This window comes from Rhizobium acidisoli (assembly GCF_002531755.2).
Lineage (GTDB): Bacteria > Pseudomonadota > Alphaproteobacteria > Rhizobiales > Rhizobiaceae > Rhizobium > Rhizobium acidisoli.
In genome coordinates this window covers 1,469,347-1,693,281 of sequence record NZ_CP034998.1, presented here as the reverse complement: position 1 = coordinate 1,693,281, position 223,935 = coordinate 1,469,347, and the positions used below count along the sequence as shown (strand labels likewise).

Annotated in this window: 223 protein-coding genes, 9 tRNA genes and 4 pseudogenes (2 of these 236 cut by a window edge); 90 read left to right on the top strand and 146 right to left on the bottom strand. The window is 61.3% G+C overall.

Translation table 11 applies throughout. From position 1 onward, the window contains the following. Positions 1-745: the 5' end (the start) of an ABC transporter substrate-binding protein gene (locus CO657_RS08480; protein WP_054183149.1), read on the bottom strand. It extends 851 nt beyond the left edge of the window; only the first 745 of its 1,596 coding nucleotides appear in the window; its start codon is at positions 743-745; its stop codon lies beyond the left edge, outside the window. Positions 746-879: 134 nt separating this feature from the next. On the opposite strand from CO657_RS08480, the gene CO657_RS08475 reads away from it, so the two are divergent. From CO657_RS08475 to kdgD, 3 genes are all read left to right on the top strand, one after another. After that, positions 880-1,590: a FadR/GntR family transcriptional regulator gene (locus CO657_RS08475; RefSeq protein ID WP_054183150.1), complete on the top strand. Its 711-nt coding sequence runs from the start codon at positions 880-882 to the stop codon at positions 1,588-1,590. 65 nt (positions 1,591-1,655) lie between these two features. Then, positions 1,656-2,630 (top strand): mannonate dehydratase, encoded by a 975-nt coding sequence (locus CO657_RS08470; RefSeq protein ID WP_003573246.1) that lies wholly within the window; start codon positions 1,656-1,658, stop codon positions 2,628-2,630. A gap of 36 nt (positions 2,631-2,666) precedes the next feature. Continuing rightward, positions 2,667-3,593: a 5-dehydro-4-deoxyglucarate dehydratase gene (gene kdgD / locus CO657_RS08465; protein ID WP_054183151.1), complete on the top strand. Its 927-nt coding sequence runs from the start codon at positions 2,667-2,669 to the stop codon at positions 3,591-3,593. A gap of 93 nt (positions 3,594-3,686) precedes the next feature. On the opposite strand, the gene CO657_RS08460 is transcribed toward kdgD, so the two are convergent. The 4 genes from CO657_RS08460 to CO657_RS08445 form a co-directional block, all read right to left on the bottom strand. Then, complete coding sequence (locus tag CO657_RS08460; protein WP_054183152.1) at positions 3,687-4,760, bottom strand: ABC transporter ATP-binding protein; 1,074 nt, start codon at positions 4,758-4,760, stop codon at positions 3,687-3,689. A gap of 23 nt (positions 4,761-4,783) precedes the next feature. Continuing rightward, positions 4,784-5,632, bottom strand: coding sequence for a carbohydrate ABC transporter permease (locus CO657_RS08455; RefSeq protein ID WP_054183153.1), 849 nt, complete (start codon positions 5,630-5,632; stop codon positions 4,784-4,786). Further along, positions 5,625-6,563, bottom strand: coding sequence for a carbohydrate ABC transporter permease (locus CO657_RS08450; protein WP_054183154.1), 939 nt, complete (start codon positions 6,561-6,563; stop codon positions 5,625-5,627). The genes CO657_RS08455 and CO657_RS08450 overlap by 8 nt, the downstream gene beginning before the upstream one ends. A 79-nt stretch (positions 6,564-6,642) precedes the next feature. Further along, a complete protein-coding gene (locus tag CO657_RS08445) occupies positions 6,643-7,947 on the bottom strand; it encodes an ABC transporter substrate-binding protein (protein ID WP_054183155.1) in 1,305 nt (434 codons plus the stop codon). Positions 7,948-8,146: 199 nt separating this feature from the next. Here CO657_RS08445 and CO657_RS08440 point away from each other — a divergent pair, with 199 nt between their 5' ends. Genes CO657_RS08440 through CO657_RS08430 form a run of 3 tightly spaced genes read left to right on the top strand, consistent with a single transcriptional unit; the run spans position 8,147 to position 11,139 of the window. After that, a complete protein-coding gene (locus tag CO657_RS08440) occupies positions 8,147-9,346 on the top strand; it encodes an ROK family transcriptional regulator (RefSeq protein WP_054183156.1) in 1,200 nt (399 codons plus the stop codon). 33 nt (positions 9,347-9,379) lie between these two features. Beyond that, entirely contained in the window at positions 9,380-10,480 is a 1,101-nt protein-coding gene (locus CO657_RS08435; RefSeq protein ID WP_054183157.1) for a Gfo/Idh/MocA family protein, read from the top strand. A 17-nt stretch (positions 10,481-10,497) separates the two neighbouring features. Further along, positions 10,498-11,139, top strand: coding sequence for a ThuA domain-containing protein (locus tag CO657_RS08430; RefSeq protein ID WP_054183158.1), 642 nt, complete (start codon positions 10,498-10,500; stop codon positions 11,137-11,139). Between the two features lie 173 nt (positions 11,140-11,312). Here CO657_RS08430 and CO657_RS08425 read toward each other — a convergent pair whose 3' ends face one another. Continuing rightward, the gene (locus CO657_RS08425; protein ID WP_054183159.1) at positions 11,313-11,792 is read right to left on the bottom strand and encodes a DUF2938 domain-containing protein; all 480 of its coding nucleotides are present in this window, start codon (positions 11,790-11,792) and stop codon (positions 11,313-11,315) included. Between the two features lie 85 nt (positions 11,793-11,877). After that, positions 11,878-12,390, bottom strand: coding sequence for a MarR family winged helix-turn-helix transcriptional regulator (locus CO657_RS08420; protein ID WP_054183160.1), 513 nt, complete (start codon positions 12,388-12,390; stop codon positions 11,878-11,880). Positions 12,391-12,434: 44 nt separating this feature from the next. Between CO657_RS08420 and CO657_RS08415 the strand changes: the two genes are divergently transcribed. Next, positions 12,435-13,949, top strand: a complete 1,515-nt coding sequence (locus CO657_RS08415) for an FAD-dependent oxidoreductase (protein WP_054183161.1) — start codon at positions 12,435-12,437, stop codon at positions 13,947-13,949. A 75-nt stretch (positions 13,950-14,024) separates the two neighbouring features. Here CO657_RS08415 and CO657_RS08410 read toward each other — a convergent pair whose 3' ends face one another. Continuing rightward, positions 14,025-14,669 carry a TetR/AcrR family transcriptional regulator gene (locus tag CO657_RS08410; RefSeq protein WP_054183162.1) on the bottom strand — a complete coding sequence of 215 codons (645 nt, stop codon included), beginning with the start codon at positions 14,667-14,669 and terminating at the stop codon, positions 14,025-14,027. Between the two features lie 107 nt (positions 14,670-14,776). Here CO657_RS08410 and CO657_RS08405 point away from each other — a divergent pair, with 107 nt between their 5' ends. Continuing rightward, the gene (locus CO657_RS08405; RefSeq protein WP_054183163.1) at positions 14,777-15,526 is read left to right on the top strand and encodes an SDR family oxidoreductase; all 750 of its coding nucleotides are present in this window, start codon (positions 14,777-14,779) and stop codon (positions 15,524-15,526) included. Positions 15,527-15,584: 58 nt separating this feature from the next. Here CO657_RS08405 and CO657_RS08400 read toward each other — a convergent pair whose 3' ends face one another. The 3 genes from CO657_RS08400 to CO657_RS08390 form a co-directional block, all read right to left on the bottom strand. Further along, positions 15,585-15,851: a hypothetical protein gene (locus tag CO657_RS08400; RefSeq protein ID WP_054183164.1), complete on the bottom strand. Its 267-nt coding sequence runs from the start codon at positions 15,849-15,851 to the stop codon at positions 15,585-15,587. Further along, entirely contained in the window at positions 15,851-16,021 is a 171-nt protein-coding gene (locus CO657_RS08395; RefSeq protein WP_010069037.1) for a hypothetical protein, read from the bottom strand. Before CO657_RS08395 ends, CO657_RS08400 begins: the two co-directional genes overlap by 1 nt. Before the next feature lie 101 nt (positions 16,022-16,122). Then, positions 16,123-16,380 carry a DUF982 domain-containing protein gene (locus tag CO657_RS08390; RefSeq protein ID WP_003586584.1) on the bottom strand — a complete coding sequence of 86 codons (258 nt, stop codon included), beginning with the start codon at positions 16,378-16,380 and terminating at the stop codon, positions 16,123-16,125. 387 nt (positions 16,381-16,767) lie between these two features. On the opposite strand from CO657_RS08390, the gene CO657_RS08385 reads away from it, so the two are divergent. Further along, positions 16,768-17,595: a nickel-binding protein gene (locus CO657_RS08385; protein ID WP_012557595.1), complete on the top strand. Its 828-nt coding sequence runs from the start codon at positions 16,768-16,770 to the stop codon at positions 17,593-17,595. 76 nt (positions 17,596-17,671) lie between these two features. On the opposite strand, the gene CO657_RS08380 is transcribed toward CO657_RS08385, so the two are convergent. After that, complete coding sequence (locus CO657_RS08380) at positions 17,672-17,965, bottom strand: DUF982 domain-containing protein (RefSeq protein ID WP_003586587.1); 294 nt, start codon at positions 17,963-17,965, stop codon at positions 17,672-17,674. 303 nt (positions 17,966-18,268) lie between these two features. On the opposite strand from CO657_RS08380, the gene CO657_RS08375 reads away from it, so the two are divergent. Further along, positions 18,269-18,451, top strand: a complete 183-nt coding sequence (locus CO657_RS08375) for a hypothetical protein (protein ID WP_082366278.1) — start codon at positions 18,269-18,271, stop codon at positions 18,449-18,451. A 540-nt stretch (positions 18,452-18,991) separates the two neighbouring features. Further along, on the top strand, positions 18,992-19,726 hold the full coding sequence (locus CO657_RS08370; protein WP_054183165.1) for a hypothetical protein: 735 nt from the start codon (positions 18,992-18,994) through the stop codon (positions 19,724-19,726). Between the two features lie 18 nt (positions 19,727-19,744). On the opposite strand, the gene CO657_RS08365 is transcribed toward CO657_RS08370, so the two are convergent. Together CO657_RS08365 and CO657_RS08360 are read right to left on the bottom strand one after the other, a co-directional pair. Next, positions 19,745-21,238: an FAD-dependent monooxygenase gene (locus CO657_RS08365; RefSeq protein ID WP_054183166.1), complete on the bottom strand. Its 1,494-nt coding sequence runs from the start codon at positions 21,236-21,238 to the stop codon at positions 19,745-19,747. A gap of 117 nt (positions 21,239-21,355) precedes the next feature. After that, complete coding sequence (locus tag CO657_RS08360) at positions 21,356-22,210, bottom strand: LysR family transcriptional regulator (RefSeq protein ID WP_054183167.1); 855 nt, start codon at positions 22,208-22,210, stop codon at positions 21,356-21,358. A 107-nt stretch (positions 22,211-22,317) separates the two neighbouring features. Between CO657_RS08360 and CO657_RS08355 the strand changes: the two genes are divergently transcribed. Beyond that, the gene (locus CO657_RS08355; protein ID WP_054183168.1) at positions 22,318-22,776 is read left to right on the top strand and encodes a DUF3237 domain-containing protein; all 459 of its coding nucleotides are present in this window, start codon (positions 22,318-22,320) and stop codon (positions 22,774-22,776) included. A 306-nt stretch (positions 22,777-23,082) separates the two neighbouring features. On the opposite strand, the gene CO657_RS36675 is transcribed toward CO657_RS08355, so the two are convergent. Together CO657_RS36675 and CO657_RS08350 are read right to left on the bottom strand one after the other, a co-directional pair. Then, positions 23,083-23,253, bottom strand: coding sequence for a hypothetical protein (locus CO657_RS36675; RefSeq protein ID WP_164918668.1), 171 nt, complete (start codon positions 23,251-23,253; stop codon positions 23,083-23,085). Between the two features lie 176 nt (positions 23,254-23,429). After that, on the bottom strand, positions 23,430-23,633 hold the full coding sequence (locus CO657_RS08350) for a CsbD family protein (RefSeq protein ID WP_054183169.1): 204 nt from the start codon (positions 23,631-23,633) through the stop codon (positions 23,430-23,432). Positions 23,634-23,784: 151 nt separating this feature from the next. On the opposite strand from CO657_RS08350, the gene CO657_RS08345 reads away from it, so the two are divergent. Then, complete coding sequence (locus tag CO657_RS08345; protein WP_041671417.1) at positions 23,785-24,012, top strand: hypothetical protein; 228 nt, start codon at positions 23,785-23,787, stop codon at positions 24,010-24,012. Positions 24,013-24,153: 141 nt separating this feature from the next. Here the strand turns inward: CO657_RS08345 and CO657_RS08340 are convergent. Beyond that, positions 24,154-24,229 (bottom strand) — tRNA-Lys (locus tag CO657_RS08340). A gap of 349 nt (positions 24,230-24,578) precedes the next feature. Between CO657_RS08340 and CO657_RS08335 the strand changes: the two genes are divergently transcribed. From CO657_RS08335 to CO657_RS08325, 3 genes are all read left to right on the top strand, one after another. Then, entirely contained in the window at positions 24,579-25,328 is a 750-nt protein-coding gene (locus CO657_RS08335) for a cytochrome c biogenesis CcdA family protein (protein WP_054183170.1), read from the top strand. Positions 25,329-25,521: 193 nt separating this feature from the next. Continuing rightward, entirely contained in the window at positions 25,522-26,430 is a 909-nt protein-coding gene (locus CO657_RS08330) for an MBL fold metallo-hydrolase (RefSeq protein ID WP_054183171.1), read from the top strand. Between the two features lie 280 nt (positions 26,431-26,710). Next, positions 26,711-27,673: an AEC family transporter gene (locus CO657_RS08325; protein WP_054183172.1), complete on the top strand. Its 963-nt coding sequence runs from the start codon at positions 26,711-26,713 to the stop codon at positions 27,671-27,673. On the opposite strand, the gene CO657_RS08320 is transcribed toward CO657_RS08325, so the two are convergent. From CO657_RS08320 to cysG, 5 genes are read right to left on the bottom strand one after another with little or no spacing between them, the layout of a single operon-like run. Next, positions 27,641-28,852, bottom strand: coding sequence for a UbiH/UbiF family hydroxylase (locus tag CO657_RS08320; protein ID WP_054183173.1), 1,212 nt, complete (start codon positions 28,850-28,852; stop codon positions 27,641-27,643). The genes CO657_RS08325 and CO657_RS08320 overlap by 33 nt on opposite strands. A gap of 39 nt (positions 28,853-28,891) precedes the next feature. Next, positions 28,892-29,404, bottom strand: a complete 513-nt coding sequence (locus CO657_RS08315; protein ID WP_012557583.1) for a DUF934 domain-containing protein — start codon at positions 29,402-29,404, stop codon at positions 28,892-28,894. Between the two features lie 10 nt (positions 29,405-29,414). Continuing rightward, positions 29,415-31,085 (bottom strand): nitrite/sulfite reductase, encoded by a 1,671-nt coding sequence (locus CO657_RS08310; protein WP_054183174.1) that lies wholly within the window; start codon positions 31,083-31,085, stop codon positions 29,415-29,417. 8 nt (positions 31,086-31,093) lie between these two features. After that, the gene (locus tag CO657_RS08305; protein ID WP_054183175.1) at positions 31,094-31,408 is read right to left on the bottom strand and encodes a DUF2849 domain-containing protein; all 315 of its coding nucleotides are present in this window, start codon (positions 31,406-31,408) and stop codon (positions 31,094-31,096) included. 2 nt (positions 31,409-31,410) lie between these two features. Beyond that, complete coding sequence (gene cysG / locus CO657_RS08300) at positions 31,411-32,847, bottom strand: siroheme synthase CysG (protein WP_054183293.1); 1,437 nt, start codon at positions 32,845-32,847, stop codon at positions 31,411-31,413. 267 nt (positions 32,848-33,114) lie between these two features. On the opposite strand from cysG, the gene CO657_RS08295 reads away from it, so the two are divergent. Then, positions 33,115-33,702, top strand: a complete 588-nt coding sequence (locus CO657_RS08295; RefSeq protein WP_012557581.1) for a deaminase — start codon at positions 33,115-33,117, stop codon at positions 33,700-33,702. Positions 33,703-33,708: 6 nt separating this feature from the next. Further along, positions 33,709-34,548 carry a nucleoside triphosphate pyrophosphohydrolase gene (mazG, locus tag CO657_RS08290; protein ID WP_054183176.1) on the top strand — a complete coding sequence of 280 codons (840 nt, stop codon included), beginning with the start codon at positions 33,709-33,711 and terminating at the stop codon, positions 34,546-34,548. A gap of 746 nt (positions 34,549-35,294) precedes the next feature. Here the strand turns inward: mazG and hflX are convergent. The 10 genes from hflX to dusB form a co-directional block, all read right to left on the bottom strand. Beyond that, positions 35,295-36,620, bottom strand: a complete 1,326-nt coding sequence (hflX, locus tag CO657_RS08285) for a GTPase HflX (protein ID WP_054183177.1) — start codon at positions 36,618-36,620, stop codon at positions 35,295-35,297. Between the two features lie 77 nt (positions 36,621-36,697). Then, entirely contained in the window at positions 36,698-36,940 is a 243-nt protein-coding gene (hfq, locus tag CO657_RS08280; RefSeq protein ID WP_003539403.1) for an RNA chaperone Hfq, read from the bottom strand. Between the two features lie 111 nt (positions 36,941-37,051). Further along, positions 37,052-37,915 carry a D-amino-acid transaminase gene (locus tag CO657_RS08275; RefSeq protein WP_054183178.1) on the bottom strand — a complete coding sequence of 288 codons (864 nt, stop codon included), beginning with the start codon at positions 37,913-37,915 and terminating at the stop codon, positions 37,052-37,054. A gap of 120 nt (positions 37,916-38,035) precedes the next feature. Then, complete coding sequence (gene ntrX, locus CO657_RS08270; protein WP_003586617.1) at positions 38,036-39,400, bottom strand: nitrogen assimilation response regulator NtrX; 1,365 nt, start codon at positions 39,398-39,400, stop codon at positions 38,036-38,038. Then, positions 39,390-41,660, bottom strand: a complete 2,271-nt coding sequence (locus tag CO657_RS08265) for a sensor histidine kinase NtrY-like (protein WP_003586618.1) — start codon at positions 41,658-41,660, stop codon at positions 39,390-39,392. The genes ntrX and CO657_RS08265 overlap by 11 nt, the downstream gene beginning before the upstream one ends. A gap of 209 nt (positions 41,661-41,869) precedes the next feature. After that, on the bottom strand, positions 41,870-42,232 hold the full coding sequence (locus CO657_RS37230; RefSeq protein ID WP_245292969.1) for a hypothetical protein: 363 nt from the start codon (positions 42,230-42,232) through the stop codon (positions 41,870-41,872). A 557-nt stretch (positions 42,233-42,789) separates the two neighbouring features. Next, positions 42,790-43,779 (bottom strand): potassium channel beta subunit family protein, encoded by a 990-nt coding sequence (locus tag CO657_RS08255; protein ID WP_003586634.1) that lies wholly within the window; start codon positions 43,777-43,779, stop codon positions 42,790-42,792. 532 nt (positions 43,780-44,311) lie between these two features. Then, entirely contained in the window at positions 44,312-45,763 is a 1,452-nt protein-coding gene (ntrC, locus tag CO657_RS08245) for a nitrogen regulation protein NR(I) (RefSeq protein ID WP_054183179.1), read from the bottom strand. Beyond that, positions 45,760-46,911 carry a two-component system sensor histidine kinase NtrB gene (locus tag CO657_RS08240; RefSeq protein ID WP_054183180.1) on the bottom strand — a complete coding sequence of 384 codons (1,152 nt, stop codon included), beginning with the start codon at positions 46,909-46,911 and terminating at the stop codon, positions 45,760-45,762. Before CO657_RS08240 ends, ntrC begins: the two co-directional genes overlap by 4 nt. Continuing rightward, on the bottom strand, positions 46,908-47,924 hold the full coding sequence (dusB, locus tag CO657_RS08235; RefSeq protein WP_054183181.1) for a tRNA dihydrouridine synthase DusB: 1,017 nt from the start codon (positions 47,922-47,924) through the stop codon (positions 46,908-46,910). The genes CO657_RS08240 and dusB overlap by 4 nt, the downstream gene beginning before the upstream one ends. Before the next feature lie 145 nt (positions 47,925-48,069). Here dusB and CO657_RS08230 point away from each other — a divergent pair, with 145 nt between their 5' ends. Both CO657_RS08230 and CO657_RS08225 read left to right on the top strand, forming a co-directional pair. After that, positions 48,070-49,290: a bifunctional 2-C-methyl-D-erythritol 4-phosphate cytidylyltransferase/2-C-methyl-D-erythritol 2,4-cyclodiphosphate synthase gene (locus tag CO657_RS08230; protein ID WP_054183182.1), complete on the top strand. Its 1,221-nt coding sequence runs from the start codon at positions 48,070-48,072 to the stop codon at positions 49,288-49,290. Continuing rightward, a complete protein-coding gene (locus tag CO657_RS08225) occupies positions 49,287-49,787 on the top strand; it encodes a CinA family protein (protein ID WP_054183183.1) in 501 nt (166 codons plus the stop codon). Before CO657_RS08230 ends, CO657_RS08225 begins: the two co-directional genes overlap by 4 nt. A 21-nt stretch (positions 49,788-49,808) precedes the next feature. On the opposite strand, the gene CO657_RS08220 is transcribed toward CO657_RS08225, so the two are convergent. The 15 genes from CO657_RS08220 to CO657_RS08150 form a co-directional block, all read right to left on the bottom strand. Then, on the bottom strand, positions 49,809-50,261 hold the full coding sequence (locus CO657_RS08220; RefSeq protein ID WP_003586640.1) for a type II toxin-antitoxin system RatA family toxin: 453 nt from the start codon (positions 50,259-50,261) through the stop codon (positions 49,809-49,811). 9 nt (positions 50,262-50,270) lie between these two features. Beyond that, on the bottom strand, positions 50,271-50,864 hold the full coding sequence (locus CO657_RS08215; RefSeq protein ID WP_054183184.1) for a P-loop NTPase family protein: 594 nt from the start codon (positions 50,862-50,864) through the stop codon (positions 50,271-50,273). A 221-nt stretch (positions 50,865-51,085) separates the two neighbouring features. After that, the gene (gene lipA / locus CO657_RS08210) at positions 51,086-52,057 is read right to left on the bottom strand and encodes a lipoyl synthase (protein ID WP_054183185.1); all 972 of its coding nucleotides are present in this window, start codon (positions 52,055-52,057) and stop codon (positions 51,086-51,088) included. Positions 52,058-52,105: 48 nt separating this feature from the next. Further along, a complete protein-coding gene (locus tag CO657_RS08205) occupies positions 52,106-52,354 on the bottom strand; it encodes a GlsB/YeaQ/YmgE family stress response membrane protein (protein WP_012483689.1) in 249 nt (82 codons plus the stop codon). 14 nt (positions 52,355-52,368) lie between these two features. Continuing rightward, entirely contained in the window at positions 52,369-52,623 is a 255-nt protein-coding gene (locus tag CO657_RS08200) for a GlsB/YeaQ/YmgE family stress response membrane protein (protein WP_003539329.1), read from the bottom strand. A gap of 118 nt (positions 52,624-52,741) precedes the next feature. After that, on the bottom strand, positions 52,742-54,187 hold the full coding sequence (lpdA, locus tag CO657_RS08195) for a dihydrolipoyl dehydrogenase (RefSeq protein ID WP_054183186.1): 1,446 nt from the start codon (positions 54,185-54,187) through the stop codon (positions 52,742-52,744). Positions 54,188-54,203: 16 nt separating this feature from the next. Then, complete coding sequence (locus CO657_RS08190; RefSeq protein ID WP_054183187.1) at positions 54,204-54,785, bottom strand: GNAT family N-acetyltransferase; 582 nt, start codon at positions 54,783-54,785, stop codon at positions 54,204-54,206. 2 nt (positions 54,786-54,787) lie between these two features. Further along, positions 54,788-55,429 (bottom strand): SGNH/GDSL hydrolase family protein, encoded by a 642-nt coding sequence (locus tag CO657_RS08185; protein ID WP_054183188.1) that lies wholly within the window; start codon positions 55,427-55,429, stop codon positions 54,788-54,790. Positions 55,430-55,448: 19 nt separating this feature from the next. After that, entirely contained in the window at positions 55,449-56,789 is a 1,341-nt protein-coding gene (locus CO657_RS08180; RefSeq protein WP_054183189.1) for a pyruvate dehydrogenase complex dihydrolipoamide acetyltransferase, read from the bottom strand. A gap of 15 nt (positions 56,790-56,804) precedes the next feature. Next, positions 56,805-58,190 (bottom strand): pyruvate dehydrogenase complex E1 component subunit beta, encoded by a 1,386-nt coding sequence (locus tag CO657_RS08175; protein WP_012557562.1) that lies wholly within the window; start codon positions 58,188-58,190, stop codon positions 56,805-56,807. A 15-nt stretch (positions 58,191-58,205) separates the two neighbouring features. Then, positions 58,206-59,252 carry a pyruvate dehydrogenase (acetyl-transferring) E1 component subunit alpha gene (gene pdhA / locus CO657_RS08170; protein WP_003579069.1) on the bottom strand — a complete coding sequence of 349 codons (1,047 nt, stop codon included), beginning with the start codon at positions 59,250-59,252 and terminating at the stop codon, positions 58,206-58,208. A gap of 145 nt (positions 59,253-59,397) precedes the next feature. Continuing rightward, the gene (locus CO657_RS08165) at positions 59,398-59,718 is read right to left on the bottom strand and encodes an FtsB family cell division protein (RefSeq protein ID WP_003586657.1); all 321 of its coding nucleotides are present in this window, start codon (positions 59,716-59,718) and stop codon (positions 59,398-59,400) included. A 135-nt stretch (positions 59,719-59,853) separates the two neighbouring features. Beyond that, positions 59,854-61,128 carry a phosphopyruvate hydratase gene (gene eno, locus CO657_RS08160; RefSeq protein ID WP_003586659.1) on the bottom strand — a complete coding sequence of 425 codons (1,275 nt, stop codon included), beginning with the start codon at positions 61,126-61,128 and terminating at the stop codon, positions 59,854-59,856. Between the two features lie 140 nt (positions 61,129-61,268). After that, positions 61,269-62,114 carry a 3-deoxy-8-phosphooctulonate synthase gene (gene kdsA / locus CO657_RS08155; RefSeq protein ID WP_003579065.1) on the bottom strand — a complete coding sequence of 282 codons (846 nt, stop codon included), beginning with the start codon at positions 62,112-62,114 and terminating at the stop codon, positions 61,269-61,271. Beyond that, on the bottom strand, positions 62,111-63,007 hold the full coding sequence (locus CO657_RS08150) for a VOC family protein (protein WP_054183190.1): 897 nt from the start codon (positions 63,005-63,007) through the stop codon (positions 62,111-62,113). The genes kdsA and CO657_RS08150 overlap by 4 nt, the downstream gene beginning before the upstream one ends. 196 nt (positions 63,008-63,203) lie before the next feature. On the opposite strand from CO657_RS08150, the gene lexA reads away from it, so the two are divergent. Next, positions 63,204-63,923 carry a transcriptional repressor LexA gene (gene lexA, locus CO657_RS08145; protein ID WP_003579060.1) on the top strand — a complete coding sequence of 240 codons (720 nt, stop codon included), beginning with the start codon at positions 63,204-63,206 and terminating at the stop codon, positions 63,921-63,923. Here lexA and CO657_RS08140 read toward each other — a convergent pair. Continuing rightward, a pseudogene (locus tag CO657_RS08140) lies at positions 63,904-66,336 on the bottom strand (ComEC/Rec2 family competence protein). The gene lexA and the pseudogene CO657_RS08140 sit on opposite strands and share 20 nt — an antisense overlap. A 290-nt stretch (positions 66,337-66,626) precedes the next feature. Between CO657_RS08140 and gltA the strand changes: the two are divergent. Further along, positions 66,627-67,916, top strand: a complete 1,290-nt coding sequence (gltA, locus tag CO657_RS08135; protein WP_003586663.1) for a citrate synthase — start codon at positions 66,627-66,629, stop codon at positions 67,914-67,916. Between the two features lie 42 nt (positions 67,917-67,958). Here gltA and lpxB read toward each other — a convergent pair whose 3' ends face one another. The 18 genes and pseudogenes from lpxB to CO657_RS08045 form a co-directional block, all read right to left on the bottom strand. Further along, positions 67,959-69,128, bottom strand: a complete 1,170-nt coding sequence (gene lpxB, locus CO657_RS08130) for a lipid-A-disaccharide synthase (protein ID WP_054183191.1) — start codon at positions 69,126-69,128, stop codon at positions 67,959-67,961. Then, positions 69,125-70,006, bottom strand: a complete 882-nt coding sequence (locus tag CO657_RS08125) for an LpxI family protein (RefSeq protein ID WP_012557555.1) — start codon at positions 70,004-70,006, stop codon at positions 69,125-69,127. The genes lpxB and CO657_RS08125 overlap by 4 nt, the downstream gene beginning before the upstream one ends. Before the next feature lie 3 nt (positions 70,007-70,009). Next, a complete protein-coding gene (gene lpxA, locus CO657_RS08120; RefSeq protein ID WP_012557554.1) occupies positions 70,010-70,828 on the bottom strand; it encodes an acyl-ACP--UDP-N-acetylglucosamine O-acyltransferase in 819 nt (272 codons plus the stop codon). Beyond that, entirely contained in the window at positions 70,825-71,292 is a 468-nt protein-coding gene (fabZ, locus tag CO657_RS08115) for a 3-hydroxyacyl-ACP dehydratase FabZ (RefSeq protein ID WP_003586669.1), read from the bottom strand. Before fabZ ends, lpxA begins: the two co-directional genes overlap by 4 nt. Next, positions 71,285-72,349: a UDP-3-O-(3-hydroxymyristoyl)glucosamine N-acyltransferase gene (gene lpxD / locus CO657_RS08110; RefSeq protein ID WP_003586670.1), complete on the bottom strand. Its 1,065-nt coding sequence runs from the start codon at positions 72,347-72,349 to the stop codon at positions 71,285-71,287. The genes fabZ and lpxD overlap by 8 nt, the downstream gene beginning before the upstream one ends. A 50-nt stretch (positions 72,350-72,399) precedes the next feature. Further along, complete coding sequence (gene bamA, locus CO657_RS08105; protein WP_003586671.1) at positions 72,400-74,739, bottom strand: outer membrane protein assembly factor BamA; 2,340 nt, start codon at positions 74,737-74,739, stop codon at positions 72,400-72,402. Between the two features lie 197 nt (positions 74,740-74,936). Continuing rightward, positions 74,937-76,061 carry an RIP metalloprotease RseP gene (gene rseP / locus CO657_RS08100; protein WP_037073106.1) on the bottom strand — a complete coding sequence of 375 codons (1,125 nt, stop codon included), beginning with the start codon at positions 76,059-76,061 and terminating at the stop codon, positions 74,937-74,939. Positions 76,062-76,098: 37 nt separating this feature from the next. Next, entirely contained in the window at positions 76,099-76,929 is an 831-nt protein-coding gene (locus CO657_RS08095; protein WP_054183192.1) for a phosphatidate cytidylyltransferase, read from the bottom strand. Then, on the bottom strand, positions 76,929-77,672 hold the full coding sequence (locus CO657_RS08090; RefSeq protein ID WP_003586675.1) for an isoprenyl transferase: 744 nt from the start codon (positions 77,670-77,672) through the stop codon (positions 76,929-76,931). Before CO657_RS08090 ends, CO657_RS08095 begins: the two co-directional genes overlap by 1 nt. A gap of 37 nt (positions 77,673-77,709) precedes the next feature. Next, positions 77,710-78,270 carry a ribosome recycling factor gene (gene frr, locus CO657_RS08085; protein WP_054183193.1) on the bottom strand — a complete coding sequence of 187 codons (561 nt, stop codon included), beginning with the start codon at positions 78,268-78,270 and terminating at the stop codon, positions 77,710-77,712. A gap of 63 nt (positions 78,271-78,333) precedes the next feature. Continuing rightward, positions 78,334-79,056, bottom strand: a complete 723-nt coding sequence (pyrH, locus tag CO657_RS08080) for a UMP kinase (RefSeq protein WP_003573378.1) — start codon at positions 79,054-79,056, stop codon at positions 78,334-78,336. A 96-nt stretch (positions 79,057-79,152) separates the two neighbouring features. Further along, positions 79,153-80,079 (bottom strand): translation elongation factor Ts, encoded by a 927-nt coding sequence (gene tsf / locus CO657_RS08075; RefSeq protein WP_003573380.1) that lies wholly within the window; start codon positions 80,077-80,079, stop codon positions 79,153-79,155. A 239-nt stretch (positions 80,080-80,318) separates the two neighbouring features. Then, positions 80,319-81,086: a 30S ribosomal protein S2 gene (rpsB, locus tag CO657_RS08070; RefSeq protein ID WP_003573382.1), complete on the bottom strand. Its 768-nt coding sequence runs from the start codon at positions 81,084-81,086 to the stop codon at positions 80,319-80,321. A gap of 233 nt (positions 81,087-81,319) precedes the next feature. Continuing rightward, the gene (locus CO657_RS08065) at positions 81,320-82,426 is read right to left on the bottom strand and encodes a type 2 periplasmic-binding domain-containing protein (protein ID WP_054183194.1); all 1,107 of its coding nucleotides are present in this window, start codon (positions 82,424-82,426) and stop codon (positions 81,320-81,322) included. Further along, positions 82,426-83,043 carry a 5-bromo-4-chloroindolyl phosphate hydrolysis family protein gene (locus CO657_RS08060; protein WP_054183195.1) on the bottom strand — a complete coding sequence of 206 codons (618 nt, stop codon included), beginning with the start codon at positions 83,041-83,043 and terminating at the stop codon, positions 82,426-82,428. Before CO657_RS08060 ends, CO657_RS08065 begins: the two co-directional genes overlap by 1 nt. Before the next feature lie 7 nt (positions 83,044-83,050). Continuing rightward, positions 83,051-84,619 (bottom strand): VWA domain-containing protein, encoded by a 1,569-nt coding sequence (locus CO657_RS08055; protein WP_054183294.1) that lies wholly within the window; start codon positions 84,617-84,619, stop codon positions 83,051-83,053. A gap of 14 nt (positions 84,620-84,633) precedes the next feature. Then, a pseudogene (locus CO657_RS08050) lies at positions 84,634-85,710 on the bottom strand (toxic anion resistance protein). A gap of 202 nt (positions 85,711-85,912) precedes the next feature. Further along, positions 85,913-86,749, bottom strand: a complete 837-nt coding sequence (locus CO657_RS08045) for a cell envelope integrity EipB family protein (RefSeq protein ID WP_054183196.1) — start codon at positions 86,747-86,749, stop codon at positions 85,913-85,915. Between the two features lie 136 nt (positions 86,750-86,885). On the opposite strand from CO657_RS08045, the gene CO657_RS08040 reads away from it, so the two are divergent. The 4 genes from CO657_RS08040 to CO657_RS08025 all read left to right on the top strand — a co-directional run bounded on the left by CO657_RS08040 (position 86,886) and on the right by CO657_RS08025 (position 89,923). Beyond that, entirely contained in the window at positions 86,886-87,356 is a 471-nt protein-coding gene (locus tag CO657_RS08040) for a RidA family protein (RefSeq protein ID WP_003586684.1), read from the top strand. After that, entirely contained in the window at positions 87,353-88,072 is a 720-nt protein-coding gene (locus CO657_RS08035) for a glycerophosphodiester phosphodiesterase (protein ID WP_003586685.1), read from the top strand. Before CO657_RS08040 ends, CO657_RS08035 begins: the two co-directional genes overlap by 4 nt. Before the next feature lie 181 nt (positions 88,073-88,253). Next, positions 88,254-89,444 carry a GNAT family N-acetyltransferase gene (locus tag CO657_RS08030; RefSeq protein WP_054183197.1) on the top strand — a complete coding sequence of 397 codons (1,191 nt, stop codon included), beginning with the start codon at positions 88,254-88,256 and terminating at the stop codon, positions 89,442-89,444. A 53-nt stretch (positions 89,445-89,497) separates the two neighbouring features. Continuing rightward, entirely contained in the window at positions 89,498-89,923 is a 426-nt protein-coding gene (locus CO657_RS08025; protein ID WP_054183198.1) for an HIT family protein, read from the top strand. Between the two features lie 2 nt (positions 89,924-89,925). Here the strand turns inward: CO657_RS08025 and CO657_RS08020 are convergent, their stop codons facing one another. The 7 genes from CO657_RS08020 to CO657_RS07990 all read right to left on the bottom strand — a co-directional run bounded on the left by CO657_RS08020 (position 89,926) and on the right by CO657_RS07990 (position 97,159). Further along, positions 89,926-91,092, bottom strand: a complete 1,167-nt coding sequence (locus tag CO657_RS08020) for an MFS transporter (protein ID WP_063856438.1) — start codon at positions 91,090-91,092, stop codon at positions 89,926-89,928. Between the two features lie 172 nt (positions 91,093-91,264). Continuing rightward, positions 91,265-93,757 carry an ATP-dependent Clp protease ATP-binding subunit ClpA gene (gene clpA, locus CO657_RS08015; RefSeq protein ID WP_012557540.1) on the bottom strand — a complete coding sequence of 831 codons (2,493 nt, stop codon included), beginning with the start codon at positions 93,755-93,757 and terminating at the stop codon, positions 91,265-91,267. Positions 93,758-93,767: 10 nt separating this feature from the next. Then, positions 93,768-94,118 (bottom strand): ATP-dependent Clp protease adapter ClpS, encoded by a 351-nt coding sequence (gene clpS / locus CO657_RS08010; RefSeq protein WP_003586692.1) that lies wholly within the window; start codon positions 94,116-94,118, stop codon positions 93,768-93,770. A gap of 276 nt (positions 94,119-94,394) precedes the next feature. After that, on the bottom strand, positions 94,395-94,766 hold the full coding sequence (locus tag CO657_RS08005) for a phasin family protein (RefSeq protein ID WP_054183200.1): 372 nt from the start codon (positions 94,764-94,766) through the stop codon (positions 94,395-94,397). Between the two features lie 274 nt (positions 94,767-95,040). Then, positions 95,041-95,244, bottom strand: coding sequence for a DUF3126 family protein (locus CO657_RS08000; RefSeq protein ID WP_012557538.1), 204 nt, complete (start codon positions 95,242-95,244; stop codon positions 95,041-95,043). Between the two features lie 142 nt (positions 95,245-95,386). Next, the gene (gene cysE, locus CO657_RS07995) at positions 95,387-96,220 is read right to left on the bottom strand and encodes a serine O-acetyltransferase (RefSeq protein ID WP_054183201.1); all 834 of its coding nucleotides are present in this window, start codon (positions 96,218-96,220) and stop codon (positions 95,387-95,389) included. 153 nt (positions 96,221-96,373) lie between these two features. Further along, the gene (locus tag CO657_RS07990) at positions 96,374-97,159 is read right to left on the bottom strand and encodes an alpha/beta fold hydrolase (RefSeq protein WP_054183202.1); all 786 of its coding nucleotides are present in this window, start codon (positions 97,157-97,159) and stop codon (positions 96,374-96,376) included. 166 nt (positions 97,160-97,325) lie between these two features. Here CO657_RS07990 and CO657_RS07985 point away from each other — a divergent pair, with 166 nt between their 5' ends. Together CO657_RS07985 and CO657_RS07980 are read left to right on the top strand one after the other, a co-directional pair. Further along, positions 97,326-97,571: a zinc-finger domain-containing protein gene (locus CO657_RS07985; protein ID WP_003539274.1), complete on the top strand. Its 246-nt coding sequence runs from the start codon at positions 97,326-97,328 to the stop codon at positions 97,569-97,571. A 28-nt stretch (positions 97,572-97,599) separates the two neighbouring features. Continuing rightward, on the top strand, positions 97,600-98,757 hold the full coding sequence (locus CO657_RS07980) for an FAD-dependent monooxygenase (protein ID WP_054183203.1): 1,158 nt from the start codon (positions 97,600-97,602) through the stop codon (positions 98,755-98,757). A gap of 11 nt (positions 98,758-98,768) precedes the next feature. Here CO657_RS07980 and CO657_RS07975 read toward each other — a convergent pair whose 3' ends face one another. Next, positions 98,769-99,959 (bottom strand): cystathionine beta-lyase, encoded by a 1,191-nt coding sequence (locus CO657_RS07975; protein ID WP_054183204.1) that lies wholly within the window; start codon positions 99,957-99,959, stop codon positions 98,769-98,771. Between the two features lie 357 nt (positions 99,960-100,316). On the opposite strand from CO657_RS07975, the gene CO657_RS07970 reads away from it, so the two are divergent. The 4 genes from CO657_RS07970 to CO657_RS07955 all read left to right on the top strand — a co-directional run bounded on the left by CO657_RS07970 (position 100,317) and on the right by CO657_RS07955 (position 104,612). Next, on the top strand, positions 100,317-101,342 hold the full coding sequence (locus tag CO657_RS07970) for an amino acid ABC transporter substrate-binding protein (RefSeq protein WP_003586705.1): 1,026 nt from the start codon (positions 100,317-100,319) through the stop codon (positions 101,340-101,342). Between the two features lie 102 nt (positions 101,343-101,444). Continuing rightward, positions 101,445-102,647: an amino acid ABC transporter permease gene (locus CO657_RS07965; protein WP_054183205.1), complete on the top strand. Its 1,203-nt coding sequence runs from the start codon at positions 101,445-101,447 to the stop codon at positions 102,645-102,647. 1 nt (position 102,648) lies between these two features. Continuing rightward, entirely contained in the window at positions 102,649-103,803 is a 1,155-nt protein-coding gene (locus CO657_RS07960; protein WP_003586709.1) for an amino acid ABC transporter permease, read from the top strand. A gap of 35 nt (positions 103,804-103,838) precedes the next feature. Then, positions 103,839-104,612, top strand: a complete 774-nt coding sequence (locus CO657_RS07955) for an amino acid ABC transporter ATP-binding protein (RefSeq protein WP_003586711.1) — start codon at positions 103,839-103,841, stop codon at positions 104,610-104,612. A gap of 78 nt (positions 104,613-104,690) precedes the next feature. On the opposite strand, the gene CO657_RS07950 is transcribed toward CO657_RS07955, so the two are convergent. Next, the gene (locus CO657_RS07950; RefSeq protein WP_054183295.1) at positions 104,691-105,263 is read right to left on the bottom strand and encodes a hypothetical protein; all 573 of its coding nucleotides are present in this window, start codon (positions 105,261-105,263) and stop codon (positions 104,691-104,693) included. Positions 105,264-105,759: 496 nt separating this feature from the next. On the opposite strand from CO657_RS07950, the gene CO657_RS07945 reads away from it, so the two are divergent. Together CO657_RS07945 and CO657_RS07940 are read left to right on the top strand one after the other, a co-directional pair. Next, the gene (locus CO657_RS07945) at positions 105,760-106,200 is read left to right on the top strand and encodes a DUF3597 domain-containing protein (protein ID WP_054183206.1); all 441 of its coding nucleotides are present in this window, start codon (positions 105,760-105,762) and stop codon (positions 106,198-106,200) included. Positions 106,201-106,371: 171 nt separating this feature from the next. Then, complete coding sequence (locus CO657_RS07940; protein WP_003586716.1) at positions 106,372-106,683, top strand: hypothetical protein; 312 nt, start codon at positions 106,372-106,374, stop codon at positions 106,681-106,683. Between the two features lie 121 nt (positions 106,684-106,804). Here CO657_RS07940 and CO657_RS07935 read toward each other — a convergent pair whose 3' ends face one another. Next, the gene (locus tag CO657_RS07935; protein ID WP_054183207.1) at positions 106,805-107,200 is read right to left on the bottom strand and encodes a hypothetical protein; all 396 of its coding nucleotides are present in this window, start codon (positions 107,198-107,200) and stop codon (positions 106,805-106,807) included. Positions 107,201-107,422: 222 nt separating this feature from the next. Here CO657_RS07935 and CO657_RS07930 point away from each other — a divergent pair, with 222 nt between their 5' ends. Together CO657_RS07930 and CO657_RS07925 are read left to right on the top strand one after the other, a co-directional pair. Continuing rightward, positions 107,423-107,755, top strand: coding sequence for a hypothetical protein (locus CO657_RS07930; RefSeq protein WP_054183208.1), 333 nt, complete (start codon positions 107,423-107,425; stop codon positions 107,753-107,755). A 766-nt stretch (positions 107,756-108,521) separates the two neighbouring features. Beyond that, complete coding sequence (locus tag CO657_RS07925; RefSeq protein ID WP_054183209.1) at positions 108,522-110,789, top strand: choice-of-anchor Q domain-containing protein; 2,268 nt, start codon at positions 108,522-108,524, stop codon at positions 110,787-110,789. Positions 110,790-110,849: 60 nt separating this feature from the next. Here the strand turns inward: CO657_RS07925 and CO657_RS07920 are convergent, their stop codons facing one another. The 3 genes from CO657_RS07920 to CO657_RS07910 form a co-directional block, all read right to left on the bottom strand. Further along, entirely contained in the window at positions 110,850-111,038 is a 189-nt protein-coding gene (locus CO657_RS07920; RefSeq protein ID WP_128715530.1) for a hypothetical protein, read from the bottom strand. A 39-nt stretch (positions 111,039-111,077) separates the two neighbouring features. Beyond that, a tRNA-Pro gene (locus tag CO657_RS07915) sits at positions 111,078-111,154 on the bottom strand. Positions 111,155-111,311: 157 nt separating this feature from the next. Then, entirely contained in the window at positions 111,312-111,644 is a 333-nt protein-coding gene (locus tag CO657_RS07910) for a hypothetical protein (RefSeq protein ID WP_128715529.1), read from the bottom strand. A 105-nt stretch (positions 111,645-111,749) separates the two neighbouring features. Between CO657_RS07910 and CO657_RS07905 the strand changes: the two genes are divergently transcribed. After that, positions 111,750-112,055 carry an ETC complex I subunit gene (locus CO657_RS07905; protein WP_054183211.1) on the top strand — a complete coding sequence of 102 codons (306 nt, stop codon included), beginning with the start codon at positions 111,750-111,752 and terminating at the stop codon, positions 112,053-112,055. 57 nt (positions 112,056-112,112) lie between these two features. Further along, a tRNA-Arg gene (locus CO657_RS07900) sits at positions 112,113-112,189 on the top strand. A 32-nt stretch (positions 112,190-112,221) separates the two neighbouring features. On the opposite strand, the gene CO657_RS07895 is transcribed toward CO657_RS07900, so the two are convergent. Both CO657_RS07895 and CO657_RS07890 read right to left on the bottom strand, forming a co-directional pair. Further along, positions 112,222-112,710 (bottom strand): DUF192 domain-containing protein, encoded by a 489-nt coding sequence (locus tag CO657_RS07895; protein WP_054183212.1) that lies wholly within the window; start codon positions 112,708-112,710, stop codon positions 112,222-112,224. Position 112,711: 1 nt separating this feature from the next. Further along, complete coding sequence (locus tag CO657_RS07890) at positions 112,712-113,290, bottom strand: cold-shock protein (RefSeq protein WP_003573434.1); 579 nt, start codon at positions 113,288-113,290, stop codon at positions 112,712-112,714. A gap of 194 nt (positions 113,291-113,484) precedes the next feature. Between CO657_RS07890 and gloA the strand changes: the two genes are divergently transcribed. The 5 genes from gloA (at position 113,485) to CO657_RS07865 (ending at position 115,927) form a co-directional block, all read left to right on the top strand. Next, the gene (gloA, locus tag CO657_RS07885) at positions 113,485-113,925 is read left to right on the top strand and encodes a lactoylglutathione lyase (protein ID WP_054183213.1); all 441 of its coding nucleotides are present in this window, start codon (positions 113,485-113,487) and stop codon (positions 113,923-113,925) included. Between the two features lie 165 nt (positions 113,926-114,090). Continuing rightward, a complete protein-coding gene (locus CO657_RS07880) occupies positions 114,091-115,155 on the top strand; it encodes a YcbK family protein (protein WP_054183214.1) in 1,065 nt (354 codons plus the stop codon). A 199-nt stretch (positions 115,156-115,354) separates the two neighbouring features. Beyond that, positions 115,355-115,429, top strand: a tRNA-Glu gene (locus CO657_RS07875). Between the two features lie 75 nt (positions 115,430-115,504). After that, positions 115,505-115,579, top strand: a tRNA-Glu gene (locus CO657_RS07870). A gap of 273 nt (positions 115,580-115,852) precedes the next feature. Further along, positions 115,853-115,927, top strand: a tRNA-Glu gene (locus tag CO657_RS07865). A gap of 48 nt (positions 115,928-115,975) precedes the next feature. On the opposite strand, the gene recJ is transcribed toward CO657_RS07865, so the two are convergent. From recJ to CO657_RS07840, 5 genes are all read right to left on the bottom strand, one after another. After that, positions 115,976-117,778: a single-stranded-DNA-specific exonuclease RecJ gene (gene recJ, locus CO657_RS07860; protein WP_054183215.1), complete on the bottom strand. Its 1,803-nt coding sequence runs from the start codon at positions 117,776-117,778 to the stop codon at positions 115,976-115,978. A gap of 80 nt (positions 117,779-117,858) precedes the next feature. Further along, positions 117,859-118,104, bottom strand: a complete 246-nt coding sequence (locus CO657_RS07855) for a hypothetical protein (protein WP_054183216.1) — start codon at positions 118,102-118,104, stop codon at positions 117,859-117,861. 176 nt (positions 118,105-118,280) lie between these two features. Next, complete coding sequence (locus CO657_RS07850) at positions 118,281-119,606, bottom strand: homoserine dehydrogenase (RefSeq protein ID WP_054183217.1); 1,326 nt, start codon at positions 119,604-119,606, stop codon at positions 118,281-118,283. Between the two features lie 61 nt (positions 119,607-119,667). Beyond that, the gene (locus CO657_RS07845) at positions 119,668-120,885 is read right to left on the bottom strand and encodes an LL-diaminopimelate aminotransferase (RefSeq protein WP_003586883.1); all 1,218 of its coding nucleotides are present in this window, start codon (positions 120,883-120,885) and stop codon (positions 119,668-119,670) included. 220 nt (positions 120,886-121,105) lie between these two features. Further along, complete coding sequence (locus CO657_RS07840; RefSeq protein WP_012557525.1) at positions 121,106-121,519, bottom strand: hypothetical protein; 414 nt, start codon at positions 121,517-121,519, stop codon at positions 121,106-121,108. 146 nt (positions 121,520-121,665) lie between these two features. On the opposite strand from CO657_RS07840, the gene CO657_RS07835 reads away from it, so the two are divergent. Together CO657_RS07835 and CO657_RS07830 are read left to right on the top strand one after the other, a co-directional pair. Next, on the top strand, positions 121,666-123,516 hold the full coding sequence (locus tag CO657_RS07835; RefSeq protein WP_245279824.1) for a PHA/PHB synthase family protein: 1,851 nt from the start codon (positions 121,666-121,668) through the stop codon (positions 123,514-123,516). Between the two features lie 209 nt (positions 123,517-123,725). Continuing rightward, positions 123,726-125,066: a DUF2778 domain-containing protein gene (locus CO657_RS07830; protein ID WP_012557523.1), complete on the top strand. Its 1,341-nt coding sequence runs from the start codon at positions 123,726-123,728 to the stop codon at positions 125,064-125,066. Positions 125,067-125,102: 36 nt separating this feature from the next. Here the strand turns inward: CO657_RS07830 and CO657_RS07825 are convergent, their stop codons facing one another. Then, positions 125,103-126,260, bottom strand: a complete 1,158-nt coding sequence (locus CO657_RS07825) for a pyridoxal phosphate-dependent aminotransferase (RefSeq protein ID WP_054183218.1) — start codon at positions 126,258-126,260, stop codon at positions 125,103-125,105. Between the two features lie 210 nt (positions 126,261-126,470). On the opposite strand from CO657_RS07825, the gene CO657_RS07820 reads away from it, so the two are divergent. The 6 genes from CO657_RS07820 (at position 126,471) to CO657_RS07795 (ending at position 131,307) form a co-directional block, all read left to right on the top strand. After that, entirely contained in the window at positions 126,471-127,229 is a 759-nt protein-coding gene (locus CO657_RS07820; protein ID WP_054183219.1) for a DsbA family protein, read from the top strand. A 160-nt stretch (positions 127,230-127,389) separates the two neighbouring features. Then, positions 127,390-127,827: a type II 3-dehydroquinate dehydratase gene (aroQ, locus tag CO657_RS07815; protein ID WP_003578965.1), complete on the top strand. Its 438-nt coding sequence runs from the start codon at positions 127,390-127,392 to the stop codon at positions 127,825-127,827. A gap of 20 nt (positions 127,828-127,847) precedes the next feature. Further along, complete coding sequence (gene accB / locus CO657_RS07810; RefSeq protein WP_003586892.1) at positions 127,848-128,321, top strand: acetyl-CoA carboxylase biotin carboxyl carrier protein; 474 nt, start codon at positions 127,848-127,850, stop codon at positions 128,319-128,321. 4 nt (positions 128,322-128,325) lie between these two features. Further along, positions 128,326-129,681, top strand: a complete 1,356-nt coding sequence (gene accC, locus CO657_RS07805; RefSeq protein ID WP_172643239.1) for an acetyl-CoA carboxylase biotin carboxylase subunit — start codon at positions 128,326-128,328, stop codon at positions 129,679-129,681. Between the two features lie 7 nt (positions 129,682-129,688). Then, entirely contained in the window at positions 129,689-130,303 is a 615-nt protein-coding gene (gene aat / locus CO657_RS07800; protein ID WP_012557520.1) for a leucyl/phenylalanyl-tRNA--protein transferase, read from the top strand. Positions 130,304-130,377: 74 nt separating this feature from the next. Then, positions 130,378-131,307, top strand: coding sequence for a DUF2167 domain-containing protein (locus CO657_RS07795; RefSeq protein WP_054183220.1), 930 nt, complete (start codon positions 130,378-130,380; stop codon positions 131,305-131,307). A gap of 37 nt (positions 131,308-131,344) precedes the next feature. On the opposite strand, the gene CO657_RS07790 is transcribed toward CO657_RS07795, so the two are convergent. From CO657_RS07790 to gatB, 5 genes and pseudogenes are all read right to left on the bottom strand, one after another. Continuing rightward, a complete protein-coding gene (locus CO657_RS07790; protein ID WP_054183221.1) occupies positions 131,345-131,785 on the bottom strand; it encodes a DUF2155 domain-containing protein in 441 nt (146 codons plus the stop codon). A 115-nt stretch (positions 131,786-131,900) separates the two neighbouring features. Beyond that, complete coding sequence (locus CO657_RS07785; RefSeq protein WP_003586900.1) at positions 131,901-132,299, bottom strand: NADH:ubiquinone oxidoreductase subunit NDUFA12; 399 nt, start codon at positions 132,297-132,299, stop codon at positions 131,901-131,903. Between the two features lie 103 nt (positions 132,300-132,402). Continuing rightward, positions 132,403-132,877, bottom strand: a pseudogene (locus CO657_RS07780) (N-acetyltransferase family protein). A 3-nt stretch (positions 132,878-132,880) separates the two neighbouring features. Continuing rightward, complete coding sequence (locus tag CO657_RS07775; protein WP_012557515.1) at positions 132,881-133,384, bottom strand: GNAT family N-acetyltransferase; 504 nt, start codon at positions 133,382-133,384, stop codon at positions 132,881-132,883. Positions 133,385-133,387: 3 nt separating this feature from the next. Beyond that, positions 133,388-134,890, bottom strand: coding sequence for an Asp-tRNA(Asn)/Glu-tRNA(Gln) amidotransferase subunit GatB (gatB, locus tag CO657_RS07770; protein ID WP_054183222.1), 1,503 nt, complete (start codon positions 134,888-134,890; stop codon positions 133,388-133,390). A 269-nt stretch (positions 134,891-135,159) separates the two neighbouring features. Between gatB and CO657_RS36670 the strand changes: the two genes are divergently transcribed. Further along, the gene (locus CO657_RS36670) at positions 135,160-135,336 is read left to right on the top strand and encodes a hypothetical protein (RefSeq protein WP_003586904.1); all 177 of its coding nucleotides are present in this window, start codon (positions 135,160-135,162) and stop codon (positions 135,334-135,336) included. Positions 135,337-135,342: 6 nt separating this feature from the next. Beyond that, entirely contained in the window at positions 135,343-135,717 is a 375-nt protein-coding gene (locus CO657_RS07765; protein ID WP_082366279.1) for a VOC family protein, read from the top strand. A 70-nt stretch (positions 135,718-135,787) separates the two neighbouring features. Here the strand turns inward: CO657_RS07765 and CO657_RS07760 are convergent, their stop codons facing one another. Next, positions 135,788-136,297, bottom strand: coding sequence for a GNAT family N-acetyltransferase (locus CO657_RS07760; protein WP_049734294.1), 510 nt, complete (start codon positions 136,295-136,297; stop codon positions 135,788-135,790). Positions 136,298-136,595: 298 nt separating this feature from the next. Between CO657_RS07760 and CO657_RS07755 the strand changes: the two genes are divergently transcribed. Then, a complete protein-coding gene (locus tag CO657_RS07755) occupies positions 136,596-136,853 on the top strand; it encodes a YjhX family toxin (protein WP_054183224.1) in 258 nt (85 codons plus the stop codon). Between the two features lie 50 nt (positions 136,854-136,903). Here CO657_RS07755 and CO657_RS07750 read toward each other — a convergent pair whose 3' ends face one another. The 5 genes from CO657_RS07750 to CO657_RS07730 all read right to left on the bottom strand — a co-directional run bounded on the left by CO657_RS07750 (position 136,904) and on the right by CO657_RS07730 (position 140,294). Beyond that, positions 136,904-137,179, bottom strand: coding sequence for a hypothetical protein (locus CO657_RS07750; RefSeq protein ID WP_054183225.1), 276 nt, complete (start codon positions 137,177-137,179; stop codon positions 136,904-136,906). 29 nt (positions 137,180-137,208) lie between these two features. Next, positions 137,209-137,568, bottom strand: coding sequence for a GNAT family N-acetyltransferase (locus CO657_RS07745; RefSeq protein WP_012557509.1), 360 nt, complete (start codon positions 137,566-137,568; stop codon positions 137,209-137,211). A 126-nt stretch (positions 137,569-137,694) separates the two neighbouring features. Then, positions 137,695-139,176, bottom strand: coding sequence for an Asp-tRNA(Asn)/Glu-tRNA(Gln) amidotransferase subunit GatA (gene gatA, locus CO657_RS07740; RefSeq protein WP_054183226.1), 1,482 nt, complete (start codon positions 139,174-139,176; stop codon positions 137,695-137,697). Between the two features lie 56 nt (positions 139,177-139,232). After that, the gene (gene gatC, locus CO657_RS07735; protein ID WP_003586910.1) at positions 139,233-139,520 is read right to left on the bottom strand and encodes an Asp-tRNA(Asn)/Glu-tRNA(Gln) amidotransferase subunit GatC; all 288 of its coding nucleotides are present in this window, start codon (positions 139,518-139,520) and stop codon (positions 139,233-139,235) included. A gap of 69 nt (positions 139,521-139,589) precedes the next feature. Then, on the bottom strand, positions 139,590-140,294 hold the full coding sequence (locus CO657_RS07730; RefSeq protein WP_054183227.1) for a metal-dependent hydrolase: 705 nt from the start codon (positions 140,292-140,294) through the stop codon (positions 139,590-139,592). A 117-nt stretch (positions 140,295-140,411) separates the two neighbouring features. Here CO657_RS07730 and ruvX point away from each other — a divergent pair, with 117 nt between their 5' ends. Next, entirely contained in the window at positions 140,412-140,903 is a 492-nt protein-coding gene (gene ruvX, locus CO657_RS07725) for a Holliday junction resolvase RuvX (RefSeq protein ID WP_012557506.1), read from the top strand. Here ruvX and CO657_RS07720 read toward each other — a convergent pair. From CO657_RS07720 to CO657_RS07715, 3 genes are all read right to left on the bottom strand, one after another. Beyond that, the gene (locus CO657_RS07720) at positions 140,843-141,172 is read right to left on the bottom strand and encodes a DUF6105 family protein (protein ID WP_012557505.1); all 330 of its coding nucleotides are present in this window, start codon (positions 141,170-141,172) and stop codon (positions 140,843-140,845) included. The two genes, ruvX and CO657_RS07720, sit on opposite strands and share 61 nt — an antisense overlap. Beyond that, a complete protein-coding gene (locus CO657_RS36665; RefSeq protein ID WP_003586917.1) occupies positions 141,169-141,342 on the bottom strand; it encodes a hypothetical protein in 174 nt (57 codons plus the stop codon). The genes CO657_RS07720 and CO657_RS36665 overlap by 4 nt, the downstream gene beginning before the upstream one ends. Positions 141,343-141,474: 132 nt before the next feature. Continuing rightward, entirely contained in the window at positions 141,475-142,134 is a 660-nt protein-coding gene (locus tag CO657_RS07715; protein ID WP_037073143.1) for a TetR/AcrR family transcriptional regulator, read from the bottom strand. Positions 142,135-142,417: 283 nt separating this feature from the next. On the opposite strand from CO657_RS07715, the gene CO657_RS36660 reads away from it, so the two are divergent. The 8 genes from CO657_RS36660 (at position 142,418) to CO657_RS07680 (ending at position 149,506) form a co-directional block, all read left to right on the top strand. Then, a complete protein-coding gene (locus tag CO657_RS36660) occupies positions 142,418-142,594 on the top strand; it encodes a hypothetical protein (protein WP_003586920.1) in 177 nt (58 codons plus the stop codon). A 10-nt stretch (positions 142,595-142,604) separates the two neighbouring features. Beyond that, positions 142,605-143,243, top strand: coding sequence for an ATPase (locus CO657_RS07710; RefSeq protein ID WP_054183228.1), 639 nt, complete (start codon positions 142,605-142,607; stop codon positions 143,241-143,243). Positions 143,244-143,389: 146 nt separating this feature from the next. Further along, positions 143,390-144,226 (top strand): type I methionyl aminopeptidase, encoded by an 837-nt coding sequence (gene map, locus CO657_RS07705; RefSeq protein WP_003586924.1) that lies wholly within the window; start codon positions 143,390-143,392, stop codon positions 144,224-144,226. 7 nt (positions 144,227-144,233) lie between these two features. Beyond that, positions 144,234-145,061 carry a RadC family protein gene (radC, locus tag CO657_RS07700; protein WP_003586925.1) on the top strand — a complete coding sequence of 276 codons (828 nt, stop codon included), beginning with the start codon at positions 144,234-144,236 and terminating at the stop codon, positions 145,059-145,061. A gap of 29 nt (positions 145,062-145,090) precedes the next feature. Continuing rightward, the gene (locus CO657_RS07695; protein WP_245279847.1) at positions 145,091-145,201 is read left to right on the top strand and encodes a DNA repair protein RadC; all 111 of its coding nucleotides are present in this window, start codon (positions 145,091-145,093) and stop codon (positions 145,199-145,201) included. A 99-nt stretch (positions 145,202-145,300) separates the two neighbouring features. Then, complete coding sequence (gene sthA / locus CO657_RS07690) at positions 145,301-146,707, top strand: Si-specific NAD(P)(+) transhydrogenase (protein WP_054183296.1); 1,407 nt, start codon at positions 145,301-145,303, stop codon at positions 146,705-146,707. 63 nt (positions 146,708-146,770) lie between these two features. Further along, complete coding sequence (locus tag CO657_RS07685; RefSeq protein ID WP_054183229.1) at positions 146,771-147,574, top strand: endonuclease/exonuclease/phosphatase family protein; 804 nt, start codon at positions 146,771-146,773, stop codon at positions 147,572-147,574. Positions 147,575-147,730: 156 nt separating this feature from the next. Then, positions 147,731-149,506, top strand: a complete 1,776-nt coding sequence (locus CO657_RS07680) for a B12-binding domain-containing radical SAM protein (protein ID WP_003586930.1) — start codon at positions 147,731-147,733, stop codon at positions 149,504-149,506. Between the two features lie 52 nt (positions 149,507-149,558). On the opposite strand, the gene CO657_RS07675 is transcribed toward CO657_RS07680, so the two are convergent. The 5 genes from CO657_RS07675 to CO657_RS07655 form a co-directional block, all read right to left on the bottom strand. Beyond that, positions 149,559-149,996, bottom strand: coding sequence for a nuclear transport factor 2 family protein (locus tag CO657_RS07675; protein WP_054183230.1), 438 nt, complete (start codon positions 149,994-149,996; stop codon positions 149,559-149,561). A gap of 161 nt (positions 149,997-150,157) precedes the next feature. After that, positions 150,158-151,645, bottom strand: coding sequence for a trigger factor (gene tig, locus CO657_RS07670; RefSeq protein WP_054183231.1), 1,488 nt, complete (start codon positions 151,643-151,645; stop codon positions 150,158-150,160). Positions 151,646-151,816: 171 nt separating this feature from the next. After that, positions 151,817-151,901 (bottom strand) — tRNA-Leu (locus CO657_RS07665). 152 nt (positions 151,902-152,053) lie between these two features. After that, entirely contained in the window at positions 152,054-152,644 is a 591-nt protein-coding gene (locus tag CO657_RS07660) for a GDYXXLXY domain-containing protein (RefSeq protein WP_012557495.1), read from the bottom strand. Beyond that, positions 152,641-153,744 carry a DUF2157 domain-containing protein gene (locus tag CO657_RS07655; protein ID WP_054183232.1) on the bottom strand — a complete coding sequence of 368 codons (1,104 nt, stop codon included), beginning with the start codon at positions 153,742-153,744 and terminating at the stop codon, positions 152,641-152,643. Before CO657_RS07655 ends, CO657_RS07660 begins: the two co-directional genes overlap by 4 nt. 872 nt (positions 153,745-154,616) lie before the next feature. Here CO657_RS07655 and CO657_RS07650 point away from each other — a divergent pair. The 3 genes from CO657_RS07650 (at position 154,617) to trmFO (ending at position 156,745) form a co-directional block, all read left to right on the top strand. Then, a complete protein-coding gene (locus tag CO657_RS07650; RefSeq protein ID WP_003586937.1) occupies positions 154,617-154,763 on the top strand; it encodes a DUF1127 domain-containing protein in 147 nt (48 codons plus the stop codon). A gap of 298 nt (positions 154,764-155,061) precedes the next feature. Further along, the gene (locus tag CO657_RS07645) at positions 155,062-155,205 is read left to right on the top strand and encodes a DUF1127 domain-containing protein (protein ID WP_003539017.1); all 144 of its coding nucleotides are present in this window, start codon (positions 155,062-155,064) and stop codon (positions 155,203-155,205) included. Positions 155,206-155,311: 106 nt separating this feature from the next. After that, positions 155,312-156,745, top strand: coding sequence for a methylenetetrahydrofolate--tRNA-(uracil(54)-C(5))-methyltransferase (FADH(2)-oxidizing) TrmFO (trmFO, locus tag CO657_RS07640; RefSeq protein ID WP_054183233.1), 1,434 nt, complete (start codon positions 155,312-155,314; stop codon positions 156,743-156,745). A gap of 121 nt (positions 156,746-156,866) precedes the next feature. Here the strand turns inward: trmFO and CO657_RS07635 are convergent, their stop codons facing one another. From CO657_RS07635 to yajC, 5 genes and pseudogenes are all read right to left on the bottom strand, one after another. Beyond that, the gene (locus CO657_RS07635) at positions 156,867-157,334 is read right to left on the bottom strand and encodes a hypothetical protein (RefSeq protein ID WP_054183234.1); all 468 of its coding nucleotides are present in this window, start codon (positions 157,332-157,334) and stop codon (positions 156,867-156,869) included. 71 nt (positions 157,335-157,405) lie between these two features. Continuing rightward, on the bottom strand, positions 157,406-158,263 hold the full coding sequence (locus CO657_RS07630) for a phytoene/squalene synthase family protein (protein ID WP_054183235.1): 858 nt from the start codon (positions 158,261-158,263) through the stop codon (positions 157,406-157,408). A 2-nt stretch (positions 158,264-158,265) separates the two neighbouring features. Beyond that, entirely contained in the window at positions 158,266-158,652 is a 387-nt protein-coding gene (locus CO657_RS07625) for an Mth938-like domain-containing protein (protein WP_054183236.1), read from the bottom strand. Positions 158,653-158,656: 4 nt separating this feature from the next. Further along, positions 158,657-161,196, bottom strand: a pseudogene (secDF, locus tag CO657_RS07620) (protein translocase subunit SecDF). 45 nt (positions 161,197-161,241) lie between these two features. Further along, a complete protein-coding gene (gene yajC / locus CO657_RS07615; RefSeq protein WP_003573534.1) occupies positions 161,242-161,589 on the bottom strand; it encodes a preprotein translocase subunit YajC in 348 nt (115 codons plus the stop codon). Positions 161,590-161,792: 203 nt separating this feature from the next. Between yajC and CO657_RS07610 the strand changes: the two genes are divergently transcribed. Then, positions 161,793-162,665, top strand: coding sequence for an ATP-binding protein (locus tag CO657_RS07610; protein ID WP_054183238.1), 873 nt, complete (start codon positions 161,793-161,795; stop codon positions 162,663-162,665). A gap of 103 nt (positions 162,666-162,768) precedes the next feature. Here CO657_RS07610 and CO657_RS07605 read toward each other — a convergent pair whose 3' ends face one another. From CO657_RS07605 to CO657_RS07545, 13 genes are all read right to left on the bottom strand, one after another. Continuing rightward, on the bottom strand, positions 162,769-164,361 hold the full coding sequence (locus tag CO657_RS07605; protein ID WP_054183239.1) for a M23 family metallopeptidase: 1,593 nt from the start codon (positions 164,359-164,361) through the stop codon (positions 162,769-162,771). A 137-nt stretch (positions 164,362-164,498) separates the two neighbouring features. Further along, positions 164,499-165,152, bottom strand: coding sequence for a protein-L-isoaspartate(D-aspartate) O-methyltransferase (locus tag CO657_RS07600; protein WP_054183240.1), 654 nt, complete (start codon positions 165,150-165,152; stop codon positions 164,499-164,501). Next, positions 165,149-165,922 carry a 5'/3'-nucleotidase SurE gene (surE, locus tag CO657_RS07595; protein ID WP_054183241.1) on the bottom strand — a complete coding sequence of 258 codons (774 nt, stop codon included), beginning with the start codon at positions 165,920-165,922 and terminating at the stop codon, positions 165,149-165,151. The genes CO657_RS07600 and surE overlap by 4 nt, the downstream gene beginning before the upstream one ends. Positions 165,923-165,926: 4 nt before the next feature. Then, complete coding sequence (gene serS, locus CO657_RS07590) at positions 165,927-167,210, bottom strand: serine--tRNA ligase (protein WP_054183242.1); 1,284 nt, start codon at positions 167,208-167,210, stop codon at positions 165,927-165,929. 99 nt (positions 167,211-167,309) lie between these two features. Further along, positions 167,310-168,137: a twin-arginine translocase subunit TatC gene (tatC, locus tag CO657_RS07585; protein WP_003586948.1), complete on the bottom strand. Its 828-nt coding sequence runs from the start codon at positions 168,135-168,137 to the stop codon at positions 167,310-167,312. After that, positions 168,134-168,760: a Sec-independent protein translocase protein TatB gene (gene tatB, locus CO657_RS07580; protein WP_054183243.1), complete on the bottom strand. Its 627-nt coding sequence runs from the start codon at positions 168,758-168,760 to the stop codon at positions 168,134-168,136. The genes tatC and tatB overlap by 4 nt, the downstream gene beginning before the upstream one ends. Before the next feature lie 51 nt (positions 168,761-168,811). Beyond that, positions 168,812-169,003, bottom strand: coding sequence for a twin-arginine translocase TatA/TatE family subunit (locus CO657_RS07575; protein WP_003538990.1), 192 nt, complete (start codon positions 169,001-169,003; stop codon positions 168,812-168,814). Positions 169,004-169,184: 181 nt separating this feature from the next. Continuing rightward, positions 169,185-169,901 (bottom strand): SMC-Scp complex subunit ScpB, encoded by a 717-nt coding sequence (gene scpB, locus CO657_RS07570; RefSeq protein WP_054183244.1) that lies wholly within the window; start codon positions 169,899-169,901, stop codon positions 169,185-169,187. Then, complete coding sequence (locus CO657_RS07565; RefSeq protein WP_003586955.1) at positions 169,898-170,755, bottom strand: segregation and condensation protein A; 858 nt, start codon at positions 170,753-170,755, stop codon at positions 169,898-169,900. Before CO657_RS07565 ends, scpB begins: the two co-directional genes overlap by 4 nt. A gap of 18 nt (positions 170,756-170,773) precedes the next feature. Continuing rightward, on the bottom strand, positions 170,774-171,787 hold the full coding sequence (gene nagZ, locus CO657_RS07560; RefSeq protein WP_054183297.1) for a beta-N-acetylhexosaminidase: 1,014 nt from the start codon (positions 171,785-171,787) through the stop codon (positions 170,774-170,776). Between the two features lie 114 nt (positions 171,788-171,901). After that, complete coding sequence (locus CO657_RS07555; protein WP_054183245.1) at positions 171,902-175,186, bottom strand: SPOR domain-containing protein; 3,285 nt, start codon at positions 175,184-175,186, stop codon at positions 171,902-171,904. 61 nt (positions 175,187-175,247) lie between these two features. Further along, positions 175,248-177,005 carry an arginine--tRNA ligase gene (gene argS, locus CO657_RS07550; RefSeq protein ID WP_003586960.1) on the bottom strand — a complete coding sequence of 586 codons (1,758 nt, stop codon included), beginning with the start codon at positions 177,003-177,005 and terminating at the stop codon, positions 175,248-175,250. 64 nt (positions 177,006-177,069) lie between these two features. Then, the gene (locus CO657_RS07545; RefSeq protein WP_054183246.1) at positions 177,070-178,287 is read right to left on the bottom strand and encodes a deoxyguanosinetriphosphate triphosphohydrolase; all 1,218 of its coding nucleotides are present in this window, start codon (positions 178,285-178,287) and stop codon (positions 177,070-177,072) included. 222 nt (positions 178,288-178,509) lie between these two features. On the opposite strand from CO657_RS07545, the gene erpA reads away from it, so the two are divergent. Then, a complete protein-coding gene (erpA, locus tag CO657_RS07540; protein ID WP_012557478.1) occupies positions 178,510-178,842 on the top strand; it encodes an iron-sulfur cluster insertion protein ErpA in 333 nt (110 codons plus the stop codon). Positions 178,843-178,967: 125 nt separating this feature from the next. Then, the gene (xth, locus tag CO657_RS07535; protein WP_054183247.1) at positions 178,968-179,759 is read left to right on the top strand and encodes an exodeoxyribonuclease III; all 792 of its coding nucleotides are present in this window, start codon (positions 178,968-178,970) and stop codon (positions 179,757-179,759) included. Positions 179,760-179,836: 77 nt separating this feature from the next. Here the strand turns inward: xth and exoR are convergent, their stop codons facing one another. The 6 genes from exoR to CO657_RS07505 form a co-directional block, all read right to left on the bottom strand. Then, positions 179,837-180,640, bottom strand: coding sequence for an exopolysaccharide production regulator ExoR (gene exoR / locus CO657_RS07530; RefSeq protein WP_054183248.1), 804 nt, complete (start codon positions 180,638-180,640; stop codon positions 179,837-179,839). Positions 180,641-180,659: 19 nt separating this feature from the next. Further along, positions 180,660-181,220, bottom strand: a complete 561-nt coding sequence (locus CO657_RS07525; RefSeq protein ID WP_245292970.1) for a hypothetical protein — start codon at positions 181,218-181,220, stop codon at positions 180,660-180,662. A 141-nt stretch (positions 181,221-181,361) separates the two neighbouring features. Beyond that, positions 181,362-182,627: an OmpP1/FadL family transporter gene (locus CO657_RS07520; protein ID WP_054183250.1), complete on the bottom strand. Its 1,266-nt coding sequence runs from the start codon at positions 182,625-182,627 to the stop codon at positions 181,362-181,364. 400 nt (positions 182,628-183,027) lie between these two features. After that, the gene (locus CO657_RS07515) at positions 183,028-185,871 is read right to left on the bottom strand and encodes a valine--tRNA ligase (protein ID WP_054183251.1); all 2,844 of its coding nucleotides are present in this window, start codon (positions 185,869-185,871) and stop codon (positions 183,028-183,030) included. 115 nt (positions 185,872-185,986) lie between these two features. Then, on the bottom strand, positions 185,987-186,880 hold the full coding sequence (locus CO657_RS07510; protein ID WP_054183252.1) for a DUF2497 domain-containing protein: 894 nt from the start codon (positions 186,878-186,880) through the stop codon (positions 185,987-185,989). 305 nt (positions 186,881-187,185) lie between these two features. Next, positions 187,186-187,851 carry a protein-L-isoaspartate O-methyltransferase family protein gene (locus CO657_RS07505; RefSeq protein WP_184696561.1) on the bottom strand — a complete coding sequence of 222 codons (666 nt, stop codon included), beginning with the start codon at positions 187,849-187,851 and terminating at the stop codon, positions 187,186-187,188. A gap of 528 nt (positions 187,852-188,379) precedes the next feature. Here CO657_RS07505 and CO657_RS07500 point away from each other — a divergent pair. Further along, a tRNA-Cys gene (locus CO657_RS07500) sits at positions 188,380-188,453 on the top strand. Positions 188,454-188,593: 140 nt separating this feature from the next. Further along, complete coding sequence (locus tag CO657_RS07495) at positions 188,594-188,929, top strand: KTSC domain-containing protein (RefSeq protein ID WP_054183254.1); 336 nt, start codon at positions 188,594-188,596, stop codon at positions 188,927-188,929. Here the strand turns inward: CO657_RS07495 and CO657_RS07490 are convergent. After that, entirely contained in the window at positions 188,916-189,260 is a 345-nt protein-coding gene (locus tag CO657_RS07490; RefSeq protein WP_054183255.1) for a hypothetical protein, read from the bottom strand. The two genes, CO657_RS07495 and CO657_RS07490, sit on opposite strands and share 14 nt — an antisense overlap. 100 nt (positions 189,261-189,360) lie before the next feature. After that, positions 189,361-189,678, bottom strand: coding sequence for a hypothetical protein (locus tag CO657_RS07485; RefSeq protein WP_054183256.1), 318 nt, complete (start codon positions 189,676-189,678; stop codon positions 189,361-189,363). A 117-nt stretch (positions 189,679-189,795) separates the two neighbouring features. Here CO657_RS07485 and CO657_RS07480 point away from each other — a divergent pair. Beyond that, positions 189,796-189,870 (top strand) — tRNA-Asn (locus tag CO657_RS07480). Between the two features lie 320 nt (positions 189,871-190,190). On the opposite strand, the gene CO657_RS07475 is transcribed toward CO657_RS07480, so the two are convergent. Beyond that, complete coding sequence (locus CO657_RS07475; protein ID WP_082366280.1) at positions 190,191-190,505, bottom strand: hypothetical protein; 315 nt, start codon at positions 190,503-190,505, stop codon at positions 190,191-190,193. Between the two features lie 252 nt (positions 190,506-190,757). Between CO657_RS07475 and CO657_RS07470 the strand changes: the two genes are divergently transcribed. Beyond that, positions 190,758-191,000 carry a hypothetical protein gene (locus tag CO657_RS07470; protein ID WP_003586985.1) on the top strand — a complete coding sequence of 81 codons (243 nt, stop codon included), beginning with the start codon at positions 190,758-190,760 and terminating at the stop codon, positions 190,998-191,000. Positions 191,001-191,377: 377 nt separating this feature from the next. Here the strand turns inward: CO657_RS07470 and CO657_RS37225 are convergent, their stop codons facing one another. Continuing rightward, a complete protein-coding gene (locus CO657_RS37225) occupies positions 191,378-191,557 on the bottom strand; it encodes a hypothetical protein (protein ID WP_003586986.1) in 180 nt (59 codons plus the stop codon). Positions 191,558-191,897: 340 nt separating this feature from the next. On the opposite strand from CO657_RS37225, the gene CO657_RS07460 reads away from it, so the two are divergent. The 3 genes from CO657_RS07460 (at position 191,898) to CO657_RS07450 (ending at position 195,578) form a co-directional block, all read left to right on the top strand. After that, on the top strand, positions 191,898-192,809 hold the full coding sequence (locus CO657_RS07460; protein WP_054183257.1) for a hypothetical protein: 912 nt from the start codon (positions 191,898-191,900) through the stop codon (positions 192,807-192,809). Between the two features lie 165 nt (positions 192,810-192,974). Then, positions 192,975-195,089: a catalase gene (gene katE / locus CO657_RS07455; RefSeq protein ID WP_054183258.1), complete on the top strand. Its 2,115-nt coding sequence runs from the start codon at positions 192,975-192,977 to the stop codon at positions 195,087-195,089. Positions 195,090-195,218: 129 nt separating this feature from the next. Next, on the top strand, positions 195,219-195,578 hold the full coding sequence (locus CO657_RS07450; RefSeq protein WP_003586989.1) for a low affinity iron permease family protein: 360 nt from the start codon (positions 195,219-195,221) through the stop codon (positions 195,576-195,578). A 26-nt stretch (positions 195,579-195,604) separates the two neighbouring features. On the opposite strand, the gene CO657_RS07445 is transcribed toward CO657_RS07450, so the two are convergent. Beyond that, positions 195,605-196,012 carry a low affinity iron permease family protein gene (locus CO657_RS07445; protein WP_003586990.1) on the bottom strand — a complete coding sequence of 136 codons (408 nt, stop codon included), beginning with the start codon at positions 196,010-196,012 and terminating at the stop codon, positions 195,605-195,607. Between the two features lie 210 nt (positions 196,013-196,222). Between CO657_RS07445 and CO657_RS07440 the strand changes: the two genes are divergently transcribed. After that, on the top strand, positions 196,223-197,314 hold the full coding sequence (locus CO657_RS07440) for an extracellular catalytic domain type 1 short-chain-length polyhydroxyalkanoate depolymerase (RefSeq protein ID WP_054183259.1): 1,092 nt from the start codon (positions 196,223-196,225) through the stop codon (positions 197,312-197,314). 72 nt (positions 197,315-197,386) lie between these two features. Here the strand turns inward: CO657_RS07440 and CO657_RS07435 are convergent, their stop codons facing one another. Next, a complete protein-coding gene (locus CO657_RS07435; protein WP_054183260.1) occupies positions 197,387-197,686 on the bottom strand; it encodes a DUF6074 family protein in 300 nt (99 codons plus the stop codon). 199 nt (positions 197,687-197,885) lie between these two features. Here CO657_RS07435 and CO657_RS07430 point away from each other — a divergent pair, with 199 nt between their 5' ends. After that, positions 197,886-199,151, top strand: coding sequence for a glycerate kinase type-2 family protein (locus tag CO657_RS07430; protein ID WP_054183261.1), 1,266 nt, complete (start codon positions 197,886-197,888; stop codon positions 199,149-199,151). 11 nt (positions 199,152-199,162) lie between these two features. Here CO657_RS07430 and CO657_RS07425 read toward each other — a convergent pair whose 3' ends face one another. The 5 genes from CO657_RS07425 to CO657_RS07400 form a co-directional block, all read right to left on the bottom strand. Further along, entirely contained in the window at positions 199,163-200,116 is a 954-nt protein-coding gene (locus tag CO657_RS07425) for an NAD-dependent epimerase/dehydratase family protein (protein ID WP_054183262.1), read from the bottom strand. A 95-nt stretch (positions 200,117-200,211) separates the two neighbouring features. Beyond that, a complete protein-coding gene (locus CO657_RS07420; protein WP_054183263.1) occupies positions 200,212-201,168 on the bottom strand; it encodes a lytic transglycosylase domain-containing protein in 957 nt (318 codons plus the stop codon). A gap of 149 nt (positions 201,169-201,317) precedes the next feature. Next, positions 201,318-201,977: a peroxiredoxin gene (locus CO657_RS07415; RefSeq protein ID WP_012557459.1), complete on the bottom strand. Its 660-nt coding sequence runs from the start codon at positions 201,975-201,977 to the stop codon at positions 201,318-201,320. Positions 201,978-202,267: 290 nt separating this feature from the next. Further along, on the bottom strand, positions 202,268-203,266 hold the full coding sequence (locus CO657_RS07405) for a TRAP transporter substrate-binding protein (protein WP_054183264.1): 999 nt from the start codon (positions 203,264-203,266) through the stop codon (positions 202,268-202,270). 16 nt (positions 203,267-203,282) lie between these two features. Continuing rightward, positions 203,283-205,109 (bottom strand): TRAP transporter large permease, encoded by a 1,827-nt coding sequence (locus CO657_RS07400; RefSeq protein WP_054183265.1) that lies wholly within the window; start codon positions 205,107-205,109, stop codon positions 203,283-203,285. 259 nt (positions 205,110-205,368) lie between these two features. On the opposite strand from CO657_RS07400, the gene CO657_RS07395 reads away from it, so the two are divergent. From CO657_RS07395 to CO657_RS07365, 6 genes are all read left to right on the top strand, one after another. Continuing rightward, positions 205,369-205,956: an ANTAR domain-containing response regulator gene (locus tag CO657_RS07395; protein ID WP_012557456.1), complete on the top strand. Its 588-nt coding sequence runs from the start codon at positions 205,369-205,371 to the stop codon at positions 205,954-205,956. A gap of 136 nt (positions 205,957-206,092) precedes the next feature. Continuing rightward, positions 206,093-207,376 (top strand): CmpA/NrtA family ABC transporter substrate-binding protein, encoded by a 1,284-nt coding sequence (locus CO657_RS07385; RefSeq protein ID WP_197283890.1) that lies wholly within the window; start codon positions 206,093-206,095, stop codon positions 207,374-207,376. Between the two features lie 395 nt (positions 207,377-207,771). Continuing rightward, positions 207,772-209,013: an MFS transporter gene (locus tag CO657_RS07380; RefSeq protein ID WP_003587008.1), complete on the top strand. Its 1,242-nt coding sequence runs from the start codon at positions 207,772-207,774 to the stop codon at positions 209,011-209,013. 17 nt (positions 209,014-209,030) lie between these two features. Next, positions 209,031-211,481: a nitrite reductase large subunit NirB gene (gene nirB / locus CO657_RS07375; protein ID WP_054183267.1), complete on the top strand. Its 2,451-nt coding sequence runs from the start codon at positions 209,031-209,033 to the stop codon at positions 211,479-211,481. 10 nt (positions 211,482-211,491) lie between these two features. Next, positions 211,492-211,836, top strand: a complete 345-nt coding sequence (gene nirD, locus CO657_RS07370) for a nitrite reductase small subunit NirD (RefSeq protein ID WP_425349931.1) — start codon at positions 211,492-211,494, stop codon at positions 211,834-211,836. After that, complete coding sequence (locus tag CO657_RS07365) at positions 211,836-214,493, top strand: nitrate reductase (protein WP_054183269.1); 2,658 nt, start codon at positions 211,836-211,838, stop codon at positions 214,491-214,493. The genes nirD and CO657_RS07365 overlap by 1 nt, the downstream gene beginning before the upstream one ends. Positions 214,494-214,507: 14 nt before the next feature. On the opposite strand, the gene CO657_RS07360 is transcribed toward CO657_RS07365, so the two are convergent. Both CO657_RS07360 and CO657_RS07355 read right to left on the bottom strand, forming a co-directional pair. Then, complete coding sequence (locus tag CO657_RS07360; protein WP_054183270.1) at positions 214,508-215,188, bottom strand: HAD family hydrolase; 681 nt, start codon at positions 215,186-215,188, stop codon at positions 214,508-214,510. 131 nt (positions 215,189-215,319) lie between these two features. Then, entirely contained in the window at positions 215,320-215,739 is a 420-nt protein-coding gene (locus CO657_RS07355; RefSeq protein ID WP_054183271.1) for a DUF2000 domain-containing protein, read from the bottom strand. A 138-nt stretch (positions 215,740-215,877) separates the two neighbouring features. On the opposite strand from CO657_RS07355, the gene CO657_RS07350 reads away from it, so the two are divergent. Beyond that, the gene (locus tag CO657_RS07350) at positions 215,878-216,363 is read left to right on the top strand and encodes an Lrp/AsnC family transcriptional regulator (RefSeq protein ID WP_054183272.1); all 486 of its coding nucleotides are present in this window, start codon (positions 215,878-215,880) and stop codon (positions 216,361-216,363) included. Between the two features lie 49 nt (positions 216,364-216,412). Here the strand turns inward: CO657_RS07350 and CO657_RS07345 are convergent, their stop codons facing one another. Next, positions 216,413-216,727: a hypothetical protein gene (locus CO657_RS07345; RefSeq protein ID WP_054183273.1), complete on the bottom strand. Its 315-nt coding sequence runs from the start codon at positions 216,725-216,727 to the stop codon at positions 216,413-216,415. 198 nt (positions 216,728-216,925) lie between these two features. Here CO657_RS07345 and CO657_RS07340 point away from each other — a divergent pair, with 198 nt between their 5' ends. The 5 genes from CO657_RS07340 (at position 216,926) to CO657_RS07320 (ending at position 222,523) form a co-directional block, all read left to right on the top strand. Then, the gene (locus CO657_RS07340; protein ID WP_003587022.1) at positions 216,926-217,252 is read left to right on the top strand and encodes a hypothetical protein; all 327 of its coding nucleotides are present in this window, start codon (positions 216,926-216,928) and stop codon (positions 217,250-217,252) included. 186 nt (positions 217,253-217,438) lie between these two features. Beyond that, positions 217,439-218,890, top strand: a complete 1,452-nt coding sequence (locus CO657_RS07335; protein WP_054183274.1) for a cryptochrome/photolyase family protein — start codon at positions 217,439-217,441, stop codon at positions 218,888-218,890. Further along, on the top strand, positions 218,887-220,218 hold the full coding sequence (locus CO657_RS07330; RefSeq protein WP_054183275.1) for an NAD(P)/FAD-dependent oxidoreductase: 1,332 nt from the start codon (positions 218,887-218,889) through the stop codon (positions 220,216-220,218). Before CO657_RS07335 ends, CO657_RS07330 begins: the two co-directional genes overlap by 4 nt. Beyond that, on the top strand, positions 220,215-221,066 hold the full coding sequence (locus CO657_RS07325; protein WP_054183276.1) for a DUF1365 domain-containing protein: 852 nt from the start codon (positions 220,215-220,217) through the stop codon (positions 221,064-221,066). Before CO657_RS07330 ends, CO657_RS07325 begins: the two co-directional genes overlap by 4 nt. A 197-nt stretch (positions 221,067-221,263) precedes the next feature. Then, positions 221,264-222,523: an SAM-dependent methyltransferase gene (locus tag CO657_RS07320; RefSeq protein WP_054183277.1), complete on the top strand. Its 1,260-nt coding sequence runs from the start codon at positions 221,264-221,266 to the stop codon at positions 222,521-222,523. Here the strand turns inward: CO657_RS07320 and CO657_RS07315 are convergent, their stop codons facing one another. Both CO657_RS07315 and CO657_RS07310 read right to left on the bottom strand, forming a co-directional pair. Next, the gene (locus CO657_RS07315) at positions 222,524-223,357 is read right to left on the bottom strand and encodes an SDR family NAD(P)-dependent oxidoreductase (protein ID WP_054183278.1); all 834 of its coding nucleotides are present in this window, start codon (positions 223,355-223,357) and stop codon (positions 222,524-222,526) included. A 99-nt stretch (positions 223,358-223,456) separates the two neighbouring features. Beyond that, positions 223,457-223,935 carry the 3' portion of a ChrR family anti-sigma-E factor gene (locus tag CO657_RS07310; protein WP_197283891.1) on the bottom strand. It continues 181 nt past the right edge of the window, so only the last 479 of its 660 coding nucleotides appear in the window; its start codon lies beyond the right edge, outside the window — the gene reads right to left on this strand; its stop codon occupies positions 223,457-223,459.

Below are 223,935 nucleotides of genomic sequence, written 5' to 3'. Positions count from 1 at the left end.
CCAGCATCAACCGCTCGACCTGGCTTTCCGGCACATGTCGAACGATGACGCGCTTCATCTTCGGCGCGCCGGTCATATAATTCTTGTTGGCGTCGAGAATGACCAATTCGTTCGGAGACCAGCGGTTGAGGGTGAACGGGCCGGAGCCGGCCGAATGCGTCCGCATCCAGGCGTTGCCGTAGTCATTGTCGACGGCGTGGCTTTCGACCTCGACGCTGTCGACCACGCTGGTGGTGGTCGTCGTCAGCCGGTAGAGCAGAAGTTCCGCCGTCACCTGGTCGGAGAGATCGATGCGCACCGTCTGGTCGTCGACCGCCTTGACGAGCTTATCGACATTGTTCTTGTCGTAGCCGACGCGCTTGAGGTTGGCGGCGGCGGCCTGATCCATCTTCAAGAGCCGCGCCAGCGAATAGACGACGTCCTTCGAAGTCACCGGATTGCCGGAGGCGAAATTGGCCTTGCGCAGCGTGAAGGTGATGCCCTTGTCGTCAACCTTCCAGCTTTCCGCCAGCTGCGGAAGGATCTTACCATCAGCCGTACTGGCGACCAGCCGGTCGTAAAGATTGGACATGATCTCGACGGCCTTGCCTTCGGTCGCCTGCTGCGGATCGAGGGACAGAACCTGCGCCAGCGATGTCCCGAACACCAATTGGTCCTGCGGGGTCGCGGCCTGCAGCTGCGGTGCGGCGATTGTCAGGGCGCCGAAAACGGCGCCGACGAACAAGCCTTTAGAAAAATGCTTCATTGTCACTCCTCCCTGGATTACTATGGAAGACATATTATGTCGCCAGTATGTCGTATTATGATCTATCGAAGTCTGATACGGTTGACAAGGCCCGAGCGGGAGACTTGAGTGCAAAGGGATTGGGGAACGGAAAAATGACGATACTCAGCCGCGGCCGGCAAAGACTGGCGCAACAGGTCATCGATCAGCTGCGGGCGCAGATCGAGACGGGCATGCTGCGGGTCGGCGACCAGCTGCCGACCGAGCCCCAGCTCGAAGCGACCTTCGGGGTCAGCCGCACCGTGGTGCGCGAAGCGATTGCCGACCTCAGGTCGGCGGGCTTCGTCAAGCCGATCCAGGGCAAAGGCGTGTTTGTCGCGGACCCGAAGGCAAATTCTGTCCTGTCATTGACGCCGGTGGAAATCAAAAGCATTCCGGAAACCCTTGAGTTGCTGGAGTTCCGCATGGCGGCCGAGGGTGAAGCGGCGGCGATTGCCGCCTATCGCCGCACCGCCGAGCAGGAGGCGGCGATCCGTGAGGCCAACCGCCGCATGGCGAACCTGATCGAGACCGGGCAGCAGACGGTGGAGGCGGATTACACCTTCCACATGGCGATCGCCGCCGCCACCAACAACCGATTCTATGTCGATGTTCTGCGCCAATTCGGCCCCAAGGCGATCCCCCGCGGCCAGTTTCCGACGCTGCCCGAGGCCAATGATCGCGACTATCTGCAGAAGGTCTATGCCGAACATGTCGAGATTCTCTCGGCCATCGCCGATCAGGATCCGGATCGCGCCCGCCAGGCGATGCGAGCACATATGATGGCCAGCCAACGTCGCTATCGGATGCTCTCCGAGCAGCAATAGGGCTCGACTCTCTTCGAAATTCATATTATGTCATATGACATTGTGTAATTTCGAAAGAGACTCAAATGTATCTGGGAACACAGGTCGCCGCGCGGGATGACGACGATTATCGCATCTTCGCGCAACTGGGTGTGAAGCATATCAACGCCGATCCGCCGGGAGAACCGAGCAGCTGGACGCTTTCAGACCTCGAGCGCCATCGCGACAAGGTCGAAAGCTTCGGCCTGATCCTCGACATGATCCAGCTGCCGCTGCCCTCGCAGCCGATCGAGAAGGCGTCCTATCCCGATATCCTGCTCGCCGGCCCGGAGCGCGACAGGCAGATCGACGCCGTCTGCAAACTGATCGAGAATACCGCGGCGGCCGGCATTCCGGCGGTGAAATACAATCTCAACCTGATCGGCATTCCCCGCACACCCGATGAGCCGGGACGCGGCGGCTCGATGAATGCCAGCTTCCGCTGGGACAAGACCGATCAGCAGGCCGCGCCCGGCCTTGCCGGCGTTCTCTCCGAAGACGAAAACTGGGAGCGTATCGACTATTTCCTCGAACGCGTCGTTCCCGTCGCCGCAAGCAACCGCGTCAGGCTCGCCTGCCATCCGCATGATCCCTATACGCCGCCGGGCTTTCGCGGCGTCACGCGGGTGCTCGGCACCGTCGAAGGCCTGAAGAAGTTCGTGCTGATGCGGGAAAACCCCTATCACGGCCTCAATTTCTGCCAGGGCTCGATCGGCGAGATGCTGGAAAATCCCGGCAAGGAGATCGACGACGTCATCCGCTGGTTCGGCGAACGCAACAAGATCTTCAACGTCCACTTCCGCAATATCCGCGGCGGCAAACTCTCCTTCATGGAGACCTTCCCGGACGAAGGCGACATGGACATGGTCCGCTCGGCCCGGATCTACAAGGAAGTGGGCTTCAAATATATGCTGATGCCCGACCATGTGCCGACCGTCAGCGGCAAGGACCCTTCCGCCACCGCATTCGCCTATTGCTACGGCTATATCGCAGCCCTTCTGCAGACGCTCGAAAGCGCCTGAGACGGCCAATTTCAACAGGTAAGGAACAGGACTTTCATGATGAACCCGATTGAATTGAAGAAGGCCGTCGGTAGTGGTCTCCTCTCGTTTCCGGTGACGCATTTCGACGATCAGCTGACATTCGACGAGGCGAAATACCGTCGTCATGTCGAATGGCTTTCGGGTTTTGACGCGGCTGCGCTGTTTGCCGCCGGCGGCACGGGAGAGTTCTTCTCCCTCAATCCGGCCGAAATCCCGCAGGTCGTCCGCGCCGCCAAGGCTTCGGCCGGCAAGACGCCGATCATCTCGGGCACCGGCTACGGCACGTCGCTCGCCATCGAGATCGCAAAGGCGGCCGAGAAGGCAGGCGCGGACGGGCTGCTGCTGCTGCCGCCCTATCTGATGTTTGCCGAGCAGGCCGGCCTGATCGCGCATGTCAAGGCGGTCTGCCAATCGGTCGGCATCGGCGTCATCGTCTATAACCGCGACAACGCCGTCCTGACGGCCGAGAGCATCGCCCGGCTTGCTGAGGAATGCCCGAACCTGATCGGTTTCAAGGACGGCGTCGGTGATGTCGACAAGGTGATCGAAATCACCACGCTGCTCGGTGACCGGCTGGTCTATGTCGGCGGCATGCCGACCCACGAGGTCTATGCGCAAGCCTATTTCGCCGCCGGCGTGACGACCTATTCCTCGGCCGTCTTCAACTTCGTCCCGGCGCTGGCCCAGCGCTTCTACGGTGCCTTGCGCACCGGCGACCAGGCGACCGTCGACGAAATCCTGAAGAGCTTCTTCTTCCCCTTCGTCGCATTGCGCAACCGCAAGAAGGGTTATGCCGTCTCGATCATCAAGGCCGGTCTTCGCGTCCTCGGCCAGAACCCCGGCCCGGTTCGCCCGCCCTTGACGGATCTCACCCAGGAAGAGCTCACCCTCTTGGAAAAGATCGTCCAGGCCAACGGCGTCTCGCGGATCGCGGCCGAGTAGTCGCGATCTACCTTTATCAACGGTCAAAACCGCCGGGCTTGCTCGGCGGTTTTGTCGTTGTAAGGCATGCGTTAAATCACGCGCGCAGCAGTTTCAGAGCGCCACCCCACTGCCTCGGTCGAAGACATGCACCTGGTCGCTGGCGATGCTTGCTTCGAAGACTGCGCCGTAGCGGGCCGGGTATTCGCCGTCGACGATGGCGGTGACCTGCTGGCCGGCGAGATCGAAGACCACATGGGTCTGGGCGCCTGTCGGCTCCACCAGCATGGTGCGGCCGGCAAGCGGCGTCTCGCCCGATATGCCGGGAATGAGATGTTCGGGGCGCAAGCCGATGGTGACGGCCTGGCCGGGCCTGACTCTGCGGTCGGGCGCGATGCGGATCGCCGTGCCGTCGTCGAGGCGGGCGGCGGGCGCGCCGTTTTCGCCCTCCACCGTACCCTCGAGCATGTTCATCGCCGGCGAGCCGATGAAGGCGGCGACGAAGAGATTGGCCGGTTTCCGGTAGAGTTCAAGCGGCGTTCCCTGCTGCTCCACCCTGCCCTGATTGAGCACGACGATGCGGTCGGCCAACGTCATCGCTTCGATCTGGTCGTGGGTGACATAGATCGACGTCGTCTTCACCTTCTGATGCAGCGTCTTGATCTCCGAGCGCATCTGCACGCGCAGCTTCGCATCGAGATTGGAGAGCGGCTCGTCGAACAGGAAGACGGCCGGATTGCGCACGACGGCACGGCCCATGGCGACGCGCTGGCGCTGGCCGCCGGAAAGTTGGGCCGGCTTGCGGTCGAGCAGTTGGGCGAGATCGAGCATGCGGGCGGCCTCGGCCACACGAGCCTCTATCTGCGGCTTGGCGACGCCGGCGAGCTTCAGATTGAAGCCCATGTTTTCCGCGACGGTCATGTGCGGATAGAGAGCATAGGACTGGAAGACCATGGCGATGTTGCGCTCGCGCGGCGTCATGGCGTTGACGATATTGCCGCCGATCGCAATCTCGCCGTCGGTGATCTCCTCGAGGCCGGCGATCATCCGCAGCAGCGTCGATTTTCCGCAGCCGGACGGGCCGACGAGGGCGACGAATTCGCCATCCTGAATATCAAGCGAAATGCCATGGATGACGTCGACGGCGCCATAGGCCTTAGTTACATCGTGCAGTGAAACGGATGCCATGCTTGCAGCTCCAATGGTTCGGCTCAGGACTTGACGGCGCCGGCGGTCAGGCCGGCGATGATGTGCCGCTGGGCGACGAAAAAGACGATGATGGTGGGCAGGATGGTCAGCGTGATGAAGGCGAGCACCAGCTGCCATTCGGTGCCGTATTCGCCGCGATAGACCATGATGCCGAGTGGCCAGGGATATTTCGATTCTGAGTTCAGCATGATCAGCGGCAGGATGTAGCTGTTCCAGCTGCCGACGAAGGAGATGATGCTGACGGTGGCGACGATCGGCCGGGAAAGCGGCAGCGAGACATGCCAGAAAAACCTGAGATAACCGCAGCCGTCGACAAAGGCCGCCTGGAACAATTCTTCCGGGAGGTTACGGAAATAGTTGCGAAACAACAGGATGCTCATGCCGAGACCGAAGGCCACCTGCGGCAGCACCACGCCCCAATAGGTGTTCAGCAGGCCGAGATCGCGGATGCGGATGAAGAGCGGCAGGATCGCGGTCGCCGCCGGAAACATCAGGCCGAGCAGGAAATAATTCAGCAGAAAGGACGAGCCGAAGAAGCGGACATGGGCAAAGGCGAAGGCCGCCATCGACGAGACGATCAGCGTCAGCAGCACGGTGAGTGCCGCAATGATCAGCGAATTGCCGATCTGCAGCCAGTAGCGCTCGCCGAAGAGAATGTCGGTATAATTCGTCCATTGCCATTCCGTCGGCATGCCGAAGGGATTGGTGCGCAGGTCGCCCAGCGTCTTGAAGCCGCCGAGCGCCGTCGTCAGCAACGGGATAAGCACGATCGCGGCAATCAGGCTCAGCGACACGTAGAGATAGATGCGTGTCGACGCACTCATGCGGATGGAAGAGCTCATATCAGTCATGGCGCATGAAGATCCTTTTGTAACCGAAGGCGAGCGTCACGCAGATGATGAAAAGTACGACGCCGACGGCGCTGCCGAGGCCGACCTGCATGCGCATGACGCCATAGGTGTAGAGGAAGGTGACCATCGTCTGCGTCGAGTTGGACGGCCCGCCGCCGGTGAGCGGCATGATCATATCGAAGAGCTGCAGCGAGCCGACGACGGCAAAGAAGATGGAGAGACGCAGGGTCGAGCCAAGCAGCGGCAGGGTGACATAGCGGAATTTCTGCCAGCCGGTGGCGCCGTCGATTTCGGCCGCTTCGAGCACGCTCTTGTCGACCGATTGCAGGCCGGCGATGAACAGCATCATGTGAAAGCCGAAATATTTCCAGACGATGACGCCGAGCACGGCATAAATCGCCACATCCTTGTCGGCGAGCACGTAAGGATTGGCAAAGCCGAAGAAATTGGAAACGGCGGCAAACAGGCCGTAATCGCCATCATAGACGAAGCGCCAGATGAGGCCCGCGGCAACATCTGCCAGCACATAGGGCAGGAAGAAGATCAGCCGGTAGCCGACGACGCCGGGAATGCGGTGGGCGAGCATGGTGGCAAGCCAGATGGCAAGCGGCACCTGGATGCAGATCGAGATGACGATGATCAGGCCGTTATTGACCAGCGCCTGGGTGAAAGCGGCATTGCGGAACAGCACCTGGAAATTGCGCAGGCCGATGAAATCGGTTGGCGTGCCGTAGCCGTTCCATTTGTAGAGGCTGTACCAGGCCGCCTCGCCCATCGGCATGATGACGAAGAGCGTGAACAGCAGCAGCGCCGGCGGCAGAAAGATGAGCAGCACCGTCAGCCGGTCGTGAGCGACCGAGCTTTTCCGGTTTGCCGCCCGTCTTGCCGGCCTTGCGGCCGAAGTCATCGAGGGTACTGAAATATTGGCCATGGGTCCTGCTTTCGTTCGTCGGCAGCAATGCCGGCGCTCCGTTTGATCGGGAGCGCCGGGAAGGCTCTGCGGGGGCTGGTTATTGTTCCAGCTCGAAAGCGTCCTGGATCATCTGGGCGCCGTCCTTGGAATTCATCTGGCCGGAGACGATTTCCACGGAGACGTCGTTGACGACGCGGCCGACGGCAGCACCGAGATCCTGGTCGAAGAAGTTCTGATGCCAGGTCGAACCGGCAAGCTGTTTGGCCGATTCGGCCAGCAGCGGATTGACGACGCCGTCATCGGCGCCGACGGCAACGGGCAGCAACATGCCTGATTTGGCCATCGCCCGCTCGTTCTCCGCATTGGTGAGGAAAGCGAGGAAATCGAGCGCTTCCTTGGAGGCCTTCTTGGTGACGGCCCAGCCGTTCAGGCCGCCGAGCGTATCGGTCGGCTTGCCGGCGCCACCTTCGACCGTCGGGAAGACGAAACGGCCGATATTGTCTGAGGAAAGACCCTTGCCGTCGCCGGCATTCTTGCGCTGGTTGGCCTCGGTCGCTTCAAAGCCGAGGATCATCGCCGCCTTGCCGTCGCCGAAAACGCCGAGCGTCTGCGGCCAGGTCGCACCGAGATAGCCGGGCTGGAACGGTTCGAGCTTGCCGAGTTCGGCGAGGTCGTCGCCGGCCTTGATGATTGCCGGATCGAGGAAGCCTTCGCCCTCGCCGTTCTTGGCGGCTTCGAAGACCTTCTGGCCGCCCTCGCGCATGACGAGATAGCTCCAGTAGAAATGGATCGGCCATTTCTCGCCGCCGCCGCCGGCAATCGGCACGATACCGGCCGCCTTGATCTTCTTCACCGTGGCGAGAAAATCGGCCCAGCTCTTGATGTCTTCGGTTTTGACGCCAGCCTTGGCAAACAGCGCCTTGTTGTAGAAGAAGCTGACGAGACCGACCTTATAGGGAATGGCCCAGGTCTTGCCGTCGAAGGTCAGGCCATCGACCGAAGCCGGGGTATAGGCGCTGCGCAACTTGCCGCCATCGGCATCAAGCGCTGCCGTCACATCCTGCAGCGCGCCGGTCTCCGACTGCTGCTTCAACACGCCGCCGCCCCAGCTGAAAAAGAAATCCGGCACGTCGTCGGACTGCAGCAATGTCGGAAGCTTGGCCTTGAAGGCCTCGTTTTCGAGGAACTGCATCTGGATGTCGACGTCGGGATGCTGGGCTTCGTATTTCTTGACGATGTCTTCCCAGGCCGCGACGTTTTTCGGGTCGAGCTCGAGATGCAGCCATTTCACCACCGTCGTCGCCGAGGCAGCACCCGCTCCCGCCAACAACAGGCCGGCTGCCGCAGCCATGGATACAATGCGCCTGCCGCCGAAAGCGGCGTTCTTCAGCATAAAATTCATTGATTTTCCTCCCAGGGGTCTATCCTCACAATTTTTCCCCTATGCGGATTAATTCAACGGAGCTTTGCCCGGATGTCAACCCGATCGCTGCTATTTTTACCAAATGCGCTTGACAGGCCCACGGGATTGCCTGCTATTTATTTCGTAACCCGTTAAAAATATTGGGTTCCGCCCAACACACGATGCCGGCTAGTTTTTTATGAAGACCGCAGATCCAGAATTGATGCGCGCGATCAATCGCTTGAACGTGCTCGATACCATCCGGCGCCATGGTCCGATCTCGCGCATCGAGATCAGCGAACGCACCGAGCTTTCGACCACTACAGTTTCCGCCATCACCGCCTCGCTGCTCGACGACGGGCTGATTCTGCCGCGCCATGAAGGCGATATCCGCAACGAGGCGGTGCGCGGCAGGCCGCGCGTGGCGCTGGAACTCAACCCGGACGCCGCCCGCGTCGTCGGCGGCAAGATCGCCGCCAACCGGATGGTCTTCGTCGTCACCAATTTTCGTGGTGACGTGCTGTCGAAACTCTCCCTGCCGATCCGCATCGACCGGCAGCCGATCGGCGTCATCGCCGATCTCGTCGAGGACGGTGTCAGGCGCTGCGTCGTCGATGCCGGGCTGTCGCTCGAGGATGTCGACAGCGTTTGCCTCGGCTTTCCCGGTGTCATCGAGCACCGCACCGGCTACATAAGAAGCAGCCCGATCTTTCGCGACACCAATGTCGATTTCGCCGCCGAAATGTCGACGCGGCTGTCGACGCCGACGATCGTCGAGAGCGACGCGCATGCCATCACGCTTGGCCATCACTGGTTCGGGAAGGCGCGCGATCTCGAGGATATGGTGTTGATTTCACTGGAACAAACGCTGGGGCTCGGCGTGCTGCACGGCAACAGCCTGTTTCGCGGCGCCGGCGGCTTGAGCCATAATCTCGGCGACCTGGTGCTCGGCATGGGACCGAACGGCGTCATCAGGCTTTTCAGCCAGGCCGGCGAAAGCGCCATCCTCGGCGAACAGCCGACCGACGGGCGCTTTGCCGAAGCGATCCGGCTCGGCCGCGGCATGACCCATGCCCAGGCGCTGATCAAGGCCGATGACGACCGGCTGATAAGCGCCGCCATCCGCGCCGGCGAAGCGGTGGGATTGACCATCGCCAATATTGTCACGCTGTTTGCGCCGCCGCGGGTCATTCTTGTGGGGTCGAGCCTGGCGCTCGGCGAACCCTTTCTGAACAGTCTGCGCGATGCCTATGCGCTCGCCATTCCGCCCTCGCTGAAGGGGGTGAGCGAACTCGTCTTCGACGATTCGAGCGATGATTTCTGGGCGCAGGGCGCGGCTGCCGTGGCGCTCTACGAGCTTTACGAATCGCCCTGGAGCACGACGGGGCCCGCGCTCTGACGGGCGTCACAATCAAGATCAATGGAGGAATTCATGGAGAGAGTCGGTATCGGCATCATCGGATGCGGCAATATTTCGGGCGCCTATCTCACGGCGATGGCATCCTTTCCCATTCTCGACATTCGCGGTGTGGCCGATCTCAATCGGGAGCTGGCCGAGGCGAAGGCTAAGGAATTCAACGTTCCCGCCCGATCGATCGAAGAGCTTTTCGCCGATCCGAAGGTCGAGATCATCGTCAATCTGACGATCCCGAAAGCCCATGTGGCTGTGGCGCTGCAGGCGCTCGAGGCCGGCAAACATACCTATTCGGAAAAGCCGCTCGGGATTAATTTCGCGGAAGGGAAAAAATTGGCCGAGGCCGCCAAGGCGAGGAATCTGCGCATCGGCGCGGCGCCCGACACCTTCCTCGGCGGCGGCCACCAGACGGCCCGCGCGCTGATCGACCAGGGCGTCATCGGCCAGCCGGTCGGCGGCTCGGCGAGCTTCATGTGCCCCGGCCATGAACGCTGGCATCCGAATCCGGCTTTCTATTACGAAGTCGGCGGCGGGCCGATGCTCGATATGGGCCCCTATTACATCACCGATCTCGTCAATCTGCTCGGACCGGGGTCTGAGGTTGCCGGCTTTGCGACGACGTCGCGCACAGTGCGGCTGGTCACCAGCGAGCCGCGCAACGGCGAACATATTCCCGTGCATGTGCCGACGCATGTCGCCGGCATGATGCGTTTTGAGAACGGCGCCGTCGTGCAGATCGCCATGAGCTTCGATGTCGCCGGCCATAAGCATGTGCCGCTCGAAATCTACGGCACCGAGGGCACGCTGATTGTGCCCGATCCGAACAAGTTCGGCGGCCCGGTGGAATATCTAAAGAAGGGCGGCGAATTCGAGGACCAGCCGCTCACAGCACCCTATGCCGACGGCAATTATCGCTCGCTCGGCGTTGCCGACATGGCGCATGCGATCCGCTCCAACCGGCCGCATCGCGCCAATGGCGATCTGGCGCTGCATGTGCTCGAGGTCATGGAAGCATTCCACACTGCGGCTGCGACCGGCAGGACGGTGACGATATCAACGGCAACGGAGCGCCCTGCCCCCTTGTCCCAATCCATCGTCGACGGACGGCTGGCGAAATAATTTCAGGAGGAAAGACTATGCGTGAAGCACTGATCGTCTGGGGCGGCTGGAGCGGCCATGAGCCGCAGGAATGCGCCGAAGTCATCAAGACCATGCTCGAGGAGGACGGCTTCAAGGTCTATCTCGAACACGGCACCGAGGCGCTTGCCGACCCTTCCGTCCACGATCTCAGCCTCGTCGTGCCGATCATGACAATGTCGAAGATCGAGAAGGAGGAGGTCAAAAACCTCGCCGCCGCGATCGAAAGCGGCGTCGGCATCGCCGGTTATCACGGCGGCGCGGGCGATGCCTTCCGGGACTCCGTCGACTACCAGTTCATCATCGGCGGCCAGTGGGTGGCGCACCCCGGCAACATCATCGACTATACCGTCAATATCACCCGGCCAGACGATCCGCTGATGGAGGGGATTGCTGATTTCCCCTATACGTCGGAACAATATTACATGCATATCGACCCCTCGAATGAGGTTCTGGCGACGACCAAATTCACCGGCGATCACGCCTACTGGATCGACGGCGTCGTCATGCCGGTGGTGTGGAAGCGCAAATACGGCAAGGGCCGCGTCTTCTATTCCTCGCTCGGCCACCAGGCCAAGGAATTCGACGTGCCGGAGATGAAAACCATCTTCCGCCGCGGCGCCAACTGGGCGGCGCGGTAAGCGCGGTTCGGAGTGTAAAGCTGCCCCTCACCCTAACCCTCTCCCCGTTCTGACGGGGAGAGGGGACGTGCCCTGTGAGGCGTTGGTGAGGGACGAAGAGCTTGCGGCATATCCCCTTCGCCCCGCAGGCGGGGAGAAGGTGCCGGCAGGCGGATGAGGGGCAGGCCGCGATCTCAGCGAATGATCAACGCCGTCCCGTAAAGCCCCAATGCAAATACCGTATGCGCCAACAGATTGAAGCACCGCACCTTGTTCGGCGTCGGATGTTTGGAGGCCGCCCAGCCGATGCCGAGGCCCGGCTGCAGCAGGAACCACCCTGCCCCGACGGTGACGATGCCGAAGATCCAGGCGGGAAGAAATGTCGGTGCGGCGAGCCAGCCCTGCCCCATGATGATGGCAAAGATCACGCCATAGAGAATGCCGACGGCGTAATGGCTGATCCAGCCGAGCGCAAATTCATTGGCATAGGGTTCGGCATCGGCGATGCTATCGTGAAAGACCTTGCCGCGGCCAAGGTGCCAGAACCAGCGGCCGACCGGCGCCCAATTGGGGGCCGTCTGGCCGAAGACCTTGGTGAGCACGATCGCCCAGAGATCCATCAGGATGGTTGCGCCGGCGCCGATCGCCAGGCCGCGCAGCAGAATATCGAACATTGGGAATCACCGGAGAGCGTTGAATTGCAGAGGCGTCTAGAAAAGCACTGGAGACACGCCGGTGCAATGGCTTCGCGCTCCCAGATCATTCGCGCTCGTCATGCGGGGCCGACGGGCTGTCGCCGGTATCGCCGCTGATATCTTCTGCAAATTTCCGCATCAGCCGCACCAGCTCATTGAAGTCGTGCTCGTCCCAGCGCTCGAAGATGGCGCGGCCGATCCTTTCGCGCGCCACGTCGATGCGGTCGGTCATCGCCTTGCCTTTCGGGCTGATGACCGCCTCGCGCACGCGGCGATCGGCGGCACCTCCGCGACGCTCGACCAGGCCGAGGCTTTCGAGCTTGGCAACCTGACGGCTGACGGTGGTGTAGTCGCGCCCGGCCCGATCGGCGAGCTCGACCACGCCGATCGGACCGAGGCGTTCCACCGTGACCAATAGGGGAAACAGCGCACGATCGAGCGAAATGCCGGCTTCGCGGACCATTTGCTCGTCGCGCTGCGGGCGGTTCATGACGCTGACGATCTCGATCAAAGCCCCATGCAGTTCACGCAGTTTTTCGGATATATGTGTATTTTGCACGCTTTTTCTTGACGGCATGTCGATTCTCCTATTATGTGCATATTACACATATGGAGATGACAATGACACAGAATTCCACAGTCGACGTGCTGATATCCGGCGCCGGTGCAGCCGGGCTGACGCTGGCGATCGAGCTGGCGCGGCGCGGCGTCAGCTTCCGCCTGATCGAAAAATTGAACGACCCCTTCCGCGGCTCCCGCGGCAAGGGCATCCAGCCGCGCACCCAGGAGGTCTTCGAAGATCTCGGCATCCTCGACCGGGTCGTTTCGCTCGGCGGCGCCTATCCCCGGCAGTGGGAATATCGCGACGATGGAAGCGTCAGCGAATCCGAGGTCGTGCTGCATGAGGCGCCGACGCCTGCCGAGCCCTACCATCTGCCGCTGATGGTGCCGCAGTTCCTGACCGAGGGCGTGATGCGCGAGCGCCTGCTCGAGTTCGGGCACCGCCCGGAATTCGGATGTGAACTCATCGGCTTCGAACAGGACGATGCCGGGGTAACGGCGCGGCTCAACGGCCAGTCCGGCGAAGAGACCATCCGTGTGCGCTGGCTCGTCGGCGCCGATGGTGGGCGCAGCTTCGTGCGCCACGCGCTCGATATCGGCTTTCCCGGCAAGACGCTCGGCGTGCGCGCCATCGTCGCCGATGTCGTGCTGACGGGGCTGGAGCGCGACGCCTGGCATCGTTTCGGCGAAGGCGACATGCAGCGGCAGATTGCGCTTTGCCCGCTCGCCGGAACGGAGTTGTTCCAGATCCAGGGACCGATCCCGCTCGAAGGCGAGATCGACCTGTCGGCCGCCGGCTTGACCGCGCTGGTGGGCGAGCGCACCGGCCGCGACGATATTCACGTCCGATCGGTCTCCTGGGCCTCGGCCTTCAACATGAACGCCCGGCTTGCCGATCGCTACCGGCTCGGCCGCGTATTCCTGGTCGGCGATGCCGCCCATACACATCCGCCGACCGGCGGCCAGGGTCTCAATACCAGCGTGCAGGACGCTTATAATCTCGGATGGAAACTGGCGGCGGTCGCAGCCGGCGCGCCGGATGCGCTGCTCGACAGCTATGAGGAAGAGCGCCGCCCGATCGCGGCGGCGATGCTTGGTCTTGCCACCAGTCTTCTCGATGCGCTGAAGCGCGGCGATCTCAGGCGCGGCCGCGAGGTCCATCAGCTCGATATCGGCTATCCCGAGTCGTCCCTCGCGCTGGAAAAGCCGGAGCGGCGCGGCGGCCTGCTGGCCGGCGACCGTGCGCCCGATGCACCGCTCACCGGTGCGGCCGGCCAGCCGCGGCGTCTGTTCGAACTGTTCAAGGGCACGCACTGGACATTGCTTGGCTATGAGGTCGATCAGGCAGCCGTGCCGCCGCGCCGCGGATTGCACATCCACAGCATCGGCCGGCGCGGCGATCTCATCGATCAAGGCGGGCATTTCCGCAACGCCTACGCCCTGACGCCGGGCGACTTCGTGCTGGTGCGTCCCGACGGTTATATCGGCGCCATTGTCGCATCCCGTGAAGCTTCGGCGCTGGAAAACTATCTCGCCCGGTTGGGCCTTGGCCTGACGGCGGGAGAACTGTCATGAGGCGATAAGCTGATAGGACCTTTATCGCTCACAGGGCCTTTATCGCTCACAGCGCATTCCCGGCTCGCTGATCTCTCATTCCCGATCGTTCAACTCCGGCTGCGCGACCAGATATGAGCGAAACATGATCGTCAGCTGCCTTTCGGCCTCAAGACCATCGGCCGCGGACAAAACGCGGTGGCAGAAGGGCGGAACCGCTCCGTAAAGCGCTGCCGTCAGGGTTTGAGCAAGCAGGCCTGGATCGGCGAAACGGCCGTCCGCCGATGTGGACAGCATCGCCTCGATGGCGCCTGCGCTCCGCCGGGCCGCCGCCTCGATCAACGCGCGGGCGTCGAGTTCCATGGCAATGCGATAGAGGGCTGGGGAAATCTCGGCCTGCGCCAACTGCGTCTGAAGATAGGCTTTCACCACGGCCTCGGCGATCAACTCTTTCGCAGCGCCTGGGTTTTGATCACGCGCCCTCTCTATGGCGCCGGCCAGCATGTCGAGGTGCCGCTCCAGCACCGCGAAGAGCAAGGCCTGCTTGTTCGGGAAATACTGATAGAGCGTTCCCACAGAAACGCCGGCACGACGCGCCACCCGCGTGGTGTTCAGACGGATCAGGCCATCACTCGATAAAACCTGAAGGGTTGCCTCGAAAATGGCGTCGACAGTGGCGATGGCTCGGCCCTGACGCGGGGATTTCCGGGGGGTTAGCGGTGGCGGAGAACCCGTTCCCATAAGCGAATCCAAAAGCTGAAGGATGCTTCATATATAACATCCGGCCCCGCTGCTCCAGCAATCCTGCACGCCATGCCGGGGTCTTCAGACGCAAATTGGAGACGAATGTGGGTAAATTGGACGGTAAAATCGCAGTCATCACCGGCGGCAACTCGGGAATGGGACTGGCGACAGCCAAGCTCTTCGCACGCGAAGGCGCTAAACTCGTGATCACCGGCCGCGATCAGGCGACGCTCGATGCCGCGGCGCAAAGCATCGGCAATGGTGTGGACGCCATCCGCAGCGATATTTCCAGAATCGCGGATATCGATGTGCTTCGCGACCATGTCGAAAGAAAGCATGGTCGCGTCGATATCATCTTTGCGAATGCTGGCGGGGCAAAGCCGAACCTGTTCGAATACATGTCGGAGGAAGAATTCGATTTTTCCATCGCCAACACCTTTAAGGGAACCTACTTCACCGTGCAGAAACTCCTGCCGCTGATGCGCTCCGGCGGCTCGATCATCCTCAATACCTCGACGCTCAGCAGACAAGGCCGCCCCTATGTCAGCGTCTATTCTGCAGGGAAAGCGGCCATCCGCTCGCTGGCCCGCTCGCTGACCGTGGAACTGAGCGAGAAAGGGATTCGCGTCAATGCCATGGCTCCCGGCTACATTGATACCGATCAGGCGCGCAAAGCCGGCGTCAGCGAAGAGATGATCGAGCAGACGAAGGTGCAGGTGCATGCTCAAATCCCCATGCACCGCAGCGGCACGGTCGATGAGATCGCCAAATCAGTGCTGTTTCTCGCCTCCGATGACTCGGCCTACATCACAGGCTCCGAATTGTGCGTCGACGGTGGCTGGGCGCAGATCTGACGACGCTTTCGGCGGCTCTCCGTGAAGCGCGCCTGCAACGGCGGGGAGCCCTCTCGTGTCAGAGGACGTCGCGCTTGTATCGCGGTGTCCAGCCGCGGGTCATTCCGCGGCTCATCGCCCGCTCCGCCAGCGCCAGTTGCTGGCGGAGATGTTTGCAGTCGTCGAGCAGCGAGCGGATCGCCGCCTTGGCATTGTCGTCATGCCAGGCCAGCACGGCTTCGACTTCCCACGCGGGATCCGGCCAAGCAGGATCGGGTCGTGCCGGATCGGGCCAAACGGGATCGGGCCAAGCAAGATCGGGTTTCGGGATTTTCGCCGGCTGCATCAGTTCAGCGCCAAAGGCAATTGAACCGGACGCGGCAAGGGTGGCAGCGGCCGGCTGAGTTCGACCTTTCTCTGCCAGGCGGCGCGTCGCAGTTGATCGCGCTCGCGCGCCGCACGTGACGCTTCGACAAGGGCTAGGGCGTTGGCGATCACTTGTTCCGTATGCGTCATGACCATCTCCAATGTTCCTGTTTTGTTCTAATTTAGCCTCTCGGACGAAAATGTCAAGTCGGGCGGATCTGGCGTTCAGGACGATTGGATCAGGCGGGCGTTCAGTCCGCAGCTTCGATGACGGCGATGCCGGCTTCCTGAGCAGCCCTGATAAAGGATGCCCGCACCTCTTCCGGCGGGAGATCGCCGATAATCGCATCCAGGCAGGACTTCACGGCTTCGAAATAGTCTTCGCCGTCATCGACCGGCCACTCGTGCAGCAGCGTGCGCGCGGCGTCCCACACAGAGTTGATAACGGCATAATGGCCAAGCCCCATTGAGGCCAAGCCGACCGGTCGAAAATTTGCCGTCTGTCTCACTGTGCTACAGCTTTTCCAATTTCGGTGAGCTTACGAGTTAAAGATGCAATTTGCGTGCCGTGGGGTGGGCGGGAGCAGACATTCTCCTCGCCCCCTCCAGCAGGCGCTTTGAGAACATGCAACGCTCGAAGTGCTCCGATCGGCGTCGAGAACCCCGCAACTGGTTATCAAACGGCTGATTATGGTAAATATCAGGCTTCTCCTGCCAAGCCTACTCATTAAAAGCCGGCTGTTCCCGAGTATTCTATAGAATTTACAGCAACGCATCGAATTTTCCGGAAGCAACAGCCTTTATATTCATTCATTGATTGTGCCAAAGGTGGACGCAGAAGCATCCGGATCGTAGAATGCCCTCGCTTGCACGCAGCGGATCTGGGAGGACGCACAATGCCCATCTTCATGGATCGGCACTTTCTCGAGGGAACGTCGGCGGCCGACGTTGCCCAGGCGCATCGCATGGATCTGGACATTCAGGATCGCTACGGCGTCAAGTTCCTGACCTATTGGTTCGACCAACGGCGCGGGACTGCCTTCTGTCTCGTGGATGCGCCCGACATGGAAACCGCCCAATGTGTGCATCGCGAGGCGCACGGCTTCGTCGCCGGCGAGGTCGTTGAAGTCGCTTTGTCTGCGGTCGAGGCTTTTCTCGGCCGAATTCACGACCCCGATCCGGCGCCTGGCCAATCCTCCGCCGAGATAGATCCCGGCCACCGGGCAATCCTCTTTACCGATATCGTCGGATCGACCGAGATGACGGCGCGGCTCGGCGACCGCATCGGGACCGAAATGGTGAGAGCCCATGACGCGATCGTGCGCCGATGCCTCGGCCAAAATTCCGGCCGCGAAGTGAAGCACACCGGCGACGGCATCATGGCGGCCTTTTCCGCGACCACCGCCGCCGTCGAATGCGCCATGGCGATCCAGAAGGAATTCCAGCTCTACAACGGCGGAAACACCGAGCCGATCCATATCCGCATCGGGCTGGATTGCGGCGAGCCGGTCGAGGATAGCAACGACCTGTTCGGCTCGACCGTACAGCTCGCCGCACGCCTCTGTGCGGCCGCATCCAGCGACCAGATCCTCGTCTCAGAGAATATCTTTCGGGAATATGGCGCCGCCGATCTTTTCGGTCACGCCTCGCGCCGGCGGCTCAAGGGCTTTTCGAAGCCGGTAATGGTGTTCCGATGCGACTGGGCGAATGACACGACCGCCTGAGATCCCGTGGAGACCCCCGGGAAACGAGAACGCGCCCCACATGATGTGACGGCGCGCCGGTGCTCATTCTATCCTATCAGGCGTTGCCGATATTTCGATCACCCATCAGTTGCTCGAATTTGGGGGCGGCCTCAACCTTGGCGAGCACACCCGACATCTTCAGAAAACGCCGGAAATTCTCGCGCGCAGCGCTCAGCGGGAAACGGCCGCTGGCGGTGTCCCTGCACGCCTTCAACAGCGTGTCATATGCCAGACCTCGTTTGTCCTCCGGCCATTCATCCAGAAAATCGAAGATTTCATCGAGACATGTGATCTCCGCGATGAAATGCTGACGATGAAGCAAAACCGGATCGAACCGAGTTTCCGCCATAGTATCCTCCCATTTATATTACTTTTTTATAGGATTATATTACTGAAAAAGCTTGATTTATTCAAGACAAAATCGGCCGCATTTACCCAAAAGCATCCGCAACTACTTCCATAACGGCAGAATAGCCCGATCAGATTATCTTGAGTCAATTGATCCGCGATCTAGGTTCAAAAGCAGACCATCAAGATTGGTCGATCCATCGCACACGTGTTCAGCTAAGCGTGATCAATCGGACGGCAAGTTTCGTATAGGCTCGTGACGGCATGGTTGTGACCAAGATCAACTCCGCAAGGGAAAGCCCAGATGAAACGATTTCTGACGTTCGTAGCCGTCGGCGCGCTACTCGGTGTGTCCGCGATCACGTCTTCCTGCACTTCGCCGGGCAAGCCCGATCATGAAGATTTCCAATATCAACGGGACACATCGATCAACCCGGCTTGCGCGGGTGGTTTCAGACCCGGCAACGCGCGCTCGTGCAGCTATTGAAGGCGCGAGCGGCGACATTGGTGCTGGGCATCGCTGCGATTGCCGCAGGGAGCAGCCGCGATATGCCTGCGTCGTAAGAGGAGGCGCGCTGAAGCAATAGGACTAGTGAGGGAACTCCAAGCCCGTCCCGCAGTTAACGCAACGGGTCACGGTTGGCTCAATTCAAAACAGGAGAACGGTTCCCCATGAACAATTTGATCTGGCTTGTCGGCGCTGTCGTCATCGTGCTCGCGATTTTGAGCTTCTTCGGCTTTCGCTGATTGATGTAAATTGTGGCGATGGGCCTTCTCTCCAGGATCAGAATGGAGATCAGACCCGCTGGCGCCGATAGATCGATAATCTTCCGCGCGACTTGTTTCGGTCGACTTTGGCTCGGCCGGACGTCGTTTCCGCCTGTTGGCCACCGAGGCTCGAACCGCGCTCCGTTCCCGTTTCGTCAACAATCCACCGAATGACGGTCGGATGGGCTACATCACCCCCCTCGACTTCCATTACAGTCACGCGTTTCGGCCTTCCCGGGGCCGGTCGCGAGGGAAATCGATGGAACGTCTTGGTGGGGATAAAGCGACTCACTCCAGGAAGCGAGCTGCAAAAGCCGATCACTCGGATGGCTTTGCCCGGGATGTCTCAGCCGTCAAGGTCGGCGACTGCCTGCTGGGGTACAAGGCGGTGCAACGTCGCGCGCGGGGCGGCCGCTGGAACCATTTCCGCGGCCGGATGCGCGAGATCGAAAAATTGATCCGGCATCGCCATGGCGACATTGTGCCCGAGGCGGATGACGCATTGATCTATGTCGAGGTGATCGCCGGCCTCGCCCTTGTCGAATTCGGACAAGAATTCGTGGAGGTGGTTCTCGGCTGGGCGGCGCGATGGCTTCCCTGGGCTGGGAAAGCCGATGTCGAGGAGATCATCGACGAGCGAACGAAGGTGCGTTATTCCTCGCTATCGGCCGACGCGCTCGGCCACGCTCTGCATGTGAGCTACGCCGAACGCTGCGCCCTCGATATCCGCACGATCGGCGCCTTCGATGTGCCGAAGGCGAAAAGAGCAAAACTTCAAAAGCAAAAGCGGCGGCAGCGGGATCGAAGCCGGAAGGAACAGCAACGCCGCGCCGCCGGCGCATGTCCGAGAGCCGACTATCTCGCCAATTCCTTCAGCCAGGCGCGCCCCTGGGAGGCTTTCGGCATCAGCCGCCGGACATGGGAGCGCCGTGGCAAGCCCGTGCCGGAAGCCGAGGCGATATCGGATTGCGGTTCGATGCCTCTGGCCGCTTAGCCAGGTTTACGGCTTTTACTAGTCGGGTTGCCCGAACCAGGTGTTCATCGCCTCGCGAAGGCCATCCGGTCTCCCCTCGCCCACCCAGGCCACATAGCCATCGGGCCGGATCAGCGCGGCGGTTGGGGCTGAGACCGCACCCAGCGCCGGCAGCTCCCATGCGCCGTAATAGCTGGCGTCGACCAGTTGAACGCGGCCAGACCACGGCCCGATGTCGAGGCTGCCGGGCGCGGCGAGATTCAAAAGCAGCGGCCGCGCATTCTGGAGCAGCGTGTAGACGCGGAGCCGGCCATCGGGCGTGCTGAGGCCGAGATCGGGCATGCGGCGGCCAAGCAGCGGATGCCCCTCGCCGAGATCGTAATGGATGGCCAGTCCGGACATTTCGGCGGCGATCTTCTTGCGGGGCTCCTCCATGGCGAGAAGCTCCAGGACGATGTCTCGCAAGGCTTCGGTGCGGTCATCGGTCCGCTGCAGCGCGACCTGCGCCATCGTCGTGCGCAACACGCGGGCGGCAACCGGATGGCGTTCGGCATGATAGGTGTCGAGCAGGCTTTCAGGCGATATTCCCTTCACCACCTGTGCCAGCTTCCAGCCCAGGTTGACGGCATCCTGCACACCGGTGTTGAGGCCCTGCCCGCCCACCGGAGAATGCACATGGGCGGCATCGCCGGCCAGGAAAATCCGGCCCTTGCGGTAAGCCGCCGCTTGCCGCGACATGTCGGTGAACCTGGAAATCCACCTCAGGCTATGGATGCCATAATCCGTTCCGCAGGCGGCGATGAGGGCTTCCTTAAGATCGCCGAGCGTCGGCTCGGCGGTGTCGCCGGCATTCTTTTCCGTCACCATGACATTGACCGGGCCTTCGCTGGCAAAGACGACCTTGCCGTCGCGGATTTCGTATTCCTCCCGGCCGAAGGCATGCATGCCGAGCGCCGTACGATGGACGCCGAGCGGCGGCTCCTCCTCCATCTCGGCCTCGGCGAGAATATTGCTGGTCGTCGCCTCCCATCCCGGAAATTCAATGCCGGCCATCTTGCGAACCAGACTGCGGCCGCCATCGCAGCCGACAAGGTAGCCTGCTCTGAGCGCGGCCCCATCGGAAAGTTCTATGGTGACGCCGGTGCCGTCCTGCGCGAAGCCCGTCAGCTCGCGGCCACGATAGATCGTCACCGGCAGTTCGCCGACCCATTTCGCCAGAATGCGCTCGATATGCTTCTGCCGCAGCGCCAGTCCGTAATTGTGCCGTGTCGGAAAATCGCTGATATCGAGCCGCGTGACCGCAAATCCGGTGACTTGCGCGATCTGCCCTTCCGCGAGGAACCGGTCAACCACACCGCGCTGATCGAGAACCTCGAGCGTGCGGGCGCTCAGACCGCCGGCGCGCGAACCGACGATCTCCTGGTTCGGCCGGCGTTCGACGATCGCGACATCGACGCCTGCCAGGGCCAATTCGCCCGCCAGCATTAGCCCCGTCGGCCCTCCTCCGGCGATCACTACTGCATGCTCCATCATCCGCAAACTCCTGCTGTCCGACCGTCCGAGGGCGATATAGGGGCTCAAGTGCTTCCGGGAAGGCAAATTGATCGGGCGTGCCTGCTGTCGATTTGGCCTGTCGCAGGTTGTTCCCTATCAGGCTGGTTCGTGAGCCCGCTCGCAAAGCCATGCGCAGAGCTGCCTGGGAGCGGGACGGGAGTCGTCGGCGCGCATCAATGCGAAATGCCAGGCCGGCCCGGTCAGCACATATGGGAAGGGTGCGATCAGCAGGCCCTTCTCCAAAAGCGGTCGAAACAAGGACGGCGACAACAGCGCGACGCCGACACCTGCCACCGCCGCACTGGCGTCCAATTCGTGCGTGGGATAATCGACCATCGCAAACCGCAGAGCCGGCGGCGTCTCGCATGCGCCCCTGAACCAGGCATCCCAATCCGGATGCGGCAAAAGCTCGAAATCGGCCAGCCCATCCGGCCCGTTCAGGGTTCTCGTTCCAAGCAGTGAGGGCGCCAGCATCGGTGTTGCCTCAACCGGAGCGAGTCGATATTCGTCAAGCCCTTCCCATCCGCCACGCCCCGTCCGTATGGCAACGTCAAATGCGCTGGGATCGCGAATATCGGCGGAGACGTCGACCTCGATCGGGGATGTTCCTACTGAGGGATAGCGGGACAGCCGCGGTGCGAGCCAGCGCGAGGCAAATGTCGGAGGCGCCGTCAGCCGAAGCGGTGGCATGGCCGCCTGGAACTCATCGAGCGCGCCGGCAATGCCATCCAATGCCGCCCGAATTCGGCCCGCCAGAACAGCGGCAGCAGCCGTTGGGACAACGCGGCGCCCAGCACGCTGGAACAGCGGCTGACCAAGTTCGGTCTCCAACGTACGGATACGCAGGCTGACTGCCGCTGGAGTGAGGCATAAGCGCTCGGCCGCGCGGGCAAAGCTGCCGGCAGAAACGCACGCTTCCAGAATTCGCAAGGACTCCAACGGCGGCCGCATGATCTCTTCGCTTTTGATGAGTTTTTCTTGTGATGCTCACAAGCAAAGCGCGTTTTGGGGACAGAGCGCTTGCAGCTAGGGTTGAAGTCAACAATAGGCGATCTGATATGACCCTTCAATCTCGGCCCTTATTCAAACTTTTCATGACACTTCATCCGGCACTGGAGCTCGGCCAGACGCCGGCCGGAGGCCGCCGCATATTTTCCGTTTCCGGAGGATATTTTAAGGGCGAGCGCCTGAAAGGCGACGTGTCGCCGCTGATTGGCTCCGATCTGCTGCTTGCTCGCGCAGACGGCACGTTTCAGCAGGATGTCAGGCTCCTGCTCGTCGCCGATGACGGCGATCCGATCTTGATGACCTATCGCGGCATCAGGCGCTCCACCCCGGCCGTTGACGAGCGTCTGGCGCGCGGCGAAGCGGTCGACACCTCCGAATATTATCTGCGGACAACCCCCTATTTCGAGACGGCCGTGCCACAGCACGCGTGGCTCAACCAAATCGTCGCGGTTGCGCAGGGCGGACGGTGTCCGGGCGGCGTTGAGTATGACGTATTTGAAATTCTCTAGATGCGCTCCCAGGCCATCGGCGATGGGTAGATATAATGCCGCAACGGCTTCTCTCAGCAGAGGCTGTTTCCGTGTCGCAGCTTGTTCTCCCTATAAATAGAGATCTCTGATGGTTGGAAGGACTTGCGACAGGAGTTTCTGCCTTGCATTCCAAAGCGAGGTTGCTTGCCGCTTGCTGTTTTCCTGTCGTGGAACCCGGCCGTTTCAGCACGACCTGACCGGGTGGGAAGCCGATGTGGCAAGTGCTTTCCCGGGTCACCGTTTGTTCTTAAAGGGCGATCAATCAAATCGTTGGAGTGATGCGCCTCACTGCGGAGCCGTGGCTTTTTGCGGAATCGTCTCAGCCGCTGGTCGCTCAGACGGATCGGCGGGATGGCCATAAATTGTGTAGGCGGCGCCGGCCAGAATGCCCAGGACGAGAAGAGCGGTCACGTACAACATCATTCCGCGAATTGCTGTTTTTGGGGTCTTGTCCATTGCGATCTCCAAGATCGAGCGCTTCTGGTTCCGAAAGTGGAGGTCTGTCGATGATCGCTATCCCCACATCATGCCGGGGTGCACTTCATCCAGTCATCCAGGCCGCAGAGCGGCGGGCGGCACAGACAAGCCGCCGGCCAGATGCCGACGGCTTGAGATAGGCGATGTTTGTCTGATTACCAGGGCTGGCGGCCGTACCAGTCGTCGATGTCTCTCTTCGCACGGTCTTTTTCGTAGCCGTAGCGCTCCTGGATCTTGCCTTCGAGCTGATCACGCTTGCCAGCGATGATGTCAAGGTCATCGTCAGTGAGCTTGCCCCACTGCTCCTTTACCTTGCCCTTCATCTGCTTCCAGTTACCTTCAACACGGTTCCAATCCATGGGTATTTCCTCCTATCGTTGGAATGGAGAAACGGAGACGAAGGTTAAGTGTTCCGATCCATAAATGGGCAACCCGAAAGATGCAGTCACCCGGGAACAATCAGATCCGGATCCGGTTTAACGTGCACCCTTGTCCCTAGCGGAGGCGACGATGTGGGCAATCCTGCTCGGTGCGGCTCTCATAATTGGAGGGCTTCTTTTCCTCTTTCGGTCAGCCCTCGGTCGAAAGCCGAGTGACCTGCACCAGATGCCGCAAGGCGGCAGCACGCTGGAACCACGGCGCCAGGGCCTGAGGTTCCTCGGAGTATCGCAGAATTGGCCGGCCCTGGCTGTTATCGCAGTTGGCGTGCTTCTATTGGCTTTTGGCGGATATTCATGACAACCAATGCCGCTTGCCCAGCCTCACACCGTTGAAGGAGGCGGCCAGCAGCGCCATGAATCGGTCGACAAATTGAACCGACCGTGCGACTTTTCGGTCGTCGCAAAAGTTGCACGAAATACCACTATCTAATTGATTTTATGGTGAGAGCGTCGGGGTTCGAACCCGAGACCTACTGATTAAAAGTCAGTTGCTCTACCGGCTGAGCTACGCTCTCCCTCTCCGCGGGTGAAGCACCCCGGCTGGAAGTGGGCGGAACATAGGCAGGCGACCCATTGCGGTCAACCGAAAAATTCAGCTTTTTCCGGCAGTCGGCACATTTCTTGCGGACGCAAAGGCTTATGCTTTGCGCGCGCAGGGCACATACCTTGCGGATGCAAGGCTCATGACGAGAAATCGGCGGTGAGCTTGTCATCGAATCCTTGGTCATGTTCTGCGACCTACAGCGGCCTGTCGCTTCTGATCGCACGATCCGGACAGGCCGCGATCCAAACGCAAAAAGGTGATTGGCAATCCAGGGCCTGCAAAGCTAGGAACATCATGCAGATTGCAGCCGGAGAGAATGTGTGTCGATTGCCGATATTTCCCTGTGGAGCGCACTGATTGCCGGGGCCCTTTCCTTTCTTTCGCCCTGCGTGCTTCCCCTGGTCCCACCCTATCTCTGTTATATGGCCGGGATTTCAGTCGAGCAGTTCCGCGGCGGCGGTGCGGTTGCCGTCGCGCCCGACGTCCGGCGCGGCGTATTGTTTTCCGCCCTGCTCTTCACGCTCGGCTTTGCCACCGTCTTCGTGGCGCTCGGCGCCGGCGCCTCCAGCATCGGCATGGCGCTTCGCCAGCATCTCGACCTGTTGTCGAAGCTCGGCGGGCTGATCATCATCGTCATGGGGCTGAATTTCCTCGGCCTCTTCCGGTTAGGGATTCTTGCCCGCGAGGCGCGCTTCCAAGGCGGCGGCAAGCCGGCGACGCTGACGGGGGCCTATATCATGGGCCTTGCCTTCGCCTTCGGCTGGACGCCCTGCATCGGGCCAGTGCTCGGCGCGATCCTTGGCGTTGCCGCCTCGCGCGAGACGGTCGGCTCCGGCGCCGGGCTGCTCGCCGTCTATTCGCTCGGCCTAGCCATCCCCTTCTGGATCGCCGCCGGCTTTTCCGGCGCCTTCATGCGCTTCCTGTCGCGCTTCCGCCGCCATCTCGGCACTGTGGAAAAGGTGATGGGTGTCTTCCTCGTGCTGACCGGCCTCGCCTTCCTGTTCGGATGGGTCAGCAATGTCGCGATCTGGTTCCAGCAGACCTTCCCGATCCTGATGCAGATCGGCTAGATCAAGCGCGGCCGGTCGATCGATCCGGCTGTTCGGCGCCCCGGCAACCTGAATGACAAGACCTATGCGGTGGTATAGCTCGCCCTGCCCCTTGGCCCCAACGTCCTTACCCCTCGACCCAATCGATCGCAAACACGCCTCCGTGTAGCGTCGTCGGTGCCGTGTTTAAGGCGGCGGTCAGAAGGAGACGAACATGAACCTTGAGACAAAGATGAGCCCTCGGCTCGACGAGTTGGTTCCGTCGCGATACGCGCTTAATATCGGCGAGATTGAGGTGCTGGTGGTCAGTGATGGAGTGCTACCGCTGCCAACTGCGATGCTGGGCCACAACGCCGATCCGGCCGCCCGGGCGGCCTGGCTGAAAGACATGTACCTGCCGCTGGACGCTTTGGATTGGGCGCTCAACGTCGTCGTAGTGCGCAGCGGCGGCCAGACCATACTCCTCGACGCCGGGCTGGGGGTCGATCCGGACTTGCACTTGCCCCGAGCCGGACAGTTGATCAAGCGACTGGAGGCCGCCGGCATCGATCTTGCGGCCGTGACCGACGTGGTGCTGACCCACATGCACATGGACCACATTGGCGGGCTGCTCATCGACGGGGTTAAGGAGCAGTTGCGTCCGGACCTGCGGATCCACGTAGCCGCCGCCGAAGTCAAGTTCTGGGAGGCGCCCGATTTCTCCCACGTTTCCATGCCGCCGGGCTTCCCGGACGCGCTTCGGGCGGCTGCCAAGCGGTTCGCGAAAGAATACAGCGACCACCTGCGGCTGTTCGACGAGGAGTACGAGGTGGCGCCGGGCGTGGTCGTCCATCGCACCGGCGGCCACACCCCCGGGCACAGCGTCATCCGCATCGCGTCCGGTGGGGACCGGCTGATGTTTGCCGGCGACGCCGTATTTGCCGTCGGGTTTGAACACCCCGACTGGTACAACGGCTTCGAACACTACCCGGAGGAGGCGGCTCGTGTTCGGCTCCGTCTTTTACGGGAACTGGCGGAGACCGGCGAGCAACTGGTGGCCACTCACCTGCCGTTCCCGTCCGTCGGCCGGGTGGCGGTCGACGGCGACGCCTTTCGCTGGGTACCGGCCTTCTGGGACTACTGAGCGCTGGTTGGGTTAAGCCTCAATAGAATTAGAGCGTTTCCGTCCTTCTTCGAACGACGAAAACGCTCTAAAGCGCGTCGCGATCTTTCAGATTCGCTCCTTGCGCTTTAGCTCTTTGTTTTCTTGCATGTCATTGCCGCAAAACCGCTGCACACTTTTGCGCGACATGCTTTATCTCTTTGTTTTCACGCAACTCCAGCAAAACCGCTGTGCACTTTGGCTGGAATTGCTTTAAATCGGATCCCTACCCGCGTGTAATCCCCGTGCACTGGAAGACCTCTTGGCCGATATCGTCAGCCTGCTCCTGCCGTTCTTCGGCCTGATCCTGATCGGTTACGCCGCCGCCAAGGCGACGAAGCAGCCGGCCGAAGCGCTGGGATGGCTGAACACCTTCATCATCTATGCCGCCCTGCCCGCTCTATTCTTCAAGCTCGTCTCGCGCACGCCGATCGAAGAGCTGACGCGCGTCGATTTCATCGTCACCGATATCGCCGCGACCTATGCGGTGTTCATCCTACTTTTCGTCATCGGCCGCCTCCTGCGCGGCAATTCGCTCGCCGACTGCACGATCCAGTCCTTTGCCGGCGCCTATGGCAATATCGGCTATATGGGGCCGGGCCTGGCGCTTCTCGCGCTCGGCGAAGGTGCGGCCGTGCCGGTGGCGCTGATCATCTGCTTCGAGAACGCCCTGCATTTCATCGTCGCGCCGGCGCTGATGGCGGCGGCCGGCGACGACAAGCGTTCGGCCGGGCGGCTTGCCGCCGATATCGCCCGGAAGGTGGCGCTGCATCCCTTCATCCTGTCGACGGCATCAGGCTTTGCCGTCGCCGCCCTGGACATTGATCAGCCGCTGGCGTTCCAGCGCCTCATCGACTACCTCGCCCAGGCGGCTGCTCCCTGCGCCCTCTTTGCCATGGGCGTGACGCTGGCGCTCCGGCCGCTGAAGCGGATTCCGGCGGAGATCGGCTATATCGTGCCGGCAAAGCTGATCCTGCATCCGATCGCGGTTTTCCTGGCGCTGACGGTCGTCGGCGGTTTCGAGCCGGTGTGGATCCAGGCCGCCGTGCTGCTTGCCTGCCTGCCGACGGCGACCAACGTCTTCGTCATCGGCCAGCAATATGGCGTGTGGCAGGAGCGCGCCTCGGCGACGATCGTGATCACCACGGTGCTTTCGGTGGTCAGCGTTTCGCTCTGGCTGATCGCGATCCGCTCAGGCTTTCTTCCGCTTCAGCTTTTCCCTTAAGGAATCCGGAATATCGCGGAAGCCGCGGCCGGGCTCGATGCCCTCGCGCATGACGATGCTGCGCAGCGGTGGAATGGCCGAGAGGATATGCAGGCCGGCAGCCCGCAGCATCTGCACCGGCAGGAAATCCGAAAGCAGCGAGCGGTTGAGAAGATCGACGCTGGCCGTGCGCGTCATGATATCGGCGCGGCGCTTGCGGTCGAAGCTTTCGCCGGCATCGGCCGGCACCGGCAATTCGGCCCGGTCGCAGAGGATCTCGGTCAGCGCCATGATATCGCGCAGGCTGAGGTTCAGCCCCTGCGCCCCAATCGGCGGGAAGACATGGGCAGCCTCGCCGATCAGCGCGATGCGCCCCTTGCCGAAACGATGCGCAATCATGCCGGACAGCGGCCAGACCTGGACGCCCTCCTCCACATCGACCTTGCCGAGCATGGACTGCATGCGTGCCTCGACAAGAAGCCCGAGTTCGGCCAGAGGCAATTCCATACGGCTTGCTGCCTCCGTGGGCTCCTGCACCCAGACGAGGCTGGAGCGGCCTTTCGGCAGCGGCACCTGAGTGAAAGGGCCGTGCTTGGTATGGAATTCCGTCGAGATATTCTGGTGCGGCAGCGAATGGGCGAAATTCAGCACCATCGCCGATTGCGGATAGGACCAGTTGCGGACGCCGATACCAGCCGTCTCGCGCAGCTTCGAGCCGCGGCCATCGGCGCCGACGGCAAAATCGGCAGTCAGCGTCTCGCCGCCGGCAAGCGTGATCGACACGGACTCGGCTGATATCGCGATCGATTCGGCCATATCGGTGAAGCGGGTGATATTGCCCTCACCGGAGACGGCTTTTTCGAGGACCTCGATCAGCGCCTTGTTGGGGAAATTATAGCCGAAGGCGTCAAGGCCGACCTCGGCCGCGCGAAACGTGGTCGTCGGCGCGCGCAACAGCCGGTCGGTGCCGTCGACGATGCGCATGCTGGAGAGAGGCGTGGCTGCCGGGCGCAGTTTTTCCCAGAGCGCCAGCCGGTCGAGGAAGCGGATCGACTGATCCATCAGCGCCGTGGTGCGCCTGTCCTCCCTCGCAGCAACAGGCGCGACCAGCGCCACGCTGCGGCCGCCGCGGGCAAGCGCGATTGCGGCGATCATGCCGGCGAGACCGCCACCGATCACCGCCACTTCGAATGTCTTCATGCTACCGTTCCGTCATCCTGAAAAGACGGAGCGGTCCGCTTATGCGGCCGGCTTCGCCTGACGGCGCCAACTATAGCCCTTGCCGGCTTCGGCGTCACGCACCGCCGGCTGATAATGATGGGGAATTGCGGGAAGACGATTTTCGGCAAGCCGCTTCAGCGCCGTGGCATTGCTGACGGCAAAACTGTCGATGCCGACGCGCTGCATCAGCGGCACCTGATCGATCAGCACGTCGCCGACGGCGCGCAACTCGTTGGTGTAACCCAAGCGCTGGCGCAGCAGCGAGGCATGGCTGAAAGCCCGCCCGTCATTGAAGGCCGGAAAGGCGACGGCAACGATTTCGAGGCGATAGAGATAAGGCTCCAGCCGGCGCACGTCGTCGGCCGGCTTGATCAGCACGCCGAGACCGACATCATTGCTTTCGTCGGCCTTGGCGATCAGTTCGTCGAGGCTGAGCAGCGGCTTCTGTTCCCCGGTCGCCTTCACCTCGTCGGTCTCGATCACCCAGGGATCGTTGTCGACAAAACCGGTTTCTCTCCAGATCTTCGTCATCAGCGCCTCCTTATGCCGCTTCCGCGGCAGCGCCATAGAGCGCAGTCTTGAAAGGCTGCGGCCCGACGCGGCGATAGGCAGCGAGGAAGATCTCCGACGGATCGAGGCGGAGGCCCAGATAGGTGTCGACGATCGTCTCGATCGCGTCCGTCACCCGGTCCGGCTCGAAGCCGCGGCCGATGATTTCGCCGATCGAGGTATGTTCGTCGCCGGAGCCGCCGAGCGTGATCTGATAGAGTTCGGCGCCCTTCTTCTCCACACCGAGCAGGCCGATATGGCCGACATGGTGGTGGCCGCAGGCATTGATGCAGCCGGAGATCTTGATCTTCAGCTCGCCGATCTCGGCCTGGCGTTCGGAGCTGCCGAAGCGACGGGAGATTTCCTGGGCCAGCGGGATGGAGCGCGCATTGGCGAGCGCGCAATAGTCGAGCCCGGGACAGGCAATAATATCGGTGATCAGGCCGGCATTGGCTTCGGCCAGATCGATGGCGACGAGACCGCGATAGACGGCTTCGAGATCGGCCAGCGCCACATGTGGCAGGATCAGGTTCTGCTCATGGCTGACGCGGATTTCGTCGAAGGCATATTCCTCGGCGAGATCGGCGATCGCATCCATCTGCGCGTCGGTGGCGTCGCCCGGAATACCGCCGATCGGCTTCAGCGAGATCGTCACCATGCCGTAATCGGGGTTCTTATGCGGCTGCACATTCTGCTGGACCCAGCGGGCGAAAGCCAGATCGGCCTTCTTCCAGCGGGCAAGGTTTTCCCAGCCCTCGGCGCGCTGCGGCAGAGCCGGCGGCGCGAAATAGGCGGCGATCGCCTCGACGTCCTGTTCCGGCAGCTTCAGTTCACTATCCCTCAGCGAGGCGAATTCGGCCTCGACCTGGCGCGTCAGTTCCTCGGTACCGGTTTCATGCACGAGGATCTTGATGCGGGCCTTGTACTTGTTGTCGCGGCGGCCATGCAGATTGTACACGCGCACGATGGCCGTGGTGTAGGAGAGCAGATCCTCCTCGGGCAGGAAGTCGCGGATCAGCTTGGCGATCATCGGCGTACGGCCCTGGCCACCGCCGACATAGACGGCAAAACCGATCTCGCCCTTGTCGTTCTTCTTCAGGTGCAGGCCGATATCATGGACCTGAATGGCAGCGCGGTCGCGCTCGGCGCCGGTGACGGCGATCTTGAACTTGCGCGGCAGAAAGGAGAATTCCGGATGGACCGACGACCACTGACGCAGGATTTCGGCATAGGGCCGTGGATCGGCGATCTCGTCGGCGGCAGCACCGGCAAAGTGATCGGCGGTGACGTTTCTGATGCAGTTGCCCGAGGTCTGCAGGGCATGCATCTCGACGCTTGCGAGATCGGCGAGCGCATCGGGGATTTCCGAGAGCTTCGGCCAGTTGAACTGCAGGTTCTGGCGTGTGGTGAAATGGCCATAACCGCGGTCATAGGTGCGGGCGATATGGGCGAGCATGCGCATCTGGCGCGCGCTCAGCGTGCCATAGGGAATGGCGATGCGCAGCATATAGGCATGGAGCTGCAGGTAGACGCCGTTCATCAGGCGCAGCGGCTTGAACGCATCCTCGGCAAGCTCGCCGGCAAGGCGGCGCTGGACCTGGTCGCGGAACTGCTCGACGCGCTCGCTGACAAAGGCATGGTCAAATTCGTCGTAACGGTACATCGTCTTCCTCAGACTGCAATGAATTCGGGATCGGCCGGAGCGTAGCCCGGTGCATATTCCATGGTCGGCCCTTGCGCGCGGATGCGCTCGCGAAGGCGAAGCGGCCAGAGAACGCCGTTGGTTTCCTGGACTTCGACGACGGCAACGTCAACCACCTCGTTGTCGGCATAGGATTTCTTGCCGATCGCCTCCAGCGCTTCGACGGCTTCGTTATGGCGGGCGACAAGCGCATCCTGCAGCGAAGTGGACCACTTCCCGTTCGCATCCAGCCAGACGGCAATGCCATCCGTCAGCCGGTTGGCCGTCAGAACCTTGTCTACCATATTCAGCTCCTTGCAAGTTCCTCGAGCCGGGCGTTCGCACGCACCAGCGGCTCGGACAGTTCGAAATTGGCGCCGGCGACCGCATCGCCGATAATGACCATGACCGGCCCGGTCAACTCATCGCGATGCTGCAGATCGGGCAGATCGGCAAGCGTGCCATGCAGCAGGCGGCGCTCCGCGCGGCTGGCATTTTCGATGACGGCGACCGTGGTCTCGGCGGGAATGCCGGCCTGCATCAGCCGCTCGGCGACCGAGGCGGCAACCGTACGGCCCATATAGACGGCGATCGTCGCGCCGGAGACCGCAAGGCTTGCCCAATCGGGCAGTACGTCGCCGGTGAGATCATGGCCGGTGGTGAAAACAAGCGAGGAGGCGACGCCGCGCAGCGTCAGCGGCAGCTCGAAATCGGCAGCGGCGGCGAAGGCCGAGGTGATGCCGGGCACGACCTCATAGGTGATGCCGGCGGCACGCAATGCCGCCATCTCTTCCCCCGCCCGGCCATAGACCAGCGGATCGCCTGATTTCAGGCGGACGACACGTTTGCCCTGGCGGCCGAGATCGACCAGGAGGTCGTTGATCTCTTCCTGCGATTTCGAATGGCAGCCCTTGCGCTTGCCGACCGAAAGCCGCTCGGCATCGCGGCGGCCCATATCGACGATCGCCTGCGGCACGAGCGCGTCATAGACGATGACATCGGCTTCCATCATCACGCGCTGGGCGCGCAGCGTCAGCAGATCCTCGGCGCCCGGGCCGGCGCCGACCAGCCAGATATGGCCGGCGACCTTGTCCATCGAGCCCAGCAGCCGGTCGGCGGCATGACGGGCCTGCGGCAGGTTGCCGTTGGCGACCGCATCGGCAACGGCGCCGGAGAAGAAGCGGCGCCAGAAGACGCGGCGGGAAACGCCACGGGGCACCAACTGCTCGACTGATTTGCGGTAGCTGGTCGCCAGGCCGGCAAGCCGCCCGAGCGAGGGAGAAAGAAGCTGATCAATCTGCGCCCGGATCATCTGCGCCAGAACCGGCCCTGCCCCTTCGGTGCCGATCGCCACGGCGACGGGCGCGCGATTGACCAGCGCCGGGGTAAAGAAATCGCAGTAATCCGGCTGATCGACGGCATTGGCCGGAATTCTAGCAGCACGGGCGGCATCGACGATCTCGCGATCATCGGCCTCATCGCCGGTGGCGGCAAAGACCAGTGCCGAACCCGCGACCTGCTCGGCGGAAAAGCCGGCGCGCACAGTCTCGATGCGGTTGGCAATCAGGAAAGCATGATAATCGGCTTCCGGCCTGTCGGCATAGGCGACGATCCGCGCCCGCGTGTTCTGCAGCAGCCGCACCTTGGCGAAAGCCTCGTCACCATTGCCGAAGACAGCCGTCTTCTGGCCTTCCACGCGAAAGAAGGCTGGAAATACCGAAAGCTGCTCAGTCTTGGGAGACATCATCAATCCACTTCGAAGTTGCCAGAATATGCCCGTGATCGACAAGGGATTGAAGGAACAGAAATTCGAAAGCCCCAGCAAGCGCGTATTCTTTTGCTCGCGTCGTCGGCGATTTGAGAAAAGTCAACCGTGCTGACGAAAACCACCTGATCCCACTCTCTTTGTTGCAGCGCAGTATAAAGCCTGTGACAAACGGCGTCCACCGGCGTTTGGCGCATTTCGCTCGCGCCGCCAAGACGATAGACTGAGGGAAAACCGGAGACGCCAATGCCTGACAAGACCATCGCCGCCCGCCTGCTTTCGGTCATCGAGGACGATATCCTGCCGCTGACCGAGCACGGCGTTTCCTTGGGCAACAAGGTGTTCGGCGCAGCGATCCTGCGCAAATCCGATCTGTCTCTCGTCGTCGCCGAGACCAATAACGAGCTGGACAATCCGCTCTGGCACGGCGAAGTGCATACGCTGAAGCGCTTCTACGAACTTGGCGAGAAACCGGCGACCAAGGATCTGATCTTCCTTTCGACGCACGAACCCTGCACCATGTGCATGTCGGCGATCACCTGGGCGGGCTTCGACAATTTCTACTATTTCTTCAGCCATGAGGATTCCCGCGACGCCTTCGCCATTCCGCACGACTTGAAGATCCTCAAGGAGGTCTTCGGGCTTGAACCCGGCGGCTATCGCAGGCAAAACGCCTTCTGGAGCAGTTTTGCCGTCGCCGATCTCGTCGAGACCGAAGAGGCTCAGCTGAAGACCGCGCTGACGGGGCAGACCGCCCGCATCAAGGCCCGCTACGACGCGCTGTCTTCCACCTACCAGTCGTCGAAGAGCGCCAACGATATTCCCCTTAACTGAGGCACCATGGAACCTTCCAAAGATATTTCCCGGCTGATCGAGATCATGGCGGCGCTGCGCCATCCCGAAACCGGCTGTCCCTGGGACATCGAGCAGAGCTTCGAGACGATCAAGCCCTATACGATCGAGGAAGCCTATGAGGTCTCCGACGCGATCGAGCGGGGCGATATGGACGATCTCTGCGACGAGCTCGGCGACCTGCTGCTGCAGGTGGTCTTCCATGCCCGCATGGCCGAGGAGGCCGGCGAATTCTCCTTCGGCGACGTCGTCAACGCCATCACCACCAAGATGATCCGCCGCCACCCGCACGTCTTTGCCCGCTCGGAGGCCGACACGCCCGACGCGGTGAAGATCCAGTGGGACGAGATCAAGCAGGCGGAGAAACGCGAGCGCGCCGAGCGCCGGGCAAGACGGGGGATCAGCGAGGATTTCAAGGGCGGGTTCCTCGGCTCGGTGCAGCGCAGCTTCCCGGCCCTGACGGAAGCGCTGAAGCTGCAGGAACGCGCCGCCAAGGTCGGCTTCGACTGGTCGGCCCCGGAGCCAATCCTCGACAAGATCGAGGAGGAGATCGACGAATTGCGGGTGGCATTACGCGAAGGCGACCGGGGGAAGGTCAGCGACGAGTTGGGGGACTTGATTTTCGCAGTCGTCAATATAGGCCGGCATGTGAAGACCGATCCGGAACAGGCGCTGCGCGGAACGAATACGAAGTTTCGGCGTCGTTTCAGTCACATCGAGCATGTTCTTGATAAAGACGGCGAGACGCTGGAGGCGGCCAGTCTGGAGCGGATGGAGGAAATCTGGCAGGCGGCGAAGGCGATTGAAAGAGCGCTGGTGGCTGAATAGGTCGGACCGAGTTTGGCGAGTAGCCAACTCCACTCTCCGTCATCCTCGGGTTGAAACGAGGACCCATGCCACGACTGCTGATGGATGCGGCTTGGATGCTCGGCTCAAGGCCTGGAATGACGGAGGGTGGGGCTAAAGTCGCCGGATAGCTCGCCCCGTCGGAGACTTGGCCCCAGATGCATCCCCCCAATCCTTACGCGGCGGCGGCTTTGACCCCGTCGCCGATGCGGCTGCCAGGTCGGCCGAGTTTGGCGAGAAGCCAACCCCACTTTCCGTCGTCCTCGGCCTTGAGCCGAGGACCCATGCCACGACCGTTGGCGGATGCGGCGTGGATGCTCGGCTCAAGGCCGAGCACGACGGAGGGTGGGGCTAAAGTCGCCGGATAGCTCGCCCCGTCGGAGACTTGGTCCCAGATGCATCCTTCCCAATCCTCACGCGGCCGCCCTGCCCCTCGCCAATGCGGCTGCCACGTCGGCCGAGTTTGGCAAGAAGCCAACCCCGCTCTCCGTCGTCCTCGGCCTTGAGCCGAGGACCCATGCCACGACTGCCGGTGGATGCGGTGTGGATGCTCGGCTCAAGGCCTGGAATGACGGAGGGTGGGGCTAAAGTCGCCGGAGATAGCTCACCTGAGCGCAAGCGAAGGGCAGCATTGAGGGCTTGCCGTGTGGCCCCTTCCGACCCTCGGGCCAACAACCGGGGTCGAGCCAGGGTCTCGACCCGTCCTTCGGCCCCCGCTGGGGAGTGCCTCACCGCTCCCAATCTTCCTTCGAAGACTTCGGGCCGTTGCCGATGCGGCGTTCGAGTTCGGTGGCTTCGGTTTCGGAGAGGCGCAACTCCAGCGTGATCGAGCCGTCTTCGTTATCCTCGCGGCCGTCGACGATCGCGTGGTCGTAGAGCCAGGGCAGCAGCGCCAGCTTGTCGACGGGAAGGCGGACGGTCGTTTCGGTCATGACGCCGGAAAGCCTGCGGCTGATCTCGTCCATCAGCGTGTCGACCCCCTCGCCGCTGACGGCAGAGACGGCAACGACATTGCTGGCGCCTGATGATTTCTGCACCATGGCGTCGTGAGCCTCGGGCTCCAGCCGGTCGATCTTGTTCCAGACCTCGATCAGCCGCTTCGCCGCTTCGGCCTCGTCAATGCCGAGATCGCCGAGGATGCGCATGACGTCGGAGCTTTGGGCCTGGTTGTCGGGATCGGACATATCACGGACATGCAGGATGAGATCGGCTTCCAGCACCTCTTCCAGCGTCGCGCGGAAGGCGGCGACCAGATGGGTCGGCAGGTCGGAGATGAAGCCCACGGTGTCGGACAGGATGACGGTGCGGCCGTGCGGCAGCTTCATGCGCCGAAGCGTGGGATCGAGCGTGGCAAAGAGCATGTCTTCGGCCAGCACGCCAGCGCCGGTGATGCGGTTGAACAGCGTCGATTTGCCGGCATTGGTATAACCGACCAGCGCCACGATCGGGTGCGGCACCTTGCGGCGCTTGGCGCGGTGGAGCTGGCGGGTGCGCACGACCTGCTCCAGCTCGCGTTCGAGCTTGATGATCCGGTCCTGCAGCATCCGCCGGTCGGCTTCGATCTGGGTTTCGCCCGGGCCGCCCATGAAGCCGCCGCCGCCGCGCTGGCGTTCAAGGTGGGTCCAGCTTCGAACCAGCCTGCCCTTCTGATAGTTCAGGTGGGCGAGATCGACCTGCAGCGTGCCTTCTTTGGTTGAGGCGCGGCGTCCGAAAATTTCGAGGATGAGGCCCGTCCGGTCGATGACCTTGGCGTTCCATTCCTTTTCGAGATTGCGCTGCTGCACCGGCGTCAGCGGATGATCGACGATGACGAGACCGGAATCGCGCTCGTCGAGCAGCGCCTTGATCTCCTCGATCTTGCCGGTGCCGAGCAATGTCGCCGGTCTGGGATCATTGACCGGCACGATCGAGCCGGTGACGACATCAAGGTCGATTGCCTGGGCAAGCCCTGTCGCTTCTTCGAGCCGGCTTTCCGGCGTGCGGGTCGAGGCCGATTCGCTCTGGCCGCCGCGGCTGCGCGATTTCAGGACCGGCACGACGACGGTCGCGCGCATTTCGTCCCTGTGCTTGGCGGCCTCAGGGATGATCGAATCGTTCTTGGTATCGCGTGTCGAAATGACGGCTGATCCTGTTAGGACGCTGCTTCTTCGCTCTCGAACATCTGCATGGGCTGGCCCGGCATGATCGTCGAGATCGCATGCTTATACACGAGCTGCGAATGGCCGTCACGGCGAAGAAGAACACAGAAATTGTCGAAAGACGTAACAACGCCCGTGAGTTTCACGCCGTTGATCAAAAAGATTGTCAGGGAAATCTTTTGTTTGCGAACAGTATTGAGAAATAAATCCTGGAGATTCTGAGAACGTTCCGCCATCGCGCCGCTTCTTTCTTTATTGCCGACCTGAGCTGGCCGGTGGAGTATCAATCAACCTCACCATGAAAGACCGGTGGCACCCTCATTCCACCCGTCTAGCAAATCTTGGTATCAAATCGCAATCTTTTCCGCAACGTCGAAAAAGGCCTCGCGGACTTTCTGCGAAACGCTGCCCGGGTGACCGTTGGCGATCGCCTGACCATCGACGGAAACGACCGGAAAACAAATACTTGTGGCTGCGGTGATAAAGACCTCGCGGGCCGCGAGCATCTCGGAAACCGAGAAATTCCGCTCGGTGATCTGCAGTCCGAGCTTGGCTGCAACATCCATCAAGGTGGCGCGGGTAATGCCGCGCAGGATGCCGTGTTCGGCCGGCCGCGTCACCAGCATTCCATCGCGATCAACGATCCAGACATTGGTCGCCGCCCCTTCCTTCACCATGCCGTCACCGTCGACATAGATCGCCTCCTGGGCGCCGGCCTCCTTGGCCTGCTGGCGGGCCATGGCATTCGGCAGCAGGCCGACAGATTTGATATCGACACGGTCCCAGCGATTGTCGGTAACGGTGATCGCCCTGATGCCGTTGGCATTCTTTGCGGCGATGATCTTGGGATCGGTGCTCTTGGCGGTGATGACAAGCGATGGCGGCGTTCCCTCGGCCGGGAAGACATGATCGCGCCGGGCGACGCCGCGTGTGACCTGCATATAGAAAAGCCCGTTACGGACATGGTTGCGCCGCAGCGTCTCGCGGATGACCTGCGTCAGTGCGGCCCGCCCCATCGGCCAGGCGATGCGCAGTTCCCCGAGTGAACGATCGAGACGGTTCAGATGGCGGGTGAGATCGACGATATAGCCGTGACGCACCTCGCAGACCTCATATACGCCGTCGGCGAACTGGTAACCGCGATCCTCGATATGCACGCTGGCATCGGAATGCTTGACGTAGCGGCCATTCACATAGGCAATTCTCGGCATGGGAAACTGGTCTTCCGGAAAGCGATAAGGGAATGCGACGCGGTTATCGCCGCGCCTGGCAGATCAAAAGGTCGAGCATGATGTTGCCCGAAAACCGCTGACAGTTTTCGGCATCATGCTCTAGACGCCGAGCGACTTCAGCTTGCGGTGCAGCGCCGAACGCTCCATGCCGACGAATTCGGCGGTGCGCGAGATGTTGCCGCCGAAGCGGTTGATCTGGGCGATCAGATAATCCTTCTCGAACATCTCGCGGGCTTCGCGCAGCGGCAGCGTCATGATGTGATAGTCGTTCTTGGCCGAGACCTTCGGCAGCATGTCGCCGAGATCGGTCGGCAGCATGTCCGCGGTGATCGGTGCATCCGGTCCGTCGGTGCGGGCAAGGATCATCAGCCGCTCGATATTGTTGCGCAGCTGGCGGATATTGCCCGGCCAGTCATGGGCCTGCAGCACCGCCATGGCGTCGTCGCCGATGCGGCGCGGACGAATGCCGGCCTGCTCGGAAATCTGGCGCATCAGCTGATCGACGAGGAAGGGAATATCCTCGCGCCGCTCGGCCAGCGCCGGCACGCGCACCGGCACGACAGCGAGGCGATGATAGAGATCCTCGCGGAACCATCCCTCGGTGATGCGGCTTTCGAGATTATAGGCGGTGGAGGAGATGATGCGGACGTCGACCTTGACGCGCTTGGAGCCGCCGACGCGCTCGAACTGCTGATCGACCAGCACGCGCAGGATCTTGTTCTGCGTCTCGCGCGGCATCTCGCCGACTTCGTCGAGATAGAGGATGCCGCGATGGGCTTCCTCGAGCGCGCCGATCTTGCGCGCCTGGCCGGGCGTGCCCTCGGTGCCGAACAGCGCCACCTCCATGCGATCGGGCGTGATGTTGGCGGCGTTGATCGCCACGAAGGGACCGTTGGCGCGGGTCGACTTCTTGTGGATCATCCGCGCCACCAGCTCCTTGCCGGAGCCGGATGCGCCGAGGATCATGATGCGGCTGTTGGTCGGCGAAACCTTCTCGATCGTCTGGCGCAGCTGCGACACGGCGACCGAGGTGCCGATCAGCTCCAGGGCGTCGCCGGTGCGGCGTTTCAGCTCGGAGACCTCGCGCTTCAGCTTGGAATTCTCCAGCGCCCGTTCGGCGATCAGGATCAGCCGGTCGGCCTTGAAAGGCTTTTCGATGAAATCGAAGGCGCCGCGCTTGATCGCCGAGACGGCGGTCTCGATATTGCCATGGCCCGAGATCATCACCACGGGCAGATCCGGATGGCGGGTCTTGATCTCGTCGAGCAGCGACAGACCATCGAGCTTGCTGCCCTGCATCCAGATATCGAGGAAGATCAGCCGCGGCACCCGATCGGAGATCGCGGCCAGCGCACTGTCGCTGTCATGGGCCGTGCGCGTTTCGTGCCCCTCGTCGGAGAGAATGCCGGAAACGATCTCGCGAATATCGTGCTCGTCGTCGACGACGAGAATATCAGAGGCCATAAACGCTTTCCTTGTCATTGGCTGCGGGAGAGGTGGGCGTCGAATCCCGGCGTGGCAGATGCACGCGGATCATGGCCCCTCTTCCCCGGTCAAAATCGGCGGGCGCATCGTGCAGCTCAAGCTGCCCGCCATGTTCTTCGATGATCTTCTTGACGATGGCGAGACCGAGGCCGGTGCCCTTCTCGCGCATCGTCATATAAGGTTCCAGAATGCTGTGGCGGTTCTCCACCGGCAGGCCGCGGCCATTGTCGATGACATCGACGGTGAAGCGGTCGCGGGCGGTATCGAGAGCGGCGCGGACGAGAATCTTGCGCTCGTCCCGTTCGTCGCTCGGAACGGCCTCGATCGCCTCCACGGCATTTTTGATCAGATTTCCGAAAGCCTGGCCGAGCATGCGGCTGTCGAACAGGCCCTCCAGCGGCTGGTCGCCGAAATCCTGCCCGAAGGTGACGTGGTTGTTGCCCATCTCGCGCAGGAAGATCGCGTCGCGCAGGATCTCGCGCAGGTCGCTCGGCTCCTTGGTCGGCTTCGGCATGCGGGCGAAGGCGGAGAATTCGTCGACCATGCGGCCGATATCGCCAACCTGGCGGATGATCGTATCCGTGCACTGGTCGAAGACGGTCCGGTCGCCCGGATCGATCTGCTTGCCGTAGCGGCGTTGGATGCGCTCGGCGGAAAGCTGGATCGGGGTCAGCGGGTTCTTGATCTCATGGGCGATGCGCCGTGCGACGTCGCCCCAGGCGGTCGAGCGCTGGGCGATGACGAGGTCGGTGATGTCGTCGAGCGTGATCACATAGGATTCGCTCATATCGCGCACTTCCTCGCGGGTGACCTGCACGCTTAGCGTCCGCACGGTGCCGCCGCGCACGAGCGCGATCTGCTTGCGGAAATCGCCGCGATGACGCGACGCCGCCTCGGTCAGCACGTGATCGACCTCAGGCGCGATCTCGGCCAGCTGCTTACCGAGCATCTCATCGGCCGACAACGACATCAGCGTCTCGGCCGAACTGTTGACGATGGCGATGCGGCGGTCCTGCTCGACGCCGATGACCGCTGCGGTGACGCCCGACAGCACCGCCTCGATGAAGCGGCGGCGGTCGTCGACCTCGTCCTTGGCTTCGAGGATCTCGTCGCGCTGGGTGCGGATTTCCGAGATCATCTTGTTGAAAGTGCGTGACAGATTGGCGACGTCGCCATCGACGGCGTGCACCGGCACGACGATATCCATATTGCCCGATGCAACGCTGTCGGCCGCGGTGATCAGGAGCCGGATCGGCCGGACGATGCGGTCGGCCACCGCGATCGCCGTCCAGATCGCCGCGAGCAGCACGATCAGCGCGAAGCCGATATAGAGCACGGCGAACGCGATCTGCAGCGAGAAGCGGTTGGCTTCCATCGAGCGATATTCGGTGGCGTTCTCTTCCATCATGCGCATGGCGCCCATGACCTTCGGATCGACGGCGCGCACCGTATAGAGGAAGGTGCCCTGGATGGCATCGAGCTTGATGATGGCGCCGACGAGGTTGGTGACGCCAGGCGGGATGAGCGTCGGCTGACCGGCAGCAGCCTTCTCCAGCGCGTCCTGCGGGATTGCCGGCAACGGCTTTTCGGTGGTGATGTCGGCCTGGACGATCACCGAGCCGTCGCGCTCGACGAGGAAGGAGCCGAGCAGGCCGCGGCCCCTCGCCTGGCGCGTCATCAGGTCGGCAAAGCCCGTCCTGTCGAGGCTGTAGAGCGCGCGGTTGCGCTCCAGGTCGTTGGCCATGGAAACCGTCTGCCCCTGCAGGTAGCTGGCGTTTTCCATCATGTAGGCCTGGCCGATGTTGCGCGACGAGCTGACGATCGACTGGGTGCGCAGCGCAAACCAGCGGTCGAGGCCGGCATTCAGCGTGATGCTGGCAAAGATGGCGACCAGGATCGCCGGCGTGATCGCGACGATCGAGAAGAGCACGACGATGCGAATATGCAGGCGCGCGGCCGCGCGGCCGCGGGTGCGCGCCTTGAGCAGCCTTGCCACCTCACGGGCGATCAGCGCCAGCAACGTCAGGACGAAGAAGGAATTGACGATGACCGAGGTGATGACGACATGCGACGTCGGCGCGATCGGCGTGAGGCCGAGCAGCACGAACAGTGTCGCCGTGGCGCAGAGAAGCGCGCCGCCGGCAAGCACCAGGCCGGGCACGGCGAAAAGGGCGCGGCGATCGGTCACCGTGGTCACCGCCTCGCCCGCCGCCGCCGGCGATACCCCATCCTGCGTCATTCGGCCTCTCTTCAGACAGCACCCGCCGCCCGCGCCATCCGATCGAAACCAAAGAACGCCGGCGAGAAAGCCAGCGCTGGAACGACTCGATCGGGAGCGAATGTCCAAAACCCTGCGTGACCTTTAAGCAACGCATTGTGGCGAAAATGCAACGCACGCCCTCACATTGTCAAGCCGCACTGAGCGACTGATGGAGGGTCGCCTGCCCCTTAACCGCGGAAAGCGCGTCGAAGAATATCTTCGACCATCGTCGATGTTGGTGCACAGGTTGGGATCAAACCGCGTTGCATACTTTCGACGTCGGTAAGCAAGGTCCGATCGCTAAGAGCGCCGCCCGGCTTGTCTTTCGATCGATCTCGTTTGAGAAGACAGAGCATTGACCTTCGGCTCTCGTCGAACTCCTGTGACACGGCAGCCAACTCCGGTTCTGACAGACCGAGAAATTTTCCGCAGTTTTCAGAAGCGCAAATTTTGAAAGGCTTGTTCAAGAAGGCTTCGACCGCTGATTTTTGAGTCGAATAGACCGGATCGTTTTTTACAAAATCTTCAAACGCGTTAAGATCACCCCGCATTACCCTTGGGGCGAGATCGAGGCCCTGTGCTGCGAATACGGGGCCCAGCTAAAGCATCCAGGATTGAGTATGGTCGTCTCGCACGCAGTACGCTCCGCGTCACGGTAACGATCGCAGTCCTGCAACTTCGCTGCCCGAAATATCTTCAGAATTTGCAACGTTTCTCTGCCGCTAAATGCAACGGCCATCGTCGAGTACGCTATGATCGAGAAGCAAAGCGATAGGACTGCAAAGACGGATGCAGTGCTAAAACCTGGAGATCGTTGGGATGTGCCCGGAGTTGGCTCTGCCATCATCATTCACCTATGTTATCGGCACTTCCTGTTTTGATGAACCAAGCCGCTATGAGCCCTCCGATCGCGAAAACTTCCAGAAAACGCATCATCCCCTGCCCCTGCACGCCTCGCCGCCGTTTCGATCCATGATGCTTGGTCTGACTCGGCGAGGGAAGATTGTTCCACCTAAAGCGCGTCGCGACCTCTTCAGATCTTTTCGCGCTCCAGGTCTCTACGTATGTCGTTCGCGCAAAACCGCTGCACCGCTTTGCGCGACAGGCCTTAGAATCGGCGCGGGCCTTCCGGCTTGTTTCCAACGATCGTGTCGATCCGGCCCATGACTTCAGGCGTCATCTTCTGCCTGTGCGAAAGGGCCGCGAGATTGTCCTGCAACTGGCTGGCGCGCGAAGCGCCGAGAATGACGGTGGAGACGTTGCGATTGGCGAGGCACCACAACAAAGCGAGATGGGTGATCGACAGGCCGATCTCGTCGGCGAGCTTTGCAAGTTCACCCACTTGCTTGAGCTGGGCGCGGCCGGCGTCGCTGGACCACTTCTCCTTCAGCCATTCGTAGCCCGGCAGGTTCATCCGGCTGTCAGCCGGCACACCGTTATTGTATTTGCCGGTCAGGACGCCCGAGGCGAGCGGCGACCAGATCGTGGTGCCGAGGCCGATCAGGTCGTAGAGCGGGAGATAGTCGGATTCGACCTTCTGGCGTTCGAAGATATTGTACTGCGGCTGCTCCATGGTCGGCGGCGTGATGCGCAGGTCGCGGGCAACGGCGTAGGCTTCCGTCAATTGTTGCGCCGACCATTCCGACGTTCCCCAGTAGAGCACCTTGCCCTGGGCGACGAGATCGTGCATCGCCCGGACCGTTTCCTCGATCGGCGTGTCGATATCCGGGCGATGGCAGAAATAGAGGTCGAGGTAATCGACCTGAAGTCTCTTCAGCGCGGCATGGCAGGCATCGGTCACGTGCTTGCGCGACAGGCCGCGCTGCGTCGGCTTTTGGCCGCCCCAGAAGACCTTGCTCGAGACGACGAAGCTGTCGCGGCTCCAGCCAAGCGACTTCAGCGCCTCGCCCATGACGATCTCGGACTTGCCGCTTTCGTATCCTTCGGCATTGTCGAAGAAGTTCACCCCATTGTCATAGGCAAGCTTCATGAGGTCGACGGCGTCGCCGCCGTTGACCTGTTTGCCGAATGTCACCCATGAGCCGAACGAGAACTCGCTCACTTGCAGACCCGATTTTCCCAGACGACGATATTCCATCATGCAGCTCCCGAAAAATGTGCCGGCCGGTCGCCGGCATTGCGCGATCGATCGACGACCGACTCGCGTAATCTATGGCAGAGGCGACGATATGCGAGGACTTTCCTCAAAGAAAAAGGGCGCTCGACGACATCAGTCGGAGCGCCCGTAGCATACAGTCGACGACGTTTGCGGCGGAGGTCGACAGCAGCAGAGGGAGATGACGAGATTCGGAACGGATTGGCAACATGCAAGTGGATCAGCGACGTTATCACCCGCTGATCATCCACCTATTATCCACAGCTTATCCACAGGCGCGGCGGCTACGACCGCAGCAACTTCAATGACATTCGCCCGGCGGCAATCCGCGCGTCGCAAATGCTCTGTGACCGTTGAATGACACTGCATTTTTGTTTGTCCGCCCGGATGTAAACCACGACTCAGCTCGGCTAGATTCAATTCTCTTCCCGACCGTGGCGGCGGACGCCGGGAGGAAGTGGGCGGTGGGCAACATGAGGGCCTGCCGCCCTCTTTTCATTCAGCCAGTTTTTATTCAGGCAGTGCGCGAGCTTCTGTAGACCGAGACACCGAGCTCCCTGATCTTCTTGCGCAAGGTGTTGCGGTTGAGGCCGAGAAGATCGGCTGCCTTGATCTGGTTGCCGCGTGTTGCCGTGAGTGCCGCGAGGATCAGCGGATATTCCATTTCCGTCAGCACGCGGTCATAGAGGCCGGGCGGCGGCAGGTTTTCGCCGAACCCCGAGAAATAGGTGCGCATGTTCTCCTCGACGGCCTGGGCGATCGTCATCGAGCCGCTGCGCATCGGACCCTTGTCGATCGGGCTGTCGGGCACGTCGGAGCGAAGCTCCGCGTCGATGATTTCGCGGGTGATGATATCCTGCGGATAGAGCGCCATCAGGCGACGGATGAGGTTTTCCAACTCGCGGACATTGCCCGGCCAGGCATAGGCCTTCATCAGTTCAAGCGCTTCCTGATCGAAGCGCTTGGAGCCGAGGCCTTCCTTCTCCGCCTGCTGGATGAAATGGCGCACGAGATCGGGAATATCCTCGGCGCGGTCGCGCAGCGGCGGCAGGCGCAGTGGCACGACGTTGAGACGATAATAGAGGTCCTCGCGGAAGAGGCCCTGGTTGATCGCCTGTTTCAAATCCTTGTTGGTGGCGGCGACGATGCGCACGTCGGTGCGGATCGGCGTGCGGCCGCCGACGGTGGTGTATTCACCCTGCTGCAGCACGCGCAGAAGCCGCGTCTGGGCGTCCATCGGCATGTCGCCGATCTCGTCTAGAAACAGCGTGCCGCCTTCGGCCTGCTCGAAGCGGCCGGTCGAGCGGGTCTGGGCACCGGTGAAGGCGCCTTTCTCATGGCCGAAGAGTTCCGATTCGATCAGGTCGCGCGGGATCGCCGCCATGTTGATCGCCACGAAGGGGCCGTTGCGGCGCTTGCCGTAATCATGCAGCGCGCGGGCGACGAGCTCCTTTCCGGTGCCGGATTCGCCGGTGATCATCAGCGTCAGGTCCGTCTGCATCAGCCGGGCAAGCACGCGGTAGATTTCCTGCATCGCCGCCGACCGGCCGACCAGCGGCATGCCGTCCTGCATGTCCTCTTCGAGCTTGGCCGGTTTGCGCTTCGGCTCGGCGAGTGCGCGGCCGATGATGCCGATCAGCTCGGTGAGATCGAAGGGCTTCGGCAGATAGTCGTAGGCGCCCTTCTCCGAGGCCTTGATGGCGGTCATGAAGGTGTTCTGCGCGCTCATGACGAGGACGGGCAGATCGGGACGCGCCTTCTTGATGCGCGGCAGCAGGTCGAAGGCGTTTTCGTCAGGCATCACCACGTCGGTAACGACCAGATCGCCCTCACCCGCCGAAATCCAGCGCCAGAGGGTAGCGGCGTTGGAGGTGATGCGAACGTCATAGCCGGCGCGGCTCAAAGCCTGGTTGAGCACGGTGCGGATGGCCGCATCATCATCTGCAACGAGGATCGTAGCTGTCATCGAGAAGGTCCTGTCGAGCTTGCGGAAGAGGCGTCTTCGAGCGAGGCGTCCTTCGACGCCGGCATGAGGACGCGGAATGTCGTGCGGCTGTTCTGGCTGTCACATTCGATGATGCCGCCGTGATCGCCGATGATCTTGGCGACCAGCGCCAGGCCGAGGCCGCTGCCGTTGGTCTTGGTGGTGATGAACGGATCGAAAAGATGCGGCAGCAGATCGGCGGGAACGCCGGGCCCATTGTCGTGGACGCAGAATTCGAGCGGCAGCGAGATTTTCTCGCGCGTGCCGGCGACCGAAAGACGGATGCCGGGACGATAGGCCGTCGTCAGCAGGATCTCGCCATCCGGCCGATCGCCGACCGCTTCGGCAGCATTTTTCACCAGATTGAGGAAGACCTGCACGAGCTGGTCGCGATTGGCATAGACGGCCGGCAGCGACGGGTCGTAACTCTCGGTCACGCGGATGTTGCGGGCAAAACCCGCCCTGGCGACGGCCTTCACGTGATCGAGCACGGAATGGATGTTGACCGGCATGCGGTCGACCGGACGTTCGTCGGAAAAAACTTCCATGCGATCGACCAGCGAGACGATCCGGTCGGTTTCGTCGCAGATCAGCCGGGTCAGCGCCCGGTCGTCGTCGACCGCGGATTGTTCAAGCAGCTGGGCAGCGCCGCGGATGCCGGAGAGCGGGTTCTTGATTTCGTGCGCCAGCATCGAGGCGAGACCGGTCACCGAGCGGGCGGCGGCGCGATGCGTCAGCTGCCGGTCGATCTTGTCGGCCATCGAGCGTTCCTGAAAGACGATGACGACGGCGCCGGGCTCGCTGAGCACCGGGGCGACGTAGAGATCGACGAGCTTGTCCTGGCCGAGGCGGGGCGAACTCAGGTCGACGCGATATTCGTTGACCGGCGCCTTGCGCTCCCGCACCTGGTCGATCAGGGCGAGCAGCGGGCTACCGAAGGGAATGAAGGTCGAGATGCGATAACGCGCCAGATGCGGGGCGCTGGCGCCGAAGAAGGCTTCCGCCTCCCAATTGGCGAAAACGACGAAGCCGGATTCGTCGACCATGACGACGGGGTTCTGGATGGCGTTGAGCACGGCCATGGCGACGGTTCCGCCGGCCTGATCGGGCGGAGAAGTCGTATCCTTCATGCCGCCTCCCGGCTGTCGACAACACCCGATGCCAAAGCCTCGTAAAGGCGCGCGGCCACCTCGCGCGGATCGCGCGAGGTCATGATCGCAGCCTTGTCGCCGCCGGCAAGATCAGCGGCGAAACGCTCGAGATACCAGCCGAGGTGCTTGCGGGCGTGGCGGATCGCCACCGCCTCGCCGTAGAAATCGAGCATCATCCGATAATGTTCGACGGCAATATCGGCAATGTCTTCGCGTCGCGGCTCCGCTCCACCGGCGAGCACACCGGCATGCCACGGCCTGCCCTGGCAGCCCCGGCCGATCATGACGGCATCGGCGCCGGAGCGGCGCAGGATTTCCTGCGCATCTTCGGCGGTCTCGACATCGCCATTGGCGATCAGCGGGATGGAGATGACGTCGCGGACGGGACGGATCGCATCCCAATCGGCGCGGCCTTCATAGAATTGCATGCGGGTGCGCCCATGAATGGTCACGAGCTGAATGCCGGCCGCCTCGGCGCGGCGCGCAATCTCGGGCGCGTTGATCGAGTTCGCATCCCAGCCGAGGCGCATCTTCAGCGTCACGGGAATATCGACGGCCTTGACCGTCGCCTCGATGAGGCCAAGCGCGTGATCGGGATCGCGCATCAGCGCCGAACCGGAATAACCGCCGATCACCTTCTTTGCCGGGCAGCCCATATTGATGTCGATGATATCGGCGCCGTGATCGGCAGCGATCTTCGCCGCCTCCGCCATCCAGTGCGCCTCCCGGCCGGCAAGCTGCACCATGTGCGGCCGGAAGCCCGCTGCTCTCAGCCGCGACCAGGATTCGGCCGTGTCGTTGACCAGTTCGCGGCTCGCCACCATTTCGGTGACGACGAGGCCGGCGCCGAAGCGCCAGGCGAGCTCACGGAAGGGCATGTCCGTGACGCCGGACATCGGCGCCAGCACAACACGGTTCCGCACCGATACAGGTCCTATTCGGAAAGGCGATGCGAGGTCCTTGGAAATCAAATGATTATCTTTCGGGCACACTGTGGAAGTGCATGATTTTTAGCCATTGTTCCCCGGCTTGCCAAGGGGGCTCTGATCGAAATCGATATTTTTCGGGCAGATGCTGGAAAAGGCCAAAGCAAGACGTTAGAGCACTCGGGTCAATTCCGCATATTTTAGGGGATTTATGCTGCAAATGCCGTCCAAGCAACCGATATCGGCTGGAATTGTCATCGTTGCCGCCGGCCGCGGCGAACGTGCAGGATCCTCCAAGGAAGGCCCCAAGCAGTATCGCATGATCGGCGGCAAGCCGGTTATCGTGCATACGCTTGAAAACTTCATGACATGGGAGCCAGCAACTGAGATCGTCGTCGTCATTCATCCCGAAGACGAGGCGCTGTTTGCCAAGGCGTTCCGCCATATCATTTCGGCAACGCCGATCGAAACCGTGCATGGCGGCCCGACCCGGCAGCAATCAGTGCTGGCCGGCCTTAGGCACCTCAAGGACAAGCGTATCAGCCATGTGCTGATCCACGACGCCGTGCGGCCGTTCTTCGACCATGTGCTTCTCGACCGCATTGCCGAAAGCCTCGACAATGGCGCGCAGGCGGTGCTGCCGGCGATCCCGGTCACCGACACGCTGAAACGCGCCGACAGCGCCGGCACGGTGCTGACGACGGTTTCGCGCGAGTATCTCTATGCGGCGCAGACGCCGCAATCCTTCGCCTTCGAAACCATCCTCGATGCGCATGAGAAGGCGGCGGCAAGCGGGCGAAGCGATTTCACCGACGACGCTTCGATCGCCGAATGGCTGGGCATTCCGGTGACGATCGTCGCGGGCACGCCCGATAACGTCAAGCTGACGGTCAAGAAGGATATCGCCATGGCAGACGACAAGCTATCGGCCTCGCTGCTTCCCGACGTGCGCACCGGCAACGGCTACGACGTGCACCAGCTGGAAGCTGGCGATGGCGTCACACTCTGCGGCGTGTTCATTCCGCATGATCAGAAGCTGAAAGGCCACTCGGATGCCGATGTCGCGCTGCACGCACTGACGGACGCGCTGCTTGCCACCTGCGGCGCCGGCGATATCGGCGATCATTTCCCGCCCTCCGACCCGCAGTGGAAGGGGGCGGCATCGCGCATCTTCATCGAGCACGCCGCCCGGATCGTGCGCGAGCACGGCGGCACGATCATGAATGCCGATGTCTCGCTGATCGCCGAGGCGCCGAAGGTCGGGCCGCATCGCGAGAGCATGCGGATGAGACTGTCGGAGTATCTCGGCATCGATATCGAGCGCTGCTCGGTCAAGGCGACGACCAACGAGACGATCGGCTTCGTCGGCCGTCGCGAAGGCATCGCGGCGATCGCCACGGCGACCGTCGTCTATCGCGGGGGGAAACGATGAGCCTTTTTCCCGAGGATATCCTTTCGGCGGCGCAGACGATCATCCGCGACTTCACGGCCGCCGGGCTGATGATTTCGACCGCCGAATCCTGCACCGGCGGGCTGATATCAGGCGCGCTGACCGAAATATCCGGCTCATCGGCCGTCGTCGACCGCGGCTTCGTTACCTATACCAATAGGGCAAAGATCGAGCTGCTTGGCGTACAGGAGGCAACCCTGCTGCGCTTCGGGGCGGTCTCCGAGGAAACGGCGCGGCAGATGGTGCATGGCGCCCTCTTCCGCTCACGCGCCGCGATCGCCGTCGCCGTCACCGGCATTGCCGGCCCCGGCGGCGGATCGTCGGAGAAACCGGTCGGCCTTGTGCATCTCGCCGCCAAGTCACGCAGCGGCATGCTCATTCACCGGAAGATGTTTTACGGCGATATCGGCCGCAGCGAGGTTCGGCTGGCAACGATCCGGACGGCGCTGGAAATGGTGCGCTCGCTGCTCGCCGGCTGACGGACGGCGGCAATCGCCGCGTCAGGCCGGCGCGTAGATCCTGCTCGCTCTGGTCTCGAAGGCTTCCGTGAACATGCGGAAAGCGCGATCGAACATCGAGCCCATCAATGCCCCGAGAATGCGGCTCTTGAACTCGTAGTCGATGAAGAAATCGACGGTGCAGCCGCCGGTCGGCGTCTCGGCGAAATGCCAGCGATTGTCGAGATATCGGAACGGGCCGTCGATGTATTTGACCTCGATGACATGCTCGGCCCGGTTCAGCAGCACCTGGGTCGTGAAGGTCTCGCGGATCGCCTTGTAACCGACCGTCATATCGGCGACGAGCAGGATCTTGCCGTCGCGCTCCTTGCGGCTCCTGATGGCAAGCGCTTCGCAGAGCGGCAGGAATTCCGGATAGCGCTCGACGTCGGCAACGAGGTCGAACATCTGATCGGGCGTGTGCGGGACGGGACGATGGGTTTCGAATTGCGGCATAGGCGGCAATTAAGCGGGCCGGGCGAGAAGATCAAGAAGCTCACGCATCTGACGGCGGGATTTTAGCTGGAACACGGGCACATCAGGACCATGTTCAGCAATGCCGGCAGTGATGCGCGGTACGAATTTCTCCTCGAATGTCCAGATGAAGCGCAGGAATTCCAAATCGATCTTCTCGGGACAGCCCGGTGCCATTTCCGGGCGGTTGCGACCGATCCATTTCGCCCATCGGCTGATTGCGCCCCAGATACAGAGAAGTCGGGGCATACGGACCCAGAGGACAAAATCGGTCCGCGGCATGCGAATGTCCAACGAGGATGGATTGGTGCCGTCCATGATCCAGCGTTCCTCGAGGATTCGGCTGGCGATGATACGCCGTTGCTCCGCCCTGTCTCGCGTCACCCAGCCGGGAAGCCAAAATACGTCGCGGTCGAGCGAGATATAGGAAAGCCCGAAGCGTCTAGCAATCTTCAACGAAAGAGTGGATTTTCCGCCGCCGGAGCAGCCCACCACGAGGATGCGTCCGGCTCTTCGGATGCGCTCCGCCGCCTGCTTAAGGTCGGTGATCTGCTGATGCGGTAGCAACTCTGCTCTGTGGTCCATCGGGTCATCCTCGGTCCGTCTGCGCCAAAGGCTGCCCCTCCTCCTAACCCTCTCCCCGTAAACGGGTAGAGGGGACGTGCCTTGCGAGACGCTGGCGAGGGATGGAGAGGTTGCTGCATATCCCCTTCGCCCCGCAAGCGGGGAGAAGGTGCCGGCAGGCGGATGAGGGGCAGGCGGCGATCTCGAGGGCGGAGATATTCTCCTATCGCGGCACCCGAACCTTACTCAGCCGCCATCAGCAGCTTCTTCTCCCGCGCCGCCCGCAACCGGGCGAAGTCATCGCCGGCATGATGGGAGGAGCGGGTCAGCGGGCTGGAGGCGACCATCAGGAAGCCCTTGCTATAGGCGACCGTCTCGTAGGACTTGAACTCGTCCGGGGTGACGAAGCTTTCGACCTTGTGGTGCTTGCGGGTCGGCTGCAGGTATTGGCCGATCGTCAGGAAATCGACATCGGCGGTGCGCAGGTCGTCCATCAGCTGCAGCACCTCGTTGCGCTCCTCGCCGAGGCCGACCATGATGCCCGATTTGGTGAACATGGTCGGATCGAGTTCCTTCACCCGCTGCAGCAGCCGGATGGAATGGAAATAACGGGCGCCGGGGCGAACCGTCAGATAGTTGCCGGCGACCGTTTCCATGTTGTGGTTGAAAACGTCGGGCTTGGCGGCGACGACGCGCTCCAGCGCGCCCGGCTTCTTCAGAAAGTCCGGCGTCAGGATTTCGATCGTCGTTGCCGGCGAAGCCGCGCGGATCGCCCAGATCACCTTTTCGAAGTGTTCGGCACCGCCGTCCTCCAGGTCGTCGCGGTCGACCGAGGTGATGACGACGTGGGATAGGCCCATCTCCTTGACCGCCTTGGCGACGTTCTCCGGCTCGGCCATATCGAGCGCGTTCGGCTTGCCGGTGGCAACGTTGCAGAAGGCGCAGGCGCGCGTACAGATCTCGCCCATGATCATGAAGGTGGCGTGCTTCTTGTCCCAGCACTCGCCGATATTCGGGCAGCCGGCCTCCTCGCAGACGGTGACGAGCTTGTGCTCCTTCACGATCGCGCGCGTCTCGGCGTAACCTTTGGAGGTCGGCGCCTTGACGCGGATCCAGTCCGGCTTGCGCATGACCTCGGTATCGGGCCTATGCGCCTTCTCGGGATGACGCACGCGCTTGGCGTCGGGATTGATCGTATCGAGAATGGTCACCATTGCAGTATCAGCCTTCCGCCGCCCTTAAAGCGGCATCATCTCTTGGATCTAGCGCCGCACCAGCCGTGCAAGGAATATCAGCAGGCAGGCGCCGAGGAAACCCGTCACGAAATAACCGAGCCGTCCGCCGGCGAGCTGGACATGGAACTGAGCGAGGATGGCGGTGGCGACGACCGAACCGACAATGCCGAGCACGATGTTCAGGAAAATCCCGTACCGCGCCTCCATCAGCTTGCCGGCGAGCCAGCCTGCAAGCCCGCCGATGATGATTGCCGAAATCCAGCCCACGCCTTCCATGCCTGCCCTACCCCTTAAGCGACCGCTCTGGCGATCAGCACCACGATGATGGCGCCGACGGTAGCGTGGATGATCTGCACGACCAGCGCGTTTTCAATGCCCAGCGAAATGCCGAGCGCGCTGAACAGATAACCGCCGACGAAGGCGCCGATGATGCCGCTCAGCAGGCATCTGATCAAGCCGCCGCCGCCGACGACCAGACTTGCGAGGAAGCCTGCAACCAGGCCGATCAGCAAAAACACCAGCAACGCCTGCGTCTCCATAGACATGATGATTTCCTTTCGTTTTTTCCAGCCCCGGGGATGGCCTAGGCCATCCCGGAGGATGGCTTCGCCGCCTCTGCGGGACGGCTTGCCGCCCTGGGATAGAGGGCAGCCGTGGAAATTATCAAGCGTTCAGCACGCGGCCATAGGCATCGAGCACCGCTTCCTTCATCGTTTCGGAAACGGTCGGGTGCGGGAAGATGGTGTGCATCAGTTCTTCCTCTGTTGTTTCCAGGTTCATCGCGACGACGAAGCCCTGGATGAGCTCGGTGACTTCGGCGCCGACCATGTGGGCGCCGAGCAGTTCGCCGGTCTTCTTGTCGAAGATCACCTTCACCATGCCCTGGTCTTCGCCGAGCGCGATCGCCTTGCCGTTTGCCGCGAAGGAGAAGCGGCCGACGCGGATGTCGCGGCCCAGTTCCTTGGCCTTGGCTTCGGTGAGGCCGACGGAGGCCACCTGCGGATTGCAATAGGTGCAGCCGGGAACCTTGCCCTTGTCGGTCGGATGAACATGCGGCAGACCGGCGATCTTCTCGATGCAAACGACGCCTTCATGCTCGGCCTTGTGCGCCAGCATCGGCGGGCCGGCAACGTCGCCGATCGCATATATGCCGGCGACATTGGTCTTGCCGTAACCGTCGGCGACGACGCAGCCGCGATCGGTCTTGATGCCAAGCGCCTCGAGGCCGAGATTTTCGATATTACCCTGAACGCCGACGGCCGAAATCATCCGGTCGGCGGTGATCTGCTGCACCTTGCCGTCTGAAGTCTCGACATGGGCGGTGATGCTGCCCGCGCCCTTCTCGACCTTCGTCACCTTGGCGCTGGTGAAGATCTTGAGGCCGCGCTTTTCAAGCTGCTTGCGGGCGATGGCGGTGATTTCGGCATCTTCGACCGGCATGATGGTCGGCATGACTTCGACAACCGTCACATCGACGCCCATCGAGCGATAGAAGCTGGCGAATTCGATGCCGATCGCGCCCGAGCCCATGACGATCAGCGACTTCGGCAGCGCATCCGGCTTCAACGCTTCGAAATAGGTCCAGATCAGCTTGCCGTCGGGCTCGATGCCGGGCAGCGCGCGCGGGCGGGCGCCGGTGGCGATGATGATGTGCTTGGCGGTGTAGATGCCCTCGCCCTTGACGTTCTTCGGCAGCGGGTGCTGCGGCTCGACCACGGGCTTCGACGACTTGCCGACGACGATCTCGCCGGGCTTGGTAAGTTTTCCCTCGCCCCAGATGATGTCGATCTTGTTCTTCTTCATCAGGAAGCCGACGCCGGCGTTCAGACGGGCGGAAACGGCGCGCGAGCGGCCGACGACGGCCTTGGCATCCGGCTTGACCGTGCCTTCGAGAACGAGGCCGAAATCCTTAAAGTGGTTGGCGTGATCGAGCACCTCGGCCGAGCGCAGCAGCGCCTTGGTGGGTATGCAGCCCCAGTTCAGGCAGATCCCGCCCATATGCTCGCGCTCGACGATCGCGGTCTTGAGCCCGAGCTGAGCGGCGCGGATGGCGGCGACATAGCCGCCGGGACCGGAGCCGATGATGATGACGTCGTAGGATTCAGCCATGTGTTTCCTGCCCTTGTTATGCTGCGCTGCGGGTCATGAGCACCCACGCGTGGCTCTTGCTGTTTTCGAAGAGCGGCACGGCATCGGCGCGCGCAGCCTCCAGGAATCCGTTTCTTCCATAAAGCGACAAAGCCGCTTCGTTATCACTTGCGGTAATCAGGCTGACGGGTCGGCGATCGGCCCTGTCGATCTGATCCTCCAGCAGCCTGCGTCCGATGCCGATGCCGCGCAGGTGGCGATAGACGCCGAGACTGCCAATGAACCAGCTTCCCACAACCGTTTTCTGCAAGGCGAGCATCGGCTCGGTCGCCGGGATCGTCGCCTCGATATCACCTATGCCGTCCTCCAGCGCATGGCCGATCGCCACACCGGCGACCTCGCCGTAGGCCTCGGCGATGACGGAATCCCGCCAGCCGCCGACAGCTTCCTCTTCACTCATCTTCAGCCGGCCCCGCTCCAGCGGCGTGTCGCTGACGCCATTCGCTACATCGGCGCACCAGAGCCAGGAGGCAAAACCGTGCGATGCGATATCCGCCAGGATCGCCAGCTCCGAGGCATCCCGCCGTGAGGCCTGCCGCAGCGCGATGAAGGCGGTCATCGTCAGATCCCCAGCATCATCCGCACGATCGATTCCAGCCCGCGCCCGAGCGCCCGCGTATTCTCCGCATCGAGATGGATGCCATCGATCGGCGTGGTTCTGGAGACGGAATTGCCGTCGAAGAAACCGCAGCCGAGTTCGTCGGCAAGATCACGATAAAGCGTTGCAAGCTTTGCCGATTCGTCGATGCCGCCGGGAAAGGACGCGGCGAAGGGCACATTGCCCGTCGCGCAGATCGCCGGCGGCGCCACGATCAGGATCTCCGGCCCATCGAATTCGAAGGGCCAGGCATGATTGCGGATCAGCCGCACCAGCCGGCTGATGCCCTGGCAGGCGGCAAAGGCCGAACCGGCCACGACCGGCTTCATGTCATTGGTGCCGAGCAGGAGAATGACGAGATCGAGCGGCGCATGCGTCTGCAGGATCGTCGGCAGGACGCGCGCACCGTTGCGGTCGCAATCGGCGAGGTGGTCGTCGAATGCGGTGGTGCGACCGTTCAGCCCTTCGGCGATGACGCGCGCCTCGCTGCCGAGCGCTGCCTGAAGCACGCTCGGCCAGCGGTTTTTGTACTCATGACGGCCGATCGTGTCGGCGTCATAACCCCAGGTCAGCGAGTCGCCATAGCAAAGAACGGTCTTGGTCATTTCCGCCTCCGCCCAGCTATCAGACAAGCATGCCCATCGGGTTCTCGATGTAGCCCTTGAAGGCCTGGAGCAGCTCGGCGCCGAGCGCGCCGTCGACGCAGCGATGGTCGGTCGACAGCGTGACCGACATCACAGTGGCGATCGCCATTTCGCCGTTCTTGACGACGACCCGCTGTTCGCCGGCGCCGACCGCGAGGATCGTCGCATGCGGCGGGTTGACGACGGCGGCGAAGTTCTTGACGCCCATCATGCCCATGTTGGAGACCGAGCTGGTGCCGCCCTGATATTCCTCGGGCTTCAGCTTGCGGTCCTTGGCCCGCTTGCCGAGATCGCGCATCTCGTTGGAGATGACGGACAGCGTTTTCTGCTCGGCCTTGCGGATGATCGGGGTGATCAGGCCGCCGGGGATCGAGACGGCGACGCCGACATCGGCATGCTTGTGCTTGACCATGTTGGTGTCGGTCCAGGAGACGTTGGCATCCGGCACGTCGCGCAGCGCCAGCGCCATGGCCTTGATGACCATGTCGTTGACCGAGAGCTTGTAGGCCGGAGCATTGTCCTTGCGGGGGGCGGCGTCGTTCAGCTGGGCGCGCAGCGCCATCAGCGCATCGAGTTCGCAATCGACGCTGACATAGAAATGCGGGATCGTCTGCTTGGATTCGACCAGGCGCCGGGCAATCGTCTTGCGCATGCCGTCATGCGGCACGAGCTCGTAGGAGCCCGGCTCGAAGAGCTTGAGCACGGCGTCCTCGGAAGCGCCCTTCGGCGCTGCGGCCGGAGCCGGAGCGGCGGCGGCCTGCGGGGCGGCAGCGGCCGGCGCGGCGGCAGGTTTGGCGCCACCACCGGCAACGGCGGCTTCGACGTCGCTCTTGATGACGCGGCCGTGCGGTCCGGAGCCGGCGACAGCCGAAAGATCGATACCAGCTTCCTTGGCGAGCCTGCGAGCAAGCGGCGAAGAGAAGCTGCGGTTGCCGTTTGATGAAACCGCCGCAGGTGCGGCGGCAGGCGCCGGCGCTGCTGCCGGAGCAGGTGCAGCCTCGGCCTTCGGTGCGGGTGCGGCCTTGGCCTTCGCCGGAGCGGCGGAGCCCGCACCGCTTGCGGCAGCGGCGACATCTTCGCCATCGGCGGCGAGAACGGCGATCAGCGCGTTGACCTTGACACCTTCGGTGCCGGCGGCAACGACGAGCTTGGCGACTGTGCCTTCATCGACGGCTTCGACTTCCATCGTCGCCTTGTCGGTCTCGATCTCGGCGATCACGTCGCCAGACTTGACCGTATCGCCTTCCTTGACCAGCCATTTGGAAAGATTGCCTTCTTCCATGGTCGGAGAGAGGGCGGGCATCGTGATATTGATCGGCATCGAGATACCCTCCCCTTATTTATAGCAAACAGCCTTCACCGCATCGACGACTTCGCCGACGTTCGGAAGCGCCAGTTTTTCGAGATTGGCGGCGTAGGGCATCGGCACGTCCTTGCCCGCGATCGTCAGGATCGGCGCATCGAGATAGTCGAAGGCCTGCTGCATGACGCGGGTGGCGATTTCGGTGCCGACTGAAGATTGCGGATAACCTTCCTCGACAGTGACGAGGCGGCCGGTCTTCTTCACCGATTCGATCACGGTCGGGAGATCCATCGGGCGAATGGTGCGAAGGTCGATCAGTTCGACGTCGATGCCGATCTTTTCGAGTTCGGCAACCGCCTTCGTCGCATAGGTCATGCCGATGCCGAAGGAGACGACGGTGACATCCTTGCCAGAACGATGGATGCGGGCCTTGCCGATCGGCAGGACGAAATTATCGAGCTTCGGCACATCGAAATGCTGACCGTAGAGAATTTCGTTTTCCAGGAAGATGACCGGGTTCGGATCGCGGATCGCAGCCTTCAACAGGCCCTTTGCGTCGGCTGCCGTGTAAGGCATGACGACCTTCAGGCCGGGGATGGCGCTGTACCAGGCGGCATAATCCTGGCTGTGCTGGGCGCCGACGCGGGCGGCTGCACCGTTCGGGCCGCGGAAGACGATCGGAGCGCCCATCTGGCCGCCGGACATATAGAGCGTCTTGGCAGCCGAGTTGATGATGTGGTCGATCGCCTGCATGGCGAAGTTGAAGGTCATGAATTCGACGATCGGGCGAAGGCCGGCCATGGCGGCGCCGACGCCGACGCCGGCAAAGCCGTGCTCGGTGATCGGCGTATCGATGACGCGGCGGGGGCCGAATTCCTGCAGCAACCCTTGCGTGACCTTGTAGGCGCCCTGATATTCGGCGACTTCCTCGCCCATGACGAAGACATCTTCGCTGGCGCGCATTTCCTCGGCCATGGCGTCACGGAGCGCTTCGCGCACCGTCATCGACACCATTTCGGTGCCGGCCGGAATTTCCGGGTCATTCGGCACGACGGCCTTCGGCTCGGCCGGAAGCGGTGCGGAAGCCGAGCCGCTATTCGTCGGCTTTTCTTCCTGGGCAGCCTGAGGTGCGGCAGCAGCAGCCGGCTTGGCGGCGGAGATATCCGCGGCCGATTCGCCATCCTGCAGCAGCACGGCGATCTTGGTGTTGACCTTGACGCCTTCGGTGCCGGCATCGACGAGCAGCTTGCCGATGACGCCTTCGTCGACGGCTTCGACTTCCATCGTCGCCTTGTCGGTTTCGATTTCGGCAATGACGTCGCCAGAAGTGACCTTGTCACCTTCCTGCTTCAGCCATTTGGACAGCGTGCCTTCTTCCATGGTCGGAGAGAGGGCGGGCATGAGGATATCGATAGGCATGGGTTCCCTCCCCGATTAGAGCAGAATGTCGGTGTAGAGCTCGGATGCATCCGGCTCCGGATCGGCCTGGGCGAAGTCGGCGCTGTCGGCGACGATGTCGCGGACATCCTTGTCGATCGCCTTCAGATCGTCTTCGGAGGCCCAGCCCTTTTCGATGAGGCGCGCCTTGACCTGCTCGATCGGGTCCTGCTCGGAGCGCATCTTCTGCACTTCTTCCTTCGAGCGATATTTCGCCGGATCCGACATGGAGTGACCGCGATAACGATAGGTCAGCATTTCGAGAATTATCGGGCCCTTGCCGGAGCGGCAATGTTCGAGCGCCTCGTCAGCGGCCGCCTTGACGGCGCGAACGTCCATGCCGTCGACCTGGATGCCCGGGATGCCGAAGCCGGAGCCGCGCAGCGAGTAGTTCGACTGCGCGGTGGCGCGTGCCGTGGAAGTGCCCATGGCGTAACGGTTGTTCTCGACGATATAGACGATCGGCAGTTTCCAGAGAGCCGCCATGTTGAAGCTCTCGTAGACCTGGCCTTGGTTGGCAGCGCCATCGCCGAAATAGGCGATCGAGACATTGCCGTTGCCGCGGTAATGATTGGCAAAGGCAAGACCGGTTCCCAGCGAAACCTGGGCGCCGACGATGCCGTGGCCGCCGTAGAAATGCTTCTCTTTCGAGAACATGTGCATCGAGCCGCCCTTCCCGTGGGAATAGCCGCTGCGGCGGCCGGTCAACTCGGCCATGACGCCGCGCGCTTCCATGCCGGTTGCCAGCATGTGGCCGTGGTCGCGATAGGCGGTGATGACCTGGTCGCCTTCCTTCTGCGCCATCTGCATGCCGACGACGACAGCCTCCTGACCGATGTAAAGGTGGCAAAAGCCGCCGATGAAGCCCATGCCGTAAAGCTGGCCGGCCTTCTCCTCGAAGCGGCGGATCAGCAGCATCTCGCGATAGGCTTTGAGCTCCTCATCGCGATCGAAGTCGGCTACCGGGCCTCCATTCGATGCCTTGGCTGCCGGTTTTGCTGCAGTTTTGCGGCTGGAAACGGTCGCGGTCTTTCGCGGCGCCATTCAACCCTCCCTATGGGTTTGTCGTTTCTCGGTGACGCGTACCATAGGGAAGAAATAAGACCACAGCAATGCCATAATTGCATGGCTCGTATTCGGCGCTAAATTATTGGAAATACGACGAAAATTCCAATTAACCGAATTCCGGTTAATTGGAATAATGGTTGAATATGACGATCTCGTCCGCGCGCGACATATTGAGCTGATAGCGCGCTTTTTCGTCCAGCATATCCTTGTCGAGCGAGCCATCGCTCAGCAGCGCCACCTGATTTTCCAGATGTTCGCGCTTTGCCTTCAAGATCGCAAGCTCTTTTTCACGCGCGACACGCTGATGCTCGAACGTTTCCGTTGCGCGCAGTCCGTAATCGCCGTGAATGCAATGATAACCGAAGTAGGAAAGGAAGGCGACCGTCATGGCCGGAATGACGAAACGGCCGATCTTTCTCTTCTTATGATGCTTTGTCCACATACACGCATGCTCTTGAACGCATTACCAATTCGTTCAGCATAACGCTCAGAGATTAACCGTTCGTTGACCGTAAAAACGGGCAACAAAAAACCCGCGCTGGGAAGGCGCGGGTTACGTCGTTGAACGCAGATTCGATCAGCCGCGGATGATCGAGCGGCCGGCATACTGAGCCTGGGGCCCAAGGCCTTCCTCGATACGGATCAGCTGGTTGTACTTGGCGAGACGGTCGGAACGCGACAGCGAGCCGGTCTTGATCTGGCCGCAGTTGGTGGCGACCGCGAGGTCGGCGATGGTCGAATCTTCCGTTTCGCCGGAGCGGTGTGACATGACGGCGGTATAGGCTGCCTTGTGCGCGGTGTTGACCGCGTCGAGCGTTTCCGTCAGCGAGCCGATCTGGTTGACCTTGACGAGGATCGAGTTGGCGACGCCCATGCGGATGCCGTCGCGAAGACGGGCGGAGTTGGTGACGAAAAGATCGTCGCCGACGAGCTGGGTCTTCTTGCCGGTCAGGTCGGTCAGCGTCTTCCAGCCGTCCCAGTCGTCCTCGGCCATGCCGTCTTCGATCGAGATGATCGGGTACTTGGCGGCGAGCTCGGCCAGATATTCGGCCATGGCGCCCGATTCGAGCGTGCGGCCTTCACCTTCGAGAACATACTTGCCGTCCTTGAAGAACTCAGTCGAGGCGCAATCGAGGCCGAGGCACATGTCGTCGCCCGGCTTGTAGCCGGCTTTTTCGATCGACTTCATGATGAAGTCGAGGGCTTCTGGCGCGCTCTTCAGGCCCGGAGCAAAACCACCTTCGTCGCCGACATTGGTGTTGTGGCCCTGGGCGGCGAGTTCCTTGCGCAGCGTATGGAAGACTTCCGAACCCATCCGCACGGCTTCGGCGATCGTGTCGGCGCCGACCGGCAGGATCATGAATTCCTGGAAATCAATTGGATTGTCGGCATGGGCGCCGCCGTTGATGATGTTCATCATCGGCACCGGAAGCAGGCACGCGGACGCGCCGCCGACATAGCGGTAGAGCGGCAGGCCGGAGGCCTGGGCGGCAGCCTTGGCGACGGCGAGCGACACGCCGAGGATGGCGTTGGCGCCGAGGCGCGACTTGTTCGGCGTACCGTCGAGCTCGATCATGATGTTGTCGATCTGGATCTGGTTTTCGGCATCGATGCCGCCGATCGCGTCGAAGATCTCGGTATTGGCCGCATCGACCGCCTTCTGCACGCCCTTGCCGAGGTAGCGCTTGCCGCCGTCGCGCAGCTCGACCGCCTCATGCGCGCCCGTCGAAGCGCCCGAGGGAACGGCCGCGCGGCCCATGCTGCCGTCTTCGAGATAGACATCGACTTCGACGGTGGGGTTGCCACGGCTATCGAGAATCTCGCGGGCGATGATATCGGTGATTGCAGTCATGGGTTCTTCCTGCTCGGTGGGTGATCAATCGTTCGAAGCCTGTCATAATCGAAGGCGTGCAAATTACAATGGCGCATTGCACACCTTCGATCTGCATGTCTGATCGTCGCTATAGCACGAACATGTCAGGCTTTTGACTGTCAGCCCTTGGCGACGGCATCGAAGGCCAGCAGCTTTTCCAGCAGCCGCGGCATGTCCTTGAGATAGACCATGTTCGGGCCGTCGGACGGTGCATTGTCCGGGTCCTGGTGGGTTTCGACGAAGACGCCGGCAATACCGGTCGCTACCGCTGCGCGCGCCAGCGTTTCCACGAATTCCCGCTGCCCCCCGGAGGAATCGCCCTGCCCGCCCGGCTGCGCCACGGAATGGGTCGCATCGAAAACGACGGGGGCGCCCATCGACGCCATGATTGGCAGCGAGCGCATGTCGGAAACCAACGTATTATAGCCGAAGGAGGCGCCGCGTTCGCAGAGCAGCACGTTCGGATTGCCGCTGGCGTTGAGCTTCTTCAGCACGTTCTTCATGTCCCAGGGGGCGAGGAACTGGCCCTTCTTGACATTGACGGCACGGCCGGTCTCGGCGGCGGCGATCAGGAGGTCGGTCTGACGGCAGAGGAAGGCCGGAATCTGCAGGACATCGACCACCTTTGCCACTTCGGCGCATTGCTCGGCGGTGTGAACGTCGGTGAGGACCGGAAAGCCGAATTCCTTCTTGAGATCGGCAAAGACCTGCATGCCCTTTTCAAGCCCGATGCCGCGCTCGGCCGACAGCGAGGTGCGGTTCGCCTTGTCGAACGAACTTTTGTAGACGAGGCCGATGCCGAGCTTGGCGCAGAGCTCTTTGAGCGTCCCGGCAACCATGAAAGCGTGGTCGCGGCTCTCCATCTGGCACGGGCCGGCAATCAGCGACAGGCGGCCGGTATTGGAGAAGGTGACCTGACCTGCGCCCTCGCCGATCCTGACTTCAGAATTCGTATCAGTGCTCATCGTGTTTCCTCGAAGGCGAAGAGCGTGCCCTGCCCGGGCGCCGGCTTCACCAGAATGCGATTGTTCTTGCGCGTGTAGGTCACTCCGTTAGCAGCCAAATGCGCTTCTGTCACGGCAAGATCGGCGACAGTGAAGAGGATAGCCCGGCCGCGCAGGCCGCGGTCGGCGGATGAGACGGCGATCTCAAAATAAGCCTCCAGCCCTTCCGGCGTCATCAGGCTGATTTTCGCGTTCGGCGCGGCGATATTGACGCCGAAACTGGTTTTTTCGACGGCCGACTGTGCAGCGGCAAGGCCGACGAAGGCTGCGAATGCGGCGGGTTCCGGCGCGCAAAGCGCAATCTCGGCAATGCCTGTTACGCCATTGGCATGCGTCTCCAGCGCGCCGCGGTCGGACGGCAGCGGATTGATGCGCTCGACGCTGAAGAGGAAGAAATCCGGCGCGCGCAGCTCAGCGGCAAAGGCCAGCTTGAAGCCGGCGATGGTCTCGGACCCATCAGGCATTTTCATCGGCCGGCTGAACTGCAGCATCTCGCCGGCGCTCGATCCGCTGCCGGCGTAGTTGCGATGATCGCGGCCGGCATCGCTGGTGGCAAACGCCACCGCCGAAAGCCCCTCCTCGCCGCAACGGAAGCGGAAGGCGCGGTTGCGGGCGGTGAAGACATTGCCGTGTCGCGCCGACGCCTCGCTCTCTTCGACGCTGGCGATACCAAGCGGCTCCAGATAGGTCTTGTCGGCAAAGAAGACGCAGGCATTCTCCGTTCCGAAGGGATGGCGGGCATCGGCGGCAACGGTGAAGCCGAGCTTGCCGAGCCGTTCGCGGGCCAGATCGATATTGACGACGGGCAGCACGACATGATCCAGCGGGTGCGGTTTGGCGGAACGCTCGTTCATCATATCCCTCCCTCAAACGACAAGAGATGTGCGACAGCCCCACCCCCAATGCAAGACATGTGTGCCAATCCGGCGAATGAAAATAAAAATCTCAACGAGTTGGCGGCAAGTTTTACGGAAATTTAGCACCTTGCGGAACACATATGGAACATATAGTGTCTGTTCTGGATTTGTTTCAATCAGGGGTCACACGCCGATGCTCACGCGCAAACAACAGGAGCTTCTCCTTTTCATTCATGAGCGCATGAAGGAATCCGGCGTTCCGCCATCTTTCGACGAGATGAAGGATGCCCTGGATCTGGCCTCGAAATCCGGCATTCATCGCCTGATTACGGCGCTCGAAGAACGCGGTTTCATTCGCCGCCTACCGAACCGCGCCAGGGCGCTCGAGGTCATCAAGCTTCCCGAAGCCTATAGCCCCAGCATCCAGCCCCGGCGCGGCTTTTCGCCAAGCGTCATCGAGGGCAGCCTTGGCAAGCCCCAGCCGGCTGCTGCCCCCGCGCCTGCAAAACCCGTCGCCGACAACGGCAACTCGGTCTCGGTGCCGGTCATGGGCCGAATCGCTGCCGGCGTTCCGATCTCGGCGATCCAGAACAACACCCATGACATCGTTGTTCCCGCCGACATGCTTGGCTCCGGTGAACATTATGCGCTGGAGGTCAAAGGCGATTCGATGATCGACGCCGGCATCTTCGATGGCGACACGGTGATCATCCGCAACGGCAGCACCGCAAGCCCCGGCGACATCGTCGTTGCGCTCGTCGATGACGAGGAAGCGACACTGAAGCGCTTCCGCCGCAAGGGCGCCTCGATCGCACTTGAAGCGGCCAACCCGGCTTACGAGACCCGGATCTTCGGGCCGGACCGCGTCAAGGTGCAGGGCAAACTCGTCGGCCTCATTCGCCGCTATCACTGACACCGGACAGACCAGATTCGACAAAACTGTTGCTGCGCCAGTCATAGGCGCGCTGGCGCATCCACGGCCGCGACAGCGTTTCGAATGCGGTTGCGACCTCCAGGCCGGCATCCGCGAAACGCAACTCGACGGAACCGGTCCTGCGCAGCGTCTCACCGGTGAAGAGCGTCGCGCCTGAGCGGCAGCTGTTGAAACGCAGACGGACCGGCGTCACGACGATATCGGCCGAATCGCAGGCCGGACCGAGATAAGCGGCATTGTCGATGATGGTTACCACACGGCCATTGCCAAGCCTCGATGTGCACCAGGCCTTCTTGACGCAGGAAAAGCGGTTTGTTTCTCCGCCCGCGGCAGCCGCCCGCATTGCTGTCCTTGCTTCATTCTGCTGCTCGCGGGAAAGCCTGACGCGGCGGTCTTCTCCCTCCGGTGGGATAGCGGGGCCATCCAGCATTCTCGGCGGGTGATGCGTCGGCAGGACCAACGCTCTTTGCCACTGGTCGAAGATGAAATCCGGCGGGTTTTCACGATTGGAAGCCATTGCCGCCGTATCGACGAGCGCGACCAGACCGCCGTCCTCCGAAATCACCAGATCCGGCGGCCGCGGAACCGGCAGAATCAGCACCAGGAGCGTCGAGACTGCGAGGATCATTGTGCCGGCATGGCGCAGCCGGGTGCGGAGCAGCGTCAGCAGCAGGAAGCCTGCGACGGCGACGGCGAAATACCAGGCGGGCAAGCGGCCGACGCCGATATCGCCGCCCCAACCTGACACCGTCTTGGCGACTACGATCACCAGATCGAGGCCGAAGCCGACCACCTTCCAGAGCGGAGCGTCCAGACCGAACGGCATGAGCAACATCGCCAGCAGCCCGGCCGGCATGACGATGAAGGAGATGATCGGCATCGTCGCGAGGTTTGCCGGCAGGCCGTAAGCGGTCAGGCGATGAAAATGCTCGATCGAAAACAGCGCCGTGGAGAAGCCGCCGATCAGCGAGGTCAGGAAGACGCCGCCGAAGAAACCGGCGACCGCAACGACCGGCCGGAAGACCGGCAACTTCAGCCAGGCGTTTTCGCGGATGCGCCGGTCTTTCCACAGCTGATAACCCGATACCAATGCCAATGTCGCGGCAAAGGACATCTGGAAGCTCGGACCCAGGACTTCGGAGGGCGAAATGGCAATGATGACAAGGGCCGAGAGAACGACATTGCGCAGGCTGATCGACGGCCGATCGAAGAAGACGGCGATCAGCATGATGGCCATCATGATAAAGGCGCGTTCAGCCGAGACCCCGAAGCCGGAGATCAGGTAGTAAGCGGTGACGGCGATGAGCGCGCCTGCTGCGGCGATCTTCTTGGTCGGATAAGCCTGGGCAACGCCCGGAAAGAGGCTGAGCAGCATCCGGAAGCCGACGAAGAAGATGCCGGCCGACAGCGCCATGTTGAGGCCGGAGATCGCAACAATATGAGCAAGACCGGACTGGCGCAGCGCTTCCGTCGTCGCATTCGAGATGGCGCGCCGCTCGTCGGTCACCAGTGCAGCGGCAAAAGCGCCGGTATCGCCGGGCAGGATCGACCGAATGCGGTCGCCGATGCGGCTGCGCAGTTGGTAAAGCCATTCGAGCATTGCTTCCGATGTCGATCTTGCCGGCTACGGGCCTGCCTGCAGATCGGCTTTCTCCGGCGCGCCATAGAAGAAGCCGTTTGCGCCGATGCCGTCGAAGTAGGCACTGAAGGAGAAATCGTTGAGCTCGGGCAGCGCTGGGCCCGCCGGCGGCGTCAGCCGCGCCCTGCCGGTGATGATGTCGCCGATCTCGAAAGGTGTATCGGCGCCGCGGACGATCGCGGTGATGCGTCCCGGCCACCGCTTCAGCTCCGGCTTCTCCGTCCCGGTGACGGAAAGGATGTAGCGCCAGCGCCCACGGCCATCACCTTCCCGCCGTTCGACACGGCCGGTCACCGTCGTCGTCACGGATGAATCGAGCATCACGGTCGAAGCCCGCCAGCTCTCGAATTGGGCCGAGAGCATGCCGCAGGCGAAAAGCGCCAGCGCCATGAAGCTGGCCCGCAACACCGGCCGGCTGGGGCCGGCGACGAGAACCACGACCGCCGGCGTCGCCAGGCAGAGCAGCGATGCGATGAGGGGAAAATCCGACGGCGCCAGAAACCAGAAGGCCGCCCCGGCGCCGAGGAAGACCGGCGAGAACAGCAGCAGTCGGCCATGGTCGGTCTCCTCGCCCAGCATGCGGATTCCGGCACGCAGCGATTGCGAGGCCGCGGCCGGCAGCCGGTGGCGCAACGGCGTCGCGGACTGCGTCCTTGCCGGCCGATTCACCACCGCGGGCGCGGAAAAACCCTGGGAATCGGCCAGGCCGGCGCCCGCTTCCGGCCGCAATTCGACTGTCGTCAATTCCTCCATGCCCCGCCCAACATCGCCCGCACCTGCGGCCAGAATGCAACCTTCAATCAAAACGAGCAAGAATAATCGATTGAAATATGAGGGAAAATCGCCACCGCCAAAAGAGCAGTCGAATCATTGGCTTCCGCTATGCGCGCGGCTCATCGCTGCAGTGCCTAAAAGGTGATACCGCAATGCACAAAATGCCGTCGCGGTAACTTGGCATTAGCTTCGCGATCATATAGCTATCGGTGAGGACGCTTAACCCCTATGGCGCTTTTATGGCGCCACCGCCATTTCGGAGGATCAGCATGACGGATCAAAGCGCTACAATAAAAATCGGTGACAAATCTGTCGACCTAGCCGTCAAGAGCGGCACGATCGGCCCGAGCGTCATCGATATCGGTGCCCTCTACAAGAACACGGCTTCCTTCACCTACGATCCGGGTTTCACCTCGACCGCATCCTGTGAATCGAAAATTACCTATATCGACGGCGACGAAGGTGTGCTGCTGCACCGCGGCTATCCGATCGAGCAGCTGGCCGAGCATGGCGACTTCCTCGAAGTCTGCTACCTGCTGCTCTACGGTGAACTGCCGACCACCGCACAGAAGAAGGATTTCGATTATCGCGTCACGCACCACACCATGGTGCACGAGCAGATGAGCCGCTTCTTCACCGGTTTCCGCCGCGATGCGCATCCGATGGCCGTCATGTGCGGCTGCGTCGGCGCGCTGTCGGCTTTCTATCACGACTCCACCGACATCACCGATCCGCACCAGCGCATGGTCGCCAGCCTGCGTATGATCGCCAAGATGCCGACGCTTGCCGCCATGGCTTACAAGTACCATATCGGCCAGCCCTTCGTTTATCCGAAGAACGATCTCGACTACGCCTCGAACTTCCTGCGCATGTGCTTTGCCGTGCCTTGCGAAGAATATGTGGTCAATCCGGTGCTTGCCCGGGCCATGGACCGCATCTTCATCCTGCATGCCGATCACGAGCAGAACGCCTCGACCTCGACCGTCCGTCTCGCCGGTTCGTCGGGCGCCAACCCGTTTGCCTGCATCGCAGCCGGCATCGCCTGCCTCTGGGGCCCCGCCCATGGCGGCGCCAACGAAGCAGCGCTCAACATGCTGCATGAGATCGGCTCCGTCGATCACATTCCGGAATATATCGCCCGCGCCAAGGACAAGAACGATCCGTTCCGCCTGATGGGCTTCGGTCACCGCGTCTACAAGAACTACGATCCGCGCGCCAAGATCATGCAGAAGACGACGCATGAAGTGCTCGGCGAGCTCGGCATCAAGGACGATCCGTTGCTCGAAGTGGCGATGGAGCTGGAGCGCATCGCGCTCACCGACGAATATTTCATCGAAAAGAAGCTCTATCCGAACATCGATTTCTATTCCGGCATCACGCTGAAGGCGCTGGGCTTCCCCACGACCATGTTCACCGTGCTGTTCGCGCTTGCCCGCACCGTCGGCTGGATCGCCCAGTGGAACGAGATGATCGAGGATCCGGAGCAGCGCATCGGCCGTCCGCGCCAGCTCTATATCGGCGAACCGAAGCGCGACTACATCCCGGTTTCGAAGCGCTGATCGCTTCGGCCAATATATCGGCTAGAGAAGAAGAAAACCCGGTCAGAGACGACCGGGTTTTTTCTTGTTCAGCACCTCGAGCAGGATTTCGGCGGCATGTTCGCCAGGCGGTTTTTCCGTCTGCATGCGCTGCCAGATGAGATCATAGCCTTCCTTCATCGCCTTGAGCTGGTAGGTGTCGGCCGACAGCCTTTCCATCCAGCGGGCGAGGCTTGCGCCGCGAACGACGTCGTTCAGATATTCCGGCACGAGAGCGTAATCGGCGATAAGGTTCGGCAGTGCGCCAGTCCAAGTCTTGATGCTTGACGTCAGCAGACGCATGATCCAGTCGACTTTGTAGGCGGAAACGACAGGAACATCGGCAAGCGCCAGTTCAAGAATGACGGTTCCGGATGCAGCCATCGCCGCATCGGCTTCAGCGAAGGCCTTCCATTTAGCTTCAGCGCCGACAACGATCTCCGGCTTGACCGCCCATCCCGCCGTCAGTTGGCGGACGAGCGCTTGCCTGTGCGTCACCGTCGGCAGAACAAAGCGCGTCGCCCCATTGCGGGCGACAAGTTCGCTTGCCGCCACCTCGAAATGCGGCAGAAGCTTCTGGATTTCGGAGGAGCGTGAGCCGGGCAGAAGCAGGATTGGGCCGTTGCCGGGCTGCCTGCCGGCGCGCCGGCGCCGGGTCTCCAAGAGCGCGAGGTCGGCGGTCAGGCGATGGCCGACATAGGTGGTCGCCGGTCCGCCAAGGCGCTGCATCGCCGCCGGCTCGAAAGGCAGGACGGCGAGCACATGATCGACATAGTCGAGCATGCGCGTGGCGCGATATTCCTTCCAGGCCCAGACGCTCGGACAGACGTAATTGACGACAGGCAGATCGGGCAGCGCGGTGCGGACGCGCTTTGCGACGCGATGGGTGAAATCTGGGCTGTCGATAATGAGGAGGATGTCAGGCCTTGCAGCGACGATGGCAGCGGTGGTCCGGCGGATCAGGCTATACAGTTTTGGAAGCCGGCTCAGCACCTGGGTAATGCCCATGATCGACAGCTCGGAGAAATCGAACAGGGATCGCAAGCCCTCGGCCTGCAGCCCCTCGCCGCCGACGCCGACAAGTTCCAACGGTCCGGTGTGGACCCGCTTCAGGGCGGCGATGAGATCGGCGCCGAGCAGGTCACCCGATACCTCGCCGGCAATGACGGCGATCTTCAGCGGCGGCCCGTTCATTCGAGCCCCCATGCCGGCAGCCCGCGATCGATGCCGCAGACAAAGAGCCCTGCCTCGTCGGCGGCCTTGATGACGGCGGGGCGATCGAGCACCAGCGAGCGGCCGGCCTCCACAGCGATGCCGCCGAGACCGGCTTTTTTAGCGTTCAGGATGGTGGAAACGCCGATCGCCGGCAGGTCGGCGCGGATATCCTGCTGCGGCTTGCAGAGCTTGACGAGCGCGCCGCGGCGCCGCGGCGAGATGCGCCCGGCGGCTCTCAGACCCGCGACACGGTCCAGCATCTCATCCGTGCCCTCAAGACCCTCCAGCGCGACGACACGCCCGCCGATGCTGATAGCCCCCTGCCCGACATCAAGCCGGCCGAGCATGTCGGCGGCTTCGGCGGCGCGGCGGATATCGCGCCGGTCCTCCTCACTGGGCGTTGTCGCGCCAAGCGGACCGACAGAGGCAAGCAGATCGGGGGCAATTTCATGAGCGCCGACAACCCGGCGGCCGTTTCCCTCGATCAGCCGGATGACCATCTGCAGAACCGTGTCGTCGCCGCCGGAAAGCAGTGTGCGGATGGCGGCCGGCACTTTCATCAGAATACGCAGTGTCGGACGCACCTCGCGCCATTCCGGCCGGCGGGCGACGCTGCCCGACATCACGACACGGCCGACACCATAACGGCTGAGCAATCCATCTAGAGCTGCGAAATCGCCGATGCCGATGACGGCGTGGTCATAGTCTTCCCAGCGCCGGTCGCTTTCGTCCTTCAGGGCGACGATGACGGGATTTTCACCCGCCGCACGCGCGGCTTCGGCGACATAAGAAGGCAGAAGACCGCCGCCGGCAATGATCGCCAGCCGGCCCGCAGCGGTGTCGCCTGATAAAGCCACGGATCAGCCCTTCTGCCCCCGGGTCGGCGAGGACAGAGCGCGGTCGCTGTCGGCGGCGATGAAGTCGAGGATCTGGACCGCCTGCTCGCAATCAGCATATTCGTCGCGGATGGCGGCGGCGTTTTCGCGGACGGAGCCCGTTCCTTCGAAGATCGACTTATAGGCGCGGCGCACCCTGTGGATGACGGCGCGGTCGACACCGGCGCGGGTCATGCCGACGACATTGAGGCCGCTCAGCAGACCGGGATTGCCGTTCAGCATGCCGTAGGGAATGACGTCGTAACTCACGGCCGAAAGCCCGCCGACGAAGGCCTGACGGCCGACGCGGGTGAACTGGTGAACAGCCGAGCCGCCACCCAGGATGACGCGATCCTCGATGACGACATGGCCGGCGAGCATGACGTTGTTCGACATGATCACGTGATTGCCGACCTTGCAGTCATGCGCGACGTGGGAATTGGCAAGGAAAAGGTTGTTGTCGCCGACGATCGTCTGGCCGCCGAAATCGGCCGTGCCGGTGTTCATCGTCACGCCTTCGCGCATCGTGCAGTTGGCGCCAACCGAAAGCGTCGTCTCCTCGCCGCCGTGATGCACGCTCTGCGGATCGCCGCCGATGACGGCCATCGGAAAGATGCGCGTGCCCTTGCCGATCACGGTGCGGCCGGCGACAACAGCATGCGACAGGAGCTCGACGTTTTCATGCAGGACGACGTGCGGCCCGACATGGCAGAAGGGACCGATCTTGACGCCCTCACCGATCACAGCCCCGTCTTCGACGACGGCCATCGGATGAATGCGGGCGCTTTCGGCAATAGTGCTCATGCCTGTTCCTTACGAACGATCATTGCGCCGATATCGGCTTCGGCGACAAGGGCGCCGTCGACCTTGGCGTCGCAATGGAATTTCCAGATATTGCCGCGCTGCTTGTGCTTGGCGACATGGAATTCGACGCGGTCGCCAGGAACGACAGGCTTGCGGAAGCGGGCATTCTCGATGGTCATGAAGTAGACGAGGTTGCCGGGCTGGCCTTCCTTCTTGGCACAGATCGCACCCGCGGTCTGCGCCATACCCTCGATCAGGAGAACGCCAGGCATGATCGGAGCTTCCGGAAAATGACCGGTAAAATGCGGTTCGTTCACCGTGACATTCTTGATGCCGATCGCCGAGTTGTCGCCGTCGATCTCGATGATCTTATCGACCATGAGGAAGGGGTAACGATGCGGCAGCAGCTTCATGATCTCGATGATGTCCGCCGAAGAAAGCGTTGTCGTGGCTTCTTCAGTCATTTTCCTTGCCTCCAGGGTTCCGACCGCGCAACTTTGACTTGGACACTTGTTGTGCGGCCTCTCTCAGATAGTCTTTTAGCGGACGGGCCGGTACGCCGCCATATTGCCCGCCGGCGGCAAGATCGGTCATGATACCGCTTTTGGCAGCGATCTGCACGCCGTCACCGATCGTCACATGTCCCTTGATGCCGACCTGGCCGCCGATCTGCACGCCGTTGCCGATCTTCGTGCTGCCGGCGATGCCGACCTGCGCGACGATGGCGCAATGGCGTCCGATCTGAACGTTGTGGCCGATCTGTACCTGGTTGTCGATCTTGGTGCCTTCACCGATCACCGTATCATCCATGGCGCCGCGGTCGATCGTGGTGTTGGCGCCGATCTCGACCTTATCCTGGATGATCACCCGGCCGATCTGGACGATCTTGATCATGCCGCGCGGACCCGGCGCATAACCGAAACCATCCTGGCCAATGCGAACGCCGTTATGGATGATGACGCCGTTGCCGATCAGCGCGCAGAGAATGCTGGCGCCGGCTGCGATCGAACAATCGCGGCCGATCTTGACGCCTGGACCGATGAGGCTATGTGCGCCGATGCGGGTACCCTCGCCGATCTCGGCATGCGCGCCGATGACGGCCAACGGCTCGACGATCACGCCCTTTTCAAGCCTGGCGCTCGGATCGATCACCGCGCTCGGCGCGATCTCGCCTTCACCCGAAAAGACCACAGGACGCAATGCGGCGGGATAAAACAGGCCGCCCGCCATCGCGAAGGCGGCGTGCGGATTGGACGACAGGATGATCGGGATATGCGGGGGGACGAGATCGGCGAGCGCCTTGTCGCAGATCACCGCCGAGGCTTCGCATGTCGCCAGTTCATCGCGGTTGCGACGCGACAGGATATAACAGACATCACCGGCGCGCGCCCGGTTGATCGGGGCCACGGATCGGACGACGATATCGGCATGGTCGGAATTGGCGAGTTCCGCCCCAAGAAACTCTGCCAGCTCAGCGAGCTTCAGACCTTCATGGGGCAGAAAAAAAACGTTTTGCTCCATCGGCAATGCTCCAGAACGGAATTGAGTCTTACAGTTCCGGACTGCCGATATCAGAATTGGTTGTTGATGCCAAACTTGAAGTTCTGCGTCTTGTCGAAGTCTTCCTTGAGAACCGGGATCGCGTAATCCAGGCGCAATGAACCGAAGGGAGACTGCCAGACGACGCCGACGCCGACGGAAGCGCGCAGAGAGGCATCTTCGCCGTCAATGCCGTCGCCCCTCAGGTCAACGTCATTGCCGAACAGCGTGCCGGCATCGGCGAAGACCGCGCCGCGCAGGTTGAAGTCACGCGGGAAGCCCGGCATCGGGAAGGTCGCTTCGGCCGAAGCGGTGAAATACGTCGTACCACCCAGCGGATCGTCATTGGTGCCGGAAACGCGCGGGCCGATGCCCTTGTTTTCAAAGCCACGAATATCGCCGTTGGTCAGGGTGAACTGATCGAAGACATTCAGATGGTCGCCGAGGCCGATGACATAACCCGCCGAAGCAGAAACCGAGCCGATGATATCGGCATCGTCAGCGAGCAGACGGTAATAACGGGCCTTGCCGTAGATCTTGTAGAACTGCGAGTCGCCGCCGAGGCCGGCCAGTTCCTGCGTCGCCGTCGCGTAGATGCCTTCGCGCGGCAGGACGGTGTCATCCAGCGTGTTGTAGGTCAGCGTCTGCGAGATCGAAGAGCGCGTCCACGGGCTGTCTTCAACGAGGTGCTGATACGGAGCTGACAGATCGGAAAGATCGCTGCTGTCCGCATCATACTTCATCTGCTTGTAGTTATAGCGGAAGGTCGTCGCCAGGTCTTCGGTGATCGGCGCGGTGACGCGCAGGACGACGCTGGTTTCCTCGTAGTCGTAATTGTCGTTGCTCGACGTTTCGCTGTGGTTGACGTCGAAGCCTGCGGCCAGACGATAGCCGAGGAAATAGGGCTCGGTGAAGCTGACGCCGTAGGCGCGCGAACCTTCCTGACCGCCGCCGGCCGAGATGCGGATGTACTGACCGCGGCCGAGGAAGTTCTTTTCTTCGATGGAGGCTTCAAGCAGCAGGCCATCGCCGCCGGCGGCATAACCGGCGCCGACACCGAACGAACCTGTGGACTGATCCTGCACGTCGACGACCACCACGACGCGATCCGGCGAGCTGCCCGGCTGGGTGGAGATGTTGACGGAGGAGAAGTAACCCAGCGCTTCGAGGCGGCGCTTGGCCTTGGTGATCATCTGCTGGTTGAAGGCGTCGCCTTCGCTCATATCGAATTCGCGGCGGATGACGTAGTCGCGCGTGCGGCTGTTGCCACGGATTTCGATACGCTCGACATAGGCGCGCTCGCCCTGGTCGACCAGATATTCGACACCGATCGTATTGTTGTTGAGGTCGCGGTTACCGCGCGGCGTGACGCGCGCAAAGGGATAACCGGCAGATGCGACCTGATCGGAGATCGCCTCGATCGACTTCTGCACTTCCTTGGCGTTGTAGACATGACCTTCGTGGGTGCGCACGAGCGGCTGCAGCTGCTCGGAGCCGACGCCTTCAACGGTCGACTGGACGGTCACCGGACCGAAGTCGTAACGCTGGCCTTCCTCGATATTGAAGGTGAGCGTGTATTTGTTGGTCGCGTCGTCGAAGGTGGCATCGGAAGAGACGATGCGCATGTCGGCATAGCCACGATTATAATAGAACTGGCGCAGCGCTTCCTCGTCGGCATGGAGCTTGTCTTCGTTATAGACATCCTTGCGGGTCAGGAACGACAGGAAGTTCGAACGCTTGGTGTTGATGACAGCAGCCAGGCGGCCGGCGCTGTAGGCATTGTTGCCGACGAAGTTGATCGAATCGATCTTAGTGCGATCGCCTTCGTTGATGACGAAGGCCAAGTTGACGCGGCCTTCACCGAGCGGCACGACCTGCGTCGTGACTTCAACTTCGCTGCGGCCGGTGGCGGCGTAGGCTTCCTTGATCGACTGAATGTCGGACTGGATCTGGGTGTCGCTGTAGGGGCCGGCAGCATGCGTCTGGACGATGGTCGCGAGCTTGTCGTCCTTGATCTTGCGATTGCCGTTGAAGACGACCTGATTGACGAGCTGGGCTTCCTGGACGTTGACGACAAGCGTGCTTCCGGAGACCGAGATCTTCACGTCGGAGAAGTAACCCGTCCCGTAGAGCTGCTTGACCGATTCATCGATATCGGTGTTCGAAAAGCTCTTTCCGGGAGCGATGGTGAGGTTCGACCGGACCGCTTCCGCGCCGACGCGGCTTGCGCCGCGCACATCAATGCGCTGGATGACCGCGGCCTCGGCGGCGGTAGCGGAAACGAACGTCAAAGCACCTGCGCCCGAAGCAACAACACTAGCAGACAGCGCAACCGCCGATACTGCGTTCAAAAACTTTGAACCAGCCTTCATTTCACCTATTACCTTTTTTTCCCTCGTCCCCGGCCTCAGGAAAACCCGATTCCGGTCACGTGTGTCGTTTTACCCGCTTTTGACATACAAGCAAGGGAGGTCGTTAATTTCTGTTTACTTCATTTCGAAGCGTGACCCATTCGCCACTACAGCCTTGAAACATCGTAAATAAATAGTAATTCCCTTGCTTTGCGCGTTTACCCTCTGATCGCGCCAACGTCGTTCCAGGTCGTGAAAACCATCAATGTTAGTATCATGGCCAAGCCAATGCGAAATGCGATTTCCTGAGCCTTGGCGCCCAGCGGTTTTCCTCTGACCGCTTCCACCGCATAGAACATCAGGTGGCCGCCATCAAGTACCGGAACCGGCATCAGGTTAAGCAATCCTATCGAAACTGAAAGCATGGCGGCAAGCTGCAACACTGCCCCTATCCCAAGCGAAGCCATCTGGCCCGAGGCTTGCGCAACGCGGATCGGCCCACCCAGTTGATCGGCCCGCATCGTACCGCGGAAAATATTGCCGATATATTTGAATGTGCCGGTGACGATATCCCGGGTTTCGATCACACTTTCGCGCAGCGCCTGGAGCGGCGTGTACGTCTGCAGGCGGAAATTGCCGACTTCCTTGCTGGTGACGATACCGATCTGGCCGACTTCGATCTTGTTGCCGAACTGGTCGGTCCTGTCGACGCGTTGCGGCACCATCGGCAAGTCCAGCTTCTGGCCGCCCCTCTCGATGGTGACCACGATCTGCTGGCTCGGTCGGATGGCGACATAGCGGCGCACGTCGTCGAAGGTCTCGACCTTGCCGCCGTCGATGGCGACCAGGAGATCGCCCGGAAGGATGCCGGCGGCCGCCGCCACACCATCCGGCGTGACTTCGGAAACGACGGGATCGGCGACCGAACGGCCGTAGATCGAGAAAAGAAGGGTAAAGATGGCAATCGCCAGCAGGAAATTGGCGATCGGGCCGGCTGCGACCGTCGCTGCACGTTTCCACAGCTTTGCCCCGGCAAAGGAGCGCGCCCTGTCCTCTTCGGACATGGCGGCGAGCTTGTCGCTGTCGGGCTTGCTCGAGGCGTCCTCGTCACCAAAGAACCGGACGTAACCGCCAAGCGGGATCACCGAGATCTTCCAGCGTGTTCCGTGGCGGTCGTTGAAGCCGAATATCTCGGGACCGAAACCGACGGAAAAGGCAAGGATGCGGATGCCGCTCCAGCGCCCGACGAGGTAGTGGCCCATCTCGTGCACGAAGACGAGCAGCGAGAGCACGAGGATGAAGGTGACGATATTCCCCATCAGGAATGTGTATATATCGGCCATCACTTCTATCAGTTCCTTCCGTCAGGCTGCCGCGTCATCAAAGGCCGAACAAGGCCGCGCCGAGCGACGTCATCGCAGTCCCCTTTATCAGGGAAAATAATCCAGCTAGCAAGAACGCCGAAAAACAGGCGAAAATCAGTCCGTCGACACGGTCCATGACGCCGCCATGACCAGGAATGAGACGGCTTGAATCCTTGACACCGAATTTCCGCTTGATGAAGGATTCAAACAGATCTCCCGACTGGCTGCAAACCGAGAGAACGAGTGCCGCAACGGCAGCGATGATTTCAGTGCCAGGAAGGAGAAAGTGGATGAGTACGACGCCGGCTACGACCGCCGAAACGGCGCCGCCGATTGCCCCCGACCATGTCTTTCCCGGCGAGATCGAAGGGGCAAGCTTCGGTCCGCCAAGCGCCCTGCCGACGAAATAAGCAAGGATGTCGGTTGCCCAGACGACGGCAAAGACGAAGAGCATGGCATAAAGGCCGGGCCGGTCATCACCTCTGATCGCGGCGAGCGCGAGGCCCGTGGCACCGGCATAAAACAGGCCCACCGGCAACCAGCGGCTGGTGCCGTGTAGGATGATCAGCGCTATGCCGACGGCGGTGACACCAGCCAGCATGCCGGCTGCGAATTCGAAACTGCCGACAAGCAGGAGGAAGGCAATCGCCGCCTGACCGATCCAGCCGACGGCATTGGCGACCCAATCACGCGCGACGCCGGTTATTGTCGACCATTCATAATAGATCAGCAGGCCGATCACGGCCGCCAGGATGCGGAAGGCAAATCCGCCATACCAGGTGGCGGCAAGAACGATCACCGCAAGAATCAGGCCTGAAACGATGCGGAGCTTCAATTCCTGCTGCATCAGGTGCCGACCGCGGCTGCCTGCGACGACAGGCCGCCGAAGCGTCGGTCGCGGGAGGCGAATTTCTCCAGCGCCGAGCGGAAGATCTCGGGGCTGAAATCCGGCCAATATTCCGGAACGAAGATGAATTCCGAATAGGCGGCCTGCCAGAGGAGGAAGTTGGAAAGCCGCTCCTCGCCGCTGGTGCGGATGATGAGGTCCGGATCGGGAATACCGGCCGTATCGAGACGCGCGTTGATCAGCGAGGGCGTGATATCCTGCGCCCTCAGGCGGCCGGCCTCGACGTCCCTCGCCAGGCTCACCACAGCCCGCGAGATCTCGTCGCGCGAGCCGTAGTTGAAAGCGATGACCAGCGTCAGCGCCGTATTGTCCTTGGTCGTTTCCTCCGCCTCGAGCAGCAGGCCGAGAATGTCGTTGCGCAGGCTGTGGCGGTCGCCGATCACCTTGATCCGCACATTCTGGCGATGAAGCTCGGCAAGGTCACGCCGGATGAAAGCCTTGAGCAGACCAAGCAGGTCGGAGACCTCGGCCTCCGGCCTGCGCCAGTTCTCCGAGGAGAAAGCAAAGAGGGTCAGATATTTTATGCCGGCCGCGCCGGCGGCGCGCACTGTCTCGCGGACCGCCTCGACGCCCTTGCGATGGCCCATCGTGCGCGGCAGGCCGCGCTGCTTGGCCCAACGGCCATTGCCGTCCATGATGATGGCAACATGCTCTGGCACAGTCACAAATACAGATTCCGACATTTCCCGTCCGGTCTTTCCAGGCAAAGGCACAGATCCACTAGACCTGCATGATTTCCTTTTCCTTCTCGCCAAGCAAGCGGTCGATTTCGGAAATCGTCTCGTCGGTCATCTTCTGTACACGTTCCGACTGCGCCCTGCCCTCGTCCTGGCCGATTACGCTATCCTTTTCGGCCTTCTTAAGGCCGTCCATACCGTCACGGCGAACATGGCGAATCGCGACCTTGCTCTTTTCGGCATAATCATGAGCCACCTTGACGAGCGACTTGCGGCGCTCCTCGTTCAGTTCGGGCAGCGGAATGCGCAGGCTCTGGCCGTCGACGATCGGGTTGAGGCCGAGATTGGATTCGCGAATGCCGCGCTCGACGGCGCTGACCATCGACTTGTCCCAGACGGAAACCGACAGCATGCGCGGCTCGGGCACGGTGATGTTGGCGACCTGGTTCAGCGGCATGCGCGAACCATAGGCCTCGATCGTGACCGGATCGAGGATGTTGGCCGAAGCGCGGCCGGTGCGCAGCGATGCGATGTCGCTCTTGAATGCGGAAACCGCGCCGTCCATGCGGCGCTTCAGTTCCTTGATGTCGATACCTTCAGTCATGTCGATGCTCCCGTATAAAGCGCGTCGCGATGGCTGCGCCTGACAAAGGCGGCGCAGTCTATATCAGTTGTCGGAGACGATGGTCTTGAGGCCACCGCCCGTCAGGATTTCAGCAAAACCGCCTTTCTCGTGGATCGAGAAGACGATGATCGGAATGGAATTCTCCCGGGCGAGCGCCACGGCGGCAACGTCCATTACCGCAAGCCCCCTGTCCAGCACTTCCTGGTGCGTCAGGCGGTCGAGCCGGGTCGCATCGGGATATTTCTTCGGGTCGGCGGTGTAGATGCCGTCCACCTGCGTGCCCTTGAAGATCGCTTGCGCGCCCATTTCGGCGGCGCGCAGCGCTGCGGCCGAATCGGTGGTGAAGAAGGGGTTGCCGGTGCCGCCGGCAAAGATCACCACACGTCCCATCGAGAGGTGATAGAGGGTCGCGCGCTGCGAAAAGCTTTCGCAGATCTCGGGCATGGAGATGGCCGAAAGTACCACCGTATCGATGTTGAGCTTGCGCAGCGAGGTCGCCAGCGCCAGCGCATTGATGATGGTGCCGAGCATGCCCATGTGGTCGCCGGTGACCCGGTCACCGCCCTTGGATGCGACCGCGACACCGCGGAAAATATTGCCGCCACCGACGACGACGCCGACTTCCACGCCCATATGCCTTGCTTCGGCGATATCGGATGCAATGCGGTCCGCCACCGCAACATCGATCCCGAAACCCTGGCTACCCATGAGCGCTTCGCCGGAAGCCTTGAGTAGAACGCGTTTATAGACAGGCTCTAAAGACATCTTGGCTCCTCGTAAATTGCCGTGAATGCCCGATACACGAAGGGCACCGCGTTGTCACGCGATGCCCCTGTTGTTTTCCCAATTATGGCTGGAAGATCAACCCTTGACGGCAGCCGCAACTTCGGCTGCGAAATCGGTTTCTTCCTTCTCGACGCCTTCGCCGAGCAGAAGGCGGGCCATGCCGGCGACTTCGATCGGCGCGCCGACGGCCTTTTCAGCTTCCTTGACGGCGGCTGCGACGGTCAGATCCGGATTGATGACGAAAGCCTGCGAGAGAAGGGCGACTTCTTCGAAGAACTTGCGCATGCGGCCATCGACCATCTTCTCGATGATGTTATCAGGCTTGCCGGAAGCGCGCGACTGCTCGATGAAGACGTTGCGCTCGCGCTCGGCGACGGCGGCATCGACTTCCTCGGGGCGGATCGCCAGCGGTGCGGTCGCAGCGATGTGCATGGCGACCTGGCGGCCGATTGCGTTCAGGGCTTCCTTGTCGCCGGTCGACTTCAGCGCGACGAGAACGCCGAGCTTGCCGAGGCCGTCGGAAACAGCATTGTGGATATAGGTGGCGACGACGCCGTCCTCGACGGAGAGCGCGACCGAGCGGCGCAGGTTCATGTTCTCGCCGATCGTTGCGATCGCGTCCTTGATCGTGTCGGAAACCGACTTGCCGGAGGCCGGGTAGGTCGCAGCCGCAACGGCGTCGACGCTGCCGTTTGTGGAGACGGCAACCTTGGCAATGCCGCGGACGAGATCCTGGAAGGCATCGTTACGGGCGACGAAGTCGGTTTCGGAATTGACTTCGACGACAACGGCCTTGGTGCCCTGGCTCGAAACGCCGATGAGGCCTTCGGCAGCGGTGCGGCCCGACTTCTTGTCGGCCTTGGCGATGCCCTTGGCGCGCAGCCAGTCGATCGCCGCTTCCATGTCGCCGCCGGTTTCAGCAAGAGCCTTCTTGCAGTCCATCATGCCTGCGCCGGTCTTTTCGCGCAGTTCCTTCACCATTGCAGCCGTAATCTCGCTCATTAGCTTCCTCTTGTCGGTTCATACGGTGGGCCGCAAAGCGCGGCGCGGCACCGGATTGAGGCACGAAATGTACCTGTATGTATGACAGCGTGATGAAGACGCGTCATAACGAAACTTATCTGGCAAAGAGCCTGATGCCCTCGCCCTGAAACAGGCAAGGCCGCCGAACTTCGATGAGTCGCGAGCGGCCTTTCCCAGTCATGCAAGCTTTGGCGGAGCTTTCGATCCGCCGGCTTTCATCAGCCTTCGGCTGCTTCTTCGAGAGCCGGCTCGACCGGAACTTCGGAGGATGCGCCGAGATCGCGGCCGGAAGAGCTCTGCTGACGCGCAATGCCGTCGATGGCGGCGCGGGAGATCAGCTCGCAGTAAAGAGCGATGGCGCGCGATGCGTCGTCGTTGCCCGGGATCGGATAGTCGATCAGGTCCGGGTCGCAGTTCGAGTCGATGATGGCGACGACCGGGATGCCGAGGCGCTTGGCTTCGTCGATCGCGATCTTTTCCTTGTTGGTGTCGATGATGAACATCAGGTCCGGAGTGCCACCCATATCGCGGATACCGCCGAGAGCCTTGTCGAGCTTTTCACGCTCGCGCTCGAGGTTCAGGCGTTCCTTCTTGGTGAAGCCCTGGGCTTCGCCGTTGAGGATCTCATCGAGCTTGCGCAGGCGCTGGATCGAGTTGGAGATCGTCTTCCAGTTCGTCATCATGCCGCCGAGCCAGCGCGAGTTGACGTAGTACTGGGCCGAACGCTTGGCGCTGTCGGCGATGATCTCGGACGCCTGGCGCTTGGTGCCGACGAAGAGAACGCGGCCGCCGCGGGCAACGGTGTCGCTGACGACCTGCAGGGCGCGCGACAGCATCGGAACGGTCTGGGCCAGGTCGATGATGTGGATGTTGTTACGATCGCCGAAGATGTACGGCTTCATCTTCGGGTTCCAGCGGTGCGTCTGGTGGCCGAAGTGGACGCCTGCTTCGAGAAGCTGGCGCATAGAGAAATCGGGCAATGCCATGCCTTTGTATCCTTTTCCGGTTGAACCTCCGCAAGGCGAACAGCATCCTCTTCGAGAATGCCACCGGGCGGAACGATCCGGATTTCTCCCGGATAATCCCATGCCTTACGTGTGGAATGCCGCTGCCCATACATTCCGTTCGGCACAAAAGCAAGGAAAACATTCCAATCGGCAGACAAACAAGGTTTATGCCGAGAAATTCAGCCGCTGCCCTGCCCTTCGCATGCTGCCGCTCAGCTTGCCAGCATCATCAGCAGCGACAGCATGAGGCCGGCGTCCGGCATCGGCAAGACGGCATCGACCTCGGCCGGCAGCAGGCTGCCGATTGCGCTGTCGGCGTTGCCGGTGGCAGTTCCGAGCGGGCCGCGGAAGCCGTGTCTCGTCCAGGCCAGTTCCTGCAGCTTCGGGCTCGTCAGTGCTTCGATCAGCCGATTGGCGTTCTCGTCGACGACGATCAGCGGATGCGCTGAATGAACGGTCGGCCGCGGATAGAGCACCACCGGCTTTGCGCCCGGGCTTGCCGTGATGCGGTCCCAGCGCAAGGGATCGGCGAGGATCCATTCGACCAGCTGATTCTCATAGCCGACGATCATCGGCTCGCCGCCGAGGCCGCCTGCGAGATACTGGTCGAAGAGCTTGCCTGACGAGGGCGATTTGAAGCCCATGTTGCGGAAGACCGCCTGCACCTTTCCGCCGAACGCGGCAAGATCGTCTGCGGTCGCGACATTGCCGCTGAAGAGGCTCAGCGCCAGGCCGGCGAACATGAAACCGGAATTGGAGCGGTTCGGATCGGTCGAGACGATGCGCGCCCGGCCATAGAGCGAATTCACGCCGAGCTTCGACCAGTCGGTGCCGGCGAGAACAGCATCAAGCAGCGCTTTCAAGTCGAGCTGATGATGGCCTTCGCTTGTCACCGTCACCAGTCCTGATTTCATCAGGCCGTCGACGACGTGCTGCCAGGAATAGACGACGACGGGGGTGTTCAGCACGACCCGGTCATTGCGGATTTTGACGCCGTTTTGTCTGGCGATATCGACCATGATCGACGAGGACGGCCATAGAAATTGCGGGCTCTGCGACAGCAGCGCCTGTTCGCGCACCATCTCGACCGAACCCGCCACGCGGCCGTTTACCGTCAGGCCATATCCCCCAAGTGCGCTCACCACGTCACGGTCGGCGAGAAAGGCTTCCTTCTCGCCGCCGATGAAGCCGGAAAGCGGCGTGCGGCTGCCGAGCAGGCCCTGCAGTTCGGGCCGGTCCTTGACGGCGAAATAGCCGCCGGTGCCGACGACGCCGGCTCCGAGCAGTCCCACTCCAAAGGCGCGACGAGAAAGGGCCATCAGCGTCCGATATCCTCTTTGAGCGAAGCCTGGATGAGGCGCAGATCGGTGTCGAGCGTGCCGAGCGCCTCATCGATCAAACTGTCGGCATAATGGACGAAGGCCTCTTCGAGCTTGACCAGCACGGTGCGGACCTCCTCCAGCTGCTTGGTATCAGGAGCGCGTTTCGCCTCGATGACGGCAAAACCTTCTGCCACCTCGGCGGCACGCGGCAGATAATAGGAAAGGAACCGCCGGACGGCATTGGCGCTCTCCGGCTTGGCCTCGACCTTGCGAAAGACATCGACAGCGATTTCGGCAAGATGGCGGACTGCGGTTGTCGTCTTCCGATCGGTGATCGCGTCGGCGGCGGCCTCCAGCCTCTGCGCAAAGGGAACGGCGGCCTCCAGGAGGTCGCGGGCAAAGGCGACGCGCCCGCTGCCGATGCTCTTGATATCGAGGCCTTCGAACAGCCGGCGCGGCGCAAGCAGAATGACGAGGCCGGCAAAGACCAGAACGGCGATGATGGCGGCGATCCAGAACGGCATGCCGGCGACAAAACTCAAAAGCGGCACGGTGATGGCCGCGGCCAGTCCCGCCACGATCCAGTTGCCGTCATTGCCGAGCCAGTTGCGCATGCCGGTCCTAATTATAGCCGCGTGCGGTGCGGAAGGCGGTGGCGAGATTCGAACCGCCGTCGAACACGCGCGCCGAAGTCTCCTTGGCAAGGCTGTCGAGCTGCGTCTTGTCGGCGTCGCCGAATGTGATGCCGAAGACCGGCACATGCGGCTCTGTCGCGTTCCATTCGCTCATGAAAGCCTGGCTTTGATCGTCGGACCTGCCGTCGGTCATGATGACGATGGCAGGCAGATAAGTCGAGAGCCTGTCGGTTCGGGCAATCTGCTGCAGAGCCTGTGCGGCGCAGGCATACATGTCCGTGCCGCCGCCCGCCTTCTGCCGGGAAATCTCGTTCAGCAGCCCTTCCTGCTCCAGCGGGTTTCCGCTTGCCATGAAGCTGTTGCGCACGCTGCCGTCGAAAGGAATGACGATGATCCGGTCGCCGGGCGACCATTGCACCAGCACCTTGCTTGCTTCGTCTGGTGTCAGCAGGAAACGCATCGCCTTCTGCAGCTGGTCCTCGCCATCGCCCTGCATCGAGCCGGAGAAATCGAGGCAGAGCGCAGTCAGAGACGGTTTGCGCAGCGCGGCCTGATAAAGAGTAAGCGCCTGGCGGATGACACCCGGCTCCGGCATGCGGATGGCGGTCACAAGCCGGGCCGGATCGAAATTCCAGCCAGGCTCCGGTTTTGCGGCAACACCGGTGAGCGGAATGCGCCGGCCGGTATCGGCGATACGCTGCTGCACCGGGGCCGAACGGAGATAGGTAAGCAGATCGTTGAAGAACGTCTCAACGTCCGGCCCGCGTCCATGATCGACGAAACCGAGCGGCGAATCCGCCATGGCCACGCCATCGGCCGGGTAGATCGCGTAAAGCGGTTCCTGCGACAAGGCGGCAAGCTTATCGTTGGTTTCCTTCAGCACCGCCTCGTAATTCCACATGCCGTCGTAGACAGTGCCCTTGCCGGCGGATTCGACGTAGAGATCGGCAAGCCAGCCGGAAGAGCCGGAAGAGCGCACGACGCCCGAAAGCAGCGATCGGACACTCTCTTGGACACCCTTGTCGTCGAGATCGCCGGGTTCGATCACCGGCTTGTTGCCGAGTGCGCTCGACAGCATGGCAAGATAGGCGCTGGCGCCTGAGTTGGATTGCGTCGCCGAGGTCATCAGGAATTTCAGCAATCCGTTTTCGACGGCGGCGAGAATGTCCTTCATGAACACGTCCCTGCCGATCCAGCCGAGCTTCTCGGCCTTCGACTTGCGCACGCCCAGGACCACCGGCGTCTGGGCGATCGAAGTCAGGCTCTTGACGCGGCGCTTGGTGTCGAACATGTCGACCCATACGCTGGAGGCCGGCCAGACCGCATCCTGCTCGACGCCCTGATCGCTCTGCAGCGCCAGGCCGATATCGAGCGTGCCTTCATATTTGAAGGTGCAGGTCGCATTCTTCTGCTTGCAAAATTCCTCGACGATCGGCTGCAGAACGGTATTTTCCGATCCGGAGACGATCGAGAAGTCCGGCCCCTTGCCGAAGGGATCGCAGCCGGCAAGGGCGAGAGCCGCAAGGAGCGCCAGGCCTGAAAGGAGTGCTCGCATCGTCATCCTGCCGATCACGCCCCAGTCATCGCCTTCTTGAGTTCAACCGTCATCTGCTCCATCTGCTGCTCGGCCTGCGCCCGCTTCCGGCGCCCCTCTTCCTGAACCTGCAGCACGCCTGAAATCGTGTCGATCAGATCCCTGTTGGCCTTGGCGAGCGTGTCGATATCGACGATGCCGCGCTGCGACTGCTGCTCGATAGCGATCGCCTGGTCCTTCATCATCTCGGATGCCTGTCGGATCATGTCGTTGGTAGCGTCGGTCACCGCCTTCTGCAGCTCAAGCGCCGATTTCTGCCGCGTCAGCCCGAGCAGGATCACCATCTTCTGTTTCCAGGCCGGCACCGTCAGCGCCGAGGTCGCCTGCAAGTTCTCGATCAGCGTCTCGTCGCCCGCCTGGACGATGCGGATCTGCGGCAATTGCTGGATGCCGAGCTGGCGTGCCTGCTACAGGTAAAACACCCGCTTTTCCAATCGGTCCAGCGCCTGCAGGCTGTCCTGATAGGTTTGCGCTTCCAGCATGCCGCCGCCGGGACCGGTCGCAGCCGTTTCGGCAGCAGCCTTCAGCCTCGGCAGTTCGGTGCTGCGGAAACGCTCTGCAAACGCCTTGCCGGCCTGCACGTAGGCCTCGAGCCGCATGATCGATTGCCGGGTTTCCTCATGCAGGTCGTCGAGCATCGCGATATCGCGCCGCAGCGTATCCTTGTGGCGGTCGAGTTCGAGGCCGATCCGATCGATCTGGCCGGCCACGTCCTCAAATTCCGCCTTGAACCGCTCGAGCCGCGCCTTGGCGGAGAGGAAGATGCGGCTGAGAAAACCCTTGTCCTTCAGCGACGCCGGGTCGAGGCCCTTCGACTTGAGGATGATGTCGCTCAAGAGGCGGCCAATTTCGCCGAGATCCTTGTTGCGGACCTCGCGCAGGATCCTGTCGGCATAGTCGCTGACCGCCTGCTGGGCACGGTCGCCATAGACCGAGATGCCGGCGCGATCGGTGATATTGATGGTGTCGGAAATGCGAGCGATTTCCGCCGGATCGGCGGCGACTACAGGCAGGGCGGCGTTTTGAACAGTCGCGAGATCGGTATCGGCCATGAGGCGGGCTTTCCAGGCTTGCGACAGGTAATCGTCTGGAGGCCCATCTTCGCAATAAACAGGCCTTGTCACGATGGACTGGCCGCTAGAATCACACCGACCCGAAAAGCAGGACGACGGAAGACGACTCAATCATCGCTGGTCGCCGCACAATAATGAACTTTATGATACAGTTTTATGACAGTCGGAAAGCTGTGCAGACTTACTTGCAAACCTCGGCCTTGCGGTCGAGCAGCTCGAGCTTTGCGAGCTTGCCGGTCAGAACGAAATCGCCGTAATCCATCGTCAGGTCGCGGGTGATGCCGTTCTCATAGAGCTTGAACGACATACGATAGACCGGCAGAGCGTCGGATTTTGCATTCTCGTTGAAATAGGCGATCGTCACCGGCCAGAAGGCTGTCTTGGAGAAAGCGCCGGCATTGCCGGAATCAGCCTCCTCGGCAACCGGCGTCTCCTGTTTGCCGACGATCGTCGTCGTCACCAGCGACTTGTCGCCGTCATCCGAGCCGTCGAAGACGCGGGCCTCGAAGAAGCGCTTGCCGTCCTTGGCGTTCTGGATCACGTCGAGCATATGTTCGGTTGGGAACCGGCTTTCGGCAAGCTGCAGTTCGCGGCTCGACGGCTGCTTGAGATCGACCTTGACGCCATCCGGCTGATCCTGAGCCGCACCGTTGACCTCCTTGTCGAGCTGTTGGTCGGTAAAGGATTTGGTGTCGAAGGTGAACTTGCCGTCCTTGAGATTCTCGAAGGTCTTCGTCTGCTGGTCGCTGACGCGGACGCTGTCGCCGGTGTCGATCTGCGTCACGAAGCGGAAGTTGGTGGTGAAGCCCTGGCAATAGCTGCCGTCGAACTCATAGACCATGCGACCGTACATGCCGGCAATGCCGGAGCGGTCCGAGGCGTCCTTCAGTTCCAGATCGTAGACCGCGCGATGTGCGACGAGGCCGGTCGCGATCGCAGCGCTTACCGCGGGCGCAGCCGCCCATGCATTGGCGGAAACGCTGGCGAGAAGCAGAGCGACAAGACCTGATCGGAACATTCATTAACTCCTGTTGGACTCGGTCGCGATGTTATAAGAACGCTTTCGGCCAAATCGAGGCTCGAACCTGTCGTATTAAAGATTCTAGTCTTGATGCATAATTTTTGAAGAATTGACAACAAAAGCGGAGACGAAAATGTCGGATGAAATTGCAAAGCGCCTGACTGAGATGGGGATAACCCTGCCCGAAGCCGCAGCGCCTGCTGCAAATTACGTTCCTTACGTCATCAGCGGCAATCTTCTCTACATCTCCGGCCAGCTGCCGCTCGAAGGCGGCAAGATCGCCGTCTCCGGCCATCTCGGCAAGACCGTCGACGTTGCGAGCGGCCAGCGCGGCGCCGAACTCTGCGCCATCAACATCCTTGCCCAGGCGAAGGCGGCGCTTGGCGGCGATCTCGGCCGCATCCGGCGCGTCATCAAACTGAACGGCTTCGTCGCCTCGGCGCCCGACTTCGTCGAGCAGCATCTCGTCATCAACGGCGCTTCGAACCTGATTGCCGGCGTGCTCGGCGAGGCCGGCAAACATGCGCGTGCCGCCGTCGGCATGGCCGCCCTGCCGCTGAACGCCGCCGTCGAGATCGATGCTATCATGGAAATCGCGGAATGACCAATGCGGCCTGGATCCGGGACGTGCCGGTCGCCCATCGCGGCTATCACGACCTCAATAAACTCGTCTGGGAAAACACGCTTTCGGCCTTTTCGCGTGCCGTCGAAGCGGGCTTTGCGATCGAATGCGACCTGCATTACGCCTCCGACGGCGTGCCGGTCGTCTTTCACGACGAGGACCTGCAGCGGCTCTGCAATCTTCCGGGCGACATCCGCGAGCGCACCTCCCGTGAGCTCGGACTGATCGCCGTCGGCGGCACCGGAGACAAGGTGCCGACGCTCCGCCAGCTTCTCGATCTCGTCCAGGGCAAGGTGCCGCTGGTGCTGGAGCTGAAGGGCCGCGAGGCCGATGACGAGGGATTTGCAGAAGCCGTGCTAGAGGTGCTTCAGGATTACCAGGGCAAGGTGGCGCTGATGAGCTTCGACCACTGGCTGCTGCGCGATCTGAAGGCGCTTGACGCACCCTACCCGCTTGGTCTTACCGCCAACGGCAACACGCCGGAGGAGTTTGCGACGCATGCGAAGGCGATGGAGATTGGTCTCGATTTCATCTCCTATTATTATGACGACCTGCCGAACGCCTTCATCTCAGGCGAACGTGAAAAGGGCATCCCCGTCATAACCTGGACGGTGCGCGACGAAGAAGCGCGCCGGCGCACCTTCGCCAACGCGGACCAGATGACCTTCGAAGGCTTCGACCCGCGTGTGGCGGTTTGACGCTCGCTTTTTGGCCAAGATCATGCGCAGACTGCCGCATAATTCCTTAAATCGGAATCGATTTAAGGATAAAATTATGCAGCAACTCAAAGCGTTACAGCGTCCTTTGCGCGTCTGAAAAGACGCGCGGCGCTGCAAGACAGAGCCGAGACTATTCTCCCACAGGCTTCGTATCTGCCCCATGACCGATGAACTATCCATTCGCGTAGAACGCTCCTTCACCGCGATTTCCCCAGAAAGCTGGTCCAGGCTTTCCGGGGCGTCGAAGACTTGCCCGACGCTTGCCTATAACCCGTTCGTCTCGCACGCCTTTTTGTCGTCGCTGGAAGAGTCCGGTTCGGCCAGCGCCGAGACCGGCTGGCTCGGCCACCACTTGCTGCTCGAGACCGAGCGCGGCGAACTGATCGGCGCCCTGCCCGGCTACCTCAAGAGCCACAGCCAGGGCGAATATGTCTTCGACCATGGCTGGGCCGATGCCTTCGAGCGGGCCGGCGGGCGTTATTATCCCAAACTTCAATGCTCGATCCCGTTCACGCCGGCGACCGGTCCGCGGCTTCTCGTCGCTGAGGGACTGCAGCGGCTGCCGATCCAGAGCGCGATCGCCGAAAGCCTGAAGGAGGTCGTGCGCCGGCTCGGCATCTCGTCTGCCCATATCACCTTCGTGCCGGATGAGGAGATCGGTGTCTTCGAGATGGACGGCTATCTGCACCGCACCGACCAGCAGTTCCATTTCATCAATGACGGCTACGCCAATCACGAGGAATTTCTCGAAACACTCGCGTCGCGCAAACGCAAGGCGTTGCGCAAGGAGCGGCGCGCCGCGCTCGAAAACGGCATCAGCATCGACTGGCTGACCGGCCACGACCTGACGGAACGCATCTGGGATCAATTCTTCAAGTTCTACATGGATACCGGCGGGCGCAAATGGGGCCGGCCCTACCTCACCCGCAAATTCTACTCGCTGATCGGCGAACGCATGGCCGACGACATCCTGCTGGTCATGGCCAAGCGTGACGGGCGCTATATCGCCGGCGCCATCAACTTCATCGGCGGCGATACGCTCTATGGCCGTCACTGGGGCTGCGTCGAGGATCATCCCTTCCTGCATTTCGAGGTCTGCTATCACCAGGCGATCGACTTCGCCCTATCGAAGGGGCTGAAACGGGTCGAGGCCGGCGCCCAAGGTGAACACAAGCTCGCCCGCGGCTACCTGCCGGTGACGACGCATTCGGCCCATTATGTCGCCCACGCCGGCCTTCGCCGGGCGATCGGCGACTATCTCGCCCGCGAGCGCGCCGATGTCGAACAGATGAGCGAGGTGCTGAGCGAGCACAGCCCCTTCCGCAAGGGCGAGCGCCAGCAGGAGGATTGACGCCGACCTGCCGGCGGCGTTACCCGATCAAGATGCAATGAGGAGATTTCGCGATGACCAGCGCCTATGACGACAACAATATCTTCGCCAAGATCCTGCGCGGCGAAATTCCCTCGCACCGCATCTACGAGGATCAGCATACCATCGCCTTCATGGATGTGATGCCGCAGGCGCCAGGCCATGTGCTCGTCGTGCCGAAGGCGGCGTCGCGCAATATTCTCGATGCCGATCCAGCCACCCTCACCCATGCGATTACCGTCGTCCAGAAGATTGCCAATGCAGTCAAGGACGTCTTCGACGCCGACGGCGTGTTCGTCGCCCAGTTCAACGAACCGGCCGCCGGGCAAACGGTGTTCCATCTGCATTTCCACGTCATCCCGCGCCACGAGGGCACCGCACTCAAGCCGCACTCCGGCAAGATGGAAGATGGCGCCGTGCTGGCCGCTCATGCCGAAAAGATCCGGGCGGCGCTGGCATAAGGTCATTTGGCGAGTGCTGGCCGCGCCTTCATGCCGTTCAGCGGCAACAGAACCGCCAAAGCCGCCATGCTCAGCCCGCCCAGAACTGCGAAAGTCGCCTGCGCCCCGATACCGGCCATCAGCGCCGCTATGCCGGGCGGGGCGAGTGCGTTGATCAGGTTCATCGGCAGGGCGATGGTTGCCATCGCGGCGGTATAATCGGCCTTCTCAAAGAAAACGAGCGGCATCGTGGCGCGTGCGACGGCAAAGGCACCGCTCCCGACCCCGAACAGGACGAGGTAGCCGCCCACCGATAGAATACCGGCGCCGCCGATCCAGATCGTAGCCAGTCCCATCGGAATCATCGCCCCCGAGACGATTGCGGTGGATAATCCGTCCCATTTTTGCCCGCCGAGAAGGTCGATCACCCGCCCGCCGACCTTGAAGACCCCAAGGAGCGAGGCGATAGCGACCGCGCCGGCAAGATCCATCCCCATCGACTGCAGGAGTTTGATTCCCACTGCCTCGACGCCGAAGGTGACAAAGCTGTTCAAGGCGATGGCGGCGACCAGCAGGATGAAGACAGGTTCCCATCGCCCGCGCCGCCGATGAGCTGTCGCTGCGGTCGCCGCCCCGGTGACGGGCAGACCGAACCGGACCAAAGGGCAGATGATGAAAACCATGACACCGGCATAGACGACGAAAACCTGCCGCCAACCCACAAGATGGTCGAGAAAAGCGGTTATGGGCCAGAAGACGCTGCCTGCCAGACCGGTCACCAGCATCAGTGTTCCAATCAGGCTGCGCGCCCGATCCTCTGCGTATTCCGCGACATAGGCGTAGGCCGAGGTCGTCAGGAACATCGCGCCTGCCAGCCCGGTCAGTGCCCACCCGACCCAGAAGACAGGCAGGTTCGGAGACAGCGCGAGCAGGCACAGAGCCAGGCCGATCAGGCCCGCTCCCGCCGCCATGACCTGGCGCGTTCCGAACCTGCGAAAGGCGCGGCCGGCCCAGGGTGCGGCAAGCCCCATTGCGACAAACATCACCGAGGTTGCCAGAAAGACCGACGGCAGTGAGGTTTTGAATTCCGCCGCCACCGGCGTCGCAATCACGGGCAGGACGCCGACCACGCCCCAGCCGGTGATCTGGGTCAGCGCGAGACAAAACAGGACAAGGAAATGACGTTGCATGGTCCACTCGTAGGTCCGAAGCATGACACTCCGATAACAGCCACGATGGTGCAGCCTCACCCACTGAGTTGACTGGCTAATACCGCATCGATGAGACGCGGTCGGTTCCGCGGGAGAAAAAGGCCGAAGACGAAAAAGGCCGCATGACGCGGCCTCTCTCAATTGGTGGATCTTACTTCTTGCGCGGAACCTTTGGAACCGTGCTGCCCTTCTTCGGGGCGTCGCGGACCTCGGGCTCGGCCTGCGGGACCGTCTTGGCGCGGGTCTTGGGCGCCGCCTTGGTCTTCAGCTCGCCGTCGCCCTGGTCGTCGGCGTCGGGATGGACGACTTCGGCTTCCGGCTTCGGCTTGATCGGCGCCGTATCCGGGATGGCCTCCAGCACGATGCCGGGCTTGCCGTCTTCCTTCGGGCCGACTGTGACGTTGACGACGCCGCCCTTCTTCAGCTTGCCGAAGAGGATTTCGTTGGCAAGCGGCTTCTTGATGGTGTCCTGGATCACGCGGGCAAGCGGGCGGGCGCCCATCTTCTCGTCGTAACCCTTTTCCGACAGCCAGGCGATCGCATCCTCATGCAGGTCGAAGGTGACGTTCCTTTCGGAAAGCTGGGCCTCCAGCTGCATGATGAACTTCTGCACGACCTTGTGGATCACAGCCGTCGGCAGTGCCGCGAAAGGAATGATCGCGTCGAGACGGTTGCGGAACTCCGGCGTGAACAGGCGGGTCAGCGCCTCCTCGTCCTCGCCGGTGCGCTTGGACGAGCCGAAGCCGATCGCCGCCTTGGCCATTTCGGACGCGCCCGCATTCGTCGTCATGATCAGGATGACGTTGCGGAAGTCGATCTTCTTGCCGTTATGGTCGGTCAGCGTGCCATGGTCCATGACCTGCAGCAGGATATTATAGATGTCGGGATGCGCCTTCTCGATTTCGTCGAGCAGGACCACGCAATGCGGGTGCTGGTCGACGCCATCGGTGAGAAGACCGCCCTGGTCGAAACCGACATAGCCGGGAGGTGCACCGAGCAGGCGCGACACCGTGTGCCGCTCCATATATTCCGACATGTCGAAGCGCAGAAGCTCGACGCCGAGCGACGACGCCAGCTGCTTTGCCACCTCGGTCTTGCCGACGCCGGTCGGACCGGAGAAGACATAGGCGCCGATCGGCTTGTTCGGCTCGCGAAGGCCGGCGCGCGCCAGCTTGATCGAGGTCGAAAGGGCTTCGATGGCGATATCCTGGCCATAGACGACCGAGCGCAGTTCCTGCTCGAGATTGGCAAGCACCGCTTCGTCATCCTTGGAGACGGTCTTCGGCGGAATGCGCGCCATCGTGGCGACCGTCGCCTCGATCTCCTTTTCGGTGATCAGCTTGCGGCGCTTCGACGGCGGCAGCAGCATCTGGGCCGCACCGGTCTCGTCGATCACGTCGATCGCCTTGTCCGGCAGCTTGCGGTCGGAGATGTAGCGGGCCGAGAGTTCGACGGCCGACTTGATGGCATCGTTGGAATAACGCAGGTGGTGATATTCTTCGAAATAGGGCTTCAGGCCCTTCATGATCTCGATCGCGTCATCGATCGACGGTTCGCTGACGTCGATCTTCTGGAATCGGCGAACCAGCGCCCGGTCCTTTTCGAAGAACTGGCGATATTCCTTGTAGGTGGTCGACCCGATGCAGCGGATCGCGCCCGACGACAGGGCCGGCTTCAAGAGGTTCGATGCATCCATCGCACCGCCCGAGGTGGCGCCGGCGCCGATCACCGTGTGGATCTCGTCGATGAACAGCACGGCCCCCGGATATTCCTCGAGTTCCTTGACGACCTGCTTCAGGCGCTCCTCGAAATCGCCGCGGTAGCGCGTGCCGGCAAGCAGCGTGCCCATGTCGAGCGAGAAGATCGTCGCATCGGCGAGCGCTTCGGGAACCTTGCCTTCGACGATGCGCTTGGCCAGGCCTTCGGCGATCGCCGTCTTGCCGACGCCGGGATCACCGACATAGAGCGGATTGTTCTTCGAACGGCGGCACAGGATCTGGATGGTGCGGCTCACCTCGGCGTGACGGCCGATCAGCGGGTCGATCTTGCCGCCCTTGGCCTTCTCGTTGAGATTGACGCAATAGGCCTTGAGCGCATCCTGCTGCTTCTTGGGACCGCCCTCTTCCTCGCCGCCGCGCGCCGTCGGCTTGCTGCTCTCGGCTTCCTCCTCGGCGCCGCGCGGGGGGCGCGCTTCGGAAGCACCCGGGCGCTTGCCGATGCCGTGGGAGATATAGTTGACGGCGTCGTAACGGGTCATCTCCTGCTCCTGCAGGAAATAGGCGGCATGGCTCTCGCGCTCGGCAAAGATCGCGACGAGCACGTTGGCGCCGGTCACCTCTTCGCGGCCGGACGATTGCACGTGGATGACGGCGCGCTGGATGACCCGCTGGAAGCCGGAGGTCGGCTTCGAATCCTCGTCATATCCGGTGATCAGGTTGGAGAGTTCGTTATCGACATATTCCACGAGCGTCTTGCGCAGCGCGTCGAGATCGACATTGCAGGCACCCATGACCGCGGCCGCATCGGCATCGTCGATCAGGGCGAGCAGCAGATGCTCGAGCGTCGCATATTCGTGGTGCCGCTCGTTGGCAAAGGTCAGTGCCTGATGGAGCGCCTTCTCTAAACTAGGCGAAAATGTTGGCACGTTCAGATCCTCACTTCTTTTCCATGACGCATTGCAGCGGATGCTGGTGCTGCCGGGCGAAGTCCATCACCTGGCTGACCTTCGTTTCCGCCACCTCGTATGTGAATATTCCGCATTCGCCAACGCCGTGGTTATGGACATGGAGCATGATGCGGGTGGCACTTTCACGATCCTTTTGAAAAAAACGCTCCAGAATATGGATGACGAATTCCATGGGAGTGTAGTCGTCATTCAAAAGCAGCACGCGGTAGAGATTGGGTTTCTTGGTCTTCGGCTTGGTGCGTGTGATGACCGAGGTTCGATTTCCGTTCTCCCCGTTCCTATCGCTGTCGTTCTGCATCCGGATCGGCTTTGCGATCATTGTCATTCATTCCTCAAGCAATCCGGCGGAGCATGGGAGGGTGCTTTTCCCGCCGAATATCTGAAACACTAACTTAGTTCATAATAGGCCGATTTTAAGCCCCCTGTCAGTCACTGCAATCAAGAAATGGCCGGCATGCACGGGAAAGACCAAAAAAGTCCCCGGCCGGTCCCATGGAGGTACTGCAGCGAAAGTGGAAACAAAAAGACCGGCTACAGATGCGTAGCCGGTCTATAATTTTCAATATGTAGCGCAGGTTGCGCCGTCGCAATCAATTCATGCAGCGGCAGGGGTGGCCGGCTGCGCCTGCCTGGTGGTCTTGGCGACGGCAGCGGCGATCGGCGCTTCATAGGGCTTGTAAGCGGATTTGGCGAGATCGGCATACATCTCGCTGAGTTTCGTCGTCTCGGAGACGAGGCCTTCGAAATAGGTCTTGACGTAGTTGGTCTGCAGTTCGAAAGCGGCCTCGAAGCTCTTGACGCCGGCCAGCGTTTCGAAATGCGTCACCGCGTCCTGAAAGGACTTCTTCGAATAGTCCGCAGCTTCGGCAGCGATCGCCTGGAAGCCTCTGGTCGTATCCGAATAGGTTCTCAGCGCCGTATCAACGGCTTCCTTGCTCTTCTTGTTTGCGTCGTCAAAGTTGAACATGACCGTCCTCCGTTGGGCTGTGGGATGGCGGCAGGGTAGCTGCAACGCACAAATAGTCAAGTAGTCTTGTGCGCTGCAAAACACCTATGGGTTGTGCGACAATAATAAAACAAAGGATGCGCGCCGGGGCACGTACGTCTTTAACTGTTTTTGCTAATATATATCAGATAAGCGCAACCTGAAGCTTCAAATAAATTTTGGCCCCAAGCCCAGAAAACAAAAAAAGGACCGAACGGATCGCGCCGTTCGGTCCCTTGGAAAGCGTTCGAGCAGGTCAGAGATCGACGTCGAGGATCGCCATCGAAAAGTTGTAGGAGCGGTCGCCGTCCTCGTCATCGATATAGACGACGCCCAGAAATTCTTCGCCGAGATAGACTTCCGCAGAATCATTCTTGCGCGGACGCGCCTTGACGACGATCTGCGGATTGAGCGTGCGTTTGAAATAGGCGTCGAGCTTCTTGATTTCTTCAGGCTTCACTCTGTTATCTCCGTAAACGGTCTTGATTGGCCGCTTCTTGCACAGGAAAAGCAGCGGTGTAAAGGCAAGGTTGCCAGTTGGCAATTTCCATCCCCGCCCGAGGACCGCCGACTTTTCCCAATCCTTATTTTCCGGCAGCCGATCAGATATCGGCGCCGATCACCTGGTCCATGTTGCGCGACGGCTCGGAACACCCGGCTTCGCCGACGACCTTGGCCGGCACGCCGGCGACCGTCTTCTTCGGCGGCACCGCCTTCAAGACGACGGAGCCTGCGGCGATGCGTGAGCAGTAGCCGATCTCGATATTGCCGAGGATCTTTGCGCCGGCGCCAATCATGACGCCGCTGCCGATCTTCGGATGGCGGTCGGCGCCCTCTTTGCCGGTGCCGCCGAGCGTGACGTTATGCAGGATCGAGACATTGTCGCCGATCACAGCCGTCTCGCCGACAACGAGGCCGGTGGCGTGATCGAGGAAGATGCCTTTGCCGATCCGCGCGGCCGGATTGATGTCGGTCTGGAAGACGCTGGAGGAGCGGCTCTGCAGATAGAGCGCGAAATCTCGCCGGCCGCGGTTCAGCAGCCAATGGGCGAGACGGTGTGTCTGCAGCGCGTGGAAACCCTTGAAATAGAGCACGGCTTCCATGAACCGCAGGCAGGCGGGATCGCGATCGTAGATGGCCTGGATGTCGACGCGCAGAATGGAACTCCATTCCGGCCAATCGGAGAGCATTTCCTCGAAGGTCTGGCGAAGCAGGTTTGCCTGCATGTCGGGGTGATCGAGACGTTCGCAGATGCGGTGGATGACGCATTCCTCGAGCGAATGGTAGTTGATCACCGTCGAGTAGAGGAAGGCGGCAAGAACCGGGTCCCGTTCGGCGGCGAGCCGGGCTTCTTCGCGCAGGCTGTCCCAGATGGGATCCATCACCTTCAGCGGCTGACCTGTCTCAAAAGCACGAATATCAGTCTTGGCGACCATCGCCGCTCTCCTCGTTGCCAACAGGAATGCCGTTTTCGGAATGCCAATATATAGTGGAAAACGCCAATAACATAAATGGGTGCCGTCGCCATGGTTTTTTAGCATGGGTTTTCGGCATCACGATGATGTCACCCGCCAATGTCACCCGAGACATCATCCCCTGGCGACTTTCGCGTAGAAGGCCAGCACCGCCTGCTTGAAAACCTTGTCGCCGACGGCGAGCATGTGATCACGGCCCGGAATATCCAGCGCTTCGGCATCGGGCATCAGCCCCGCCAGCTCCTGCGGCGAGCCGGCGATGTCGTCTTTCGTGCCGACGCCGATCAGCGTCGGCATGTCGAGCTTTCCCATATCAGCGCGGGCAACGAGATCGCGCGAGCCGCGGATGCAGAGGGCAAGGGCGACGCGATCGCTCTTGGTCTGTTCGGCAAAAGCGCGGAACATGCGGCCACGGTCATGCGTGACGTCCTCGAGCGAGGGAGCAAGCAGCGCATCGGCGATCGGATCCCAGTCGCCGACGCCGTCGGTCATGCCGATGCCGAGACCGCCGAGCACCAGCGAGCGGACCCGATGCGGATTGGCAAGGGCGGCAAAGACCGAAATGCGCGCGCCCATCGAATAACCCATGACATTGGCTTCCGGGATGCCGAGATGATCCAGAAGCGCGATCGCATCTGCGGCCATCACCCACGGACGATAGGCTTCGGCATCGTGCGGCTTGTCGCTTGCGCCGTGGCCGCGATTGTCGACGGCGATCACCCGGTAGCCGGCATCCCCCAGCGTCTTCAGCCAGCCGGGGTGCACCCAGTTGACGTTTGCGGTCGAAGCAAATCCGTGAATCAACAAGACGGGCACGCCGGCCGGATCGCCCTCATCGAAGAAGGCGAGCTTCAATCCGTCATGGGTGAAGCTTGAAAATGCAGGCGTGTTCAGGTTCATCGCGTCTTCCTTCAGGGCCTTTTCGGCGCGACCATAATCGAGCCGCCATTCATCGTGAAGCCAAAAACTGTGCCTAAAAACAGTACCCGCCACGGCGCTTTGGCTCTACACATTTGCGGCGAAGGCTTATAAGGTCCGCGCAGATTTCAAGCATTCGGAGAGCGACATGGCCGGCCACAACATTCCCCACTTCCAGAACGACGGCGGTCACCGGGTTATCGAAGTCGGCGTCAAGGAATTCATGTGCACCGGCGCTTCGGCCCCGTTCGACCATCCGCATATCTTCATCGACATGGGCGACGATAACGAGAAGGTCTGTTCCTACTGCTCGACGCTCTATCGCTTCAATTCCGCGCTCAAGCCGAGCCAGACCAACCCGGCCGGCTGCGTTTTCCACGTGAAGGCGGCGTAACCCGTCCAGATTTCGGATCGGACGGATAATGCCGGTCGAACATGCCGCCATCATCGGCGCCGGGATATCGGGGCTGACCGCGGCGCTTTCGCTTTCGCGCCGGGGCATCAGCTCCGACATCTTCGAGCAGGCGGGCGAACTCACCGAGGTCGGCGCCGGCTTGCAGGTTTCGCCTAACGCCTCGCGCATCCTTGCCGAACTCGGTATCCTTGACGGGCTATCAAAGGTCTGGCTCGAGCCGGAAACCATCCGGCTGATCTCGGGCAGTTCGCTGCGCCAGCTGGCAGCCGTGCCTGCAGGCACATTCGCACGGCAGCGCTGGGGCGCTCCCTATGGCGTCCTGCATCGCAGCACATTGCAGAAAGCCCTTTTGGCCGCGGTGGAGGCCGATCCGCTCTGCCGGCTTCACCTTGGTATCAGGATGGAATCGGCGCTGCCGGATTTTGAGCGGGACGCCGATGTCGTCATCGGTGCGGACGGCGTCTGGTCGAAGCTGCGGCAATTGGTTCCGGGCAGCCCCTCGCCGCGGTTTTCCGGCAATATTGCCTACCGCTTCACCATTGCCGAAAGCGAAGCGCCCGGTTTCCTCGACCGGCAAAGCGTTTGCGCCTTCCTCGGCGGGTCGGCGCATCTCGTCTGCTACCCTTTGAGGGAGACTGCCAGCTTCAACATGGTGGCGATCACTGCCAGCAATAGCGCGCCGCCGCAGGCCTGGCAAAGCCAACCGACGGCCGAGCAGCGCGCAGAACTCAGGAAACGCTTTTCCGGCTGGAACGCCGCGATCGTCTCGCTGTTCGACCAACACCGGAACCTGACGTTCTGGCCGCTGTTCGAAACCTCCGCCGGTGCATGGCAGGACGGCCGCAAGACGGTTCTGATCGGCGATGCCGCGCATGCGATGATGCCCTTTGCCGCACAGGGCGCGGCCATGGCGATCGAAGACGCCTACGAACTTGCCGCGTTTCTTTCCAATCGTCCGGCGGTGGAAGCGCTAAAGCTCTTCGAGGGCCATCGAGCGCCACGCATCGCGAAACTTCGCCAGCGCGGCGCCTTCAACCGGTTCGCCTATCATGCAAAGGGGCCGATCCGAATCGGCCGCGATCTCGTGCTCGGCCTCAAGCCGCCGCAAAGTCTCGCGGCGGACCTCGACTGGATTTACGGCTACCGGGCTCTGCGTCTGCCATAAAGCGCAGCGTGTCAGACGGCGCTTGCGGCGGCAAAACCCCGTTCGATATCGGCCTTGAGGTCAACCACATCCTCGATGCCGATCTGCAGGCGGATGACAGCACCATCTGTCGGGGCCTTGGCGACCGTACGGTCGTTGAGATAGGCGTGCAATGCGAGGCTTTCAAAGCCGCCCCAGGAATAGCCGAGACCGAAAATCCGGAGCGCATCGAGGAAGGCATGCGCCTTTGCCCTGGATTTTTCCGGGCCATCGGCGGCGAGCACGAAGGAAAAGATGCCGCTGGCACCTTTGAAATCGCGCTTCCAGAGATTGTGAGAGGGGAAACTCGGCAGAGCAGGATGCAGCACGCGGGCGACGTCCTCCCTGCCCTCCAGCCATCGCGCGATATCAAGCGCGCTTTCATAATGCCGCTCGAGGCGCAGGCCCATGGTGCGCAATCCGCGCAGGATCTGGTAAGCGTCATCGGGTGCGCCGCAGATGCCGAGCACACCGTTTGCTTCCTTCAGCCGCTCCCAGTGCCCGGCATTAGCCGACACCGTTCCAAGCAGGATATCGGAATGGCCGGACGGATATTTCGTCGATGCGTGGATCGAGATATCGACGCCGTGATCGAGCGGTTTGAAATAGAGCGGCGTCGCCCAGGTATTGTCCATCATGACAACGGCGCCGTGGCGGTGCGCCACCGCCGAGATCGCCGGGATATCCTGCATCTCGAAGGTGTTGGAGCCGGGCGCCTCGGTGTGGACGATCTTGGTGTTCGGCCGGAACAGCGTCTCGATGCCGGCGCCGATCGACGGGTCGTAATATTCGACCTCGACGCCAAGACGCTTCAACATCGTGTCGCAGAAATGACGCGTCGGGCCATAGACCGAATCGACGACAAGCGCATGGTCGCCGGCGGCGACGAAACCCAGGAACGGAATGGTGACGGCCGCAAGGCCCGAGGGGACGAGGATCGTGCCGGCCGAGCCTTCGAGTGCGTCGATTGCCTCGCAGAGCGCATCCGTCGTCGGGGTGCCGCGCGTTCCGTAGGTGTATTTCTGCGAGCGCGTCTCCATCGTGCGCGCATTTGGAAACAGCACCGTCGAGGCATGCACAACCGGCGGATTGACGAAGCCGTGATAGTCGAAAGGGTCGTTGCCGATATGCGTCAGGCGGGTGTTGATGCCGGCGTTCTGCAGCAAGCTGTCTTTTTCTTTCATGTCGGAAATAGCCTTTGGCGAGGGGCGCGAAACCAGACTTTTGGACGCCCCGCCGTGTCCGGTCAACCCCTTGACGGTGGGTTGGCGACAACGGTTGGACATGATGGAATTTCCGAATTTCGCGTTATTTTTCCGCAATCGGACGCCTATTTCATAGCCAACCGCCCTCGAATGCGGCGCAATCAACCAAAAATCCGAATTTTGCCGCAATTATTGATGGTGACACTTGACCCTGGTGACATTTGCGACTGTGATAGGGTACTCGCGCCGGGAGGGTGTCGAGACATTGGGGGCGGCAGGTTTTTCCGCCGGAACTTCCCCACAAGAAAATAAGACAACGGAAAAGGTTGGGAAAAAATGAAGAACAAGCTTCTGTCCGCCGCTATCGGCGCAGCAGTTTTCGCTCTTGGCACCTCGGCTGCCTCGGCCACCACTCTCGGAGACGTCAAAGCGAAGGGTTTCGTGCAATGCGGCGTCAATACCGGTCTTACTGGCTTTGCCGCGCCTGACGCTTCCGGTAATTGGGCCGGCTTCGACGTCGATTTCTGCAAGGCCGTCGCTTCGGCTGTGTTCGGCGACCCCACCAAAGTCAAGTACACGCCGACAAACGCGAAGGAACGCTTTACCGCCCTGCAGTCCGGTGAAATCGACGTCCTTTCGCGCAATACGACCTGGACGATCAATCGCGACACCGCACTCGGATTCAACTTCCGTCCCGTCACCTATTACGACGGCCAGGGCTTCATGGTGCGCAAGAGCCTGAACGTGAAGTCGGCTCTCGAACTCTCCGGCGCCGCAATCTGCGTGCAGTCGGGCACGACCACGGAACTGAACCTCGCCGATTACTTCAAGACGAACAATCTGCAGTACAATCCGGTCGTCTTCGAAAACCTTCCTGAGGTCAACGCTGCCTACGACGCCGGTCGTTGCGACGTTTACACGACCGACCAATCCGGTCTCTATTCATTGCGTCTGACGCTGAAGAACCCCGACGAACACGTCATCCTCCCTGAGATCATCTCCAAGGAACCGCTCGGCCCAGCCGTCCGTCAGGGTGATGATCAGTGGTTCGATATCGTTTCCTGGACGGCTTATGCGCTGATCAATGCCGAAGAGTTCGGCATCACCCAGGCAAATGTCGACGAGATGAAGAATTCGCCGAACCCGGACATCAAGCGCTTCCTCGGCAGCGAGACCGACACCAAGATCGGCACGGATCTCGGCCTGACCAATGATTGGGCCGCCAACGTCATCAAGGGCGTCGGCAACTATGGCGAAATCTTCGAGCGCAACATCGGCCAGGGTAGCCCGCTCAAGATCGCCCGCGGCTTGAATGCTCTCTGGAACAAGGGCGGCATCCAGTACGCACCGCCGGTTCGTTAATCGAGCCTTGGCATGAAATGCCGGGAAGGCGGCCAGCCGCCTTCCCGCTTCTAAAAAGTCAAAAAGAAAGCCCGAAAACGGGCACAAGGGGATTGGCGCGGCATGACGCATGGGGCTGTGGATAGGACACCTTTGCATGACACCGGCTGGACTTTCCGGTCGGCAATGTACGATCCGAAATACCGGAGCATATTCTTCCAGATTCTAACAATCGTTGTTCTCGTGGCGTTCGTGTGGTGGGTGGCCCACAACACGGCCGTGAACCTTGCCCGCAGCAATACGGCATCCGGTTTCGGCTTTCTTCGCGGTCGCGCCGGTTTCGAAATCGGCCAGTCGCTGATCGGCTATTCAAGCGACTCGACTTATGCACGCGCGCTTTTCGTCGGTATTTTGAATACCTTGCTGGTGGCGGTGACCGGTATCGTCACGGCAACCATCATCGGGTTCATTATCGGGATCGGCCGGTTGTCGCGGAACTGGCTGATTGCCAAGCTCTGCACGGTCTATGTCGAAATCTTCCGCAATATTCCGCCGCTGCTCGTCATCTTCTTCTGGTATCTCGGCGTTCTATCCGTCCTGCCGCAGCCGCGCGAATCGGTGGGCCTGCCTTTCAGCATGTACCTCAACAACAGAGGACTAGCCTTCCCGAAGCCGATCTTCGAGACAGGCATGATAGCGGTCGGCATTGCCCTGCTGATTGCGATTGTCGCCGCCATCATCATGGCGCGCTGGGCTCATAAACGACAGGCCACAACCGGCCAGCCGTTCCATACGGTATGGGCGTCGATCGCGCTGATCGTCGGCCTACCATTGCTGGTCTTCGTTGCCTCGGGCTTTCCGCTCACCTTCGATGTTCCCGTCGCCGGAAAGTTCAATCTGACGGGCGGCTCGGTCGTCGGCCCCGAATTCATGTCGCTGTTTCTCGCTCTGTCCTTTTATACCGCCTCGTTCATCGCCGAGATCGTTCGTGGCGGCATTCGCGGCGTTCCAAAGGGACAATCCGAGGCAGCCGGCGCGCTGGGGCTGCATCCGTCGAACGTGACCAGACTTGTCGTGGTGCCGCAGGCGCTGCGCATCATCATTCCGCCGCTGACGAGCCAGTACCTGAACCTGACCAAGAACTCCTCGCTCGCCATCGCGATCGGTTTCTCCGATCTCGTTGCCGTCGGCGGCACGATCCTCAATCAGAGCGGTCAAGCGATCGAGATCGTGTGCATCTGGGGTATCGTCTATCTCAGCCTGAGCATTCTCACGTCGCTGTTCATGAATTGGTTCAATGCCAAGATGGCACTGGTGGAGAGATAAGATGTCGGTCGCCGATAAACCCTTCGTCAGAACGTCCATTCTTGCTGCCGAACCGCCGCCCCGCGGCGAGAGGGGAGCCGTTGCCTGGATACGCCGCAATCTCCTGGCAACTCCGAAGGACGTGATCCTGACCATCCTGGCTGTTGCACTGATCGCATGGGCCGTGCCGCATCTCGTCAACTGGCTGTTCATCCAGGCCGTATGGTCCGGGCCTGACCGCACATTCTGCGCGACGACAATCCAGGGCGGTATCCAGCCCGAGGGCTGGAGTGGTGCATGCTGGGCCTTCGTCAGCGCCAAGTACGATCAGTTTATCTTCGGCCGCTATCCGCTCGACGAGCGCTGGAGACCGGCGATCGTCGGGATCCTCTTCATTTTGCTTCTGGTTCCGATGCTGATCCCGTCGGCGCCGCGAAAGGGCCTGAACGCCATTCTTCTGTTCGCCGCCCTGCCGATCATCGCCTTCTGGCTTCTTCACGGGGGGTACGGCCTTGAAGTGGTGGAGACACCGCTCTGGGGCGGGTTGATGGTGACGCTCGTCCTGTCCTTTGTCGGTATTGCAGTGTCATTGCCCTGCGGTATTCTGCTTGCATTGGGACGCCGTTCGAAGATGCCGGTCATCCGCATGCTCTGCGTGACCTTCATCGAGGTCATTCGAGGCGTTCCGCTGATCACCGTGCTGTTCATGGCAAGCGTCATGTTGCCGCTCTTCCTTCCTACAGGCTGGAACGTGGACAAACTGCTTCGGGCACTGATTGGCGTATCGATCTTCACGTCGGCCTATATGGCTGAAGTGATCCGCGGCGGTCTTCAGGCGATTCCGAAGGGACAGTTCGAAGGCGCCGATTCACTTGGCCTCGGCTATTGGCAAAAGACCCGGCTGATCATCATGCCGCAGGCCATCAAGCTGGTAATCCCGAGCATCGTCAACACCTTCATCGGAACCTTCAAGGACACGTCACTGGTCACCATTATCGGCATGTTCGATCTGCTCGGTATTGTGAAGCAGAACTTCTCCGACGCCAACTGGGCAAGCGCCGTCACGCCGATCACGGGCCTGATCTTCGCGGGCTTCATCTTCTGGCTGTTCTGCTTCGGCATGTCGCGCTATTCGGGCTTCATGGAACGCCATCTCGATACCGGCCACAAGCGATAAGAACGCTAAAACGATAAGAATGAGGGAAAACAATCATGGCTGAAGCTCCAGCGAAAAAGCTCACCGTTTCCGCAACGGAAGTGGCGGTCGATATCATCAACATGAACAAGTGGTACGGCGATTTTCACGTGCTGCGCGACATCAACCTCAAGGTCATGCGCGGCGAGCGCATCGTCATCGCCGGCCCGTCGGGTTCCGGTAAGTCGACGATGATCCGCTGCATCAACCGCCTGGAAGAGCATCAGAAGGGCCGCATTATCGTCGACGGCACCGAGCTCACCAACGACCTGAAAAAGATCGACGAGGTCAGGCGCGAAGTCGGCATGGTGTTCCAGCACTTCAACCTCTTCCCGCACCTGACGATCCTCGAAAACTGCACTTTGGCGCCGATCTGGGTGCGCAAAATGCCGAAGAAGCAGGCGGAAGAAGTGGCCATGCACTTTCTCAAGCGCGTCAAGATCCCCGAGCAGGCCAACAAATATCCGGGACAGCTCTCCGGCGGCCAGCAGCAGCGGGTGGCGATCGCCCGCTCGCTGTGCATGAACCCGAAGATCATGCTGTTCGACGAGCCGACCTCGGCGCTCGATCCCGAAATGATCAAGGAAGTGCTCGACACGATGGTGGGTCTTGCCGAGGAAGGCATGACCATGCTCTGCGTCACCCATGAAATGGGCTTTGCCCGCCAGGTCGCCAACCGCGTCATCTTCATGGACCAGGGCCAGATCGTCGAGCAGAATTCGCCGGCCGAGTTCTTCGACAATCCGCAGCACGAACGCACCAAGCTGTTCCTCAGCCAGATCCTGCATTAGGCTAAATCCTGCATAGGCTTGGAAGCGAAGCTATTTGAGAGACCCGCCGTGCCTTCCGGTTCGGCGGGTCTTTCACGTTTAGCGCGAGGCTGACGCCTGCAGCAGGCTGCAGAGACCGGCGAGGCCGGAATCAGAACCACCTGAGGCCGAGCCGCCAGGCGATGAGATATCAACGCAACGGACAAGCATCTTCCGTTGCTCATTGACCGGCCTCGACCGGAAGTCGTCCAGGATGCGGGCCTGGGATGCGCTGAGGTTACCGTCATTCGCGGATTTGTTGCTGCCCCCTACCCCACCGATGGCGAGATTGGCATCGACGCCGCTGCCGCGTCTGACCGAGGCCGTGGCGTCGGTATCAAGCCCACCGGAGCTGCCGATGCGTGCATTGAGATCGGCATCAACGCCCCGGCCACCACCGGCATTGGCGGTCGCATCGGCGTTGACGCCGCTCGAACCGCCGACGGAAGCCTTGGCATCGGCGCTGACGCCTCTGCCGCCGCCAAGCGATGCCCCGACATCGGCGCTGGCGGCATTGCCGGCATTTACCGATACGCCGACATCGATGGCGTGTGCATCGCTTGTCGGCATGGCAAGCAGGGCGCAGGTGGATACGAGCACCGCTAGGGATAGTCTATTGTGATTATGTGTCATGTTTTCCTCCGTTTCCATTCGCCGGGCGATCTGCCCGGCAATCGAAAATCGAGGAACGCGCGTGCCTTCGATCGTCTGGACGCCTGCAACCTGCAGGACATCCATGGCAAGGCAACGTGAAGGGATGACGAATGTTTCACAACCCGGCGCGGCAAGTCGGCTCCGTGGCGTGCAATGATATTTCACGGTTATTGAAATACGAATTGCCGGCCCGACTGTGCCGAAAGCGAACATCTCTTGCCGTGACTGGAACGCCTGCCGAGTATTTCCTTCCGAGCTGCGTCGGGGATCTTCGGTGCCGCAAGCAAAACGCAGTTGTCGATGCGATTGACGGCGATTGATCCTTTTGTTTTGCAGATCGCCCGCACCTTGCCTTGGAACTGGCTTTTCCATCACTGATTGAGATAGGGAAAAATAACGCCCTTCCGTCTGGATATATCAGGCAGGAAGTCCATGTTTCAGCATGTTCTCATCTAATGGAACTGGAGATCCAAGAATGGGCATTTTCGACAAGATCAAACATGCAATCTTCGGGGAAGCAAAAGCAGCCGAACCCGTTGCATCAGGCGCGCCGAAGGCGCAGCCCGCCCCGGCTCCCGTCTCGCCCTCGGCGGCGCCCAGTCCGGCACCTGCCGCCTCTCCCGCTCAAAGCAAGCCGGCCACCGCCCCGGTCGCAGCAAATGTTGATATCGTACCGATCCTCGACGCGGCGGTGAAAAAGAGCGGCCAGAAACTCGATTGGCGCCACTCGATCGTGGATTTGATGAAAGCGGTCGGGATGGATGCGAGCATGGCTGAGCGCAAGGAGCTCGCCTCTGAACTCGGCTATACCGGCGACACCGGTGATTCCGCCAAAATGAATATGTGGCTGCACAAGGCACTGATGAAACGCCTGTCGGAAAATGGCGGCAAAGTACCCGCCGATCTCCTGGATTGATCGAAGAGCGCCCGGCGCTTCGCGATAGAGGCTCATCTGTCACGGAGCGCCGGCAATCCAGGGCATGCGCCGCTCAGACCGCAGGCAACAAGTCCCCTTGCCCGCAGACACTGGAACCAATATCGTTCCGCTCGATTACTTCGATAATCGATCACGGGAGAAAGAAATCCAATGAGATTGATGGCAGTCGTTGGCGTTGCGCTTAGCTTGGGCTGTATTTCGGCCGCGGAATCTCCTTCAAACTATCAATCCTACAGCGGCATCCGGGTCGATACCGACCCGGTCCTCTTGGCTCGATACGACAAATCGCTGCGGTGGTGCGTGCCGGAGGCGGGCTCCTGGCGACGCGGCTCGCCGGATCCGCAAAGTCTGCATTACAACGCGGCGCTGAGAAACTGCCTCTACAGACACGGCTTCGTCGATAGAGGCGTCTACGCCTACCCGATCCCCGAGGTCTACTTCGAGCATTTCCTCGATCGCTAAGAAGATCCGAGCAGCGCAGATCCGTCATGGACCTTCAAGGTAAAACATCGGCCCGCCGTGTTGGCGGGCCGTTTCCACTGCGACTGCCCACATGTCAGCAAGTTCCTCTCGAGCCGCGGCTTCAGCCGACCGTCGAGACCGCATGAACTTTCATATCATCGCGAACTTCGTAGAACTTGTCGCCGTCGATATAGATCGAATGGCAGCTCGGTTTTTCGCCCTTGCCATTGGAGCAAGCTTTATCGCCCTTGAATGTGAGTTTGGTTTTCACGTCGATCGTTTTGCCGGCGACATCAGCCTTACCGGTGATCGTGCCCTTCTTCCAGTTCCAGACCAGATCGGCGGTCACGGGCTTGTCCAGATCAACGATCTCCACCTTCACATGCTTGCCATCAGCAAATGCTTTAAACTCTTCCATCGTGACCTTCTTGGCGCCGGCCGGAAGATCGACGGCATAGGTGTTCACAGCCGACAGCATGAAGGCCGCAGCGCCGACGCTGGATAGGATGGTTCTCATGTTCCGCCTCCTCAGGATTGGCGGCCAAATTACAACCCGTCGGGCGAAACAACATCCCGCCTATTGTGATTAGGGCAGTATAATGCAGGGCTGAACTGTCAAAATGCAGCAATTTTTCTTCTGGGCGACATCGCAATTTTTGCGCGTGGTCTTTCCTGCATCACACGAATCGAAATAAACACCAGAAACCGACCATCGGATATTTAAAGGAATAAGATAACAATGCCTACTCGCACCATAATAGTATTGATTGCCATGGCCTTGCTCGCTGCCTGCGTACCGACTCGCCAGGAATATGATTCCTTCGTTACTTTGACGCAGGGGAGTGCAAGAGCGAGAAAGGAGGCTGTCAATATTTGCGTGAAGAGCTTCGATGCAAATGCGCGCCGCAACGCTGGCATCGTGACAAACGCTTCGGACAAAGACGCTCCGCGCGTTGCCTGCAATCGGCTTCTCGCAGCGATGATTTCCGGTCGCGCCACCTACGATGATTTCGTTGACATCAAAAGCCACAGGTTCACGCCGAAGCTGATCAAGATTTTCCAAGGGCGTTAAACTGGATCAAGCGACGGCTTGCAGTCTCGACCCTGCAAGCCGTCAACGGCCCGCTCGAAACGCGGTTGGAAATCAAGCCTAGGTACGTTTCATTGCCGTTGTAGGTCGTATCGACGACAGCCCTGGCAAAGCCGATGTTTCTCGGCGACGGATGACATTGCAACAGCCGTCGGAGCAAGCTCGATGTCATAGAGCGGGACTCGCCGGAGTGGCAGGCGCGCTTCTTGCGGCATGCCTGCAGCGGCGTTCCTAGTACCTGAACGCTGCATTGGGATCAGAAAACGAGAGCATTCCCTGATCGCCGATCCGTTTGATCGGGGGCTTATTATGAAGTCCGAAGTGCAGGCGATTCGACGATCTTGCCTCCCCTAACCATCTCGATCACCCCCAATTATTAGGGCGATTCTGCTCAAAAATTGCTAAATTCAGAAAAAAATGTCGATTCCGCCTTTGGCGAGAGGAATCCAGTCACGCCGTCAAGTTTTTCTAATGTTTTCAATAGACGCATTTCGCTATAGTTGCAGAAAGAATAATTCGCGAAATGCGAGACATTTATACTGCCCCAATTTGGGCGACTCGAAATTCTACAAATATTTCAAAACGTAACATCGAAGTGATTGGGATAATGTGGCAGCAATATGGCTATGATTCTCAAGTACTTACCGCCGCGTTGCTGTTGCGCCCTCCAAAATGTCGCCCTATAACCCCCCGCCGTAAGACATGATTAACCTAAAATATTAACGGGCAGGGGTTGAGGAACAAGACAATGACAACATACTACGTAGCGACGAATGGCAGCGACAGCGGTAGCGGCAGTGCCTCCTCTCCTTTCCGCACGATCGGTGACGCGATGGCGTCGAACCTTCAGCCCGGCGACGAGGTTGTGGTGCGCGCCGGCGTCTATAACGAGTCGGTGAACATGTACAAGGATGGTTCCGCCGCCGGCTACATTACCTTGCGGTCGGAGGTACCGGGTGGAGCGGTGATACACTCAGCATCTGGCGGCGCAAATGGTATCAACATCACTGCTAACTATGTGGCGGTCCAGGGCTTCGAGGTCTACGGAAGCGATTCGCACGGCATTGTTGGTGATGGCGTCCACCATGTGAAGATCTCCAATAACGTTTCCCACGACAACGGTGCGTCCGGCATCGCCTTCGCCGGATCCGACTTCATCACGATCGAAGGGAACGAGACTTACAAAAATGCGAGTTCCGGCTGGTTTTCAGGCATCTCTCTCTACCAGAACCGGAACATCACCGGGGCGCCGGACGATGGCACCTTCCGCAACATCATCCGGAACAACATCTCGCACGATAACGTCACCAAGTCGGGTGCGCACACCGATGGCAACGGCATCATCATCGACGATTTCCAGAGCACGCAGACGAGCGGTCATCCGAACTACACGTTCAAGACCCTGGTCGACAACAACCTCGTCTATGAGAACGGCAGCAAAGGCATCCAAGTTACCTGGAGCGACTCCGTCACGGTGAAAAACAACACCGCATACCACAACAATCAGGACCTGCTAAACGACGGCACCTGGCGCGGCGAGCTCAGCAACGCGCAGTCGAGCAACAACACCTGGGTCAACAACGTCGCCGTAGCGGACCCGTCGGTGAACAAGAACAACACTGCAGTCGATAACACGTCATACGGCGGCTACAGCAACAAAAACGTCGTCTGGGCCAATAACGTTACCTACAACGGCACGGCCGGCCAGGCCTCGGTCAAGACCGACGGCGGCAACGCGATGCCGAGCGCGGCGGACGGTAACAAGCTCGGCGTCGACCCGAAATTCGTAGGCGCGGCGAGCGACAACTTCCACCTCGGCTCCGGCTCGTCGGCGATCGACGGCGGAACCAGCAAGTACGGCGTCGCGTCGGTCGATCTGGACGGCCACGCTCGCGTCGTTGGAACTGTCGATATGGGTGCCTACGAATCGGGTTCCACCTCGACACCGACAACGCCAACCACGCCGACCACGCCGACCGAACCAGGTTCGGGAACTCCAACCACGCCGACGCAACCGACAACGCCAACCGCGCCGACAAAGGAATTCGTCGGCACCAGCGGCAACGACATCCTGCCGCACACCGGTCAGTCCAACGGCGGCAACGAAACCTTCAAGGGTCTCGGTGGTAGTGACGTGTTGAACGGTGGGGCCGGCGCGGACGTGCTCGACGGCGGTACTGGCAACGACACCGCCAGCTATGCGGGCTCCGGCGCGGTCAACGTCAACTTGGCGACTAAGGCGGCATCGGGCGGCCAGGCCGCCGGTGACAAGATCGTCGGCATCGAAAACTTGACTGGCTCAAGCTACAACGACGTCCTGACCGGCGGCAATAACGGCAGCAACGTTCTCCATGGCGGGGCTGGCGCGGATAAGCTCGACGGCGGCGCCGGCGGGGACGTGCTCGACGGCGGTAGTGACAACGACACGGCCACCTATGCGGCATCCGCCGGGGTCAACGTCAACTTGGCGACGGGGGCCGCATCGGGCGGGTATGCCACCGGTGACAAGTTCATCAGCATCGAAAACCTGACTGGCTCAAGCTTCAACGACGTGCTGACCGGCAATAACGGCAGCAACATTCTCCAAGGCGGGGCCGGCGCCGACAAGCTGGACGGCGGCGGCGGCTCGGACGTCCTCATTGGTGGCGCCGGGAAGGACATCATGACCGGTGGCGCCAGCTCGGATACGTTTGCATTCAAGACGCCGGCGGAAATCGGGTCCGGCTCGAGCCGCGACGTCATCACCGACTTCCAGAGAGGCGTCGATAAGATCGACTTCTCGGCGATCGATGCGAATGGCTCTGCGGCGGGCGATGGAAGCTTCCATTTCCTGGCGCAGGAGAACGCCGCTTTCGACCATAAGGCTGGCGCGCTCACCTGGCACTATGAAGACAAGGCTGGATCCGCGAGCGATGCTACCGTTATCCAGGGCGACCTGAACGGCGACGGCGTTCAGGACTTCCAGGTACAGCTGAAGGGCCTCGTCCACCTCGGGTCAGGCGATTTTCTCCTGTAAAGACCCCGTTGTGGCGGTCTTCCGGTCGCCACAACAATCGTGCCAACAATCCGAGCGCCGTCAGGCGCTCGGATCCCAAGGTCTCCGTTCATCGTTGAACGGAAGGCTGATGGTGATCAACGTGGCACTCATGCATAAAACAAAGCTAAAGCGCGTCGCATCAATCAAGTTTGATGCGACGCGCTTTATCTGTCTGTCATCCGTTTCCGGAAGCAGTTGGCCGGCAGCACGCCCGACAATGCGGGCCATGATGCGGCTGTCAAAGATGCAAGATATCGGGATATTGAATGGTCGGAGTGGAGAGATTCGAACTCCCGACCCTCTGGTCCCAAACCAGATGCGCTACCAGACTGCGCTACACTCCGTGCCGTGGCGGGGAGATACACGGTTCACTTCGCCGTCGCAACCCATAAATCCAGCGCGGGTCGAAGAATCCCGCCTGATATGTCAATGTCTCTAGAAAAAGCTGCATGGCGCGCGTCTGCGCCGTCGGACGCAATTGGACGTCAGGAGAGCGCTGCCTCAGCCGCGTTCGAGCAGACCGATATATTGAGCGTAGCTAATGGCAACGTAGAAGAAAGCCGTAATGCCGGCCCCGATCACAATGGCATTGAACTCCGCCGAACGTCTCATCATGCGTGCAATCCACTGAAATTGACTGAGCCGTAAATAGTCCCGCGGGCTGGCCGCGGCAATCAGGTTGTGATCACAACATGAGACGATCGGTAATATTGCGCAATCGGCCTGTCTGCCGGTGTCGTGTTTCCGCAGCATCGCCCTATCATCGCGATGATACCGGCAACGCTTCATACGCCGCCTTTTTTCTTGATAAGGCGGGGATTCGCGGATAAGCAAAATTCATCTCTTCGCGCTATCTCTCAAGATGAAGCAAGAGCCTCGGCAACGAGAATTGAGACCATTAAAGGCGGGTGTTGCCCGCATAGTCGGAGACGCGCAGTCATGTCTGCCAAGATCTATCGTCCAGCCAAGACCGCCATGCAGTCCGGCAAGGCCAAGACCCATCTGTGGGTGCTTGAATTCGATCAGGAGTCGCCGCGCAAGATCGATCCGATCATGGGTTACACCTCCTCCGGCGATACGCGCCAGCAGGTGAAACTCACCTTCGAAACACGGGAACTGGCCGAAGCCTATGCCCAGCGCAACGGCATCGAATACCGGGTCATCGCGCCGAAGGATCCGGTTCGCCAAGTTGTCGCCTATCCGGATAATTTCCGCTATACCCGCACGCAGCCCTGGACGCATTGAGATTTCTCGTCCAGAACAGCCGCATCCGGTCGCGCTCCCTGAACGCGATCGCCAGACGGCCCCTTAGCTCAGCTGGATAGAGCACCTGCCTTCTAAGCAGGTTGTCGCAGGTTCGATTCCTGCAGGGGTCGCCACAAATTCAATGACCTGAAGCCGCCCGGTCCCGTCACTTCGACTTCTTCGTCGTCGTGGCACTGACGATTCTGTCGCCCGGTTTGATCCCGAGTTTGGCGGCGATGCCGGCATTGAGTTCGACGACGTATTTCACCGGACTCATCGAATCGATGATATCGCGCGAATAGGGTGTCGCGTTTTCCTTGATGTGGCGGATCGTGCCGGTGTCGTCGGCAAAAAGCATGTCGAGCGGCAGGATGGTGTTTTCCATCCACATGGTGACGCGCCTCGGCTCGTCGAAATCGAAGATCATCCCGGCATCATCGGCCATCGTCTTGCGAAACATCAGCCCGTAGGCGCGCTGATCCGGCGTCGAGGCGATCTCGACAGTGAAATGCAGCACCTTGCCCGCGGCGGTCTGGATGAGCAGCGGCTCCTTGTCGAAGCGGACCTGCTCATCAGCGAAAGCCGGCAGCGCGACCATGAAAAAAAGCGCCAGGATGGCGCTTTTGATCGCATGTAGAAGGACGGTGTCACGCATGTCAATGCGACCGGCTGGCCGGGCTCGGAATGTCGGGATGAATTTCCGCGGCCATCAGGCCCTTTTCGCCGTCGCCGAAGCGGACGAGCACCACCTGGCCGGGGCGCAGTTCCGTCAGGCCGAAGCGGCGGAGCGTTTCCATGTGCACGAAGATGTCTTCCGTGCCCTCGCCGCGCGTCAGGAAGCCGAAGCCCTTGGTGCGGTTGAACCATTTGACCAGCGCACGCTCAAGGCCGCTCGTCGCGGTGACCTGCACATGTGTGCGCACCGGCGGCAGCTGCGAGGGATGAACAGCAGTCGACTGATCCATCGAAAGGATCTTGAAAGCCTGGTAGCCACGTTCGCGACGCTGGATGAGGGCGACGATGCGCGTTCCCTCGAGGATCGTCTGGTAACCGTCGCGGCGCAGGCAGGTCACATGCAGGAGAACATCCTGCATGCCGTTATCCGGCACGATGAAGCCGAAACCCTTAGCGACGTCGAACCACTTGACGACGCCGGTGATTTCAACAAGATCGACCGCCTCTGCCGATAGCTCGTCAAGGTCGGAGTATTCGTTCGATGAAATCCTGTCAGCCATAGTCGCCAGCCCCTCGAATACGCGTCACACTGTTACGGTTAACTGATTCTTGAAATCAAGATTAACATCTTGGTAACGGATAAGCGCAAGTCCTAGTTTTCGGTTATTCCCAACTGCACATTTTATATCGATGACTTGCCCGAAGCTGACCTCAGCTCGCCGAAAAAGCCAGACCCAATAAAGGAGTAGATAGAATGCGTTATCTCCATACAATGGTTCGCGTCAAAGACCTGGACGCCTCACTCGCCTTTTACACCACGCTGTTCGGGCTGGAGGAGATTCGCCGCCACGAAAACGAGAAGGGCCGCTTTACCCTGGTTTTCCTGGCTGCTCGCGACGATCTCGACCGTGCGCGCAGCGAAAAGGCTCCCTGCCTCGAGCTTACCTATAACTGGGACACGGAAGATTATAGCGGAGGACGCAATTTCGGCCACCTCGCCTATGAGGTCGACGATATTTACGCAACCTGCCAGAATCTGATGGACAACGGCGTCACCATCAACCGGCCGCCGCGCGATGGGAACATGGCCTTCGTGCGTTCGCCCGACGGCATTTCGATCGAAATCCTGCAAAAGGGCAGCCCGCTTGCCGCCGCCGAACCCTGGGCCTCGATGGGCAATTCCGGCGCCTGGTAAGGCTTTTCGCCGCAAGGCTTTTGCGAGGCTTGCGGCTTTTGCGATTTCGGGTCCGGCCGGCGCCTCGACGCTTGCCGCGATCCGGCCCTGCAGGCAATCTCCTGACGACTCGACGCGGAAGATGGCGGTTTTCGACCATTTTCCGCATCAACTGGAGACTGTCGCTTGCGTAACATTGAGATGCGGATGTCGCTTACGGGCGCTTTGCTGATCGCCACTTCGGTGCTGGCGCTGTCCGGCTGCGCGTCGGACAAGACGGCACTCGATTCCGCCGCAGCCGTTCCGGCACCACAGGCCGCCGCACCGCAACTTGCCGCGGCAGCACCCGCAAGCCCTGCCCCACGCTCGGTCTACACGGATCCCCGGCTCGTCAATGTCTCCGGCGCTCAAGCCGCCCCCCAGGCCTTGGCAACGGATCCGAATGCGCCTATCCCGCCCGCCGATCCGGCGGCGGCAGCGCCTGCCAATATTGGCGGGCTGGTGCTGCAGTCGACCCGGATCAACGCGCAAGCGATGAGCATCTTTTCCGACCACCAGCCGGCGCCGCAGAACAACAGCACGTCGACCGTCATTCAGCCGCAGGCCTATGCGCCGGTGGGGGCAGCACCCGCGAGAAGCAGCGTCTACAGCCAGCAACACGTAACAGAACCGCCTGCGGAGCCGGTGCTGCCGCAGCAATCCTCGCAGAATGGCAGCACACAGCTGGCGCCCGCCCAAACGGCGTCGCTGGCAGCAGACGGCAATCCGGCCCCGACGATGAATGCGCTCTACAGCGCGCCGAAGCAGAACCTGCTCGGCAGCCTCACCGGCCTGTTGCAAAAAGCGTCGCTGCCCGGCATGACGCGGATCGCGCCGAACGGGCTGCATGTCCAGAACGACAAGGTCGAGATCGGCTGCTTCAAGCCCGAGCTGCTGAACGTGATCAAAACGGTGGAAACCCATTTCGGCCGGCCTGTTGTCGTCACGTCAGGCTATCGCGACGAAGAGCATAACCGCCTGGTCGGCGGCGCCGACGAATCGATGCACAAAAGCTGCGAGGCGGCCGACATTCAGATCGACGGCGTCACGAAATGGGAGATCGCCGCCTATATCCGCTCGCTGCCGAACCGCGGTGGCGTCGGCACCTATTGCCACACAGATTCGGTCCATCTCGATACCGGCAAAACCCGCGACTGGAACTGGGGCTGCGGCGGCAAACGCGCGCCTATGGCGACCGCAAGAGCGATCTGACCGCGGCGGCGTTTTTCGCATGACGTAACGGAAGTGCCGCCTCGTCTTGTTAAACAGATAACCGGCAGCCTGTTGATTCAGCTTCGATAATCAGCTTTTCGAACGCATTCGGATTTCCTGTCATTTTTTTGAAAGAAAACCGAAATTGCCGCTTGCGGGATTCATAACGCCTGACTATAAGGGCGCCACCACGAAGGAAGCGCCCTTCGTCTATCGGTTAGGACACCAGATTTTCATTCTGGGAAGAGGGGTTCGACTCCCCTAGGGCGTGCCACTTTCTCTCCATATAGAAGCCATTGCATCCGCTTGCAGAAGTCTGCGCGCGCTCCTATTTTAACGGGGCCGGCCTGCGCCCTTCGTCTATCGGTTAGGACGACAGATTCTCATTCTGTAAAGAGGGGTTCGACTCCCCTAGGGCGTACCACATCAGGCCCAAATGCCTGGGCGTTCCGTTTGCCCAGGCGCTTGTATGTCCACCCCTGCGACTCACAGCCAAGAGTTCATGGCTTTTTCAGGGAGACTTTCTCGGCGGTCGAGCTGGATGGTTATATCGGCGAGCGCGCTGTTTTGGCTGCATCGCCTCATCCCGCCGCGTTTTCCACAGCCACAAATAAATCGGCGAAAACGATGATTTTTTCGCGTCTTGGCGCTTGCGGCTTTTGAAGGCGCTGACTATAAGGGCGCCACCACGAAGGAAGCGCCCTTCGTCTATCGGTTAGGACACCAGATTTTCATTCTGGGAAGAGGGGTTCGACTCCCCTAGGGCGTGCCACTTTCTTCTATCACAATTCCTCAGCATCACTCTTTTTGCCCGGCTATTCTATTTTGCCGGCGCAGCATCGCAGACACGCAGTTGGATGCGGCGGGCGCCCTGGTAATGCTCGGCACCGAGCGAGCCTGCAACATGCAGGCTGGCGCCGCGTGAATTGATGAGAAGATTGCCGAGTGCCGTATCGGCGGCGCGGAAGGCAATGCCGTCGAGCCGCGATCCGTCCATTGCCTCCATCGTCACCTTCACATGTTTCTCCCCGACCAGCCGTGCATCGCGCACACGATGCGCCGGCACGGCAAAGAGCGGCTGGGCATGGCCGGAGCCATAGGGGCCGGCGGCCTCCAGGCGGTCGATGAGTTCGAGCGTGGCGCCGCTGGCGCCGATCGCACCGTCGATCTTCAAGGTCTCGTTGGCGACGAGATTCGCCACGGTTCTTGCCGACCTCTCGGTGAAGAAGGTCCTCAGCCTGCCGAGATCGGCGCGCTCGACCGTCAGCCCCGCGGCCATGGCGTGACCGCCGCCCTTGATCAGCAACCCTTCATCGACCGCCGCGCGCACCATCCTTCCCATGTCGAAGCCGTTGATGGAGCGGCCCGATCCGGTGCCGCGGCCGGAGGGATCGAAGGCGATCGCAAAGGCCGGCCGTTTGAACTTCTCCTTCAGCCGCGCCGCGATCAGTCCGACGATGCCGGGATGCCATTTCTCATGGGCGGTAACGATGACGGAGGCGCCCTCGCCGTCGCCATATTCGGCGAGCGCTTCGGCCTCGGCCTTCTGCAGCATGATCGCCTCCATCGCCTGGCGCTCGCGGTTGAGTTCATCCAGGCGCTGGGCGATCACTTCAGCCTCCCCGGTGTCATCGAGCGTCAGCAGGCGGCTTCCGAGCGCGGCATCGCCGATCCGACCACCGGCATTGATGCGCGGGCCGATCAGGAAGCCGAAATGATAGGGTGTGACCGGGCCGGCGAGCCCGGCCTTGCGGAAGAGCGCTGCGAGGCCGGCATTGCTCTGGTGGCGGGCGGCGACCAGCCCCTTCACTACATAGGCCCGGTTGAGGCCCTTCAGCGGCACGACATCGCAGACTGTCGCCAGTGCGACGATATCCAGCCATTGCAAGAGGTCGAGCGCCAGGATGCCCTTGTTGCCAGCCGCCCGCAGCAGCCTCAGTGTGGCGACCAGCACCATGAAGACCACCCCGGCGGCGCAAAGATGCCCCTGCCCCGACAGATCGTCCTCACGGTTCGGATTGACGAGCGCATGGCAGGGCGGCAGCTCATGTGTCACCTGGTGGTGATCGATGACGACGACATCGATATTGCGCGCGGCGGCGGCGGCCAGCGCCTCGTGACTGGTCGAGCCGCAATCGACCGTGACGATCAGCCGGGCGCCGTTGTCAATCAGCTGGTTGATCGCCGCCGGATTGGGGCCGTAACCCTCGAAAACCCGGTCGGGAATATAGATGTTCGCCTTGACGCCGAAATGAGTGAGGAAACGAAACATCAGCGCCGAGGAAGCCGCACCGTCGACATCGTAGTCGCCGAAGATCGCGACATTCTCGCCGCGCTCAATGGCGCTCACCAGGCGGGTGGCGGCCCTTTCGCAATCGGTCAAAATATGGGGATCGGGCATCAGGCCGCGGATCGTCGGATCGAGGAATTCGATTGCCTCGTCCGCCGTCACGCCGCGCCCGGCCAGCACGCGGGCGATCAGATCCGGCATGCCGTGGATCTGCGACATGGCCAGCGCCCGGTTCTGCCCGGCCTGGTCGAGCCGCGCCACCCAGCGATTGTCGAGCGCGGATTTCTCCACGCCGAGAAACGCGCGCTGTACCGGATCGACGAGATCTGCCATGCCATACTCCGCTGACTTCATCTGCTCTTTCTACAGAAGCAGCGGAGATAACATAGCGATGGATTTACAGACACGGATTTTTACCAGAACACCGCCCAGATGATCGCGGCGACGCCGGCAAGCTGCACGAGCAGGAAGGAAAACAGCGTCAGCAGAATAGCCCAGTTGCGGCCTTCCGTGTGTTCATCGCCGTCAGCCTCGTCAGGGACCTCGTCGCGAATGTCACGGTAGGCAGGCTTGAGAATTTCCCCAAGCATATCAGGACGGTCAGGCGGCACCTCGCTCGGGCGGCCATACCCCTTACCGGCGTGGCTGTCCTTGCTCATGAAATTCTCCACGCCGACGACTCACCATCTATGGTTTTATTTATATCAATATTTCGGTATTTGTTAATATAGACTTCCGTAAGGGGAGCCCGGACGATCAACAAAAAAACCGCCCTGTCTTGTTGAACTGGCAGTTCGACAAGACAGGGCGGCTGATATTCGCCGGCTGTAAAAGCTTAAGCTTCTTCTTTCGGCCGCTCGATGCGAATCACCTGCGGTTCGCCGAAGAGATAGCCTTCCGACTTGATGGAGGCGACCGCCTTGCGCACCGACTCTTCCATCGTCGCATGGGTGACGAGAATGATCGTCTGGTGGTGCGACGGCGCAAGATGCTGCTTGGAGCGCTGGACGATCGATTCCAGCGAGATGTTGTTTTCCGCCATGCGGGTTGCAACGCTGGCAAAGACGCCGGTGCGGTCGAGCACGGTCAGGCGGATAAAGTAGCCCCCCTCGTGGCTCTGCATCTGCGCCTTGCGGTAGGGTTCCAGCGCCTTTGCGGGATGGCCGAGCACCGGCACGCGCTGTGCGCCCGGCTGGCTCTTGGCGATATCGGCGATATCACCCAGTACGGATGAGGCCGTCGCATTGCCGCCGGCGCCGGGACCGACCATCAGCAGTTCGCCGAGCACGTCGGATTCGATTGCGACCGCATTGGTGACGCCATCGACCTGGGCAATGACTGAATCCACAGGCACCATGGTCGGATGCACGCGCTGCTCGATGCCGGTGTCGGTGCGCTGGGCAACGCCCAGGAGCTTGATGCGATAACCGAGCTCGGCGGCGGCGTGGATATCCTCGATCGAGATGTTGGTGATGCCTTCGAGATAGATATCGTCGGCCGCGATGCGATTGCCGAAGGCGAGCGTCGTCAGGATGGAAAGCTTATGCGCCGTGTCGTTGCCCTCGATATCGAAGGCCGGATCGGCCTCGGCATAACCCAGCCGCTGGGCTTCCTTCAGGCACTCGGCGAAGGAAAGCCCCTCCTTTTCCATCTTGGTCAGGATGTAATTGCAGGTGCCGTTCATGATGCCATAGATGCGCGAGACGGCATTGCCGGTCAGCGATTCGCGCAGCGCCTTGATGACCGGGATGCCGCCGGCGACCGCGGCCTCGAAGTTTAGAAGCGCGCCTTTCTCCTCGGCAATCGTCGCAAGCTCGACGCCGTGATAGGCAAGCAGCGCCTTGTTGGCTGTCACCACATGGAGACCACGCTTAAGTGCAGCGCGTACGGAGGTGTTGGCAGCCCCTTCGGCGCCACCCATCAGCTCGACGAAGACGTCGATATCGCCCTTTTCGGCAAGATCTTCCGGCTGATCGAACCAGGTAACAGCGGAAAGATCGATACCGCGGTCTCTCGTTTTGTCACGCGCGGAGACCGCCGTGATGGTGATCGGACGCCCGCAGGTGACGGCAAGCTCGTTGCTCTTCTGCTGAATGATGCGAACTAGCGAGGCGCCAACGGTGCCCAAGCCCGCAATGCCGATTTTGAGGGCATCTGCCATGGATCGATCCTGAATGTCTGTGTGGCGGCAGCCGCAGGACGCGGCTGCCTTAAGAGTTGGATTAACGGTGCGCGTTCAGCGAAATGACGTTGTGCATCGTTTCGTCTGCCGTCGACATGAACTTCTTGATGTTGCGCGCAGCCTGACGGATGCGGTGTTCGTTCTCGACCAGCGCCAGACGGACGTAGTCGTCGCCCTGCTCGCCGAAGCCGATGCCCGGGGCAACGGCGACGTCGGCCTTCTCGACCAGCAGCTTGGAAAACTCAAGCGAACCGAGATGACGGAACTTTTCCGGGATCTTCGCCCAGGCGAACATGGTGGCAGCCGGCGGCGGCACGTCGAAACCGGCCTTGCCGAAGCTTTCGACCATGACGTCGCGGCGGCGCTTGTAGACGTTGCGAACCTCAGCAATGTCGGAGCCGTCGCCGTTCAGCGCATGCGTCGCCGCCACCTGGATCGGCGTGAAGGCGCCGTAGTCGAGGTAGGACTTGACGCGGGTGAGTGCCGCAATCAGCCGCTCGTTGCCGACGGCAAAGCCCATGCGCCAGCCGGGCATGGAGAAGGTCTTCGACATCGAGGTGAACTCGACCGTCACATCGATTGCACCCGGCACTTCGAGAACCGACGGCGGCGGAGCGCCATCGAAATAGATCTCCGAATAGGCAAGGTCGGAAAGCACGATGATGTCGTGCTTCTTGGCGAAGGCGATGACGTCCTTGTAGAAATCGAGTGTCGCGACGAGGGCCGTCGGGTTCGAGGGGTAGTTAAGGATCAGCGCCAGGGGCTTCGGGATCGAATGCCGGACCGCGCGCTCAAGCGGCGGGAAAAAGCTCTCGTCCGGCTCCACCGACATGGAGCGGATCACGCCGCCCGCCATCAGGAAGCCGAAGGCGTGAATCGGATAGGTCGGGTTCGGGCAGAGGATGACGTCGCCGGGCGCGGTGATCGCCTGCGCCATGTTGGCGAAGCCTTCCTTGGAGCCCAAGGTGGCGACCACCTGGGTATCCGGGTTGAGCTTGACGCCGAAACGGCGGGCATAATAGGCGGCCTGGGCGCGGCGCAGCCCCGGAATGCCCTTGGAGGAGGAATAGCGGTGGGTGCGCGGATCTTGCACGACCTCGCACAGCTTGTCGACGATCGACTGGGGAGTGGGAAGGTCGGGGTTTCCCATGCCGAGATCGATGATATCGGCGCCGCCCGCTCGCGCGCTTGCTTTCAAACGGTTGACCTGTTCGAAAACATAAGGCGGCAAACGCCGGACTTTGTGAAACTCTTCCATTTCATTCCCCATGGAAAGGCGGCTTTCGGGCCGCAGTCGAAGTTCGTTCCGTCTCCCGGCGGCTGCGACACGAACTTCAGAATCGCAACGCCGTATTCATCAGACCCAACACACGCGGCAAATCTTTGACGGAAAAGCCGCGTAGAGCGCATTATCGGGAAAATCTTATCTTCCGATCCATCCGGAAGGCTTTGCGTCCAAATTGCCTGAAAGGCAAGGTCTATTTGGAGATTTCGGAGAGCGTATCAGCGCCGTGCTCGGCGGCGAGGCGGCGCATTTCAGCGGCCTTGGCCTGATATTCGGCTTCCGAGATCGTGCCGGCCTTGCGCCGGGCGGCAAGTGCGGTCAGCTGATGCTGCAGTTCGGCTGCCTGTTCGTCGCTCATCTGCACATTGGCGGCCGTCAGCGGGGCGCCGAAATTCGGATAGCCGTCCGGCGACTTTGCCAGGCCGCCTTCGACCGCATCGCCCTTGGTGGCCGGCATGACAACGGCGGTTGGCGCCGCTCGTTTGGCGGCGGCTGCGGCCTTCTGCTCCGCCGTCAGATTGCATCCGGCAAGGGCAATCGCCGCCGCGGCGCAGATCAGTGCGGTGCGGTTGAAGGTTGCGATGCGCCGAATGCCGTTCTTCGTCATGCCTCAAAATCCAGTTCTGACTGCGTCGACTGTTAAATTTGTCGCAGCGACAAAGCAATAGCATGAGCCTGCGCGGGTGGAACTTGTTTTCTCGTTCAATCACGATGTACAACGATTGGATAAAAAGAGTGCTGCCGCCGGAGGAAATGGTGACCGACAGCAAGCAGGAGAATGGCGGCCAGAAGAATGGCGGCAAGGCCGGTTTCGACGCGACCGATCTCGATCCCTATCTGTTGAAGGATCCCGAGGCGATGGCGATGAATTTCGCCCGGGCGCTCGAAAATCTCGGCCAGGCGGCCTCGGCGTGGCTTGCGCCGCGCGAACGCGGTGAGATCAGCGAAACCGTCGTCGATCCGATGACCGACATGGTCAAGACGCTTTCCAAGGTCACCGAATACTGGATTGCCGATCCCCGTCGCACCTTCGAGGCGCAGACGCAGCTGATGTCCTCCTTCTTCGGCATCTGGATGCGCTCGATGCAGCGCATGCAGGGCGAGCCCTCGCCTCCGGAACCGGACACCCGCAAGGACAAGCGCTTCTCCGATGAAGACTGGCAGAAGAACCCGTTCTTCGATTTTCTCCGCCAAGTCTATTTCGTCACCACCGACTGGGCGGAGAAGCTGGTGTCGGAGACCGACGGCCTCGACGAGCACACCAAGCACAAGGCCGGCTTCTATGTGAAGCAGATTACGGCAGCACTTTCGCCGAGCAATTTTGTCGCCACCAATCCTCAGCTCTACCGCGAGACGATCGCGACCAGCGGCGAAAACCTGGTGCGCGGGATGAAGATGCTGGCCGAGGATATCGCTGCCGGAAAGGGCGATCTTCGCCTTCGCCAGACCGACATGACGAAATTCGCCGTCGGCCGCGACATGGCGCTGACGCCGGGCAAGGTGATCGCTCAGAACGACATATGCCAGATCATCCAGTATGAGGCTTCGACCGAAACGGTGCTGAAGCGGCCGCTGCTGATCTGCCCGCCCTGGATCAACAAATTCTATATTCTCGACCTCAACCCGCAGAAATCCTTCATCAAATGGTGCGTCGATCAGGGTCAGACCGTCTTCGTCATTTCCTGGGTCAACCCGGATGCGCGCCATGCCGACAAGGACTGGGCGGCCTATGCCCGCGAGGGCATCGATTTCGCGCTCGAGACGATCGAGAAGGCGACCGGCGAAAAGGACGTCAATGCCGTCGGCTACTGCGTCGGCGGTACACTTCTGGCGGCAACGCTGGCACTGCACGCCAAGGAGAAGAACAAGCGCATCAAAACCGCGACGCTCTTCACCACCCAGGTCGATTTCACCCATGCGGGCGATCTCAAGGTTTTCGTCGACGAGGAGCAGCTCGCAGCGCTCGAAGAGCATATGCAGGCGACCGGCTATCTCGACGGCTCGAAGATGTCGATGGCCTTCAACATGCTGCGCGCTTCCGAGCTGATCTGGCCTTATTTCGTCAACAGCTACCTCAAGGGCCAGGATCCCCTGCCCTTCGACCTGTTGTTCTGGAATGCCGATTCGACCCGCATGGCGGCGGCAAACCATGCCTTCTACTTGCGCAACTGCTATCTCAGGAACGCGCTGACCCGCAACGAGATGATCCTCGACGGCAAGCCGGTGTCGCTGAAGGACGTGAAAATTCCGATCTATAATCTCGCCACCCGCGAGGACCACATCGCCCCTGCCAAATCCGTCTTCGTCGGCAGCCAGTTTTTTGGCGGCAAGGTGGAATTCGTTGTCACCGGCTCGGGACATATCGCCGGCGTGGTCAACCCGCCCGACAAGAAGAAATATCAATTCTGGACGGGCGGCCCGGCCAAGGGCGAGTATGAAACCTGGATCGACCAGGCGACCGAGACGCCGGGATCATGGTGGCCGCATTGGCGGGCCTGGATCGAGACCCATGATGGCAGGCGTGTTGCGGCGCGCAAACCGGGCGGCGATGCGCTGAACGCGATCGAGGAAGCGCCCGGAAGTTACGTGATGGAACGCGTCTGAAAGAAGATCCTACGCATCTCTTTTTGAGACGTCGTGAAAAAGCGCAACACCGCGTAAACAAATTAGAAACCATAATTCGTCATCCTTGCGAAACAGTCGGATGTCGCGAGTGGTCTAAATTCGGCCCATTTGCGCCATTACCGGCCCCGGCGAAGTGTAGTCAGTCAGTGCCGCCGGCCTGCGTAGCGAGTTTGAAAGACGAGTTCAGTATGGCGTTTGCGGTCGGGACGTTCGATGACGTCACCCCTCTTGGCGGATCTGCTTTTCGTTTGCGCAGATCTCGTGGCTTTCTTTACGGCGTCGTCGGCGCCGGATTTCTGACCTCAACATGGCTGATTACGACCTTGGCGACGATGCATTCGGTTGCCGCGCCCGTTTCGCCGCCCGAAAGATTCACCCAGGTCGCATTGGCGCCGAAACCCAAGCCGGCGACGCACGAACGGCTGATCCATGTCGGCAAGGCCGATCGGCTGGCCGCCTTCGACGCCAAGCCGGTCGTCGCCCTGACGGCCGACCTCGTCCAAGCGCATGCGCAGAAGACCAGTGCAGCCGCAACGGCATTGGCAGCACTTACAAAACACAATCGGCTTGTCATGGCTGCCGAGCAGCCCGTGGTAGCCGCGATTTCCGAAAGCGCCAAATTCCGCAAGGATGATGTGGTCACGCCGCCGGCCGTCGAGGTTGCCTCGGCAGAGACAGTAGAAGAAGACGACAGCGACCGGATCGTCGTTCCCTCGAAGGAGGCGGTCGCCGCTGCCGAACTCCCGGCCCTGCTGGCGCTTGCCGATGCCGGACCGCAGCAGATTGCGCCGGCCCCGGTCGAGCCGCCCGCGCCCGCCCTCAAGACAGCGTCACTGCCGCAGGAAAAATCTGCGCCGGTAGAAATTGCCGCGGCCGAAGACCAACAGCCTTTCGATCTCGTTCTGGCGCCGGATGCCGGTTCCGTGCCGCTGCCGATGGCGCGTCCCGACGGCCTTATCGGCAAGCCGGCACCGGCCGCCAAGGGGTCGCAGCGCGCCGGCGAGCCCGCCCTTGCCTATGCCCAGCCGAACTCGCCGATCGAGGACGACCAGGACGATGCAGTGCCGCGCTACGACAAGCCCGTCTTCTCGCCGAAACTGCGCGCCGGCGTCGCCATCTACGACATCGAAAACAGCACGGTCTATCTGCCGAACGGCGAGAGGCTGGAAGCTCATTCCGGTCTCGGCAAGATGCGCGACAACCCGCGTTACGTCGACAAGAAGATGCGCGGGCCGACGCCGCCGCATACCTACGCCCTCACCATACGCGAAAGCCTTTTCCATGGTGTCGAGGCGTTGCGGCTGACGCCGCTCCAGGGCTCGGACGCCATCTATGACCGTGTCGGTCTGCTCGCCCACACCTACATGCTCGGCAAGAACGGCGATTCCAACGGCTGCGTCTCCTTCAAGGACTACAAGCGCTTCCTCGCGGCCTATAAGCGCGGCGACATCAGGCAGCTCGTGGTCGTGCCGCGGCTGAACAACAAGCCGTCTTCGACGCTCGCCTCGTTGTTTTCATCGCGCAGTTAAGCGATAGGAGAGCAGGCAGCCGCTGGCCTGCCTGCGCTACTTCAACCAGGCTGCGATTCGCTCCACCGCCTCGGCGATCTCGGCTTGCGAGCCCGCATAAGACAGACGCAAGGTTCGATGTCCCTCCAGCGGATCGAAGTCGAGACCGGGTGTTGCGGCGACGTCGATTTCCGCGAGCATGCGCTTGGCAAAACCCATGCTGTCATTGGTGAAGCGGGTGACGTCGAGATAGGCGTAGAAGGCGCCGTCCATCGGCGAGGCGATCGACAGGCCGATCTGCGGCAGGCGCTTCATCAGCAAGTCGCGGTTGGCGGCATAGCTTGCCTTGTAGCGGTCGAGTTCGGCGCCGGCGCCGAGCGCGGCCACCGCGGCGATCTGCGAGAGTTCGGGCGGGGAGATATAGAGGCTCTGCGCCACCCGCTCGATCGGCCGCACCAGGCGTTCCGGCAGCACCATCCAGCCGATTCGCCAGCCGGTCATGCAATAATATTTGGAGAAGGAGTTGATGACGATCGCCTCGCCGGTCAGCTCCAGCGCGCTCGCCTCTTCGCCAGCGAAGGTCAGCCCGTGGTAGATTTCGTCGGAGATGAAGGCGATGGAATGGGCCGCGCAGTAATCCGCAAGCGCCTTCAGCCCATCGCGGCCGGTCACCGTGCCGGTCGGGTTGGCGGGGCTTGCCAGCAGCACGCCCTTCAGCCTCACGCCGCTTTGCTTCTGCACTGCCTCGAGGCTCTCGGGGGTCAGCGTGAAGTGGGTCTCGGCGGTTACCGGCACTTCGAGAACGTTCAGGCCCAGCGCGCCGAGGATATTGCGATAGGCTGGATAACCGGGTCTTGCGATCGCCACCGCATCGCCGGCATCGAAGAGCGACAGGAAGGCGAGATTGAAGCCCGCCGAGGAACCGGTGGTGATGGCGATCCGCGTGGGATCGATTTCCAGCCCGTGGCGATCTTTGTAATGCTGGGCAAGCGTGGATTTCAGCCGTGCCGTCCCAAGTGCATCGGTATAACCGATCCGGCCTTCGGCAAGGGCAGTGCGCGCTGCTTCGAGGGCTGCCTGGGGGGCCGGATGCGAGGGCTGGCCGACCGCCATCGAAATCACCGGATGGCCGGCTGCGCGCCGTTTGGTCGCCTCCGCCAGCACGTCCATGGCATGAAAAGGCTCGACTTCGCTGCGTTTCGATATGGAAAACAAGATCGCTTCTCGCTCGGCTTCTGCAATGATGGCCCGACAATTGCCGCATTAATCGGCTCATCACAATCCCGCGAGGGCCGCGCGGGGGTGAAAATTCCTGTTTGAGCGGAACGCAACGCGCCGTACCTTGACGCGACGCATTCAAGTCCATTAACCCGGCGACGGTCTTCTCGCTCAGGAGACGACCCCATCGCCGTTGACGAGGATATCATGGCCTTTCTTCCGAAAACCTTCACCGCACTGGCGCTTGCCGCATCGATCGCCCTTCCCTTTCCGGCGGCAGCGCTCGACGACCAGCAGAAGAAGGAGTTCGGTGAATTCATCAAGCAATATCTGATCGAAAATCCCGAGATCATGCTCGATGTCCAGGATGCGCTGCAAAAGAAGCAGGAAGCCCAGCGGCTGGTGAAGGCCAATATGGCGATCGAAGAGAACACCACCGACATCTTCGATTCGAAGAACGACGTCACGCTCGGCAATCCCAAGGGCGATGTCACCGTCGTCGAGTTCTTCGATTATAATTGCAGCTACTGCCGTCACGCGCTTCCCGACATGCAGGCGATGCTGAAGAAGGACAAGAACGTCCGCTTCGTGCTCAAGGAGTTTCCGATCCTCGGCCCGGATTCGGTCGCCGCCCACAAGGTGGCCGACGCCTTCCGCAAGCTGGCGCCGGAAAAATATGCCGATTTCCATGTCGCCCTGCTCGGCAGCGAAGGCCGCGCTTCCGACGAAACGGCGGTCGCGGTTGCCGCCTCGCTCGGCGTCAGCGAGGACAAGATCCGCGCCGAGATGGCAAAGAACCCGAATGACGGCATCGTCCAGGCGACCTACCAGCTCGCCTCCAGTCTCGGCATCAGCGGCACGCCCTCCTATGTGATCGGCACCGAACTGGTGCCGGGCGCCGTTGGGTTCGACGATCTCGAAGCCAAGGTCAAGAATATGCGCAGCTGCGGCAAGACTGCCTGCTGAGCACGTCGGCCGCCGGACGGCTGCCCATCAAATCGCCAAAATCGAAGCGTTTCAACCATGTGGACAAATGTGGCGTGATTCCTGTCGGCAATCCGTAAGGGCTTTCATTCAGCCTTCGCGGAGTCTATAGGTTGCCGTCGTACATTTTACGGAACATTCGATGACGCAAACGATTTTTGTCCTGAACGGCCCTAACCTGAACATGCTGGGCAAACGCGAGCCCGGCATTTACGGCGGCAAGACGCTGAAGGACATCGAAGCGGACTGCAAAGCCGCCGGCCGCGAACTGGGCTTCGACATCGACTTCCGCCAGAGCAACCACGAAGGTACGCTCGTCGACTGGTTTCATGAGGCCGACGAGAAAGCCGCCGGCGTCGCCATCAATGCGGGCGCCTATACGCATACATCGGTGGCGCTGCACGATGCGATCCGCGCTATTTCCATTCCCGTCATCGAGCTCCACATATCCAACGTCCATGCACGGGAAGAATTCCGCCACAAATCGATGATCGCGCCGGCATGCAAGGGCGTAATCTGCGGTTTTGGGCCTCATAGCTACATCCTGGCGCTCCAGGCGCTGAAGAACATCACGGCATAAGAAGAAGACAGGGCAACACCATGGTTGAAAAGAAATCGGGTATCGATCAGGCACTGATCCGCGATCTCGCCAATATCCTCAACGAGACCGATCTGACCGAAATCGAGGTCGAGCAGGACGATCTGCGCATCCGCGTTTCGCGCGCCGGCACCCCGCAATATGTCCAGGCGCCGATCGCAGCACCCGCCTATGCCGCACCCGCAGCCGCCGCTCCGGCAGCAGCAGGCGCTGCACCGGCCGCAGCTCCCGCCCGCAACCCCGCCAATGTCGTCAGTGCACCGATGGTCGGTACGGTCTATATGGCGCCGGCTCCCGGTGCGCGTGCCTTCATCGAAGTCGGCGCGACCGTCAAGGAAGGCCAGACGCTGATCATCATCGAAGCGATGAAGACGATGAACCAGATCCCTTCGCCGAAGTCGGGCAAGGTGACCGAGATCCTCGTCGATGACGGACATCCCGTCGAATACGGCCAAGCCCTCGTCGTCATCGAATAGGCCGATGCCCATGATTTCGAAAATTCTCATCGCCAATCGCGGGGAAATCGCCCTTCGCGTGCTCCGGGCCTGCAAGGAGCTCGGCATCGCCTGCGTCGTGGTTCATTCCACCGCCGACGCCGATGCCATGCATGTGCGCCTTGCCGACGAAAGCGTCTGCATCGGTCCGCCCTCCTCGCGCGAGAGCTATCTCAATATCCACCAGATCGTCGCCGCCTGCGAGATCACCGGCGCCGATGCGGTGCATCCGGGCTACGGCTTTCTGTCGGAGAATGCCAAGTTCGCCGATATTCTCGAGGCCCACGGCATCACCTTCATCGGGCCGACGGCGGACCATATCCGCATCATGGGGGACAAGATCACCGCCAAGACGACGGCGCTGGAGCTCGGCATTCCCGTCGTTCCGGGCTCGGACGGCGAAGTAAAGACCGAAGAGGACGCGCTGAAGACGGCCGCCGAAATCGGCTATCCGGTGCTGATCAAGGCAACGGCCGGCGGTGGCGGACGTGGCATGAAGGTTGCCAAGAGCGAGGCCGACCTGATCGAGGCCTGGTCGACGGCGCGCACCGAAGCGGCAGCCGCCTTCGGCAACGATGCCGTTTATATGGAAAAATATCTCGGCAAGCCGCGCCACATCGAAATCCAGGTATTCGGCGACGGCGAAGGCAACGCCATTCATCTCGGCGAGCGCGACTGCTCGCTGCAGCGCCGCCATCAGAAGGTCTGGGAAGAGGCGAATTCGCCGGCACTCAACGTCGAGCAGCGCATGAAGATCGGCCAGGTCTGCGCCGACGCCATGAAGAAGCTGAAATATCGCGGCGCCGGCACGATCGAATTCCTCTACGAGAACGGCGAGTTCTATTTCATCGAAATGAACACCCGCCTGCAGGTGGAGCATCCGATCACGGAAGCGATCACCGGCATCGACCTGGTGCACGAGCAGATCCGCGTCGCCTCCGGCGGCGGTCTCTCGGTGACGCAGGATGAAGTGCATTTTTCCGGTCATGCCATCGAATGCCGCATCAATGCCGAGCACCCGCGCACTTTCGTGCCCTCGCCCGGCACCATCACCCATTTCCACGCACCGGGCGGTCTCGGCGTGCGCATCGATTCCGGCGCCTATCAGGGCTACAAGATCCCGCCCTATTACGACAGCCTCATCGGCAAGCTGATCGTGCACGGCCGCACCCGCGTCGAATGCATGATGCGCCTGCGCCGGGCGCTCGATGAATTTGTCGTCGACGGCATCAATACGACGCTGCCGCTTTTCCAGGATCTCGTCTCCAACCAGGATATCGCCAACGGCGATTACGACATCCACTGGCTGGAACACTACCTCGCCAACGAACCGGCGGCATAGGGCAGGAATGGCAGGATCGCGCAGGAAGTCACCAGGCATTACCCCTGAAATTCTCCTGCGCGCCTATTCCATCGGCCTCTTCCCGATGGCTGAATCCGCCGACGACCCGGAGATTTTCTGGGTCGAACCGGAACTGCGTGGCGTGCTGCCGCTCGACCATTTCCACCTGTCGAAGAGCCTTGCCAAGACGGTGCGCAGGAAACCCTTCGAGATCCGTTTCGATCACGCTTTCGATTCCGTGATCGCTGCCTGCGCCGAGGAGACATCCGGTCGCCCGAGCACCTGGATCAACAAGACGATCAGGTCCCTTTACGCGACGCTGTTCGACATGGGCCATGCTCATACCGTCGAAGCCTGGGACGGTGACAAACTTGTCGGCGGTCTCTATGGCGTCTCACTCGGCTCGGCCTTCTTCGGCGAAAGCATGTTTTCGCGCCGGACGGACGCCTCGAAGATTTGCCTCGTGCACCTGGTCGAGCGACTGCGGGAAAGAGGCTTCACGCTGCTCGACACACAGTTCACCACCGAACACCTGAAGACGTTCGGCGCGATCGATGTTGCGAAGGCCGATTATGCCGTCATGCTGGCCGCGGCGATGCAATCGCCGCACCTTAAGTTTTAAGAGGCATCTTTTCATCCAGACGTTGATTTTCGACCTAATTTGGTTAGGTCGCGAACGCAACGGGGGATAGAATTTTGAAACGATATTTTGCGGCCGCGATCCTTTTCACCTTATTTACAAGTCAAGCCGGTGCACGTCCTTACCGCGACCTGTTTCCGAACAGGACCGATTTTACCGACGCAGAAAAGCCATTGCTGGAGAAGCTCGATTTTCAGCAGGGGGTGATCAAGCTGCCTGACGCGAAGGCAACTTTGAACGTACCCGCCGACTTCTATTATTTGAGCCCTGCCGACGCGATGACGGTACTCGTCGATATCTGGGGAAATCGTCGGACGGCTGCCGAGGGAACGATGGGGATGATCTTCCCGGCAAAATACGCACCGACCGATATCGAGGCCTGGGGTTCCACCGTGGAATACAGCGCCGACGGCTATGTGTCGGACGCCGACGCAGCCACGACGAATTACGACGAATTGCTGCAAAACATCAAAGATTCCATCCGGGAAAACAACGTCGAGCGCGAAAAGCAGGGGTTTCCGAAGATCACCCTGGTCGGCTGGGCTTCCGCACCGCATTACGACACATCGGCACATGCGATGCACTGGGCGCGTGATCTCATGTTCGGCGATGACACGAAGCCGCAGCACACGCTGAACTATTCCGTGCGCGTGCTCGGCCGCGAGGGCGTATTCCAATTCAACTTCATCGCCGGCCTCGATCAATTGAAGGAGATCGAGGGCGTCATTCCCACAGTCACCAAGCTCGTGCAGTTCGACAAGGGAAAGGCCTATACCGACTATGTTGAAGGCGACAAGATCGCAGCCTATGGAATGGCGGGAATGATCGCTGCGGGTGCCGGCGCCAAGATTGCCGCGAAAGTGGGATTGCTGGCCATTGCCCTCGCCGTCTTCAAAAAGGCCGGCATCCTTGTCGTCGTCGTTGCCGGCGCCGTGCTCCGCTTCGCCAAGGGTCTTTTCAACAGGGACAAGACACCCACCGCATAGGCGCCGCTAGGGCTAAGATCACCGCCGGCGACACGCGTTAGCGCGCCGTCGCCTTGGCGTTGTCAGGCGCCGGGACGTCCGAGTTTGCCTTGCAGTCCTTCAGCCAGACGTCGTAGATCGGGTGCTCGACGGCGTTGAGGCCTGGGCTGGCGGCGAACATCCAGCCGGTGAAGATGCGGCGGATCTTGCGGTCGAGGGTGATCTCGTCGACCTCGACGAAACCGTCGATCTTCTGCGCTTCGGCCTGATCACGCGAATAACAGGCTTTCGGTGTCACCTGCAACGCGCCGAACTGGACGGTCTCGTTGACGTAAACGTCGAAGGTGGTGATGCGGCCGGTGATCTTGTCGAGGCCGGAGAAGACGGCCACCGGATTTTCGATGCGTGCGGCATGTGCCGCAACCGGCGGAAGCAGGGCCGAGAGCCCCAGCAGCGACCCGGCGGCACGCAGCGCCATGTTCCGCGTGAAGAGCTTCATGTGTACCCGTCTCCAGACATTCTTCGTTCGCGGCCGCGGTCAAGCGCGGCCAACCTGCGGGTAAAGGTCAATTGTGGCCAAAAGCCGGGTTTGGGATTGCCCCGGTCGAGCCGTCTCAGTTGCCCGGCGTCCAGGCGTCGTAATCGCCGGTGACCCGCGGACGTTCGCCCGGAACGGCGATGGAGCCCGGCGGACGGTAGGCCTGCGGAGAACCGGTGAAGTTGGGGCGGTGCGCCTTCTGCCATTCCTTGGCGACGTAGTTTTCCTTGGAGGGCGGAACATCGGTGCGGTGATGCATCCAGCCATGCCAGCCTGGCGGAATGGCGGAGGCATCGGCATAGCCCTTGTAGATCACCCAGCGCTTCGGCAGACCGTAGGACGACATGCCGCCTTCATAATAGACGTTGCCGAATTCATCCTCGCCGACGCGCTTGCCGAAACGCCAGGTCGCAAAACGCGTGCCCATCGTCTGACTGTTCCACCAGGTAAAGGTCTGAACCAGAAGATTCCACATGTCTTTTCCTTGTGCCCACCAGATGCGGGCCAAACCAGAATTCGTTTTCTCGCTTATGCCGTCGCCAAGCCGAATTGTCCAGCGATTCCACGACAGCCAAGGGTCATTTCAAAGCCATCTTAAAGCCGAGATGCGAGGGCTTGAAGCCCAGTCTTTCATAGAAACGATGGGCATCCTTGCGGATCGCATTCGAGGTCAAAGCTACCCGCTTGATCCCGCGGCCTTTTGCCTCGGCAATGGCGAACTCGATCATCCCGGCGCCGATACCCTGCCCGCGCATGTCGGCCCGCGTCTGCACCGCCTCGATGATCATCGCCGACGAGCCGCGGCCGGTCAGCGTGGTCGTGACCATTGTCTGAAACGTGCCGACGACCTCGCCGCCGCGCTCCGCGACATAAAGCACCTGGTCGGGCGAAGCCTCGATCGCCGCGAAGGCCCTGACATAATCGGCAAAGGCCCACTGGATCGGTGGTGTCGCCATGACCGCCGACGGCGTCGGCGGCAAATATCGACACGAGGGCGGGCAAATCCCCCCTCAGCGCCTGGCGAATGCGAATGGCGGGTAATTCGACGGCCACGCCTCAATGCCCTTCGAGCGGTTTTTCGAGGATCAGCGACGGAATGCCGGATTGCCCGGGGGCGCTATTTTCGTTTCGGCCGACTTCGGTGAAGCCATGCGCCTGATAGAAGGCGATTGCCGCTGCATTCTGCGGCTCGACTTCGAGGCGCATGATCTCCGCATCCGGAAAGCAGGTTTCGAGCTCGGCGAAGAGATCGCCGCCGATGCCCTGGCGCTGTACCGCCGGAGCGACATAGAGGAGATGCAGCATGACCGTCTTCGTCAGCTCCTGCGACATCGCCGCATAACCCATGCCGCCGATCTTGCGGCCGTCGTCGGCAACGAGGAATTCGGCATCCTTGCGCACCAGGCGCACCTTCAGCGCTCCCGGCGAAAAGAGCTGCGCGGTCAGTTCGTCGACCTTTGCTCTGCCATGGAGGCCGTCATAGGTCGCGTGAAAACTTTCCACCAGCAGGGCGCGGACCTTCTCCAGGTCGCGCTCGCCGGCGGTGCGGACGAAATACACCGCTTATTCCTCGATGCCGAGCTTTGCCTTGACGAGCGCCTGGACGGCCTGCGGATTGGCCTTGCCGCCGGTCGCCTTCATCACCTGGCCGACGAACCATGCGGCCAGGGTCGGCTTCGCCTTGACCTTTTCCACCTGATCGGGATTGGCGGCGATGATCTCGTCCACGGCCTTCTCGATGGCGCCGGTATCGGTCACCTGCTTCATGCCGCGCGCTTCGACGATCTCGGCGGGATCACCGCCCTCGGTCAGCACGATCTCGAAGAGATCCTTGGCGATCTTGCCGGAGATGGTGCCAGCCTTGATCAGATCGATGATGGCGCCGAGCTGGGCCGGCGAAACCGGCGTCTGCTCGATATCCTTGCCGGTGCGGTTCAGCGCGCCGAGCAGATCGTTGATCACCCAGTTTGCCGCCGTCTTGCCGTCACGGCCCGCGGCCACGGCTTCGAAATAATCGGCGATCGCCTTTTCGGAAACGAGCACCGACGCGTCGTAGATCGACAGGCCGAGCTCGCGCACGAAGCGCTCCTTCTTGTCGTCAGGCAATTCCGGCAGATCGACTGCGAGTGCTGAGACGAAGGCATCGTCGAACTCGAGCGGCAGCAGGTCCGGATCGGGGAAATAACGATAGTCGTGCGCATCCTCCTTGGAGCGCATCGAACGTGTCTCGCCCTTGTTCGGGTCGAACAACCGCGTCTCCTGCTCGATCGTGCCGCCATCTTCCAGAATGCCGATCTGGCGGCGGGCTTCATATTCGATCGCCTGGCCGATGAAGCGGATGGAGTTGACGTTCTTGATCTCGCAGCGCGTGCCGAAACCTTCGCCCGGGCGGCGGACGGAGACGTTCACGTCGGCGCGCATCGAACCTTCGTCCATGTTGCCGTCGCAGGTGCCGAGATAACGCACGATCGAACGCAGCTTGGTCATATAGGCCTTGGCTTCGTCGGACGAGCGCATGTCGGGCTTGGAGACGATCTCCATCAGCGCGACGCCGGAGCGGTTCAGATCGACATAGGACATGGTCGCATGCTGGTCATGCAGCGACTTGCCGGCATCCTGCTCCAGGTGCAGGCGCTCGATGCCGATCTCGATATCCTCGAACTGGCCTTGGCGGTCCGGCCCGAGCGAAATGACGATCTTGCCCTCGCCGACGATCGGATCCTTGAACTGCGAGATCTGATAGCCCTGCGGCAGGTCGGGATAGAAATAGTTCTTGCGGTCGAAGAGCGAGCGCTTGTTGATCTGGGCCTTGAGGCCGAGACCGGTGCGCACGGCCTGCCTGACGCATTCCTCGTTGATAACAGGCAGCATGCCGGGCATGGCGGCATCGACCAGCGAGACGTTGGAATTCTGTGGCTTGCCGAATTCCGTCGAGGCGCCGGAGAAGAGCTTCGAATTGGACAGCACCTGGGCATGGACTTCCATGCCGACGATGACTTCCCAGTCGCCGGTGGCGCCGGGGATGAAGCGTTTCGGATCAGGCGTGCGGACGTCGACAAGGGTCATCTGATACTCTTTGCAGGCTGTTCTTTTCCATTGGTGAGGTAAAGGAAATGGGATGTCGGTGCAAGGCTTTCGCGGAATTGTGTAGCAGTGGCCGTTGCCCGCTTCCGCCCGGATCGAGGGGCAGCTTTGCACCTGAAGCGCGCCGCCTCAATTTGATTCATGCCAATGGACATGAGTTTAGCCCGCTCCCGATTGTCGTTATCATCACGATCTCTATCTTCAGCCAAGATGCCGCTTTGATTTGAGATGTTCGCACCACGGAGGCAGTATTGAAGGATTATCTTCCCTATCTCGCCGGAGCCTTGGCGGGAGTGCTAATCGCGTTGACCATTTCCGCCCTGTTGACGCTGCAGGGAACACCACAACTCATTCTTTTCGCATTGCTGCCGGCCATCGGTGGAGCGATCTTTGAGCGCGTTCTTCAGCGTCGATCCGATAAGCTGTAAAGCGTTATGGCAAAGCTGAAAGAAATCGTGGTTGATTGCGACGTCCCCTCACTGGTTGCTCGTTTCTGGGCGGCTGCGCTCGATGGCTATGAAGTGATGCCCTATGATGATGCGGAGTTGGCCCGCCTCGCCGCGATAGGACTGACGCCTGAAACGGACCCGACCGTAATGGTCGATGGTCCGGGCCCGCGCTTTTGCTTCCATCTTCGTCAGGGAGAACGTCCCCTCCGCAACCGCGTTCATCTCGATATTGCCGTTCCAGATCGAGAAAAAGAAGTGCAGCGGCTCTTATCCCTCGGTGCGACATTCGTCCGCGAGACGGATAGCTACAGCGTATTGAATGATCCCGAAGGCAATAATTTTTGCGTGACGTCCGAATAGTCCGCCACGGGCGGAACACTCACATCCGCACCGCGAGCAATCCTTCGCTTTCTGCGGGACTTTCGAAACATCAGAATTCCTGCCCGTATCCACCCTGACCGTCCGAAACCAGCGATTTCGTCAGCCCGACCGAGGGCACGTCGCGGTCGAGCTTTGGATTATAGGCGACCGAGAGCCAGTGGATGCTATAGCCATGCTTGCGGAAGAAGCCGATCGCTTCGTTGTTGCCGGAATGGGTCTGCATCGCCGCCTTCTCGAAGCCTCGGTCGGCGATCTCCTTCTCGATGCGCTCGAGAAGGGCCGAACCCAGGCCCTGGCGGGTGAAGGCAGGATCGATCCAGAAATCCGAGATGGTTTCGTCCAGTCCCTCGCGCGCCGCCCAGCCTGCGACCTGGCCGTTCTGCTCGACGACGGTGATGGTAAGCCAGTCGTTTTCCACGAAGTTGCGAAAGGCGTTGCGGGCTGCATCGATCATCGCATCCGATTCGCCGATCGACGCCATCGCCTTTTGCCAGGCCCTCAGCCCGATCTCGCTCAACAGCTCCGCTTCGCCGTCGCGGGCATTGCGAATGTGGATCAACGACACCTCCGCGTTACCCCGCAACTAGACCATTGAGTCGCGGAATTTACCAGTGCCCCCAGCGGGATGACGGCTGGAAACTGCGGTTTTCGACCGGTTTGATCGGCAAGCACGGTCTTGACCGCTTTTTCCGCGCGAAATAAGAAACTCTTTATGTTGAGCCTGTCACAGACCCGGTAAAGGCCCTGCCCGCAAGTCCGCTTGCGCGCATGGGCCCGAAAAAACGAAGCCCTGACGTTCGAAAGAGCGCCAGATCGTTTTTGTGCGCCCTATCGGGCGCGATATCGGATCTCAACACATGGACATTTCCCGCACGGAGCAGCGCATCCTGCATCTCATGGCCCAGGGCGGCCGCATCGAAATTTCCCGCGACGACGACAGGAAGATCGAGGCGGTCAGTTGCTTCACCCGCGATGGCTGGCTCTATCCTGGCGTCGACCTCGATCTCTTCCGCAAGCTGAAGCGGCTGAGAGCCATCAAGTCCTCCAGCGGCCAGCCCTATCGGATCACCGAAAGAGGGCTGAAGCTGGTCAGGTCACAGCTGAACAACAGATAACAGTCAACCATCCTGACCGCGTCTCGAACTGGCGCGGTCAGGGCTCAGCCTCAAGCTTTTGCAGAAAATTCCGTCCGCATCTCCGACCATTCCTCGGCCATCGTGCCCGTGCCGCGTCTCTTGCCGGCACGATGATACCAATAATCGGCATTCCAGTCGTCGCCCTCGATGCGATGGCAGAGAGCATGACCCCAGTCGAACGGCTGTTCGCCTTCATGACGCTGGCAGATTTCATGGACCTCCTGCCACTCCGCGCCCATGGCGAAGCCGCCGGCAGCCAGGCGATCGGTTGCCTCGATCAGGCGCTTGAGATCATTGCTTGCCATAATGCCTCCTCCGCGGTTTCGGCTATCGCTCAGCCCAGCTTCTTCTCCATGTGCACCTTTTCGAGCGGCACACCCATGCTCTTGGAAAATTCGATGCCGCGCCAAATGATGCTGAAACCGCAGCGTTCGTAAAGACGGATGGCGCGCTCATTCCTGGCATGCGTGTCGACCCGGACGGTCGCCAGCCTTTCGGTCGCCATCAGCTCGCACAAATGCAACAGCAGAGCCCGGCCGACACCCCTGCCCTGAAAATCCGGATGCACCCAGAGATCGGACACATAGTTCCGTTCGCCTTCCCAGGCACCCCAACCGGCAATCTCGCCCGCCAGTTCAGCAACGAAGATCTCGCCCTTCGCCTCATGGGGAAAGACGCCGAACTCTTGCTGCACCCTTGGCGATCATACCAGGATCGCGATAGCAATCCTCGAAAGCCTCGCCTGCGGCCCATGCGGCGAAGGCGATGGCGCCGACCGCTTCGTGGTTGGCGGCCCCAAACTTTCGGATCGTTAGATCCGTTACCACCACCTGGCCGGCGTGAACCGGCCGGCTGCCTGCTCGATCACGTGAGCCGTCTTGAAGAGGGTTTCCTCGTCGAAGGGCTTGCCGATCAGCTGCAGGCCGAGGGGCAGGCCCTTCTGATCGAGGCCGGCGGGCACGGCGATGCCAGGCAGGCCCGCCATGTTGACCGTGACCGTGAAGATGTCGTTCAGATACATCTTCACCGGGTCGGAAGCGAGGTTCTCATCGGCGACGCCGAAGGCGGAAGACGGGGTCGCCGGCGTCAGGATGGCGTCGACGCCGGCGTTGAAGGCGAGTTCGAAATCGCGCTTGATCAGCGTCCGCACCTTCTGGGCGCGGATGTAATAGGCATCGTAATAACCGGCCGACAGCACATAGGTGCCGATCATGATGCGGCGCTTGACTTCCTGGCCGAAGCCGGCGGCGCGCGTCTTCTCGTACATGTCGACGATATCCTTGCCATCGACGCGCAAGCCGTAGCGCACGCCGTCGTAACGCGCCAGGTTCGAGGATGCCTCGGCTGGAGCTACGATGTAATAGGCCGGAAGGGCGTATTTGGTGTGCGGCAGCGAGATGTCGACGATTTCGGCGCCGGCATCCTTCAGCCAGGCGATGCCCTGGCGCCAGAGGGTCTCGATCTCCTCAGGCATACCGTCGACACGATATTCGCTTGGAATGCCGATCTTCATGCCCTTCAGCGACTGGCCAAGCGCTGCCTCATAATCCGGCACGGGCAGATCGACCGAGGTCGTGTCCTTGGCGTCGACGCTCGCCATCGACTTCAGAAGGATTGCGGCATCGCGCACATCGCGGGCGATCGGGCCTGCCTGGTCGAGGGAAGAGGCGAAGGCGACAGTGCCCCAGCGCGAGCAGCGTCCATAGGTCGGCTTGATGCCGACGGTGCCGGTGAAGGCGGCCGGCTGGCGGATCGAGCCGCCGGTATCGGTTGCGGTGGCGCCTGCGCAAAGATGCGCGGCAACGGCCGCGGCCGAGCCGCCGGAGGAACCGCCGGGAACGAGCTGCTGGTTGGAACCTGCCGCACGCCAGGGATTGATCACCGCGCCATAATGCGAGGTCTCGTTGGACGAGCCCATGGCGAACTCGTCCATGTTGAGCTTGCCGAGCATGACGGCGCCGTCGTCCCAGAGGTTCTGCGTGACGGTCGATTCATAACGCGGCTCGAAACCATCGAGAATGTGGCTGCAGGCCTGGGTATGCACGCCGACGGTGGCAAAAAGATCCTTGATGCCGAGCGGAATGCCTTCGAGATCACCGGCCTTGCCGGCAGCGATACGCTCGTCGGAATTCTTCGCCATAAGGCGGGCGAGATCCGGCGTCACCTTTATATAGGCATTCAGATGGCCATTGGCGGCATCAATCGCCGAGATATAGGCCTCGGTCAGTTCGAGTGCGGTGATTTCCTTGGCGCGCAGCTTCCGGCGGGCTTCGGCAATGGTCAGGCTGGTGAGTTCGCTCATGATGTTTTCGCTTCAGATCTGAAAATGGCAACAGGGTCGGAAAGAGGCTTGAAGCCTTATTCGACGACTTTCGGCACCAGGAAGAAATTGTGATCGGTGATTGGCGCATTGGCGACGATATCGGCGGCCTTGCTGCCGTCGGTCACCTCATCCGTCCGCTTCTTCATCGCCATCGGCGTGACTGAAGTCATCGCTTCGACGCCATCGACATTGACTTCGGAGAGCTGCTCGACAAAGCCCAGGATGCCGTTCAGCTCGCCGACCATGCGATTTGCCTCGTCTTCGGAGACGGCAATACGGGCAAGGTGGGCGACGCGCTTCACGGTGGCAAGATCGACGGACATGGCATTCTCCGGATGGGATTTTTCCTACCCGCTATAAAGGCCATGTCCGCCCGGTGCAACGGGATTTCGTCAGATCGACAGGCTCGCGGCGGGCTTCAGCGCCTTCACTTCGGTCTTCGATCCCTCCATGCCGGCAACGAATTTATCGGCCGTCTGCTCGATGATCGGGAAGGTGCCGAAGTGACAGGGAATCGCCGTCTTGAAGTTGAAGTAGCGCCGGCAGGCAAGGGCCGCCACCGCGCCGCCCATGGTGAAGCGGTCGCCGATCGGCACGAGGCCGATATCGGGCTGGTGCAATTCATTGATCAGCGCCATGTCGGCGAAGATGTCGGTATCGCCCATGGCGAGGATCGAGGCTTCATCGTCGAAATGCAGCATCAGGCCGTTGGCATTGCCGAGCGCATGCGAGACGCCGTCTTCGGTGATCTGGGCGGACGAGTGCAGCGCATTGGTGAAGGTCGCCGAGAAACTGCCGAGCGCGATCGTGCCGCCGGTATTGCCCATCTCGAGCCTGTCGAGACCCTTGGAGCCGAGCCAGGCAGCGAGATCGGCATTGGCGAGAACAACGGCGCCGGTTTCCTTGGCAAGCGCCACTGTATCGCCGACATGGTCGCCATGCCCATGCGTCAGCAGGATATGAGTAACGCCTGCGGAGACATCCTTGATATCCTGGCCGGAGAAGGACGCGTTGTGGCTGAGAAACGGATCGAGCAGGATCGTCGCTTTTCCGGTCTCGATGCGGAAGGCGGAATGGCCAAGCCAGGTGATCTTCATGAAATCTCTCCTTTATTACGTGATGCAAAAGCCTGTTTGGATGCTATGGACATATCTCATGCGGCCGCAAAGAAAAGCGGCGGCGACTTCAATTTCTTTTGACGGGATGGAATGGCGATGACGGTGCTGACGATCGAGGAAATGGCCGAGACGCTTGCCCCGCGGCAGGCCATTGCCGGACTCGATCTCGGCACCAAGACGATCGGGCTTTCAATGTCCGATCTCGGGCGGCGTTTCGCCACGCCCCGCCCGGTGATCCGGCGCGTCAAGTTCACCATCGATGCGCAGGCGCTCATGGATTTTGCGACAGCGGAAAAGGTCGCGGGATTCGTCATCGGCCTGCCGATGAACATGGACGGATCGGCAGGTCCGCGGGTGCAGGCGACACGCGCCTTCGTGCGCAACATGGAGCAGAAGACCGCGCTGCCCTTTGTCTACTGGGACGAGCGGTTATCGACGGTGGCGGCTGAACGGACGCTGCTCGAAATGGACGTCTCGCGCGCCAAGCGGGCCGAACGGATCGATTCGGCCGCCGCGAGCTTCATCCTTCAAGGCGCGCTCGACAGGCTTTCCTTGCTGGCGAGATCCGATGGAGACGAATTCAGCTGACGCGCCCTCCACCAGGCGACGATCGACCTGCGTTTCCGGAAGCCGAGGATGGCGAAGACGACGAGACTGTCGACCGCGATCGCACGGGCAACGAGCGGCGGAATGGTTTCCGGCGGAATGCCGAGGACCTCGCCATACAGCTGGAACGTCAGGTCATGCACCTGCCGCGACAGCATGAAGATGCCGAAATTCATGTCGTAATAGGAGAGCCAGTACCATCCGCCCAGAAAGACGATGGGGCCGGCCCAGAAGATCAGAAACCACTTCATGCGGCCTCTCCTCCATGCTTGCGCGCGACGGGCAGATCGAGGGAAACCAACCGGGTCGACAATGCCATGATGCAAAGCACCAGCGTCGGAATTGCGATATCCAGCGCCAGGACTGCGAAAAACATCATCGCAGTCACGAGAAAGGCGGCTTTGGCGATCCTGGTTCCCATTGATGTCAACTCGGGGGCTCTTACTCATTCCATCTCTGCTCCCCTCCACACTGTCGGGTTAACCGAGGCCAGGCAACGTAAACCATTCATTAAGGTTAACGCGGCAGCCGCTGCCTGTGGATGAATGAGCTGTCAGCCGTAGACGCCGCGCACGATGCGCTTCAGCGCCGTCGCCGCCTTCTCCCAGTCCTTCGGCGTCTTCAGCGACAGACCGGCGCACTGCCCGCCGCTTGCAGCGGCAAGCACGAGATGCTGGATCGCGGCGATGATGACGGCATTGACGGCTGCGGCATCGACGCCCTTCGGCGGCGCCAGCGAGCCGCGCATGCGCTCCAGCCAGAGAGCGAGCGCCTTCGAACGCGCTTCGGAAAGCCGCCTCACCTGCTCGGTGTTCTCAGATATCTCCCAGGCGAGGATGCGTCGCATCAGCGGATCGTTCCTCAAGGCTTCGAGGAGGAGAAGCGACAGCCGCTCCATCAGGTCGCCATAGGTGAGCAGGAACATGCCGCCGGCGTCTTCCGGAATGCGATCCCTGACCCATGTGCCGAGATCGGCGCCGATCGCCTCGACCAATCCGTCAAGACCGCCATAATAACGATAGATCAGCTGCTTGTCGCAACCGGCACGGCGGGCGACGGCATTGATGCCGAAATTCTGGAAGCCTTCCTCGGCCAGCAACCCCTTGGCAGCGGCAAGGATGGCGCGCTCCGTGGCGCCGCGATCCCGCACACGCCGTTCCGGCTCGCCGCCGACCTCAGGCAAATTTTCAAGTTTTACCGCTTCATCAAGCACGAACGACCCTTCCCCGCTGTCACCAATCGGTGAGTAGCGGGGAGGTTTCACGCAATCAATCCTATCCTCTTGAGAAGATTGTGGATATTCAATCCTGGCCAATGATTTGACGGCGAACGAGGACCGGCAGGCGATCCGTGGTTGGGTTACCCGGCGACAGGGCTTAAAAGCCGTCTCCCGCGACCTGTTGCAACCGGTGTTGTTTGCGGGCGGAACCTGGAACAAGAGAAATTTGCAGCCGACGGCCTGACGCATTATGTTGGCAACGAATAGGAGATTGCCGATGCTGTTGCGGAAGTATCGAGAAAACAAGGAAGCGCTCAAGCAAATCGGCCGGGAAGCGTTGGCCGAAAGCCGTCGCATGGGTCTGACGATCTCTGCCAAGGATCGACAGAACGAAGCTAAGGATCGGGCGAAACGTGAGCGTAACAAGGATCGCGCTCCTGCTACAGTAAGGTAGCAATCGCTTCATGCCGGAATTGACGTGCATCATCCTTGGTGGGCCGAACGGCTCCGGCAAATCATCCGCCTTCGCGAAGCTCGATCTTGAAGGCGTATGGATCAATGCCGACGAGATTGCCAAGTCTCTGCCTGAGAGCGACGACGGCAAGTCAAAGGAACGGCGAGCTTCCGAGGTCGCCCTTCGCCGGATCGCAGAGATGATCGAAACCCGGCAATCATTCGTCTTTGAGACAACACTGAGCAGCCAGCAATCTCTCCGGCTGATGCGCGAGGCGAAGTCGGCTGGTTTCAAAGTCGATCTCTACTATGTGGCCCTGGATTCCGTAGAAACGAACGTGGAGCGCGTCAGGCAGCGCGTCCAGAAGGGCGGACACAACATTCCTGAAGCCGACATCCGGAGGCGGCACAAGGGATCGCTGGCAAAGCTGACGGACGCCCTGACGATCGCGGACGAGGTTTTGCTGATCGACAACAGCGGCCTTGAACCGCACGCGGTATTCGCCATCAATGGCGGCGTGGTCCAATCTTTCGACATCGACGATAGCCAAGAGCTGCATCGCCTTATGGCGGCCAAGGTCTGCGAGGCCTACGGGTTGATTTGGGTGCATGACGGCTTCAGGAAATCGGTGTCCGCCGCATCGAAGTGACAACGAACGACTTTACTTTCAAAGAGCGGGCTGACCGTCCCGGGCCGTATCTTTTCAGAAATCTCACCCCGACTGTTGATCGCGATGGACGAACCCGGCATAGCTGCATTATGAACAATTCTAATATTCTCCGCTAAGGCCCTGCAATGGTGAACTATATCGAAGCCTCTTCCGCGCCCTCGAAGAATACGGGCGCCATCCGGCTTTACGACGCGCAAGCATACGAGGGCATGCGCAGGGCATGCCAGCTGACCGCGCGCTGCCTCGATGCGCTGGCCGACATCGTCAAGCCGGGGCTAGTGACCGATGACATCGACCGGTTCGTCTTCGATTTCGGCATGGATCACGGCGCCCATCCGGCGACGCTGAATTATCGCGGCTACACCAAATCGACGTGCACCTCGATCAACCATGTCGTCTGCCACGGCATTCCGAACGACAAGCCGCTGCGCGAAGGCGATATCGTCAATATCGACGTCACCTTCGTGCTCGACGGCTGGCACGGCGATTCCAGCCGGATGTATCCTGTCGGAACGATCAAGCGCGCCGCCGAGCGACTGCTCGAGGTCACCTATGAATCGCTGATGCGCGGCATTTCCGCCGTCAGGCCCGGCGCTCGCACCGGCGCAATCGGCGAGGCGATCCAGACCTATGCCGAGGCCGAGCGTTGCTCGGTGGTGCGTGATTTCTGCGGCCACGGCGTCGGCCGGCTGTTTCACGATTCGCCGAATATCCTGCATTACGGCCGCGCCAATGAGGGGCCGGAACTGCGCGAAGGCATGATCTTCACGATCGAGCCGATGATCAATCTCGGCCGGCCGCATGTGAAGGTGCTGGCCGACGGCTGGACGGCGGTCACCCGCGACCGGTCGCTTTCGGCGCAGTACGAACACACCGTCGGCGTCACCTCCGACGGCTGCGAGATCTTCACCCTGTCGCCCGGCGGGCTCGACCGCCCCGGCCTGCCATCGTTTGCCGGGTGACGATCCGATGGCGAAGGGGCCGGTAGCGACATCTTCCGACGACGAGCTGCCTTTCGAGACCGAAGAGCCTGTTGCCGCCGACGAACGCTCGTTCTTCGGCGGACAGCCGCAAAAAACGGCCGCGCCGAATGCCAAGGCCGCCCTGCCCGCTTCGCTCGCCGCGCAGGAGCATTATCACGGCCATCGCGAGCGGCTGCGTGACCGCTTCCGCGAACAGGGCGACACCGCCCTTGCCGACTACGAAATTCTCGAACTCCTGCTTTTTCGCCTGATCCCGCGGCGCGACACCAAGCCGATCGCTAAGGCGCTGATCGAACGCTTCGGCTCGCTCGCCGGCGTCTTCGGCGCCCCGGCGGCGCTGCTGACGGAGGTAAAGGGTGTCGGCGAGGCCGTGGCGCTCGACCTGAAGCTGATTTCGACCGTCGCCCACCGGACGCTGAAGAGCGAACTCAGGAGCAAGCAGGTGCTCTCCTCGTGGTCCTCGGTCATCCAGTATTGCCATGCGGCCATGGCGCATGAGACGCGCGAACAATTCCGCATCCTGTTCCTCGACAAACGCAACGTGCTGATCGCCGACGAGGTGCAGGGCCGCGGCACGGTCGACCATACGCCGGTCTATCCGCGCGAGGTGGTCAAACGCGCACTCGAGCTTTCGGCAACGGCGATGATCCTCGTCCACAACCACCCCTCCGGCGACCCGACGCCGTCACGCGCCGACATCGACATGACCAAGGTAATCATCGAGGCAGCCAAGGCGCTCGATATCACCGTCCACGACCATGTCATCATCGGCAAAGATGGCCATGTCAGCCTGAAGGGGCTGAAGTTGATCTGAAGCCGTCGCGCGCTGACATCGATTTGACGATGGTGATCATCGACGCGGCGGATGCACTTGATATCATCGTCCATGACCACATCATCAACGGCGATGTCGGCCTTACGGGCCTGACGCTGATAAAACACAGATCCGGCTGAAACGGCACTTGTAAAACAATCTGTAACATTGACCGGCTACCGATAGACAGGCGACATTTTTGTGTCGCAAATGATTCCTTTCCAATCCGGGGCCAGATGATGCTTCAGTACGATCTTGTTGTGGTGGGCAGCGGTCCCGCGGGGCGCCGCGGCGCGATCCAGGCTGCGAAACTCGGCAAGAAGGTGCTTGTCATCGAGCAGGGCAAACGCGTCGGCGGCGTCTCCGTGCATACCGGCACCATTCCCTCCAAAACGCTGCGCGAGACCGCGCTCAATCTTTCCGGCTGGCGCGAACGCGGCTTCTACGGCCGGTCTTACCGCGTCAAGGAAGAGATCAGTGCGGATGACCTGCGCCGCCGTCTGCTGATCACGCTCAACCACGAAGTCGAGGTGCTGGAACACCAGTTCGCCCGCAACCGCGTGCAGCATATTCGCGGCAAGGCGAGCTTCATCAATGCGTCGACGCTGCAGGTGATCAAGGATGACGGCGAGATTACCCAGGTCACCGCCGCAAGCGTGCTGCTTGCCGTCGGCACGAAGCCGTTCCGCCCCGATTACATACCCTTCGACGGCAAGACCGTTCTCGACAGCGACGAGTTGCTCGATATCCAGGAGCTGCCGCGCTCGATGGTCGTCATCGGCGCCGGCGTCATCGGCATCGAATATGCGACGATCTTCAGCGCGCTCGACACGGCCGTCACCGTCATCGACCCGAAGGCGACGATGCTCGACTTCATCGACAAGGAAATCGTCGAGGATTTCACCTACCAGCTGCGCGACCGCAACATGAAGCTGCTGCTCGGCCAGAAGGCAGACAAGGTGGAGACGCTCGAGGGCGGCAAGGTCGAGCTGACGCTCGACAGCGGCCGGCGCCTGACGACTGATATGGTGCTGTTTGCCGCTGGCCGCATGGGCGCGACCGACGCGCTGAACCTTCCGGCCATCGGCCTCGAAGCCGACAGCCGCGGCCGTCTCAAGGTCAATCCGGAAACCTTCCAGACATCCGTGGCCAACGTCTATGCCGCCGGCGACGTCGTCGGCTTTCCGAGCCTTGCTTCGACCTCGATGGAACAGGGCCGCATCGCCGCCCGCGTTGCGATCGGCGCGGTTGCCAAGGAGCCGCCGAAATATTTCCCCTACGGCATCTATGCCGTGCCGGAGATTTCGACCTGCGGCCTGACCGAAGAGGAGATGAAGGAGCGCGGCATTCCCTATGAATGCGGTATCGCCCGTTTCCGCGAAACCTCGCGCGGTCATATCATGGGCCTCGACACCGGGCTTTTGAAGCTGATCTTCTCGCTGAAGACACGCCGCCTGCTCGGCGTGCATATTGTCGGCGAAGGCGCCACCGAGCTGGTGCATATCGGCCAGGCGGTGCTCAATCTCAAAGGCACGGTCGAATATTTCGTCGAAAACACCTTCAACTATCCGACGCTTGCCGAAGCCTACAAGATCGCCGGCCTCGACGCCTGGAACCGGATGGGCGACATCAAGTCGGAACTTTAAACGCATCCCGGACGACAGAGCTGTCGACTCGGTCCGGCCGTCCAAAAACGGAGCCGAACGACATTGCGCATCATTTCGCTCAACGCCTGGGGCGGCAGGCTGCATGAGGCCCTGATCGATTATGTCAGGCAGGCCGATGCGGACGTGTTGTGCCTGCAGGAGGTGCTGCGGGCGCCGGGTGCGGATTGGGGATGGTCGATCTATCGGGATGCCGGGCTGGAACTGCCGCAGCGCGCCAATCTGTTTGCAGAGATCAGCGCCGCCCTGCCCGGCCACGACGGCTTCTTCTGCCCGACATCGAGAGGCGAGCTGTTTAACGGCGATAGCGCCATTGCCGCCGAATTCGGGCTGGCGACCTTCGTGCGCAAATCGCATTCGGTTATCGCCCAGGGGCTGGACTTCGTGCATGGCGGTTTTTCCGCCAACGGCTGGGGTGAACATCCGCGGCCGCGGAACGCCCATTGCATCCGCGTCGTCAGCCGTGAGAACGCTTCCAGCCTGACCATCGCCCATATGCATGGCCTGCGTGATCCGGCCGGCAAGAGCGACACGGCGGCGCGCGCGAAGCAGGCCGCCGCACTGGTTGCGCTTGTCGAGCGCGTCTGGCCCGGCGGTGAAGGGCTCGTTGTCTGCGGCGATTTCAACGTACTGCCCGACAGCGAGACTTTCGCGATTCTCGCCAGACTCGGGCTTTCCGAGCTCGTCACCGGAAACGGCCTTGTAGACACGCGAACCTCCTACTATCTGAAGCATGGCCGCTTTGCCGATTACATGCTGGTCACACCGGAGGTGAAGATTGCCAGGTTCGAGGTGGTCGAGGCGCCCGAGGTCTCCGACCACCGCGCATTGCTGCTCGATATCGGGTAGTATATTGAGGAATGTGCTGCGAGAAGCGTTTTGCGTGCAGCGCCGTTTTTTGCGCCTTAGTTTGACCGCCTGAATCGTATTGATACGCCATGCCTGATAGATGCATTCAACGCCATTTTGCCTCCGGCAAAAGCTTCTGAAGAAAGATAGATAATCTTGTCCCATGTCTTGGAAGCTGCGCGCCGACGTTTTCAGCTAATCCTGATCAAGCCGTCGCATTATGACGACGACGGCTATGTCATCCGCTGGTGGCGGGCGATGATCCCTTCCAATTCGCTCGCGGCTCTCTATGGCATCGCCGCCGAATGCGCTGAGCGTAAGGTGCTCGGGCCCGATACGGCGATCGACATCACCGTGATCGACGAGACCAATACGCGGATCGACTTCGCCGGGCTGCTCGCACAATTCAAGCGCCACGACAATTTCGGCATGATCGCGCTGGTCGGCGTCCAGACCAACCAGTATCCACGTGCGCTCGATATCGCCCGGCCCTTCCGCGATGCCGGCCTGCCGGTTTCGATCGGCGGCTTCCATGTTTCCGGCTGCCTGTCGATGCTGGACGGCAAGGCGGTCGGGCTCGAAGCCTGCCGTGATATGGGCATTTCGATGTTTGCCGGCGAGGCCGAGGGCCGGCTGGAGATGGTGTTGCGCGATGCCGCGAGCGGCGAGCTGAAGCCGCTCTATAATTTCATGAACGACCTTCCCGGCATCGGCGGCACGCCGGTTCCCTTCCTCCCGAAGGACAATATCCAGCGCACGCTTGGGCTCAGCACCAGCTTCGATGCCGGACGCGGCTGTCCCTATCAGTGCTCGTTCTGCACCATCATCAACGTGCAGGGACGCAAGTCGCGTTTCCGCTCGGCCGATGACGTCGAGAAGCTGGTGCGGATGAACTGGGCGCAGGGCATCCATAAATTCTTCATCACCGACGACAATTTCGCTCGCAACAAGGATTGGGAAGCGATCTTCGACCGGCTGATCGAACTCAAGGAGCGGGACGGCATTCCGCTCGGCCTGATGATTCAGGTCGACACGCTCTGCCACAAGATCCCGAATTTTATCGAGAAATCCCGGCGGGCCGGCGTCACCCGCGTTTTCATCGGCCTCGAAAACGTCAACCCTGACAATCTGACGGCCGCCAAGAAGAACCAGAACAAGATCACCGAATATCGCAAGATGCTGCTCGCCTGGAAGGCGCAGGGCATCATGACGCTCGCCGGTTATATCTTGGGCTTCCCCGCCGATACGCCGGAATCGATCCGCCGCGACATCGCGATCATCCAGGAAGAGCTGCCGCTCGATGTCATCGAATTCTTCATCCTGACGCCGCTGCCCGGCTCCGAGGATCATCAGGTTCTATGGAAGAAGAATGTCGAGATGGACAGCGATCTCAACATCTACGATGTCGAGCACGTCTGCACCGCGCATCCGAAGATGAGCAAGCAGGAGTGGGAAGACATCTACCACGAGGCCTGGGCGCTCTATTATTCACCTGATCATATGAAGACGCTGCTGCGCCGCGCCGTGGCGACCGGGGTACCGCTCGCAAGACTCGTCAAGGTTCTCGTCTCCTTCGCAACGACCGTGCCGCTGGAAAACGTCCATCCGCTGCAGAGCGGCCTCCTGCGCTTGAAGACGCCTTCGGAGCGGCGCCCCGACCTGCCGCGTGAAAATCCGCTCGTCTTCTGGCCGCGTTTTGCCTGGGAAACCTTCAGAAAACACGCTTCGCTCGCCGGCACGATCATCGGCCTGACCATTTCGGCATTCCTGATTTCAAGGGAAGCGAAGTCGAAGACCTATATGGATCAGGCCCTGACGCCGGTCGCCGACGATGAGGAAGAGACACTCAGCCTCTTCACCAAAACAGCAGGCGGCACTGCTGCCGTCAGCCATGTGAGGAAAGTCGCGGAGCTGACGCGGACGGCGCATTGAATTGCCATTCCGCTAAAGCGCGTCGCACGGATCACGGTCAACGCGATACGCTTTAGCGGCTTGAGGTTTGAGCGACCTGGTTTATCTGGGCTATCTCAGCCACTTGCAGCGTGTCGACGAATTCGACGATCTTGACTGGTTTCCCATCCTTGAAATGGATTTTGTCGACGAATTCCGTATGGAAGCTCACGCCCGATGGAATGTGCCGGACCTCACCTTCGCGATGGGCGAAGACCATATGCTCGTCCTCGTCCACATAAATGCCGGTTGTCTTGATCTTGGATAGATCCCAAACAGTGATGAGCTGCTCTATCACCTGACGAAAGGCAGGCCCGCCGGATTCAGTCGAAAGAGGCGCCATCCGTGCACTGCCGGCCATCCGAAAGGTACAATCCTCCCCGAACAGCGCCAGCGTGCCCTCGATATCGCCGCGGCCACGCACAGCATAGATATCCTCTACCAGCTTCTTCATGTCGTTCTTTGCGGTCATTTTCAGGTCCCTCCACCCACCAGCAAATCTGCACCGATTTATACTTCATTGCAACTATTTGTTGTTGCGGATGAGGACAACACCGGGGACTGCCGGATGCCCCGCAAAAGAAAAGGCCCCGCACGATGGCGGGGCCTTCAAACATCAGAACCGGGAAGCAATTATTCGGCGCTTTCGTCGGCTGCCTTCTTCTTCGGAGCGGCCTTCTTCTTCGGAGCGGCGGCTTCTTCGCCTTCGCCGGCGTCGGCAGCTTCAGCCTTGGCGGCGGCCTTCTTCTTCGGGGCGGCCTTCTTGGTTTCAGCCTTCGCCTCGCCTTCTTCCTCGGCGAGCAGTTCTTCCTTGGTCACCTTCTTGTCGGTGACGTCGATTTCGGTCAGCAGATGATCGATGACCTTCTCTTCGAAGATCGGCGCGCGGATCGAAGCTGCGGCGCCCGGCTGGCTGCGGAAGAATTCGAGGATCTGCTTTTCCTGACCCGGATACTGGCGCAGCTGATCGTAGATGGCGCGCTGCATCTCGTCTTCGGTGACTTCGACGCCGGCCTTTTCGCCGATTTCGGAGAGAACGAGGCCGAGGCGGACGCGACGCTCTGCAAGCGTCTTGTATTCCTCACGTGCCTTCTCTTCGGTCGTCTCTTCGTCCTCGAAGGTCTTGCCGGATTGAGCGAGGTCGTTGTTCACCTGGCTCCAGATGCCGTTATATTCGGCGTCGACGAGCGAGGTCGGGGTCTCGAACTTGTACATCTCGTCGAGCTGGTCGAGGATCTGGCGCTTCAGCTTCTGGCGGGTCAGCGAACCGTACTGCGATTCGATCTGGCCGCGGACGATTTCCTTCAGGCGATCGGCGGATTCGATGCCGAGCTTGGAGGCGAGTTCGTCATTGATCTCGACGGCGCCGGGGGCTGCAACATCCTTGACCGATACGTCGAAGGTGGCTTCCTTGCCGGCGAGGTTCTTGGCCGGATAGTCGGCCGGGAAGGTCACGGTGATGGTCTTCTCGTCGCCGGCCTTGACGCCGACGAGCTGGTCTTCGAAGCCCGGAATGAAGCGGCCGGAGCCGAGCACCAGTTCGGCGCCCTGGTCGGTGCCGCCTTCAAAGGCTTCGCCGTCGACCTTGCCGACGTAATCCATGGTGATGCGGTCGCCGTTGGCGGCCTTGCCGGTCTTGGTCTCGTAAGCGCGGGCGCTTTCGGCGACCTTCAGGACCTGCTCGGTGACTTCGTCGTCCGAGATGTCGATGACTTCGCGCGTGACCTTGATGCCCTTGACCGACTTCAGTTCGATCGGCGGCAGCACTTCATAGGAGAGCGTGAATTCGAAATCCTGCTCGGCGGCGAGGATCTTGTCGGCTTCGTCCTTGTCCTCGGTCATGGCGATTTCCGGCTGCGTGGCCGACTTCTCGCCGCGGCTGGAGAGGATGGCCGACGGCTGCTCGCGGACGATCTCGTTGACGAGTTCGGCCATGATCGACTTGCCGTAGACCTTCTTCAGGTGAGCAGCGGGTACCTTGCCCGGACGGAAGCCGTTGATGCGGACCTTGTCCTTCACATCGGCAAGACGCTCATTCATCTTGTCTTGCATGTCCTTGGCCGGGATAACGACCTTGATTTCGCGCTTCAGCCCTTCAGCGAGCGTTTCGATAACCTGCATGTCTTCCTACCTTCATGTCCTGGCGGCCGTGCCCAGACGCCGTTCGTTTCAATGAGCACGACGCCGGCAGCGTGCCGCGCGTGGCTTTTCCCAATTCCTGTATCATTCCACCCAAAGGGGAACGGCACTCGCGGGGTATTCGGGACGACTATCTCCCGCCTGCAAACAGCTTGGTGCGGGTAGAGAGACTTGAACTCCCACGCCTTGCGGCACCAGAACCTAAATCTGGCGTGTCTACCAATTTCACCATACCCGCGTTCACAAAACCGCATGCCTAAGCCTGCGCATGAGGCCTTCCGGAGCGCGGCGTCTCTATATCACCCGATTTGGTCGAGGCAAAGGAAAAATGAACGGCAAATGACAGGGATTTGCGGCTCGCAAACCGCGCCCTTCCGAAGTGCCGCCGGATCAGTAGAGCGGCTCGTCGTAAACCGGCTTGCCGTCAACGAGAAGACCGCGGATCTGCGCGCTTCCCGCCGGCGAGACGCGCACGGCGATTGCGACATTGCCGCCGTTTCTGGCCTCCTCGATCGGCTTGCCCTGACCTTCAGGAACGTAATAGCGCTCGATGCCGTATTCGACGCGGATGCTGTCGCCGGCGGCAAGGCCGCCACTGTAGAAGGGCTGGCTGCGCAGGATCACGGTCTCCGGCAGCGGCGGCAGTTCGCGAAATGACGATTCGATCACCGTCCAGAAACCGTCTTCCTGCTTCTTCAATCGAACCCATAGCGTGCGCTCGCCGGGCTCGGCTGGAATGCCGCCTGAGACCGTCTGCACCGGCACCGAGGAAATGTCATAGTTCAAGACGACATAATCGCCGCGCAGGAAATCGCGCGGATCGACGGGCGCCGTCTTCAGCAGCACTTCGGCGCCGTTGTTGAGGATCGAGGCGCGGCTCTGGATGATCGTGCCGAGGATCACGGTCTGCAGACCGGCGACGATGATTGCCGAAAGCAGATAACCCCTGCCGGAGTGCAGCCTTGCCATCAGCGAGTTCATGCGCGCTCCCCCTGTGCATTCGCCGAAAAGCGCCGTTCGAGACGGATGACGATCCAGGCAACCAACGCGACGACGAGACCGGAGAACAGGAAGAGGCTCGACGTGCCGAGGATCGAGCCGACAGTGACGGAAGCGAGATAAAGCATCTCGGCGGCAAAGGTCATGTAAGCGAGATAACGCACCGCGCCGTTGTCCCTGCCATGCAGGGCGATCGCCAGCACCGAGGCGGCAAGTGTCGCCACGCCGAGCACCACCAGCGGCCAGCCGTCCTCGATTTCGATATGCAGCAGCAGGAAGCCGATCGCGGCAACGAGGAAGCTGTAGAAGGCCGGGGCCGCACCGGCGCTCCTGACCAGGGAGGCAACAGAGCGGGTCGGCAACGCCGTCAGCACGAAGGCCGCCATGCCGCCGATCGCGAAGGCGAGCGCCACGGCGATCTCCTCGTAAAGCGTATAGAGCCAGGCGAGCCAACCGATCAGCAGCAGATAGGCGAGATGGCGGACCCGCTCGGCGCCGGTATACCGCACCAGCCCGATGACGATTACCGCCATGACGGGCGCCATCCAGGGATCGAGCCCTATCCAATGTGTGTCGTAATTCTCGAGATAGACGGCAAAGGATGCCCAGGACAGGAAACCCGCGACGACGGCCACGGCACCCGAGCGGAACAGGATCGCCGAGATCGTCGCGATGGCGAACCAGAGATACATCACCGTCTGCTCGTCGCCGGAGAGATGATACATCTGTCCGACCAGTGAAATGGCGCCACCGAAACTCATCGCGCCGATGATCAGCAAGCCGCTTGCCGCCGCGGACGCACCGCGGGCGAGCATCCGGGCGGCGGCGAGGTGCACCACCCAGATCAGGGCAAGGATAACGCCGACGCGGATAAGCCGCGGGATGGCCTCCCAGTTGGAGGCGACGACCAGCAGGATGGCGGCTGCCAGCAGCACCGCCGCCAGAGCCATCAACACCCGCCCGAGGCTGAAGCTTGCCGGGCGGCTGTCATATTCGGCAAGAAGCGCGCCTGCCGTTTCCTGCCCCAGCAGGCCCTTGCCCACCCAGAGGGAGAGATCCCGCTCCAATCTGCCGCGATACATGCTCCCACCCCTTGACTTCCGCGACGCTCGTTCCGGCGCTGCGGCTTCCGTCGTTATAGACGCAGCATCGAGGTTCGCAAACGTCCTCGCGACAAATATACAAATTCCTCATTGGTCTAAATTGGGGCGAGTATTAACCGGCCGCTAACGTCATCAGCGCTATTATAAGTGCATATCCGGAGAGGTATGCATTTTGCGCACATCCCTCATGAATTTATTGCACTGCAAAAATTCAATTAGTCATACTATTTAAAGACTCATCGAAGCACGGGGATGGCGCCCCGGCCCGGCTCTGCCGGATGCCCGCGGAATGATTGTCCGTGACGAGATTCGCAGCCGCGCACTCCTCCTCCCAAGCGCGCTGCGATAAGACTGGCAACACTCCTCCTCCCAGTTGCCAGTCATCGTAATGCGCCCGCCGGATCCTCCCCCGGCGGGCGTCTTATTGCGCAAAAACGCATTAAAGCATTGGCGTCCCAAGATTTCGGCCGCTTGGCCCCGTCTTGCCACACTGCCGCCACACCGCCCTCGCCGAGGCTGCGCATACATGGGCGGCTGTCGATCCGAGGCGAAACGCCTCATTGTGGTGGACGCACAGGCGGAACCGCCGGAGGGAACGGCGTTCTGACGCAAGAACGCCCGTTCGTTGCGCCAAACCAGATTGCTTTCCTCAGAATCATTTTGCCTATTCGTTGACCAAAAAGCGGTAGATGTTGGTCAAACAGCGTTTGAGCATTGCATACTTCGCATAGGTGATCTGAAAACTTGGCTGTTTTCCTCTTTCGCGCCGCAACATATATTCCGGTCATCAAATAGAGGTCAGCGCCGATCAGTGGCTGCTGGCAGATCAAACCCTCGGAAAGGGGCTTAACATGAACTTCTCTCGCTCTTTCAATAACTGGCGCAAGTACCGTCAGACCGTCACCGAACTCGGCCGCATGAGCAACCGCGAATTGCACGACCTCGGCATCGACCGTTCGGACATCCATCGCGTTGCCCGTGAGGCTTCCGCCCGCTAATTCAAGGCATTCGCTGTCTCCTCCCAAGCAGCTTGTCCTCGATCGAAACGCCCGCTGTACCCACACCGGGCGTTTTCTTTTTCCCGACGCACTGCCGCGTCGGTTGCACGCCTTTGCGTGCTTTAGCCCGCTCAAAAAATATCCACCGCTTAATTGGCAAGCATCACATTGCACAATTGCATAGCAGACGCCTTTTATTTGCACTGCACAAAAGCGCGGTTCTCGCCTATATAAACATCAACCGCAGAGAGAGAGGCGATCCCGCCATCCAGCGGACATTTGTTTGAGGAAAAAGACAATGAACCCGATCCGCATTGCAAGAAGCTGGCTCAGCTACCGCCGTACGCTCAACGAACTCGGCGGCCTCTCGAACCAGACCCTGTCCGATATCGGCGTCAGCCGTTACGACATCCGCAATATCGCATCCCGCTCGTTCCGTTAATAGCTAGTCGCTAACAACGGCTTGATGCTTCCAAGACGGCGCCCCGAGGCGCCGTTTTTGATTCCGGGGTGTTGGATCGCACCTGCCGACATGATATCAGCCCGGAATGAACACGATCTCTTCCTATTCCCCCATCCACGTTGTCGGCGGCGGACTTGCCGGTTCGGAAGCCGCCTGGCAGATCGCCAGTTCCGGCGTTCCCGTCATCCTGCATGAAATGCGCGGGGTGCGCGGCACGGATGCACACAAGACCGACGGACTTGCCGAGCTGGTCTGCTCCAACTCCTTCCGCTCCGACGACGCGACCAGCAATGCCGTCGGCGTCATCCATGCCGAGATGCGCATGGCGGGCTCGCTGATCATGGCCACTGCTGATCGCCACCAGGTGCCGGCTGGCGGCGCGCTCGCCGTCGATCGCGACGGCTTTTCCGAAGCCGTGACGCGGGCGATCCACGACCACCCGCTGATCACGGTCGTGCGTGAAGAGGTCACCGGCCTGCCGCCTGGTGACTGGGATCTCGCCATCGTCGCCACCGGGCCGCTGACCGCGCCGTCACTCGCAAGCGCCATCCAGGCGCAGACGGGCGAGGATTCGCTCGCCTTCTTCGATGCCATCGCGCCGATCGTCTACCGCGAGAGCATCGACATGGATATCTGCTGGTATCAGTCGCGCTACGACAAGGTCGGTCCCGGCGGCACCGGCAAGGATTACATCAATTGCCCGATGGACGAGGCGCAGTACAATGCCTTCGTCGATGCGCTGATATCGGGCGACACGGTCGGTTTCAAGGAATGGGAAGGCACACCTTATTTCGACGGCTGCCTGCCGATCGAGGTGATGGCCGAACGCGGCCGCGAGACGCTGCGCCACGGGCCGATGAAGCCGATGGGGCTGACCAATGCGCATAACCCGACGGTCAAAGCCTATGCCGTCGTGCAGCTGCGCCAGGACAATGCGCTCGGCACGCTCTACAATATGGTCGGCTTTCAGACGAAGCTGAAATATGGCGCGCAGGTGGAAATCTTCCGGATGATCCCCGGCCTGGAAAATGCGGAATTCGCCCGCCTCGGCGGCCTGCACCGCAACACCTATATCAACTCCCCCACCCTGCTCGACCCGTCGCTGACTTTGAAATCGCGGCCCGGCCTGCGTTTCGCCGGCCAGATCACCGGCTGCGAGGGGTATGTGGAAAGCGCCAGCGTCGGGCTGATGGCCGGCCGTTTCGCCGCTGCCGAACGCAAGGGCGAGGCGATCTCGCTGCCGCCGGCAACGACGGCGCTCGGCTCGCTGCTCGGTCATATCACCGGCGGCCATATCGTCACCGACGAAGAGCCGGGCAAACGCTCGTTCCAGCCAATGAACATCAATTTCGGGCTGTTTCCGGAGCTCCAGCCCGGATTGATCGTCAAGCCCGAGGGCGTCAAACGCTTCCGCGGCAAGGACAAGACGATCATGAAGCGGCAGTTGATCGCGCGGCGCGCGCTTGCGGACTGCGCCGCCTGGCTGGGTCAGAACTCGCCGCTCGCCGAAAGCGCCTAACTCGCTATCTAGAGCATGATGCCGAAAAGTGTGAGCGGTTTTCGGACGACATCATGCTCTAACTCTGTAATTTAGAACAGGATTCAGATTTTAGGCCAACCGGGCCTAAAATCATCCTGTTCTAGTGCTTGTTCGCCGCCGAAATATGGTCGGACGGCAGATCCTTATCCGGCTCGGCGATATAGTTGCCGAGCAGCCAGAGCGCCACTTCCGCGGACTCCTTGGCGGAAGAGAATTCGAAATCGCCGTTGTGATGCGGCGCATCGAGGAAATCGATCACCAGGCCCCTGCCCGTTTGCGAGCTGACGACGCGCACCCGGCCCGGCTCGATCAGATGACAGGCGAAGTGGCGCGACATGTTGCGCATGAAGCCGGCCTTATTGTCATGCAGGCGCACGAAGATGGCCTGGCCGTTCTCCGTCGCCTGCAACTGGCGGATCGCCTCGTTCGGAAAGGCGCGGCCGAACTCGATGATGGCGAGGCCCGTGTCATGCAGGCCGTCTTCCTTGTTCTGCGCAGCCATGCGCGTGACCACGAAGGCAAAGAAGATGACGATGGCGAAAAGAACGCACCAGACGATAATGCCCACGCCGAGTCTCCGTTCAAAAGGTAGCGGTTCAGGCCTTGTAACGCGCGAGACTTGCGCGAGTTTGACCGGTGTCAGATTTTTCTGCGGACGGCCGAGAGGGCCATACTGAGTTGGCGGCGCCATTGCGGCGGCTGTAGCGGCCGGTCGAACAGGACGGCGCCGAGCTTCTGCGCCCTGAAAAGCACCGGTTCGGCAAGCGTCGCCGGCAGGAAGGCCGGAAAGACCGTGGCCGCGATCGGCCCTGCCGCCCTCGCCTTTGCCAGATGTTCGCGACCGAGGCCGGCAAAGGCTTCGATGGCGGCGGAAATGCGCGGCCGGTCGTCCCCGGCAAGGAAGGTATCGCGGTTGAGACCGGTGGCGGACAGGATCTGCAGCGGAATATAGACCTGGCCGCGGCGGCGATGGAGCGGCATCAGCAGCAACTGGCCGGCGACCGCCTGGGCTACACCGGCATGACCGGCGGCGGCGGCCGATCGTGCGGCTTCCTCGGGCGAAAGCACCAGGCTTGCAAGCTGAATGAGGGCCGATGCCGTCTCGCCGGCATAACCTTCGAGCGACAGACGCGTTTCCATCGGATCGTCGTAGAGATCGAAGGTGCGGGCCTCGATCATGTCGATCAGCGTCTTGCGCGGCAGGCGGTGCGTTTCGATCGCCGTCAGAAGTGCTGAAGCGACGGGATTGGCCGCCGTCGAACCATGGGCGCTGCCTTCCAGCAGGTCTCGCCAGTATTGCAGCCGCACCTCGCCGGGCAACGGCTCGTGTACGAGATCACGAATGCGGGCAAGCTCGGCATTGAAGGCGTAGAGTGCTGCAAGCGCGCCGCGCTTGTCCTCCGGCGACAGCAGGCAGGCAAGGTAGCGGTCGCGATCGCTGTCGCGCAGCATCGCCAGGCAGATCTCCTGGTTCGTCGCAGTCTTCGCTTCAACCATCGTCAGACCGCAATCAGTGCCGCAGCGACGGCGCGCTGCTCGGCAAGCATGATATTGAAGGTGCGTACCGCTGCACCGGTGCTCATCGGATCGGAAGCAATGCCGCGCGCCTTCAGCGCCTGCTTCAATTCCTCGGGCAGCCGGCGAAGCTCGGTTCCGGTCCCGACGAGGAGAACTTCGATATCATCAGCCTCCTCCAATACGCGGCGGAAGTTTTCCGGTGACAGAGGCTTCGACATGTCCATGTCCCAGCCGTGAATGCCGGAGGGGAGGCAAAGGATCGAGCCGCGATGCGACATGTCGGCAAAGCGGAAGCCGCCATTGCCGTAAGTATCGATCGGCGCGCGCCCGGGAAAATGCGCGGCGCGGATTTCTATGCCTTTTGCCATGTTTTCAAACCACCGTGCCGGATTTTACACCAGCATCCGTCTTGTTGCTCTCTTCCCCATCGGGGCTTTCCGGCCGCAGCCGGAAGACGATCAGCACAGGAGCGGCGATATAGATCGAAGAGAAGGTGCCGAGAGCGACGCCGAAGAGCATCGTAAAGGTGAAGGAGCGGATAACCTCCCCTCCGAAAAGATAGAGCGCGAGCAAGGCGAGCAGCGTCGTCGCCGCGGTCAATATGGTGCGCGACAGCGTCTGGTTGATCGACGCATCGATCAGGATCGGCAGCGGCATCTTCTTGTATCGCTTCAGATTCTCGCGCATTCGGTCATAGACCACCACCGTGTCGTTCAGGGAATAACCGACAACGGTCAGCACGGCGGCGACGCTCGTCAGGTTGAATTCCATGCCGGTGAGGACGAAGAGACCGAGCAAGATGATGACGTCGTGCAGCGTCGCGACGATGGCGCCGACCGCGAACTGCCATTCGAAGCGGATCCAGATGTAGATCAGGATCGCCGCCAGCGCTGCCAGCACGCCGAGCGTCGCCATCATCGTCAATTCGCCGGAGATGGCGGGCCCGACGACCTCGACGCGGCGAAAGTCATAATCCTCCTGGAGCTCGCCGCGCACCAGCGTCGCCGCAGACTGCTCGGCATTCTCGCCGCCGCCCTGGGAGGCGATGCGGATCCGTGCATTCGACGGCCCTCCGGCGCGCGCGACGCTGACCTCACCGAGATTGAGATCGTTGAGGCGCGATTGAAGATCGGCAAGGTCGGCATTGCCCTGCTTCGCCGTCACCTCGATGAGCGAGCCGCCGGTGAAATCAATGCCGAGACGCAGGCCGGCGGTGGCAAAGGCGGCCATGGCAATCAGCGAAATGATCGCCGACGCCGTAAAGACGTAACGGCGGATCCCCATGAACCGGATATTGGCGTGTTCGAAAAGATGGGTCAGAACGCTTTTCGGCAGATGCCGGGGTGGCGCCGCCGCAGCCAGACGGCAACGATCGAGCGCGTCAGCGTGAAAGCCGTGAAGACGGTCGTGAGGATGCCGACCGCCAGCGTCACCGCGAAACCGCGGATGGATTCGCTGCCGAGGAAAAACAGGATGATCGCGGCGATGAAGATCGTCACATTCGCATCGACGATCGTTGCGAAGGCGCGCGAGAAACCGCGGCCGGCAGCCTCTGCAAAGGAATGGGCGGTTTTTTCCTCTTCACGGATGCGCTCGTAGATCAGAACGTTCGAGTCGACCGCCATGCCGACGATGAGCACGATGCCGGCAATGCCGGGCAAGGTGAGCGTCGCGCCGGCAAGGCTGAGCGCCGCGACAATGAAGATCAAGTTGAAGACAAGCGAGACGACGGCAACGACGCCGAGGATGCGGTAGAGCGCGATCATCAGTGCCGCGACCAGCACGACGGCGACGAGGCCGGCAATGAGGCCGGAGAAGATGGAGTCGGCGCCGAATCGCGGGCTGACACTGCGCTCCTCGACGCTCGTCAGCGTCGCCGGCAGGGCGCCGGCGCGCAGCATGATCGCCAGGTCGCGGACGCCATCCTCGGAGAAGTTTGCCGAAATTGCCCCCTCGCCGCCGGTGATCGCCGCATCGATGGCCGGTGACGACATCACTTGGTCGTCGAAGACGATGGCAAGGTGCTTGCCGATATTTTGCCCCGTCACCTCGGCCAGCCGCCGCGTTCCTTCGGCATCGAGGCGGTAGGCAATCGAGCTATCCTGGGTCTGCGGGTCGACGACCGGCTCGATACCGACCATGTTGCTGCCGGTGAGGAAAGCCGTGCGATCGACGAGATAAGGAACCGGCGGATCATCCAGCGAATAGAGCACCTGCGATGTCGCCGGCCAGCGGCCGTTCAGCGCCTCCTGCCCCGACATGCTTGCATCGATCAGATGAAAGGAAAGCTTTGCCGGTTGATTGAGGAGGTTTTTCAGCCGTTCCGCATCGACCGATCCCAGCACCTGCACGACGATGCGGTCGGCGCCATCGGGGCGAACGATGAAATTCGCATGGCCGAATCCAGCGATACGGCGGGCGACGATATCGAGCGATCGGGTCCGGGCGGAGGCGACGTCAGCGGTGATGCCGGCGTCGGAAATCTGCAGCGAGAGCTGCCCGTCCTCGCCCTGCTGCAGCGCGACCTCCGGTCCGGAACGTCCGCCGGCCGCCGTCAAAGGCTTCAGGAGCTCGACCGCCTTTTGCGTCTCAGCCGGATCTGTGATCCGGACGGTGACGGTCTGGTCGTTGCCGGTCAGCCCGGTATAGCGGATGCCGGCGCCGCGCAGCGTGTTGCGGACATTGGCGACCGCTTCTTCCAGGCGGTCCTTGACGATATCGGAACGCTCGACCTTCAGAACGATATGCGAGCCGCCCTGCAGATCGAGACCGAGCGTTACGCGGTCCTGCCGCAGCCAACCCGGCAGAGAGGAACGCCGCGCCTCGCTCAGCAGATTGGGCGCAGCAATGATGATGGCCGCAAACGCGGCCAGCCAGATCAGAAGTGTTTTCCAGCGGGAAAAATGCAACATTCTCTCGACGATCTTCCGATCCGGCAGTGCTGCCGTTATCGCTTGTTACGCTGCGTCGGCCTTGACGGGTTCACCCTTGACGCGCACATCCGAAATACCGCTGCGGACGATGCGCACGCGAACGCCATCGGCAATCTCGACTTCGACTTCCTTGTCGTCAATAACCTTGGTGACTTTACCGACGAGACCGCCACCCGTGACGACCTGATCGCCGCGACGGATCGCCTTCAGGGTTTCCTCACGCTTCTTGGCCTGTGCGCGCTGCGGACGGATCAGCAGGAAGTACCAGACGACCATCAGCGGCACGAACAGGATGATCATTTCGAAACCGGAGCCGCCGAAACCGGTTGCGGTGTCGGTGGCACTCTGGGCGAATGCCGGGGTGATGAACATGCTAAACTCCTCAGGCTTGGCGGCGGAACTCCGCCTCATTTTTCAGGTTGCCGGACTATAATTGCCGCTTCGATGAATGCAACAGAAACAGCCCGAAACAGTACCGATTCCGCTGCCTCATAACCTTTCCGCCGGCAAAACACCATGCTACCCCGCATCGAAAGATAGAGTGCATTGCCGCAGCAAGAAATCAGGAGCTTGCGATGACCGAGGAAATCAACACCGCGCTGCTTGCCGAGCTCAAGCGGCTTGCAAATGCCGTCGAGCGCCTTGCCGGACCAGCGCCTGCCGTCAACGATTGGGATGCGGCGGACTGTTTCGTCTGGGCGCCATCGCGCCTGCATCTACAGCCGGTGAACAAGCCGAACCGAGTGGCGCTGAAGCTGATCCGCGGCGTCGATCATGTGCGCGACATCCTGCATGAGAATACGGTGCGGTTCGCCGAAGGTTATGCGGCCAACAATGTGCTGCTCTGGGGTGCGCGCGGCATGGGAAAATCCTCGCTGGTCAAGGCCGTGCACGAGGATGTCAGGCGCGAAAGCGGCTCTGCGCTGAAGCTGGTCGAGGTCCATCGCGAGGATATAGCGAGCCTGCCCAACCTGCTCGATCTACTGAAGGACACGCCGTACCGCGTCATCGTCTTTTGCGACGATCTTTCCTTCGACCACGACGACACCGCCTACAAGTCGCTGAAGGCGGCACTCGACGGCGGTGTCGAAGGGCGACCGGACAATGTGCTCTTCTACGCCACCTCGAACCGGCGCCATCTGCTGCCGCGCCACATGATGGAAAACGAGCAGTCGACGGCGATCAATCCGTCTGAGGCCGTCGAGGAGAAGGTTTCGCTATCCGACCGCTTCGGCCTCTGGCTCGGCTTCCATAAATGCAGCCAGGAAGATTATCTCGGCATGATCGACGGCTATGCCGAGCATTTCAAGCTCGGGCTCGAACGTGACAAGATGCATGCCGAGGCGCTGGAATGGGCAACGACGCGCGGCGCCCGCTCCGGCCGCGTCGCCTGGCAGTATATCCAGGATCTGGCCGGACGCATGCGCGTGCATATCGACCGGGCCTAAAGCGCGTCGCGCGCTCTTTCAGATCCGCTCCTCGTTGCAGCATGCCTTAAATGACAAAAGCCCGGCGGGTGGCCGGGCTTTTGCGCTTCCTGGGACGCTGTACCTATTCCAGGAAAGTCATCGGGTTGACCGGGGATGCGTCCTTGCGCACCTCGAAATGGACCTGCGGCTGCTTGACATCGCCGCTCATGCCGGAGACGGCGACGGTCTGGCCACGCTGGATCTTCTGACCGCGGGCGACGCTCAGCGTATCCGCATTGCCGTAGACGGTGACGGTACCGTCGTCGTGACGGACGAGAACCGTGTTGCCGAGTTCCTTCAGGCCGTTGCCCGCATAGATGACGACGCCGTTTTCCGCGGCCTTGATCGGCGTTCCCTGCGGCACAGAGATGTCGATGCCGTCATTGCGGTTGCCGTTGACGTTGGCGCCGTATGAAGCAATGACCTGGCCGCGGACCGGCCAGCGATACTTGCCGATGCCGGTCGATTCCGGTGCGGCGGAGCTGACGTCGGACTTCTTCTCGACATCGTCGACCGTCTGAGTGGCCACCGGCGCCTTGTAGGGTGCGGGTTCGACGGAGGCCGTCTGCTGGGCGGGCGCCGCCTGAGCCGGCTTCGGATCGACCTTCTGCGGCTGGATCGATGCTGTCTTGATATTGTCGGCGGTGCCGTTCGGGATCTTCAGCGCCTGGCCGACCCTCACCGAGCTGGCAGACAGATTGTTGGCGGCCTTGAGATCGTCGATCTTGGTGCCGGTCGCCTTGGCGATCTTTGCCAGCGAATCGCCTTGCTTGACGACATAGGTGCCGGCAGGCGCTTTCGGATCCTTGCCGGCGCCGGGCGGAAGCTTGCCGGTGGCATCGGCGCTCGCCATGGTCTTGTCGCGAGCGGAACTGGCGCCGGGAACGACGGCGACGTTCTGTTCAGGCGCCTTCACCGGTTCCGGCATCTTGCCGGGCTTGGAGAGGTCAGCCGCCTGCGACGCCGCCTTGGCGGCATTGCCGCCATTGAAGGTCGGGATCAGGATCGCCTGGCCGGGCGTGGCGGCGGAGGCTGTCTTCAGATTATTGACGCGCAGGATTTCCTTTTCCGGAACACCGAAGCGCCTGGACAGCGTGGCAACGCTTTCACCCGGACGCAGCGTTACGGAAGGGGCATTGGTCCCGGACCAGCCGGACACCTTCGGCGTCGTGCCCGTCGTCAAAGTATCAGGCGTCAGCTTCGGCGCGGTCGGGGCCACCAATCGGTTTTTTTCCGCCTGAGGCGCTGAAGGGAAAGGCTGGGCGAGCGCGACTTCCTTTTCCCGCTGCCGGACTGGCGCAACGGCGCCCGGAGCTGCAAGCTCGGAACGCTGCACCGCAACCGGCGCGGAGGCCATACGGGCGCTCGACGTGCGGACCGGATCATAACTCGGGTTCGACGGATAAGGCTGGTTCAGTGCGCCATTGCCACCACCATAACCCGACTGGCTTGCAACGGCGGAGCCGCCGAGATCGGCGCGCGGCACAGGATCAGCCTGAGCGCCGCCCCTGCGCGGAATGGAACTTGTGGTGATCTGATCCTGCCCTGAGGAGGAAAACAAGCCACCAAACCGTGTCACATCGGAACTGCAGCCTGTTGCGGCACTTGCCAGCAGGCTCACAACCAGAAGATTACCGGCCGACTTCCCGAACTTCGGCGAAAGACTGAAACGCATTGACTCGACCCACTGAGAACGCAACCATTTGTGAGTCTATTAAAACGCGTTAGTATTACCACGCAGTTAAGATGCTGGAATCAGTGCGATATTTTTGAGAAGTTGATAACCATAGCTTACGGGAAAAATCGTAGAGCTTACAGCAGCGAGGCAAGGCGCGGAACGATCGGCAGATAAGGGGCTTCGAACAATTCCTCGCGTTCGAAACGGCTGCCGGTTTTCGTCAGCCGGACCATGCGGCATTCGTGCTCGGAGATCATCAGCGGCGCGATCATCGAACCGCCGGAAACAAGCTGATCGGTATAAAAGCGCGGCATCGCATTGAAGGCCGCCGTCACCAGGATGCGGTCGAAGGTGCCCTCGCCCTGCATGCCGGCACTGCCGTCGGCGTGGCGGATGATGACGTTGCGCAGACTAAGCGATTCCATGCGCCGCTGCGCAGCCGATGTCAGCGTCTTGTAGCGGTCGATGGACAGAACACGCTCGGCCATGCGGCCCATGACGGCGGCGGTAAAGCCGCTGCCGGTGCCGATTTCCAGAACGCGCTGTCCTGGCTTCAGCTTCAGGTGATGCAGGATGCGGACGACAAAATCGATGCCTTCAAGGAAGGAGCCGCATTCGATCGGGATCGTCCGGCTCGAATAGGCGTCATCGGAAAATTGCGGCGGCACGAAAAGCGAGCGCTGCGTCTGCTCGACCGCGGTCAGCAGATCGAGATCGGAGATGCCTTCGGCACGCAATCTGAGGACGAGCGCCGCAAAGCCCTCTTTCTCGGCCAGTCTTGCCGTCAAACCTGTGCTCCGTATCCCAGGGCCCGCGCCACGCGGTCCGTCACGGAATAATCGGTCAGATCCAGTTTCAAAGGCGTTACCGAAATCTTGTTATGCTTGAGGGCGTGAATATCGGTGCCTTCGATGAAGGCGCCGGCGCGCTCGCCGAACTTCAGCCAGTAATAGGGAAAGCCGCGGCCATCGGAGCGGGCATCGACCTGCAGGTTGAAGGCGAGCTTGCCCTGCATGGTCACCTCGGCGCCGTCGACCTCGCCCGGACCGCAGTTCGGGAAGTTGAGATTGAGGAACGTGCCCTCCGGCAAATCCAGAACCATCAGCTTTTCCAGAAGAGCCGGCGCATGCGTCTCACAGACCTCCCATGGCACGATGCGCGCACCGTCTTCATAGAGATAGGCCTGGCTCAGCGCGAAGGAGCGCACGCCCTGCATCGTGCCTTCGATGGCGCCGGCGATCGTGCCGGAATAGGTTACGTCGTCTGCGACGTTCGAGCCCGAATTGACGCCTGACAGCACCAGATCGGGCTTGATGTCCATCACCTGCCGGATGCCCATGATGACGCAATCGGTCGGCGTGCCGCGCAAGGCGAAATGCTTGTCGGAAATCTTGCGCAGCCGCAATGGCTCGGACAGGCTCAGCGAATGGGCAAGGCCGCTCTGGTCGGTCTCGGGCGCCACGATCCAGACATCGTCGGACAGCGTGCGGGCGATCCGCTCCAGCGCGGCCAAGCCTTCGGCGTGAATGCCGTCGTCATTCGTAAGCAGGATGCGCATCGCCTCAGGCCGCCCGTTGGATCTTGGTCAATCCGCCCATATAAGGCAGCAAAACGTCCGGAATCGTGACCGAGCCATCCTCGTTCAAATAATTTTCAAGCACGGCGATGAGGCAGCGGCCGACGGCGGTGCCGGAGCCGTTCAGCGTGTGCACGAACCTGTTGCTCTTGTCGTCCTTGCCGCGGTAGCGCGCATTCATCCGGCGGGCCTGGAAATCGCCGCAGACCGAGCAGGAGGAGATTTCGCGGAAGGCATTCTGTCCCGGCAGCCAGACTTCGAGATCGTAGGTCTTGCGCGAGCCGAAGCCCATGTCGCCGGTGCAAAGCGTCATCGTGCGGAAATGCAGGCCGAGGCGCTTCAGCACTTCTTCGGCGCAGGCGGTCATCCGTTCATGCTCGGCAACAGCGCTCTCGGCATCGGTGATCGAGACGAGCTCACATTTCCAGAACTGATGCTGGCGCAGCATGCCGCGGGTGTCGCGGCCGGCAGAACCCGCTTCCGAGCGGAAGGACGGCGTCAAGGCGGTGAAGCGGAGCGGCAGCTTTTCCTGGTCGAGGATCTCCTCGCGCACCAGATTGGTCAGCGTCACCTCCGCCGTCGGAATGAGATAGCGTCCATCCGTCGTCTTGAAGAGATCCTCTTCGAACTTCGGCAGGTTGCCGGTGCCGAACAGCGCTTCAGCGCGAACCATCAGCGGAGAGCTGACTTCGGTATAGCCGTGCTCGCGGGTGTGGAGATCGATCATGAACTGGCCAAGCGCGCGCTCGAGCCTGGCGAGCGGCCCTGTGAGAACCGTGAAGCGCGAGCCGGAGAGCTTGGCGGCGCGCTCGAAATCCATATAGCCGAGCGCCTCGCCGATTTCGAAGTGCTCCTTGGGCGTGTGGTTCCAGCGCGGCTTTTCGCCGACGGTGCGGGTGACGATATTGTCGTGCTCGTCCTTGCCGACCGGGACGTCGTCGAAAGGAATGTTCGGGATGCGTGACAGCGCGTCGTTGAGTTCCGCCGTCAGCTGACGGTCCTCTTCCTCGACCGCCGGCAGCATAGCCTTCAATTCGGCGACCTCGACCTTCAGCTTCTCGGCGAGCTCACCGTTCTTCTGGGACAGCGCCGCGCCGATCTCCTTGGAAGCGAGGTTGCGGCGGGACAGCAGGTCCTGCGCCTTCTGCACGGCGGAGCGGCGCTTTTCATCGAGGGCAACGAGATTTTGCGCCAGGGGCTCCGCACCGCGCTTGGCGAGGGCGGCATCGAGCGCTTCGGGATTCTCACGGATCCATTTGATATCGAGCATCGTCGTTCCAGGTCGTTGCAACAGAAGTGACCCGGCCAAAGCCTGACCGGGCTTCGGCCGGATGAGACGGCGTTCGTGAAAGGATTTCCGGATTGCCGCTCAGACGCTGTCCGTCTTGGCAACGTCCGCGGATTCGGTGTCCTTTTCGACCGCCTGCCGGGCACGCTGGCGCTCCACGAGTCGCGCCGCATGGATGGAAATCTCGTAGAGAAGGATCGTCGGTATCGCAAGGCCGATCTGGGACATCGGATCCGGCGGCGTCAGCACGGCGGCGACGATGAAGGCGAGCACGATGGCGAATTTGCGCTTTTCGGCGAGCCATTGCGATGTCAGCAGGCCGACGCGGGCAAGCAGCGTGGTGATGACCGGCAGCTGGAAGACGAGGCCGAAGGAGAAGACCAGCGTCATGATCAGGCTCAGATATTCCGAGACCTTCGGCATCAGCGAGATCGCCACCTCGTCATGACCCGGCGCCTGCTGCATCGACAGGAAGAACCACATGACCATCGGCGTGAAGAAGAAATAGACGAGTGCCGCGCCCATCAGGAACAGCACCGGCGAAGCGATCAGGAACGGCAGGAAGGCCTGGCGTTCATTCTTGTAGAGCCCGGGCGCGACGAACTTGTAGACCTGGGCGGCAATGATCGGAAACGCAACCACGAGGCCGCCGAACATCGCCACCTTGACCTGGGTGAAGAAGAATTCCTGCGGTGCGGTGTAGATCAGCTGGGCCTTCTCGACATCGAGATGCGCCCACTGCACGGCCGTCTTGTAGGGAATGACCAGATAGTTGAAGAGATGCTTGGCAAAAAAGAAGCATGCGATGAAGGCGACGAAAAACGCGCCGATCGACCAGATCAGCCGCGTGCGCAGCTCCATCAGGTGCTCGATCAACGGCTGCGGCTTGTCTTCGATATCACCGCTCATGCCTCGTCCTTTTTCTTCATCTGCGCCGGCGTCTTCGGCGCTGCGGGCTTTCTGGCAGCAGTCGTGCGCTTCGGTTTTTCCGCAGGCACGTTTTCCACGGGCGCGGCGATGGCAAAGGCCGCCTTATCCGCAGCCTTGGCCCGCGGCTTGCGCACCGTTTTCGGCTTGGCGGCTACTGTGTCGGCTGTGGCGACCGCGGCAGCAGCGGGTTCCGGCGTCGGCGCAGGTGCCGGCACCATCGGCGGCGTTTCCGGCAGGCCCATCGACGGCGTCGGCGCGGAAACGGCATCCGGCGGCACCTCGGTCTTGTTTTCCGGGACTGCGGTCGCCTTCTGCAGGTCGGCCTTGATCTCGTTGCCCATCTGGCGAAGCGGGTTCATCGCCTCGCGCAGGCTGTTGACCGGGTTTAGCTTCTGGGCGTCGCTGAGCGTCTGGCGGACATCGTCAAGCTCGGCCTCGCGCAACGCTTCGTCGAACTGCGCACGAAATTCACCCGCCACCTTGCGAGCGCGCTGCGTCATCTTGCCGAAAGCGCGCAGCATCGGCGGCAAATCCTTGGGACCGACGACCACGATCAGGACGACCGCGATGACCAAAAGCTCGGTCCAGCCAATATCGAACATGCAAGGCTCCTGGACGGGAAGCGCGGGGGCTGCGCTTTTTCCCGCACTTGGTTACTTCGTTTCGTCGGCCTTGTGATCGACGGTCTTGGCCGTGTCGGGCGCGTCCTCGTCCGTCATGCCCTTCTTGAAGCTTTTGATGCCCTTGGCGACATCGCCCATCAGTTCCGGGATCTTGCCGCGACCGAACAACAACAGCACGATGACCAGAACGATCAGCCAGTGCCACATGCTAAAAGAACCCATTACCCTAACTCCCTGTTTCGATGTTCCCTGATGTAAGAATTTCCGACACCGTTTCCAACATCAAGCCCTTTGAACTGCGCTTAATGTCACGGTATCGCCCTTTGTGACAAGCCATTGACCGGTCGAAAAGTGATGGCCGCCATTGTTTTCGCCATGCATGGCGAAAGCAAGACGAAGTCCTTCAATCTTCGGAGGTGCCGCGCGGTGCCAGCAACCCCAATTCCTCGAGATCCATCTGGGTGATCGGATCCTCGTCCTCGGTCAGTTCGTCGTTCATCAACGGCGAGGGAATATTGAAATTCGCCGGAATGCGGCCCGACAGCAAGCCCGCGCCCTTCAATTCTTCGAGACCGGGCAGGTCACGCAGCTCTTCGAGTCCGAAATGGTCGAGGAAATCGCGTGTGGTGCCCAATGTCACCGGCCGGCCCGGCGTGCGCCGCCGGCCGCGGAACCGCACCCAGCCGGCTTCCATCAGCACGTCGAGCGTGCCGCGCGAGGTCTGGACGCCGCGGATATCCTCGATCTCGGCGCGCGTCACCGGCTGGTGATAGGCAATGATCGCCAGCACTTCCAATGCGGCTCGCGAGAGCTTCTTCACCTCGTTGTCATCGCGGCGGATGACGAAGGAGAGATCGGCGGCGGTGCGGAAGGCCCAGGCGCCCTCGATCTGCACGAGGTTGACGCCGCGCGGCGCATAGTGCGCCTTCAGGCGCAGCATGATGGCGCGGACATCGGTCTTCTCGGGCAGGCGCTCGGCGAGGAAGCCTTCGGAGACCGGTTGCGAGGAGGCAAAGACCAGCGCCTCGGCGATGCGCTCTGCCTCGATCTCGGCCTGCAGGTCACGGCTCCTGCCTTCGAAATCGTCTTCGAAATCCTCGACGCTCTTCGGATCGATCAAGCCGGCTGCTCCTGCTCCACCACCTGCAGCGTGGCGTGTTTTGGTCCGCGGCGCATGTATATCGGCTGAAAGGCGCCGTCCTGGCGGATTTCCAGCTTGCCCTCGCGCACCAGCTCCAGCGAGGCGGCAAAAGCGCTGGCGATCGCCGTGACGCGTTCCTCGGGCGTTGCGAGATAACGCAGCAGATAATGCTCCATCGCCGTCCAGTCGCCGACCTCGCCGATCATCTGGGTCAGCAATTCACGCGCATCGGTCAGCGACCAGACGTTGCGCCTCTCGATCGTCACCTGGGTGACGGCATTGCGCTGGCGCAGCGCCGCATAGGCGGTCAGAAGATCGTAGAGGCTTGCCGCATAGGCGGATTGCTGCCGGTCGGGAATATGCTCGGGCGCGCCGCGCACGAAGATGTCGCGGCCGAGGCGGTTGCGGTTGACGAGGCCTTCGGCGGCCTGGCGCATGGCTTCGAGGCGTTTCAGGCGGAAGGCGAGCGTTGCCGCCATCTCCTCGCCCGAAGGACCGTCGTCCTTGATCTGCTGGGGTATCAGCAGCCGCGACTTGAGATAGGCAAGCCAGGCCGCCATGACGAGATAATCGGCGGCAAGCTCGATGCGGATGCGCCGGGCGCTTTCGACGAACTGCAAATATTGCTCGGCCAGCGCCAGCACCGAAATGCGCGACAGATCGACCTTCTGGTTGCGGGCAAGATAGAGCAACAGATCGAGCGGGCCTTCAAAGCCGGCGACATCGATCACCAGCGCCGGCTCGTGGCTGGCGCGCTCGGCGCCGTTCTCCTGCCACAACTTGTCCATCGGCGTTGCCGCCTGCGGACGCTCCGTGCCCTTGACCGTGATCACCACCCTGCTCCTCTGCGATCACACGATCGCAAACATCGCCTCGAATTCCGCCCGCAATTCCGCCTCATCGGCGGCATCCGGCGCGGCAAAACCTGCTTCCACCGCTTTTGCGCGGGCAAGCGATTGACCGGCGAGCGGCGGAACATTTGCCACGACATCCAGCATCTCGTCCATATGGCCATTGCAATGCAGCACGATATCGCACCCGCCTGCAATAATATTCGCCGCGCGTTCGCCGATCGTGCCGGAAAGAGCATTCATCGAGCTGTCGTCGGAAAGCAGCAGACCGGTAAAGCCGATCTGCTCGCGGATGACGCCGTCGATCACCTTGCGTGAGGTCGTCGCCGGATTGTCGGGGTCGATGGCGGTAAAGACGACGTGGCAGGTCATCGCCATCAGTTCGTCCTTCATCGCGATAAAGGGCGGAAAATCATGGGCCTCCAGCTCATCGCGCGAGACGGTGACGACAGGCAGCTCCAGATGTGAATCCGCAAAGCCGCGGCCGTGCCCGGGCATATGCTTCATCACTGGCAACAGGCCGCCGGCCTTCAGCCCCTCGGCAGCCGCCCGGCCCATGGCGATGACGGTTTGGGGGTCGTCACCATAGGCGCGGTCGCCGATGACGCTGCTGCTGCCCTCGACCGGCACGTCGAGCACCGGCAGGCAATCGACATCGATGCCGAGGCTCGAAAGGTCGAAGGCGTGCAGCCGCGACATCGCCCAGGCAGCGCGCAACCCAAGCGCCGGATCGCGGCGATAGAGATCGCCAAGCGCCTGGCCGGAGGGATAACGTGCGAAGACCGGCGGACGAATGCGCTGAACGCGGCCACCCTCCTGGTCAATCAGCACCGGCGCATGCCAGCCGACGCTGTCGCGCAGTTCGGCGACAAGATCGGCAATCTGTCCTGCTTCGGAGATGTTGCGCCCGAAGAGGATGAAGCCCCAGGGCCGTTCGCCCCGGTAGAAGGCTTTCTCTTCGGATGTGAGGGCAAGGCCGCTGCAGCCAAGGATCATCGCTTTTGATTCGGTCATATCAGAATCATAGACGGCGCCCGGCCAAATGCGAGCAAGCTCGGGCGCGATGCACAAAAAAGAGCGGCGGGCCGATCGGGCCCGCCGCTCCTGTTATTTCGTTGAAAACCGATGCTACTTGGAGATCAGGCAGCTTCCGCCCGCCGCGCGATACTGTTCGCAGAGCGCTGCGGCTTCGTCCTTGGAACCGGCCGGAATACGGACACGGTAGAAAGTGCCCTTGCCGGCGATATCGGCCCTGCGGATTTCATGAGCGCGGCCACCAAGCACACCGGCGAATTTCTTCGACAGGTTGGCATAGGATTTGGTCGCTTCGTCCTGCGATGGCAGCGAGGCGATCTGTATGCCGTAGCCGCCGGCGGAGGCAGCCTGCTGCTGCGGCTGTGCGGCGGCGGGTGCTGCAGCAGCGACTTCCGTCGTCTTCGGCTGCTGCGCGGGCTTCGGCTGCTGTGCGGGAGCGCGAACGTTGCCCTTTTCGGTCACCGTGCCGACGACGTTGACGGGCTGATCGGCCGGGCGCGCGATCGGAACCGGAGCGGTATCGGTGACCGCCGTGGTCTTGACCGGGGCGGGATTTGCGGCCGGCGCATCGGCAGCAAGCGGCGGCTTTGCCGGCGCGCTTTCGGCAGGCGTTGCGGAGCGGGCATCGGCTGAAGCAACCTCGGCGTTCGCCGGGAAGCTTGCGGCCGTTCCGGCGACCGGCGGCACGGGTGAAGCCGATTGCGCCGACGGAGCCGTCAAGGCCGGCATCGGCTGAGCGGCTTGTGCAGACTGCGTCGCCGGCACAGAAGGTGTCGCCTGGGCAGCCGGCTGGTCGACGGGTGCTGGTTCCTCGCGGGCGACCAGCGTGCCGTCAGGCTTGACGATCATCGTGCGGACCTTGCGCGGTGAAACCGATGGCGTCTTGTCGGCATCGCTGGCGGCAGCGTTATCGGCGCTGTCCTGGTTCGGCAGCAAACGCGGATCTTCCGTCTCACCGACTGCGGTCGGCGAGACCTGATCACTGGCGTTGGCGTTCTCGTCGTCCTCAGGCAGCGATTCCGGTGTCAGCGTCCGCTGGACGACATCGACCGGTGCCTCATCGGAAGAAACCAGCGCCTTCTGCTTCGGCTCCTCGGCAGAACCGGCAACACGATCGTAGACGGCCTTATCCTGGTTCGGCACGGTCTTGCCGCCGGGATTTTCCGGAACGACCTTGACCGGCTCCTTGTCGGCCGTGATGACGCGCGGTTCGCCGGATGCGACGATGCCGAGCCCCTCGCCGTTCCAGACGGAGGAATAGACACCATAAGCGACACCGGCGAAGACCACGAGCACGACGGCTCCGGCCAGCAGCCGGCGCATCGACCGGGCACGGCTGAAGTCGGCTGCCTGGCTTGCCGATTCGATGCGGACCTCAGAGGTCTCGCGGCGCTCGACCGGCTCGCGCACGCTGCGGCGGAAATCTTCTTCCAGCGCCCGTTCGAAATCATCGAGGCCGTCGGCGATGGTCGGCTTGACCGGCTTTGCCGCGGCGGCAGCGGTATCGCGAACCGGGGCCGGCGTTTCCCGCGGCTTGGCCGGTTCAAAGAAGCTGGCAATCTCCGCGTCGAGATCGAAATCGAAATCCTGTGTTTTCGCGACCGGCGCGGGCTGCTCGACCGGCGGCAGCGCCGGCACGTGCATGTCCTCGACCGTCTCGGGACGTTCCTCCGGATCGGAGATCATCGCCGGATCAAACGGCAGGTCTTCGGTCGAGTCGGCGACAGAAGACCAGTTGACGGCCGGAGCCGGCGTTGGAGCCTGGGGCTCAACGAAGGCCGGAGCAGGCCGCGCAGCGGCGGAAGCCGCCTGCTGGAAAGCGGGATTTTGCGGCTCAGGCGTAAAACCGGTGGCAGATCGGGGCGAGATGGCAGCGGCCGGCTGGGCGGCACGGACCGCCGGCTCCGGCTGCCGCTCGGGCTCAGCCGGCGTCACCTCGGACTCGGAGAAATCGAGATCGGCGAGTTCCAGCTCGATGCCGGCAAGATCCAGCTCGAAATCATGGCCGGCGAAGGGGTCGTCGGCTTCCGGCACAGGCTGCGGCGCCCGCGAATAGGCCATTGCGGCGGGCTGGGGTGCAATAACCTCGGCAGGCTGCGGCGCGACCGGCCTTGCGGCTTCGGCGGCATAGACCGGCGCCGGCTCGACCGGAGCAGGCTGAACGGGGGCTGCGGCGAGCGGCGCTGGCGCGATCACCTGAGGCTGGGCAAATGCGGCGGCCATAGGGGCGACAGCAAGGGCGGCGGCAGCAACCGGCGCAGCCTCGATCGATGCGGCCTGCGGCGAAACGGGCGCCGTATTGGGGCGTTGCGGCACCGGATAACGCGAGACGTCGGCGAGCAGATCGTCCAGATCGAAAGTGCCGGCAGTATGCGGAACTTCAGGCACGACCTCGGTCAGCGCCGCATCGGCCTGGATCTCGCCTTCGACGGCAGCGGCGATGAGATCGAAACCGGCGTCGGACCCGAAATCTTCGAGTTCGTCTTCGATTTCGACGAAGTCGTCGGCCTCGGCAATTTCTTCCGACGCGATCACCTCGTCATGGCGATCGTGCTCGGCGGGGAAGCCAAGCGACGGAGACGCGGATTCGAATTCCTCGGACGGATCGACAGTGACGGCCGGCGCCAATTGCTCGGCGACCGGGGCGGACGGCTCGATCGCGGGCTGCGACTCTGCCGCGGCAAGATCGGCAGACGGCGCTTCAGCCGCTGGCGCTACCGCTTCAGCCACCGGCGCTTCTGCCACCGGCTCTGGCGGAACAACCGTTTCATCACGTTTGGCGGCGTGGAAATTGGCAAGCGGCAGCCTGATGCTGGCGGCCGACCATTGCGGCGCCTTGGCGGGCTGCGGCAGCGAAGAGACCGGAGCAGAGCCGATCGACAGCTCAAGCTCCTCGATCAGGTCGCGTGCGCCGCCGAAGGCCGATTGCACCGGCGCCTCGGAAGCGGGCTCGATGGAAAGCTGCTGCGGCCAGGCCGCCTCGTCGGCGGGCGCATCCCAGTTGCTTGCGGCCGGCGCAGCTTCTTCCTCAACCTCAACGGAGGCGACGGAGACCGGCTCGGCCAAATCAGCTGTCTCGGCGGCGGGAGACACATCGAGAACGGGCTCGATGTAATCTTCCGGCGTGTCGTCATCGGAGATCGGCTCGGCGGGCCGGTCGAGCTCTGCGAGCGGACGCGGCGAATCGTAACGGTCGAACTCGCGCCCCAACTCGTCCTCGAGATCGAGGGCGGGCTCGTGCCGCGCAGTCTCAGTTATCGTGTTTGCTGCAACACGCGGCTCGAAGCCGACGATACGGGCAAGTTCGGCCAACGGATCATCGTCGGCAAACAGGTCATCTTTTCCGCGCGTATCATACGCAAGTTGTTTATCAGCCATGCCTATCCCACTCGCAAACGCCAACTCTGAAATGCCAGCGCATTGTGGGTAAATGGTGACGTTATCGCATTTCGTCCGGTGCGGCAGTGCCTGTAATGGCAAGTCCCGACTTCAAAACCGACGCGACGGCGTACACCAGCCCAAGTCTGGCAATAGTTGATTCTCGGTTTTTATCATTAACAAATCGTAATTCCGGCTGATCTTTACCTTTGTTCCAGTGGGCGTGGAAAGAACTGGCGAGGTCGTAGAGGTAAAAAGCGAGCCGATGCGGCTCCTGCGACTGGGCCGCCGCCTCGACGATCCGCGGGAATTCGGCGAGCTTGGCAACGAGCTGCAATTCGGCCGGATCGCCAATGCCTGCAACGGTTTGCGCAAATTCTTCGGGGGAGACATCGAGGTCGCCGAAAGCCTCCCTCGCCTGCCGGAAGACCGACATGCAGCGGGCATGCGCATATTGCACGTAAAAGACCGGATTATCTTTCGACTGTTCCGTCACTTTGGCGAAATCGAAGTCGAGCGGCTCGGAATTCTTGCGGTAAAGCATCATGAACCGGACCGAATCACTGCCGACTTCCTCGACGACGTCCCGAAGCGTGACGAAATCGCCCGAGCGTTTCGACATCTTCACCGGCTCGCCATTGCGATAGAGCTTGACGAGCTGGCAGAGCAGCACCGTCAGCTTCGCCTTACCATCCGAAACACCACGTGCAACCGCTTCCAGGCGCTTGACGTAGCCGCCATGGTCGGCGCCGAGCACATAGATCATCTCGTCGAAACCGCGATCGAACTTGTTCTTGAAATAGGCGACGTCGGCAGCGAAATAGGTGTAGGAGCCGTCCGACTTGATCAGCGGCCTGTCCATATCGTCGCCCACTTCGGTCGAGCGGAACAGCGTCTGTTCACGGTCTTCCCAATCCTCGGGCAGCTGCCCCTTCGGCGGCGGCAAGGTGCCCTTGTAGACATAGCCCTTGAAGGTCAGGTCGTTGATCGCCGTGCGGATCGCGGCCGCGCCATTGGCATGCAGGGTACGCTCGGAGAAGAAGATATCGTGATGGACGTTCAGCGACGCCAGGTCTTCGCGGATCATCACCATCATCGCATCGATGGTGCGGTCCTTGACGATCGGCATCCATTGATCTTCCGGCATGTTGTGCAACCGCACGCCATAGTCGGCGGCAAGCGACTGTCCCACAGGCACGAGATAGTCGCCCGGATAGAGACCCGAGGGAATTTCGCCGATCTTTTCGCCGAGCGCTTCGCGATAACGCAGGAAGACGGAACGGGCGAGCACGTCGATCTGCGAGCCGGCATCGTTGATGTAATATTCCTTCTCAACGCCGTAGCCGGCAAAGGCGAGCAGGTTGGCGAGCGCGTCGCCGACGACGGCGCCGCGGCAATGGCCGACATGCATCGGCCCGGTCGGATTGGCCGAGACATATTCGACGTTGACCTTCCGGCCCTCACCGAGCGTCGAGCGGCCGTAATCGGTGCCGGCGCCGATCATCGCGGCGAGCAGCCGCTGCCAGTAGCCAACAGAGAGACGGATATTGATGAAACCGGGACCGGCGACCGAAACATCGGCAACGTCGGCATCCTCCCGGAGCTTGGCGATGATGATGTCGGCCAGCGCGCGGGGATTGGTTCCGAGCGGTTTTGCCAGCACCATCGCGGCATTGGTCGCAACGTCGCCGTGGCTCGCGTCACGCGGCGGCTCGACGGCAATGCGGCCGAAATCGAGCTCAGATCGCTTTTCCCTGACCAGATCGATCTGTTCAAGGGCGGTTTTGATCCTGGCTTCGAAGTCGGTAAAAAGGTTCATCGCACTCTTCCATGCATAGGCTGTGCCAAAGGCCCAAATCGGCCCTTGGCGGGGCGACCGCTGCCTATCGCAAATCCGGAGTGTGGTCAAACAATCGCCTGTGGGCGCTGATCGCATAGGTGTCGGTCATGCCGGCCAGATAATCGCCGACGTGGCGGGCCTTCGGCGCATCGGCGAGGCCGGCGATATGATCGACCCAGTAATGGCTTTGCATCTCCTTGGGATTGGCCATGTAGGCGGCAAAGAGATCGGTGACGATCTGGGCGGCACCGGCGCGGATGCGCATGATATCGGGATTGCGGTAGATGCGTTTGAAGAGCATCGCCTTGATCTGGCTATCGGTTTCGGCCATTCGACTTGAGAACGTGGCGATGACCCGGTCGGCAGCGCGGATGTCGGCGGCGCTCTCGGGGCGCAGCAGCGAAAGGCGCTCCTGCGCGACGGCGATCACGTCTTCGACCATGCGGGTGATCTGCCGCCGCATGATCTCATGGGTGAAGCGGCTCGGCTCCAGATGCGGGTATCGCGCCCTCACCTCGGCCATCAGCCCGGCAAGGAACGGGATTTCCTCCAGCATGTCGAAAGTCAGGTAGCCGGAGCGCAGGCCGTCGTCGATATCGTGGGTGTTGTAGGCGATGTCGTCGGCAATCGCCGCGACCTGGGCCTCGAGGCTGGCATAGGTCGCAAGCTCGAGATCGTGCAGTTCGCAATAATCGAGGATCGGCTGTGGAACCGGGCCGCGTGTGCCCACGCCATCCGGCGTCAACAGCGGACCATTGTGCTTGACCAGGCCTTCGAGGCTTTCCCATGTCAGGTTGATGCCGTCGAATTCGGCATAACGCCGCTCCAGCTTGGTCACGATGCGCAGCGATTGGGCATTGTGGTCGAAGCCGCCATAGGGCAGCAGCACCTCGTGCAGCGCGTCCTCGCCGGTGTGACCGAACGGCGTGTGGCCGAAATCGTGCACCAGGGCCACGCCCTCGGCCAGATCCTCGTCAAGCTTCAGGGCGCGGGCAAGCGCGCGGGCGATCTGCGCCACCTCGATCGTATGCGTCAGCCGGGTGCGGTAGTGATCGCCGTCTTGAGCGATGAAGACCTGGGTCTTGTGCTTCAGCCGGCGGAAGGCGGTGGTATGGACGATGCGGTCGCGGTCGCGCTGGAAATCGGAGCGCGTCGGACTGCCGTCCTCCCGATAGAGCCGCCCGCGGCTCGTCCAGGGGTCTGCCGCAAAGACCGCCCTGTCACTGCTGCCGAAACCTAAAGCACGCGTATCGATCGTCATTCTTCACCGTCATCCTGCATGTTGCCGCATCTGCCCATTGACGCCGCTTTGCGCTCTTCATACCTATAGCCCGAAGAAACGGCAAAGAGGCGCTTTCTCAACCCCCTCGGTGCATCATGGCCTTTTTCCGAGGATCATGATAAGTTTGTTTGATATCAGGCATTTGAACATTCAAGTGCCAAAACCCATTCTCTCCGGATCTTGACCCCGGCAGGAGGAAATATGACGGATACGAGTGTAACCCTTTCAGATGCCGCCGCAAAGCGTATCGCTGCGATCGTCGGCGCCGAGGCCGGCAAGAGCGCGCTGCGCGTCTCCGTCGAAGGCGGCGGCTGTTCGGGCTTTTCCTACAAGTTCGATCTTGCCGACAGCGCCGGCGATGACGACGTGGTCGTCGAGAAGAACGACGCCAAGGTGCTGATCGACAGCCTTTCGCTGGTCTACATGGCGGGTTCGGAGATCGACTTCGTCGACAATCTGCTCGGTCAATCCTTCCAGATCAAGAACCCGAACGCAGTGGCAAGCTGCGGCTGCGGCACCAGCTTCTCGATCTGAATATCTGAACATAGAGCGTTGTCCCCATCGAACCGGCCGAAGTTTACTTCCGGCCGGTTTATCGGCTTGTTCGCCGGTGAAAGACCGCGATAAAAGAAGCGCACGAAGCTAAACAGGACAGAGAGATGAAGATCGCGACCTGGAACATCAACGGCGTCAAGGCGCGCATCGACAATCTCACGCAATGGCTCAAGGATTCAGATCCGGATATCGTCTGCCTGCAGGAGATCAAGACGGTCGACGAAGGTTTTCCCAGGCTGGAGATCGAGGCGCTCGGCTATCACGTCGAAACACACGGCCAGAAGGGCTTCAATGGTGTGGCGATCCTCTCCAAGACTTCGCCTTCGGAAGTGAACCGCGGCCTGCCCGGCGATCCGCTGGACGAACAGTCGCGTTTCCTCGAAGCCGTGTTCACGCTGCCCGACACACGCATCCTGCGTGTCTGCTGCATCTACCTGCCGAACGGCAATCCTGTCGACACGGAGAAATATCCCTACAAGCTCGCCTGGATGGAGCGCCTGCGGAGCTTTGCCGCCGAGCGGCTGGCCTATGAGGAGATGCTGGTGCTTGCCGGCGATTACAATGTCATCCCGGAACCGCACGACTGCTTCGATCCCAAGGTCTGGGAAAGTGATGCGCTGTTTCTGCCGCAGACGCGGGAGGCGTTCCGCCGGCTCGAAAATCTCGGGCTGACGGATGCTGTGCGCGCGACGACGGATGCGACGCAGTTCTATTCCTTCTGGGACTACCAGGCCGGCGCCTGGCCGAAGAACAACGGCATCCGCATCGACCATCTGCTGCTGTCGCCTGAGGCCGCCGACCGGATGACGTCGGCTGCGATCGAAAAACATGTGCGGGCTTGGGAGAAACCGTCCGACCACGTGCCTGTGATCGCCTATTTCGATTTCGCAGCCTGAGTTTATTGCCGCTTTAAAGCGCGTCGCGATGCATGTCGTTTATCCCGGAACCGCTGCACACTTCCGGGCGACATGCATTAGTCGTCGGAGCCACTGGCGATGCTGTGCGAGAGGGACATCGCCGTGCGGCGGTCGGCCTCGTTGGCAACCGAGAAGGCCTGCTCCTGCAACGCTTCCATCCAGCCGCAATCCTTGGGCTTGCAGCGGTCGAGTGCGGCCGTCATCATCGCCAGGCCGCGGGCCGACTGGCCTTCGTCGAAAAGAATATTGCCGAAGACCGCCATGGCGCCGGGATGACCGCTCTTGCGGGCCTGGTTCAGCCATTTCTTCGCCTGCTGCGGGCTGGCATTGCCGCCCTCGCCGGCCAGCATCATCTGCGCCAGCTGGAACTGCGCCTCGGGGACGCCAAAGGTTGAGGCCACCTGAAAATAAAGCTGGCGTGCCTGGGTGAGGTCGATCCGGACCGGACTGCCTGATATGCCGTGTTTGTAATAATTGGCGAGCGAGAGCAGCGCGTTGACGAAGAAGCCGGTATCTTCCGAGCCGGGCTCGACGCCCTGTTGGGCGATCTCGCTGTAAATCTTGAAGGCTTCGAAATCATCCTGCGTCACGCCGTCGCCATCGGCATACATGTTGGCAAGCGCCCAGCGCGAGCCGGTATGGCCCTTTTCGGCAGCGTATTTATAGGCTTCGACCGCCTCTTCCTTCTGTCCGTTCTTATAGGCTTTGAAGCCGAACTTGAAGAGATCGAAGGGGCCGGATTCCTTGCTGACGCCCGCCTTGATGTCGAATGCGCGGACCGGGCCGGACAGCGACAGCGCTACGGCCATAGACATGCCCATCAGCATGAATTTGAACAGTTTGAACTCGGACGTCACCATTTCAACCGATTTCTTTCGCTCATCGCAGGCAGGAGGCAGCGGCGCTCGCGCCGTGCATTCCGCGGATGTATTTCGTCGAGGCGAGCGATCCCGCGGCGAGCTCCATGGCTCCTTTGCCCGCGTCGCATCCAGCCCAGTGGCCTTCTCTCGAAGGCCGAATTCTCAGCGCATCATTCAGAACCACCCGGCTCCCGGCATGGCCCGACTGCAATCTCCGTGGCACTCTTTCGGCAGGCGCGGCATCCGCCTTCCTGCCTTCACCATATTCGTAAATGGCAAATGTGACGAAAGCGGTATCGACATCTCCGGCAAAGCCGAGCCGCGCATCCGAGCGGGCCGAAAACGGCGACAACGAACGGCTCAACGGCGCCGCCGCGAGGCCGGATTGGCGGCCGGAACAGCCCTGTCCAGAAAGCGAATCGACCACAATCAAACGATTGCCGCCAATCGTTTCGCGCGATCTGGTGTTACCGGAAAAAAATCGACCCATGCTACTATTTACACGCACCGTAAGCCTGCCCATCTCCTCGCCTGCCAATAGCGCTGCGCTCTCTTTGTGGCGGGAAATGGACAATTTCACCCCGCTGCCACCTTACGCCAATCGTCGTAAAAAAGTGTTGCGGAATCGTCACAAAACGGGATCAGAAAATGGCATGATTAACGGCCGTCAATAAAGAAGAGCCCGGCGATGCCGGGCTCCTCAATTCTTCAGATCGGGGAATTAGAACTTGATCTTTAGGCTCGTCGACAGTGCCGCGACCAGATCGTTGCCAAACGAATAGGAGACATCGTCGCCATAGGTCTGGCCATTATACTCGAAGGTGCCGGACGAACCGCTCGTCAATACGCCAACGGCCCCGGCAAAACGCCATTCGATATGTTCGGTCGGCGTATAGGCGGCGCCGAGACCGAGAGTCCAGCTGTCGGTCTGTGCGCCATAACCCTGACTGGTGCCGCGGTCCCACGTGACGCTGACTGCGCCGGCCCACTGATCGTTGAACTTGTGGCCCACGCCGCCGGAGATGGTCCACCCGTCACGATAGAGAAGGTCGAGCGAAGTGAGTTCCGTAGCGCCGCCCGCTGTGCAGGCGGCCACGCCCTTCGTCGACGTCGGGCAGAAGGGCACGGACTGCAGAACACTCCAGTTCGTCCACTTGACCGATCCGAAGGCAAGCCAATCCGGAGCGATGCCGCTTTGCAGCTTCATCTCCAGCGAATCCGGCGCTTCGGCGGAGCCGAAGACGTTGGTGATTTTGCCGCCATATATCGGCACGATTGGAACCTGACGGAGATCAACAGTCCCGGTCAGGTTGTCGTACTTGACGCGGCTGTTATAGACGAGGCTCGCACGCATCGCATATTCCGGAATCTCGTAGGCCACGCCGGCGCGCCAGCCCCAGCCGCTGTCTTCGAGATCGAGGCGGCCAACGCCGGTGCCGGTGCCGAGCAAAACCGGAAGCGTTGAAACCAGACGCTCTTTGAAACCTTCAACTTCCTGATAGAAAGCGCCGCCAATGAAGCGAAGCTGTCCGGGACCCATATCAAAACGATAGGAGCAAGTGCCGCCGTAGTTGCGGGTTTTGATTTCCGTCTCGATGTTGTTGTTGGCGCCAGCCCAGTTCGAACCCGGGTCGGTATGCCCGCCGAAGGGTACGGAATAGTCGACAAGGCAGTCGACTGCATCGGCGAAACCGGCCTTAAAGCCGATGTAAGGAATGGTGTAATTTGAGGTGTCGTCGGCACTGTTCGGGCGGGTATTGAGATTGCCACCCCCCGTTAAGACGGAGGTGTTCGTGTCACGGACGTCCTTCAGCCTGCGCTGCGGCGTGACATAGGTAACGCCCGACTGAAACGAGAAAGGCGACGTATCGAACAGCTGATCGATATTGTAGCCGCCGCGCTCCAGGCCGCCGGCGAAGGCCGGCGATGCAAGCGACGAAAGAAGAACGAGCGACGTTACGCCCTTGGAAAACCTACGCGATGCCATTGTGTCTCCCCCACTCCAGCAATTGATGTGACGCCACTCTAGTAAGTGTTCGCTCGACATGGCAACGCGCCCCACGGCGGCATTCCCAGGCATTACATTGGCCAACTTACGTAAAGAAATTGACGGACACGTCAAAAAATCTGGTTAATAAAATTTTATTCCAGAGTTGCCGGCTTTCAGATGGGGTTTTGGGTTTTCATTCCACACATTGTGGAAGCTGTATCAATCCGACAACAGTGACAGTTTTCGCCCGCGGGAGGCGCTTGGAGCCACAATCCACAGGCTCGGCGCCTGAAATCAGCCGCTTTCAAGACCGAATCACGCGCGCCCAAAACGACAGAAAGACGCGCCCCTCGCGGAGCGCGTCTTTGAAATAACTTACCAAAACGGGCGATGAAACTTATCCGGCTTCGCTCACCCTGGCGAGTGCGGTCTTCAGGCTGGCGATCTGCCCCTTCAATTCCTCGAGGCGCTCGCGCTCAGCCTCGACAACCTCGGGATTGGCATTGGCGACGAACTTCTCGTTGGAGAGCTTACCGTCGATGCGCGAGATCTCTCCTTCCATTTTGCCGATAGCCTTTTCAAGCCGAGCCTTTTCAGCGGAAAGGTCGATCAGATTGCCGAGCGGCAGGCAGATGGTGGCCTCGTCGACGACGATCTGAGCGGCGCCCTTCGGCGCATCGGCGGCCAGCGATATCGCCTCGACACGCGCAAGCCGCTTGATGGCGGCGTCATGGCGGAACAGCCTTTCGCGCGTCAGGTTGTTGGCCTTGACGACGACCAGCGGAGCGGTGGCCGACGGCGGCACGTTCATCTCAGCGCGCACCGAGCGGATGCCGGAGACGAGGTCGATCAGCCAGTTGATCTCGTCGGCGGCCCCGTTATCGGCATAGGAGGGTGAAGGCCATTCGGCGTGGCAGACCAGCGTATCGCGCTCTTTGCCCTCGCCGGCCGTATGCGCCCAGAGCTCTTCGGTCATGAAGGGCATGAAGGGATGCAGCAGCTTGTAGATCTCTTCGAGGATGTAGGCGCTGCAGGCCTGAGCCTCGGCCTTGGCGCCCTCGTCCTCGCCGTTGAAGACCGGCTTCAAAAGCTCGAGATACCAGTCGCAGACCTGGTTCCAGACAAAGCGGTAGAGCGCGCCGGCGGCATCGTTGAAGCGAAAGGCTTCGAGTGCTTCCGTAACGTCACGTTCCGTACGGGCAAGCTCCGTCAGGATCCAGCGGTTGATCGTGAGTTCAGCCGCCTCAGGCACGAAATGCGGATCGCTCTTGGCCCCGTTCATCTCAGCGAAACGCGTGGCGTTCCAGAGCTTGGTGCCGAAATTGCGGTAGCCGGCGATGCGGGCCGGATCGAGCTTTACGTCACGGCCCTGCGCCGCCATGATTGCCAGGGTGAAACGCAGCGCATCGGCGCCGTATTCGTCGATCAGTTCCAGGGGATCGATGACGTTGCCCTTGGACTTCGACATCTTCTGCCCATTCTTGTCGCGCACCAGCGCGTGAATGTAGATCGTGTGGAAGGGTTCGACGGGATCGCCGTTCTCGTCCTTCATGAAATGCAGGCCCATCTGCATCATGCGGACGACCCAGAACGGGATGATATCGAAACCGGTGACCAGAACACTCGTCGGATAATAGCGCGCGAGTTCCGGCGTCTGGTCGGGCCAGCCGAGCGTCGAGAAGGGCCAGAGCGCGGAGGAGAACCAAGTGTCGAGCACGTCCTCGTCCCGCGTCAGGATCTCGCCCGGCTCGAAGTTTTCGAGCAGGTCCTCGACATAGGCCTTCATCGGCCCCTCATGCGAGAGGTAGTGCTGGATCGCCGCCTGCAGCGCCTCTTCCTCGGTCTTTTCGACGAAGACCTGACCGTCCGGGCCATACCAGGCGGGAATCTGATGTCCCCACCAGAGCTGGCGGGAAATGCACCACGGCTCGATGTTCTCCAGCCAGTTGAAATAGGTGTTTTCCCAGTTCCTGGGAATGAACCTGGTTTTTCCCTCGCGAACGGATTCCAGCGCGGGCTGGCCCAATGTCTTGTTATCAACAAACCATTGTTCGGTCAGCCGCGGCTCGATCGGAACGCCGCCGCGGTCGCCGTGCGGAACCATATTCTTGTGCGGCTCGATCTTGTCGAGAAGGCCAGCCTCTTCGAAAATCTCGACGATGATCTTGCGCGCATAGAAACGGTCCTGCCCTTCCAGGCGGTCCCATGCGCCATGCAGCGCGGCCGGATTGTCGAGACCTTCGAGGAAATCCTCGTTGTCCTTGATGGCAATCGTGGCATCGACGTTCATGACGTTGATGGCCCGCAGCTTCGCGCGCTTGCCGACCTCGAAGTCGTTGAAATCATGCGCAGGCGTGATCTTCACTGCGCCGGTGCCGGCCGTCGGGTCGGCATAGGAATCGGCGACGATCGGAATCTTGCGGCCGACGATCGGCAGAATGACATGTTTGCCGACGATCGGTTTGTAACGCTCGTCTTCGGGGTTCACGGCAACACCGGTATCGCCCAGCATCGTCTCGGGCCGCGTCGTCGCGACGACGATATAGTCGCGCGTCTCGAATTCGGTCGGCTTACCCTCCTCATCGAAGGCGATCGGATATTGATAGGTGACGCCCGGCTCGAGCGGATAGCGCAGATGCCAGAGATGGCCCTTCATCTCGTGCTGCTCGACTTCCATGTCGGAGATAGCAGTCAGCAGTTTGGGGTCCCAATTGACGAGGCGCTTGTCCTTGTAGATCAGGCCTTCCTTGTAGAGCGTGACGAAAACCTCGAGAACCGCCTGCGACAGCCCCTCGTCCATGGTGAAGCGTTCGCGCGACCAGTCGCATGAGGCGCCCAGGCGCTTCAGCTGGTTGAAGATCAGGCCACCCGATTCAGCCTTCCATTCCCAGATCTTGTCGATGAAGGCTTCACGGCCCATTTCGCGGCGGCCGGGCAGTTGCTGTTCCATCAGCTTGCGCTCGACGACCATCTGCGTGGCGATGCCGGCATGGTCCATGCCCGGCTGCCAGAGCACATCCTTGCCGCGCATACGCTCGAAGCGCACCATGATGTCCTGCAGCGTGTTATTCAGCGCATGGCCCATGTGCAGCGAACCGGTGACATTCGGCGGCGGGATCACGATGGTGAAGGTCTCGGCCCCGGGCTTGGCGTTCGCGCCGGCGCGGAAAGCGTCCTCCTCATCCCATTTCGCGGCGATTTTGGGTTCGACGGCAGCAGAATCATAGGTCTTGTCGAGCATTTTCTGACCAATTTCGAGGTTCGAGGATGGCGTTTGTAAATAGGATGGGCACGGGCAAGTCAATAAAAAAGCCGCCCCGGAGACCGGAGCGGCTTTTCAGGAAAAAGCAATCCGATCAGCGGCGCGGGCCGCGCGCCACGCGCTCGATTTCCTCGCGCACCAGCCGCTCGACCAGCGTCGGCAGATTATCATCAAGCCATTCGCGCAGCATCGGGCGCAGCATATCCTCGGCGATCTCGTCTAGCGAGCGGCGCTCCGCACCGTCGATGGCGGCGGCAAGCTCCTCGAAGGAGCGGCTGATCTGCAGGCCGGCGTTCTCCGAAAGCAGGGTCGGCTGAACCTCATCCACAAGGCTCGGCAGGAAAGCTTCGGCCGAGGACTGAGCGGATTCCAAAGGCGGCAACGTCGTTTCGACCGCGGCGGCGGGTTCGGCGACTGGAGGCGCCGATGCGGTGACTTGGACCCGCGGTGCTTCCGCAAATACCGGCTCGGCTGGCTGCTCGATCGCAGCCTGGGGAACCGGCGCTACGGTCGCCGGGGGGAAAACAGGCTGCGTCGGCTGCGGCTGCGGTGCAGCCGCGCGCGGCGGCTCCGGCATGATGGCCGGCTGCGGTTCAGGCTGACGGAAGCCGCTCGGAATTTCACGCAATGCCTGACCGGCCTGTACGGCGCTACGCTCGGAAGCGGCGCGCACGCGGGCGGCGACATCGGCAAGCGACAGGGCGCGGGCCGGCACTTCAGCTTCGGGGGCGGTGCCGGCCGAGTTGGCGGCGACGAAACGCGGATCGGAGGAGCGCATGGCCGGTTCGGGGAACTCCACGCCGGCATAGGTGTCATCCACCGTTAGATGGATTTCGGAACCGTTCTCATCCTCATCGGCGCCGTAAACCGGCGGCAGAGATGCGGAAATCGCTTTGCCGGCGCCCGGCTCATTGCTTTCGATGATCTGGCGGATGGAGGCCAGAATTTCTTCCATGGACGGTTCACGCGCTACACTTGGCTGAGCCATTTCTATCCCCGTTATCCAAAAACAACGACCGGACGATGTGGAGCGGTCATCCGAATCACCGCGACCTTAGAATACCTCAGACGTGAAAAAAATCATCGCGAATCAAATGAATGCGGCCATGCACAGTTTTGTTACCCGATGTTTGCGACCGGGCAGCCTCAGGATAAATTATGTTTGTGAAGGCTTTCCGGCGATGCGTAGATTCAAACTGTTGCAGCGTCCTGTGGGCGCCGGAGAAGACGCGGCTGCGCTTCAATAAAAACGGGCGCCAGTGGCGCCCGTTGCTGGTCCATCGGCAAACGGCGTCAGAAAACGAATTCGCGCGCCTTGGCGAAACCCGGCAGCGGCTTGACAGAGGCATTGAAGAAGACGTTCTCCGAAACGGCACCGCGCTCGGCGACGAACACCTTGGCGCGGGCGGCATTGCCGTAACCTTCGACTGTGATCAGACGACCGCCATCGCGCAACTGAGCGAGAAGGGCTGCGGGCACCTCCTCGACAGAGCCGTTGACAAAAATCAGATCATAGGGAGCGCCGGCAGCATAGCCCTTTTCGAGCGGTCCGGTGACCACCTCTACCTTGGCGTAGCCGGCGAGCTGGGTCTTCGCCTCGGCGGCCAGTGCCTCGTCGCATTCAAGCGCGATGACGGAGCCGGCAATGATCGACAGCAGCGCCGATGTGTAACCAGTGCCGCTACCGACTTCGAGGACGAAATCATCCTTGGTGATTGCGGCCAGTTGCAGCAGCTTGGCGAGCGGCGATGCCTCCATCAGGAAGCGCGCCGGCTTTCCGGGTGCGGCGGCCGATATCTCGACATCGTTGTCGATGTAAGCCAGAAGCTTCGACTTCTCCGGCACGAATGCCTCACGCGGGACCGTGAGAAACGCCGTCAGCACGGAATGCGAGGTAACGTCCGTCGTGCGGACCTGGGTGTCGACCATCTTTGCGCGCGCTGCTTCGAAATCCATCATGTCCTCTCGCTCTTGAAAGCGGTTCCTGTCTTTCGTCTCTTAATCCCCGCCACCGATGCTTTCAAGGCTTGGCAGCCGCCGGCGAAAAGAATCCGGCAGGCGCTTCTTCCGCGCAACAGAGGCAATGAGGCCCTGCACGCAAACGTGGAATTCCCTTCCCCTTCATGTTATGATTTTCAGCGGAGGAAATAGGAGGAGCAGGCCATGTCTGCGATTTTCGAATATCTGACGCTGTTCGATTTTTTCATCGTCGCAGCGCTCATCGGCATCTTCTGCTGCGGGCTGCTGGACGGCGAAACGACCTTGAAGTGATAGAGGTGCCGAGGCGCTCTGAGATACCGCCATGGCGTCTTGCCGCAATTTATGCCGGCGAATTTGGCATGGAAATCTAGTCAGCACCCGTGCCAATCCGCGGTAGAGAAATGACGTGTTGAGCAGCCGCAGAATGGCGTTTTTCCGAAATGCCCCCTTGCGATTTCCTTACGATCATTCTAAACGCTCGCCACGGCTCTGATAACGAGCCCGTGAGGCCTCGTGGCGGAGTGGTGACGCAGAGGACTGCAAATCCTTGTACCCCGGTTCAATTCCGGGCGAGGCCTCCAATATTTCTCCCACACGACATAGTCTGCCTGAAATGCGGCTCGTTCAGCGATGCGGTAGTGATTGCATTTGAAGCAAATTGTCAGCTTGACGATCGTTTTGCAGGCCTCATATTGCCACCGGGAGGGTGATAGGAGCTGCAATGGATTGGGCTGCCCTCAAATCGAAGCACGTGCATGCGGCCTATGATGCCGACAGCCGTGACCTTCATGTAAAATTCCCGGGTTCTCCACCGGTGAAACATGCGGACATTCCGCCGCACGTCTACCAGAACCTGCTGGAAACGAGCGATCCGCACTTCTACTACAAATATTATGTTGCGCCTTCCCGCGTCTCATCGGCCCGCCGACATCAACTCTCCCTTTCCTACGCGCTGAAGCTCGCCCTCCTCCTTGCCGTCTCCAGCCTGCTGATGGTGACCAGCCTCGATCAGCGACCTAACGGCGTTTTCGAGGAAAGCGAACTCAGAGCCAACTAGACGTCGGCGATGCACACGGCTGAACGGTGATAGAGGCTACGGCCACGCGGTTGGTATGGCCGTCGACATTGTCGCTTCTGTTCTGGTTGCGATAGCGGCGATCGTCTCGGCCGCGATCGTTATTGCCGTCACGCTCGTTCCGGCCGTTGAAATTGCGATAGTTGCGCGGCCCGTTATAGCTGCCGCCCTGGCCGGGATCGACCATGCAGCCCTCGGGACGGCGGCAGATGCCGCGAGCGTCAAAACCCCGGCTGTCGACGGCCTGGGCTTGGGCGGGAACGCCTGAGAGAATCGTCGCCGCCGACAGGGCGACAACAAAAAATGCCTTCATGTCCTCACCTGACCATTTTGACGCGTTCTCGCATTTTACAATCCATAAACCACGGAGGCGAGAATCCTTTCGCTGTTCCGTGACCGCTCCCCGGCTGCTCTCAGCCAGCCGGCTTCCGCCGCCTGTGCCACCAGACCGCCAGCCGCCGCCGAAGCCGGCGCGCGACAGGCAGATCATGCGAGAGCACAAGGAAGCCGAGCGGCAGCATCCAGAAGCCCAGGATCGGCAGGAAGCCCAGGAACCCGCATAGAATGAGGGCGATGCCGATCGCCATCCGCGCGATGCGGGAGCGCGGCATGCCGATGCTGAAGGAGCCGAGCATAAGCCTGCCGCTTGCATGATCGATGCCGAAGCGCCCTGCCCGCTTCCTAGGCTTTTCGCCGCCTCTCGTGTCTTCGCGCTCATTCCGGTTCGTCATTCCCCAGAGATGGGCACAGACAACCCAAATACAAGTTCATTTCATTTTTTTGAAAAAACCGCTTGGCAAATCGGGCAAGCATTTGTATTAGCCCACTCACACCGCGCCAAGCAGTGATCCCTGGTAGCTCAGCGGTAGAGCATTCGACTGTTAATCGACAGGTCGCCGGTTCGAATCCGGCCCGGGGAGCCATTTTCAAGTTAATCGCCCGTTTCGTTGAGAAATCCGAAGACAGGCGTTTTCTTTTCACTTTTAGCTCTAAATCAGCATACCCTAATCCTTGCGAAAATTCACAAGGCGCATAAATTCAATCCATCGGATAGCTTTTGCTGGTGACCACGGATGTACTGGCACCGCGCTGATGCAATCAAAGAAGGTCGGCGCGAGCAATCGCCCCGACCTTTTTCTTTGTTCAGGCGCCGGAAACAAGACGCCCGCCGAGTTGGTAGCTCGACGGGCTGCTGTGGTGGTGAGGTCAGATCGCCGGCTTCAAGGGGCCGGAGCACTGCCGACTAAAAATTGAAATACACGGTCACAGCTGATCGACGACGATAGGGGTAATCGTCGCGATAGCCGTAATAATCACGATAGCCGTAGTGCCGAGGACGATAGCACGAGCCGTAATACCGGCAGTCGCGGTAAGCGTACCGGCTTTTCTTCCAGTGGCCATACGCATGTCCATTACCGTGGCGACGGTCCTTGACCTGCTCGACGTCGGCGGTGTGCATTGCTACCGGTTTCGGCACGAAATTCGGCATGGCGTTTAGCGGCAGCGCGAAACATGCAGCCAAGACTGTGGCTGCGACTACGGGAAAAAGCTTTTTCATCGGCGCATCCTTTCAGGCCCCGAGTCTGGGTTAATACGCATTAACCTGGCGTGAACGGCTCTCCCCTGTGGAATTTCCAGAACGTCGCCAGCCGTCGCGCACCAGTGTCGGAAGGAGTGGTGATCGCGCCGGCCATCGGTGTTGGAGGAGCGGAGGTCACGTCAATGTGGCGCGGATTGCGCGACTCGAAAACAGCGGCGGCGCTTCACGTGCGGTAGCCAAAGAACCACCAAAGGTGTAGAGCCCATCGGCATGGCCCTAGACCCGCTCAAAGCACTCTCCGACTATTGCGAAGCCGATTGCACCGTGCAGTTCTGGATCGCCGGCGCGCCCGCAGTTGAATTCAAATCTCTACAGGCAGCTGTGAGTTACGCTAGAAATAATGGCGGTCGATGGCAGGAGATCGAAATCACGGTGCATTTGCCCCGCGAGGATATCGTCTACGCAACCGATAAGGTGCACCAGTTGATCGATGCCTTGCCCCGCGGCCAGTGACATTGTTGGAATCGACCCAAAGATCCAGGTCGCAAGAGAACAGCGCCGCGGTCGTGTCCACCCGCAGGGGCGCCGGCGTTTATCGAAGTTGATTACTCCGGGGCTGAGTCGTCCGGGCGTTCGCCTTTAACGAAAGCAACAAGCGACGAACCGGCCATCTTTGCGTTCCCGATTTGATGGTATAGAGACTGCGGCAGGACGCGACCGCCATTAACTTAAGAATGGGGTCGGGCGGCAGATTGACGTCACGTCGCTGCCACGAGATCACGTGGCCGTTCTCTCTTGATCATTGGAGTGTGGGAACCGCGCTCGCACTCCCTTTCGAACAATACTATCGCCACCAGCTGCCGCTCTTAGCGGACGAGAGCCGAGCGCTTCTAATAGCTGCACGAACGGCCGTCGCCGGGTCGGAAGCCATCGGCGCAGGCCGGGTTCAAGGAATCTCCCGGCTGATATCCCGATGCCGAGCCATATGAATTCGGCGCTGTCGAGCAGGCCGAAGTGATAAAGGCAAGACTGATTGCTCCGGCCGCGACAAATGCCCGAAATCTGTTCATCGATGCTTCTCCGATTTACGCTGTGACGCAGCCATGAGTTTCTGCCTTTGGGAGTAACGGGAGAATTTCCCCAGCTTGAACCCAAGATATAGGTGCGCTCCCCGGTTGGCGTTAGCGCGAGCGCCCTAGATTTCGTCAATCTTTATAATCTGCGTCTGAAGATCGTCGATGATCAAGCGGCCGGGAACAAACACCGCGGTTAAAAGTTGAGTGGCATCAACAACGTAACGTCAGCTTTGACAGGAGGTCTCTCATGGGTCGCGGTATTCTACTTTGGCTGCTCGGTGTTCCACTGCCTATCATCATCCTTCTTGCTCTGTTTATGCGATAGGAACAGATCATGTCGGTTTCAATGACAGGTTCCGGAGAGGTTGCCACTCCGGTCGAATCCTCTAAATCGGCCATGACATGGGGGCCTATCTTCGGGGGTGCGGCCGCGGCCATTGGCGTCACCCTCATTCTTCTGCTGCTTGGATCCGGGCTCGGGCTGACGATGGTGTCGCCCTGGTCGGGGCAAAGCAGTTCGCTCGGGACACTCGGCGTGACGGCGGCAATCTGGCTCGTTCTCGTGCAATGGCTCTCTTCGGCGCTCGGAGGCTATATTACCGGCCGGCTGCGGACGAAATGGGCGGCTGTTCACACGGACGAGGTTTTCTTCCGTGACACGGCGCATGGTTTCCTAAGCTGGGCTCTGGCGACCGTCTTCGTCGCCGGGTTTCTCGCATCATCGCTGACCTCGCTGGCCGGCGCGGGTGCACAAGCCGTGGGCTCGGCCGTGGGATCGACTGCCACGGCCGCCGGCACGGCAGCAGCGTCGTCGGCAACCTCGCCGGTGGATCTTTCCACTTCCTATTTTACCGACGCATTGCTGCGCCCTGACCAGGCTCGCGCCGCGGCGACGTCCAATGATGCCGCGGCAACATCCGAGGTGTCCCGCATCCTCCTCAACGGCGCTGCCCAGGGCCAGATTCCCGATGACGACAAGGCCTATCTTGCCACCATCGTATCGTCCCGAACCGGTCTTTCCGAAGCCGATGCACGCACCCGCGTCGATACGGTGCTGAAGCGGATCGACGACGCCAAGGTCGCCGCCCAGAAAGCTGCCGATGAGGCACGCAAGGCGGCCTCCACGACGGCCCTGCTCGGCTCGCTCTCGCTTCTGATCGGGGCTTTCATCGCCTCTGCTGCCGCAGCGTTTGGCGGATCGCAACGCGACGAAGAGGAAGATCTCATCGTTGCACGCCGGCTCTGAAAACCGGCTAAAAACGGGGGCGCGGGGTCGAAAGGCCCCGCGCCCTGTTTTATGCAGTCTTGTTGAAACGCAGCCCTTCGCCAGGTTGCAGTTTATTTCGCGGCGAGCGGAACATGTCGCCATTTTTGAGCTTCGGTTAGGTCACACCCTTTCCGGAGAAGATAGATGGCCAAGAAGACGAAGACCTCGCCCTCGGACAACGCGACGATTCATGATCAGAAGCTGCACCGCGGTGCAGGCGGTGAGCTACATCAGTTTGCCGAGGACGGCATGCCGGTGCTGACCACAGCACAAGGCGGCCCCGTTTCCGACGATCAGAATACGCTCCGTCTCGGCGCCCGCGGCCCCGCCGTCATCGATGACTTCCATTTTCGCGAGAAGATCTTTCATTTCGACCACGAGCGCATCCCCGAGCGGGTCGTGCATGCGCGGGGTTACGGCGCCCATGGCTATTTCGAAACATATGAATCGCTGGCCGCCTATACCCGGGCTGATCTTTTCCAGCGGCCCGGCGAAAAGACACCGGCCTTCGTCCGGTTTTCGACAGTCGCCGGCAGCAAAGGATCGTTTGATCTGGCGCGCGACGTGCGCGGTTTCGCGGTGAAGCTCTACACCCAGCAGGGTAATTGGGATCTGGTCGGCAATAATATTCCCGTCTTCTTCATTCAGGACGCGATCAAATTTCCCGACGTCGTCCATTCCGTAAAGCCGGAACCCGACAGGCAATTTCCACAGGCGCAGTCGGCGCATGACAATTTCTGGGACTTCATCTCCCTCACCCCGGAAAGCATGCATATGATCATGTGGGTCATGTCGGACCGCGCCATCCCGCGCTCCTTCCGTTTCATGGAGGGGTTCGGCGTTCACACCTTCCGTTTCGTCAACGCGGCCGATGAATCGACCTTCGTCAAATTTCATTGGAAACCGAAACTCGGCCTGCAGTCCGTCGCATGGAACGAAGCGGTCAAGATCAACGGTGCGGATCCGGACTTCCATCGTCGCGACCTCTGGCAGTCGATCCAGTCAGGAAACTTCCCGGAATGGGAACTTTGTGTGCAGCTTTTCGATCAGGACTTCGCCGACACGTTCGACTTCGACATCCTCGATCCGACGAAGATCATTCCCGAGGAGATCCTGCCGGTCAAACCGGTCGGCCGTCTGGTGCTCGACCGAATGCCCGAAAACTTTTTCGCCGAGACCGAGCAGGTCGCCTTCATGACGCAGAACGTTCCGCCCGGCATCGACTTCAGCAACGACCCGCTTCTGCAGGGACGGAACTTCTCCTATCTCGACACGCAACTGAAACGTCTGGGCGGCCCGAATTTCACCCATCTGCCGATCAACGCTCCGAAATGTCCCTTCCACAATTTCCAGCAGGATGGCCACATGGCGATGCGCAATCCTGTCGGCCGGGTCAATTACCAGCCGAATTCCTGGAATCAGGGACCGCGAGAATCGCCGGTTCAGGGCTATCGTCACTTCCCGGCCGAGGAACAGGGCGCCAAGGTCCGGTTGCGGCCGGAAAGCTTTGCCGATCATTACAGCCAGGCCAGGCAGTTCTTCATCAGCCAGACTCCGCCGGAGCAACGCCATATCGCAGCAGCACTGATCTTCGAATTGAGCAAAGTCGAAACACCGGTCATTCGCGAGCGCATGGTCTCGCATCTCATGAACATCGATGAGACTTTGGCCAGTAAGGTCGGCCACGCACTCGGCTTCAAATCGATGCCGAAGCCTGCCGATGCCGCCATGCCGACGCGCCAGGATCTCGAGCCGTCGCCGGCGCTCAGCATTATCGAGCGCGGTCCGAAGCGGTTCGAAGGACGCAAGCTCGGTATTCTTGTCACCGACGGCAGCGACGCCGCGATCTTCAAGGCGCTGCTTGCCGAGATCACCGAGCAGAAAGCAACATTCGAAGTGATCGCGCCAAAGATCGGCGGCGTGACGCTCTCGGACGGCAATTGGATCGAGGCGCATCAGATGATCGACGGCGGACCTTCGGTGCTTTACGACGCCGTCGCGCTGCTGCCCTCGCCCGCGGGAAGCAGCGATCTGCTAAAAGAGGCAACGGCCCGTGATTTCGTGTCGGATGCCTTCGTGCACTGCAAGTTCATCGGCTATGTGGAAACAGCGCTGCCCCTCATGCAGAAGGCCGGAATTGCCGATTCCCTGGATGAGGGCGTGCTTGCGCTTAGAGCGGCCGGGGATGTCGCGGCCTTTGTCAAAGCGCTTGGCAAACTGCGTGTCTGGGGCCGCGAACCGTCGGTCAAACTGAATTGAACTTAGGGTGGCCATGAGAACGGCTCGTCGTCTAAAACCCGCGGAAACGCGGGTTTTAAACTGTTCGCAGCACGTGATGTATTGAGCCTGGATGATGGAAACATTTGCTCCATCCTTCGTTTATGCGCTATGCGCTGGCGTTTTCGACAGATTTCCGACTTGGCCGTCTTATGGGCAGGGCATCGCGCGGTCCCTGTCACGCTGGTCGCGTTGGTCGCCCTATGGGCGGCGGCGGGCCTCAGTTTTTCTTTCCCACGGCAATGGTTTCTGCTGACCAACATGATGGGGACGCTCATCATATTTTTTATTCTTCTGCTGGTGCAGCACTCCCAAAATCGGGACATGGTGGCGCTCCAAACCAAGCTCGACGAACTGATCCGATCAAGCAAGGCCGGAAATCACTGGATTGCGGCTGAGAAGAAAGAGGCCGAGGCCATCGAGGAAATGCGGCAGCAACATCACGACCAGATGCCAGAGACGATGAACTGAAACGAGTCGCATTGAGGCGATATGCATCAGGTGGAGGCTGCCTCCGCGGCAGATTTCTCATCCGCTTTTTCCTCGACACATTCGGCTTGCGCGGCAAGCGTCTTGCTCATTTCCCTGAGTTCACCCTCGTCCAACTTCTCGATGCCGACGAACTTGTTGGCGGCCTGGCTCGTCAGGATGAGTTCGTCGAGCTTGGCCTGAACCGCTTTGCCGTCGCGGTTCTGGCTGTTCTGCAATACAAAGACCATCAGGAAGGTGATAATGGTCGTGGTCGTATTGATCACCAACTGCCAGGTTTCAGAATAGCCGAAAAAGGGACCGGACACCGCCCAGGCAATCACGAGCGTCAGAGCCGCGACAAAGGTGAACGGCTTTCCCGAGAAATCGGCGACGACGGTCGCAAAGGAAGAGAAGAAGTTGGGTTTGTTCGACATCTGAAAAGCCTCGCTAATTGCAGCGACAATGCTGTCAATCGACAACATCAACGTCATTTCCGGGCCGAAGTTCCTCGCCCCGCGGAGCTGCCCGCGCATCCGGAAATCCAGCCTGCTCAGAAAATATTGTGCAGTGCAGCAACCTTCCGCCGACTGACGCGTTTACGCAGGCATCACCGCCATCCCGGCTGCTGATTGGCGGAGACTTTCATGAGATCTATGTCCGACACGCTTGCGCGCCTTGCTGCGTTGCGAGGAACGCTTCGCCCCCGCCCCACGCAGGAAAATCCCGATCTGATCGCCCTGGACGCATTTGGTGCAAACCCGGGGGCTCTGGGAGGTTACATCTACCTGCCGTCGAAGCGCGCAAAGAACATGGCCCTGGTCACCGTCCTGCACGGCTGCACCCAGACAGCATCAGGCTATGACATCGGGTCGGGGTGGTCTAGGTTGGCAGAGGATTATGGTTTCGCGCTGCTGTTTCCCGAGCAACGAAGGGCAAACAATCCCAACCTCTGCTTCAACTGGTTTAACCCCGAAGATATACGCCGGGATCACGGCGAGGTCTTTTCCATTCGCCAGATGATCGCAAAACTCGTTGCGGAGCACAGCATCGACAGCAGGCGCGTGTTCGTGACCGGGCTTTCGGCCGGCGGGGCCATGACCGCCGCCATGCTTGCCACCTATCCGGAGATTTTTGCCGGCGGGGCCATCATTGCAGGCCTGCCCTATGCCAGCGCCGCGACCATTCCCGAGGCGTTCGACCGAATGCGCGGTCATGGCGGGCCGACCGCCAAAGAACTGCAACTGCGGTTGAAAAACGCCTCAAGCCACAAAGGCCCGTGGCCGACTTTGTCGCTCTGGCAGGGAAGCGCAGACAGAACCGTCGTGCCATCCAATGCGAATGCCATCGTGGAGCAATGGAGAAATATCCACGGCATCGACGCATCGCCGTCGCGCGTGGAAAATATCGGACGCCATCAGCGAAGGGTCTGGACCGATGCTCATGGGGTGGAGGTGATCGAGCTCTATACGATTGCCGGAATGGATCACGGCACGCCGCTCGACATCGGCACCGGCTACGGGGCGAGCGGCCCCTTCATGCTTGACGTCGGAATTTCCTCGACCGTCGAAATCGCCAGGTCCTGGGGCCTCATTCCCTCGTTTGAAAAGCGGCGCAATGCAAAACCCGCTGCTGCGCAACCGGAAAACGTCGCAGGTTCATCTGCCACGGGGGATGATCGCGGCGGCATTCAGAAGGTCATCGAAGACGCCCTTCGGTCTGCCGGGCTGCTGCGATAAAGCGACAGAACGGGAGCAACCTGGCTGCCATGCCATTCGCCGGGGCAACCGTCGAATCCAGCGAGATTGCAGCTATCGGTTCTGAGACTTGGGCAGCGGCCCGTTTTGATGGCTGAGGACGAGTTCGATCTGGACATCCTGCTGAAACTGCAGCACCCGCTCGCCGACGTCGCTCTCCGGCATCCCGGCGGCCAGAAGCTGATCGGCGAGCCTGCGGCATTCGGCCTTCCAGAATGCGATCGCATCCGCGCCATGTCTGCGGCCGAGTTCGCGGGCGCAGCGCTCGATATTGGCGGTTCCGGTTCCGGAGGGAAAAGCAATCACCACGCCTTCACTCTGGGCGGCGGGGCGGCAGGTCATTTCAGTAGCCATCGAACACAGGTTCCTTTGATCCTGTTCGTTGTCTACGGGACTATGGTTAATGCTTTCTATCGTTCGTCTCCGTTCTTTCGATGAAGCAGAATTTGCAGTCCACAACCGTCACACTGCCGCGTCTTCGACCTTGACGCCGGCACGGGGATGCGTCGACAGTCGGCATCACGTTCGACACTCCAGGCAGCAGAAACCACCGATGACGACAAGCGCTCCCCGCGATTTCCTGAAAAGCCTGTTCGATGCGGCGGTTCGCGCCGCCGATCCGCTGACCGGCATCAAGGCAAACCTGCCTGACAGGCCGAAGGGAAAGACCGTGGTGATCGGCGCCGGCAAGGGTGCTGCGCAGATGGCGCGGGCGCTCGAAAGCGTCTGGGACGGGCCGCTCGACGGTCTGGTGGTCACACGCTACGGCTATGGCTGCGACACACGCGACATCGAGATCATCGAGGCTGCCCATCCTGTTCCCGATGCGGCGGGACGTGCCGCGGCAAGACGGCTGATGGAGACGGTGAGTGGACTGACGGAAGACGATCTGGTGATCGCGCTGATCTGCGGTGGCGGCTCGGCGCTGCTGCCCGCCCCGCCGGTGGGGCTGACCCTCGAAGACGAGATTGCCCTCAACGAAATGCTGCTTGCCTCGGGCGCGCCGATCTCGGCGATGAACGTCGTGCGCAAGCATCTCTCGACCATCAAAGGCGGCAGACTTGCAGCGGCAACCAGAGCAAGGGTCGTCAGCCTGATCGTCTCCGATATTCCCGGCGACAATCCGGCCCATGTCGCCTCCGGGCCGACCGTGCCCGATGGTTCGACGCGGCACGATGCGCTTGAGATCGTCAAGCAATATGGATTGCAGCTGCCGCAGGCAGCCCTCGACCATCTGAACTCAGCCAAGGCCGATGCACCGCGGCCGGACGATCCGGTGTTTTTACGCCACGCGCGTCACATCATTGCCTCTGCCGGCGTGTCGCTGGAGGCGGCGGCCGCCCTGGCGAAGTCGCAGGGGATCGAGCCGGCCATCCTTTCGGATGCGATCGAGGGAGAAGCGCGCGACGTGGCGCAGGTGCATGCGGCAATCGCCCGCGAGGTGCTCGGCCGGAACAGGCCGTTTCCGAAACCGGTCGTCATCCTTTCCGGCGGCGAGACGACGGTGACGCTCCGCGCCAAGGGCGGCAAGGGCGGACGCAACGGCGAATTCGCGCTCGCCATGGCGCTTGCGATCGACGCACAGGAGGGCATTCATCTCCTTGCTGCCGACACGGACGGGATCGACGGCTCGGAGGATAATGCCGGCGCCTTTGCCGATGGCGGCACGGTCAAGCGCTTGCGCGCTGCCGGACTCGATCCGCGCCGGCTGCTCGACGGTAATGACAGCTATTCAGGCTTTGCAGCCGTCGGCGACCTCTTCGAAACGGGGCCGACCGGCACCAATGTCAATGATTTCAGGGCCATCCTGATCGCCTAAGATCCAGCGGATCAGGTCTCGATCCGCCCCTGCCCGACCAGCCAGTCAACCGATTCCTGCACCGCCTGCAGCGATGTATATCTCGGCGCATAGCCGAGCAGGCGCCGGGCTTTGGCAATCGAGCAATTCGGGCTGCGGGCGATATGCTCCCATGTCGCCTCCGCATCTTCGGCCGTCTGGCTTTCGGCCCAGGCATCGAATGGGGCGAAACTGAGCTTCGGCTCTCGCCCAAACCAGTGCGACATGGCTTCGGCATATCCACGCAGCGTCAGCGCCTGCTCCGACACTGCGTGGAAACTTTCGCCGGTCGACGCATTCCAGTTGGCGATCGCATCCATGAACATCGCCGCCACGTCATCGGCATGGACGTGATGGACCGTCTCCAGGCCGAAATTGGGCAGCGCCAGGGCGTCTCCGCAGGCAAGGGTCGAAAAGACCTGCAGGTTGAAATTGCCGGCGGGATTGAGCGGCGCCCATCCGCGACCAACGATGTGGCCGGGATGGATGACGGTCGCCGGAAAACCGCGAAGCCTTGCCTGCTGCAGCAGATAGGTTTCGATCGCCGCCTTCTGGATGCCATAGTCACCGAAGGGAGACTTGGGCGCCTCTTCGAGTGTCGGCACGGTGCTGGGGTAGCCATGGGTCCAGATCGTGCCGGTGTGCAGGAAATGACCGACATGCCCCGATAGCGCGGTCACCAGTTGCTCGGCACTCTCCAGCGTGAAGCAGATCATGTCGATGACGATATCGGCTTTCACGTCACGCACGGCCGGGCCGAAATCACCGGTCCGCTCCATCTCGGCGCGATCCATCCGGCGCTGGTCGACGGAGGCCCAGGCGCGGTTTTCCGTGTAGGGCTTTGCCGCGCCGCGGCTGATGGTGACGACGTCGTGCCCCGCCTCGACCAGACGAGGAACGAGATAGGTTCCGACATGGCCCGTCGCTCCGATGACCAAAACCCGCATTGTCGTTCCTCCCTTTGCATGATCCGCGCCGACTATGCTGCGCCCTGTCGCGATCCTGCAAGTGGTGTTTTCGCCAGGGAAGGGAAAGCGGCACGCTATCGATTTTTGAAAACAAGGCAGGTGCCGCCGTTGCTGCGGATCTGGTTGCAGAGGTTGTTGGCTTCCAGGCGCGTCTGCCGGCCGATGCGGGCGGCATAACGCGGGCGAAAGCCGAAGCTGCGATCGCGCTGGCGCAGGATCAGCGGCTGTTCCGTATTGAGCGGCGCAGGCAGATCCTGCACCGCATCGAGAAACATGCGCCGGGCCACCGCGACATCGGCGTTCGCCGCCAGTTGGACACCCCAGGGCGCCCAGTCGCCCTCTTGACGCCAGGGCGTGTCCTTCAACGTCCGGCGTTCGGCAAGCGCCACGCAGCCATCGAGAAAAGGTTTGTCCTTGTCGAGCGGGGCTGCCGCCGTTGCCGGCGGATTGTCCTTCCATTCCTCCACAGTATGGGCGGTGATCGCCATTACATAGCCGCGCGTCTCGTAAGGTAATCTTCCCGACGTAAGGTAAGCGGCAAGACCGTTTTCGCCGGCATTATAGGCGGCGGCGGCAAGACCGAGATTACCGAAACGATTGCGCAATTCGTCGAGATACTGCGCCGATTTCCGCAGTGCCTCCAGCACCTGATAGCTGTCTTCGAGACCGCGCAGTTTCGCCGTTCCGGGCATGAACTGGGCGATGCCCTGCGCCCCCTTGAAACTGACCGCGTCGGGGCGAAAGGTGCTTTCGCGCCAGATGAGGCGGGCGAAATAGTCCGGTGGCAAATGATTGGCCGCGGCGAAATGCTCGATCGCGGCGCAGAGATCGCGATTGAAACTGTCCTTGCGGATACAGAGCGTCTCGTTCGATCCCGAGGCCGAAGGCCCGGAATAGAGGCAGGCAGGCTCGGCATCGCTTCCTTCCGGCTGAGCTTTCGGCATGTCGATGAGGGAAAACAGAAAACAGAGCGAAAGCAGGGCCTTCGCCGATCTCCTCACCATGTCGGACTGACGCTTTCGCCCTCTCATCGGATCTCGGCAGGTTCGACTTCCATCGCGACGCTGATCCTAGATAGCATCGATCACGGCGCGACGCTTCCTGATTTCGGCAATGGCGCATGAAAAAGCCGCCGGGCCAATGGCCGCGGCGGCTTCCAGAACAGGCTTGAAAGCAGCGATCAGGCCGTCGGCTGCTTAGTCTTTCGGAGATAGGGCAGGACCGTATCGAAGGAGCCGAAACGCGTGATCGCGTCTTCGTTGGAAACCGCGGCGGTGATGATGACGTCATCGCCCTGGTTCCAGTTCGCCGGTGTCGCCACCTGGTGCTTGGCGGTCAGCTGGATGGAATCGATGGCGCGCAGGATCTCGTTGAAATTCCGGCCCGTCGTCATCGGATAGGTGAGGATCAGCTTGATCTTCTTATCGGGGCCAATGATGAAAACCGACCGCACGGTGGCGTTGTCGGCGGGGGTGCGGCCTTCCGAGCTCTCGCCGGCGCCGGCCGGCAGCATGTCGTAGAGTTTGGCGACCTTTAGGTCCTTGTCGCCGATCAGCGGATATTCGACGTCGAAGCCGGTGGCGGTCTTGATGTCGTTCTTCCACTTGGCATGGCTTTCCACAGGATCGACCGAGATGCCGATGATCTTGGCGCCACGCTTGGAAAAGTCTCCGGCAAGGCCGGCCATGGCGCCGAGCTCGGTCGTGCAGACAGGCGTGAAGTTCTTCGGATGCGAAAACAGGACGGCCCAGCCATTGCCGATCCAGTCATGGAAGCTGATCGGTCCCTGAGTGGTGTCGGCGGTAAAATCGGGGGCAATATCGTTGATGCGTAAGCTCATGGTCGGCCCTCCAAAGCCTTGTGTTAATTCTTGAGCATCTCAAATCGAGGCCATGGGATCCGTCCGCCGGAAGCGGTCGCTGGATTGCGGTCTTCAGGGTCGCGCCGGCCGAAAGTAAAAACGTCCCATCCCAGGATTTTCACTAAGCCATATATCACGATAACCGAAGGTACGCTCTTTCGATTTCAGGCCTGCGACGGCATTATTTTTCCGATGCATCCGAGTGATGACAGGGCCGATTTTTTACAATCGGCACTGTCAGAAACATCAGGCGTCCGCCCTCTCCCGCTTCAAGCCGCCTGAACGGTTTTGATCCTGTCGAGGCCGCCGACAACTGGCGCGAAATCGGCCCAGACGCCCTGCGCGCCCCTCTGCCATTCCTCGAAGACTTCCGGCTTCAACAGCTTGCCGCCATGGCCAAGCGCCGTTTCGACGGACTTTACCTCGTCGTCGACGATCAGCTGGTTGAAATAGGCGGCTCCTTCGCTGGAAGCCTGCTGGAAAACCGCCTTCTGCTCGTCATTCAGGCCGGCCCAGAAGGTGGAGGAATAATAGATGACGCCGGATGCCCAGATGTGGCCGGTCTCGGTCATATCGGGCACGACCTCATAAAGCTTGAAGCCGGCATAGGCCGATTTGGTCAGATCCATGGCGTCGGCGACGCCGGTTGCGAGCGCATTGTAGGTCTCGGTGATCGGAATGCCGATCGGCGTCGTGCCGAATGCGCTCCAGAGCTTGGTGTGAAGCGGGCTCTGGATGACACGGATGCGCTTGCCCTTGAGTTGCTCCGGCCTCGTCACCGGTTCCTTGGTCAGGAGATGGCGGGCGCCGTAATTGATGAAATCACCGACGACGAAATTCTGCGCCTGCAGTTTCTGCCTGAGATCGGCGCCGACTTCGCCGCCGACGGTTCTGCGCACATGGTCGGCATCGCGGAAAAGGAAAGGCAGATCGAGGATCTGCAGTTCGGGCGCCCAGCCGGAGAGCGACGACACCGTCGAAAGGCTCGCCTGGATCGAGCCGAGACGCACGCCTTCGGCCACTTCCTTCTCGCCGCCGAGCGCGCCGTTCCTGACGATGTTGAACTTGAACTGGCCGGGAAGCTTGGCTTCGACCAGTTCGCCGATTTTCACCCAGATCTTCGTCTCCGGCTTGTCGTCGCCGAGCAGAGAGGCGATCGTGATCGTCGTCGTGCGGGCGGCGGCTGTGCGGACAAAGCCTGGCGCCGCAAGCGCCGTACCGGTTAGAGCGGCGGTCCTCAGGAAGTTACGTCGGTTGAGATTTTTCATGGGATTGTCCTGTTCACTAGAAAATGATGGCCCAGGCGCAGAGGATTGCCAACGAGACCAGAAGGGCGAGCAGATAGGGAACGACGGCCCGGAAGAGTTCTGAGGCAGGAATGCGGGTGACGCCGCTGACAACGAAAATCAGCATGCCGAGCGGCGGTGTCAGCCCGTGGATCATCAGGTTGACGACGATAATCACGCCGAACTGGATGGGATCGATGCCGGCGGCAACCGCTGCCGGCAGCAGGATCGGGCCGAAGAGCAGGATCGCCGCGCCGATATCGAGAACGAGACCGACAGCGAGCAGAATGACGTTCGACAAAAGGATAACGGCAAGCGCGCTGCCGCCAAGCGCCGTCGTCAGATGCGAGATCAGCCCGGAGACGTCGTCGACGGCGAGCAGGAAAGCGAAGGGGCCGGCCGTGCCGATCAGCAGACCGATCGCCGCCGCCTCGACCGCCGCCTGGCGGAAGGCGGCATAGAGCGAGAGGATGCCAAGCCGCGCACCGATGCCGAGCAGCAACGTGTAGAAGGCGGCGAGTGCTGCCGCCTCCGTTGTCGTGACGATGCCGATGCGGATGCCGACGACGACGATGACCCCGAGCCCGAAGGCGGGGATCGCCTGGACCGCCGAATGCCAGCGCTGCCTGACGGTCGCGCGCGGCAAGGTCACCTGCTCGCGCACGGTCAGATGGATGGCGACAGCCAGGCATATGGCCATCAGCCCGCCGGCGAAGAAGCCGCCGACCAGCAGCGCGCCGACAGAAAGATTGGTCGCCGAGGCAAGGATGAGAAAGGCAATCGACGGCGGGATGATGTTGTCGAGAACCGATGTCGAGGCGATAATCGCCGCCGCCTGCGCCGGGGGATAACCGTGCTTGACCAGTTCCGGCTGGAACGTCGACGCGCCGAAAGCGGCATTTGCGACCGAGGAGCCGGAAGCGCCGGAAAAGAGAACGCTGGTCAAAAGCGTCGTCTGCGCCAGCCCTGCCCGGCGATGGCCGACCATGGCGGCGGCAAAACGCACCAGCTGATTGGCCACACCTGATGCCGTCAACAGGCCGCCGGCAAGCAGGAAGAAGGGAATGGCGAGCAGCAGGAATTTCGATATGCCGGTGACGGTGGAGGAAACGATCGCCGGCTCCGGCAGGCTGCTGCCGAAGGCGATGACGACATAGGCTGCGGCGAGAAAGGCGTGCGGCAGCGGTGCAGCCAGCACCAGACCGATCGCCGCGATCAGCCCGAGGAAAATGCTCGGCGGCCAGTCGAGATCAAGCGAGATATGCGGGATGCCGGCATAGAGAGCGACACCGAGGGTCAGCGAAAGAGCAACCGCCAGGACCTTGCCTTCGGCGATGCGCTGCAGAAGCAGCACGATGAGGATCAGCGCGCCGCCGGCGCCGAGGAAGCCGAAGCGGATCCATTCCGGCAGACCGAGCGTCGGCGAGACGCCGCCGAGCATCGTCATGATTTCGCTGCCGCCGAAGGCGAGGATCAACGCCGAAAGCACGGTGAAGACATCGGCGCCGATCCGCGTCACCTTCTGCAGGCTTTCGGGCAGCATCCTGACGAAAACATCGAGGCGCATGGCAAGCGCACTGTTGAGGCTGAGCGGTGCGCCGAGCGCAATCAGTGCCACATGCAGCCAGATGCCGAGATCCTCGGCGCCAATGAAGCCGGTGCCGAAGAAATAGCGCAGGCAGACGGTGACGAGCACCATGGCGAGCAGCACGGCGAGCACGAGCGCTGCGGCTATGCCGAGCACCGCCTCGAGCGCCCGCAGCGCCCGCGCCGCGATCCCGTCATCCCCGGCCCGCTCGATCGGATGAAATTCACTGGTGGCCAATAAACCTGCCTTCTTTCCCGAGGATCAGGCGCTGCCGACCTTCAAAAGATGGATGTCGAAAAGCGTAATGCCTTTTCGCTGAAACGGAGCGCTTCCTCAAGCGTCACGGGGCTGGAAAAATAAGCCGTCGACATCAGGTGTCGCACTGGGAAAACGCCTGAAACTGCAGCAGTTTGATTAATTTTTAGGCGTTAAAGTTGCTGCACATTTTTCAGGCTAAACCTTGCCAAAATTGCTGCGGCGCGTCATAAATATAGTCATGAAGCATCTCGATCTGACGATTCTGGTGATCGACGAAAATGCCATCCGCGCCTCCATCATTGAAGAAGGGCTGCGCGAGGCAGGGCATGTGCGCGTCACCGTCGTGCACGAGGTCAACGGCATCGCGCGGACCATCGAAACGCTGATGCCCGATGTGATCATCATCGATATCGAAAACCCCAACCGCGACATGATGGAGCATCTGTTCCAGCTGACGCGCACGGTTAGCCGCCCGATCGCCATGTTCGTCGACCGCTCCGACACGGCCTCGATCGAGGCTGCGGTCGATGCCGGCGTCTCCGCCTATATCGTCGACGGATTGAAGAAGGAACGCGTCAAACCGATCCTCGACATGGCCGTCAGCCGCTTCAACGCCTTCAGCCGGCTGCGGCGGGAACTTGCCGACGCCCGCTCGGCGCTGGAGGAACGCAAGCTCATCGAGCGCGCCAAGGGCATATTGATGAAGATGCGCGGCCTGTCCGAGGAAGAGGCCTTCGCCCTGCTGCGCCAGACGGCAATGAACGAAAAGAAGAAGATGTCGGAAATCGCCCAGAGCGTTGTCACTGCCGCGGGACTTTTGATGTGATCGCGGGCCTCCTAGAGCGGTTCAGCTTTTCACGGAAGCGCAGAACCGCTCTAAGCTTTTGTTTTAACGCAATTCCGGACGGAAAACCGCTTCGCACTTTTCCTGGAATTGCTCTAGATTTCCGGAGGAAACCGGAGTGGATATGATGACGAACATCGCCAGTTCCAGCGGCGGGCTGCCCTCGCCCGCGCATGTCAACAGTGAAGGGCCGAAAGTGTTGCGAGCCGGTTTCATTCCACTCGTCGATGCATCGGTGCTGATAGCAGCGGCGGAATTCGGCTTCGCGCAGAAGGAAGGCCTGACGCTCGATCTCGTCAAGGATGTCTCCTGGGCGAATGTGCGCGACCGCCTGGCGTTCCGCCAGTTCGACATCGCCCATATGCTGTCGCCGATGCCGGTCGCCTCCATGCTCGGCCTCGGCTCCAATCCCTCGCCGACGATCACGCCGTTTTCCCTTGGGCGCGGCGGCAATGCGATCACGCTGTCGACGCGGCTCTTCGACAGGATGCGGGATGACGCCGGATTGCCGGAAACGGCAAGCGCGCTCGACAACGCCCATGCTCTGGCCAAAACCGTCGCGGCGATGAAGGCGCGCGGCGAGCCGCTGCCGACCTTCGGAGTCACCTATCCTTTCTCCTCGCACAATTACGAATTCCGCTACTGGCTGGCGGCCGGCGGCATTAATCCCGACAAGGACGTCAAGCTCGTCGTCGTGCCGCCGCCGCTGACCTCGGATGCCCTGGCGGCCGGGGCGATCGACGGCTTCTGCGTCGGCGCGCCTTGGAACATGGTCGCCTCGGAGCGCGGTGTCGGGCGCATCGTCGCCGCCAAACAGGATATCTGGCCGTCGGCCCCGGAAAAGGTGATCGGCATGCGTCCGGATTGGGCGGAAAGCCATCCGGAAACCGTTTCCCGGCTGATCGTGGCGCTCGACGCGGCAGCCCGCTGGTGCGACCGGCCGGAAAATCACGACGCGCTGGCGACAGCGCTTGCCGATCCGCGCTATATAGCCGCCCCCGTCGGCATCATTCGCCGCGTTCTCGCCGGCGAATTCAGCCTCGACGCTAGGGGCAACCGGCGCATCATCGCCGACTATTTCCAGTTTCATTCCGGCTTCGCCAACTATCCGAGGCCAAGCCATGCGCTGTGGATCTACAGCCAGATGATCCGCTGGGGACAGGCCGAGCCCAGCCTCAACAAGGCGCGGGCGGCCGCCTCCGCCTACCGTCCCGATCTCTATCGCAGAGCGCTCGGCGACGCCAATGCACCTGATGATGCCGATATCCGCATCGAAGGCAATGACGAAGGCGATCGCTTCATGGACGGCCACGTCTTCGATCCGACGGAATTGCCGGACTATGTCGCGGGCTTTGCCGTCAAAAGCGCACTGCCCTTCGCTTCCCATAGCGATGAGACCTGATACATGCCGGCCTGCACAAAACGCCAGCAAAATTCGATGCCCGCCATCACCGCAACGCACAAAAGATTTGCACATTTTTTGGCAGCCGCAAAAACGTGCAGGCGGCCAATTCTTAAAAATTCTCTTTCTATTCAATCGCTTAAAGAAACAACGCCAAACTGGCACGCAGTTTGCAAGAGTACTAATGCACAGATCAATGGCGATCAGCGCAGTACGAGGGCGCAATAGGCGCTCTGAGAAGACCATGAATTCGGCGTCCAACGGCGGGCGCCACCAGCAAAGCCGCTGATCAGGATATTTCGCGCGCCTCGTGCATGCGCAGCCTGACCAGCGGCTTTTTGTTTTTAACCCCCCAGCAATGGATCGGCACGACCTTGTCGCGCCACGGAGAAGCCATGTCTGTCATCGAGAAAGCGCAGCCCATGTCCCCCGGCGAACCAGCCAAAGCATTGTGGATCTCCACGGTCGCCTTCACGCTCTGTTTCGCCGTCTGGACGATCTTTGCGATCATCGGCATCCGCATCAAGCAGGATCTCGGCCTGAACGAGGCGGAGTTCGGCTTGCTGATCGGCACCCCGGTCCTGACCGGTTCGCTGGTGCGCATCGTCCTCGGCATCTGGACGGGGCGTTATGGCGGGCGTCTCGTTTACACCCTCACCATGCTGGCCGCCGCATTGGCGACCTTCCTGCTCTCCTACGCCCAGACTTATACGCAGATGCTGATCGCCGGCCTCGGCGTCGGGCTTGCCGGCGGCTCCTTCGCGGTCGGTGTCGCCTATGTCTCGCCGTTCTTCCCCGCGGAAAAACAGGGCACGGCGCTCGGCATCTTCGGCGCCGGCAATGTCGGCGCGGCCGTGACCAAATTCGCAGCCCCCTTCGTGCTGCTCGCCTGGGGCTGGCAGTCGGTTGCCGAGATCTGGGCCGTCTGTCTGGCGCTGATGGCCATCCTCTTCTGGTTCACCACGTCAGATGATCCGGCCTTCCGTCTTCGCCGCGAGCGCGGCACCGCCTCCAAGAGCCTCGCCCAGGAATTCGCGCCGCTGCAGAACGTCCAGGTCTGGCGCTTCTCGCTCTACTATTTCTTCGCCTTCGGCGGCTTCGTCGCCCTGTCCCTGTGGCTGCCGCGCTATCTGGTCGGCGTCTACGGCTTCAACCTGGAAACTGCCGGCATGATTGCGGCCGCCTACTCCATCCCGGGCAGCATCTTCCGCGCTTTCGGCGGCGTGCTGTCGGACAAGAAGGGCGCACGCAGCGTGATGTATGCGATGCTGGCCGTCTCGGCCGTAGCCACTCTCATCCTGTCGCTGCCGGCGACGACCATCACGCCGGTCATCTTCATCGCCGTCATCTTCGTGCTCGGCTTCTTCATGAGCCTCGGCAAGGCCGCCGTCTACAAGCACATTCCGGCCTATTACCCTGAAAGCGTCGGCGCCGTCGGCGGCATCGTCGGCATGATGGGCGGTCTCGGTGGCTTCATCCTGCCGATCGCTTTCGGCCTCCTCAAGGACATGACCGGCCTTTGGTCCAGCTGCTTCCTGCTGCTCTTCGCAATCGTCGCGATCTCGCTCGTCTGGATGCACCTGTCCGTCAAGCAATTGTCGCGCCAGGGACCCTCTGAGCCCGTGGCTGCAACCTGATCTAAGGACTAGGAATTATGACAGAAAAACTCGTCATCATCGGCAATGGCATGGCGCCCGGGCGCATGCTGGAGCACCTCTTCGAACGGGCGCCCGGACGCTATGAAGTCACGATCTTCAATGCCGAGCCGCGCGTCAATTACGACCGCATCATGCTGTCGCCGGTTCTCTCTGGAGAGAAGGACTACGAGCAGATCATCATTCACGGTGACGGCTGGTACATCAAGCACGGCATCATGCTCTACAAGGGCCACAAGATCGTCAACATCGATCGCGATGCCAAGACTGTCACCTCCGATCATGGCGTCACCGAAAGCTACGACAAGCTGGTGATCGCCACCGGTTCCGTGCCCTTCGTCATCCCGGTTCCCGGCAAGGACCTGCCCGGCGTCATTACCTATCGCGATCTCGACGACGTGCAGGCCATGCTGCTTGCCGCCCAGTCGCGCGAAAAGGCCGTCGTCATCGGCGGCGGTCTTTTGGGCCTCGAAGCGGCGGCCGGCCTTGCCCAGCGCGGCATGGACGTCACCGTCCTGCACGTCATGCCGACGCTGATGGAGCGCCAGCTCGATCCCGCCGCCGGTTATCTCTTGCAAAAGGCGGTCGAAGAACGCGGCATCAAGGTCATCTGCAAGGCCAATACCAAGGCGATCATCGGCAACGGCAAGGTCGAAGGCATCGAACTCGACGACGGCCGCATCATCCCGGCAACCCTCGTCGTCATGGCCGTCGGCATTCGTCCGAGTGTCGGCCTGGCGAAGGACGCCGGCCTTGCGGTCAACCGCGGCATCGTCGTCGATGCCGGCATGCAGACCTCGGATGGCGATATCTTTGCGCTCGGCGAATGCGCCGAGGTCGGCGGCATGGTCTACGGCCTCGTCGCCCCGCTTTACGAGATGGCCCGCATTGCCGCAGCACATCTCTCGGACGACCGTTCGCCGGCTTTCGTGCATGCGGACACGCCGACCAAGCTGAAGGTCACCGGCATCGAGCTCTATTCGCTCGGTGATTTCGCCGATGGCGACGACCGCGAGGAGATCGTGCTGCGTGACGCCAGCGCCGGCGTCTACAAGCGTCTCGTGCTGAAGGACAACAAGATCATCGGCACCGTGCTTTACGGCGAGACCGCCGACGGCGCCTGGTTCAACGATCTGAAGAAGAAGGCGACCGATATTTCGGAGATGCGCGAGACGCTGATCTTCGGTCAGGCCTATCAGGGAGGGTCGCCGCTGGACCCTATGGCGGCCGTTGCAGCCTTGCCGGATGACGCGGAGATTTGTGGCTGCAACGGCGTATGCAAGGGCAAGATTACCTCGACGATCACCAGCAAAGGCCTGACGTCGCTCGACGACGTGCGCGCCCACACCAAGGCATCCGCCTCCTGCGGCTCCTGCACCGGCCTTGTCGAACAGCTGATGGCGCTGACCCTCGGCGATGGCTACAATCCGGCTGCCGTGCAGCCGATGTGCACCTGCACCGAACTCGGCCATGACGACGTTCGCCGCCTGATCAAGGCCAAGGGTCTGAAGAGCATCCCGGCCGTCATGCAGGAATTGGAATGGAAGACCTCTTGCGGCTGCGCCAAGTGTCGGCCGGCGCTCAATTATTACCTCGTCTGCGACTGGCCGGACGAATATGCCGACGACTACCAGTCGCGCTTCATCAATGAGCGCGTCCACGCCAATATCCAGAAGGACGGCACCTATTCCGTCGTTCCCCGCATGTGGGGCGGCGTCACCAATTCGAACGAGCTGCGCGCCATCGCCGATGTCGTCGACAAGTTCGAGATCCCAATGGTGAAGGTGACGGGCGGCCAGCGCATCGACCTGCTCGGCATCGAGAAGGAAGACCTGCCCGCCGTCTGGGCCGATCTCGGCAAGGCCGGCTTCGTCTCCGGCCAAGCCTATGCCAAGGGCCTGCGCACGGTGAAGACCTGCGTCGGTTCGGACTGGTGCCGCTTCGGCACCCAGGATTCGACCGGCCTCGGCATCCGCATCGAGAAATTCATGTGGGGCTCGTGGACGCCGGCCAAGCTGAAGATGGCCGTCTCGGGCTGCCCGCGCAATTGCGCCGAAGCAACCTGCAAGGATATTGGCGTGATCTGCGTGGATTCCGGTTTCGAGATCCATTTCGCCGGTGCGGCCGGTCTCGACATCAAGGGCACCGAGGTGCTCGGCCTGGTGAAGACCGAGGACGAGGCGCTGGAGCATATCGTGGCGCTGACGCAGATGTACCGCGAGCAGGCCCGCTATCTCGAGCGCATCTACAAATGGGCCAAGCGCGTCGGCCTGGAGGAAATCCGCCGCCAGATCATGGGTGATGCCGAGAAGCGCACGGCCTATTACGAGCGTTTCGTCTTCAGCCAGAAGTTTGCCCAGGTCGATCCCTGGTCGGAGCGTGTTTCCGGCAAGGACAAGCATGAGTTCAAGCCGATGGCGACGATCGGTTATCCGCAGGCAGCTGAATAAGGAGATGGACATGACCTGGCCCAATGAAAACTGGCATCCAATCGGCGACATTTCCGACATCCCCTTGCGTGGTGCACGCTGCGTGAAGACGCCCCAGGGCAAGATCGCCGTCTTCCGCACGGCCGAAAACGAGGTCTTTGCCATCGAGGATCACTGCCCGCACAAGGGCGGCCCGCTCTCCCAGGGCATCGTGCATGCCAAGGCCGTCACCTGCCCGCTGCACAATTGGGTGATCTCGCTCGAAACCGGCAAGGCGCTCGGCGCCGACCAGGGCGAGGTGCGGACCATACCGATCCGCAACGAGGACGGCGCGCTGTTCATCGCGCTGGAAAGCCTGTTGATGGCGGCTGAATAATGGCGGCTGAGGTCAAGACCACCTGCCCCTATTGCGGCGTCGGCTGCGGCGTTATCGCCACGGTCGACGAGGCCGGCGCCGTCAGCGTCAAGGGCGATCCCGAGCATCCGTCGAATTTCGGCCGCCTGTGTTCTAAGGGTTCGGCGCTGGCCGAAACCATCGATCTCGACGGCCGGCTTCTTTATCCCGAGATCGCCGGCGCACGCAGCGGCTGGGACGAGGCGCTCGATCTGGTCGCCCGGCGTTTCTCCGAAACGATCGCCGAACACGGGCCGGATTCCGTCGCCTTCTATGTCTCCGGCCAGTTGCTGACCGAGGATTATTACCTCGCCAACAAGCTGATGAAGGGCTTCATCGGCTCGGCCAATATCGACACCAATTCACGGCTCTGCATGTCCTCGTCCGTCGCCGGGCATCGCCGCGCCTTCGGCGCCGATACGGTGCCCGGGACCTATGAGGATATCGAACTCGCGGATCTCGTGGTGCTCACCGGCTCCAACCTCGCCTGGTGCCATCCCGTCATCTACCAGCGATTGGCCGCTGCCAAGGCGGCGCGGCCGAACATGCGGATCGTCGTCATCGATCCGCGCCGGACGATGACATGCGATATCGCCGATCTGCATCTGGCGATCCGCCCGGACGGCGACGTCGCCCTGTTCATGGGACTGCTTGCCCATCTCGCGACAAGCCCCGCGATCGACCAGAATTATATCGCCTCCCATACGGAGGGTTTCGCCGGCGCCTTTGCTTCAGCCGCAGCACTCGATATCAACGAACTCCTGGAGCGGACCGGCCTGCCGGCCATGCAGATCCGCGAGTTCTTCCGCCTGTTCGAGACGACGTCGAAGGTGGTGACCTGCTACAGCCAGGGCGTCAACCAATCCTCCTCCGGCACCGACAAGGTCAATGCCATCCTCAACTGCCATCTGGCGACCGGCCGCATCGGCCGCCCTGGCATGGGACCCTTCTCGCTGACCGGCCAGCCGAATGCCATGGGCGGGCGCGAGGTCGGCGGTCTTGCCAATATGCTCGCCGCCCATATGGCGATCGAAAATGCCGATGACCGCGACCGCGTGCAGCGCTTCTGGAAATCGCCTGTTATCGCCGCCAAACCGGGCCTGAAGGCGGTCGACATGTTTCGCGCGGTGGCCGACGGGCGCATCAAGGCGCTCTGGATCATCGCCACCAATCCCGTTGTCTCGATGCCGGATGCCGACAGCGTCGAAAGCGCGATCGCCGCCTGTCCCTTCGTCGTCGTCTCCGACATTCTGCGAGAGACGGATACGGCCCGGCACGCAGATGTGCTTCTGCCCTCGCTCGGCTGGGGCGAGAAGGACGGCACCGTCACCAATTCCGAACGGCGCATTTCCCGGCAGCGGCCGTTTCTCGACCTGCCCGGCGATGCCAAGGCCGACTGGTGGCAGCTTGCGGAGGTTGCGCGCCGCATGGGCTTTGCCGCCGCCTTCGATTTCGCTGCGCCGGCCGACATCTTCGCCGAACACGCCGCCCTGTCCGCGTTCGAAAACAACGGCAGCCGCGATTTCGACATCGGCGCCCGCGTCGGCATGACCGACGCCGCCTATAGCGAGCTGTCACCTTTCCAATGGCCGCAGGCAGCAGGAGCAGAACCCTGCGTCACCCGTTTCTTCGCCGATGGCGGTTTCTACCATGCCGACGGCAAGGCGCGCTTCGTCGCGGTGGAACCGCCGGCAACGGACCGCACCAATGCCGACTTTCCCTTCACGCTGAATACCGGGCGCATCCGCGACCAGTGGCACACGATGACGCGAACCGGAAAGAGCGCGCGGCTTTCCGCCCATATCGCCGAACCCTTTGCGGAGATCCATCCGCGCGACGCGATCGAGACCGGCATATCAAGCGCCGGCCTCGTCGAGATCGACAGCCCGCACGGCAAGGCAATCGTCCGGGCGCTGGTGACCGACCGCCAGGCGCGCGGCGGTATCTTCGCGCCGATGCACTGGAACGACCAGTTCGCGGCAAAAGCGCGGATCGACGCCGTGGTGGCGCCGATCACCGATCCCGTATCCGGTCAGCCGGCGTCGAAGAATGTCGCCGTCGCCGTCCGGCCCTTCCGCGCCGCCCATTACGGCTTCGCCGTCTCGGCGACAAAACCCGTGACACCTGACGCGGCCTATTGGGCCCTGGCGAAGGCTGAGGGCGGCTGGCGGCTGGAGCTTGCCTTCGCAGAAGCGGTCGAAGACTGGACGGCATGGTGCCGGGCGGTTTTTGCCATTCCCGATGAAATCGAGCCGCTCGGTTATGCCGACCGGCAATCCGGCGACCTCAGGCTTGCCTTCTTCGACGGCGAGACCCTGCTTGCCGCAGTGTTCCTCGCCCGCGAGCCCGTCGCCGTCGCGCGCAACTGGGCGATCTCGCAGCTCTCCGCCGCGCATGATGATCTGAGGAAACGTTTTGCGCTGGTCGCAGGCCGTCCCGGCGCCGGCAGGCCGGATCCGGGCGCCACCGTATGTTCCTGCTTCAGCGTCGGGGTCAACCAGATCGCCGCCGCCGTGCGCGGCGGATGCCACAGCGTCGAGGCGGTCGGCAAGGAAACGAGTGCCGGAACCAATTGCGGCTCCTGCCGCGGCGAAATCGGCAGGATCATCGATCGCTGTCTTGCCGCGGCCGCGGAGTGAAAGGCAGGAAACCGCTATCCGGCCGCCTTCGGCACGATGAACATTTTATGGTCGGCCGAGATGCGGACCGAGATCTCGTCGTAGGATGACAGGGGCGGATGCGGCGTTTCCATCTTGTCATGATGGGTTGCCGTCACCACCATGACATCGGCGCCCGCCGCCTCGCCGGCGAGAATGCCGGCAGCGACATCCTCGAACACCAGGCAGTCCTGGGTGCTGACGCCGAGGCGTTCGGCGCCGAGAATATAACATTGCGGGTCGGGTTTTCCGACCTTCACGTCCTCCGCCGTCACCATGAATTTCGGCAGCGACAGGCCTGCTGCCTCCAGCCGCCGGCGGGCAAGACGCAAGGGTGAGGAGGTGACGATCGCCCAGCGATCCGACGGCAGCGAGCTCAGGAATGCTGCGGCACCCGAAATGGCGACAACATCATCGACATCTGCGATTTCCGCCTCGGTCACCAGCTTGGCCTCATGTTCGGGATCGACGCCCGGCAGGTTCAGCCGGGTAATCGTGTCGACGCCGCGCGATCCATGCATCTTCGGCAGAAAGTCGGCGACATCGAGCCCCTGACGCCTTGCCCAGTCGCTCCAGACACGTTCGGCCGCACGGATCGAATTGAGGATGGTGCCGTCCATATCGAACAGGAAGGCGGCATAAGGCTTCTCGAAGCCGCGGGGCATCGGTTGGGACAAAAGGCTGAATCCTTCAGGAAAAGAGTCGGACGGTAGTCGCTATCGCGCGATGAAACGGCAAATCATCGCCTTTTGCAAGCTTTCGCCTGGACAGGTCAGCTATACCAGGCGGTAAGTCTTGCCTGCACGCATCAACGCAGCAGCTTCAGCGAACCCGTCAGCGAACGGATCCACTTCGTCGGGCCGGCGAGCCCGATGCCGTCGATGATTTCCAAGGAGAGGTCGCGCGCCGGTATCGAGGCCTCATAATCGGCATAGACGTGCAAAGCGCGGGCAAAACGCGGAAATGGCACGACCAGTGCACCATTGGGCGCCGGCAGCGCCTTGAGCAACAGCGATCTCAGATCGGCGGCGGCCGCCTGCAGCACCGGAACCGGCTTGTTGGCACTGACATGAAATATCCGGCCGGTCTGGTCGGTCAATTGCGCACCGGCAAGCGCCGGCGCCGCGGCGCCGAGGCCGATCGACAGCACGGCGATCGTATTGGCGAGTTCGCCGGCCGGCAGCCCCGGCTCGACAATCACCGCGACACGCCAATCCTCACCCGTCATCCCTCGTTCTCCATGCTTGGTTCGGTTTTCCCAACCTATCGCAAGGCATGGAAATATCCTGCCTATTCCTGTCGCCACCCGGGCGATTTTGGTAGGATCTTCCCATCTGTCGATGAAGCTAGAAAGGATTTACCGATCATGGAATTCGAGCCGGGAGATATCCGCATATTGAAGGCGCTCCAGAGCGAGGGACGGCTGACCAACCAGGAGCTTGCGGAACGCGTGGGGATGTCGACCTCGCCCTGCTGGCGCAGAGTGAAACGGCTTGAAGAGGCCGGCGTCATCCGCGGCTATCAGGCTCTCGTCGATCGCCGCGCCGTCGGCCTCGGCGTCCTCGCCTTCGTGCGTGTGCAGATCGACACGCATTCCCATGACGAGGCCCAGCGCTTCGAGCGCGAGGTCGGCGAGTTGGAAACGGTCATCGCCTGCTATTCCGTTGCCGGTGAGGCCGATTTCCTGCTGCAGGTGCTCGCTGCCGATCTCGACGATTATGCCGAATTCGCCATGACGGTGATCCGTCGCCTGCCCGGCATCAAGGAGATGCATACGATGTTCGTGCTGAAGGACATCAAGGCATCGACGATCCTGCCCGTGCAGCTATCGAGCGCCAGCCGTTCGCGGTGAAGCGCAGAGATCGTCGCCAAAACCGCTGCACGCTTTTACTGGAATTGCTCTAAAAGGCTGTGCTGCTGGTGGTGATCAAATCGCAGGAGAGGCGCAAGCCGATCGGGTCATGGCAGGGTTGTTCGGCGCTGGCGGCAAGTTCCGGCCCGGCGGGCGCGTCGGCGCGCAGATAGGCCTGTGTCGTCGGATCGATACGCATGGGAATGGCAGTCCACAACGAGGGGCGGCCGACGTCGATCGCTGATATGCCGGCCTTCTCGCGGCCCATGGCAGAGGACGCGATTGCCATGCCACTGGCCGTCAGGGCGAGTGCAAGGGCAATCTGCAGACCGAGATCTGCGGCCTCGCGCGGGGAAACGAACATTGCGGCCTCATGCTGCGGATTGGCGTTTCGTCATGCACTAAGGCAGGTGGCAGCGGCGATCCAGCGGCTTCCGCCGTTAAGGTTTATGCGTAACCATGCAAGGCCTGCGTGCAGATTTTTCGCAAATTTCGGAACAATGATTCCGGCAGGCGGTTACCCCAGGGTCATCCAAGATGAAAATCAAAGGAGGATATCCTCATGACCAAATCCCTTATCGCCGCTTCGCTGCTTGCGATCGGCATGGCATCGTCAGCCTTTGCCCAGTCGAATCCCGATCCGATCGGGCCGACCAACGGCGGCTCGACCGATCCGAGTTCGGGTAGCTATTCATCCGATTATACCAACAGTGACAACGGCATGTATCCGGTGCGCGTCGCGCCGGTTGATCCGATGACAACACAGAGCATCGGCCAGCCGCAAACGATGGAATGCGCCGGCATGCCGCAGCAGAGGTCGGGCGTCGATACACGCGGCGGCGAAAGCGGCGCCTCGATCAGCGAAGCCTGCCGCGAATACGACAACTGACAGGCACTTTCGCTCCCTAAACATATCGCGCGAACGCGCGCCACGTTTGGAAAGGCCGGTTCACGCCGGCCTTTTTCATGTCGTCGCCACCACGATGAAAAGCTTTCCCTCCGGATGAAACTTTTGATCCGGGCGTTCCGTACATCCGTAGCAGGGTGCAAAGAACAAGAGCAGGGAACGGCTTCATTGGCAAAGGACGCGATAAAACCTGTCATTTTATGGTTTCGCAGGGATTTGCGCCTTGACGACAATCAGGCCCTGAATGCCGCCCATCTCTCCGGGCGACCGATCATCGCCCTTTATATCAAAGAGCCGGCGGCAGCCGGCACGGGTCCGCTCGGCGCTGCGCAGGCCTGGTGGCTGCATCATTCGCTGGAAGCGCTTGATAGATCATTGCACGAGCGGCAGGGCGAGCTGGTGCTTGCCAGCGGAGAAGCGCTCGAGGTGCTCCGCGCCGTCATCAAAAAGAGTGGTGCCGAAGCCGTTTTCTGGAACCGGCGATACGATCCCTCGGGCATCTCGGTCGACACCCACATCAAGCAGGAATTGGAAAAACAGGCGATCGAGGCGAGAAGTTTCGGCGGCCAGCTGCTGCACGAACCGTCCAGACTGATGACCGGCAATGGCACGCCCTATCGGGTCTATACGCCATTCTGGCGCGCGCTGGAGGGTGCGGGCGAAGCCGAGCCGCCGCTGGAGGCGCCGGCGAAGCTGCGGCTGGCAGCGCAACGTCCGGCATCGGAAACATTGAAGAGCTGGAAACTGCTGCCGACAAAGCCGGACTGGGCGAAGGACTTTACCGATCTCTGGACGCCGGGCGAACAAGGCGCAAGAGAGAGGCTCAGCGCCTTCGTCGAGGACGAACTCAAGGGCTACAAGGAAAACCGCGACTATCCGGCGAAACCGGCGACCTCGATGCTGTCGCCGCATCTGGCGCTCGGCGAGATCTCCCCTGCCCGCATCTGGGACGCGACGCGCGGTCTGTCGAACCGGGTGCCGGCGGCCGACATCGTGCATTTCCGCAAGGAGATCGCCTGGCGGGAATTCTCCTACCACCTGCTTTTCCATTTCCCGCGTCTTGCCTCGGAGAACTGGAACGATCGTTTCGACGGCTTCAAATGGCGCAACGACGACGGCGATTTCGAGGCGTGGCGTCGCGGCATGACCGGCTACCCGATCGTCGATGCCGGCATGCGCCAGCTCTGGCGCCACGGCTGGATGCACAATCGGGTGCGCATGATCGTCGCCTCCTTCCTCATCAAGGATCTGATGATCGACTGGCGCCGCGGCGAGGCCTGGTTCCGCGACACGCTGGTCGATGCCGATCCCGCCAATAACGCGGCAAGCTGGCAATGGGTGGCGGGCTCGGGAGCCGACGCTTCACCCTTCTTCCGCATCTTCAATCCGATGCTGCAGGGCGAGACTTTCGATCCCGACGGTGACTATGTCAGAGCCCATGTGCCGGAGCTTCAGCGGCTCGGGGCAAAATACATCCACCGGCCGTTCGAGGCGCCGAAGAGCGCGCTAGACGAGGCCGGCATCATCCTCGGGCAGACCTATCCGAAACCGATCGTCGACCATGCCAGCGCCCGCGACCGAGCGCTCGCGGCTTACAAAGCCACAAAGGACGCCGCATGAACGCGCATGTCCGCCCCGCCTCGCGCCGGCTGAAGATCGCCGTCATCGGCTCCGGCATCTCCGGCGCCTCGGCGGCCTGGGCGCTCGACCCCGTGCACGACGTGACCCTCTACGAGAGCCAGGCGCGGGCGGGCGGCCATACGGCAACGGTCGACGTCGATTATGACGGTGTTCGGATTGCGGTCGATACCGGCTTCATCGTCTATAACGAACCGAATTATCCGAACCTGACGGCACTCTTTGCCGAACTCGGCATCGCCACCCATGCCAGCGACATGAGTTTTTCGCTCTCGCTCGACCGTGGCAGGCTGGAATGGAGCGGCGGCGGGCTGTCCTCGATCTTCGCGCAGAAGCGCAACCTGCTGCGGCCGTCGTTCCTGTGGATGATCCGCGAGATCCTGCGCTTCAACCGCACCTGCCTCGAAGACCGGGCCGCCGGTCACCTCGCCTCGCGCTCGATCGGCGATTATCTCGACTGGCGCGGCTTCTCGCCCGGCTTCACCAACAATTATCTCGTGCCGATGGCGGCGGCGATCTGGTCGACGCCGTCGGCCCGCATGCTGCAGTTCCCGGCCGAATATTTCGTCAATTTTTTCGACAATCACCGGCTGATCTATCACCGCCAGCACCAATGGCGGACGGTGACCGGCGGCAGCCGCACCTATCTCGACCGGCTGCTGCAGCCGCTCGGCGGACGGGTGAAACTGTGCTGCGGCATACGTGGGGTGATCCGTTCGGAGAGCGGCGTCACGCTTATCGACGAGACCGGAAGCCAGCGGCCGTTCGACAAGGTGATCCTTGCCTGCCACAGCGATCAGACGGCACGCCTGCTGATGGATGCCACCGACCGGGAAAGGCGGCTGCTTGCCGCCATTCCCTACCAGCCGAACCGCGTCGTCCTGCACCGCGACCAAAGGCTGATGCCGCAGCGCCGCAAGGTCTGGGCCTCGTGGAACTATCTGCGCTCCAGCCGGGAGGATGGCAAGGCGGGTGTCGCCGTCACCTATTGGATGAACCGGCTGCAGGGCATCGACGATGGTTTCCCGTTATTCGTCACGCTCAATCCCGACCGCGAGCCGGATCCCCGCATGGTATTTGCGGAATTCACCTATGAGCATCCGCAATTTTCGGCCGATGCCATGGCGGCGCAGCGGGCGCTCGCCGCTGGCCAGGGTGAGAACCATTGCCATTTCGCCGGCGCATGGACAGGATATGGATTTCATGAGGATGGCCTGGTTTCCGGCCTGGCGGCAGCCGAGGCGCTGGGTGGCATCATTCCCTGGCGAACGGCGAGAAGCCGGCTACCGCAACCGGATGCAGCGGCATGAGCGGACGAGGCAAAAAGCGCGGCGTCAGCATGAGCGGCAACGGCGCTGCGCCGGATGCGGCGGCCGCGCTCTATGTCGGCGAGATCATGCATCAACGCCTGAAACCCTTCGGCCATCGTTTCCGCTACCGCGTCTTTTCCCTGCTCGTCGATCTCGATCGGCTTGAAGCGGCCGATCGGCTGTCGGCGCTGTTTTCCGTCAACGGCCGAAATCTCGTCTCGTTTCATGAAAAAGACCATGCCGATACGGCGAGCACGCCGCTGCGCGCCTATGCCGACCGGCTGCTTGCTGAGGCCGGGCTCGATCGCGCGGCAAGGATATTGCTCGTCTGCTATCCGCGCATTCTGGGCTATGTCTTCAACCCGATCTCCGTCTATTACGCCTATGATGGCGACGGCGCCCTCGTCGCGATGATCTACGAGGTGCGCAACACTTTCGGCGAGCGGCACAGTTACGTCTGTCCCGTCAGTGATGGCGAGATGTCGGAAGGCGGGCTCCGTCAGAGCTGCGACAAGCTCTTCCACGTCTCGCCCTTCATCGGCATAGCGGCGCGCTATCACTTCCGCATGCTGCTGCCCGGCGCGGAAATCCGCTGGCGCATCCTCGAAACCGACAGCGAAGGACCGCTGCTAGCGGCGACATTCTCAGGACGGCGGCTGCCGTTGACCAGCGCCGCGCTGCTTCGGCTGACGGCGCTCATCCCTTTCCTCCCGTTCAAGATCGTGGCCGGCATCCATTGGGAAGCGCTGAAACTGTGGCTGAAGGGCGCGCGTAATATCAGCCGTCCGGCGCCTCCGCCTGCCGTCAGCATTCACAGGCCCCGGTCGCTTGCGGACGCCGCGGAATGACCTTGCAGCGCCGGGCGTAATGAAACGACGCGCAAAACGCTGCAGCGCTTTGAACTGCTGCATAATTTTTCCTTAATTCGATTTCCGATTGAGGAAATTATGCAGTAGCCTTGCCTAATAATGGCCGGAGGCCGCCCGAGCATCGTCACGGATGTATCGTCGTCCCTAACCGGCAAAAAAATGCTGGAGGAGGAAAGATGAGCAAGGCGCAGGATTGGAATGTGCTGGCCCGTGACGCGGTGACGCTGACGGCCGAAAATATATCCCGTCTGGTGAAGGGGCTGCCGTTCAAGGCGAAGCTGGCGCTGCGCGGGCTTCTGCGCATGCAGCACGGCTCGCTTGCGGTCACCCTGCCCGACGGCCGCAGGCTGCTGATCGAGGGCAAGCAGGCCGGGCCGAAAGCGGCTCTCAGCCTCAACAACTGGAACCTTGCCTATCGAGCCCTGACGAGCGGCACGATCGGGGTTGCCGAAACCTATATGGACGGCGACTGGGACAGCCCCGACATCGCCGCCTTCCTCGAACTTTTCCTCGTCAACGGCGAGGCCGTCTACAGCTATTCCAATGGCAAGGGCGGCATTGGCCGCCTCGTCGAGCGCGTCCGCCATTGGATGAACACCAATACCAAGACGGGCTCGAAGCGTAACATTTCCGCCCATTACGATCTCGGCAATGATTTCTACAGGCAATGGCTCGATCCGAGCATGACTTATTCCTCCGCACTCTATTCGACAGGGGCCAACGATCTGCAATCGGCGCAGAACGCCAAATACCGCGCGCTCGCCGAGGCGACCGGCATCAGGCCCGGCGATCACGTGCTGGAGATCGGCTGCGGCTGGGGCGGGTTTGCCGAATTTGCCGCAGGCGAACTGAACTGCAAGGTGACCGGGCTGACGATCAGCCGCGAGCAGCTGGCCTTTGCCGAAGAGCGCATCCGCAAGGCCGGTCTCGGCGACCGCGTCGAATTCCGTTTCCAGGATTACCGCGACGAGACCGGGCTTTACGACCGGATCGTCTCGATCGAGATGTTCGAAGCGGTCGGCGAGAAATACTGGCCGTCCTATTTCTCCAAGCTCCGGCAATGTCTGAAGCCGGGCGGCAAGGCCGGCCTGCAGATCATCACCATCCGGCCGGAGGCCTTCGACCAGTATCGCAGCAACCCCGACTTCATCCAGAAATATGTCTTTCCCGGCGGCATGCTGCCGACGCGCAACCATCTGGCGGAACTTGCCGGCAAGGTCGACCTGTCACTGGTCAGGGACTTCGGCTTCGGGCTCGACTATGCCCGCACGCTTGCCGAATGGCGCGAACGCTTCTGGTCTGTCTGGGAGCGCATCCGCCCGATGGGCTTCGACGAGCGTTTCAAGCGGCTCTGGGAATTCTATCTGTTCTATTGCGAGGCCGGCTTCCGCGCCCGCAATATCGATGTGCGCCAAGTGGTGTTCTCGCGCAGCTGATCATTCCGCCGGATGCGGTGTCGCCGGATGGTGACCAGCCGATGACGGCCGCTCGCTCCAGCCGGTCACCCGGTTCACCAGCATGAAATAGACGCTGTAGGGAAGCATGCGCGCAAGCTTGAGCATCATGGTGAAGCGCCTGGGGAAGGAGATTTCGAAGGCCTGCGATTTCAGCCCGGCGGCAATCTGCCGGGCGGCTTCGTCGGTCGACACCAGGGACGGCATGGGAAAGGCGTTCTTCCGCGTCGCCGGTGTGTCGACGAAGCCCGGGCAGATGAGCTGGATGCGGATGCCCATCTTGTCGAGATCGAATTTCAGGCTTTCGGCCATATTGATCAGCGCCGCCTTGGTGGCGCCGTAGGCAGCGCCCGTCGGCAGGCCGCCATAGCCGGTGACGGAGGAGACGATGGCGATCTGTCCCTGCCCTTTCGCCTTCATATGGCGGACCGCCGGCAACAGGCAGTTGACGACGCCGGAGAGATTGACGGCGAAGCTCTTTTCGAAATCGGCGCGGTTCAGGTCCTCGGCATGAACAGGCAGATAGACGCCGGCATTGAGGATCGCCATGCCGAGCGTGCCGTGCTCATATTCGATGGAGGCCATGATATGCTCCATGTCCTCGGCATCGGTGACGTCGCCATCGAGAACGACAATGCTGCCGGCAAGGCCGCTGGCCTCGGCCTGCAGTTCGACCAGTTTTTCATGGCTTCGGGCGGTGACGGCGACCTTGTATCCTTCGCCGGCAAGCTTCAGCGCAAGCGCGCGGCCGATTCCGGAACTCGCACCCGAAATCCAGACGAGTCCATCTTCGGGACGGGCGGTGAAATCACGCATGACATGTTCCTCCGGTTCTGTCTGACCAACCGAAAACAGGTCCGGAAAGTTCCCTTCTCCTCCCGGATTTACGGCTCTATCACACCATTGTGGCTGCTTTCAGCCGATCAGGTCGCCGATCATCTGACGAAGGGATCCGGTGAGCTTCACCGGCCCGTCCGAAACGGCAAAGGCGATGCAGGGCCTGTCCTTTTCAGCGACCGGCCGATGGTCGACCGTCTCATCGGCAATGGAGATGTCGCCGGGGCCGAAACGGCCGCGTTCATCGTTGAATGCGCCGTCTAGGATGAGGATCAGTTCCATGCCTTTGTGGGTGTGCGCCGGCAAGGCGCGGCCCGGGCGGATCCACATCAGGTTGACCTCGCAGCCGTCGCGTTCGAGGGAATATTCCTTGAAACCCGGCAACCGCTTGCGCCACGGTACGTCCTCGACCTCGAAGCCGACGAAATCGCGCAACGCTTGGGGAAACAGCGCGTTGTCCGGCCGCCTGACCGCCTGCGGCGCCGCGACCGGAGCGGCAGAGGAAAAGATTGCCTGAAGCTGCCGGTCGCGGTCGGCAATGGCGGTTTCACCAGCGC

What these genes read in the sequence shown, in the direction of transcription:
- radC (WP_003586925.1), top strand. Translation starts at nt 144,234, where the DNA reads ATGGCGAAGGGGCCGGTAGCGACATCTTCCGACGACGAGCTGCCTTTC.
- gatB (WP_054183222.1), bottom strand. Translation starts at nt 134,890, where the DNA reads ATGACCCTTGTCGACGTCCGCACGCCTGATCCGAAACGCTTCATCCCC.
- CO657_RS08230 (WP_054183182.1), top strand. Translation starts at nt 48,070, where the DNA reads ATGCTGCAAATGCCGTCCAAGCAACCGATATCGGCTGGAATTGTCATC.
- CO657_RS36675 (WP_164918668.1), bottom strand. Translation starts at nt 23,253, where the DNA reads ATGGACAAGACCCCAAAAACAGCAATTCGCGGAATGATGTTGTACGTG.
- CO657_RS08310 (WP_054183174.1), bottom strand. Translation starts at nt 31,085, where the DNA reads ATGTACCGTTACGACGAATTTGACCATGCCTTTGTCAGCGAGCGCGTC.
- pdhA (WP_003579069.1), bottom strand. Translation starts at nt 59,252, where the DNA reads ATGGCGCCGCGAAAGACCGCGACCGTTTCCAGCCGCAAAACTGCAGCA.
- CO657_RS07605 (WP_054183239.1), bottom strand. Translation starts at nt 164,361, where the DNA reads ATGCGTTTCAGTCTTTCGCCGAAGTTCGGGAAGTCGGCCGGTAATCTT.
- CO657_RS07710 (WP_054183228.1), top strand. Translation starts at nt 142,605, where the DNA reads ATGCCGGAATTGACGTGCATCATCCTTGGTGGGCCGAACGGCTCCGGC.
- CO657_RS08190 (WP_054183187.1), bottom strand. Translation starts at nt 54,785, where the DNA reads ATGACCGCCTTCATCGCGCTGCGGCAGGCCTCACGGCGGGATGCCTCG.
- CO657_RS07545 (WP_054183246.1), bottom strand. Translation starts at nt 178,287, where the DNA reads ATGACGATCGATACGCGTGCTTTAGGTTTCGGCAGCAGTGACAGGGCG.
- ruvX (WP_012557506.1), top strand. Translation starts at nt 140,412, where the DNA reads ATGACGGTGCTGACGATCGAGGAAATGGCCGAGACGCTTGCCCCGCGG.
- CO657_RS07820 (WP_054183219.1), top strand. Translation starts at nt 126,471, where the DNA reads ATGGCCTTTCTTCCGAAAACCTTCACCGCACTGGCGCTTGCCGCATCG.
- CO657_RS07845 (WP_003586883.1), bottom strand. Translation starts at nt 120,885, where the DNA reads ATGGAAGAGTTTCACAAAGTCCGGCGTTTGCCGCCTTATGTTTTCGAA.
- CO657_RS08320 (WP_054183173.1), bottom strand. Translation starts at nt 28,852, where the DNA reads ATGAAGACATTCGAAGTGGCGGTGATCGGTGGCGGTCTCGCCGGCATG.
- CO657_RS08440 (WP_054183156.1), top strand. Translation starts at nt 8,147, where the DNA reads ATGAAGACCGCAGATCCAGAATTGATGCGCGCGATCAATCGCTTGAAC.
- nirD (WP_425349931.1), top strand. Translation starts at nt 211,492, where the DNA reads ATGACCTGGCCCAATGAAAACTGGCATCCAATCGGCGACATTTCCGAC.
- gloA (WP_054183213.1), top strand. Translation starts at nt 113,485, where the DNA reads ATGCGTTATCTCCATACAATGGTTCGCGTCAAAGACCTGGACGCCTCA.
- CO657_RS07350 (WP_054183272.1), top strand. Translation starts at nt 215,878, where the DNA reads ATGGAATTCGAGCCGGGAGATATCCGCATATTGAAGGCGCTCCAGAGC.
- cysE (WP_054183201.1), bottom strand. Translation starts at nt 96,220, where the DNA reads ATGGTCGCCAAGACTGATATTCGTGCTTTTGAGACAGGTCAGCCGCTG.
- CO657_RS08450 (WP_054183154.1), bottom strand. Translation starts at nt 6,563, where the DNA reads ATGGCCAATATTTCAGTACCCTCGATGACTTCGGCCGCAAGGCCGGCA.
- CO657_RS07420 (WP_054183263.1), bottom strand. Translation starts at nt 201,168, where the DNA reads ATGAGAGGGCGAAAGCGTCAGTCCGACATGGTGAGGAGATCGGCGAAG.
- CO657_RS07920 (WP_128715530.1), bottom strand. Translation starts at nt 111,038, where the DNA reads ATGGCCCGCATTGTCGGGCGTGCTGCCGGCCAACTGCTTCCGGAAACG.
- CO657_RS07575 (WP_003538990.1), bottom strand. Translation starts at nt 169,003, where the DNA reads ATGGGTTCTTTTAGCATGTGGCACTGGCTGATCGTTCTGGTCATCGTG.
- CO657_RS07430 (WP_054183261.1), top strand. Translation starts at nt 197,886, where the DNA reads ATGACGACAAGCGCTCCCCGCGATTTCCTGAAAAGCCTGTTCGATGCG.
- CO657_RS08365 (WP_054183166.1), bottom strand. Translation starts at nt 21,238, where the DNA reads ATGATGGAGCATGCAGTAGTGATCGCCGGAGGAGGGCCGACGGGGCTA.
- tsf (WP_003573380.1), bottom strand. Translation starts at nt 80,079, where the DNA reads ATGAGCGAGATTACGGCTGCAATGGTGAAGGAACTGCGCGAAAAGACC.
- CO657_RS07830 (WP_012557523.1), top strand. Translation starts at nt 123,726, where the DNA reads ATGGCGTTTGCGGTCGGGACGTTCGATGACGTCACCCCTCTTGGCGGA.
- katE (WP_054183258.1), top strand. Translation starts at nt 192,975, where the DNA reads ATGGCCAAGAAGACGAAGACCTCGCCCTCGGACAACGCGACGATTCAT.
- cysG (WP_054183293.1), bottom strand. Translation starts at nt 32,847, where the DNA reads ATGTCTCCCAAGACTGAGCAGCTTTCGGTATTTCCAGCCTTCTTTCGC.
- CO657_RS08215 (WP_054183184.1), bottom strand. Translation starts at nt 50,864, where the DNA reads ATGGACCACAGAGCAGAGTTGCTACCGCATCAGCAGATCACCGACCTT.
- CO657_RS07755 (WP_054183224.1), top strand. Translation starts at nt 136,596, where the DNA reads ATGGACATTTCCCGCACGGAGCAGCGCATCCTGCATCTCATGGCCCAG.
- CO657_RS08475 (WP_054183150.1), top strand. Translation starts at nt 880, where the DNA reads ATGACGATACTCAGCCGCGGCCGGCAAAGACTGGCGCAACAGGTCATC.
- CO657_RS08410 (WP_054183162.1), bottom strand. Translation starts at nt 14,669, where the DNA reads ATGGGAACGGGTTCTCCGCCACCGCTAACCCCCCGGAAATCCCCGCGT.
- ntrX (WP_003586617.1), bottom strand. Translation starts at nt 39,400, where the DNA reads ATGGCCTCTGATATTCTCGTCGTCGACGACGAGCACGATATTCGCGAG.
- CO657_RS08065 (WP_054183194.1), bottom strand. Translation starts at nt 82,426, where the DNA reads ATGGCCCTTTCTCGTCGCGCCTTTGGAGTGGGACTGCTCGGAGCCGGC.
- CO657_RS08400 (WP_054183164.1), bottom strand. Translation starts at nt 15,851, where the DNA reads ATGCAGCCGGCGAAAATCCCGAAACCCGATCTTGCTTGGCCCGATCCC.
- tig (WP_054183231.1), bottom strand. Translation starts at nt 151,645, where the DNA reads ATGCAGGTTATCGAAACGCTCGCTGAAGGGCTGAAGCGCGAAATCAAG.
- CO657_RS07460 (WP_054183257.1), top strand. Translation starts at nt 191,898, where the DNA reads ATGTCGGTTTCAATGACAGGTTCCGGAGAGGTTGCCACTCCGGTCGAA.
- CO657_RS08385 (WP_012557595.1), top strand. Translation starts at nt 16,768, where the DNA reads ATGCCCATCTTCATGGATCGGCACTTTCTCGAGGGAACGTCGGCGGCC.
- bamA (WP_003586671.1), bottom strand. Translation starts at nt 74,739, where the DNA reads ATGAAGGCTGGTTCAAAGTTTTTGAACGCAGTATCGGCGGTTGCGCTG.
- CO657_RS08045 (WP_054183196.1), bottom strand. Translation starts at nt 86,749, where the DNA reads ATGTTCCGATCAGGTCTTGTCGCTCTGCTTCTCGCCAGCGTTTCCGCC.
- CO657_RS07835 (WP_245279824.1), top strand. Translation starts at nt 121,666, where the DNA reads ATGGTGACCGACAGCAAGCAGGAGAATGGCGGCCAGAAGAATGGCGGC.
- CO657_RS08455 (WP_054183153.1), bottom strand. Translation starts at nt 5,632, where the DNA reads ATGACTGATATGAGCTCTTCCATCCGCATGAGTGCGTCGACACGCATC.
- CO657_RS07345 (WP_054183273.1), bottom strand. Translation starts at nt 216,727, where the DNA reads ATGTTCGTTTCCCCGCGCGAGGCCGCAGATCTCGGTCTGCAGATTGCC.
- CO657_RS07675 (WP_054183230.1), bottom strand. Translation starts at nt 149,996, where the DNA reads ATGACCGCAAAGAACGACATGAAGAAGCTGGTAGAGGATATCTATGCT.
- CO657_RS08265 (WP_003586618.1), bottom strand. Translation starts at nt 41,660, where the DNA reads ATGACGCAGGATGGGGTATCGCCGGCGGCGGCGGGCGAGGCGGTGACC.
- CO657_RS07630 (WP_054183235.1), bottom strand. Translation starts at nt 158,263, where the DNA reads ATGGTTGAAGCGAAGACTGCGACGAACCAGGAGATCTGCCTGGCGATG.
- CO657_RS07850 (WP_054183217.1), bottom strand. Translation starts at nt 119,606, where the DNA reads ATGGCAGATGCCCTCAAAATCGGCATTGCGGGCTTGGGCACCGTTGGC.
- CO657_RS08420 (WP_054183160.1), bottom strand. Translation starts at nt 12,390, where the DNA reads ATGCCGTCAAGAAAAAGCGTGCAAAATACACATATATCCGAAAAACTG.
- CO657_RS08035 (WP_003586685.1), top strand. Translation starts at nt 87,353, where the DNA reads ATGACCAATGCGGCCTGGATCCGGGACGTGCCGGTCGCCCATCGCGGC.
- lpdA (WP_054183186.1), bottom strand. Translation starts at nt 54,187, where the DNA reads ATGGCTGAATCCTACGACGTCATCATCATCGGCTCCGGTCCCGGCGGC.
- CO657_RS07365 (WP_054183269.1), top strand. Translation starts at nt 211,836, where the DNA reads ATGGCGGCTGAGGTCAAGACCACCTGCCCCTATTGCGGCGTCGGCTGC.
- CO657_RS08345 (WP_041671417.1), top strand. Translation starts at nt 23,785, where the DNA reads ATGTGGGCAATCCTGCTCGGTGCGGCTCTCATAATTGGAGGGCTTCTT.
- CO657_RS08275 (WP_054183178.1), bottom strand. Translation starts at nt 37,915, where the DNA reads ATGCCGAGAATTGCCTATGTGAATGGCCGCTACGTCAAGCATTCCGAT.
- CO657_RS07450 (WP_003586989.1), top strand. Translation starts at nt 195,219, where the DNA reads ATGCGCTGGCGTTTTCGACAGATTTCCGACTTGGCCGTCTTATGGGCA.
- CO657_RS07655 (WP_054183232.1), bottom strand. Translation starts at nt 153,744, where the DNA reads ATGTATCGCGGCAGATTGGAGCGGGATCTCTCCCTCTGGGTGGGCAAG.
- CO657_RS08425 (WP_054183159.1), bottom strand. Translation starts at nt 11,792, where the DNA reads ATGTTCGATATTCTGCTGCGCGGCCTGGCGATCGGCGCCGGCGCAACC.
- CO657_RS08435 (WP_054183157.1), top strand. Translation starts at nt 9,380, where the DNA reads ATGGAGAGAGTCGGTATCGGCATCATCGGATGCGGCAATATTTCGGGC.
- CO657_RS08030 (WP_054183197.1), top strand. Translation starts at nt 88,254, where the DNA reads ATGACCGATGAACTATCCATTCGCGTAGAACGCTCCTTCACCGCGATT.
- CO657_RS07730 (WP_054183227.1), bottom strand. Translation starts at nt 140,294, where the DNA reads ATGAAGATCACCTGGCTTGGCCATTCCGCCTTCCGCATCGAGACCGGA.
- CO657_RS07935 (WP_054183207.1), bottom strand. Translation starts at nt 107,200, where the DNA reads ATGAGAACCATCCTATCCAGCGTCGGCGCTGCGGCCTTCATGCTGTCG.
- CO657_RS08370 (WP_054183165.1), top strand. Translation starts at nt 18,992, where the DNA reads ATGGAACGTCTTGGTGGGGATAAAGCGACTCACTCCAGGAAGCGAGCT.
- CO657_RS07380 (WP_003587008.1), top strand. Translation starts at nt 207,772, where the DNA reads ATGTCTGTCATCGAGAAAGCGCAGCCCATGTCCCCCGGCGAACCAGCC.
- CO657_RS07395 (WP_012557456.1), top strand. Translation starts at nt 205,369, where the DNA reads ATGAAGCATCTCGATCTGACGATTCTGGTGATCGACGAAAATGCCATC.
- CO657_RS07965 (WP_054183205.1), top strand. Translation starts at nt 101,445, where the DNA reads ATGACGCATGGGGCTGTGGATAGGACACCTTTGCATGACACCGGCTGG.
- trmFO (WP_054183233.1), top strand. Translation starts at nt 155,312, where the DNA reads ATGAACACGATCTCTTCCTATTCCCCCATCCACGTTGTCGGCGGCGGA.
- CO657_RS07960 (WP_003586709.1), top strand. Translation starts at nt 102,649, where the DNA reads ATGTCGGTCGCCGATAAACCCTTCGTCAGAACGTCCATTCTTGCTGCC.
- CO657_RS07330 (WP_054183275.1), top strand. Translation starts at nt 218,887, where the DNA reads ATGAACGCGCATGTCCGCCCCGCCTCGCGCCGGCTGAAGATCGCCGTC.
- CO657_RS08150 (WP_054183190.1), bottom strand. Translation starts at nt 63,007, where the DNA reads ATGAACGAGCGTTCCGCCAAACCGCACCCGCTGGATCATGTCGTGCTG.
- CO657_RS08395 (WP_010069037.1), bottom strand. Translation starts at nt 16,021, where the DNA reads ATGACGCATACGGAACAAGTGATCGCCAACGCCCTAGCCCTTGTCGAA.
- tatB (WP_054183243.1), bottom strand. Translation starts at nt 168,760, where the DNA reads ATGTTCGATATTGGCTGGACCGAGCTTTTGGTCATCGCGGTCGTCCTG.
- erpA (WP_012557478.1), top strand. Translation starts at nt 178,510, where the DNA reads ATGACGGATACGAGTGTAACCCTTTCAGATGCCGCCGCAAAGCGTATC.
- CO657_RS08305 (WP_054183175.1), bottom strand. Translation starts at nt 31,408, where the DNA reads ATGGTAGACAAGGTTCTGACGGCCAACCGGCTGACGGATGGCATTGCC.
- xth (WP_054183247.1), top strand. Translation starts at nt 178,968, where the DNA reads ATGAAGATCGCGACCTGGAACATCAACGGCGTCAAGGCGCGCATCGAC.
- CO657_RS08470 (WP_003573246.1), top strand. Translation starts at nt 1,656, where the DNA reads ATGTATCTGGGAACACAGGTCGCCGCGCGGGATGACGACGATTATCGC.
- hfq (WP_003539403.1), bottom strand. Translation starts at nt 36,940, where the DNA reads ATGGCGGAACGTTCTCAGAATCTCCAGGATTTATTTCTCAATACTGTT.
- CO657_RS07485 (WP_054183256.1), bottom strand. Translation starts at nt 189,678, where the DNA reads ATGACGAACCGGAATGAGCGCGAAGACACGAGAGGCGGCGAAAAGCCT.
- accC (WP_172643239.1), top strand. Translation starts at nt 128,326, where the DNA reads ATGCCCATGATTTCGAAAATTCTCATCGCCAATCGCGGGGAAATCGCC.
- clpS (WP_003586692.1), bottom strand. Translation starts at nt 94,118, where the DNA reads ATGATCGCAAAGCCGATCCGGATGCAGAACGACAGCGATAGGAACGGG.
- recJ (WP_054183215.1), bottom strand. Translation starts at nt 117,778, where the DNA reads ATGGCAGATCTCGTCGATCCGGTACAGCGCGCGTTTCTCGGCGTGGAG.
- CO657_RS08020 (WP_063856438.1), bottom strand. Translation starts at nt 91,092, where the DNA reads ATGCAACGTCATTTCCTTGTCCTGTTTTGTCTCGCGCTGACCCAGATC.
- eno (WP_003586659.1), bottom strand. Translation starts at nt 61,128, where the DNA reads ATGACTGCAATCACCGATATCATCGCCCGCGAGATTCTCGATAGCCGT.
- tatC (WP_003586948.1), bottom strand. Translation starts at nt 168,137, where the DNA reads ATGAGCGGTGATATCGAAGACAAGCCGCAGCCGTTGATCGAGCACCTG.
- CO657_RS08445 (WP_054183155.1), bottom strand. Translation starts at nt 7,947, where the DNA reads ATGAATTTTATGCTGAAGAACGCCGCTTTCGGCGGCAGGCGCATTGTA.
- lexA (WP_003579060.1), top strand. Translation starts at nt 63,204, where the DNA reads ATGCTCACGCGCAAACAACAGGAGCTTCTCCTTTTCATTCATGAGCGC.
- surE (WP_054183241.1), bottom strand. Translation starts at nt 165,922, where the DNA reads ATGCGCATCCTGCTTACGAATGACGACGGCATTCACGCCGAAGGCTTG.
- CO657_RS08330 (WP_054183171.1), top strand. Translation starts at nt 25,522, where the DNA reads ATGAACCTTGAGACAAAGATGAGCCCTCGGCTCGACGAGTTGGTTCCG.
- map (WP_003586924.1), top strand. Translation starts at nt 143,390, where the DNA reads ATGGTGAACTATATCGAAGCCTCTTCCGCGCCCTCGAAGAATACGGGC.
- CO657_RS07440 (WP_054183259.1), top strand. Translation starts at nt 196,223, where the DNA reads ATGAGATCTATGTCCGACACGCTTGCGCGCCTTGCTGCGTTGCGAGGA.
- CO657_RS07785 (WP_003586900.1), bottom strand. Translation starts at nt 132,299, where the DNA reads ATGTGGAATCTTCTGGTTCAGACCTTTACCTGGTGGAACAGTCAGACG.
- CO657_RS07975 (WP_054183204.1), bottom strand. Translation starts at nt 99,959, where the DNA reads ATGAAAGAAAAAGACAGCTTGCTGCAGAACGCCGGCATCAACACCCGC.
- kdgD (WP_054183151.1), top strand. Translation starts at nt 2,667, where the DNA reads ATGATGAACCCGATTGAATTGAAGAAGGCCGTCGGTAGTGGTCTCCTC.
- CO657_RS07520 (WP_054183250.1), bottom strand. Translation starts at nt 182,627, where the DNA reads ATGGCATCGCGTAGGTTTTCCAAGGGCGTAACGTCGCTCGTTCTTCTT.
- CO657_RS08175 (WP_012557562.1), bottom strand. Translation starts at nt 58,190, where the DNA reads ATGCCTATCGATATCCTCATGCCCGCCCTCTCTCCGACCATGGAAGAA.
- CO657_RS07750 (WP_054183225.1), bottom strand. Translation starts at nt 137,179, where the DNA reads ATGGCAAGCAATGATCTCAAGCGCCTGATCGAGGCAACCGATCGCCTG.
- CO657_RS08220 (WP_003586640.1), bottom strand. Translation starts at nt 50,261, where the DNA reads ATGCCGCAATTCGAAACCCATCGTCCCGTCCCGCACACGCCCGATCAG.
- CO657_RS07315 (WP_054183278.1), bottom strand. Translation starts at nt 223,357, where the DNA reads ATGCGTGATTTCACCGCCCGTCCCGAAGATGGACTCGTCTGGATTTCG.
- CO657_RS07515 (WP_054183251.1), bottom strand. Translation starts at nt 185,871, where the DNA reads ATGCTCGACAAGACCTATGATTCTGCTGCCGTCGAACCCAAAATCGCC.
- CO657_RS07415 (WP_012557459.1), bottom strand. Translation starts at nt 201,977, where the DNA reads ATGAGCTTACGCATCAACGATATTGCCCCCGATTTTACCGCCGACACC.
- CO657_RS07625 (WP_054183236.1), bottom strand. Translation starts at nt 158,652, where the DNA reads ATGGCAAAAGGCATAGAAATCCGCGCCGCGCATTTTCCCGGGCGCGCG.
- CO657_RS08355 (WP_054183168.1), top strand. Translation starts at nt 22,318, where the DNA reads ATGACCCTTCAATCTCGGCCCTTATTCAAACTTTTCATGACACTTCAT.
- CO657_RS07340 (WP_003587022.1), top strand. Translation starts at nt 216,926, where the DNA reads ATGACCAAATCCCTTATCGCCGCTTCGCTGCTTGCGATCGGCATGGCA.
- CO657_RS08225 (WP_054183183.1), top strand. Translation starts at nt 49,287, where the DNA reads ATGAGCCTTTTTCCCGAGGATATCCTTTCGGCGGCGCAGACGATCATC.
- CO657_RS08375 (WP_082366278.1), top strand. Translation starts at nt 18,269, where the DNA reads ATGAAACGATTTCTGACGTTCGTAGCCGTCGGCGCGCTACTCGGTGTG.
- CO657_RS08255 (WP_003586634.1), bottom strand. Translation starts at nt 43,779, where the DNA reads ATGGAATATCGTCGTCTGGGAAAATCGGGTCTGCAAGTGAGCGAGTTC.
- CO657_RS07790 (WP_054183221.1), bottom strand. Translation starts at nt 131,785, where the DNA reads ATGAAGCTCTTCACGCGGAACATGGCGCTGCGTGCCGCCGGGTCGCTG.
- CO657_RS07695 (WP_245279847.1), top strand. Translation starts at nt 145,091, where the DNA reads ATGGTGATCATCGACGCGGCGGATGCACTTGATATCATCGTCCATGAC.
- CO657_RS08055 (WP_054183294.1), bottom strand. Translation starts at nt 84,619, where the DNA reads ATGCGAGCACTCCTTTCAGGCCTGGCGCTCCTTGCGGCTCTCGCCCTT.
- CO657_RS07990 (WP_054183202.1), bottom strand. Translation starts at nt 97,159, where the DNA reads ATGAACCTGAACACGCCTGCATTTTCAAGCTTCACCCATGACGGATTG.
- CO657_RS07840 (WP_012557525.1), bottom strand. Translation starts at nt 121,519, where the DNA reads ATGACGAAGAACGGCATTCGGCGCATCGCAACCTTCAACCGCACCGCA.
- CO657_RS07425 (WP_054183262.1), bottom strand. Translation starts at nt 200,116, where the DNA reads ATGCGGGTTTTGGTCATCGGAGCGACGGGCCATGTCGGAACCTATCTC.
- rpsB (WP_003573382.1), bottom strand. Translation starts at nt 81,086, where the DNA reads ATGGCATTGCCCGATTTCTCTATGCGCCAGCTTCTCGAAGCAGGCGTC.
- CO657_RS07765 (WP_082366279.1), top strand. Translation starts at nt 135,343, where the DNA reads ATGGCAAAGCTGAAAGAAATCGTGGTTGATTGCGACGTCCCCTCACTG.
- CO657_RS07650 (WP_003586937.1), top strand. Translation starts at nt 154,617, where the DNA reads ATGAACTTCTCTCGCTCTTTCAATAACTGGCGCAAGTACCGTCAGACC.
- CO657_RS08460 (WP_054183152.1), bottom strand. Translation starts at nt 4,760, where the DNA reads ATGGCATCCGTTTCACTGCACGATGTAACTAAGGCCTATGGCGCCGTC.
- CO657_RS08095 (WP_054183192.1), bottom strand. Translation starts at nt 76,929, where the DNA reads ATGCAGCAGGAATTGAAGCTCCGCATCGTTTCAGGCCTGATTCTTGCG.
- CO657_RS08090 (WP_003586675.1), bottom strand. Translation starts at nt 77,672, where the DNA reads ATGTCGGAATCTGTATTTGTGACTGTGCCAGAGCATGTTGCCATCATC.
- frr (WP_054183193.1), bottom strand. Translation starts at nt 78,270, where the DNA reads ATGACTGAAGGTATCGACATCAAGGAACTGAAGCGCCGCATGGACGGC.
- CO657_RS07895 (WP_054183212.1), bottom strand. Translation starts at nt 112,710, where the DNA reads ATGCGTGACACCGTCCTTCTACATGCGATCAAAAGCGCCATCCTGGCG.
- CO657_RS07490 (WP_054183255.1), bottom strand. Translation starts at nt 189,260, where the DNA reads ATGAAGGCATTTTTTGTTGTCGCCCTGTCGGCGGCGACGATTCTCTCA.
- CO657_RS07320 (WP_054183277.1), top strand. Translation starts at nt 221,264, where the DNA reads ATGAGCAAGGCGCAGGATTGGAATGTGCTGGCCCGTGACGCGGTGACG.
- nagZ (WP_054183297.1), bottom strand. Translation starts at nt 171,787, where the DNA reads ATGACCGAATCAAAAGCGATGATCCTTGGCTGCAGCGGCCTTGCCCTC.
- CO657_RS07405 (WP_054183264.1), bottom strand. Translation starts at nt 203,266, where the DNA reads ATGAAAAATCTCAACCGACGTAACTTCCTGAGGACCGCCGCTCTAACC.
- mazG (WP_054183176.1), top strand. Translation starts at nt 33,709, where the DNA reads ATGGAACCTTCCAAAGATATTTCCCGGCTGATCGAGATCATGGCGGCG.
- CO657_RS07855 (WP_054183216.1), bottom strand. Translation starts at nt 118,104, where the DNA reads ATGAGCAAGGACAGCCACGCCGGTAAGGGGTATGGCCGCCCGAGCGAG.
- CO657_RS07325 (WP_054183276.1), top strand. Translation starts at nt 220,215, where the DNA reads ATGAGCGGACGAGGCAAAAAGCGCGGCGTCAGCATGAGCGGCAACGGC.
- aat (WP_012557520.1), top strand. Translation starts at nt 129,689, where the DNA reads ATGGCAGGATCGCGCAGGAAGTCACCAGGCATTACCCCTGAAATTCTC.
- CO657_RS36665 (WP_003586917.1), bottom strand. Translation starts at nt 141,342, where the DNA reads ATGGGAACCAGGATCGCCAAAGCCGCCTTTCTCGTGACTGCGATGATG.
- CO657_RS07945 (WP_054183206.1), top strand. Translation starts at nt 105,760, where the DNA reads ATGGGCATTTTCGACAAGATCAAACATGCAATCTTCGGGGAAGCAAAA.
- CO657_RS08205 (WP_012483689.1), bottom strand. Translation starts at nt 52,354, where the DNA reads ATGGAAGGCGTGGGCTGGATTTCGGCAATCATCATCGGCGGGCTTGCA.
- CO657_RS08360 (WP_054183167.1), bottom strand. Translation starts at nt 22,210, where the DNA reads ATGCGGCCGCCGTTGGAGTCCTTGCGAATTCTGGAAGCGTGCGTTTCT.
- CO657_RS07660 (WP_012557495.1), bottom strand. Translation starts at nt 152,644, where the DNA reads ATGAACTCGCTGATGGCAAGGCTGCACTCCGGCAGGGGTTATCTGCTT.
- CO657_RS07355 (WP_054183271.1), bottom strand. Translation starts at nt 215,739, where the DNA reads ATGACGGGTGAGGATTGGCGTGTCGCGGTGATTGTCGAGCCGGGGCTG.
- CO657_RS07645 (WP_003539017.1), top strand. Translation starts at nt 155,062, where the DNA reads ATGAACCCGATCCGCATTGCAAGAAGCTGGCTCAGCTACCGCCGTACG.
- gatC (WP_003586910.1), bottom strand. Translation starts at nt 139,520, where the DNA reads ATGTCCGTCGATCTTGCCACCGTGAAGCGCGTCGCCCACCTTGCCCGT.
- rseP (WP_037073106.1), bottom strand. Translation starts at nt 76,061, where the DNA reads ATGGCCGATATATACACATTCCTGATGGGGAATATCGTCACCTTCATC.
- CO657_RS37225 (WP_003586986.1), bottom strand. Translation starts at nt 191,557, where the DNA reads ATGAACAGATTTCGGGCATTTGTCGCGGCCGGAGCAATCAGTCTTGCC.
- serS (WP_054183242.1), bottom strand. Translation starts at nt 167,210, where the DNA reads ATGCTCGATATCAAATGGATCCGTGAGAATCCCGAAGCGCTCGATGCC.
- CO657_RS07475 (WP_082366280.1), bottom strand. Translation starts at nt 190,505, where the DNA reads ATGAAAAAGCTTTTTCCCGTAGTCGCAGCCACAGTCTTGGCTGCATGT.
- CO657_RS08430 (WP_054183158.1), top strand. Translation starts at nt 10,498, where the DNA reads ATGCGTGAAGCACTGATCGTCTGGGGCGGCTGGAGCGGCCATGAGCCG.
- accB (WP_003586892.1), top strand. Translation starts at nt 127,848, where the DNA reads ATGGTTGAAAAGAAATCGGGTATCGATCAGGCACTGATCCGCGATCTC.
- CO657_RS07610 (WP_054183238.1), top strand. Translation starts at nt 161,793, where the DNA reads ATGACCGAGGAAATCAACACCGCGCTGCTTGCCGAGCTCAAGCGGCTT.
- CO657_RS07510 (WP_054183252.1), bottom strand. Translation starts at nt 186,880, where the DNA reads ATGGCTCAGCCAAGTGTAGCGCGTGAACCGTCCATGGAAGAAATTCTG.
- CO657_RS07940 (WP_003586716.1), top strand. Translation starts at nt 106,372, where the DNA reads ATGAGATTGATGGCAGTCGTTGGCGTTGCGCTTAGCTTGGGCTGTATT.
- CO657_RS08040 (WP_003586684.1), top strand. Translation starts at nt 86,886, where the DNA reads ATGTCGGATGAAATTGCAAAGCGCCTGACTGAGATGGGGATAACCCTG.
- CO657_RS08005 (WP_054183200.1), bottom strand. Translation starts at nt 94,766, where the DNA reads ATGTTCAACTTTGACGACGCAAACAAGAAGAGCAAGGAAGCCGTTGAT.
- ntrC (WP_054183179.1), bottom strand. Translation starts at nt 45,763, where the DNA reads ATGACAGCTACGATCCTCGTTGCAGATGATGATGCGGCCATCCGCACC.
- CO657_RS07930 (WP_054183208.1), top strand. Translation starts at nt 107,423, where the DNA reads ATGCCTACTCGCACCATAATAGTATTGATTGCCATGGCCTTGCTCGCT.
- CO657_RS08025 (WP_054183198.1), top strand. Translation starts at nt 89,498, where the DNA reads ATGACCAGCGCCTATGACGACAACAATATCTTCGCCAAGATCCTGCGC.
- pyrH (WP_003573378.1), bottom strand. Translation starts at nt 79,056, where the DNA reads ATGTCTTTAGAGCCTGTCTATAAACGCGTTCTACTCAAGGCTTCCGGC.
- CO657_RS08240 (WP_054183180.1), bottom strand. Translation starts at nt 46,911, where the DNA reads ATGAAGGATACGACTTCTCCGCCCGATCAGGCCGGCGGAACCGTCGCC.
- lpxD (WP_003586670.1), bottom strand. Translation starts at nt 72,349, where the DNA reads ATGGAGCAAAACGTTTTTTTTCTGCCCCATGAAGGTCTGAAGCTCGCT.
- CO657_RS08350 (WP_054183169.1), bottom strand. Translation starts at nt 23,633, where the DNA reads ATGGATTGGAACCGTGTTGAAGGTAACTGGAAGCAGATGAAGGGCAAG.
- kdsA (WP_003579065.1), bottom strand. Translation starts at nt 62,114, where the DNA reads ATGAGCACTGATACGAATTCTGAAGTCAGGATCGGCGAGGGCGCAGGT.
- argS (WP_003586960.1), bottom strand. Translation starts at nt 177,005, where the DNA reads ATGAACCTTTTTACCGACTTCGAAGCCAGGATCAAAACCGCCCTTGAA.
- gltA (WP_003586663.1), top strand. Translation starts at nt 66,627, where the DNA reads ATGACGGATCAAAGCGCTACAATAAAAATCGGTGACAAATCTGTCGAC.
- CO657_RS08315 (WP_012557583.1), bottom strand. Translation starts at nt 29,404, where the DNA reads ATGACGAAGATCTGGAGAGAAACCGGTTTTGTCGACAACGATCCCTGG.
- CO657_RS07445 (WP_003586990.1), bottom strand. Translation starts at nt 196,012, where the DNA reads ATGTCGAACAAACCCAACTTCTTCTCTTCCTTTGCGACCGTCGTCGCC.
- CO657_RS08200 (WP_003539329.1), bottom strand. Translation starts at nt 52,623, where the DNA reads ATGTCTATGGAGACGCAGGCGTTGCTGGTGTTTTTGCTGATCGGCCTG.
- exoR (WP_054183248.1), bottom strand. Translation starts at nt 180,640, where the DNA reads ATGGTGACGTCCGAGTTCAAACTGTTCAAATTCATGCTGATGGGCATG.
- hflX (WP_054183177.1), bottom strand. Translation starts at nt 36,620, where the DNA reads ATGCGCGCGACCGTCGTCGTGCCGGTCCTGAAATCGCGCAGCCGCGGC.
- CO657_RS36660 (WP_003586920.1), top strand. Translation starts at nt 142,418, where the DNA reads ATGCTGTTGCGGAAGTATCGAGAAAACAAGGAAGCGCTCAAGCAAATC.
- CO657_RS08185 (WP_054183188.1), bottom strand. Translation starts at nt 55,429, where the DNA reads ATGACCAAGACCGTTCTTTGCTATGGCGACTCGCTGACCTGGGGTTAT.
- CO657_RS07555 (WP_054183245.1), bottom strand. Translation starts at nt 175,186, where the DNA reads ATGGCTGATAAACAACTTGCGTATGATACGCGCGGAAAAGATGACCTG.
- CO657_RS07955 (WP_003586711.1), top strand. Translation starts at nt 103,839, where the DNA reads ATGGCTGAAGCTCCAGCGAAAAAGCTCACCGTTTCCGCAACGGAAGTG.
- nirB (WP_054183267.1), top strand. Translation starts at nt 209,031, where the DNA reads ATGACAGAAAAACTCGTCATCATCGGCAATGGCATGGCGCCCGGGCGC.
- CO657_RS07925 (WP_054183209.1), top strand. Translation starts at nt 108,522, where the DNA reads ATGACAACATACTACGTAGCGACGAATGGCAGCGACAGCGGTAGCGGC.
- CO657_RS07980 (WP_054183203.1), top strand. Translation starts at nt 97,600, where the DNA reads ATGCCGGTCGAACATGCCGCCATCATCGGCGCCGGGATATCGGGGCTG.
- CO657_RS07970 (WP_003586705.1), top strand. Translation starts at nt 100,317, where the DNA reads ATGAAGAACAAGCTTCTGTCCGCCGCTATCGGCGCAGCAGTTTTCGCT.
- CO657_RS08380 (WP_003586587.1), bottom strand. Translation starts at nt 17,965, where the DNA reads ATGGCGGAAACTCGGTTCGATCCGGTTTTGCTTCATCGTCAGCATTTC.
- yajC (WP_003573534.1), bottom strand. Translation starts at nt 161,589, where the DNA reads ATGTTCATCACCCCGGCATTCGCCCAGAGTGCCACCGACACCGCAACC.
- CO657_RS07890 (WP_003573434.1), bottom strand. Translation starts at nt 113,290, where the DNA reads ATGGCTGACAGGATTTCATCGAACGAATACTCCGACCTTGACGAGCTA.
- CO657_RS08415 (WP_054183161.1), top strand. Translation starts at nt 12,435, where the DNA reads ATGACACAGAATTCCACAGTCGACGTGCTGATATCCGGCGCCGGTGCA.
- lpxA (WP_012557554.1), bottom strand. Translation starts at nt 70,828, where the DNA reads ATGAGCACTATTGCCGAAAGCGCCCGCATTCATCCGATGGCCGTCGTC.
- CO657_RS07505 (WP_184696561.1), bottom strand. Translation starts at nt 187,851, where the DNA reads ATGATGGATTTCGAAGCAGCGCGCGCAAAGATGGTCGACACCCAGGTC.
- CO657_RS07495 (WP_054183254.1), top strand. Translation starts at nt 188,594, where the DNA reads ATGGATTGGGCTGCCCTCAAATCGAAGCACGTGCATGCGGCCTATGAT.
- CO657_RS07905 (WP_054183211.1), top strand. Translation starts at nt 111,750, where the DNA reads ATGTCTGCCAAGATCTATCGTCCAGCCAAGACCGCCATGCAGTCCGGC.
- CO657_RS07720 (WP_012557505.1), bottom strand. Translation starts at nt 141,172, where the DNA reads ATGAAGTGGTTTCTGATCTTCTGGGCCGGCCCCATCGTCTTTCTGGGC.
- aroQ (WP_003578965.1), top strand. Translation starts at nt 127,390, where the DNA reads ATGACGCAAACGATTTTTGTCCTGAACGGCCCTAACCTGAACATGCTG.
- lipA (WP_054183185.1), bottom strand. Translation starts at nt 52,057, where the DNA reads ATGGTGACCATTCTCGATACGATCAATCCCGACGCCAAGCGCGTGCGT.
- CO657_RS07435 (WP_054183260.1), bottom strand. Translation starts at nt 197,686, where the DNA reads ATGGCTACTGAAATGACCTGCCGCCCCGCCGCCCAGAGTGAAGGCGTG.
- gatA (WP_054183226.1), bottom strand. Translation starts at nt 139,176, where the DNA reads ATGAGCGAACTCACCAGCCTGACCATTGCCGAAGCCCGCCGGAAGCTG.
- CO657_RS08180 (WP_054183189.1), bottom strand. Translation starts at nt 56,789, where the DNA reads ATGCCGATCAATATCACGATGCCCGCCCTCTCTCCGACCATGGAAGAA.
- CO657_RS07985 (WP_003539274.1), top strand. Translation starts at nt 97,326, where the DNA reads ATGGCCGGCCACAACATTCCCCACTTCCAGAACGACGGCGGTCACCGG.
- lpxB (WP_054183191.1), bottom strand. Translation starts at nt 69,128, where the DNA reads ATGAACGGGCCGCCGCTGAAGATCGCCGTCATTGCCGGCGAGGTATCG.
- fabZ (WP_003586669.1), bottom strand. Translation starts at nt 71,292, where the DNA reads ATGACTGAAGAAGCCACGACAACGCTTTCTTCGGCGGACATCATCGAG.
- sthA (WP_054183296.1), top strand. Translation starts at nt 145,301, where the DNA reads ATGCTTCAGTACGATCTTGTTGTGGTGGGCAGCGGTCCCGCGGGGCGC.
- CO657_RS07950 (WP_054183295.1), bottom strand. Translation starts at nt 105,263, where the DNA reads ATGACACATAATCACAATAGACTATCCCTAGCGGTGCTCGTATCCACC.
- CO657_RS08165 (WP_003586657.1), bottom strand. Translation starts at nt 59,718, where the DNA reads ATGTGGACAAAGCATCATAAGAAGAGAAAGATCGGCCGTTTCGTCATT.
- CO657_RS37230 (WP_245292969.1), bottom strand. Translation starts at nt 42,232, where the DNA reads ATGCGGGGTGATCTTAACGCGTTTGAAGATTTTGTAAAAAACGATCCG.
- CO657_RS08295 (WP_012557581.1), top strand. Translation starts at nt 33,115, where the DNA reads ATGCCTGACAAGACCATCGCCGCCCGCCTGCTTTCGGTCATCGAGGAC.
- CO657_RS08060 (WP_054183195.1), bottom strand. Translation starts at nt 83,043, where the DNA reads ATGCGCAACTGGCTCGGCAATGACGGCAACTGGATCGTGGCGGGACTG.
- CO657_RS07470 (WP_003586985.1), top strand. Translation starts at nt 190,758, where the DNA reads ATGGCCCTAGACCCGCTCAAAGCACTCTCCGACTATTGCGAAGCCGAT.